Below are 230,686 nucleotides of genomic sequence, written 5' to 3'. Positions count from 1 at the left end.
CGTAACGCTGTAGCCGAACTTTTGCGCAATGATCCCGGAATTCAGCCATCGGCGGGAGAGCTCCTCCATCAGTTGGAAGCCGACACCCGTCGCAGCGCCGATAAGCGTATAATCGCTCAGGCTCAAAGCGGAGGCGCGGCGCGAGAACAGCAGGAAGACGCCGAGCGGCAGGAGCTTCCACATCTCTTCGAAAATCGGCGTCATCACGGCAACGGACCAAGTGTCCGATGTTTTTCCGCCGAAGAGCCCGTGGACCGCATTGACCGTCAGCGTCGTGAACGGTACGACAAAGAAAACACCTGCCAGGACAAACAGAACGATAGGCTTCCACGCCATCGTTTTGCTTCGGCACAGAAACCAAAATTGCAATAACACATAGAATGACCACAAATATTGGACCATCATGGCACGTGATTCTTTAACGAAAATCAAGCTAATGATAAACAAGATCAGTGAAAGCAATGAGAAAATCGTATACGTTATCCGGATAAACGGATATTTCGCAATCCACGCCTGGCAAGTCCGGTAGACAGCTTCAAGCCGTTCCCGAATTCCGGTTCGAATGACCCATATCGTGTTCACTGCGGTCGCCTCCTTTGACAGCCGGCCCCGTGCGAGCGGGACGTCTCCCAAGACGAAACCGGCCATATTGGTTTACGATGTTCGGTGCGCACCGAAGGAAATACGGTATGTCGCCAATTTGCCGCAGTTTGTTATACAGGTGTAGTGTATCCGCTCCTTTTGGCACATTCGTCTGCAAATCAAACGGTTGAAAACCATGGTCATCGATCGATCGGAGCGGAGGCTTGAAAAGCTTCATTCGCAACATTATGTTATCTGTTACTTGCAGGTTAATAATATTATAGTCATTATTGGAAATTGTTACAAAAGTCGTTAGTCTCAAAATCCGATACATCCTATCGCGATGAAAAAAGCCTGGACCTATTTCGCAAGGTTCAGGCTGTAAAAGAGCAAATTTGGAACTAAAAACAAGAGTTAAAGGGCTGCCCCGGCTTTCGCGCTGTAATGACCTCCGCACTCCCCGCACGGCAGAGACGCTCGGCTATGGCCAGATCGATCCCGGCGCTTCCGCCCGTAACCAGCGACACTTTACCGCTCAAATTCAACTCATGGGACGTCATTTCGCCTGACCCATTCCCTGGCATAATCCAGCTCCAATTGATCCAGCTTCTGCAGCCTTTGTCTGAAATACGTGTCCGTGCTGAATTTCGCATTGACAAAAGCGCTTATAATATCTTTGGCGTGCCAAGGCCCGATAATTTTTCCCCCGAGACATAATACATTCACATCGTCGTGCTCTACGCCTTGATGCGCCGAATAAACATCGTGACATACGGCAGCGCGGATGCCGGGTATTTTATTGGCTGCAATACATGCCCCGAGCCCGGAGCCGCAGAGCATCATGCCCCGGTCCGCCTCTCCTTTTCGCACCGATTCGCAGACGAGTCTGGCGATATCGGGGAAGTCGATCCTCTCCGGCGTATATGCGCCGTGGTCGATAATTCGAATGCCGATGGACTCCATGTACTCCGTTAATTCCGACTTTAAGGCAAATCCGGAATGATCCGTTCCAAGAGCGATAATCATAGCAATCCCTCCATATAATTGTAGTTCCCCCAGTTTTCGACAATTGATCGACGGCTTCTATGAACAGTCGCTCCGCTTCGTCTTGCTCAGCTTACGACTTTCCGATAAACAACGACAAAATCCCGGCGGCAATAATCGGACCGACGGGAACCCCGCGGAAAAAGGCGACGCCCAGTATCGTTCCGATCATAAGTCCGGTCACGAGCGTCGGTTGATTCGTCATGACGACCAGCCCCCGGCCGCCCAGGTAAGCCACGCCGATTCCGACAGCGATAGCCGCCAGCGATTTCCAGTGCAGAAACGTTTGAAACAGCGACTGGAACGAGATGCTTCCGCTGGCGAGCGGCGACAGGATGCCGATCGTCAGGATGATAATGCCGATGGAAAGACCGTATTTTTCAAGCCACGGAAACAATTGATGCAGATTGATCACCCTTATGAAAAGCAGCGTCACCGCGGCGATCGTAATGGAGCTGTTGCTGCTGAGTATGCCAAGTCCGGCAAACACCAGCAGTACAATGGATGGAATGTCGATTTGCGGCATGTTGTTGGAGCTCCTTTACCATTTTTGTAAATTTCGAAGAGCCCGATCCGGCGGTATCCGCGGATAGCGGGAGCCGCCGGGGTTACTCCAGCGCCCCTTCGATGTTTTTGAACTGGTTGAAAAACATCCGGTAATACGTCCCCTGCTCTCGAATCAGCGGGTCGTGGCCGCCCTTTTCCACAATTTCGCCATGGTCGATTACCATGATCGTATCGGCGTCGCGGATCGTGTTGAGCCTGTGCGCGATGATGAAGCTGGTACGCCCCTGCATAATGTTAAGCAGCGCATCCTGGATATGCAGCTCCGTCCGCGTATCGATGCTGCTCGTCGCTTCATCGAGAATCAGGATGGACGGCTTGGCGAGGATGACCCGCGCGATAGCGAGCAGCTGCCTCTGACCTTGGCTCAAATTGCCGCCGTTTTCCGACAGCATCGTATCATACCCGTTCGGCAGCCTTTTTATGAATGCATCCGCATTGGCCATCGCCGCGGCCGCTTCGATCTCCCCGTCGGTCGCATCGGCTTTGCCGTAGCGGATATTTTCCTTAATTGTCCCGGAAAATAAATACGTGTCCTGCAGCACGATGCCGAACGCTTTGCGCAGGCTGTCCCTCGTATACGACTTAATATCGATACCGTCGATCCGTATGTTTCCGCTCGTCACGTCGTAGAAGCGAGTTAGCAAATTGACGATCGTCGTTTTGCCTGCGCCGGTCGGCCCGACGAGCGCCGTACTGCTGCCTTCGTCCGATTGGAAGCTGACATTCTTCAATATCGGAACGTCCGGTCTGTAGCCGAAGCTGACATTATCGAAGACGACATGGCCCCTCGGGTTATCCAATACAATAGCGTCCGGCGCATCCTCGGGCTCCTCCTGCTCATCCAGCACCTCGAATACCCGCTCTGCGCCCGCGATACCAGATTGTAAAATATTGTAAATATTGGCAATCTCATTCAGGGGTCTGACGAACTGCCTGGAATAGCTCAAAAAGCTGGCTATGATCCCGACGGTAATGAGGCCCTTTACTGCGAGCACGCCGCCGACGACGGCAACGGCCGTAAAGCCGATATTGTTAATGACCGCCAGCAGCGGCATCAAAAAGCCGGACCAGATTTGCGCTTTCAATCCGACCTCGCACAGCTTGCCGTTAACGTCGTCGAACTCCCGGATCGCCTTGTCTTCGTGGTTAAACGCTTTGACGACCTGAATGCCCGAAATCGTCTCCTCGACATGACCGTTCAGCTTGCCGAGCTGCACCTGCTGCTCCTTGAACAGCACGCTCGTTCTTTTCGTAATCGTCCGGGCCAGCAAATAGACCAGCGGCACCGTAATCAAGCTGGCCAGCGTCAGCAGCGGGCTGAGCCAAATCATCATGACGAGCGAACCGACAATCGCGATCGAACCGGACATCAGCTGGGCGATCGATTGGGACAACGTATTACTCACGTTATCGATATCATTGGACAAGCGGCTCATAATTTCGCCGTGACGGCGGGAATCGAAATAAGCGAGCGGCAGCTTTTGCAGCTTTTCGAACAGCGCCCGCCGCAAATGCATCACGATCCGCTGCGACACGCCGGCCATCAGCCAGCCCTGCAGGAAGGTGAGCATCCCATCCGCAATATAAGCCGCCGCCAAAGCGATGATCATGATTTCCAGCAGCTTGAAATTAACCCCGCTTCCATCCGCCATCGCATCGATGGAAACTCCGATCAAATATGGAGCCGACAGCGTAAGGGCCGAGTCGATCAAAATAAATAAAAAAACGACGGACAGCCATTTCCGTTCCTTGCCCATATAAAACCATAACCGCTTCAGCGTTCCCTTGAAGTTTTTCGGTTTGGCGACCGGTCCCCGGCCCCGGCTGCCGAACCCTCCACCCGCTCTTCCCGGTCCGGCAAGCATCGGAATGTCCGGCTGGCTGCTGCGCGCCTTCGACTGTTCGTGCGGCTCAGACATGTTTCTGCATCTCCTTCCCGACCTGCGACTGAAATATTTCCTGATACACCGCACAATCCCGCATCAGCTCGTCATGGGTGCCCAACCCGACGATTTGCCCGTGATCCAGCACCACAATTTTGTCCGCATCCATGACCGATGTAATCCGCTGCGCGATAATGAGGCAGGTGAGACCCTTGGCATATTTTTTAAGAGCAGCCTTAATATTCGCCTCCGTCGTCACATCGACCGCGCTTGTGCAATCGTCCAATATCAATATTTCCGGTTTTCGCACCAGCGCTCTTGCTATCGACACCCGCTGTTTCTGGCCTCCGGAGAAGTTAACCCCCTGCTGCCCGAGCACTGTGCTATATCCCTCCGGGAACGAGGAGACAAAGTCATGAGCATCGGCCATTCGGGCCGCCTGCTCCACTTCCTCGAGCGTCGCATCCTCCTTGCCGATCCGGATGTTGTCCAGCACCGATCCCGTAAACAGCACCGTTTTCTGCGGAACGACGGCAATCTTATCGCGCAGCTTGCTCGGGTCCATCGTACGGACATCGACGCCGTTCACTTTGACCGTGCCCGAGCTTGCATCGTAAAAGCGCGGGATCAGGCTGACCAGACTGCTTTTGCCGGATCCGGTCGAGCCGATAATGCCTACCGTTTCTCCAGGCAAGCATGTTAAAGTAACATTTTTGATCACAGGGTCTCCCGACGTGCCCGCATACGAGAAGCTGACCTGCTCCAAGTCGATCCGCCCTCTCAAGCTCGCCGGCCGTTCAGGCATTACGGCCTCGCTCCACACCATGCTGTTTTGCTGCGCGAACACTTCGCCAATACGGCCTGTGGAAGCCTTCGCCCGTACAAACATATTGAACACCATCGAGATCGTCATCAGCGCGAACAAAATCTGCGTCATATAGTTGACGAATGCCATCGTCGTGCCTACCTGAATTTGCCCGTGATCGACACGAATGCCGCCCAGCCAGATGACGGCGACAATACCCATGTTGACCGACAGCGTAATGCCGGGGCTGAAGATGGCCATCGCCCGCATCGCAATTCTCGATCTCGCCTGATATTCCTGGTTGGCGTCGTTAAATTTATGTATTTCATAATCGAACCGGTTAAATGCCCGTACCACCCGAACCCCGGACAAATACTCGCGCATGACGCCGTTCACACGGTCAAGCGCCTTTTGCACCTTCATAAAAAACGGAAAGCCGATTTTCATATTCAAAGCGATCAGACCGCCGACAATCGGGACGACAAAAAGGAAAATCATAAACAAGTGAGTGTCCAGGCGCGCCGCCATAATCAAGCTCCCGATACAGAGCAAGGGCGCTTTGACAAAAACGCGCATCAGGCCGTTTACAAAATTTTGCACCTGCGTCACATCGTTCGTCAGCCGTGTCACCAGCGACGCACGGTCGAACCGGTCGATATTTTCGAAAGAAAGCGTTTGTATTTTTTTGAACAAATCGCTTCTCAGCTCCGCCCCGAACCGCTGCGATACTTGCGTGGCCACGATATTGCGCGCCGCCGCAGCTATGGCCCCCATCGCCGTAATGAACAGCATCAGGCCGCCCATGCTCCACACGTAATTCATCTGTTTGTTCGCGACACCCACGTCCACGATTTTGGCCATGATCGTCGGCTGCAGCAGATCGCACAAAGCTTCGCCCGTTAAACAGAGAAAAGCAAGACAAAAGAGCTTCCAATACTTGCGAATATACTTGTTCATAAACAGCATGGCGGTTCCCCCTGGCTGCCCGTTCGACACGGCTATAGTATGAATTAGGATTCAAGCTAATCTTACTAGAACCGCACGCAATTAAAAAGACTATTTTGCATAAAAAATAATGCCCGCGCCCAATGCCGCGGGCAAAGCTGGGCGTTTCCTCCCGCGTTTGACGGAACAAAGTCATTCAAAAGCCATCCATGCCGTCGTTCGGCACCATGGATGCTGAAAATGGGGTGGCGGCTCATGAGTTTGGCGTCACCTCTACGTCTGAGATGCAGCGCTAGCTCGCGTCCTCCAGCGTGAATATCGGCTCACGAGCTTAGCGTCACCTCTACAAGGCGCGTTCGCCCGGCCGTTGCGCCGCGGCGCTATGAGATACCTTTATTTGCCTCGATTTCGCCGTTTTGGCATTCCAACGGACCTGAACGTCGTTATTTGGCTTGCCAGCCGCCCGTTGGCCCCTTGTTCTGCGAAATAACTTTTCCTGGAAGACTGTCGATTAAAGGACGGGAACGGGCTTTGGAGATGACTTCGAAGCTCATACACGTTTTATTGCATTGATTTCATTATACTTTTCGGTAACAATGCAATAACCTGTCCCCCAAAAGTGACGCGATGCTTTGTAGTTAATTCCGATTACTTTTGGGGGAGCCCCCGTAATACGACTCGCCCTGAAGCCATTCTCCAAGCCCTTATCCCTATTAATCGACAGTCTCCCTGGGTCCGTTAGCTGCAAAACGCTGTACGAGGCTAACCAAAAAAATATAGCGGCAGCTGAGGACTTAAAAGCATACAGTCCCCGGCTGCCGCATCATTTTGCGTTCGGCATGTATTTCAGAGCAGTTTAGAGCACTTGCGATTCAATACCCGAGCGCGGCAAGCGGGCTCCGCCGTCCGGGCTTGCCCGTTCCCGTATACAGCCTAAGGCTGCTGCCAGCGCAAATAAGGATAGCTTCCGTTTATCCCCCAGACAGGCGAGCCGCCCTCGAACACCCATCCGACGAATGAGGCTTGTTGCATCATCTGGCTTGTTGACAGCGCAGTTCCTTTGTCCGTGTCGTTTTGACCGGTCACATTTTGATCGTAGTAGGAAAATGTTACGGAAGCGGAACCGTCCATGTATCCAATCAAGCCGCCTCGGATAAGGCCACTGCTAGCAATGGCTCCTGCAGCATAAGATTCGCGTACGGTACCGTTGTTTCTCCCTGCAAGGCCACCTACTTCAGTCGATCCGCCCGTCACGCCTGCCCGCGAGTAAGATTGCGAAATCGTACCATAATTTTCTCCGACAAGCCCGCCCAGACTGATGCCGTTCGATATAACCGTACCGGTAGCGTACGACTGGGTAATTATACCTTCATTGGATCCGACAAGCCCGCCGACAGATCTGGATCCTTCAACTTTCATATCGGTAAAGGAACGACTTACGATAGTCCCGCCAAACGTCCTGCCCATGAGTCCTCCCGTATAAAAGCTGTTTGTGCTTTTCGCATTGCCCTTCGCATAGGCGTCCTCAACAGTACCGCCTTGGGCGGCCCCGATCAATGCACCAACATTGAAATCACCTTCCACGTCTACATTCTCAAGCCCGATGTTGCCGATCCAGGCGTTGCCCGTAATGCTTCCGAACAAGCCGATATCCGAACTTGTGGCACGATGGATCGTCAGTTCGGTAATTTTGTGGCCGTTTCCGTCAAACGTTCCTTTAAATGGTTGTGCGGCCGTACCTATCGGCTCCCACCCGCTGCCTGCGGCGTAACCGTTCAAGCTGATGTCCGCCCCGAGAATGAAGTGCCCCGACAAATAGTTGCGTACGGCATTCAGCTGTTCCGGCAGCGTAATGATATATGGCAGCGACTCTGTACCTTCTCCTCCTGAGAACGGGGCCTTCACCTGGAACGGGTCACTCGTTACTGCGGTCAGACCGGCCCCTGTAAAGGAGAGCGTCACGTCAAGAGACACGCCGTTCAGGCCGAGATTCGTGAATGTCGCCACGCCGTTCGTTGCGTTGATCGTAGCCGTCCCGGTCAATGTCGAGGCTCCGCCCGCTACCACAGCCGTCACTGCTTGGCTCGCGTTCGTCGGATTGGCATACGCGTCGACAATCCGGACGACCGGCTGATCCGTGAGCGTCTTGCCATCGACCGCGCCGGACGGCTGTGTCTGGATCTTCAACAGCGACGGATTGGCTGCCGTCACCGTGAATGTGAGCTGCGCTGCCGTTTGAACGATACCGTTGACCGAGAACGTCAACGTTTGCATCGCAGCGCCGTTCAATACCAGCGGGGCTTCCGCCACCCCGTTTGTAAATTCGATCCCCGCCTGTACGGTGGCAGCTGTGGCCGTTATCCCGCCCCAATTGCCGAAGCTGCCGTTTGGAGCCGGTTCAAGACCGGATACGGCGATCGTCCTTAAGCCGTTAAAGTCGATATCCGTCTCGCCATCCGATTTTTTAACGACGAAACGGATCGTATTCGCCGCCCCCGCAACCGGCACAATCGTGTCGGCAGAAACTGCAGCCCGGTACGTGCCGACCACTACGGATACCGGAATGTTAACGGAATGTCCGCCATAAGACGCTGCGATCCGTGTCGAACCTGTACCCACCGCTCTAACGATACCACCCGTCACGGTCGCAATCTGCTCATCGCCTGACGACCAGACGGCTTCTGAAGCGGCATCCTGATCTGTTCCATCACTCCATCGGGCTTTCAATTGGATTTCGGCTGTCGCGCCGAGACTGGCAAGCTGAATGGAGACCGGGGAGTAGACGAGTCCGGTCACGGTTTTTGGCCAGCTAACAGTCGGTGACAAGCCTTCCACCAATGCGATGCCTTCGGCAAATTGCAGCGTGTACGCCGTATTGTATGCGGCATTAGCCAATTCTGCCCGGTACCAGTCCGCCCCGTTCGGTTCATACACGCTCACAGTCACGCTGCTGATCCCGGAGACACTGACGCCCTCCTGCAGCTTGCTTGCCGATGCGTGATCCACTTGCAGCAGCACTCGGCCTAATTCGCCCTTGACTATCGCCTTCACTGCTGCTGGTTCCGGCACTTCCGGTCCCGGCTCATCCGGCTTCGGCCAGCTTACGGTCAGCGTCAATCCTTCCGCAAGCACAATGCCTTCGGCAAAGTGCAGCGTATACGCCGTGTCGTACACGGCATTAGCCAGCTCCACACGGTACCAGTCCGCACCGTTCAGCTCATACACGCTTACGGTCACGCTGCTGATCCCGGAGACGCGGATGCCCTCCTGCAGCTTGCTTGCCGAAGCGTTGTTCACTTGCAGCAGCACCCGGCCAAGTTCGCCCTTGGCGATCGCCTTCACCGCTGCTGGTTCCGGTACTTCCGGTCCCGGCTCATCCGGCTTCGGCCAGCTTACGGTCGGCGACAAGTCTTCCGTCAACGCAATGCCTTCGGCAAATTGCAGCGTATATGCCGTGTCGTACGACGCATCAGCCAACTCTACCCGGTACCAGTCCGCCCCGTTCGGTTCATACACGCTCACGGTCACGCTGCTGACGCCGGAAACACTGATGCCATTCTGCAGCTTGCTTGCCGAAGCGTGGTCCACTTGCAACAGCAAAAGGCCCAATTCGCCTTTGGCGATCGCCTGCACCGTTGCCGGCTTCGGCACTTCCGGTCCGGGACCGGGGTCAGAGTCCGAGTCCGAATCGGAGCCCGAATCGCCGCCGGACGACCTCGAGGAACTTCCTGCCGTCAATCCTTCCCTCATCTGAACCGTACCAGGCCCCGTAAAAGTCACATCTCCATGAATGACGGCTTTCACGACGACGGTGCTGGCCGCCAAATACACGATCAAGCCTTTGACGGACTCACCGATCTCCAGCGTGTCGATACGCCCTTCCAACAGCTCCAGACGGATGTCTCCCGCTTCGGCCTGGACGTGCGAAAAGCTCCCGCTCATCTGTACGATAGCTCCGCCCGGAATTGTATCGGCAAGGTAAACAGCTTCAAATCCCGAACCTGCCAGGTCCGCTTCCTCCAAAATTGCGCCGGAGTCCAGCGTCGTTCGAGCGATGCTGCTGCTTCCTGCGGCGACTACACGGACTTTGCCGTCGGATTTGTTTACCGTGACCGCAGCGGCTTGACTGTCCGTCAAGTAGACGCTGTTTTCCCCGCCGCCGAGGATCGACAATTCGCCCTTGACGGTAACACCCTGCAGGTGGACTTCTCCGGCCCCGACCGATTCGGCAATCGTCAAGCGGCCTTCAACGACCGTATTGCGCAGCGTAACCCCCGATCCGGATATGATCACATCGCCGCCGATCGTCTCCATGCCGGTGGCCGGCCCATAGTCTCCGGCGCGATCAAAGACCCGCGTCGTCTCGCGCTTCACGGAAGCGGATAAACGATCCAGCATAACCACCGCCTCCGCCCGGGTTATCGGCTTGGACGGGCCGAACGTACCGTCCGGGTACCCGTCCAACCATCCGGCGGCCGCGGCCGCTCCGACGCCGCCCCGGCTCCACTCGGCGATCGGATCTGCGAACCGGCCGACCGCCGCGGCGTCGTCGGTCAGCTTGCCGACCCTGGACAGGATAACGGCCGCTTCTTCCCGGGTAAGCCGGTTCTCGGGCCGCATCGTGCCGTCCCCGTATCCGCTCATATACCCGGCCCGAACGGCGGTCGAGACGTCCGCCGCATACCAATCGCTGTCGCGCACATCGGCGAAAGCAGTATCGGATCGCCCTTCATAACTGAACAGACGGTTCACCAGCTTCATCCATTCGGCACGCGTAATCGCCGCGTCAGGGCGCATCGTACCGTCAGGATACCCGCTGATCCGACCTTGTTCCACCCATACCGACAAAGACCTTTCAGCCCAATGGCCGATAATATCCGATTGCTTCCCATCTGCATTCGCTGTCCCCGGGTAAGACAATGACGAGACGAGCAGCGCCCAAACCAATAACCCTATCCACCACCTATGTAGGTTTCTTCTCCCATTCACTGTTGCAACTGATCCCCCTGTCGTATTTTGTCCTGATCAATCTATGAGACAATATGACTCGTTTTCATTATAAATTAGTTCGAAAGAATAAAATATATCTTTTTGGCGAATAATAGGTGTTTTCCCCACAATTCGCCACCTTCCGCTAATTGCCAAGAGTGAACGGCTTCGCCGTCCTTCGGGGAACGAGCGCGTTTATCAAGGTTGTGCGAAGCAAAGTAGTGAACTCATTCAGCTTTGCTGAACATCGGGGAATCAGATGGGGACTCTACCACCCGATAAAGTCGTAATCGGATAAATCTTATACTTTCAACAAAAAAAAGATCAAAACCCGCTCTAATAAATTGCAGGATTTGACCTTTTATCTCTAATGTTATCATTATCTGTGATGTCTGCCGCTTTCTGCCCGGCCTTCTACCTGCCTTCGAATTCATAACTGGGCATATCGTCAATATAGACGCGATGAGAAAAATCGCTGCCTTAATTATTTCTTCTGCCACGACAATGAAGGCACGGGCCGGCCCTGCTCCGAGTACTCGATCAGCTCGGCCAGCCGCCTCAGCTTCGTCTCTTCCTTCTTGGCGCTGACGATTTTCCAGATCGCCGTTTTCCGGTACCAGGCGGCCTGCGTCTGAAAAAACGCCCAAGCCTTCGGATTGGCGCGGAACTGCCGCTCGTAAGCCTCGTCCAGCTCGGCGGCGCCCTTCTGCTCATGGGCATAAATGGCCGACTTATTTTGTTTGCGGCCTTCGAATGCCCGCAATCCTTCCGGGCGCATCAATCCAAGCCCGGTCAGCTCCTTCACCCGCTCGATATTGACGGCGCTCCATATGCTGCCGGGCTTCCGCGGCGTAAAGCGGATCATATAGCTGGATTCGTCGATGCTCTTGCGGAGACCGTCGATCCAGCCGAAGCAGAGCGCTTCATCCACCGACTCCGGCCAAGTCACGCTCGGCTTGCCCGACCCTTTCTTATAATAGCCGACCCATTGCTCCGCAGCTTGATCGTGATGCGCCTCCAGCCAGGCGCGAAATTCGGATGGCTCTGTGAAAAATAAAGGATTCATCCAGACGACTACCTCCGTTTCTTCTCGAAGTCAGGTGCATAAACGCCCGCCGCGCAGACGGATGAACGAGCTCTCATCATTTGTTATCCCATCGGGACGGAGTGCAAGCCGCATGTCAGGCGCCCGCCCGATTCCGGTCCCGTCTCCGCCAATCGGCAGCAACGCTTTTTATTGCGTCAGCCAGCAGAATAACCACGCCGATATTGATGGCTTCGTCAGCCATGTTCAAAATACCGCGGCCGAATTGAAACTTAATAAAATCGGTCACCTGGCCGAACAGCAGCCGGTCGATTGCGTTTCCTATTGCACCTCCGGCCAAAAACGCCGTTCCCGCCTCCACCCATCCGCCCTTCAAGTTTCCCTTACGGCGGGAGTACAGCAAATATCCGACGAATAAAACGGCGGGAATTATAAAATAACGGCCATAACCTTGAAAGGTGCTGCCGGCCGCTCCGCTGTTCTGATAATGCGTGAAATTCAAAATACCATGCCAAATGACGATCGATTCGCCCACATCCATATGCATGCGAACCCATAATTTGAAGCCTTGGTCGATGACGGTGACGAGGATGACGACCCAGTAAAACATCCGCCTGCCTCCTTCTCAGCTTGTCCTTCCATTATTATAGCAAGGCCGTTCGCCATGTGCATGTATGGCAGCAATTGTAATAGAAATGAAATCCAATTTTCATCTTCCTTTAATGATTGAGGTCTATACTAATATTCGACCCCCTTTTTTGATATATATAAATTGACAGGCCCGCAGCCCGTTGCTGCGGGCCTCTTTTTTTGCCAGACGGTCTGCTGCCCGATATCCCCGTTAAAGCGGATCGAGCCGTACCGCCGCCTGCTTGCCGCTGAGCTGAATGCCCGTTTGCTTCCGCCCTGCCCGATTTAAATCGCGAATGAGCGCTTCAAGCAGCTTCTTCGCCTGCTCGCCTTCTTTGCCGCGAATGTTAACGACAAGCTGGACGGCATCGCCGGCGTTTAATATGCGCTCCGCCTGCTGCCTTTTCGTATCATAATCATGCTCTTCGATTTGCGGGGTAAGGCGGATTTCCTTCAGCTTCGGCTGGCGCTCTTTTTTGCGCAGCTGCTGCGCCTCCTGCTTGGCCGCGCCGGCGCCGATAAGCCGACAAGGCGGGGGACTGCTCGTCAGGGACGTGCAGACCAGATCGACCTTCAGCTTTTTGGCCATGGACAGCGCTTCGGCCGTAGGCACAATGCCCAGATCCTCGCCGTCGATACCGGTCAGTTGTACCTCGGCCGCTTTAATTTTTTCATTCATGATCATTGTTTACGCACCCGATCTTTCATATAATGGAATGTTAGAAGATTATATTAGATATTACCGTTCAGAAGGAGTTTTTTCAAATGAGCCGCAAAGAATTGGAAGAGCAGATTATTCGCAACTACCAGCGCGACGAGCAGATGATGATTCTTGTTTTTGCCCAATGGTGCGTCAACCACGATTTGGATCCGGCCGAGCTGTATGTAAGGGCATATCCGCAGCAAACCGTCGGTCTCCCTTTGCAGCAGGCTATCGAGCTGACGGTGCCCAAGGAGGAGTCCGGCGATATTCCGAATGAAACCTTGCTCGGCGTCTTATCGTTGTTCGGCAACGAAGAACTGGCCAGTGTCGTCACCGAAGAAATCGACAAACGGAAGCGCAAGCCTAAGCCGTAACACCTGTTTGCGCAGTCGGCGTAATGCCATCCTCTAGTTCAAATGCACCATTGTATGGCTTCGCATCAACTTTTTTACGGTTTTTACATACCCATCATCTTAAATTTGATGCAGCTTGCGAATATTATGGTTAAGTATTAAGGATAAGGGGTGATTTTGAATGAAGCCTGTCTCCAACCGGTATACGCGGGAGGAATTCATTATTCCATTGGATCAGGGCCAGCTGTATAAAGGCAAAGATTTATCGCTGAACCGGATCGTGTTCATTTACGCGGTTCCATATCAAAGCCAGTCGTTGGCCGAGGCGTATTTGCAGGCGATCGGGGGCTCGGCACAAGTGACCAACAACCCCCAGTATATGCATGTATTCGATGTCGAAATGGACCATGATTACATTTATGTCATCATGAAATATATAGAAGGACAGTCCTTGCAGCAGTTGATCCGCACTCATACATTTACGTTCAGGGAAGCGGCGGCATTCGTAGCCGGCATCGGTCATACGTTGGCCGAGATCGCGGTCGAACGGCCTTTGAACTTTTCCATTCAACCGAGCAACCTGTGGATGACCGATCAAGGGCAGCTGACGATCGTCAACACATGGGACACGCATAGCGGGAACCGGCGGCTGGTCCAAGAGCTGAGCGGCCTGTTCTTCCGTCTGTTGACGCGAAGAGAGCAGGTGCCCTCGGATATTGAATCGCTCCGGCACGGCCTGCAGAGCTCGCCGATCCTGAATGAGCTGCTCGAGCCGCAGAGACGCGCGGCGGTTGAGACGATCCTGCATGCTCATGATGAACGCATGTCCGCGCTGGCTTTTATACAAAGCATTAAGGAGCTGCCGGAGGCGGTGCCAACGGATGATCATGTGAACGGCCATGACCATGTATCGGCGCCGGACGAAAATGCGCAGTCCGCAAACAGTATGACTCGCCCGGAGGAGAAGTATGTATTCGAATTGGAGGCGGAGCTCAGATACCGGTCCCGGAATGCCACTCCCGGCGAGGAAGAAGCGGACCGAACCCGGGCCATGCCATCGCTGTTGAGCCGGACGCTGTTCGGGGCAACCATGTGGAAGCGGCTATCGATCGGGCTTTCTTTGGCCTTGCTGGGCGGCGCGGTATTTGTCGGCGTGTTCGCTTTCCTCATTGATAATACGGGACGTAAAGAAACCGCATATATGCCGGGCGGTGCCGCCTCAGGCAGGCAGCAGCCTTCCGAAACAGAGCAGCAGCCAAAACCCGAAGATAACCAGCCCGCTAAGGAGACTGAAGCGACGAATAACGGCGGCGACAGCAGCGTCATTATTCCGGTACCGGCGCTTACGGGTTTGACCAAAGAAGCAGCGGAGAAGCAGGCATTAGCCTCCGGGCTGCGTTACACGTATTATTTAGAGACCAATCAACTAGCCGCGGGCACGGTGTTCAAGCAGGAGCCCATGCCAAACGAGCAGGCGGCCAAAGGCAGCAGAGTAACATTTTGGATCAGCAAGGGCAATCCTGCCCCCTGATTTTTTTTTGCGAAAAATGTTGCACTAGAGAAACTTATTTGTATATAATAAAAATAAAGGTGTGAGGTAAATTTTTATTGCCTTAAACAATAATTTAGTCATCAGACAACTTTTGCCGCAATATGCTGAAGCATGCGGAAAGAGCGTTGACCTGGGAGAAGGAGTGCAGTAAACCATGAATGTCATACGGGTACATGTCTATACGAAGCTGATGATGGTGCTGATTGCGGCGGCTCTAGTGATTACGGGCTGCTCCGGGCAAACCGGCAGTGAATCGGACGGAAAATTGAAGGTCACCGCCACAATCGGCATGATCTCGGATGTTGTGAATCAAGTAGGCGGCAGTCATGTACAAGTAACCGGCTTGATGAAATCGGGCGTAGATCCTCATTTGTATAAGGCGTCTCAGGGCGATGTCAAGAAGCTGGAGCAAGCGCAAATTATTTTTTATAACGGCCTTCATCTTGAGGGTAAAATGATTGAAATTTTCGAAAAAATGACCAGCGTCAAGCCGACCATTCCCGTATCCCGCAACATTCCGGAAAAGGAGCTGCGCGGCTGGGAAGACGGCGAGGCGTCTCACGACCCGCATATCTGGTTTAACGTCAAGCATTGGATATCGGCGACGGAGGTGATCCGCGACGAGCTGGCCAAGGCCGATCCCGCTCACGCGGACGACTATAAAGCCGGCGCCGCGGCCTATATCAAACAGCTTGAGGAGCTTGATCGGCATGTGCGAACGCAGATCGCCTCGATCCCCGAGCAGCAGCGGGTGCTCGTCACCGCTCACGATGCGTTCGGTTATTTCGGCGACGCCTACGGCATCCAGGTGATGGGTTTGCAAGGGATCAGTACCGCGTCGGAATACGGATCAAAGGATGTCACCGATTTGCGGGAGTTTCTCGTATCCCGCCAAATTAAAGCGGTGTTCATCGAATCGAGCGTTCCTAAGCGGTCCATCGAAGCGGTGATCCAGGGAGCGAAAAAACAGGGCCATGAAATTAAGATCGGCGGCGAGCTGTTCTCCGATGCGATGGGCAAGGAAGGTACGCCGGAAGGCACCTACCTCGGCATGGTCCGCCATAATGTCAATACGATTGTAAATGCGCTGAAATAGAATTGCGTGCCGTGTACCCGAGAAAGGGATGCTGTACGCGTATATAAAAGGAGTGGGGCCATATGAGTTCTGTAAAGCATGTACCGTTATCGATAGATCAATTAACCGTAGCTTATCAGCAAAAGCCCGTTCTGCGCGATATCGAATTCGTCGTTCCCGAAGGCAAGCTGATCGGCATCATCGGTCCGAACGGCGCCGGTAAATCGACGCTCATCAAAGCGGCGCTCGGTCTCATTCCGCGGGTGACGGGCACCGTTACAATCTACGGCAAGCCTTATGCCGCACAGCGCAAGCTGGTCGGCTATGTGCCGCAGCGGGAATCGGTCGATTGGGATTTTCCGATCAGCGCGCTCGACGTCGTCATGATGGGCCGATACGGTCATTTGGGCTGGCTGAAGCGGCCCGGCGCCAAAGAGCGCGGGATTGCGATGGAGTGCCTTGAGAAAGTTGGCATGAGCGACTTCGCCGGCAGGCAGATCAGCCAGCTGTCGGGAGGCCAGCAGCAGCGTATTTTTCTTGCGCGGGCGCTCGCTCAGGATGCGTCGCTGTACTTTATGGATGAACCGTTCGTCGGCGTCGATGCGGCAACGGAAAAAGCGATCATTACATTGCTGAACGAATTGAAGAAGCAAGGCAAGACGGTGCTCGTCGTTCATCACGATCTGGCCACCGTGAAGGAATATTTCGACTGGGTGATGCTGCTGAACGTCGAGTTGATGGGCATCGGACCGACTTCCGACATTTTCACCCGAGAAAATTTGCAGCGGACCTACGGCGGCCGCTTAACGCTGTTATCCCGGGACGATGATGCCGTCATCGTCAGCGCGAGGTGAGCCCGATGATGAATATAAACTGGCTCGAGCTGTTCCGCGATCCGAATACGCAGTGGATACTGCTCGGCAGTGTGCTGCTCGGCTTGAGCAGCGGCGTGCTCGGCAGCTTCGCTTACTTGCGCAAGCAGAGCCTGATGGGCGACGCGCTCGCGCATGCGGCTTTGCCAGGCGTCTGTATCGCCTTTATGCTGACCGGCTCGAAATCGATCGTCTTCTTCCTGATCGGAGCCGCGGCAGCCGGAATTATCGCCACCTTCGGGGTCGGCTTCGTGACAAGAAATTCGCGGATCAAGCAGGATTCCGCGCTCGGTATTGTACTGTCCGTGTTTTTCGGCCTGGGCATCGTGCTGCTGACCCAAATCCAGCACAGCGACAGCGGCAACCAGAGCGGACTGGATAAATTTTTATTCGGGCAGGCCGCCTCGATGGTGCAGGCCGATGTGGTTATTATGGCGATTGTCGCGGTTGTGCTCGTGTTCGCATGCGCGCTGCTGTTTAAAGAATTCAAGCTGCTCAGCTTTGACCCCGGGTTCGCCAAAGGACTCGGATTTCCGGTCGCCTTTCTCGACCAGCTGCTCATGTTCCTGATCGTGGTTGCCGTAGTCGTCGGCATTCAGGCGGTCGGCGTCGTATTGATGTCGGCGCTGCTGATCACGCCCGCGGTATCGGCTCGCTACTGGACGGAAAGGCTCGGCGTCATGGTCGTACTGGCCGGCTGCTTCGGCGCCGTCAGCGGCTTTGCCGGCACATTGGTCAGCACGACGGCGAACAATTTGCCGACCGGCCCGCTCAGCGTGCTTGCGGCAACGTTCTTTTTCATTGTTTCCGTCGTCTTCGCGCCGCGCCGCGGCGTGCTGTCGAAGCTGCTGCAGCGGCTGAGCGTAAAACAGACGGTCATGCAGGAGAAGCACGCCGCCATCCGCACCGTGCACGCATCGGCCGTACAGCCGAGAGAGGAGGAGGCTTAACATGAGCGACTTCTGGATATTGCTGACCGCGGCGCTTGTCGCCTGCTCGTGCAGTCTGCTCGGATGCTTTCTCGTGCTTCGCAAAATGGCCATGATCGGGGATGCGATCAGCCACTCCGTGCTGCCGGGCATCGTCATCGCCTTTTTGCTGAGCGGCTCGCGGGATTCGATCTTCATGCTGCTCGGCGCCTCGGTATTGGGACTCATTACCGTATTTCTGATTCAGCTGTTCCAGCAAAGCGGCGTTCAAGCCGACGCCTCCATCGGGGTTGTGTTTACCGCCTTGTTCTCGGTCGGCGTCGTGCTGGTCAGCTTGTATACGCGTCAGGTCGATCTCGATCTGGACTGCGTGCTGTACGGCGAAATTATCCGCGTTCCGTGGGATACGATTACATTCGCCGGCATGGACATCGGCCCTAAAGCCGTCTGGACGCTCGGACTGGTCCTGCTGCTCAGCTCCGTCGTGATCGGCCTGTTCTACAAGCAGTTCAAAATCTGCTCGTTTGACCCGGCCATGGCCGCCGCCGTCGGCATCCCGGTTGCGCTGTTCCACTATGTGCTGATGGGACTCGTCTCGGTGACGACGGTCGCCTCGTTCGAAAGCGTCGGCGCGATTCTCGTCGTCGGCATGCTGGTCGTCCCGGCGGCGACCGCCTACCTGCTGACCGAACGTCTGGGCGTGATGATCGCCTACAGCATGCTGGTCGGCGTGATCAGCTCCACCGCCGGTTATTACGTCTCCGTGCTGCTGGACGCGTCCATCGCCGGCTGCATCATCTGCGTCGCCGGCGCGCTGTTCGTGCTCGCGCTGCTGTTCTCGCCAAGCCACGGCGTAGTGTGGCGCAAACGGAAGCAGCGCCGCGGCATGGCGGCCGACACAGCATCACATGCCGCCGGATAAAAACGAAGCCTCCGACACCGGCTGCCAGGCCGGTTGGAGGCTTCGTTTTTTCACTTCAATTATCGCTTCAAATAGCGGTCATAAGAAGCCTGTTGAATTTTCAGTACTGCGTCTATGCCCATTTTATCAATTTGCTTCACATAGTCATCGAACTTGCTGAGCGGCTCGGAGCCCATAATAAATTTGTTGATCATTTCGTCCTTATAGGTCGTAATCTCCGTAAATTTGGAGTTTAGAACGTCACGCTCCGGCTGCTTGAACGAAAGGGTAACCGGGTACTTTTCTTTAATAAACGGTGCAACGGAGTCGCGGATTTTTGCCAGTTTAGGCGGCACCATCGCGTTTTCGTAACGGATATCCCAAGCGTAAGCAAACTCGCGGTGTCCCAGCTCATACATTTTGATTAACGGGGAGTTGTTTTTGTCTTTCATGACCAGATCCGTATATTTCGGCTCGTTATTTTCCATTGTATACGTTTCGCCAAGCTTTCCGAAATTCATTGCAAGCTGCCCTTCCGGACTGTAGAACCAATCCTGCATTTTGGCGATTTCCGTTTTTAATTTCGACTTGGAGCTAATCGCGAAGCCGTTTTTAATGAGTGTTTGCTGGCTTTTGGTGTAAGGAGCGCCGGCAGGACCTTGCAGCGGCGTTAAGCCGTTCATGTTCACCTTCGGATTCGCTTTGGCGACCAGCTTCTCAAGATAATCGACGCGCGGGAACGAATCGAAGGTAGCGCCGGACACTTCATTCGTAAACCGGGACTCCCAAATTTTCTGATCATTCGTTATATATTCCTTATCGATTAGCCCTTCACTGTAAAGCTTGGCTGTAAAAGCAAGCGCATCCTTTAATCTCGGGTCGGTGTATGTGTATTTAACTTTACCGTTATCTACATAAAAGTCCTCTTCGAATGAAACGCCGAACGGCTCGACAAACGGCAGCAGCCCTTTGATTTTGTTGCGGGTCGTAAATGGAATTTCATCGTTTTTGCCGTTGCCGTTCGGATCCTTCTCCTTAAATGCCTTTAATACTTGATAAATTTCCTCGGTTGTCTTTGGCTCCTTCAAGCCGAGCTTCTCCAGCCAATCCTGGCGGTAAATGACCAGATTAATCGTTTTGACCGCCGAAATTTGCGGGAAAAAGTAAATGTTGCCGTCGTCGGACTTGATATCTTTCAGGATGGCGGGGTTTTGCTCCAATATTTTTTTAAAATTCGGCATATGCTGGTCAATCAGCTTGTTCAACGGCTCGAATACTCCGTTCTCCCCGCCTTTGTTCAGCAAATCGGGGGTCGCCTCCATCAAATCCGGCAGCGTCCCGCCGGCCAGCGTCAGATTGAACTTTTCGATATAGTCGTTGTTATCGGTTGGCGCTTTCAACCATTTGAAGTTGACATTGGTCTTGTCGACAATCGGCTTCATCCAGAGCAGATCGTTCGACTCAACCGATTCCGGTCTTGGCCTCATAAAGACGCTGACCTCAATTTTCTTGTCCAGTACCTTTCCATCCGCATTCGCTGCCGGCGCCGGCTTGCCTGCTTGATCGCCCGCCTTCGCCTCCGGAGCCTTGGCCGTTTTATCCTGCCCTTGCCCGCCTGTCTGACAACCGGTTAATGCGACCGAAACGACAATCGCGCCCGTCAATCCTTGTGCCCATCGTGTTTTTTTCATATTGACGCCTCCCATTTCATTTGTATATCCATCGAGGGACTGAGTCCCCGGATTTCAGCAAGCATCTGCTGCGCTACCCTTTAATCGAGCCCATCATCGACCCTTGGACGAAATATTTTTGGATGAACGGATAGACGAGCAAAATCGGCAGTGTCGCCACAACCAGCGTCGAATATTTGATCGATTCGCTGATCAGATTTTTATCGTCGAACACGTCCACCATGACCTGATCGGTCTGATTTTGAATGACGATGGAACGGAGCAATATTTGAACCGGAAACAAATTTTCATCATTCAAATAAATCATCGCCGGGAAAAAGCTGTTCCATTGGTTAACGGCATAAAATAATCCGATCGTCACCAGCGAGGGAACCGACAGGGGCAGTATAATTTTCGTCAAAGTCTGGACCATGGAGCAGCCGTCGATCTTCGCGGCATCCTCCACCTCTGTCGGAATCTGCTCGAAAAACGTTCTTTGAATAAACACGTAAAACGAGGTGATCGCCGTCGGAATGACGATCGCCCAGATCGTATTGCGCATTTCCAGCGCGTTGACGACCAGAAAGGTAGGGATAAGCCCACCTCCGAACAGCATCGGCAGCAGCACGATCGTCGTCATCAGCTTGCGGCCCGGCAAATCCCGTCTCGACAGCGGGTAGGCGGCGCAAATGGTCAGTACGAGGCTGATCGCCGTACCCAGCACCGTGTAGGTTACCGTATTGATATAAGACCGCCCCAGCATCGGAAACTCCAGCACTCTGCGGTAGGCCTCCCACTGGATCCCCATCGGAATGATCCCGATTCGTCCCTGTTGGATATACAATTGATCGCTCAGCGATGCGGCGACGACATATAAAAAAGGGTACAGCGTTATTACGACAACGATGCCTAATGCGATTGTGTTAAAAATCCGGAACGCCAGTCCACCCAGCGTCATGCGCCCGAATGTCATCCTTTTTCCCCTTTCTACCACAAGCTCGTTTCCGAATACTTTCTGGCCAGTTTATTGGCAACCATAATCAGCACCAGCCCCATAACCGATTGAAACAGCCCGACGGCCGAAGCAAAGCTGTAATTCGCATCCAAAATCCCTCTCCGGTACACATAGGTGCCGATTACATCCGCCGTCAAGTACGTATTCGGATTATAAAGAAGCACGATCAGCTCGTATCCGACTTCCAGCATGTCGCCGATTTTCAGCAGCAGCAAAATAATAATCGTCGGCGCGATCCCCGGCAGCGTAATATGCCATGTCTGTTTCCAACGGTTGGCGCCGTCTACCCGCGCCGCTTCGTACAGCTCCGTATTAATGCCGGTTAATGTGGCAAAATACAAAATCGCCGACCATCCGATCGTTTTCCATAAATCAAGCGCCGTGTAAATGCCCCAGAAATAATTCGGGTCGAGCAAAAAATTGGTCCGTTCCATCCCCAGCTTGACGGCAATGTTATTGATCAGCCCGACGCTCGGCGATAAAAAGGTGACCGCCATGCTGGCGACAATGACCGTCGATACGAAATGGGGCAAATAACTGATCGTCTGCACCGTTCGCTTAATAATGGAATTGCGGACCTCATTGAGCAAAAGCGCGAACACGATCGGCGCCGGAAAGACGAAAATGAGGTTCAGCAGGTTGATCATCAATGTGTTCCGAAGCAGTCTGCCGAAATAAACGGAATTGAAAAAATCGATGAAATGCTTCAATCCGGCCCATTCGCTGGCAAGAATCCCCTTATAAATGTTGTAGTCCATCAATGAAATGATGACGGCCATAATAATCGGAACGTATCTGAAGATCAAATAATAAAGCAGCGGCGCCAAAAACATTGCATAATACGGCAGCGCCTTTCTGAACGCATACCGCCGGCCTGCCGACTTGCGCACTCCCGCTCCGGCAGCGGGCGACGGCTCCGCGGCCAGCATCGAAGGTTTAGACAATGGATGACTCTCCTTTCACGGTTTTCCTTGATTCGGACTTGTCTTGAATCTATTCAGCGGTCAACCGGGTCAATAGCAACGGGAATGCTGCCTGCCCGGTTCCGCCCTCCTAATGTATCCGTTTTCAGCTTTTTCGTATATCGATGATTTATTGGAATCATCGTCTTTTTTCATGATCGCGGGGATTCATATTTTGAGGTCCATCGGCATTTTATCGGATTGATTGGCGAGGGGACGGATCAATCAGCTTGCGGCGTCCGGCGTAGGATTTACGTTTAGCGTGGGAGGGATGGATGTGGGGTTACAGCCGTTGTTTAAGTCGTGCTCCTTCGATTAGACTAGGCAGGGGGAACACGACTTCAAGACGGCCCGCAAACTTTCCAGTCGAGTAGGCGGGGCCTTTCCTTCCGAACATTCGCCGGCTTTTCTCGCGCTTTAGTCGCTGTTCCACTGCTTGTAATTGCTCAACTACTGTTTTCATAGAACATCACCCGCCAATAAGCATTATCCTTATATTTTCGACGAGTGATGGTTGGAAATCCTTCCCGGACAAGCTCAGTAGCCGAAAATCCGCCACCGGTACTTGGTTTTGAAATATTCATAGGATTTCCCGTTTAACACGGATTAAAGCAAAATTAAAGAGCATGAGCTCAATACAGTACCGAACTCATGCTCTAGAAGCTTCCTAACTATACAGTGTCTAACTTTTAGGAGTCACTTTACGGGCAAGCTATAAACACTCATGCATCGGGATGATTAAAAGAAAAACGGGCTAAAGAAAAACGGAGACTCAGAAATCGCGAGCAAATCAAAAAGTGCTAGCGGTGTGAATGGGTTGAAGAACGGTGTGAAAGCACTTGTTCTTATCGGCTTCTTATTTGAATGAAGATAAATTTCCTAAGACTGAACCGTCCGGAACATTTGCTGCTTATTGTAATGAAAGTACAATGATTAAAAGAATAAAAAGAATCAGGAAAAGTAAGATCGCAGCAATGATTGTCATGATAACACCTATAGCGGGCGATCCCCGCATATTCCTTTCATATTAAAGTGTATACTATTATTCTTTTTTTGATCACTTACTTTCATTTTGAAGAAAGGATCCTGCTGTAAGCAAGATCCTTTTGAATATTGCTAGATAAATGAACGAGAAACAATGACCAGCAAAATGAAAAGCACCAAAATCGTACCAGTTGACGTAAAGAATCCACCACAGCTACCTCCAATTCCCCCCGTTCCTATTCCCATGGCCTCCACCTCCTTTCTATTTAGCTTGTGTATTTTATGGACTTACTGTGCTTAGTGATTGGACGGTTGCATTCATTGAACCGTCTATTTGTCATTCTGACTCAAACAAAAAAGCCCTCAATCACGATATAGAGGGTTTAAATCATTTCTTACTGAGGCGATGGTCATGGATCTATGCAATTAGGAACACCCTTAGTTGGGCTGACGGGTATGATATTTCAATAGAACTTCTGTTCTGCTCTTCACATGCGAATTGCGGAGGCACTTCCGGATCTCCATCGCTTAGAATGAATGGCTTCGGTTTCTTTTTCTTTCCCGGTTTTCTTTTCATGAATACCAGTAACATGGTCGATTGTCCTCTCTAGCACTGCCCTTGGGACTTGTCAAACTAACGGCTATCTTCCCCGGTCGCCTGCCTGTACTGCCCCGGCGTTATCCCTTCATACCGCTTGAATACGCGGATAAACGTATTGGCATTGGTGAACCCGACCCGGTCGGAAATATCGGCCACCGTGTCATTCGTCTGACGCAGCAGCGTCTTGGCCTGTTCGACCCGTCTCGTATTAATGTAATCGACAAAATTCATTCCGGTAATGTCTTTGAAAATACTGCTCAAATACGACGGCGATAGGCCGATCTGCTCGCCGAGCGTAGCCAGTGACAAATCCAAATGGTAATTATTTTCCACATACGATTGAATTTGCCCGAACAATTTGGCGGATTGACCCTGCTTTTTCTGCTGAATCCATTCGCTGATTGTCCGGAACGTCGACTCGATGAACGACTGCTTGTCCTGCAGCCGGGTATGCTTGTTCAATTCCTTGTACAAATCGAAGGAGGCGCCAAAGATCGCCTCGGTTGTGGACTGAACCTCATAGATCGTCCGGATGGCGGTGCCGACCAACGCCTGAAACAAGTTGGCGATCATTTCAGGCGTAAAGTCGCCTTCCTTCAAATTTTCACCCCAGATCGCCAGCAGATGCTGACGCAAAGCGTCGAGGTTGCCCGTTTTGACACCGTTGATCAGCTGTTTCTCGGTGTCGATCGAATAGATCAGGGAGCGCTCCGAGGGCTTGTTGACTTCGTCGACGAAGATAACGCTGCCGTCGCCCTTGACCACTTTATACCGCAGTGCCGACAGGGCTTCCACATACGATAAAGGCACCTCCTCGGCCGTCCTGTATAAGTTCCCGATCCCTACCGTAAAGGTCCGGGCGTGCTCCCGTTCGAAATAAGCTTGGACTTTGCGGATAAAGTCAACGATCATTTCAGGTTTCGGGCTGCCATAGTCCAGATTAAGGAGTGAAATGATTTTGTCGTTGCGCTTGCGGATCGAATAGACAGCCATCGGGGCTTCCGCGACCGATTCGGCGGCCAGCCTGTCGATCGTCTCTAGTACGTCATGCGGATACGGACCGATTTTGTCGTCAAGCGTAAAGCCGACCGTCTCGAATACAACGACCTGGAACGAATCGCAGCGGAGCTCCAGCTGGATTTGGACCGTAAGCTCCTGCAGCTTTTCGGACGCTACCCGTCCCTCGATCAAATCGTAGACAAACTTTTGCCGCAGCGCCGGAAGATTTTTCTCGAAGGAGTCCCGCAAGCTCTGGTTCTCGTAGTATACATAGTTGATAATCCGGTCGATGAAGCCGAGCTCGTCTTCCTTCGAAGGGCCCGGCGCCTGCTCATCCTTGCGGCCGATCAAGCCGATGTAGCTGACAATTTTATTAATCGGACGGTAAATGCGATTCGTTAAAAAGTACGACATCACGAGACCGCCCGCCAGGCACAGCATCGCTACAGCCAGAGTGAACTGGCGGATTTTGTTCGCTTTTTCCGTAATGAAGGCCGTCGGTACGATGCTTATATACTTCCAATCGTTGATTTTGGAGGAAGTAAATACAATCTGATACGAAGTCCCGTCTATTATTTCGGTTAAGTATCCCTCTTTGGCGCCAATTTGCTTCACTTTGCCGGTTATCGGCCCTTTGACGGCATTGATAAGCTCGTCCTGGTCGCTGCGCACCTTGCTGTTGAACAATACCTCGCCCGAGGCGTCGACCGTATAAATAAACGCCGGGTAAGGATCGCTCACCCTTTGCACCATGCTGGAAAAATCATCCGTCTTGATGTTGAGGTACAGTACGCCCATCGGATTGATCTCGCTTAAAGGCACTGTCCGCGCAAATGTGACCGCCGAGGAACCGATACCGTAGGAAAGCGTCTCGAACCGGCCGACCGGCTTCAGACCGTAATGGCTTTGACTTGCCGCATGCCAGTCGACCGACGGCTCCGTCTCATAAATATGTTCGTAATAGTAGTCGATGTTGTATTTGGATTCGTGGTTGATGACGATCGGATAGCGGTAAAATTGAATCCATATATCGGAGATGAGCGTGTTCGACAGCTTGACGTTTTTTAAATATTTAATTACGTCAAGAAACAGCAGCTGGTCGAGATCCCAGGTCGTTTCCGACAAGTAAAGCGCCCTTCGAACTTGGGATTGCAGCGAAATCTGAAACGATAAATTATCGACGGAGGCAAGCGTCGCATCGATGTTATCCCTGGCCTGCTCGATATATTTATTATTCGATTTGACGACCTCCTCGACAAGCATGGACGAGGATTGCGTATACGAAACATAGCCGAAGGACAGGATGGCGATCAGTATGAACAGGTTGAACAGGAACAGCATTTTGACAAAAATACTTTTTTGTTTATAAACCTTCAAGCTTTGCGGAATCAATCTCACACCGCAACCCCCTTGCTAACTATTGCCGAACGATGCCGTGTTGACTGCCGGTAAACGGTGGTAGGGCAAGCCATGGTGCCACTCTACCGAATGTCAGGAGAGAATGCCTTGTTTATCCGATTACGACTTTATCGGGTTAAGACCCCCACCTCTAAGGTGGGCCTTGAATCAGGTGGGTAGAGTCCCCGTCTGATTCCCCGATGTTCAGCAAAGCTGAACGAGTTCACTATTTATGTACACGCGTTCACGAAAACTTATTACGTATTCGACTTTTGATGTCCAATCCCTGCTCGTTTATACAAAATAAATCACACCTAATCGCATCGTCCTCTCCCTGTGCTTGCTGTTAAGAAAAAAAACTGCCGGATTACCGACAGTATCTGTTATCTGTTGTAGTTGATTGAAATTTGCTTTTCAAATGCGAATGCCAGGCAGGTCATGACCGCTTTTTCTTCTTGATCGCTTCGCTCTGCTTCATAACCGTTTCGATTTCATGATGAAGTTTGTCCATATCCTTGAACATCTGCTGAATCTGTCTGTTTGTCCTCAAATGCTCGATCGCTTTCTCATAGATGAGTTTCACTCGGTTTCGCCCCCACGCAAGATGATGCTACAGTATACGGACGAAGCCTTCGCCGCGTATCCGCGCATGTCAGGATCGGCCGCCCGTTTACAGCAGATCGCATCTTGTGCCGTTGATGTAATAGCCGTCCTCGCTGTATACCTTGAAGGCGATTTCCAGCTCGTGGACACCGGCCAAGCGCACATGCTCCGTCAATGAGCGGGCGACACGGTCCCTTGTTTCCGGTCCACGCTCAAACCAGGCGACCTCGATAAACGGATACGTACCGACACCCTCCCCATTAAACAGGGAGACGGTCTGGATGCAATCCAATGTAAAATTATCGGTTCCGCATTCGCAGATCAGCGCCAGCTCCTCCACTAAAGATTTGCTGATCATACTTATGCGTTCCGGGGAAATCCCTCTTATTGTCAGTTGGGGCATTTGATTCCGACTCCTTTTCCATCCATTTATGTCTATCATAGCATAACGGTTGTCCGATCTGTACCGCCGGCGGCGCGCGCGGGCCGACAACTCGCCGGACCGCGGCGGAGCCGCCTTATAGCAAAAATTTAAGAGCGACGATGGCAACGGACGCCTGAAACAAAATTTCAAACCACATTTTGGATGGGGCGTTCAGCCTCTGGATGAGCTCGTAGACCGATCTGGCGATAATGATGATCAGCGCAATCTGAAAAAGCAGCGTCGGGATCATTTTCACAGCCTCCCTATTCATTCGTCATCGTAATATCGTATGGGAGGCAAGGGCGAATCATGCAACCTTCACAAAGTTTTTAGTTGACATTGACACTAGTGTCAAACTTTAAAATAAGGCTGAAGGGAGGGATTCACTATGAAGGAAGACGGCCAAGGCATGAGTGATATTTCAGTGAAGAATAGGAGCTTGGCAGCGAATGAAAGCCGAACAGCCGTAACGGTCATCGGCTTGGGTATGATGGGCTCGGCACTGGCAGAGACATTGCTGAAAGAGGGCCATCCGACGACCGTCTGGAACCGTACGGCCGGTAAAGCCGATGCGTTGGCGCTGCAGGGAGCCGCGGTCGCCGCCACAACGGCTGAGGCCATTGCAGCCAGTCCGATGCTAATCGTCTGCGTGCTGGATTACAATGCCATGCATGAAATCCTTGAGCCTGCAGGCCATATGTTGATAGGCAAGACATTGGTAAACCTCACCAATGGCACGCCTGCCCAAGCCCGCAAGGCAGCTGCATGGGCGGCCAATCAGGGCGCCGATTATATTGACGGCGGCATCATGGCCATTCCCCAGATGATCGGCAGTCCGGGAGCGCTCGTGCTGTACAGCGGTTCGCCGGATGCATTCATGAGCTGCCGGCTGACGCTGGAGAAGCTCGGAAGAAGCAATTATCTTGGGGAAGATGCCGGTCTCGCGCCTCTCTATGACCTGGCTCTGCTGAGCGCCATGTACGGGATGTTCGGGGGATTTTTCCAAGCGGCCGCCATGGTACGCTCGGAAATGATACAAGCAGCTGCTCTCGCATCTCTGGTTGTTCCTTGGCTGCATGCCATGTCGGCGGCTCTGCCCCGAATGGCGCAAGCGATAGACTCGAATGACCATGCGACCGATGTTTCCAGCCTGCATAAATCAAGCAGGATTCGTGAATTTCATGGATGCATGCCGTGAGCTAGGCATAAGCGCAGATCTCATGAAGCCGATTCATAATCTGATTGTTCGCGGAGTCGCGGAAGGCTACGGTGCCGACGGCCTCTCAAGGCTGGCGGAGCTGATTCAGAAACCGGAATCGACGGTGTGATCGATCGATTCGCTGTATCGCGGTGAAACAGGGTGGACATATGACTATAGGGAGGCATTTCCATTGTTAACTGATAACCAGGCTCAACGAGAAAGCAAAAACGTTGAAACTCCGGCAGCTATCCGAACTCCGGTGACCGTGCTCGGCCTTGGCCCGATGGGACGGGCGTTGACTCATGCGTTGCTGAGGGCCGGTCATCCGACGACAGTCTGGAACCGCACCGCCGGTAAAGCCGATACGCTTACCGCGCAGGGTGCGGTCCTCGCGAAGACTGCTGCCGAAGCGGTCGCTGCAAGTCCGCTGATCATCATCTGTGTGCTCGATTATGACGCAGTGCGCGCAATTCTGGATCCATTAGGAGGCCACATGAAAGGCCGCATTCTGGTAAACCTGACAACCGGTACGCCGGAGCGTGCGCGCCAAATGGCCGAGTGGGCCGCGGAAAACAACATAGGAGGGTATCTGGACGGAGCTATCATGACACCAACGACAACGATCGGTCACAACTCGGCCATCATCCATTACAGCGGACCGGAAGACATCTATATGGCACATAAGGATACTTTATCGAGCTTGGGCGGAACGGCCGTACACCTCGGAACGGACATAGGCCGCGCTGCGGCTTATGACGTGGTGCTGCTGGATATTTTCTGGACGTTCATGAGCGGCTATATCCATGCGCTCGCCCTTGCAAAAGCGGAAAATATCGACGCACGCGAGCTCGCTTCACATGCCCAGGGCATTATTGGCATCCTGCCTGATATTATGTCTGCTATAGCCGATCAGGTCGACGAAGAGTGCTATCCGGGCGACGAGTCCAATCTCGTCTCGGCTGCCGCAGGCATGGAGCATATTATCCAGGCCGCACTTGCCCATGGTCTTGACACCAGCGTGCTGGCCTCGGCGAATGCCATCGCCCGGCGGGCAATCAATGCCGGCTACGGTACAGACAGCTACGCCCGGCTGGTGGAGACGACTCGTCATTCGGCGGTGCGACCCGGTTGAAATAAACAACGGGAGAGCCCGGTCCTCGAAGAGGACCGGGCTCTCCCGTTGTTTTATTGAGGTCTAGTACGGGGATGCGGCGCGTTCAGGTAACGTCTCCATCTGAACGCCGTTCTTTCATTTGCTCAATGCGTTGGTCCAAACGCTGCTGTACGGCAGCCAATGCGCGAATTTGTTTGACGATCTCATCCCTTTTTTGCTCATAGGCATCAAGCATATCTTCGCAGAACTCGTCCGTACCCGCAACATCAACATAAGCATCATGGCATAGTAATATTTCCAGAATCTCATCCGTCGTCATTCCAAGTCCCAAATATATTTGGATCGTCTTGACACGTTCGATGGCAGATTCTTCGAATTCGCGATAATTGTTTTCAAGACGTTTGGTGTCAAGCAGTCTTTTCTTCTCGTAATGTCGGATCGATCGGGTGCTGACACCGGTTGCTTTAGCCAGTTGACTAATTTTCATGACAATGTCCCCTTCCAATACCAAGATTCATCTCTTAATTGTAATGCATTGCATGAGAGAGAATCCACTTCACTGGACAGCGGTTGTCCCCAAATGTGCATGTGAAAAGCCGCTTCCATCCCCACTGATATAGTGGTGTTGGAGGCGGCTTTTCATATTTGGGGGGACTGTCTCACCGGTTGATACCGATTGGGACAGCCCCATGTGTAATTATTCCTAATTTAATTACGGACGCCTGAGCGCCAACCGCTTAACATGGGACCTGGATGTTCTTTCTGATGTTATACCGGCCGTAAGCCGGCATCAGTCCATCAGCTGGCCGCCGTTCACTTCTATAATTTCGCCGGTTATATAATCGGCATACGGCGATGCCAGGAACAGCGCTGCCCCCACCGTTTCCTCCGGCGTGCCTTCGCGGCCCATCGGAATGCCGGATAATGTTTTCGCCCGAATGTCGGGAGGCGTAAACCGGTCATGGAACGGCGTTGCGATGATGCCCGGCGCGATGCCGTTAACGGTGATCTTGTACTCGATAAGATCCTTGGCCATCCCGCGTGTCATCGTGCTGACTCCTCCTTTTGCGGCGCCGTAAGCGATCGAGCCGAACCCGCCGCCATTCCGGGCGGCCACGGAAGTCATGTTAATGACGCGGCCTTTGTCGGAACGCTTGAGCAGCGGCAGCGACGCCTTCGTCACGAGGTATACCGACTTCAGGTTGACATTCATGACGCGGTCCCACAGCTCCTCCTCAAGCTCCTCCAGCCGCACTCTTTGAATCAGCGCGCCGGCATTGTTGATCAGCACGTCGATACGCCCGAACGTTTCGTCGATGCGGGCCGCCATCGCTTCAACCTGCTGACGGTCGGCGACATCCCCCTGCACGAGCAAGCATTTCCGGCCCAGCCGGTTAATTTCCTCTTCCAGCTTGCGCGCCTCCTCAACGCTCGCATTGCAATGAATAACCACATCCGCTCCATGCTCGGCGAACGCCAGCGCGGCTGCGCGGCCGATCCCTGTGCTGCTTCCGGTAATCCAAACGACTTTATTTTCAAAATGGTACATGATGATGCCTCTCCTTCCGGTATTTTCGATTTCCTCAAGGGACAGGCGCGCCGGTCAGGTTCCCGGATGAAAACCGATCCCGCCAAGCCGGCGGCTTGTCCGAACCACACGACGCGGCTACAGTTTGGCGGCCTCGGGAACTCTGCCCCGGCGCTGCTGGTTTTCCGCGGCCAGATCGTACGGATATGTCACAGGCAGCTCGCTTACATCGTTTAATCGGCTCAGCTGCTCCTCCGTTAACGACCAGCCGCCCGCTCCCAAATTGTCCTCAAGCTGAGCCGTATTTCTCGCTCCGATAATCGGCGAGGTGATGACGCTGCGGCTCAGCATCCAATTCAATGCGACCTGTGCCGGCGACTTGCCTGTTTCATCCGCCACTCCGCTCAGCGTATCGATAATATTCCACGTAAACTCGTTGTTGTAGCGCTCCCACACTTCCTTGTTCGCTCCAACCCGCGTATTTTCGAGCGGTGTCTCCCCACGCTTGAATTTACCGCTCAACAAGCCGCCGCGCAGCGGACTCCATGGAATAACGCCAAGTCCCTCGTGCTCGCACAATGGCAGCATTTCGAATTCCGTCGCGCGGCACAGCAAATTATACTGAGGCTGCAGGCAGGAGAACGGCTCCCAGCCATGCTGACGGGATGTATAGATCGCCTTTTGCAGCTGCCATGCCCTGTAATTGCTCGCTCCGATGTAGCGGACAACGCCTTTGCGCACAAGATCGTTCAGCGTGCTGAGCGTTTCCTCCAACGGCGTTGCCGCGTCCCAGGCATGAACCTGAAACAAATCGATGTAATCCGTACCCAGACGGCGCAGGCTGTCTTCGACGGAGGCAAGAATATGCTTGCGGCTTAAGCCCATATCGTTCGGCCCGTCGCCCATGCCGAATCGTACCTTCGTCGCGACAACGAAATCGTTCCGATTGTTATTCTTCAACCAGGCGCCGACGATTTCCTCGGACAAGCCTTGAGAGTACACGTTGGCCGTATCGATGAAATTGCCGCCGGCTTCCTTAAACCGGTCCATGATGCGAAAGCTCTCCTCACGATCCGCCGCCGCGCCGAAAGTCATGGAGCCCAAGCACAGCTCGCTTACCTTCAGCCCTGTTTTCCCCATAAAACGGTAATTCATAAAGAACTCCTCCTCATTATAACCTGGTACCGCTTCCAGCCGTTTACGCCTACCGGCCTCTAAAGTAACCGCCACTAATCCATTATATATAACAAGTCTTCATTCAGGTAAGAGCTTACTATTTTCTAAGCTACTGAACTGCAGGTAAGTAACCATCGGCAGCTTACACCCGGACAAACCCGAGTTCTCGGACGGACGGCGTAAGGCCGCAGCCCGTCATTAGTATCGCCCGCGCCTGCAGCAGCATACCCGCGCCGCAAAGCCGAACCCGGCCGTCATCGGCAACCGTTTCCATTCGTCTGCCTGCAATTTAAGATGCAATCCGGCCGCCGATATGGTATAGTGCTATAGATAACTGAAGAAGAAAAACCGGAAACGGCTTGTCCGTCCGGGAGAGGTTCGCGAACTCCCTCTATAAAAAACTAAGAATAAACGTTACCCATGTATCGTTTTTTTCACGTTCTTTAGTTTACGGCGGAGCCAAGTTCCGGCAATCGCATTCTTCTTTTGGGCCCGCGGCGCAGTCCGCAAGAAAAGAGAGGGGATACCACATGACCACGTCCAACCGCGACGAAAATTTGAGCGATCTGACGCTGCTAGGGAATCAGCAGACGCCTTATATTTTCTCGTACGATCCGAAGGTGCTGGAGGCTTTCGACAACAAGCATCCGGACCGTTCTTATTTCGTTAAATTCAATTGTCCCGAATTCACCAGCTTATGCCCGATTACCGGACAGCCCGATTTTGCCACGCTCTACATTTCCTACATTCCCGATATCAAAATGGTGGAGAGCAAGTCGCTCAAGCTGTATTTGTTCAGCTTCCGCAACCATGGCGGCTTCCACGAGGATTGCGTCAACATCATTATGAACGATCTGATTGCGCTGATGAATCCGCGGTATATCGAGGTGTGGGGCAAATTCACCCCCCGCGGCGGCATTTCCATCGATCCGTACTGCAACTGGGGACGCCCCGGCACGAAGTATGAAGCGATGGCCGAGCACAGGCTCATGAATCATGATCTATATCCGGAAAAAGTGGATAACCGGTAAGGAGCGACCCTCATGAGATCGTTCCTGATTGCCGCTTATTTGCTGAGCATCGTGCTGGCCAACGTGCTGACAGCCTCCTTCCAGCCGCTGCAGCTCGGCGTCCTGATCGTTCCTGTCGGCTCGTTTCTGATCGGAGCCACCTTCATTTTGCGCGATTTGGTGCAAAACGTCATAGGACGGCGCAAAACGTACGCAACCATCGCCGTGGCGATGATCGTGTCGGCTATTACCTCCAACGTTCTCGGCGACACATTGTGGATCGTAACGGCGTCCGCCTTCACGTTCATGCTGTCGGAAACGACGGATACGGAAATTTACACCCGGCTGAAGCTGCCGATGGCGCATAAAGTGTTCTACAGCGGCTTTGTCGGAGGCATCGTCGACAGCATTGTTTTCATCATCATCGGCTTGTCCCCGTTTGGCGCAGGCGTGCTGCCATGGGATGCGGTCATCTATGCCGTGCTCGGTCAAATTATCGTGAAAACGGCGCTCCAAAGCGCGGGCGCATGGCTGATCGCCTACAGCGCAAGATCCGGGAAAAGCCGCTCGTTAAAGGTTTGACGGCATCGGCCAGTTGAAACAAGCATCGCGCCGGAATGCGAATTCAGGCACGATGCTTGTTTGGGTGTCGCGAGAGCGCGATCGATTCGCGCACGGAACGGCTGCGCGGGGGCAGGCGATTGTACTGAACAATCGCGCGTACTTGGCGCATAGATAAGTTCCGTCAGCAGTTGTTAAAGATGCCTTCGATCCGGCGGTAAACCGCGGTTTCGAAGGCATCTTTCGTTTATCCGATTACGACTTTATCGGGTTAAGACTCCCACCTCTAAGGTGGGCCTTGAATCAGGTGGGGGAGAGTCCCCATCTGATTCCACTACTGAACAAGTTCACTTCGAGGCAAGCTGCAGCGTCTCCCGCTCTCGATGAATCGCTTCCCGGCTTAGCCGGCCGCCGCCCCTACTTCGCGAAAAACCGGGCCGACAGCAGCGCCCTCTCCAGCCGCTTCCACTGCTCTTCCGTCTTGACCGCATCGTTGATGCGCAGGCGGAACGTATAAACGATGCCGTTTTGGGCAAATACATATTCATGCAGCGTGTAAGGCACGTTTTTGCTTTTGTACTGGGTGGCAAAGCGTTTGGCCGTCGTCTCGAACAGCGGCTCGTCGGTCGCCGTATATTTGTAATTGGCGTCCGTCTCCGCATTTTTCTTATACTCCTGCTCAAGCCGGTTAACGGCTTCTTCCAGGGAGATTCGGTCATCCGCCGTTACCGACAATCCGCCGCCTTCAAACGTGAACTGTTTCAGCGCTGTATCGACCTCTCCCTGGTTGCCGTACCATATTTCCGGAACTTGCAGCGAGTAGCCGTATTTTTTGTTCGTATAGGCTGCGGTACGGTTTTTATCCATCAGATCGTCCTCATCCTGGATGAAACCAAGCGAGCTGTTGACCGATTCCTTCGAAAAGCGGGCCGATTTCGCAAAAGAACCGATAATCTCGTCCATACTGCCGGCGGCCGCCTTCGGATATGAGAAGCTTATTTCATACTTATATTTGTCCTTCAAAACGTACAGCACATGGTGTTCGTACCACTTGTCCCCCATCGTGCTCGCATACCGGTTCTCGAGGGCCGCAGCACCGCCGACGACGGTTTCCTGCACGCCGCGCACCTCGCGGTAGTCTTCGGCGTAGATACCGGTAAACAACCGCTCCTGTCGGCCCGCCCAATCTTTCACCGTATCTCCGGATGCCGCGGAAGTGACCTGCAGCGATACCGACAAATCCCCGTCCTCGCTCGCGTAAGTCAGGTACTGTCCCCACTCCCGCTTGCTCCAATTCGTCGGCAAGTCAAACGACAATCCGTATTCCGTCGTAACCGTATTGTCCTGTTGATAAGCCGAAATATTTTTAAGCGCCGGATTGTTGTTATCGAATTTCAGGACGAATGTATCGAGCAGATCGAGATAGCTGTTGCGCTTGAACTCATTGGCGTAACTTTCTTCCTTTTTTATAACCATAATGACGTAGTAAATTTTATCTTCCTTCAAATAGGCGCGGATTTGATAATATTCGCCGCCTTCCTTCCTTTTGCCGACCATCAGCGCATAAGGCTGCGGAGCCTGATCGACATACCGCTTTTCGAGCACCGTATCGTTCGATTTGCCGCTTACCTTTTTCAAAAGCCCGAACGGCGACAAATCCTCGCTCTGCTTGTCCTGCACGATAATATTTATGGCGAACTCGCCCTTGGCGTCTGCCAGCACAATGTTGCCGCCATCCGGGGACTGGCTCGCTTTGACGAGTCCGGCCGGATATTTCATCGACCAGCCGAAGTGGCTGTCCCCGATCTGCGTCTTGCCCTGATCTGCGTCAATATAGGAGCCGTCGCCATCCTGCACGATTTTGGCATCCTTCGCACGCTCTTCGCCCAGCACAAGCTCCGTACCCTTGGACGAACCGCCCGCCTGCAGCGTGAGCCGAACTTTCTGCCCCGGCAAATAATGGGTCAAGGCTTCATTATATGCCACCAGATTGCCCGTCTTTAATTCATCGATCGCGAGCAGCGTATCTCCCTGCTTCACCCCCGCCTTGGCAGCCGGTGAATCCGGTTCCACATAAGTCACTTCCAGACCGTTGCCGGAAGGCAGACCGACTACCGCTTCCCAGCTCTCTCCGAGCTCGAGTCCGAGATAAGGACGTTTCACTTTTCCATATTTATGGAAATGATCCAGCACATATTGCACCGTATGGACCGGTATGGAGAAGCCGAGGCCATCCACGCCGTACTGTACGTATTTGAGTGTATTGATGCCGATGACCTGCCCTTTCATATTGACGAGCGCGCCCCCGCTGTTGCCCGGGTTAATCGCCGCATCCGTCTGGATCAGCTGATATTTGGATTGAACGGAACGGTCCATGCCGCTGACAATGCCGGATGTGACCGAGTTGCGCAGCGCAAACGAGAGCGGCGTGCCGATCGCCATGACGGGCTCGCCGACTTTAATGTCGGTTGGCGAGGCAAATGTCGCGGGTGTCAGACCGAGCGCGTCGATTTTGACCAGAGCGAGGTCGCTCTCCTCGTCATAGTGCGTCGTTTTGCCCGGATACGACCTGCCGTCGGCGGTCACCACGTTGATGTTGCGCATATTTTTGACGACATGCGCATTCGTCAGGATCGTCCCGTCGCTTTCTACGATGACGCCCGTTCCGTGGGCCAGATCGTAGCGGTTCCGCTCCTTCGTATCTTTGCCGCTGACCGGCTTGCCGATAATGGCAACGACGGAGGATGTTGTCTTCTCAATGACTGCCGGAATCGCCGTCTGGCCGCTTGACGTATCCGCATAGGCCGCCCCGCCGGCAACCGTAACGAATAATAGGATCGCCGCAGCCGCGCTCAACAAGCTCTTGCCAAGAACCGTCCGTTTTTTCAATTCGCATTTCTCCCCATCCATAGTTTCCCTTATACGCCCCTAAAATCTACCATACCGTCTTGGTCTGTGGCAATCAAATATTTTCATAGAATCGATTCGCCGGACTTTTCCGTAAGCGGAGTCATTCGCGTGTGATATAATCATAAAATGAAAAGATTGACAGCTAAGAAAGGCTGATGAAAACAGTACGATTAAAATGAGGTGTGCGGACTTAATGAACGATGAATTGAATAAAGCTAAAGCCTCGCCGGACAATCCGCTCCTGGCCCGCGTCGAAGCCTTGGAGCAAAAGGTATCGAGCCTCGAGCGGCAGCTTCATATGCTGCAGCAGGAGGGAGCCGCCACTGCCCGGCCGCCTGCGGTCGGGCCCGGCGGTGCATTTGCCGAAGCTGAAGCGCCGGTACATGGAGCGGCGGCCGGTACGGGCATGCCGACGGCTTCGGGCGTACCGGATCCATCGAAGGCAGCGGGTGCGACAGCCGGTACGGAAGCTTATAGGGCGTCGGACGTACCGTCGGCGCCGGGTACGACGTACATTCCCGGCGCATCGACTGCCCCGGGTGCGCATGAGCAGCGGCCGCAGCCCCCGCTGCAGCCGCCTCCCCCGGCGCCGAAGCCGAAGCCGGACTGGGAGCATTTGATCGCCCGTGTCTGGCTCCCGCGCATATTTATCGCCGTACTGCTGATCGGCGTCCTGTGGGGCTTTACCGCCGCCGTCAGCGCGGGCATCATTACCGAGCCGATCCGTTGTTTGCTGGGCGTCGCGGCTGCAGGCTTTATGTACTGGCAGGGCGAAGCCCAGTCGCGCCGCGGCAGGCCGGCACTCGGCCAAGTGCTGCTCGGGGGCTCGATCGCCGTGCTGCTGCTCGCCTTATTCGCCGCGCATATGCTGTATGCGCTGATTCCGGCTTGGCTCGCCTTCACGTTATATGTGCTTGCGATCGGTGCGGGCCTCCGGACCGCGCTGCGCCAACGTTCACAGGCGCTGACCGTCATCATGATGCTGGCGGGGTACTTGGTGCCGTTCCTGGTGGACAGCGCCAAGCCGGACATACGAATGTTCATTGCCTATGAAACGGTGTTCTCGATCGCGATGCTGCTGCTTGCTCACCGCTTTGCCTACAGAGCCGCATACTGCACGGCCTTTGGCGTCCTGCATGTGCCGCTATTGATCGGCATGATCGGGTTCAGCCATGGAGACAGCCGCTATCCGGTAATGCTGGCGCTGCTGCTCCAGCATGCCGTCATGTTCGCGCTGTCCGTCTTCCCCCGGGAAGGCCGCAGCAGGGCCCATACCGTGCCCCTGTTTCTCGGCTTTACCTTGACCGCAGTCTGGATGTTCGGCTTGTTCGCCGACAAGGACCCGTTCGTCTACCGGCTGGTCATTGCGGCATGCGCCCTCGTCTACAGCGCAACCGCATATGTGCTGCTCAAGCGGAAGCAGCAGGCTGCCGTCTATATGGCAGCCGCCACCTTCGGCTGGTTTCTATGGATCGTGCATGTGCTTGAAGCCAGCAATCAAACCGCCGCCGTGCTGGTCGAGGGCATGCTCGCGATCATGCTCGGCGTCGCGTTCAAAAGCCGGCTGCAGCAGGCGACAGGCATACTGGCCTATGTATTCGGCATATGCAGCGTAATTTTACATCCGATCAGCCGCATCCCTTCGGCGGAAACGTTCGCCTGGCTGGTGCTTCTGGTCTCGGTAGGCGCGCTGTACGCCTTTCTGAAACGGCTGCCGGAGGGCACCGCCGATGGTTATAAACGACGCAAAAACAGCTTGCTGTGGGCCGATTCCGTACTCTTTCTTATTTTTATCTCGCAAGCGACAGATTCGTTGACAAAGGCGTTGTCTTACGATATGCAGCATCTGCTGCTGTCGGCCGTGTGGGTTCTTTACGCAATTGCCGTCATTATTACGGGCGTCGTCGCAAGCAAGCGGAAGGTGCGTCTGGCCGGGATTCTGTTTCTATTTTTGACGCTGCTGAAAATTATTTTTATCGATCTACCCGACGTGTCGGCTGCGATCCGCGCCGTTCTGTTTATCGGGCTGGGAAGTATCGGGGTGGCGGTATCGCGTCTGTTCTACAAGCGCAAGGAATAGCCGTGGACATTGACTTGCAGAGTTCAGGATGAAGCAACGTCCGGAGCCCGCAAAAAGAGACTGAAAAAACGAGAAGCCTGCTGCGCGTTGCAGTAGGCTTCTTTCGTTAGGCGGCGGTTTTAGTGAGGGTTCGTATTGACCTCGAAAATCCACACTCTGCCCCGTATGTCAATGCCGAAATCGAATCCTAGCGCCCCTATACCCGGATAATGTTTTTCGAGCAGAAAGGTGCATGTCCGCGCGACGCCCCGCATCGTATCCCTTTTACCTTTGACCCGTTTTGACGGGAAGGTGCGCCGAAGCGCATATGTGCCTTTCAGAAGCGAGCCTCCTCGGCACAGGTTAGTGACAAACAGCCCGGGACGGGCCAAGCGACCGACGATAGCCGTTATTTTCCATGACTTTCTCGATTTCACCATTTTTACGCGGTAATCGATCGGCCTTCCGTTAATTGTCGTAAGCTGAATGCCCTGTTGCAGCATAAATTTGTGTCGTCCACGAATCCGTCGGAGAGCTGCGGCAAGCTCGTTCCATGAATGCACATGACACTTTTTCCCATAATAATGGTAGAGGTAGCCGCCTGGCGTCTTTTGAATTTTCACGACACGGGATCCCCCTGTTCCGACAAAAGGCTTTGCCACAACGAAAGGATACCGATGGAGCATATCCCGCAAGCCGGAATCGCTGTAACGCCGCATAGCCGGGATATGTTTGGCGACACCGCTATGCTTCAGCAGGATGGTGAACTTCGACCATTTGTTGGCAACCTGTCGCATAATGTCGTCCCTCCTCTCTGTTCATGCAGCACGCATTATAGAGTATTCAGACAACTATGAAACCGTGTGCACGTATGTCCCTATTCCCGCCCCCACACCTCGCGGAGCGCATCCCGGAACAACGCGTCCCATTCGTCATCCGGCAGGCTGTCGCCCGCAGGTGCCTGCCCGGCCGCCGATTCGAGCTCGGTGATGTGCCTCTCCAAATAATCGGCAAGGATCTTCCTTGCCGGCTCCGGTCCATACGTATCGCCAGCCTTTTTGCGGAAGACCAGCGTCTCGATCTCCCGTTTCACGGCCGGCTCCGCCTCAAGCGCCTCAAGCAATGTACCGAAATCGACCGGCGGCGGACCACCTGTCTCCAGTGTCCATCTGCATGCAAAAATAGGCCGGAACGCATTAATATACGTTTTGATATGCAGTTTGTCGCTTCTTAGACAGTCGCGGAAATTTCGTTTGGCCATATGCAGATAGTGGAACACACCCGAGCGTGGCGAAAAGGCGCGCGGAGCCAGCTCGCGGATGCGCGGCATCACCGTATACGGTTCCATATAGATGACCGGCGAAAGCAGCCATTCAAACAGCGGCGGATTGGATTTGCGGAACAGATTGAGCGCTTTTTTCAAATCCCAGCCGTGAATATCCAGCTGCTTGCTGACGGGACGCTCGATGACATCCGGCTTATCAAAAATAGACAAGTACCAGTCGGTCGGCCGCACATACACAAACCGGACGTCGTAATCGCTATTCTGCGACGCCAGTCCCCACATCCGGCTGCCCGCTTCGCAGGCATACACGATCCGCACCTGCTCCTCGCGCTCGATGCGCAGCAGCTTCTCCCGGATATTCGTACTTTCGGACATTGCGATCCCTCCCTTCACGTACGATTTCTTTTTATTGTGCCCAACCAAGCCCGCTGCCCAAAAAAGTCCGCCCGTTTTCCACAGCCATCTTAGTGAAAAAATCCCCGCCGCGGCAAAGGCCGCGGGCGGGGATTACATTCGATTGCCTGCTATTCGCTTATCGTGCTCGCTCAGCCCAACGTTTCGGCGCGGAGCTTGCGCGCTTCCTCGATTTGATTATAAAAATCGGGGCTCGCGCTGAGCATCCAGTTGCGGTGCAGCACCGCCGTTTCATCCTGCTCCAGCTCGCCGTACGGCCAGCCTTCGCCGATGCCTTCGGCATAATCCTTCATGAGCATCAGAAACGCGTTGCTCCATGCCCGTGCGCCGCGATTGTGCGGCACCAGCGGGTAATACTGGTCATATGCCGAACGAATGACTGCGTGAACAACCTCCTGCAGTACGCCGGGAATGTCGGCCTGCTCCAGCTTCTGCGCGAGCGCTTCCGGCAGCTCCGGCTCGTCGGTCGATGCATGTCCCTCATATTCCTCCTGCGTAACGACACCTTGCTCCTTGGCCATCCACAGCTTCATCCGGTCCAGCGCAGGCTTGTACGACGCGGGAACCGATACGGTCAGCTCCGGCTTCGGATCGTCAAGATTGATCACGAACGACTCGCCCATCTTCGCGATGCGCGCGTTGCCGCGCACGCCGAGCCATCGCAGCGCCAGCAGCGCATGCGTTCTGACCTTGCCGTCCACCTCTTCGCTGCGGCAGACGCGGCGCAGCAGCCGCTCGCTTCGCGGATCGGGCAGCATGCACAGCAGCCGGACTCCCGACAGCACGGTCTCCGGATCGCTCAGCCACACCTGAGCCAAGGCAAAGATCGAATCGACCGATTCCGTCAGCAGCCAATCGAGTTCCATCTTGCGCTCGGCGAACTCCTCGAGGCTGAGCATCCCTTGGCTTTTCAGCTTCTCTTCGCCGTGCTTGGCCACCAAGTCGGCGTAAGCCTGCTCCATATCGTCGGCCATCTTCGCAAACGTCTGCCGCTCCTCGGCATTCGCGCCGAAACGGACGGACATCGCCCGCACCCATTGGCCCAGCGCCTGCGGGCTGTTCTGAAACATCATCAGTGCGAAGGTAACCATATCTTTGTCATAAGGCAGCTGCTGCTGAAGCGCGAATCTCGCCAGTACGGTCTGCGCGTCATATTCTTTACGCATCAGGCTCATCGCCAGCACAAGCCCGTTCCAGGCGTTGCCGTTTAAATTATTTTCAAGAATCGCGCGGTAAAAGCAAAACGCTGACGCTCCGTAAGAATCATTTTGCAAATAATGGCGGCCTAATCCGCCCATATCTTGACTCATTCTCTGCTCAACCCCCGTGTTGATATTAAGTCAAGTATACATCACCGACGCGCTATTCAAAACCTTTTATTTTTTTATGCAGCGTACGGTATTCGTTCGGCGAAACGCCCTCCACCTTTTTGAAAACGCGAAGAAATGTCGTACGGCTGTGGATGCCCACATTTTCTGCAATATCGTTCACCCGCAGCTCCGTTTGCGCCAGCAGCTCCTTCGCTTTTTCGATACGTACCCGATTAATATAGTCGGTTAAATATTCGCCTGTTTTATCTTTGAACACCCGGGATACATATTTGACGGAAACGCCCATCCGATCGGCAATTTGCTCCAGCCCGAGATCCTGCGTGTAATGCTCGCGGATGTACTGCTCGATGAGCGATACGAGGCTGCCCGATTTCTGCCCTTTGCCCGGTTTCGTCAGCTCGATGATCCGGGTGAAAAATTCGCAAATCGCAAGCTCCAGCTCCTTCGTGCCGAGGAACGATTCGTCGAATGCGCGGCTGTCGAACGGAAGCTCGCGTTCCAGCTCCAGCTGCGAGACGCTCAACCCCTTTTCCGCCAAAAACCGGATGCCGGTCACATACATTTCCTTGAACAGCCGAAGCATATGCTCATACGAAATGCTGCGCTGCGCATTGCTCTCCGCAATATCCGCCACAACCTCCCGTACGGCCGGCACGTCGCCCAGCTTCAGGAAGTTCAATATTTTTTGCTCGTCATGGAGCGAATACCGGTAGCTGTTCTCGATCGACATCTGGTTGGAATCGACAATTTGAAACCGCTGCTCTTTATCTCGCTTGCTGACCGCCGTCATCGCCTCGTTATAGGATGCCCCGATATCGTTCGCGTCCGTATAAAACTTGCCGATGCCGATCGTCATATCGTAATACATGCGGATATCGTATTCAAAGATGGCCAGCATTCGCTGGAAAGCCGGATGCAGCAGCCCGGTTTCGTGCGGACCGTCGATATTGATAAGGCAGACGAACACATGCTGCCGATGCTCCAGGATGTAGCAAGGAGCCTGGCTGCCGAGCAAATTCCATACAATCTTTTTAATGCCGTTAATAATCGGACCGCGCTCCGTATCTTGAATATCTTTGTAAAACGCTTCCTTAAAGTCGAAAAATACGGTGCAGCATACAAAGCCCGACCGATTGAAGCCGAAATCGGCCTTCAGCGTCTCGCGCAAAATTTCTTCCTGATTGATCGTATGGCCTTTCAGCAAAAACAACAACGAATACTCCACATACTCGCTCGTCTGCTTATCGTATTTCACTTTGTACTCCTCGCGACTGTGAGACATCCGGTCAATTCCGCGCCGGATCAGCTCGAATTCATTGAAAGCCGCGCCTGCCTCATGCTCATGCTCGCCGCCGGACGCCGGGACGTTCTTCCTCTCGATAATATCCCGGATATTGCGGATCGGATTGTAGATACGGAGGCTGAACATGAACGAAAACAAAATCCCCATCACCATCAGCACCACGCACAGCAGCAGCGTCATCTGCAAAATGCCGACCGTATAATGGTTGAACTCGGCCAACGGCGTAAACGAGTAATAGCTCCATCCGTACGAATCCGACTTCACCTGGGCCGCCGCATACCGTCTGCCGCCCACCTCCAGCTCCTTCGAGCCGTCGCTCCCTTCAAACAAAGCGTTCAAGCGGTCGGCCGTCAACGAGCCGTTCGGGTTCAGGTAACCGTTGGCATCATACAGTGCATTGCTGTTTCCGTCCAACACGATAAATCCGGTCGAGTCGAATACGGCGCCACCCTTCAACGTCTTTTCGATCGTCTGAACGGCGATATTGACGACCATAACGGCGATATGATTGCGGATCCGGTTCGTCATCACGACGGGAATAACCTGCTTGACGTTTACTTTTTCCTGAACGACCCGGCTCGCCGGCAGCAGCTCGATGCTTTTGTCCGAGCTCTGCTTGCTCATCCAGTAGCCGGTGTCGTATTTATCGTATTTATACATGTTGCTGAAAAACGAATCGAAATAATTAACCCCGCCGCTCACATATACATCCTGGTTATCGGTATAAACGAACATGGAGTCGGCAAAATGGCTGATGATGTTTTCATTGCGCAGCAAAATGCGAGGAAGCCGCCACAGCTCGGCTCTAACCTCGAGGCTCTGCATCTCTTTAGGCATAAGGAGCGTCCGCACCGTCTCGTCGTACAACAAGTTGACGCCGGTTTCCTGCGTCGTTTTCAGATACGAATCGACCGTTTTGGCCGCGGATTCCAGGTTCGTGGAAATGCGCTCGTTAAATTCATTTTTCATGATGCGGACAGAATACGCATATTCCGAGACGCCGATAATGACAATCGGAATCAAAAGAGATAGGAAATAGCATAAAATCGTCAGGAACAGCCGGTTTGGCTTGCCGCGCATTCCGCTGATTTGCTTGATCCCTGGCATGTTCATCGCTATTCCTGCCTTCTTTCCGTTTCTATGATATCCGGACGATCTTGACCTGTCCCATCAAACCGTACGGCTGCACGATATAATCGGGGGTGAAAGTATGACCTTCCGATCGGAACGAGCTCCAGCTTGTCGTCGCGGTTCGGCCGCGCGCTTCGTGGAACGGGCCGAACATGTTGCGGGGGCTGCCCATCACTTCGATCTCCAGCCGGTTGACGCCCTCGTTCAAATAAGCAGTCAGATCGACGCCATCCGCCGCCTTCCATGGCACATGTCCCGCCGTTATTCCGTTAACCCGGATTTCAGACGTAACCGCGGACCAGTTGCCGAGCCGCAGAACCGCCTTGCAGCCCGCTTCATGCCGGTGCTCGTATTCCGCATAATAAACGATGCTGCCGTTGTAATGGTAGTAGCCCTGCAGGCACCAGTCGCCCGCACGAAGCGTCTGCGGCTCGGCGATGATCCGACGTTCCGGGCTCACGCCGAAATCGCCCGTCATGTAACAGTCCTCCAGCTCCATCGACTGCCGGTATGCGCAGGACAGCTCCAATTCATTCGTGCCCCGGCGCAATCCGGGCAGCGGTACGCGATCCATCGACCTGTCTACGAACCAGCCTTCGGGAGTAGACTGTACCGGCTGTCCGTTCAAGCGGATAGCGAACTGTTGTGCGCCTTCGAGCACAAGATGAATGCCGGAATCCGGCACATCCTGTACCTCGAAGCTAAGCTTCAGACCGACCGGCGTTCCATCCTGCGGATGCGGCTCGCCGATCCATTTGTAACGCTGGGTAATCCCGTTATAGTAAACTTGGCGCATGCCGAGCGCTTCGCGGATTTCGCGCTGGGCGGCCCAGATTTCCATCTCCCCCGACCATGGCGCGCCGTCGATACGGTAAGCGCAACTGTCCAGCGTGAGCACATTGGGCATCGTACGGCTGAACCGGAATACGGGGCCGAACGCCGCATATATATCTTCATCATCGCCGGCGCTTGACGCCGAAGGCTTTGGCCTCACAGCCGGGGCAGCGATCGCATCCTGGTCGGACGGCTCCGGGCAGATGACATACAGCTTCGAGTCGGCCGGTCCGAAGCAGGCATCAACCTGCAGCAGACCGTCCTCGCGCCAACATTCCACCGGCTGAATGCGGCCGGTCAAGGCATCCCATTGCTCGATGCGTACGGTGCCGGCCGTTTCCAGCCGAATCTGAATCCGGGCATCGACCTGCTTATGCCTATCGTTGTTGACAACGAACAGCGTGTATCCCTTGCCGGTGTCCTTCAGCAGGTACAACAGCTCGGGCGCCTCCGTCGCATAGCGGCTGCGGAGGCTGACGGCGCGCGGCTGCAGCCGTTCGAGCGCGGCGACTAGCCCGTCCGCGCTGCCGACCGCCGTTACGCCGGGATGGGCGTAGAGCTGCGCCGGCTCTTCCGACGGCCGGCCTTCGATCATCGTCGGCGCGGGCGTCATGACGATGGCCCGGCCGCCGGCGTCGAGAAATGCGCGAAGCAGCTCAAGCGTGCTGCGCAGCATCGTACGGACCGGAGGAATGACCACGGTCCGGTAGCCGGCCAGGCGGACGAACAGCTTGCGGCCGCTGACTGTGCCCGTCTCGGCCATAATCGTCTCATCGCCGAGATCGAAATCGTAATGCGCGCCAAGCAGGACGCGCAGCAAATCGTTGAACTCGTAGCCGTAGCGGTCGATGCCGGGAATATCTCTGTCCAAGCCGCGTCTCGCGGCTCCGTACGGGTCCGTGCCGAGCATCGACCAGGCGGTCGACGCCGGATGCAGGACGAGGACGTCCCGGACAGGCGTACCTTCCGTCATCACCGCGCCGATCCGGGCGAAGTAGTCTTCGATCAGCCGGTTATATTTCCACCAGGAGGTCTGGTAATTAAAGACCGGCGGATAATCTCTTTTGCGGCAGCCTTTGAGCGAGTAGAGCGCCAGATGCTGCGATCTCAGGTTGACGCCGAGCACATACTGCCAGTCGCCCATCCATTTTTGCCCTTCAAATGTAAATTCCCAGCCGGTACATCCATAAGTTTCCGAAATGACGAATTTCCGTCCGTATTGATTCGCCACGCTCGTACATTGCTTCACCGTCATATGCTCGTCCGTCTGTTCGCAGAGCATATCGATTCCAGGAACATGCTGATAACGGTAATGAGGCATCACGGCACCGCCAACCCGTGTAGCCACGCCGAGCGCGCTTTCCCACAAGTAATGGCCGGTAAAGGCGAGGCCGTTCTCTTCGCACCAATCGCCCAGCTGCTTCGTGAACGATTCGCAGAACTTGTCCGAAACCGTCCGCCAGAAATCATGCCGGGCCATGGAAGAGAGGCTCCCGTTGAAATATAGGTAAGGAAGTACATCTAGAATATCATAACCGCGCCGCTCCATAAAATAATCCGGCAGCGATAACGTCCACGGCACCCAGCCCCGGCCCGGAGTAAACCTGCAGTGTCGATCATGGACGCCCGGCTCATCGGTGAATATGCCGGTAATGGACCTCCCGAACTGATCGCCCACCTCCGCTTTATACGCTTCGTAGGTCGAGTCGATGAACTTGCGGACGGTATCCGCATTCATACTGTCGGGCGGCGCTTCGCCGTTAAACCATTCGCTCGGTGCGGACACCTCGATCCGGAATACGAGCAGCGCTTCCCCGTCCGGCAGCTCGGCCGACCTCGACGCCGTCAACGGCAGCCTGCAGCAGTCGAGCAGCTCCATGCCGTCGATGCTCGCTTTAAAGACGGCAACGACGCGCCCGTCATCCTCATAGGCGGCGTCTCGGCCGACGACGACTTCAACGGTCAATCCTTTGGAGCGGTATTCGTCGCCAAGCGCAGGCACGCTGCCGCCCGCGGAGCCGGACGGCCAACGGTCCTCGTCATACAACCAGGCTTGCATGCCCAGCTCCCCGGCTTTGGACACGGATTGTTTGACGGCGTCCATCCACGCTTCGCCGAGATAGGGCGTCTCCAGCCCGTCACGGGAATGCATGAAAAAACCGCCCATACCGTGGCGCTTCATATCTTCAATCTGGCGGAGCAGCTCGTCCCGGTCCAAATCGTCGTTCCATGCCCAAAAAGGAACGGACCGGTATTCGGCCGGGGGCTGTTCAAACTGCGTCTTCAATCGGGAATACGATGTCATCGCGATTGCCTCCCTGCTTAGGTAAGTCGTTTTCAAAAACAGCTTCGAACACGCCATGACGGCCCGCGGATCGGCTTATCCGGCTGTGCGGCGGCCCAGACCGCCCGGTAACGAACCGAAAGAGTCTGCAACCGAACGGACCGAGCCGCTCGCTGCCGTCATTGCAAAGCCAGTCCATGGGACGACTCCTAGCTGCCCAGCTCCGCCTCGTTCTCGACTTCCAGACTCCAGCAGACGATCCGTTCCCGCTTCCAGGTGTAGGTCACATAGATGCGGTTGCCGCTGGCGATGACAGCCGGATACGAATATTCCCCCGGTTCGACGGGAATGGTGTAGGAGCGGTATTCCGCCTCCAGCACGAGCAATTCTTCCCAGTTCTCCCCGTTATCCCTGGATACGCTGAGCAAGAGCGGCATGCGCGGCCCTCTGTACATGCCGACCGGATTGTAAGCCAGCACGAGCGATCCATCGTCCATTTTGGCCAAATCGATCCCGCTGTTGTTGTTGGGCAAGTAAGTCCGATAGGCCGGCGACCAGGTTTGACCGGCATCGGTCGAATCGCTGCGATAGATGAAGCCCGCCGTACTGCGCATCAGCATGTGCACATGACCCGGCTTCGATTCCCAAAGCGTAGGCTGAATGAGCCCTTTGCCGCGAATCGGCCGCGGCTGTCCGGCACCGCCTCCCTCCGCATCCATGCCGCGGTTAACCGGCACCAGCGCGCTGCGGGTCCACGTCGCGCCCTCATCGCGGGAAATATCCGCGAAGCAGTCCCACACATCGCCTTCGATCGATGCCGGAGCCAGCCAGGTGCCGTCCTGCAGCACGATCAGCTTGTTTTTGACCGGCCCCCGCCCGCCGATATCGCCCGGCACCAAATCAACCGGCCGGCTCCAGGTAGCGCCGTTGTCATCCGACACGACCACTCTTGTATGCCACGCCGGAATCGGATGGGCGACCTTGTAGTGTAGCACGATTTGGCCGTCGTTCTTGCGGAACAGCACCGGGTTCCAGTGTACGAGCCCTTCCTCGTCCGCGGCTACATACGGCTTCGACCAGACGCCGTTCGTTCTTCTGGAACACCAGATGCCGACATCCGGATTGCCTTCCTTGCTCCCGGCAAAATACGCGACGAGCAAATCCCCGCCCGGAAGCTCCACGATCGTCGATGCGTGGCAGTTATGAAACGGACGATCGTCCTCGAACAAAAATTGTTTGACCTGCTGCTTCAGCTTCATTCCGTCACTCTCCTGTAACTATAATGGGTACACCCTTTATCAGCTATAATCGGTACCGCTCTCTATATTGGCAGGTCAGCGCGTACAGCTGCTCGATCTCGCGGCGGTTCGAATACGTCAGCAGCCGGCTGTCCTTGCTTCTCGTATGCAGACCGATCGGCAATCCTTCCAGACGCAAATAATATTTCGCATTGACCGGATAATACTGGCTTTCGATCACGGAAGACAGGCCCAAAAAATGCTGCAGCTTCTCCGCTTCTACCGGCCGGTCGAGATAATGGCGAGTTAACCAGACGTACAGGTCGGGATGAAAATTGCCCATGATGCCGCTGTAGCCCTCGATGCCGATTTGCAGCGTTTCCAGCAAGGTTGCCGTGTTCGCGTTATACAGCCGCAGCCCCCCGCCCCGGACCGCGTCCAGCTTGCTGCGGATCCGGTCGGTATCGCAGCACGTATCCTTCAAAAACGTAAACCGTCCGGTCGACTCGCACCATCGCAGCAGCTCCGGCGAGAGCAGCCGTTTGTACGGGTACGGGCATTCGTAAATGCCGAACGGCACATCGGGAACGGCCGCAAGCAATTCCTCCGCATGACGCTTCCATACGTCATCGGATTCATCCTGCCTCGCCAGCCGGTTGCTGACCAGCACGACCGCCTGGACGCCGGTTTCCGCCATCGCCCGCAATTCGGTCCGCTGATCCTCAGTCGAGTCGGAAATATGCCCGGAGGCGATGACCTGAACCCTCCCCCTTGCTTTCTCGACGACAAACCGGGCGATCGCGGCCCGTTCCGCAAGCGTTAAATAAAACATTTCGCTGGATTGGCAGACGGCAAAAAGCCCGGCAACCCGGTGACCGATATACCATTCGATCATCCGTTCCAGCGCATTGTAATCCACTTCATTCGAATCGGTGAACGGCGTTACCATCGTAGGCCATACGCCTGTGGCAATCGGTTGAATCCGCATATGTGTACAATACCTCCATTTTCGTCATTCCGTCGGCCGCACAAGCCGCCCCTTGACACTACTCACGACGCTTGCTTCATTATGGCACCGGTTGAGTCCGCATCCGTTTTCGCTGTCTTCGTTCTCATCATTGTGCCGGCCGCCGCCGCAAGCCGGCCCTGCGTGCAGCACGCCGCGCCCGCCTCCGTTCGGTCATGGCACGGCGGTGCGGCCTGCGCTTTTTTCGTGTCCCGATGCACATCGGACGGCGGACGCCGCGGCAACGCTTATTTTTTCTGCTTCAATCTCGCCAAGGCATCGTTGTATATTTTCTCCAGCTCCGCTCCTCCGGTGTCGCGGGCTTTTTTCATCACGGCGTCGTATTCGTCGATTTTTTTCACGCCCATAATAAATTTATCGTATTCCTGCTCCAGCATCGTATTCAGCGGCGCCAATATTTCTTTGACCCGCGCGGCTTCCTCTTTCGTTAAAGGAGGGTCAATGTACGGATCGTGATACGCTTTATCGTCGGCGATCGTTTTCCAATATTCCTCATGCACCGGACTCCAGCTGCCCGTCAGCTTCTCCACCTGCACCTGCGGGTCCATATTGGCAAACCATGGCGTAAAGCTCAGCTTGCCGGAGCCCAGATCGGAGTACATGGCATAGAATGGTGTCGGCTGACCGTCCTTGAACTTCATCACATAGTCGGCATTCAGCTTCGGTTGGCCTTTTTCATCGAGCGTATGATGAACACCTTCAACGCCGTAGCTCATCAGATTCGACGCTTTCTCCGTGTACATCCAATCGAGCAGCTTAATGAGCGTTTCCGGGTCTTTTGCCTTGGAGCTGATCGCGAACATCTTGTCCGTCAACGTCGTTGCGTAAAATTCGGCTCTGGCCTGGCCCGTCTTGTTCGCCGGAGTCGGAATGATCTGGAATTTGCCGTCCGGCACCGCCTTCTGCAGCTGTTTCGTGTAGTCGAGCGCGAACCCGCTGTTGTCGAAAAAGAAAAACGATTTGCCGCTGGTCAGCTTCTCGGTCCACTGCTGCTGCGTAGCGACCGCATAATCTTTGTCCAGCACGCCCATCGAAAACGCTTTATTGAAATAACCGAGCACCTCTTTGAACTGCGGCGTCGCCGGGCCGTACACGTACTGGCCTCCGTTCAAGTCCTTGTCGAAGTAAATGCCGTTGCCGCCGCCCACGCCCGAGCCTAACGGATACGCCATCGTTTTAAACAGCTGATGAATCGGTCCCGAGCCTTTGCGTACGGAGAACGGCGTCGAATCCGGATAAAGCTTTTTCAGCTCGGCCAGTACGGTCAGCAGCTCGTCGAACGTTTTCGGCACAGGCAAATTATGCTTTTGCAGCAGATCGGTACGGATGACCGGGCCGAAGCCGTTTTTCAACTCGTTGCGCCCGATTGCCGGAAAGCCGTACAGCTCCCCGTCCGCCGTCAGCTTCATAATATCCGGGTACTGATCCCAAAACTTTTTGAAATTCGGCATCATGCCTTTATTCATATATTGCAGGAGCGGGAGGAATACGCCGGTGGAGCCAAAATTGTTCACGTCCGACATGTCGATCTGAATGATGTCCGGCAAATTGTTGGTCGCGAGCAGCGTTTTCTTTTTATCGTTATAATTGCTGTTCGGAACGGTTTCGAACTTTAGTTTGATGTTGGTCTGCTTAAAAATTTCCTGCTGTACGAGCGCAAAGTTTTTCACCGGCTGGTTCGGATGCTCCGGAAACGTAACCTTCACTTCCCGCTCCTTCTCCGACAGCTTGCCGGATCCTGCGGCATTAGCCGGAGCATTCCCCGACCCCGAATTTTCGGATGAAGCCGCTTCCTTTCCGCCGGAGCAGGCGGCCAAGCTTGTCGCCGTCATAACGGCGCATAATGATACGGACAATCCCTTTACCCATATTTTGGTCATGTAAAGACCCTCCCTTGTTGTGGTTATAGCCGAAATCCGGAATTGCCGCCCAACCATATTCGCTGTTATCCGCCATGCGGATGGAACGGCTTGCTGAGACTGCAGATAAACGGCGGGATCAGGCAGTGATATGACTTCGAAGCTCAAACACGTTTTGGTGCCTTGATTTCACATCGATAGTACCTCGCTCGCGGTTAACCTCCCAGACATTCCCCCTTCGATCGACTTGCCGAACTTGACCGCCTCACCGCCGCACTCCGGATATTATCCCTTGAGCGCCCCGATCATCGCCCCTTTGACAAAATACTTTTGCAAATACGGGTACACGACCAGGATCGGCAGCACGGTAATAATGATGACGGCAAATTTGTAATTGGTCGCAACGACCCGGAAATTCGACGACGCGCTGCCGATATCTGCGGTCTGGTCGGCAAATTCGCCGGCTATAACGATATTGCGAAGCAGCACCTGAACCGGAAACTTATCGCTGTCGTTCAAGTAAATGAGCGCCGGGAAAAAGCTGTTCCAATGATGCACCGCATAAAACAGCACCATCGTCGCCATGACCGGCAGCGATAACGGAATAATGATTTTCAACAGCACCTGAATTTCATGGGCCCCGTCCAAATAAGCCGATTCCTGCAAGGCCATCGGGATGCCCTCGAAGTACGTTTTCATAATAATCATATTGAACGTGCTGATGGCCGGAGGGAGCACAAGCGCCCACATCGTATCGATCAGCCCGAGCTTCTGCACGACCAAATATAACGGGATCAGCCCTCCGCTAATAAACATCGTTAACGCTACCATAAAAATAAACACGTTTCGGCCGTAAAAATCTTTTCTCGACAGCGGATAAGCGCAGAGGGCCGTCATGATCACGTTAATCGTCGTGCCTGCCGTCGTATACAGCAGCGTGTTGCCGTAAGCCTGCCACATATGCGGATTTTTGAACACGACCTTGTAAGCGTCGAACGTGATGTCCAGCGGAATCCACTTGACTACGCCCCGCGTCACGAGATTGCCGTCGCTGATCGAGACGATAAAGATATAGTAAATCGGATACAAAGTGACAAATACCAGCAGCATTAAAATCAAAATATTGATGTTGTCAAAAATTTTCGAGCCGAGCGACGTATGCTTGTTCATCGCGCTGCAACCTCCTTTTAGCCTACCATAGCCCGGTTTCGCTTATTTTTTTGGAAAGCCGGTTCGCCGATACGAGTAAAATCAACCCGATCACCGCCTGGAACAGCTCGACAGCGGTCGCGTAACTGAAATCGCTGCCCAGAAGTCCTCTGCGATATACGTAGGTAGAGATGACGTCGGCCGTTTCATACGTCGAACCATTGTACAGCAAAATAATTTTCTCGTAGCCGATCGACATCAGCTTCCCGATATTCAAAATGAGCATAATCGAGATCGTCGGCGCGATCCCGGGCAGTGTAATGCTCAGCAGCTGCTGCCACCGGTTGGCGCCGTCGATTTTGGCGGCATCGTATAATTCCTCATCGACCGACGTCAGCGCAGCCAAATAAATGATCGAGCCCCAGCCGACGCTCTGCCAAATGCCCGAGGAGATAAAGATCGTCCGGAACCATTCCGGCTTCATCAGAAAATGAATCGGTGTACCCCCGAGCCATACAACGAGCTGGTTGATCAAGCCGTCCGTCGTCAGGAAGTTGACGATCATGCCGCATACGACGACGGTCGATATGAAATGGGGCAAATAGCTGACGCTTTGCGCAAATTTTTTCAGCCGTTGGCTTTTTAATTCGTTCAGCAGCAAAGCCAGAATGATCGGCGCCGGAAACGCCCAAAACAGCTCATACACATTAATAAGCAGCGTGTTTCGCACCAGCTTCCAGAAGTAGGGGTCAACCAAAAATTTTTTGAAGTTGACGAAGCCGACCCATGGGCTGGCGGTAATGCCCCGAACGATGTTGTAGTCCTTGAAAGCAATGATGATACCGTACATCGGCCAATAATGAAATAGCACATAGTAGCAAAAGGGCAGAAAAAAAATGATATACAGGTAGCGGCTCCGCTTCAAATTACGCAGAACAGGGTGCGCCTTGTTTCGCGGAATGCCGGCCGCCTGCTGCACATTGGACTGATGGATAGGAATCCCTCCCGGATGACTAGTGTTTGCGATTGCTCCCATACTTCTCGGTACGTCGCAACCGCTTCCGTAGTTCTCATTATAGAGAATCGTTTTTCCGGTTGAAAAGCACCGATACGGATATCCATGATGCAGATTTCGCACAAAATGGCCGTTGATTCATATTTCCCAGCGGATGCATTTATCGCACAAACAGCCCGCAACGCCAGTCAGGACGCGGGTTTGTGAGGTGTGCCCGGCAGCGCTGCGGAGTCTTGATGTGCAGACCCATACGTCGGTGCGCGGTGAGGGACGGGTGTGGGGTTCCAGTCGTTGTTGAAGCCGTGTTCCTTGGATTAGACTAGGCGGCAGGAACGCGGCTTCAAAGGCGGCTTGTAAACTTTCCAACCCACATCCATTCCCTCAAGCAACGAAAAAAACCTCTTTGCAAAGCAAGCCTGCATCGGCAGACTGGCATTGAAGAGGCTTCATCCGGTTCTATGATCGGACGGTTAAGGAGACAAAACCAGATCGCGGGGCAGCGGCGCAATCAAGCTGTCAGGTTCTAACGTCTTCAGGACATTGGCATCCGGTTCATACTTGGTTATTTTTTGTGCGACGGCTTCACCACGGCATACCAAAAAATGGTAGTAGGCAAAATTGACGTCTCCGGTCGATTTGTACACGTAATCAAACCAGCCATAGCAGCCCATCGAGTCGGCATGCGTCGTCCCGGCGCTAACCGTGAGCGCCCCGCCGAACAGCAGACTGACCGCCAGCGTCAGCCTGACGGCGCTGTTAGCAAACAGTTTTTTCACCATTTGTTCCTCCTGACCTTGTATAGGAATATACAAATTGTACCAAATTTTATATATATCCCTAGATTCGAAAGGACTAGTCCGCGCCCCGAATACGCAAAATGATTCCTTATACCTAAAACCAACGATTTTTACAATAAATACAGAAATTATACAGCTTCATACACCTGCTCATACTGTTCTTTCCCAATGCTTCCTAATCTCATTGTCGAATGATGTTCTTTTACAGAAAATATAGAGCCCATTTCTCAACTGCCCCCGCGAATCCGCTCGAGATACGGCCGCGTAGCTTCCATATCCGGCGCCCGCCCGGCGCAGAGGAGCGCCAGCCTGAACAGCCCCGCCAGCGTCTCCATCCGCTGATTGCCGGGCTCCGGCAAGATGCCGAACCGGTCCCCGACGAACCGGATGAGCGGCGGACTTTTTCTCGACACGCCGCCGGATACGATGATTTTACGAACGGGCGGCTGCCCGGCATTCACTTTCATGTAGGCGTCATAGTAACGTTCCGCCATCTGACGGTAGCAGTGAAGAAACATCTTGCCGATATGAAGCTCGGAAGGGGTAACCAGATGGACGCTGTTGCGCCCGGCCGGTTCATGTCCGTGTCCGTCAGGCTGCGGCTGCCATCCGGACGCCAAAGCTTCGGCGGTTTGCTGGCCGATACGGTCCCATAGCGCAGCATCGCCCATGTCCGAATGAAACACCGACCGTCCCAAATCGCGCAACCAGTCAAACAGCAGCTGGAGGTCTTTGCCGGAAGGCAGGTCCGTGATTGTAAGCAGGAAGTCGTCCTCAAAAAAGGGCCGCGTCTGAAAAGGGCCGAAGATTAAGCCGGACGCTACCCGACTGACCTGCGCGCCCGTGCCTACATTGATCGACAGTTCGTCCGTTCTGCCTAGTCCCAAGCCTAAAATCGCCGCCTGCTGGTCGCCTGTCGCCGGATAGACCGGGATGCGCATCGGGCCGCAAGTATACGTTCCGCAGCATTCATTTTCGCGGACGATGGCGGGAAACCGAATAAACGACAAGCCCAACGATTCGATCAGGTGACGGTTCCAATCGCCCGCGGCAAGATCGACCAGCCCCGTCGCGGCCGCATTGGTCAAATGACATTTATGTGCTCCTTCGGTCAAGGCATCGACGATATAATCACCCAGCGTATGAAACCGGTACGTTCGCCGCGGATCGATAACACCTTGGCGAAGCAGGGTGTAGAGGGAGTACGCCGCATGACCGGGATCGGGCCGCATCCCGCTATTAAGGATGGCATCTTCGCCAATCCGCAGCGCGGCATCCTCCATATAGGTGATCGAGCCTCCCGGGATGGTCCCGATCGCTCGCGTATCCTGCCATGAAACAAAGGGCGTTGCCGGGTTTCCCGCTCCATCCGTCAGCACGAATCCGTGCATCTGATTCGTTATGACGATCCCGTCCAGCCGGCCCGCCGCCTCGATGTAGCCGCCGATCATCGCACGTACGCTGTCCAGCCAAAGGGCCGCATCCGTTTCCTTGATCCGGGGATCGGCATGCTTCAGCAGCGGAGGAGCCTTAAATTCCCGAACATCTGCAATATGTAAGCCCGACAAATCAAGCAGCGCAAACTTCAAAAAACTCGAACCCATATCAATACCAAGAAAATTCATCGGACCGGATCACCCTTTATGTCTTAATTGCCGCTCCGGATCGCCCTGGAGAGAAAGACTTGTCTGCCCACCGTCATGCCGCTGCTTTATCGCAGCACTATTCCAACTTATCAGTTGATTATCATTATATCAGTTTATTTCAGAAGGCTGTAGGATATTGTAAATCGGGTAAATTGCGTGCAGCTCCCAGCGCATTGCGGCGCTGCGCGACGGCGGTCGGCCACAGCCCAAAAAAGCTTTTAGCCGTAAGGTCCGACTAACCCGATCAATCCTCATGCTTTGCCGTACGGCATAACGTTTTTCCGGGTCTAACATAAAGGGCTTCTGCCGCTTTTTCCTGCTCCGGCATACCGGATTTCCGCGAAGTCCCGGTTTCGCTGCCGGCAACGGTCAAGAACGGATCAGATGTTTGGCTACGAACCATAAATTTGCCGGCCGCTCCGCGATACGCCGGGTGAAATAGGGGTACCACTCGCGTCCGAACGGTGTATAAACGCGAACCAAGTATCCGGCACGTGCCAAATCCCGCTGCAAATCCCCGGCAATCCCGTACAGCATCTGAAATTCAAACTTGTCGCGGGAAATGCCTGCCTGGCGGACAAATGAAAGAACTTGCTCGATCAGCTCAGGATCGTGAGTCGCCACGGCTGCATAACCGCCACGGCTCAAATGCCCCTCTACCATCCGCATATAGGCCGCATCCACCTCGCGTTTATCGGGATAAGCGAGCTCCGGCGGTTCCCGGTATGCGCCTTTCACAATTCGCAGGTTCGTGCCTCCGACCCCAAGCTGTTCGGCATCCCGTTCGCTTCGATACAAGTAGGATTGCAGGACAAGTCCAACCCGCTTGGCGCCATAACGCCACAATAGCGACCGGAATATGTCGATCGTCGGTTGAGTGACCGAGGAATCCTCCATGTCGATCCGCACAAAATTACGGCATGCGGCGGCTTCGTTGACGATCCGCTCCATATGACGGAGGCAGAGGGCGGGGTCGAGCTTCAGCCCAAGCTGAGTCAGCTTGACGGATACGTTCGCCTTTAGCTTGCGCCGATCGATGGCGGGAAACAAACCGCCGATCATTGCGGCCATCTCCTCCGCCTGCTCCGCGTCCAGCACGTTCTCGCCCAGAAAGTCCAGCGTAACGTGCAGGCCTTCATCGTTCAGGCCCTGCACCTTATCCAGCGTTTCCGGCAGCGTCTCAGCCGCGATAAAACGGCCGACGCCGCATTTCATCCCGTAGGCTGTAAATAGCCGGCGTAGCGGAGCGAATTCCGCAACAGTCAGAATCGATTTGCGAAGCAGCCTTCCTCCCACGCATCCCACCCCCTGAAAGGTTCCATCCTGATAAAACGTTCGCAGGCTCAACCCGCAATTGCAGTGCCCAAGTAACGTTCCATTCGCTCGCACTGCTTTAGAAGCGATCCGCTAGAGCCGTTCCGACGTCAGCTTGGGCTGAGTGAACAGCAGCAGGTAATCGGGGCCGCCGGCCTTTGAATCCGTGCCCGACATGTTGAAGCCGCCGAAAGGATGGACGCCGACGATCGCTCCCGTGCATTTGCGGTTAATATACAGATTACCGACGGCAAAAGCTTGCCGGGCGCGCTCGATATGGACCCGGCTGCGGGTATAGACGGAGCCGGTCAGCCCGTAATCGGAGTCGTTAGCGATACGAAGCGCATGCTCAAAATCATGCGCCTTGGCAACCGCAAGCACCGGGCCGAATATTTCCTCCTGCATAATTCGCGAGCCCGGATCGGCATCCGCCACGACCGTCGGCCGGATGTACCAGCCGTCGCCCTCAGCCGGACCGCCTCCGGCGGTAATACGGCCTTCGGTCCGGGCGATGTCGATATAGCCGCCAATGGAATCATAAGCGCTCTGATTGATAACAGGCCCCGTGCTGCATGTGAAATCCTGCACATTCCCTACTTTCAGTCCATCGGCCAATTCCGAACACCGTTCCAGCACGGCGTCGTACACATCGCTGTGTACGATGGCGCGCGAGCAGGCCGAGCACTTTTGGCCCGAGAAGCCGAAAGCCGATGTCACAATGCCCTGCGCCGCCTGCTCCAAATCGGCATCGCGGTCGACGATAATCGCATCCTTGCCGCCGAGCTCGCCGACAAACCGTTTCAGCCAACGTTGACCTGGAGCCATACGGGAGGACAGCTCATGCAAATACAAGCCAACCTCCTTCGAACCGGTGAAGCTGATGAACCGGGTCAAAGGATGAGCGGCCAAATAGTCGCCGATCTCCCGCCCGCTGCCGGGCACCAGCTGCACCGCCTCGGCCGGAATGCCGGCCTGAATCAGCAGTTCAACGAATTTCACCGCGATGACGGGCGTCAGGCTGGACGGCTTCACAATTACCGTATTGCCGGCAACGAGCGCAGCCGTCGTCATCCCCGCCAGAATCGCCAGCGGGAAGTTCCACGGCGCGATCACAATGCCGACGCCAAGCCCCAGGTAATCCAGCCGGTTTCGCTCTCCGGACATCCCGGTCAGCTCCCGTTCGCCCCTTTGTGCGAGCTGCAGCATCTGCCTGCCGTAATACTCCAGGAAATCGATCGCTTCCGCCGTTTCCACATCGGCCTCGACCCGCACCTTGCCCGCTTCCACCATCAGCCAGGCGGAAAATTCGTGCTTCCGCCGGCGCAGCTCGGCCGCAGCCCGGAACAAACAATCGGCGCGGGTTTCCGTGCTTACCGCCGACCATGCAGGAAATGCGGCATGCGCCGTCTGTATCGCCTGCTCGGCAAGGGGAGTATCGGCCATCAGCACAGTCCCGACGACCTGCTTGTAGTCGGACGGATTTACCGATACTATGCGCCGTTTCGTTTCTATCGTCTTGCCGCCGATCATCAGCGGATAATCCTCGCCCAGCTGCAGGTTCACCCGCTTCAACGCTTCCTGAAGCCGACTCTCCTCCGCCGCAGCGCTAAAATCGGTAAAAGCTTCCGGACGATAGGGCATCATCATGTCATTGGACTCCTTTCAGTCAGTACGAATTCCACCCGGTCCGCCGCCCAATCGATTTCATCTTTCATAATCGTAAGCGGGGGTGCAATCCGAATCGTATTGATATGGGTTTCTTTGCACAGAAGACCAAGCTCCAGCAGGCGATGGCAATAAGGTCTCGCCTCCACGTCCAGCGGCACCGTACTGCTCAGCCTGCCGGATCATCGATTCGGAACGATTGGCACCGTCCAAATGGATCGCCTCCTTTTTCTCCCGACAGCCCCTTACAGCATCATCTCATCCGCCTCTTCTTCCAGCTTGAGAAATTGCTGCCCATTTGTAAAAGTTAGGTTAAGTTTGCGGACGTTTCATTCGTTTAAGTGAAAAGACTGAAATTTCTGACTTATACCTCCATCATATGCCGCCCGGTCCGGGTCCGTTCATTGTACGGCATCTGCAAAGCAAAGAACCGGTTGCCGCCGCAGCAGAACCGGTTTCCATCAGCTTCATCGCGCTATCCGATTATTTGTGAAACGACTGCCAAAACTCCCCCTGTACCGCGATCAGGCTCATAATTTCCGTGAACGGAATCGTAAATGTCGGGAACCCGGCCACATACGGCGCGATCTCGTACGGATAAAAATACAGATGCAGCGCATGATCGGTAACGTAAAAAGGCTGGTTCGGCTTGATCCCTTTATAGCTGCCGGGGAAAACATAGCTGTACTGCGGGTCCTCCTTGATCTGCCTGCCGACGATATCGCTTAGCACCTGGACATAATTGCTTCCCGGCCTGAATAAATCGTTCAGCGTATACGTATGGCCATTCGCAACATTTACATGGACGTGCATCTTGCCCGGCATGCCGTGGGCGGCCCCGAACGGAAAGTTGTACGAATTCAGCTCCAGTACGAGCAGATCCTGCTTGAAGAAGGCGACCTCGAAATCGCCGCTGTACGAAGAGTCGAGCTGCGTGTCGGCCGGTACCGGCTTGACGTTCGACTTCTCCTTAAGCAGCTCGTTCACCCTCTGCTGTGCAGCCTTATCGAGCATTCCTTCCAGCTGCGGATAATAAACGAGGTAATCCCGGTTCGGCTTATATTTGATTTCCTTCACTTTGTACGTAAGTCTGAGCGGTATAACGGTATTTTGCTGCCAAACGATGCGCCCGGCACGATTGAGGTACGTAAGCCGCTGATCGATATTGGCTTGTATCAGCGGATTTTGCCAGATCAAGGTGCCGCTGCCCTCGACCTTTGGAAATCCGTATGCCGCTTTCCCGCTGCGGTCGATGAAATACGTCTGCTTCCCGTCCGTTACGGAGGCAAGCCCCTTCCGGAAATCCGATACGTCGCGGTACACGAAATCGCTCAGCAGCTGTCCGTTCGTATCCGCTATAGCAAATATGGAACCCATATAAGGCTTGTCGGCATGAATCGCCTTGCCCAGCGCCAGCCGTTGTTCGCCCAGAATCCGGATTTCATTATAGGACGGTTGGATGATGTAGCCGCCTTGTTTGTCGATCAGACCATAAGTCGCTTTATAACCCTCCGCCGTATTCACGACCGCACGGCCATCCTGAAACGGCAGCGCATCGGTAAAAGCGGGCTGAATGACGACGGTTCCTTTTTCATCGATATAGCCGTATTTGCCCTGCGCTTTTTCCTGGAAAGACAGGAGGCCGTCGCCAAGCGGACCGACACTTGCAAAAGGATATACGGCCAGCCGGGCGCCGTCCAGTCCGATCAGCGCGTATTCGTTGTCCTTTATTTTCACGACCGCCTTGTTCCGGTCAAAATCGCCCGCTTCCACAAATTGCGGCGCTATCGCTTCGCTGCCCTGCAAATCCAAATAGCCGTACCGGCTCTGCCCGCCGGACTGGATCGAAAAGACCGCGCGCCCGTTTTTGTAGGAACCGATGTACCCATACGCTTTGCGCGTCACGAACCGTCCTTTTTCATCAATTACCCGGAAGCCTCGATTGTCGATAACGACGGCGCGCCCTTCCGAAAACGGGCTGATCGAATTATAAACCGGTTTCGCCACATACTGTCCGGACGCATTAATCAAACCGTTATGCCCGTGTGCCTGCACTACCGCAAGGCCGTTTGTTTGAAAGTCGAACGCATACTCATATTGAGGTCGAAGCGCCATTGCGCCTTTGCTGTCGATAAAGCCCCACCTGATCCCGCTCGTCGTTTTGACCGATGCCGGAAACAGCGATACGGCCCGCGGCATGTCCTTGAGCATTTCCGGATTTACGACAGCGCTTATCGCCTCGTTCGAGCTCATGTTGATCTGCGCGTCCAGATCGGCGAACGGGTCGGCGTGCAGATTAGCGTTCAGATTGGCAAATGGATTTGTTGGCATATTGGTATACAAATTGTTATACGTATTCATATACATATTTGCATACGGATTCGTATACATATTGGTATACACACTGGTGTAAGGACTGTCGGGTGGATGGGAAGCCAATTCCATGAACGGAACGGAATTCGGAACGGCGTTCAAAACACTGTTCGGATTGCTGTCCACACCGGTCTCCCGCTCCGCGGATGTGTCCGCCTCCAAGCCCGCGGTCGCGCGGGCCGACGGAAGCTGCGCCTCCAGCTCCTGCCACTGCGCCTCGGTCGGGTAAGGCTTGTTTAAGCTTCTTCCCTTTCGGATCGAGGCGGCCGCTTGCTGCTGCATGCCGGATTTGAGCTGGGCGTCGGCCAAATAATACCAATAAAAGGCGTAATCCGGATGCTGACGTACCTGCTGCTCGTAATAACGGACAGCCTTCGGAAAATAATATGCGTACGCATCGGGAGCAGGAACGAATGCACCGTTGCGCCATATGACCACCTGTACCCTGTAAGCTTCCCCCGTATCATGCTGCCATAGCGCGATTTCCGCCTGGCCCTGTCCTGCGGCACCGGGCATATCTTCGACCTCGATGTAGCTGAAATTCGTCTCCGGCGGCGCGACGTCCCGCAACCCATTGTTCGTTAATTCATATATGGACAGTGTCGACCAGATGGAGCCGACCTGCCAGCCGACGACCAGATTCAATCCGCGCTTGCCTGTGATTGGCGCTGCGATCAATAAACTGACCCGGTAGCCCGGTCCTTTCACATTCGCTACCGGCTCCCAGCGATTCCCGCTATGCTTCAGCATGATCAAATACAGGGCTCCTTGCAGTCGATACACCGCAGCGATTTCAATATACCCGTCCCCATCCAGATCAGCCGCATAAACCGCCGGTTGAGGAATAGGCTGATCCAGCACCGCCAGCTCCGCGCCTTGCGGCAAATAATTGCGGACCAGCTGGATTATCCGCGATTGATTGGCAATCATTCCTGCACCCCCCTTTAAAGAGTCGCCTCTATCATATTAGGGACGGGACGATTTTATGCCAATCTCTCGCCTTAAAACCGTCCGAAAAAACGGGCCAAAGCCAAAACTCGCCTGCAAGATCATTCCCTATTTCCATTTCATTGGGTTTATCTCGGATGTTATTTGGTTCAACTTATATAGTTCCATGCATCCAACCATCCGTTATAAAAAGCGCTGACGCTTTCATAGCGGTCGGCCCGGTCGGGCGAAGCCGCCTTGCGCGCGACCCGGTACAGCGCCTCCGACGCTCTCCAATCGGCCAGCTCCCGGCTGCCGTCCGACAAGAAGACGAATGCCGCCGCCCCCATCGTAAACACGTTCGTCCGGCTGTCGATCAGACTGCCCCGTACGAATTCCTCCGGCGCCATAAATCGGCTGGAGCCGTATAACCGGTCCATTTGCAGTATAAAAGGCCCCGGCGTATAGCAATCGAAATCGCATAAATGAAGCTCATCCCGCTCAAAATCGTAAATCATGCAGCCATCGTAAAAATCGACCGCGATATAACCCCCGCTTTCCAGGTCAGCGTGCAGTTCATATATCGCGGTCAAAGCGGCGACGATCTTCCCGACCGGAAGCTGGCGAAACCGGAAATGCGGGGATTCAGGCCGATCCCGTCCCGCTTGGCCCGGAAAATCGGGGGTGCTCAGCACTTCGCCGCTTACCCATTCATAGACAAGCGCATAGCCGTTCCCCGCCTGGAAAGCGTTCAGCAGCTTCGGCAGCAGCGGGTGCGCGATAGCGTTGTTGAAGGCTTCCGCTTGTTTCAAAAAGCCGACCGCCTCCTCGCGCTCCGCGTATTTGACGAACAAGCGCCGTCCCTCCTGCAAGACGCCGTATGAAATGCAGCCGGAATCCTGTTTATCGAATATACGGAACACGGTACCGGATTCCGTTAAGAAGGAGACGATATCCGCATCGATCCGTTTTACCGTCAACAATGAGGGTTTGTTTGCTTTCATCCGGATGCCTCCCCGGGGCTTGCGGCCTGAGCAGCTTTGGCTGCTTTCGCATGAATAAGATAGTAGACCGATGTGACCGGTATTCCTAGTTCCGTACGGTAGCGATCAAACTGCTTCGTTACTTCCTCCATATAACGTTCCCGAAACGTCCGGGTAACGGCTTCGCTTTGCCCGAAGCATTTCAGGACCGCCACATCTTCAGGCGTGGGCAAATATCCCGTTTCGCGCAGCTCGCGAAATTCCGTCACGAGCAAGCCGCTTCCGGCGAGCCGTTCCCGGATCAAGTCCTTGATCGGCGTTCCTTGTGGAGCCGGGGCGAACAGGCCAGGAAAATAGCGGGCCAGATGGTGATCCGCATCGGGATTGTCGCCCGGATGAAGCGACAGCACATCCGCTCCCGGTTTCAGAATTCGCTGCGCTTCCGGGTACCAGCTGGTCGGACCCTTCTTCGTGTAAGCCATGTCGAACTCCTGATCGGCAAAAGGGAGACCTTGATGCGTGCGCCCTTGAACAAATCGGACATTCGGCTTGCGGTTCCGGTTGGCAGTCGCGATAAAGCCCTCCGTCATGTCATAGCCAACCGCTTCGTCAACCCGATCCGCCCAGCGGTTCGTATACGCTCCGTGTCCGCAGCCTACATCGAGCGTCTTGCCCCGGACGATCCCGGACAGCGCTTCTGTAAATATAGCCTCCGCTGCATCTCCTTCAACGACGTAGTTCCATGGATATTCATATTTACCCGTCTGTGCGGCAAGCTGGTCGCACCACGGCTTCGATTGAGGCTGCAGCCAATCGGGATGCAGCGCAGTATCAGCAAACAAAATCCGTCCACCTCCAATTAGGTTTCGCCGGCCGGCATCCATAAACATAACGGAATTTTTTGCCAAAGTATAGACTTATAATTGCCGGTCGGCTATAATATCATTATAAGGAGCCCGAAAAAAGGCCCCCTCTATTTAAGAACACCCATAAATCAGCAATTCAACCGACACTACGATGGTGTCTTTTTTTATGGGCAATTCCGAAATTACGCTAGCCCGCGCAGGAGTGAAGAACATTGGAATTTATATTGGATCAAATGGAAACGAAGGTCGAATTTTTCGAAGCTTACGATTTGAAAACGCTGGAGAAGAAGCTCGAGGAGCAGATCGGCAACAATAAAGCGCTGCTGCTGGATGTCCATGCCGTGCAACACCAGGTGACATTCGATCCGAACCGGAACAAGCTGCTTTACACGGCGCTCGTCCACTACAAACTCAAATCATAGCGAAGCAGGCTGCCGGCAGCCTGCTTTTTATATTCCGAATGGAGCGGATCATGCGTTGGTCATAATTTGGTCAGCGGTGCCGTCTATACTTAAAGTCGAATCATGTCATTCGATGCCAAAACAGTCTGGAGACAGCCGCTTAAATTGTTAAGGAGGGGGTTCCCTTTGATTTTTCGTATCCCGTTAGGTGAGAGGTCCGTTCCCGTCATTTTGTTGGATATCGCCCGTCCCGATGCATTTTTTAAAGAGCTGACGGATAAACTGCATGTAAATTTAAACTATATACACAAAAAAGATGCCCGTATTCCGGACGAGCTGGACGTCATTTCGATCAATGCGCAGCCGGCCGGCTGGGAGACGACTTTATATTTCAGCGATCAGCTGGAGGAAACCGTTACTTTCTGGATTCATTAGCCTTCTCGGCTTGTTTCCATCGCCGGTACCACTCCGTAATTTCCGGTCCGGGTACGGCCCCCGCTTCCTGTTGCAGCTTTTCCGCCAAATAGTGGAATTGCAGCTCGACGGATTCCGCATCCTTCCGTCCGGCATAAATGCGCATCAAGGCGAGGCAGCTGTCCTCCAGCAGCGGGTCGAGCCGCTGCATCCGGTGATACACCGCGAGCGCTTCCGTTTCCATTCCTAGCGCGCAATAATATTGTCCCAGTTGGCTTGCGTGCTGCATCCAAAGCGCCTTGAGCCGCTGACGCTCGAGCTCCGCCCAACTATAATTGTCGTCTTCGAAATAGGAGCCTCTGTACCGGTCCAGCACCTCCTGATGCCGGGCTGCGCTTTCGGATGAAATGCGGGGTAACTGGCGAAGCTGTTCTTCCCATTCGGTCACATCGATCGTCAGTTCGCGGGTTTCCATAATATAGCCGAAGTGGGAATAGCCGATTGAAATATATCTCTCCCCGAGCGATTCTTTAACGATTGCGCGTATCCGGTGGATGCTCGTGTGCAGATTGGCGCTGCCCTTCTGCTCGTCCAACTCGGGCCACAGCAGCTCAAGCAGTGCATCCCGACTGACCATGCGCTGCCTGTGATGCAGCAAATAAGCGAACAGCTCTTTGATTTTGGCTGTCCGCCACTTCAATCGTTCCGGTTCTTCATCCGGCTTCTGGAACTGCAGCATACCCATGCATAGAATCCGGAGCGTCTCTTTTTTCGTCCGTCCCGGATTGGACGATATTCGGCGGCGAAGTCTTTGAACCGTTTGGTTCAGGCGCTCGCGGGTCAAAGGCTTCAATATATAATCCAAAGCTTCCAGCCCGAACGCTTTAAGCGCATACTCATGATGGGCCGTGACAAAAACGATTTCCGTTTCGGGTGCGATCGCGCGTATACGTTCGGTTGCCTGAATGCCGTTCATTTCGGGCATATGAATGTCGAGAAACATGACGTCGGGCCGAAGCGTGTGAATCTGCTTGACAGCTTCCTCCGCATTCATAAACGCCCCGACCACTTCGCAGCCTTCCAGCTCGCCAAGCAGCTTCTTTAGCTGGACAAGAGCCAAGCGTTCATCGTCCACCAATACCACTCTCATCCAAGCACATCCTTCGCCATCAATGATTCGTCTGACCAGCGTCTGACCAACCTGTTACCCTCCATTATATCGTAACTTGGCGGTGGAATAAATTTGGAAAACTTACCGACGGAAAAGTTGAAACAATTTGCTGTTTTTATGTCGAAGTAGGACGGTATGATGATGACAAATCGAAAAGATTATAGGGTGCTTCTCACCACCGGTATATTTGTGCTTTTGCTGACAGGCATTCGCATACTGTGGTATCAATTTCAAGCCGTACCCGATCAGCCTGCTGCAGTTCAAGGCGTGCTGGATCTGAGACATGCGAACATTACCGATGAACGCGTTTTCAAGCTCGACGGACAATGGGAATTTTACCCGAATCAATTGATCATGCAGCCTGAAGGCGGCGCGATTGCTGTACATGGACAGCCGGAATCCATTCAAGTGCCCGGCAATTGGGGCGCCGTTCTGTCTCCCGGGACACACATGCAATACGGCTATGGCTCGTACCGGCTGCGCGTGCTGACCAAGCCGGATGACGGCAAGCTGTACAGCATCCATATTCCCGAAGTAATAGGAGCATCGGAATTGTACGTGAACGGTCGCCTGCTCGGGCATTCAGGCCACCCTGCGGCGAACGAGGAGGAGTACAGGTCCCGGAATATCCCTTACGGCGCCTCTTTTGCAGCAGGCGGGGACGAAATTGAAATCGTCATTCAAGCAGCCAATTTCGACAATGGCATAAGAGGCGGCATTTTCAAATCGGTCAAATTCGGATCTGTCCCTTCTATTGCTGGAATGAATTGGTGGTCTATTGGCGGCCAGCTGGCTGTTTGCATTATTTTGCTGATGCACGCTATCTATGCCTGCAGCGTATATGGGATGGGCGTCCGTAAAAAAGAGCTTCTGCTGTTTTTTGCGCTGGCGACGAGTATGATCGGAGCCGTGCTGCTGGACGATGACAGACTGCTGCTGACCTGGCTGCCGCTCAACTACGGTTGGGGCGTCAAGCTGATGCACTTATTTTACATTGGTGTATCCGTCTTTCTATGCCAGTTCGCCAAACAGTTTCTCATTCGATACATGGCGCCGGGGACTTATCGGACGTTTACTCTGATATGTATTCTGTATGCCGCGGTCATTCTCGTCACCCCGGTCAAATATATGTTTTATATAAAAATATTGGTTGTTTTCATTTTTTTGTATGCCGTGGTTACCGTCCCCGTACTTATGTTTCGTTCTGCACTGAGGAGCGGTGAAGACGGCCTATTCTTAATGCTCGGCTCGATCGGCATTATGTTGAATTCCGTTTGGGGGGCCATCAAAAATTTATTTTGGCCGGATGCCGGCTTTTATCCGATCGATCTGACGATCGCCTTTATCGCTTTTGCCTTCTACTGGTTTAAAAGCTATTATATAACGTCCTCCCGGACGGAGGAGCTCACGGTTGAGCTTCAGGCGGCCAACAAGCAAAAAGACAGCTTCCTGGCCAATACGTCGCATGAGCTGCGCAATCCGCTTCACGGCATTCTGAATATCGCCCAATCCGTATTGGATAGCGGCAAAAATCTTCAGGACGAGAAAAACAGAGAAAGTCTCGCGCTGCTGATTTCTGTCGGCAAACGGATGTCTTACATGCTGAACGACCTGCTCGATTTGACCCGTCTTCAGGAGAAACGACTTCGTCTGAATTTGCTGCAAGTCCGGATTAAGGCAGTCGCTTCTTATGTCATCGAAATGCTTCAATTCATGACCGAAGGCAAGTCGATCCGGCTCGTTAACGCGATACCGGATACGTTCCCCGCTGTTATGGCCGACGAAAACCGGCTCGCGCAAATTATGTTCAACCTGCTGCATAATGCGGTCAAGTACACGCTGTCCGGATCCGTTTCGATCCATGCGGCGGCTGTGGACGGCGTTGCGTTCATTCGGATTACGGATACGGGAATCGGCATCGACGAGGAAACCCGGCAGCGCATTTTTCAGCCTTATGAGCAGGGGGATCCGGAAATGCTGGGCGGTTTAGGCGAACTTGGCCTTGGGCTGAGCATTTGCGAGCAATTGGTCGAATTGCACGGCGGAACGTTGGAGGTCGCGTCCGTTCCCGGTCAAAGCTCTGTTTTCACCTTTACGCTGCGGCTATCGGACACGGCCCTTTCTCCAGCGGCGGCCATCGGCGGGGAAGCGGCTCCGGCTGTACGGTATAACGAGGCGGCTGTGAGCCGCGAGTCCGCGGCGGCCGCAAGCGCATGGGAAACCGCCGGGATTGTTCATGGAGGGACGGAACGGCGGCGCATATTGATGGTCGACGATGACGCGGTCAACCTGAAAATATTGGTCAACATGCTGTCTGCGCAGCAGTACGATATCGCCACGGCCACCAGCGGCATGGAGGCGGTAGCGCTGCTGGATACGGCCGAGTGGGATTTGATCGTGACGGACGTGATGATGCCCCATATGTCGGGGCTTGAGCTTTCCCGCCTTATTCGGGAACGGTATTCGTTATCCGAGCTGCCGATTCTGCTTTTGACCGCACGCAGCCAGACGGAGGATGTATACGCGGGCTTCCTCGCGGGCGCCAACGACTACGTCATGAAACCGGTGGATGCTCTTGAATTGAAAGCCCGGGTGAATGCGCTGACCGATTTGACGCAGTCGATCCGGGAAAGGCTGCGCATGGAGGGCGCGTGGCTTCAAGCCCAAATCAAGCCTCACTTTTTATTTAATACATTAAATGCGATAGCCGCGCTTAGCGAAGCCGATACGGAACGAATGCGGTCGCTGATTGAAGTGTTCGGCCATTATTTGCGGGCCAGCTTCGATTTCCAAAACTCGGAACAGCTCGTTCCGCTCGAGCATGAGCTGGAGCTGGTTCGCTCGTATTTGTTTATTGAAAAGGAACGCTTTGAGGACAGGCTGCGCATCGTCTGGGAGGTAGATGACAACCTCCGGCTGCAAATCCCGCCGCTTTCCATCCAGCCGCTGGTGGAAAATGCGGTCAGACACGGCATCCTGAAGCGTTCCCGCGGAGGAGAAGTCAAAATCCGGATTACCAGCTATGGGGACTATGCGGAAATTGCCATCGAGGATGACGGCGTAGGCATGGACGAGGATACGCGGGAGCGCTTACTGGATAGGCGGTCCGGCCAGCCTCAGGGCATCGGGCTGCTCAATACGGACCGCCGTTTAAAGCAGGTTTACGGCAATGGCCTTAAAGTGCGGAGTATCCCCAATCAAGGAACTACAGTTGCTTTTCACGTAACCAAATAACAACAGGCTGCCTTATCGGCAGCCTGTTGTTATTTGGGGTGCATGCCTCCCGCCTCTTACCAGCGATCGGGACCGGACAGCTTGCTGTTAAGCGCATGACTTAATGATCGCGCACCGCCGCGTTCCCCGGCTCCGTCTGTGTCCCCGTTGTCCGCAGCTCAACCAACCCCCGCGATAACGGAAGTCCGATAACGGCAAGTGCAATCAGGCAATAGAACAGCCAATGGAAGTCCGGTATGACGCTTACCATGACGGAAGCGGCCATCCCGCCGATATAGCGAAATGTAGAGAAAATCCCCGAAGCTACGCCTGACATTTCCTTCGGTACCGCCTGCATCGACGCGGTCTGCATGGAAGGGGTTCCGATTCCCCCGCCAATGCCGCCTACGAGCAAAACAACCGCTATGTACATAAACGACGGGAGCTGATAAATGCCTAAATACCCGAGCGCCGCTGCCCCGGAGATCAGAAACGACAGCAGCACCAGCTTCGTCTTCCCGAGCTTTTCGGTTAAGGCGCCGCCGAACCAGGAGCAGGCGGACATCGCCAGCGAGAATATAAACAGCAATATACCGACGGCTTGCACCGGAAAGTGGTATGTTTTCTGCAGCAGTACCGGCATGACCAGAATGGTGCTGTACATGATCGCATTGCTCAGCAGAATCGACAAATTGGCGCTTGCGAACATCGGAACTTTAAAAAGTGCGAATTCGATCAGCGGCTCCCGGCAGCGCAGCTCCTGACGGATGAACAGGATGGCCGTAACGGCCAGCGCCGCCACCGTCCACACATTGGCGTACTCGGGATGCGTCACGCAAAGAGTCAGCAACGTCAGACCGACGGTCAAGTATACCGAGCCGAGAATGTCCAGCGAAGCTTCTGCGTTTTTGCGGGTACCGGACGGCAAATACACATAAGCGGCCGCCAAACTGAAAAGCGCGAACGGCAGGTTGATCCAGAAAATGGACGTCCACCCGAGCGATCCGATCAGAATCGAACCGATCAGCGGGCCGATCGCCGCGCCGAGTCCCATCAACAGCCCGAACGTGCCGAACGTCGAGCCGAGCTTCTCCTTGGGCACCACATCGCGGATTAATGCGCTCGCATTCGGTGCGGCAATCGCGCCGCCGATGGCCTGCAGCGCCCGGAAGACGATTAGCCAGAGCAGGCTGAACGAGAGCATGCACGCGGCCGCCGCAATCAGAAACAACAGCATGCCGAGCAGAAACATCGTCCGCTTGCCGTACAAATCGCCCATTTTTCCGGCAATCGGCTGTACGGCCGCCATCACGATCAAGTAAATCGTAATGACCCAGGATGCCTGCCCCAAGGTGACCTGGAGCGCCTCCGCAATCGTCGGCAGTCCTACCGCTATCATGGTGGAATTGACAGGAACCAGGAAGGTTCCCGTCAATATGGATAATAGGACGAGCCGGTAGCTACGACGATTGGCCAAAATGAACAACTCCCCCGGTTCCGTCCACCGTCACACTGTCGCCGTCCTTCAGCACGGTCGTCGCGATTTTCGTTCCTACGACAGCGGGCAGCTTGTATTCCCTTGCGACTGTCCCCGCATGCGACAAAATGCCTCCGGCATCGGTGACGATCGCTCCCACGACGGAAAACAGCACCGTCCACGGCGGCGTAGTCGTTTTGCATACGAGCACATCGCCCTGCTTGACCTTCACAAAATCTTCCGCACTGCGGACGACTTTCACCGTTCCTGTGTAAACGCCCTGTGACGCGGCATAACCGGTGAAAGTCTGCTCCTTCTCCCGGATTTCCGGCGGTTTGCCGCCAAAAATGCGCTCCAGCCCCGGGTCCGCCGGGCGTTCGGGCGGCTTGCCGTAGAACGGCGCGGCCTGCTTCTGCTGGTTGGCGGCATGCTCGCGCCTCCGCCCCTCTACCGTGGCCTGCAGCGCCGCTGGAGCGGACAACGCATCCAGCAGTTCATCCAGATACAGGAAGAAGATGTCCTCCCTGTCTTGGACGGCGCCGTGCTCGACGAGAAGCTCGCCGACCTTTAACAGAAACAATCTGGACTTGGCCGGAAGCATCGCATCGATATAGAAATGGTGATCCTCATCCAAACCCCAGCTGTGGAGCGCCCATTCATACAGCTGTAAGAATGACTGCTTCAATTCGCCTTCCGGCATTTTGTCCAGCGCTGCCGCTGTCCGCGCCTCCCGTTCCCGTACCGTCTCGGCATACTCGCGGTCGAAATCGTAGCTTTTCTGCGTATAGGAGGCAATGATGCGCAAAGCATGCTCCGGATTTTCCACCCAGGTTTCGTCGCAAAATTCATGCGAATTCGACGAACGGTAACCGTATACTTCCAACACCTGCCGCAGCCGCTCCAGCAGCTCTCGGCCAGCCTCCGAGCGATCCAGCAGCACCCTGTAGCCCGATTCCGCCGGACTGGCGAAAACGGCCTTCGTTTCCGGCGACCGGTTCGCCTGTTCGGCCAGCTTCCACAGCTCTCTGTCGGTTTCGAGCGACTTGTTCATAACGCCGGACAGCATATCGTAAACAACGGCGGTATTCGTTTCACCGGTTAATTGGCCGTACATTTGCTCCAGCACCAGGAACGAGGTACGCGGCAGCACAATTTCAAAATGAAGCTGCCACGCCCTGCGGTAAAAATCGTGCAGCTCCCTGACTTTGTCCCGCGCTTCCGCCAATGTCAGCGGCTGCTTGCGGTAGTCGTCCAAACGCCGGTAAAACGGCAAAAACTCGTTGTCGACATAACCCTGCAGCGTCTGCTTCAATACCGGCAGCAGCGGTCCCACCACGCTCTTATGCTCTTCGAAACGCTGCTGCGGATCGGCAGGATAGGGCACCGTGTCCTGATAAACGCGGCCGTCCGCCAGCTTGAAGCGAAATTGCAGCATCGGCAGCTTCAAATTGTCAAAAGCGAGCTTCGTGCCTTCCGTAACCGCAGGTACCATAAAAGAAGCGAATAAGGGCGTTAACGCATGGGCCAGATGGACATCGTCCTGCACCCAGAAGCTTTGCTGTTTGTCTTCGTCGTTAAGCATGAGCGTACTTTGAAACGGCGTTAGAACGGTCATAATAAACATGTCCTCCTTTATAATCGGCAAAATGGGTGAATGAGCTTACGGGTCTTGCGGGTCGTCGGGAATGCATGATCTTCTTTTTGAATAGCGCTGGAAGCCTGGATAAGGTGTCTTGTGGTCCATCTCCGGTTCGGTGTCCGGTACATTATCTGGTTCGATATCAAGGTGTCAGGCTCGATATCCGGTTCGGTGTTTGGTTAGGCATTCCGTTCGGTGTCTGGTTGGATATCCGTTCGGGGTCCTGTTGGATGGTTTGACGTCCGGTTCTGTGTATGGTTTGGCGTCTGGTTGGATGATTTGGCGATGCGGCGTCTTGCTTAAGCGTCTTGGTCAAATGGTGTCCAGATGAAGGTCAGAGGCTCAGTGTCCGGTTCGGTTGGCAGTTCGGTTGGCGGTTGGAGTTGTGATTGGATGGTTTGCGGATGTGTCTGATAGGCCAATGCTCGGAACTATAATCCACCCTCGTGTGAGGCATATATGCTTCCGGATAGATGCGATGCGCTAAGCTGTAATGGGACGGGCTTGAAGAATATAGACGCGGCTGTCTTTGACGGCAAATTCGATATCGACCGGCATCCCGAAAAACGCCTCAATCTTCTGCGTCTCCTCAGCCAGCTCCCCGATTTGCGGATCGGTCAAGCAGAATCGATTCTGCTCCTCTTCCGTTGTCTCCTGCTCCACCGTTTCCTTGGCTGCGGCAACAATCTTCATCTCTTTCAAACCCAGCTCCTTGCGGATGCTGCGGTCCGTCTTGCCGATGTAATACGTATCCGGCGTCACAAGTCCCGATACGATCGCTTCGCCCAAGCCGTAGCTGGCGTTAATAATCATTTCGCCCCGGTCCTTCGTCACCGGATTCATGCTGAAAATAACGCCCGACACGTCCGCTTGCACCATCTGCTGCACCAGCACGCCCATCGGCAGGCTGCTGGCATGGACATCGACGTTTTTTTGCCGTGCGTAGCCTCTCACCCTCGCGGAAAACAGCGATGCCCAACAGCGCTTCAAGCTTTCCAGCAAATGCGGCAGATCGGTCACGTTCAAAATCGTCTCGTATTGGCCCGCGAAAGAAGCTTCCTCCAAATCCTCGGCCGAGGAGGAAGACCTGACGGCAACGGCGACCTGCTTTTCCTGACTTTGCAGCTGCTCGAACGCGGCAACGACCTCATGACGAATTTCAGGCGGCACCGCAGCATGAATAAACCGGGTTTCAAGATCGGTCATCGACTCATCCGGCTGCAGTCCATTGTCCGTCAAAAAACGGTCCAGAGCATCAGAGGTCACAATAAAACCACCCGGTATTCGGATGTTGTGCCCGGTCAATTTGGCCAGCTGCAGCGCTTTCGATCCGATGCGTTCCAGCTGTTCGTGACAGGCTTCATGCAGAGAGAGCGTGTACATATCCGGATCACCTCTTTACAAAATATTCACATTCCTTATAAATATATCAAATCCTCCTCATTTGTTAATATTTTGTAAAGGTTTTTGCAAAAAAATTTCATTGCCGCCCCTTGCTTTGGTGATTTAGTCGGGAGATCAACGCCTGGTGCCGTTATCGAAGCATCCCAAACGAAACAAAACCATGCATTCCCATTGAATGTAATCTCCGCACATAAGTAAACCTCTGTCGAGACCTATCCAAGATGAGCGACCGCGATTTAAATGTAGGTTTTCTTGAAATGATAGAATGCTTCAGCTCCGCTGAAAACTTATACTTTCTATCATTATAAGAAAAACCCGGCCTTCAGCGGGGTCACTGAAGAACTTGTGTTTTCTGGTGAGCAGCCACTAAAGATCAAAGCAAAAGACGACCATTATCCAGATTTTTGGATGAAAGGTCGTCTTTATGCTGTTCTTTTGCCTTCTCCTTGAAGTACCCGCTTTTATGAAACGTATTTAAATTCTTCATACACAAAGGAAAAGTCAACGAGCTCATTGATTTGCCGCAGCATATTATCCTTGGGAATCATAGGACTTTTTCAGTGGCCCCCGATGCGGATGAAGGCTCATTCCCTTCTGCATGGGGTTTGGCGGCTAAAGGTTCAACATGTTTCTTTCAACTGGACGCCCGGTGGGAGGACGCTTTCGATATACCCTTTAAGCGGCTCCCAATCCTCGCCGAGAATCGCGATCAGACCGCTGTCCTCGCGCGAGCGGATCAAACGGCCCATCCCTTGCTTGAGGCGCAGCAGCATATACGGAAGATCCACCTCCTCGAATGGGGATGCCGACGCTTGCCGTTTGGCCATAAACACCGGGTCCTGCGGCGGAAAAGGCAGCGACCAGACGATCACATTCGAAAGCGACGGCCCTGGTACGTCCAGCCCTTCCCATAAGCTGATCGCGCACAGCACGCTCGGCTCGTCGTTTTGAAAGTCCGCAATCAAGCCGCTTATTTCCTGATCGCCCTCGAACATCAGGCGCATGTCCGCGCATTCCGGATAATGGACGATTTCTTTTTTAAACCGCTGCAGCTCGTCTTTGGACGGAAATAAGATCAACGCTCTGCCGCCCGTTCGCTCCAGCAGCCGGACCGCCGTTTTCATTTTTTCCGAAAAGGTTCCTCCATAGGACCATTTGGGCGCAAACACATCCATCTGATGCTCGTAATCGTAAGGAGAGTCGACGGAAAAAGACAAGTGGTCCTCGATGCCAAGACTATCGACTACATAATCGAATGAGCCTCCCACCGATAATGTCGCCGAGGAAAAAACGATCGGGATGCCGGACCGGAATACGCCCTCGCGCAGCACCTCCTTGACCGTCCTCGGCATAATGACAAGAGTCTGCCCGTTAATGCTATCCGTTGCCCAGCATACGGGCGAATCTGCATGCCGGAACAGGCCGAGCGCCTTCTGCATCATTTCGAGATGCTCTTCAACGATGCGCAGCTGATATTCGTTCAGCGTGAACAGCGCGCTCTCGAACACAAGCTCCTCCTCGATTCGGGCGAGCAGCTGTTGAAACTCGTGAATTTCCCGAAGCAGCCGCTCGTTCAGAACGACTTGCTTCCGGTCGGAGCCGGGGATCGGTATGCTCTGCCGCTCCAGAACGTCGAACATCGCTTCGCTCCGCTCAATCGCCTCATCGATGATCAAAGCGAGCGACTCCCGCACCTCCCCTTTCAGCAGTCGGGTAATCAGTTCTTCAAATACGATATGCTTCAGCTTGTAAGTCAAAGCCTTCTGCGCGGCGGATTCGAGCAGATGTCCCTCGTCGAACACGACGGCGCAATGCTCCGGCAGCAGCGGCAGCTGGCCCTCCCGCTTTCTGCCTTCCAGCGTCCATACGTGCTCCATATAAAAATCATGCGAGCAGATGATCAGATCGGCCGCCCGCCTGTAATGATCGCGCGACAGCGTCTGCCCGCAGCGGTGCCGCTGATTGCAGACAAAGCAATCCTGAAACGCATCCCAGCTGATCCGGTTCCACTGCTCGTCGTTCAAATGCGGATACTGCTTCCTGTCCCCGTAGGCATGGAACGATTGCAGCGCTTCATAAGAGTGAACAAATTCCGGTAAGCTTTCATATAGCTCCATGTACAGCATGGTCTCCTCATGTCCAAGCCTCGCTTCATCGAGCTTGCGCAGACACACATACTGGTCGGGAGACTTGCCGAGCCGGGCGTCGATCGCCAATCCCAGATGGCGGGCCAGCTTCGCAACGTCCCCTTCGGGTTTCACCAGCTGCTCGATCAGCGACTCATCCGCACAGGCGATAACCGCAGGCTGCCGCTTGTAGCGGGCCCAGCAAACCGCATAAAGCAAATAAACAAGCGTCTTGCCCGTGCCTACACCGGCTTCCGCGAAAATCGTCCGCTTCTCGGCAAACGCCCGCTCGAGCTGAAAAGCCATATAAATCTGTTCGTCGCGAACCTCAAAGCCGGCTTCCGGCAGCATATCGTAGAACACATCCGCCACCCATTCGCCTGCCTGTTGGATGAACGGCCGGGAGTGGTCGTACGTAAAAGGATATCTCTCCACTTGAAAAAGCGCCTCCATCAAATCAAATTCCAAAAAGTCCGTAGCTGCGGTACGAGTACGGATGAACATTTAATTATTGCATGGCCGCTCCATAAAAGCAAAACATTTTATCGGAACCGAGTCGGCGCAAAAAGCCAGACAAGCCGGAACGTCAGCTAAAGCTGAAGCTCCGGTTGACTGGCTTTTGGATGGTTGGGCTGCATTGGATTACGTTAGTTTGCGTTTCGTTACGCGTTGCTGCTTGCGGAATTCGGGTAAATATTGCTCTGGCCCGTCAACTTCTCGAGCTGCCTGCAAATGTCGTGCTGCCACTCCGTATCGCCGCAGATGGAAGCGGCCAGCGACAGGTTGTAGAGGCCGGATAATTTCCGTGCATAAATAGCATTATAATGCAGACAAGCCGATATTTCGGATTGCTCGTCTTCTGTCAAATCCCGCTGCCGGCTGATCGTCCACAGCTCGGCCAGCCGCCAATGTACAGGCAGCATATTTTTCTCCCCCATTCGTGCCGCGTTTTATCCGATTACGACTTTATCGGGTTAAGACCCCCACCTCTAAGGTGGGTCTTGAATCAGCTGGGGTAGAGTCCCCATCTGATTCCCCGATGTTCAGCAAAGCTGAACGAGTTCACTAGTCAGTATGGGCAATAAAACGGGCATTTAGACCCGGCGGCGCCCGGTGGGGCTGCAGCTTCGCTAAATACGGCCCTTTACCGGTTCATTCCAAATGAGGACGAACAACCGGCCGTTCAGCGCCGCAGCATGCTCCGGTGAAGAGCGAACTGAAAAAAGAAGCCTGGGGCAGCGATGACTTGACACGAAACCAAATGGTTTCGTATAATAAAATTCGAAACCATTTGGTTTCATAATTATCCATTGGAGGTTTTCTTATGTCACATAATGATCACGCCGCATTGCCGGATATTCGCCGCACCATTTTGCTGAACGCGCCGATTCAAAAAGTATGGGACACCGTGTCCACGTCAGAAGGCATTGCCGCCTGGTTTATGCCCAATGATTTTCAACCGGTGCTCGGCTTCGAATTTTCCATCAACGCGGAGCAATACGGCACTTCTTATTGCAAAGTGACGGAGCTCGACCCTCCTTACCGACTCGCTTTTACATGGGGGAAAGACTGGGGAATTTCGTTCGATTTGAAGGATGTCGGCGGCAAAACCGAGTTCACGCTTACCCATGCGGGTTGGGGAGCCGAACAGACTACCGAGTTCGGGGAGAGCCACAAAGTGGTCCGCGACAGAATGGATCACGGCTGGGAAGCGTTCGTGCTTCCGCGGCTTGCCAAGCTGGTCGAAGCCTAATATGGCTGACGCCTCGCCCAAGCATGATGTGTTTCAAGCGATCGCCGATCCGACCCGGCGCCAGCTGCTGAAGCTGCTCGTCGACAAAGAAATGGCCGTCACCGTAATCAGCGGCCATTTTCCGATGAGCCGTACGGCGGTATCCAAGCATTTGCGCATTTTATCGGACGCCGGGCTTGTCAGAGAGCGGAAGGTTGGCCGCGAAACGAGGTACAGCCTGCAGCCGGAGCCGCTGCTCGAGCTGAAACGATGGCTCTCCTACTACGAACGCTTCTGGGAAAACAAATTGAACGTGCTCAAGCATTTGGTTGAAATTGATTCCGAAACCGGTACGGATCGTACCGGACCGAATCGCCTTAAAGACGATCAAACCCCGGACTAAGTCGAATAGGCGGCGCATACGGCAGACAGTCCCCTTAAGCGACGCCTCAAGCAGGATACTGCCAATGAGCGGCTGCAACTACAGGCGTTATTGAGACGCTTGAATGACTGAATTCCAAGAGATGCGCTCCCAGGCAACCGGCCGCCGCCAAATTGAAGAAGCTTTCCATGCCGCAGGCTGTGCGGACGGAAAGCTTCTTTTTTTAGTTGAGCTTACGGCTCGCCAAGTCCGGCTCCGGCGGGTGGAGTGGCCAGATGGAACGCTTTGTTATCGTTCACCGTTACCTGCTCGACGATCCCGTTCGCACCGTTTGTGCCGTTCGCATTCACCCAGCCTCTCGCCAGCAATGAGGCCTGCCCCGAGTTTACTGTAATTTTACCCAAGTAAACCCGTTCGCTGCAGCTTTTATGATTGCCGAAATTGATATGATACGTCCCCGTGGCGTTCGCTTTCAGACGGAAGGCCGTACCGGGCACAATACTGGACTGGATCTCACGGTAGGAGGAGCCCTCCGCATTGAACGCCGTACCATCCAGATTGTAAAAGCGCACGGTCAGATCGGCGGCCGTATCCGCAGCGTTGGACAATTGAAACGAGAAATCAAGCGAATTTTCAGCGCTGCAATATGAGTTCATCGGGATTTGAAACGCCATTTCGCGGGACGGCGTCTGCCGCTGCTGCGCTTCGGCCTGTCCGGAGGCCGGAGGCTCGACCGCCCGGGCCGGAACGATAAACACCATGCTGAGCGCAATGGCGGGGATAACAGCTTTTTTCAGTATCGTTTTCATTATGAGCTCCTTTAATCTTATGAATTTATCATGTCGGCTTATTGCTGCATATAACCTGACCTACTTACAACTGTAAAGAACATGAAGCGGATTGTCTATAGTTCGCGTGAACCGGAACTGTGATGCGACAGATGCGCCCCGTCATGCATGCGGCACCGGCAAAGCGCAAATAACCGGACCTTCGCGGCGCGGCTCAAGACAGCGCTTTGGAGGTCCGGTATTCTTGCGGCGTAAGCCCGAAATGCTTTTTAAACACTTTGTTGAAATAATTCGGATTTTGATAGCCGATTTCAAGCGAAATCTCATATATTTTCATCGTGCTGAGCGTCAGCAGCTGAACCGACTTTTCCAGCTTGAGCCGGGTCATATATTCACTTATATTCTCGCCGGTTTCCAGCTTGTAAACGCGCGATAAATACGCCGGATGCAGCCGCAAATGATCGGATATTTCCTGAAGCGAAATGTTTTGCGACAAATGGGCCAGCATATACTTCTGCGCCTGCATCACGATGCCCGCGCGGGCCGTCCGCGACTCCTGCAGCGCGTTAACCCGGAACTTGTCGAACACATTGCGCACCCATTCCCGCAAATGCTTGACCGTGTTGGACGGGATCAGCTCTTTTCCCTTCACGTAATCCTCATCGATCAGATCGGACAGCTTTTTCCCGTTCTTGTGGGCAATAAACGAGAAGGAGGAGAATATAAAAAAGAACGCCTCGGTTATATGCTCATTCGACTCGGCCCAATACAGCTCCAGCTCCTCCAGCGCCGCCTCCAGCTTTTTCTCGACGGCCTCCCAATGTCCGGCCTCCATCAGATGCATCAGCGTCGGCGGTTCGTAAAGCCGGTTCAGCATATGAATATCGACCGTATCGGACGTGTCCATCGTATAGACCGGAAGATCCCGCTCGGTACCGAACCGTCTCCGGAATACGAGCAGCAGGTTGTTGTACATGCCGGTCATCGAATCCGGGAATACGCCCCATTGACCGACCAGCACCGATATCCGCTTTTTCAAAAATTGCTGCACATTCAGTTGGAACTGATTGACCAGCTTTGCCACCAATAGCTCGCGCGGCTCCGGCAGCTCGCCCCGCTTCGGAATTAGCGCCAGAACGAGATAATCGTGGACGTCTATGCACTGCCATACCTGGAAATGGCTTTCGAACGTTTCCGTCGCCAGATTGCCGATGGCAAACTCCATTAACGACATTTCGAACGGATTATAGTCGGTGAAATCTTCTTTGTAGCGGACAAGCGCCATTAAAATGTCGTCGCCGCAAGTGACCGGCACCTCCAGCAGATTGATTTTTTCCTGCAGCTTATCCGGAGACAACCGTTTTCCTTGCAGCAGATCGTGAAGAAGCTCTCCCTTGAGCCGGGGAAGATGGTCACGCAGCACCTTCATCGCACGCTCGTATGCATCATTCCTTGAACTCTCCTGCTCGATTTGCCCGACGACCTCCTGCACGCAGACCATCAGCTCTTCATCGCTGACCGGCTTCAGCAAATAACCGCTGATATGGTTCTGGATGCCGATTTGCGCGTATTCGAATTCCGCATGGCCTGACAGCAGGATGCATTTGGTCCGTTTCCACCGTTCCTGGACGGTCGCGACCAGATCCAGTCCGCTCGCCACCGGCATATGGATATCGGTGATTACGATATCCACCTCATGCATCGTCATCATATCGATCGCTTCTTTGGCGGAAAACGCTTTGTGCACCGTTCCGATGCCGATATCCGCCCATGGAATCGTGACGGCCAACGTTTCGACAACGCTGCTTTCATCATCGACCAGCAATAGATTATACATTGTCGTTCCCTCCGTCCCCATCGACTGATTTACCCCAGGAAAGGACGACCCGCAGCCCTCCCAGAGGGGAGGCGTAAAACTGCAGCCCTTCCTGTCTGTTGAATTGATACAGCAGACGCTGATGCACGTTCCACAGCCCGCAGCCGGACTCGCCGTCCAACGGGCGGGAAATACGCTCCCGCAGCTCTTTGACCTGCTCCTCCGAAATCCCGTTCCCGTTATCGTCAATCATGATTCTGTAGTCGGCATCCGTCTCTATGCCTGCAATGGCAATAATTCCGTAGCCTTCAATGCCGCCGATCCCGTGGATAATCGCATTTTCGACAATCGGCTGGATCAGCAGCCGTGGGATTTGACTGTCCAGCATTGCTTCGGGAATGTCGATTTCATAATGAAACCGTTCCATGCGCAAATTTTGAATGTCCAGATAGCTCTGAACGACCTTTATTTCTTCCTTGAGCGTCGTCAAGGTGCTCTCCAGCTTCGTGATATAGCGGTAATATTGCGCCAGATTCAGCACCATCGCCGTCGCGGACGACTTGTCGTTAATCGCGATCATATTTTTGACGAAAAACAGGCTGTTATATAAAAAATGCGGGTTGATCTGCGATTGAAGCTGCTTCAGCTTAACCTCGCGAAACCGGATATTTTCCATGTATACCGTCTCGATCAGACGTTGAATTTCGGCCGCCATCTCGTTAAACCGGTAAAATAAAAATTCGAACTCGTTTCTCGGCTTGTAGTTGAGCCGGTACGAATATTTCCCGCGCTGAATGCCCTGCACGCCCTGCAGCAGCATGCGGATCGGCGCCTGCACCTGCTTGTACAGAAAAAAGGCGACGACGGCGCTCAAAGCGAGCAGCAAGCCCATGGCGAAATAAAACATATTTCTCGTCTGGAAGATCGGATACAAAATTTGATGAAGCGGCATATAATCGACCAAATACCAGTTCAAGCTGTTATTACGCAAATAATTGACGATGTATTCTTCGCCGTTCAGCTTCAGCAGCAGATGTCCGTCCGGCCCTAAGGCCTGTCCGTCCAGATGGGCCGCGATCCGCCTTACCATGTCCGCATCCGCCCCGACACTCGTCAGCGCCTCGGATCCGGCTTTGTACAGAAACGGTTCGCCCTTGTTTTCGTTTTTGAAATCGGACAACAGGGTAACGATATTTTGCTTGGAAAACCGGACCTCGATTAACGATTCGGCATCCAACGGGTTTGTATAGGAAATGAGCGGACTCAGCACAAATTTGGAAAAATACGACTCTCCCGTATTGGCGGGGTAATAGTTCCAGCTCGTTGTCATATGGGTCTGCAAATAATCCGGATCGTAGACGCCGGAGTAATCGTTGGAATATGCCTGCCTGAGCTGGGGCAAATAGATCGAGATCCCGTTCATCCAGCTGCTTGTCGCGCTCAGCAAGCCCAATTTCCGGACAAGCGACTCCTGCAGCTCCAACTGCTTGATCGCATCCAGCTGATCCGCCCCGGAATCGTTCAGCTGTTTAATCGCCGGATCTTTGCTGACGATGATGGACAAGATCGACAGCTGCTGCATCGTATTGTCCATTTGCGAGGACAGGATGAACAGCCGCTTCAGGCTCGCCTCCTGAATTTCCTTCTCAATAACCGTGACCGAAGTGACATGCGAATAACTGTATAAAATGACCGCCGGTATGAGCAGCAGCAAAATAAGCAAAATAATTTTTTTGTACGTGGTCCAGCGATACGGCATGATGTCTCTCCCCCGACGCAAACTACCTAACCTACTATACCGTAAAACGGTTGCCGGGGAAACGGACGATGCAGGCTGGCCTTCCTAGCCTTTGACGGCTCCTGCCGACAAGCCGCTGACGATATATTTCTGCATCGTTAGCGAGATGATTAACACCGGCAAAGTAATAATGCAGGCCGCCGCCATCAGCGCTCCCCATTCGATCGAAGTGCCGGAGATAAAATTAAATACGGCCAGCGGCAGCGGCTTTGTTTTTTCCCCGGATAAAATAAGCGAGAACATGAAATTGTTCCATGAGAAAATGAATGCCAGTAGCGACGAGGTCACAATCCCCGGGGCCGATACCGGCAGCACGATCCGTGCGAACGTACCGATTTTGGAACAGCCGTCCATCCACGAAGACTCCTCCACCTCGGCAGGAAACGATTCGAAGAACGGAATCATGACCCACATAATAAAAGGCAGCCCGATTACCATATGGCTCAGGACCAAAGCGGCATACGTATCAACCAGATGAAGCTTGTTGAACAAAATGTACCACGGCACCAGGTAAGTGATCCCCGGCAATATTTTGGCGGTCAAAATCGTCAGCGAAAAATAGTTCATCCGGTGCCTTGCGATCGCGTAAGCAGCCGGAAGACCCAATGCGAGCGCTCCAAGCGTCGACGCAATGGCGACGATAAGACTGTTCTGGATAAAACCGAGAAAATTATAATCGCGGAATACCATCAAATAGTTGTCGAACCCGGCGCTGAAGGCCAGCCATCGGTTGGAGGCGAGAATTTCGACCTGCGTTTTGAACGACGCGGAAAGCATCCACAAAAAAGGAATCGAAAAAACCGCGATCAGGAGAAGCGTTAACATGGCATAATACATTCGCAATCCGATATGAGTTTTCGTCGCGGTATTCAATGCAATCCACCTAACCTTTTCTTCAGAGCGATAAATGCCAAAATAACGGTCATAATGATCAGAAAAAACAAAATCATCAGCGCCGACGCCGAGCCGAATTTAAAATAATGAAAAGCTTCGGTAAAAATCATCAGGTTTAACGTTTCCGAGGCGTAATCGGGCCCGCCCTGGGTGGTCGCATAAATCGTATCGAATGTTTTCAACAAATCGACCAGCCGCAAAATGACCGCCGTAATAATGGTCGGCGTCAGCAGCGGCAGCGTAATGTGGAAAAACTTTTGCATCGGGCTGGCGCCGTCGACGCTGGCCGATTCGTACGGATCAGCCGGCAGTGTCGTCAAGCCCGCTACAACGATCAAAATAATCATCGGCGTCCACTCCCACACATCGATGAGAATCAGCGACGGCAGCACCAGGTCGACGGAGCCGAGCCAGGCAAGCGGCTTGAGGCCTGCCAGCTTTAAAAACTGGTTCGCCACCCCGATGGACGGTTCGTAGATTAACAGCCACACGAGGGCGATCGATACAGGCGTCGCGACCATGGGCATCATCAGCAGCGTCTTCGCCCATTTTTGGCCTTTAAATTTGCGCGAGAGCAGGACGGCGATCAAGACGCCCAGCACCGTTTCGATGACAATGCTCGCGCCGGTATGATAGAAGGTCCGCCCTACGGATGACCAGAACCGCCCGTCGGCGAGCAGATGGGTATAATTGTCGAGACCGACCCACCGGGGCGGCGTCGTTACCGACATGCTCCATTCATACAAGCTGATTCTTACCGTATACGCGATCGGGAAAGCTACCATGACCACGATAAAGATGACGGCGGGCAATGTGAAAATCCATTTGAGATGTCGATCCATCCATGCAAAAATCATGAGGTCACTCCTTTAAAATAAGCAGGCCGAAGGCGAGCTTCGGCCTGACCGCTTTCGATTGTCCGTTTCGTCCGATAAGCTTGTGTCCGGTATGGCCGGTCCGTCTATGCTTCGGAGCACCGCCCTTTGCGCTTCGGGTTAAGACCCCCAGCTCTAAGGTGGGCCTTGAATCAGGTGGGGTAGAGTCCCCATCTGAATCCCCGATGTTCAGCAAAGCTGAACGAGTTCACTTCGTTTTATCTTTATCGATGATCGCCTGCAGCTCGGCGTTCGCCTTGTCTGCGGCCGCTTTGATATCTTCGCCCAGCACGGCCTTGACGACGATGCTTCCGACCGTGTCGCGGGCTTCGCCGACGCTGATCAGCTGAGGCACGTTATGGCCGATGCCGATTTTCATCGTTTCTTTAATCGTTGCCGCCAAATCCTGCGGATACGTTTCCGTGCCCTCTTTCTTCTCCCATACGGAGCTTCGTGTGCCCGGAACGCCGTTTCTTTGCACCTTAAGCACATTTTCCTTGTTCGTCGCCCATTGGATAAAGGCCCAGGACGCATCCTTGTTCGGCGTCTTGGAGTTAATGCCGAGCGACCACGCCGCAACGTTGAACGGCTTCATGCCGTTCTTGCCGGCGGGAAACATCGCAAAGCCGACTTTATCGCTGATGAGCGATTTTTTCGGATCGGTCACGTTCTGGTATACGGATGCGACCTCGGTATAAAATGCCGCCTTACCCTGCGCGAAAATGCCGGCAGCCTGCGGCCACGCCATGTTCAGTACACCCTGCGGGGCGTAATTTTTAAGCAGATCGGCATAAATTTGAAAGCCGCTGATCGCCTCCGGCGTATTGACCGCAGCTGTCGCCCCCGTCGTGAAGTCGCCCTTCATGAAGTCGCCGCCCTCGGCAAACAAATAGGAGGACACCCCTACGACCAGCGCATTGCGCTCGCCTCTGGCGACGAAGCCGTTCAGATCGTTGGCCGGATCGTGTACCTTTTTGGCGGCTTCCTTCAATTCGTCGAGCGTCTTGGGAACGGAAATCCCTTTTTTCTCCAAAATGTCCTTGCGGTAATACATCACGAATTGATCCGAGAAAATCGGAATCCCCATCAATTTGTTGTTGGCCATATTTTCATCGACCGCCGATTTCACGAAATCGTTGAAGTCGTAATTCGGATCTTTTTTCACGTAATCGTCCAAAGGAGTCGTCCAGCCGTTTTTGGCGTATAAAATTTTGTCCATATACGGACGGAACATAAACACGTCCGGCGATTCGGAGGCGGAAGTAAACTGCACGGCAAGCTTCTGCTGCAGCTGGGTATCCGAAAAGCCCTGAATATCGACCTTCATCCCCGTCGCGGCTTCAAATTCGGGCAAAGCGCCCTTGATCGTATCGGTCCAAGGATGGCTCTGGACGAACACGGTAATTTTTTTACCCTCGAAAGGCTTGGCCGTCTTGCCGGCTTCCTTGCCCCCGGCTTGTCCGGACGCACCACCGCCGCATGCCGTAGTCAATAGCAGCGCGGAGGCCGCACAGGCGATCATGCCTTTTTTAAACGTTTTCATTTTATCGGTTAACCCCTCTCTTGTTTTGCTCCCTCCCTTTCATGATAGTGCGTCGAAATCCAAGTTGATATAGAAAACATTTAACTATTCCCTACTCTTTTTTAACTATTGGAGTCCGGTTTACGGTCCGGCGCCGTATCTCTCCGGCTTGTCCGTTAAAAGCTTATACTCCAAACAGCAAACGAAAAACAGCGCGGCCATCGGCCGCACTGCCTTGAAACGTAAGCGATTCAAATAAAATGATCCAACCACGCATTCCATCAGCTCGAAGGGCGTATCGCCGCGAAACATACCCGGCCCGCGCCCGGCGTCTTGCCCGCCTTTGCAATCGGAACGGAGCCGCCCTTCCTGGTTGAACGGCGCTGCGTGCGGCCGGAGCCGCCGTCCGCGCACCCGGCCGGCTCTTTACCCGATGGCCAGCACCACAACGGACTTGGGTGGCAGCACCGCTTCCAGCTCTCCGCTGCGCCAGGCGGCGCCGCGGAATTCGACCGGGCGTACCGCTTCGGCTCGGTCGAACGTATTATGCGCGTTCGGTTCGTCAGCGGTAAGCATCGTTCCGGCTAGCGCCGGCTGTCCGTCGACCCCGTGCAGACGCAGCTGCAGGCGCGCTTCGCTGCGGTGATCCAAATTGCACAGGCTGACGTGAATCCGGCCTTCGCGGTTTTTCGATGCCGACACGCTCACCTGCCGTACACTCTCTCCGTTCCACTCATAAACGCCGCAATCCGCATGAACGGGCAGCCGCTCCGCATCGTGGTGAACCTTGTACATATCGAACACGTGATACGTCGGTGTGACGATCATCCGCTCCCCTTCCGTCAAGATCATCGCCTGCAGGACGTTGACGGTTTGGGCGATATTGGCCATGGTTACACGATCGCAGTGGTCATGAAAAATGTTTAAGGTCACCCCTGCCGCCAGCGCATCCCGCAGCGTGTTCTGCTGGTATAAAAATCCGGGATTCGTTCCCGGCTCGGGATCATGCCACGTTCCCCATTCATCCACGATAAGCCCGATTCTTTTGTCCGGGTCATAGCGGTCCATAATCATCGAATGCTTGCGGATCAGCTCGTCCATCACAAGCGCCTTCTGCATCGTCGCGAACCATTCCCGCTCCGTGAAATCGGTGGCAGAGCCTTTCTCCTTCCACGTTCCCGCAACGGTGTAATAATGCATGCTTAGCCCGTCCATATGCCGCGCCGCTTCACGCATCAGCACTTCCGTCCAATTGTAATCGTCGACGTTGGGCCCGCAGGCAATCCGGTAAATCCGGTTTTTGCCGAAATTGCGCACATATGTTTGATACCGCCGGTACAGGTCGGCGTAATATTCCGGCCGCATATTGCCGCCGCAGCCCCAATTCTCATTGCCTACGCCAAAATAGGCAAGCGCCCAAGGCTCCTCCCGGCCGTTCTTTTTGCGCCAATCCGCCATAGGCGACTCGCCGTCGAACGTCATATATTCGACCCATTCCTGCATCTCCTGCACGGTACCGCTTCCCACATTGCCGCAAATATACGGCTCGCACTCGAGCAGGCTGCACAGCAGCATAAACTCATGCGTGCCGAAGTGATTATTTTCGACGACTCCGCCCCAATGCGTATTGACCATCCGCTTCCGCGATTCGCGGGGACCGATGCCGTCCTTCCAATGATACTCGTCGGCAAAGCAGCCGCCGGGCCAGCGCAGGACCGGAATCCGGATTTGCTTAAGCGCTTTCACGACATCGTTGCGGATTCCGTTCGTATTGGGAATGGGCGAATCCTCGCCGACCCAGATGCCCTCATATATACAGCGACCGAGGTGCTCGGCGAAATGACCGTACAGGTTACGGTTAATCGTACCTGATGGCGTGTCCGTATGAATGACGATTCGGTTCATATTCATTTCTCCTCTCCTGTCTTGGAAATAATTGGACTACTATTGCTAGCGTACTAAATTGTACGCCGTCTGTCGATCCTCATTGCGTAATAGGGCAGATCCGACAATCATGAGAGACTGCAGCTGCCCGATACGGCACCGGTCAAGCGTTCGATCGGCGTTTTTTGATCAAGGCTATAATCCAATAAATAACCGGGAGGCACTCCACCAGCATTGCAAAATTCGGCCACGATTTAATGACAAATTTGCCCAGCTCAATCATATTTCCCACCATGTGCATCGACAGTCCGATCATGATCGCGCCGAACGTAAATGTGAACGGTCTCGTATCTTTAAGTCCTAACAGCTGTATGGGTATCAAAATGGAAATATAGAGCAGGATGCTTATTTTGACCAATATGCTGGCTGTCCAGACGGCTACCAGAAACGGGTCCAAATTTTCCAAAAAGTCACCGATTCGTATGAACCGGACCACCTCCAAAATCGGATACGACATCTGGGCCGATAAATGCGCGCCGAACAGCAGAAGACACAGAACAAACACCATCTCGATAAAAACGACCGTAAACAACGTAGACCACAATATCGAACGGTACGTTTTTTGCGAATTGGCAATATTGGGGAAGATGAACAGGACTAAAAACATTTCCCCAAACCAAGGAATAAACGTGTACGACGAGGCGAGAAATTTCCAGTCATACAGATGCGTCCACAACGCAGCGGCCCGGTCGCCGTTGAGCTCGTTGCCAACCAGCATAGGCGCGATTGCAATAACGCCGAAAACGATGAAAAAAAAGCCGGAGGCGCAGCGGAAAATCGTTTCGAGGCCTGAACGTACGGCGATGGCTGCAGAAAATCCCATTAGAGTGGCGATCATCCATGAAGGCGTCGTAGGCAAATAAATTTGTACAAGGAAATCGGTCAGTTGACGCAGCACGATGCTGGCCAGATGTATAAAAAAGAAGCTCGTGCCGACCATCATCACGATGTGGAGCCACCGGCCGAGCAGTTCTTTTCCATAATGGACGATAAATTCGTTCTCCCTTTGCCTGCCCAGCGCGACGGAAACGTAGGTAATGAGCAGACCGCCGGCAGCGGAGAAAAGAATGACCAGCCATCCGTCATACTCGGCCTTTGAGAAAATAAGCGCCATTAAAAACCCGGTTGCCGTTGAGAAATGAAACATAATGATTAACAGGCCTAGCTGAAGCTGAGAAATCCGCTGCATCATCCGTCATCCCCTTCATCGAACGTAAAGCTGTTTATTTCCCGAACGTGAACACGGCTTCAATTAACCGGTTCGGACTTGGAAAGCGCTGAAGCGAATAAATCAACATCAAATACAGGAAGGCTGCGGCCCAGAAACAGCCGACGATCCAGAAGGTCCTTGTTTTACGCCGGCGACGCTGCAAAAAATTCCATTCGTAGCAAGCAATCGCCGCGAACACCAAAGTAATGATAACCATAAATAACCGCCTTTACTGATGCTTTTGCATGATCGGATTTTTTTCGACGCCCGTTCTTCGCACAAGAATTTTCGCTTCCACGTTGAATTTCACGTTCTTATACTCGCTTGGCCAGCGATCTTTATAAGTATCCCATATTTTTGGAAAATTCCAGTCGATATATTGTCCGAATCCGAATATATCCGCGCCCATTTTTTGCGACTTCTTGATGACATGATTGACCCTCCCCGTCAGCTGCTTGGAAAGCATCTCTTCGATCCGGAGAATTTCCTCGGGTTCGGTTAAATCGATATTGGACTCCGACGATACGATATCGTCCTCGGCCTCAATCTTAATATCGAAGCGGATCTTCCCTTGATCCTTGACGGGCTTGATGACCGTTTTCGAATTGAGGATCAGAAAGCTGATGATTTTGCCATCCGTCGGCGATTTCAACGAAATCAGGGAGCTTTTCATTTTCCCTTTCACCCAAAGCACGGCTCTCATGTCTTTCACATCGAAGGTCCCGACCATTTTATCTTTTTTGAAAACAGCCGCGCCATCCGTTCCAACCCACGTAGACATCTTTCCTTTCTCGCTCACCATTTTCTCCTGCCCGATGGTCAGCAGCGCGGTCACCATATCCCCGCCCGATGCCGCCGACTCCAGAAAATCCTTGATGCTCGTATCGATCGTCACTCTTCTCTTCGCAAATTCCCGAAGCACCTCAGCCGGCATTCGTTCGAAAACGGGCGTTAACTCGGAAATGCTTTTACCTTGTCCCGGAGCCACCATGATGTAGCTTTTGATATGAAAGGTCGGTTCGCGCGATATGAATTCGAGCACGGCGCCAATCCCCGACTCCGCCATTTTTCTGCCAACGATGACAATTCGGCAGTGCCCCCACGATATTTCCCGGGTCAGATCGGAGCGGATTTTCCGTATGGCCACAGGGATGTTCTCCGCTTTTTTAGACACAAGCGCAAACGGATTCCCGCCACCGCCGCCTCCGTCCGTTGTGTTGGAGTGTCCCCCCGTCGCCAACCGATTGGCCAGCGGAAAACCTAAAGAAACCTCGTAATCGCCATTGTCCAGACGGTCGATGTACATGCCGGTCACAAAGGCTCGGTCATTGACCTCGATCCGCGACCAGCAGCCGGTAAGCAGAAGCAAACAGCAGACGGGCAGCAGAAGCCGTACGTTTTTTGATTTATGCGAATTTCCCATATTAATCACCATCGTCCTCCGGAATGACCGGCCTTGTCCGGTATTTCATCCGCTGATCGATTTTCGTTCCAAACAACTGCGGCCGCTTTTTCATCATCCACCAGGGAACCCGAACCAATACGTCCTTCCAGTCGCCGAATACGATAGGCGCTGTAGGCGACAGGTACGGTGTGCCGAATGAGCGGAGCGATACGAGATGAATATAAATCCACAGGATGGCAATGATCACGCCGTACAAACCGAAGCTCGCGGCCAGAAGCATAACCGGAAAACGGAGCAGCCGGAATGTCAGTCCAAGGTCAAAATGCGGAATAATGAACGAGGCGACTCCTGTAATGGAAACGACGATAACCATAGGCGCGGAAACAATTCCGGCTTGAACGGCCGCCTGGCCGATGACCAGTGCCCCGATGATGGATACGGTCTGCCCGATCGGTTTCGGAATCCGCAAACCGGCCTCCCGAAGCGCTTCAAACGTAATTTCCATAATAATCGCCTCGATAATCGCGGGGAACGGCACATTCTCCCGTGCCGCAGCCACAGTGATCAGCAAATTCTGCGGCAGCATCTCCGGGTGAAAGGTTGTTACCGCTATATAAACCGATGGTAGCAAAAAAGAGACCAGTAAAAAGAAGTAGCGTATCCAACGGATCCAGGTAGCGGCAACATACCGCTGATAATAATCTTCCGCCGATTGCAGCAGCATGTACAGAGTGACAGGGACCATGATGGCAATCGGCGAGCCGTCCACCACCAACGCGATTCTGCCTTCAAGCAGCGATGCGCTCAACGTATCCGGCCGTTCCGTATACTGCACCTGGGGAAAAGGGGATAACGGATTATCCTCAATAAACTCCTCGATATAGCTGCTGCCGAGTACCCCGTCCATGTCAATCCGGGAGATGCGCGCCTTCAACTCCTCGACAAGATACGGTTTGCAGATGCCCTCGATATAACATAGGGAAACGGCTGTTTTCGTATAGACGCCGAATTCATAATGCTCTATTTTCAAAGCCGGATGCTTAATTTTTCTGCGAATCATCGTAATATTGGTGGATAGATCCTCGATGAACGCTTCCCTTGGCCCGCGAATAACATTTTCGTTATCGGACTGCTGGATGGATCTCTTGTCTATTTGCTTGAGCGGAAACAACAAGATGCGCGGCTCGTCATGAATCAGACAAACGACTGTACCGTCGAACAATGAATCCAGCGAGCCGTTCATCGTGCCGGTCTGCACGGACAATATGGGAAGCTGCTTCAAGTCTGCGATTTTATGCACCAGCTCCGGCCCGGATTCCGCGGTCACCTCAAACATGAGCGGCGTCAATACATGCTCCTGCAGCAGCTTTTGATCCGTCATATTCTCGATATAAATAAAGGCGCAGGGAATGTTCCCGGGCAGCTGCACCTCATGAAACTGAATGTCCGAGGAACGGCTCAGCTGTTGGCGAAACCATGCCACTCTGGAGGCGATATCGTATCCGATGTTCGGCTCTGCCGGAGCCGGGTGGGAGGATGACGATGGCCCGCCTAAACTTACTTTGCGCTGTTTCATGAACCATTTGAAGGGCAGCATCTCACACCTCGGCAGGTAATTTTTATATAGAATTCCATGATTCGCTAGCGATTATGCATAGACATCCCATACCGGGCGGCGAAACATCCGTTAAATCCGCAGATGAATGAACGGCTTCGCCGTTCTTTGGGAACGAGCCCGTTTACCAAGGTTGTGCGAAGCAAAGTATAACGTCTATACTTTTCAACCAATCGAAAAACCGCCAGGCAGGCCTGACGGTTCGGCAAAAGGTTATGCGTTTTTGAGTTTCGTTCTTGTCACCAATACCCCACAGTCCCCATGAGGTTGCCGAAGAACTGCAGAGACAGACTTTGGAGATGACTTCGAAGCCGATTTCGTGTACCATGCACGGACGCATTCGCCGGCTCATTAGCCTTTAGCGCGAGCGTTATGTTTGAAACGATCTGCTAGTTGAGACGGCGGATCGGCGATCCGTCCAGGTAGGCGCGAATGTCTTCTACCGCATCTCCGTAAAATACGCGGTAATTATCCTGCGTCACATACCCGAGATGCGGCGTGGTCAGCAGATTCGGCAGCGAGCGGAAAACGTCGTCGCCGGGCAGCGGCTCCTTTTCGTATACATCGACGCCTGCACCGGCGATCCAGCGGTTTTGCAGCGCTTCGATGAGCGCGCCGCGGTCGACGATCGGAGCACGGGACGTGTTGATCAAATACGCCGACGAGCGCATTCGTCTGAGCTCCGCGGAGCCGATCAGGCCTCTCGTCCGCTCGCTGAGCACAAGATGAATGGAAACGAAATCGCTTGTTTCCAACAGCTCTTCCTTGGAGACTGCGAGACGGACTCCTATTTCATTGGCCCTTTCCTTCGTCAGATTCTGGCTCCATGCCGTTACCTCCATGCCGAATGCCAGCCCGATTTGCGCCACGCGGCTGCCCAGCTTGCCAAGACCGAGCAGGCCGAGCCTTTTGCCGTATAAATCCGCTCCAAGCGTCGATTGCCACGGGCCAATATGCTGGACCGCCTGATGCTCCTGCACAAGGCGGCGGGCAAGCCCGAGAATCAGCGCCCAGGTCAGCTCCGCAGTCGGCGATGTGTTGCCCGACGTACCGCAGACGATTATACCTTGCGCGGCAGCCGCTTCGAGATCGACGGACGCGTTCCGCATCCCGGTCGTGACCAGCAGCTTCAGGCGCGGCAGGCGCGCTAAAAGCGGGGCGCGAAACGGAGTCCGTTCGCGCATGATGACCAGCATATCGAACCCGCCCAGCGCAGCGGCGAGCTCATCCTCATTGTCGATATGCCGGTTGAACGTTTCAACCTCCACCCTGTCGGCGATTGACGACCAATCGGCCATCGTCAGGGCAACGTGCTGGTAATCGTCAAGTATCGCACAGCGCAGTTTCATCCATGCTTGACCTCCTTCATGTTTGGATAATTTCGGAGAAGTACCCATCGGACGGATCGGAAACCATCTCTTCATCATGTCCAGATTACCATAAAACCGGTACGGAACAACCGTTTTTTGGCCGTTTGGCGCAAAAAACAATCCCGCTCCGTCCAAGCCTCAAGCTGATTCCCTACAAATGGACAGCTAAAATCATCGCTAGCATAATGTCCAATATCACCTCGAGCTTCTGAATGCTTTTATATTTAAGCCGGTCTGGTTAAATGATCGGCTTCGCATTATAATAAAATCTAGAGACGAAGAACGTCCCGCTCCATTCCTTCGCGAATGGTACCGGGACGTTCTTCTTTAATTCGGGAGGGATGCCGGAGATGAATGTCGAGGAGGCGCATGCTGCATTTATCCAGTACCACTTGCAGAGAAGAACAGGAGAACGAAAAGGCCGTCTAGAGAGGGGGCACCAAGAAGCCGAGATATTGTTTTGCCGCAATATATGGTGGCCTTTCCGAGGAAATTTCGACGATTTGCATCCGGAATTCGAAGTGCTCGATTGGCGCGGCCGATCCTATTTTTGTGATTTCGCCTGGCTGACGTTGGCGGTGAAGCTGATCATCGAAATCAAAGGCTTCGGTCCGCACGTTCGGGATATGGACAGACAAAAATATTGCAATGAACTGAACCGGGAAACTTTTTTATCCGCACTGGGTTTCCAGGTGATTTCTTTTGCTTATGACGACGTCGCTTATCGTCCTGAACTATGCATCACGCTGTTGCGCATGATTCTTAGTCGCTTTCAGTCGGAATCTTCTCCTGTCAGCCTGAAAAGCGTAGCTGAGCAAGAAATCATTCGTCTCGCCTGTAAACTCGCTCGTCCGCTGCGCCCCATCGATGTAGAGACTCATTTAAGCATCAATCATCGCACAGCCGTTCGAACGCTGCAATCGCTCTGTACGAAAGGCTGGTTTTCTGCTGTAACCGGAGCGGAAGGCAAACATGTCGTTCGGTACGAGCTTCAACGAAGCGCGATGCAGCTATTATAGAAAACCTGCGATCGTACATCTTTTTATTTTTTTGTTTATCCGCCACGTATCAATCCTGCAAAAATACATTTTTTCACAGCTCAATCTCAAGTTCAGACAGCAATAGCATGAATTTCATGTACAATTGCAGGCTTTCCTTTCAAACATGCGGTTTTGATTGAAAATAACTGCACATACGCTGTTTTTATCAGCCGCTGAATTTAAAAGGCGACAAAAAACGCCGCTATGATAACGTAGCGACGTTTTTTTATGGAACCTAGAGGGATATGGAAATCCTGATTTAACTTATGGAGAAGAGTACTGACGATCCTAGCGGTGATTTCCATGCCGTTATAAGCACGTGAAAATAGGTTCGACGATTTCGAATAAAAATTAATTTTACCGCATCTGACCATAAAGTCGAGAAATTTTAAGGGGCGCACGAACGCCCCCTGGTGTCTCCCTATACAATCCCCAAACACGATACGAATACACCGGTTTGGCGTTCATGACCAGCGCGGGGGCCGCTTAACTCGGCCCCCGCCCGGCGTACTTTCAATGTCATTCCTTTACCAATTGCGGTAATTTCGATCGGCTTCGCGTCTCCTCGAATCATGTGATGACTATTCGATCTTCATGCGAAGCTGCTTATCCCCGATCATGACCGGCTCCATCTCCGGCTCTGCGGCGTACCGGACGCGGCTGAGCAGTACACTTTCCTGCAGCACATGATCGAACCGTTCCAGCGCTCCCTGCAGCTCATTGTCGGCATCAAGAACGAGATGGATCCGCTTTTCGATCGGCAGCCCGAGCTTTTTGCGGTAATCCTGAACGGCACGGATCACTTCGCGGACAAGCCCCTCCTGCTCCAGTTCCTCGGTAATAACCGTATTTAACGCCACGATCATCTGATAGCCGGAGGCCGACGTATAGCCTTCCTTGGCCTGCTTTTCCGCCAGCAGCTCGTCAAGGGTAAGATGGAGCTTCTCGCCTTCAACCGTTACGTCCAGAAATCCGTCGGACACTGCCTGCGCTGCTTCGGCAGCCGACAGCTGCTTCAACCTGCTTTGCACCGGGCCGACGAATTTGCCGTATTTTTTGCCTGCGGCCTTCAAATTGAGCTTCAAGCTGTAACTGACGAAGCCGCTGTCGCTGGCCTCGACTCGGATTTGCTTCACGTTGACCTCATCCCGGATGATTTCCTCGAACCTGTTCAAATTAAACTCGCGGCCCAGCGAAACGAGCAGCTCCGACAGCGGCTGGCGGTTCTTGATCGCCGTTTCGTTGCGGATGCTGCGCGCCAGCTCGACGATCTGCCGGGCCGCCTCCATGTCGCGCTCAAGCCCGGCGTCGATCACACTCTCGTCCGCTTTCGGATAATCCGCCAAGTGCACGCTGCCGTCGCCTCCGAGATTGCCGTACAGATCGTCGGCAATCAGCGGCGCGTAGGGCGCGACCATCCGGGCCAGCGTCAGCAGCACGTCCCGCAGCGTCTGATACGCCGCGGCTTTGTCCGCGGTCATCCCGCTGCCCCAGAAGCGGTCGCGCGAACGCCGGATGTACCAGTTGCTCAGCTCCTCGACGAACGATTCGAGCCGCTTCGCCGGATTCATATAATCGTTGGCTTCCAGCCCCGCAACGACCTGCTGCAAAGTGCTGTTCAACCGCGATACCACCCAGCGGTCCAATAAATGGCCGGACGGCCGGCGCGGATGTTCTTCCGGCTTATAGCCGTCGATCGTCGCATACAGCGCGTAAAAAGCATGCACATTATGAATCGTATCGATGACCTTCGACTTCGCTTCGGCTACGATCTGTCTGGAAAACCGCTTGCTGTTCCAAGGAGCGCTGTCGGCGAGCAGCGCCCAGCGGAAAGCGTCCGTGCCCAGCTCCTCGATAATATCCCAAGGGTCGATGACGTTGCCTTTGCTCTTGGACATTTTTTGCCCGTTTTCGTCCAGAATATGTCCGGTCGAAATGACCGCCTTGTACGGAAGTTGACCGGTGTACAGCGTGGACACGGCCAGCAGGCTGAAAAACCAGCCCCTTGTCTGATCGATCCCCTCGCAGATCATATCCGCCGGATATTGATCATGGAACAGCTCACGGCTGCCGAACGGGTAATGATACTGGGCAAACGGCATCGAGCCGCTGTCGAACCAGACGTCGATCACCTCCGGCGTTCGGGTCATCACGCCGCCGCAAGAGCAGCGAAGCTCCACCTGATCGACATAAGGCTTATGCAGCTCCAGCGCATCGCCGATCGGCTGCACCGCCTTTTCCTTCAGCTCGCGGTAGCTGCCGGGCGCGCACTCCGAGCCGCAGTTCCGGCATATCCAAATATTGAGCGGTGTCCCCCAATACCGGTTTCGGCTGATGTTCCAGTCAACCAGTTCCTCTAGAAACTTGCCGAAGCGTCCTTCGCGGATATGGGCGGGATACCAGTCGATGCGGCTGTTGTTTTCGATCAGCTGCTCCTTGACCGCTGTCGTCCGGATGAACCAGCTCTCCATTGCATAATAGAGCAGCGGCGATTTGCAGCGCCAGCAGAACGGATAGCTGTGCTCATAGCGCTCCTTGGCGAACAACAAACCGCGCGCGGACAAGTTTTTGACGATGTCGACGTCGCAATCCTTGACGAAGCGTCCGGCAAAATCGGCGACCTGGCTCGTATAGCGGCCTGCCAAATCGACCACGTTCACGAAATCGAGCCCGTGCTCGCGAACCGTACGGTAGTCGTCCTCGCCATGCGCCGGGGCGATGTGGACGATCCCGGTGCCGCTCGTATCGCTGACATAATCCGCGTCGACTACGATATGACCTTTGTCCGCATGGATGTAGCCGAACGGCGGCTCGTACGGCGTACCGACGAGCTCCGCTCCCTTATGCGCGGACAGCACCTCGTATTCGCCCTTGAACACTTGCTCCGCCAAATTTTTGGCTACGATGTATACTTCCCCGTCATGCCTCGCCTTGACATAATCGAGCTCCTTGTTAACGGCAAGCGCCACATTGGCGGGCAGCGTCCACGGGGTCGTCGTCCAGGCGAGAAACGCGGCGTCGCCCGCTTTGCTTTTGAATTTCACCGTGGCGCTCAAATCTTTGACATCCTCGTAGCCTTGCGCAACCTCGTGCGAGCTGAGCGTCGTCTGGCAGTCGGGACAGTAGGGGCTGACACGATGTCCTTTGTACAGCAGCCCTTTGCCGTGAATATCGGATAAAATATGCCAGACGCTCTCGATGTAGTCATTCGTAAGCGTCACATACGGATCATCCATATCCGTCCAGTAACCGATCGCCTCGGTCAGCTCGCGCCATTGCCGCTCGTATTCGAATACGCTGCTTTTGCACTTCTCCACAAATTCGGCAATCCCGTAAGCCTCGATCTCCTGCTTGCCGGAAATGCCGAGCTCCTTCTCCACGCCCAGCTCGACCGGAAGCCCGTGCGTATCCCACCCGGCTTTGCGGACGACGCGATAGCCGGACATCGTTTTGTACCTGCCGATAAAATCTTTGATCACGCGCCCCAGCATATGCCCGATATGCGGCTTGCCGTTCGCCGTCGGTGGTCCCTCGTAAAAAACGAAGCTCGGCTTTCCCGAACGGTTTTCGATCGATTTGCGAAACGTATTATCCCGCCTCCACTGCTCCAGCACGCGCAGCTCGCGGGCTCTCGCCTTTTCTTTGACATCTACTTTTCTCATGGATTTCATTCCTTTCCCCGGACTCATTTTCGGCCTTAAAACCGAATGCAACACGCGTAAACAAGGATAACGGCTTTGACTGGAAAACAAAAAAATCCCGCCCCGTAAGGGACGAGATTGGACTCGCGATACCACCCTAATTCCGTAACGACCCTCATGACGACGATCTTACGGCACTCCACTACGTACCATCATACGCGGCCCTTGTAACGGCGGGATCCCGGGGCGGCTTACACGAATTCAACGTTTCAGCCTTCCTTCTCGGAGAGGATATTCGGCCAAATCTTGAACGTCGGCTTTCAGCGCAGGGCCAACTCTCTGGGGATCAAGGGGTTTAGCGTACTCGTTCTCGTCAATGAATTTGATGATTGCATTCAGTTAATACATTTTTACACCAAGTCGCGTCGAATGTCAACCGGGCATTAGCTCAGCGCGACGGACCGGCCGGTCCCGCCTTATCGCAAACAGGGCCAGTTGCAATTTCCGACACGTTAAAACCGCTTTGACACGAGTCCCATCACATTTCGACTCCCTGGCTGCAAGCTAATCGATCTCCGCGGGCAAATGGTAAAGATACATGTCGAGGCAGTCGGTATGCGCCTTCAGTACCTCTATCGTTTTGACATGCGGCAGCGGGTAAATACCCGGATAATCCACTTCGCCGAAATGCGCTCTTACCGGAAAAGCAAGCTTCTCCTCCATAATCGAAAACTGCGCATCCACTCCATCCTTATTGCCGCGCGCATCCAAACGTATCCATTTATGACGGCTCGACATGTAAACGGCATTTAAAGCGTGCACGCCATAGCCCGTCTCGGGTGTATCGCCCAACGTTAGCCGCTGGTAGCAGAAGCCCGTTGGAATCCCCATCCCGCGAAGCATAGCCGCCAACAAATTGGCCTTCGCATAGCAGATGCCTTCCCCGAAGTTCAATACCTCCGAGGCTTTGCGGGTCACTCTCGTGCTCTGAATATCCCAGGAATGCGCGATCTCATCCCGTACGAATTCATAAGCGGTCCGGATCAACGCCGTTTCGGAAATCGACTTGTCAAGCAGCTGCCCGATCTTCGCCCTGACCATCGGATGGCTATAATCCATCTCGTCCGTTTCTTGCAAAAAATCATTCAAATGGCCGGATTCAATCATAGCTGCCCTCCCCCTTCACGGCATGAAGCAAATGCAGCAACAAGCTTTTCTGAACGTGCATGCGGTTCTCGGCCTGCTCGTAAATGACGGACTGCTCCGATTCAATCAGTTCTTCCTCAATCTCGAAGCCTGGATGAATCGGCATATCATGCATAATGTAAGGCTTATTGCCCTGCAGCTCCCGCCTGTTCAGCTGGAAGGGCAGCATCGTCCGCAGCCGCCGGTTTTTCTCCTCCTCATACTGAGGATCGTTGAAAAATTCCATATCCACCCACGTATCCGTATAAATAAAATCCGCTTTTGAAGCAACGTCCGCCAAGCTGTCCGCATGCCCGATCCAGCCGCTGCGGGAGGCGGCCTGCATCAGCTCCTCATCCCATGAAGCTTCGTTCACGATCGGGGTTACGAGCAGCAGCTTCACGCCCAGTGTCATGCAGCCCGCAATCAGCGAATTGGCCACATTGTTATGAATGCCGACATAAGCCAGCGTCACGCCCGCGAATGTCCCGCGCACCTCATATATCGTCATAAGATCGGCCAATGCCTGGCACGGATGGTATTTATCGCAGCAGCCGTTAATAACCGGAACCTGCGAATATTGAGCCAATTCCAGCAAATCCGAATGCTTCTTTAACCGGGCCATAATGACATCGCAGTTTCTTGACGCATATTGCACCTCGTAGCGGATCGGCGAAATGCTGAAATTGCTGGCTTCCCAATCCATCGGTACCGCGTAACCGCCCATCTGATGCATCCCCGACTGGAAGGATAAATAAGTGCGGGTGGACGTTTTTTGAAACAGCATGAGCAGACCGCGTCTTTCGCAAGCATGGTAATAATGCTCCGGGTTTCGTTTAATCTCGATGCCTTTACGGATAATTGAGTATAGAGTCTCCTTGTCGAGTTCTTTTAAAGACAGCACATGATTCAAGCCTCTCACCTCTTTTGTATTTTTATTCATTTAAATGAATATAAATACAATAATTAGAGGAAGGCGATATGTCAATAGCTTTCTGAGTCACCTGACGGAAAAGGTTTGCGTCCGAAGGTCAAGATCGGCAGAGTAATGTGCGGAACTTCCTTTTCAATTGAAAAAAAGAACCGTCGCCGTCACATTCGTGACTTGAACGGTTCTTCACGTTAGGCGGCGCCCTTGCCATGCGGCTGCACCGCAATGGGCAATGGCCTTGTCCGCTATGCTTGGAGCTCGCTCCAAGGCTGCCGGACGGCCGTTACGGTTTCGCCCGTTTCGATTGCCTGCGCAAGCAGCAGGCCGAGGTAGTGATCCTGGGAAGCGTCAGGCAGCCCGTAAAATCCGGGACCGCCCGCCGCATACTCGCCCATCTTGCTTAATGACGTGGCAATCGCGATCTCATCATCAAACAGCCGCGCCGGGGTAAACGGATTGTCGTACATCCATCGTTCCCCCGCCATGATGCCGCGGAGAAAATGGCCTTCCAGATTGCCGTTCTCGCCGCGGTTGATCCGTTTTATATCCAACTGCACCGGCGTCGCAAAGTCGGCCAGCATTTTTACATGGTCATCGAATATTTCGCCGCGCACGCCGCGGGCCGAAATGTGATTCGACCGGATCCAGGAGCGATGCTGGTCGCTCGTAAAGTCGTAAATGCCCAATTTTTCGCCGAAGTCGACCCAGCCGATTTCCCGCTTCGACGTGACGATTTTTTCTTCGACGGGCGGGCCTTGCCGGTTAGGTCCCGACACCCAGGGCGATTCGAACCGCATCGCGCGAATTTTCGCTTCCTCGAATCCGACGCCCAGCAGCTTCCGGATCATATTCATCCCATGATATCCGTGGGAGACGGAAACCGTTGCCTGGGTGACCTCGCCGATCATGCCGCCATCAATCATCGCCAGCTGCGCCGCATGCACAGGCTGAAAATGATACTGCTCCGCCACCTGGATCCTGGCGCCTCGCCGGGTCAGCTCATGAAGCGCCAGCAGCCCTTCCAAATCGGGTGCGGGCGGCGTCTCCGCAAGCGTCGGGATCCCCCTTTCCGCGAGCTCGAACAAATATCCCGGGCATGCCGCCGCTTTGACCGACACGACGACGAAGTCCGGCCGCTCCCGCTCCAGCATGCTGTCGAGTGTGCGGTAGGTGGACACATTCCATGTCCGTTCCAGCTCCCTACCTGCCTCCTCGTCCCGAACGACCATGCCGGATACCTGAAAGCGATCGGGCAGCGCCTGCGCGATTCTAAGAAAAAACGCCGAGCGGAACCCGCCGCCGCCGATAATACTAAATTGCATAGGCTTACTCATCATGATTCACTCTCCTCATTCATTGCCTTTGCCGGTTTCGTCCGGCTGTGAAGCCCGCGAACAAGGCGGACGCGCTCCTTTTTCGCTACACGCCCGGCTGCTGCCCGCCGTCGATTACGATCTCCGTACCCGTTATCGACGGAATGCGGTCGGAGACGAGCAGCAGCGCCATCGCTGCGATTTCGGACGGATCCACCCTATGTCCGAGCGGAATGGACGCGCTGATCTCCGCCTTCTGGGCGTCGACGGTAATCCCTTTGGCCGCCGCCTGCTGCTCCGCCAACCGTTCCGCCCTCTCCGTAGCCGTCGTGCCCGGCGAAATCGCGTTAATTCTTACGTTGGATTTGGCCAATTCCTTGGAAATCCCTCTTGTAAAATTAAGCAGCGCCGCATTGGCGGTGCTGCCGGTAAGGAACGCTGCGCTGGGCGTACGTCCGGCTCCGCCGACGATGTTGACGATACGTCCGTCCCCTTGCTTGATCATAAGCGGCGCCGCTTCCTTCACCATCCGGATGTAGCCGAGCAGCTTCAAATTCCAGGTTTCCACAAACTCCTCCTCGGGCATCTCGAAAAACGAGCCGGCCTTCGCCGCTCCGGCGTTGTTAATTAAAATATCAATCCGTCCAAAACGTTCCAGCGCAGCGGAAACCGTACGCTTCGCCGTTTCCGGCTCGCGCATGTCGCCATTCACCGTCACGATGCGATTCTCCTCTCCTGCAGGGTGCCCCTGAACAATCGCTGCTGCAGCCTGCTGCATGCGGTCGGGATCGCGCGCCACCATGACGACGGAAGCTCCCTCCTCGAACAGCCCTTTGGAGCAGGCTAATCCGATTCCCGCGCTTGCCCCCGTGACAATAGCAATTTTACCGGCTAATCCCAAGTTCATTGGCTCTCCTCCTAAAAGTTTCGTATTGGCGAAACAGACTTCGTAAGCGTTTTCTTTGCTTGGTATTCTTGAAAATTTGAGAAGTGCTTTCTTTATTATACAACCTTACCCATGAACCGGAAATAACTTCCTTCTACTTTTCGATGTATGCTTATGCTGCGAGTTCGCGTTTAAGCGCTGAACCGACCGAACTTGTCTATGATTCAGGAACGGGTAACGCCATAAATTGATCTTTTATCCGCTTAAATACAATGAAATGTGTCGAAATCGTGGAAACTCATTCACACGTTGGACAAAAATGTATTGGAAAAATGCAACATTTTGACTGAACCGGAGTCTAACTATTTGGAACGTTGTTGAAAAAAGGAGAGTGATGCTGTCAAAAATGTCATCAAAAAGCCAGGTATAAACGGCTTCGTCGTCCTTAGGGACGAGCGCGTTGTCTAGGTTATGCGAAGCAAGCATAAAAACTTATCCTTTCTTTGCAACTGAGCAAACGCGGAATTGCATGCCGCATGTCGTTGGTAGAAGCTAATTGTTCATAAGGATTGCATCACAATGATTACTGCTTAGAGGTGAACGATGAAGTTAAGATTGATATGGAGATCCGCACTATTATCGCTGCTGCTCATAGTCTTTATGGTACCCGCCCTGGCATTCGCAAATCCCCAAGCTGCTGCGGCCGGCGTGCCTTTATTTTTAAATGGAAAACAATTAAAACCGGAGGTCGCCCCCCGGATCATTAAAGATGTGACCATGGTTCCCGTCCGAATTATTGCCGAGGAGCTCGGCTGCAAGGTCACATGGAGTCAAGCCGCGCAACAAGTAACGATCACCAAAGACGCCATGAGCATCGAGATGGTAATCGACCAGCTGTCGGCCAATGTGAACGGAGTCTTGAACAAGCTGGACGCCGCGCCGCTGCTGATCGAAGGCAACACGCTGCTGCCGGTCCGGTTTATTGCCGAAAATATGGGCATCGAAGTGAATTGGAACGATGTGCAGCGCGCCGTTTATTTGACGGCGAAGCCTGCCGCAGATCCCGGAGAGGTAACGACGACGCCTGGACAAGCCGGAAATCCGTCGGACAAGCCGCCTGCGAACGGACCTGCTGCGGATGTCAACGGGAAGCCTCTGCCGGTCATTAACAAGATCGATATGACCGCCGAGCGATTGGTCATCACGGCCGACGCGGGAGAATTAAAGCCGAACGTGTTTCCTCTGCGCGCACCGGAACGGATTGTAGTCGATATTCCCAATGCCGTGCTGGATCCTTCGCTGTATAAGAATGAGGCCGCGAAAAGTGGAGAAACTGTATCCAATAATGTATATGTCACGAATGTCCGGTATTCCTTGTTTAATACGAATCCGTCGACCGTCCGGATTGTGCTCGATATGAAGGAACCGGTTGACCTGATGTGGGAGCCCGGGCTGAACGCCGCCTCGCTTGCCGGTATTTTCAAGAAAGGCACCTACAAGGTTGTCATCGATCCCGGACACGGAGATCAAGATCCTGGCGCCAAAGCCGTCAACGGCAGAAGCGAAAAAGAATTCAATCTGATGATGGGGCTGAAAGTGTACAACCTGCTCCAGCAAGAACCGCAAATCCAACCTTACCTGACGCGAAATGACGACACCTTCGTACCGTTGGATGATCGTGCCCAGTTTGCAAACGATCGAAACGCCAATGTTTTCGTATCCATCCACGGCAACAGCTACTTATCGACGTCTACAGGAACGGAGACGTATTACTACAAATCGGACAGCGTTGATTTTGCCCAAATCATGCATAAGCATGTTGCGGGTGCGACCGGGCTTCCGGACCGTGGGGTGCGTCAACAGCCTTTCCGCGTGGTAAAAATAACAAATATGCCTGCTGTGCTGCTGGAAGTGGGGTACCTGTCCAATCCGCTGGATACCGCATCCATGTTTGACGACGCATTCCAGAACAAGGTTGCCGCTGCAATCGTGGCTGGAATCAAAGAGCAGCTTCATATTCAGTAAGACAGAAAAAAGGTGGTGTTTCGATGCATAAGCATACCATTCGCAGTTTAATTATTATCGGCGTGGTCGCTCTCGCCTTGTCCGGCTGCGGCCAAAAACCGACCGACAGCGGTCCTGCCTCCCAAGGCTCGACACCTCCGGCAAACGGGGGCCAAACGGCTCCCCCCGATCAAAAGCCGCCTGCCGAGAAGGAAGCCGTATCGCTGCCGATTAAAGCTTACTTTGGCGACGAGCAGGCAACGAAGCTTGTGGAGAAAGAGGTTACCATCTCTTACAAAGATGAAAAGGACAAGTACATGGCCGCCCTCCAGGCGCTGAAAAACGTCCCGCAGGACGGCAAGCTCGTTCCTCTCGCCGGAGCTCTCGGCTTTAAATCGGCCGAGCTGAAGGATAAGAAGCTGAACGTGGACTTGACTGTATCCGGGGAAGGCCGCCTTGGAGCCCCAGGCGAAAAAATGCTGCTGGATGCCATTCGGCAAACTTTGTTTCAGTTTAAGGAAGTGGACGCCATCGATATTTTAGTGGACGGCAAGCCTGCCGAATCGCTCATGGGCCACATGGATTTGCCGCATCCGATCAAACGGGAACAGCCGTAACGGAAGCCGGGGAGGAAGGACAGCAGGCATTTTCCTTCCCGTCCGTCATCGCTCTTCAGCGAAACCGCTGTCCCGCCGCTTGTATGCCCAATCCCGCATTTGCCGGGGTTGGGCGTTCTGCTTTTTTCACCTTGAATATTCCTTGTCCCGCTGTTCATGCTGTCTTGTCGGCATCCGCTTCCTAACGTTTGAGCCCCTCCTGTGGTCATGAGTCCGTTTCCCTACCGTTCGCCCCCTCTTGTTGCCATACACTTCCCTACCCGCTGCTCAAATGCCTTTATATTGTTATGCCCTCCATTCCCGTACCAGTCGCCAAAAACTTCCACTTTACACCGAACATATGTTTGGTATAATAAGGAAAAGCACCCACTTTTAAGCTGGAATGGGGGTCCCTATTTGATCGATCACGACCGGTTGTTCAAGGAGTTGATACATACTTTTTTCGATGAATTCATGGCGCTCTTTTTTCCGCAAATTTATGAAGCCATCGATTTCAATCATGTCGTTTTCCTGTCAGAGGAAGTTTTCACCGACATCGTCGAAGGGGAGAAGCGCCGAGTCGATATGTTGATCGAAACCAGGCTGAAGGAGCAGCCGGCCTTGATCATCGTTCATCTTGAAGCGCAAGCCTACTATCAGACCGCATTTGCCGAGCGGATGTTTGTTTATTTCAGCCGCCTGTTTGAAAAATACCGCTGCCGCATTTTGCCGATCGCCGTATTCAGCTACGATGCCGCGAAGGAGGAACCGGATGCGTTCCGGCTTGAGTTTCCCTTTATGCGTGTGTTGGACTTTCAGTTTAAAACCGTGGAGCTGCGTAAAAACAACTGGCGTGATTATATCAAGCAGGAAAACCCCGTTGCCGCTGCGCTTTTAAGTAAAATGGGATATAATGAAGATGAGCGAGTGCAGGTGAAAAAGGAGTTTCTCCGCATGCTGATCCGGCTGGAGCTTGATCCGGCCAAAATACATTTAATCGCCTGTTTTTTCGATACCTATCTTATTTTGAACGAAGCGGAAAAGCGACAGCTGCATAAAGAAATAACGTTATTGCACCCGAGGGAGGAGGAACGGATCATGGAATTGAAGACGGCCTGGGAAGAAGACGCCGAGCTGGCGGGTAAGCTAAAGGGCAAGATCGAGGGCAAGATCGAGGGCAGACTGGAGGGCATGATTGAGCTTATCCGCAAATATATGGCCGCGCATTTCGGGGAAAGCCTGCACGACATCCACGATCAATTAGCACAATTAACGAATTTGGAGCTTGTCGAACAATTGGCCGACCGGCTGTTCAGAGCTTCCCGTCCGGACGAGGCGCGTAAACTTGTTGAAGACACCTATGAAGCGCAGCAAAAGCTGAACAGACAGTAAATAGGGAGTCTGTCTGGTTCCCTTCACTTGGGCGAACTTTCCGTCAAGCCGAACCGGATCAGGCGCCAAAAACGCTGAACCAAAAAGAACCGACCCGAAGGCCGGCTATAATGGCATACATTTATTTTCAAACCCGCTATCCTTTGATTCTGATCGTATCTTTGCGCCGGTATACGCTAAATATGACTCCCATAGCGGCCATTTCGACAAGCAGATGACTGCCTCCATAGCTGACAAACGGGAGACTGGCTCCCCCCAGGATCGGAAGAACACCGAGCGACATACCGATGCTCCATATAAATTGGACCATGAGCAAAGCGGATAAGCCGCTGATAAGCAGCTTGCCGTACCCGTCCCTCACCTCGACCAAGATGCGCAGAAGATGAACGGCGAACCAGACGGCGCACGTGACGATGACGCCTCCGGCCAGCCATCCCATACTATAGATGAGATAAGTGAAAATCGTATCCGAATGAATATAAGGCAGCTTTTTATTTACGGCAGCGAACCCATGGCCCCACCAGCCGGCGGAACGGATTGCATCGTCGATTTGGACGTACATGTATCCCGCATCCATAGAATGATCATATCGGTGAAAAAAAGCCTCCAGCCTCATTCTCCCATATCCCGACACAATATATAGACCTCCTATCGCTCCAAACACCAGCGCCTGCGACCCGGCGGCAAACCATCCTGTACGCACTGCGCATAGCAGCAGCAGGTAAGCCGAAGCATAGATCAGCAAGGAAGACATAGAAGGCGCTATCAAATACACCGATGCAGGAATGAACACGAACAGCAGATGCTGCAGAGCCAGCGACCTTTTGCTCGAATCCCGGTTGTGCAGCGAGCCTGCGGCGGCCAGTATGAACAGAAAAGGGCTCACATTTATCCAATCTATAGAAACGGGCCCGAAATACAAATACCCTTTCATTCCATTGACTTGAGGCCCCCATACAATTGCTGCAAGCGAAACCAGCAGCGTACACGCATAAATCGCCCATGAATAATTCAGCAGCTTCCGGTAATCGAAGAACAGGAGCAGAGCCATAATAAGAAGACCTATCATCGTAAATTGAGCTTTTCTCAACAAAAAGTGGAAGGAAGCAAAAGCTGAATTCTCATTGGTGGCATAAGCGAGCTCGACGGCGTACATAGCTACCAGCGAGATAACGAGCAAAACGGCTACCCAGCACACAAGCCCCCACGGGATTCTCGGTTTATGTACTTTATTAAGCTCCCGTCCCACCGCTTCAGGGTCGCCCATCTGGCGAATCGCCCATTGTGCTGCGGCCTCCTCGTCCCAGCCTTCCCCCCGCTTCGCGTGAACGAGTTCTTCCAGATGGCCGGCCATCTCCTGCCTGATCTCCTTGTGCAGCTCTCTCGCTTTGACACAGCCGCACACAGAAGACAAATAATCATCGATCAGAGGGTGGTTGTCGCTTGCCTTCATCCTTGTCCCTCCCCGAGCACACGATCTACCGCATTTCGGAACAAGCGCCATTCCTGCTTTTTCTCCAGCAGCTGCCGCTTTCCGCTATCCGTCAGGCGGTAATATTTGCGTTTGCGGCCATCGGCCTGCTGCCAATACGATTCGACCCACCGTTCCGCTTCCATTCCATGAAGAATCGGGTACAGCGTCCCTTCCTTCAAGTTGAACGTCCCGTCGGAACTTCGCTCCAGCTCCTTGATCAATTCGTAGCCGTACAAGTCCCGACGTTCCAGCAAAGTCAATATAAGCGTTCCCGTACTTCCCTTCAGCAGTTCTTTGTTGACACTCACGTTTAGCGGCACCCCCATGTGATCGGATAGCATTTTACATAGTCAATCTATGCATCGTAAATCTATGTATATATTAACAAAGTTTTATTCAGAGTTCAAACGAAGCCTTACAGGATGGATGCTTCCTGTTTACTGGATGCGGTAGGCCACGTCTTTTCTGGCTTGATGCCCCGGCCCGGTGTGGCAAGGATAAGCCGCTTTGCCGTCCTTAAGGACGAGCGCATTGTTGTTAAGGCTGTGCGAAGCAAAGTACAGTAAAGCTCAGTAAAGCTCAGTAAAGCTCAGTAAAATACAGTACAGTACAGGCATCCATACTTTCCGTACAATCCAGACAAACAAAAAAGACTACCACCGGCAGTCTTCCCGTTGCTGTTTTCTGATACTAGGCGCGTGCCTTGCCCAGCAAAAATTTTTTGTTGCCTTTCTTATGTACAACCGGCACGTGCTTGTAGCTGCGCAGCATTGGACTATTACATAAAGGACAATTAGGCGAAGCTTCCGTCACGAACTCCTTGCGTGTCCAGGCTTTACACTCCGGCTGCTTGCACTTCCATATTTCGATTTGCTCCAGCTCTTGCTTCTGTTCCTCTAAAATCGTAGTTGCCATTTCCAATCAGATCTCCCTGCGTTTTTTCTAGACTACTTATTATTATACAGAAGACGAGGATTGGCAAGCACTAATTTCGCGCTGCCGGCTTCGGCATGGCGCTGCACCTTGAAAGGCCTTCCGATTCGGTTCATATGCAGCTGCAATCGATAATGTTCGACAGCGCGATCCATTGGAGACCGACTAAAATACGCCCGCTGAACAGATCGAATTTATGGATATATCCCGTTACGGTACGGGCTTCCGTAGGGTGAAACAAGTTAAGGCTGACTTCGAGCCTGCTTTCGAACGCTTCCTGCAGCACCCGGTTAATATCCTCCAGCTTCTGCTCGTCGAGAATCGGCATCGTGCGAACGTCGAGCTCTTTATTGTGGCGGTTGATCCGCTCCTTATGCTCGGGCAGCATCATCCTGCTGCTCTCCCATAAGCCGTTGCCCTCCAGTTTTTTTCTCATTATTTCCAGTGACCTCCGATCATTTGGCTTCTTCTTTCCGCCTGCCCGGCCCGGGTTAGCGACGATGCGCGCATGATGGCGGTGTCACCAAACCGGTCGCGGATCGAATCGGTTTCCCGCTCCAGCTGCCGCAGCCGCTCGCTATCGTCGAACAGCGTCAACTGGTACGTATCCGCCGGAACGAGCGATGAGAGCGTCACCCCGACTTTGCGGATAGGCGAGCCGTCCCAATGCTTCTCGAAAATCCGGTGTGCGGCCCCGTACACATGCTTCGTAATATCCGTCGGATCGGGGAGCTTCGATTGGCGGTAAAAGCCGGTCGGCCGGTCAAAGTCAGCCCCCTGCGCTCCGGCGGATACCACCCAGCCCATCTGGCCCTTGCAGCGGCAGCGGCGGCATACGAGATCGGATAATTCGAGCAGCACGACGCGCAAATCTTCCATCGTCCGGAAGTCGACGGGAAGCGTCATTTGGTGGCCGATCGCCTTCTGCACGATCGCATGCGTGAACGGATTGACCGGGGCGTCGTCCACGCCGTTGGCGATTTTCCACAGCATTTCCGCGTGAATGTCGCTCTGCCGCCCCATCCGCTTGCGCATCATGATTTTCAGCTCGTTCAGCGGAATCCGTGCCAAATCGCCGATGCTGCGGATATTCATCCGCTCGAAGTGGGCCATCATGCGGGAGCCGATCATAAACATTTTGTTCAAAGGAAAGTCCCACAGCATCTTGGGCATATCCGCCCTGCTCATCTGGCACAATCCTTCCGCGTTCTTCTTAGCTATATTGTCGCAGGCCATCTTAGCGATTACCTTGTTTTCGCTGATGCCGATGCGGGTGTAGACGCCGGTATCGTTCAGTACCTTGGCCTGGATCGCTTTAGCGATTTCCAGCGGGCTGCCGAACAGGCGGACGCTGCCTGTCAGGTCGGCGAACTGCTCGTCGATCGAATACGGTTCTACCAGATCGGTGTACGATTCAAGAATTTCCGTAATTTGCGCCGACACGTCGATATATTTCTGCATGCGCGGCTTCACAATAACGAGATCGGGACATTTGACAATCGATTCCTTGACCGATTCCGCGGTCGTAACCCCGAACTTCTTTGCGATCGGACATGCCGCGAGAATGATGCCCCGCCGCTCCTCCGGGTTGCCGGCCACGACGAGAGGTTTGTTCTCGTACTCGGGATGCGCCGCCTTTTCCACGGAAGCATAGAAGCTCTGACAGTCCGCTAAAAAAATAACCCTTTGTTGTTTGCCGCCCATTGTCATCATCCACCGTCCGTTAAGGTAATCCCCCAATATTGACTGCCTTTCTTTAAAATTTCCGTCCGTACCTTCTCCCACTGAAGCAGCAGCTTATGATCGTAGCCGCGGCATTTGAACCTGGCCTGTATCCCCTCGGCGACGCGCGCTTCCTCGTAGATGCGGATGCCGCGCTTTCTCAGCTCCGCCTTCAATTCCATCAGTTCGGCATGAACGCCGTCCTGCGCCTTGCCGAGGCTCAGCGTATAGAGAACGTTCAGCTTCAGCTTAACCTGCTTGATCCGGTTCATATCCCGCTGCAGCACATCGAGCATGACCGGCAAAATAATACCCATTTTGACGAACTGCAGCTCTTCGGGCGTAAGCAAAGGCGCCTGCTTCATAGAGCAAGCTGTTCTTTGGGCATAATAGCGAGGATGCAGCTGATTTTGAACAGACGCGGCGCTTTCCGTTCGTAGCAATAAGCGGCGACATGGTCGCAGCGGAGCGAACGCAGCCGCACAAGCCGCTTGGAAAACTTCCCGCACCGGTCCATATAGATGATTTCGACCGTACAGCCCATATATTTTTGCAAAGCATCGCTCATACTCAATCACCTCAATGCGAACTTATGTTCCCTTTTTTAATTATATACCGAACAGCCTGTTCTTATGCAAGTGGTATTTATATACATTTACGTTTTTTTAGATTGGCTCGTCCAGGCGCCGGGAAATGCCAAAAACCAGGCAAAAAGGCAAAAAAAAGAAGCCGCAAAAACGGCTTCTTTGCCGGATGCTGCCGAGTCGACAACCGCGAAAAAAAGAAGCCCGAAAACGGCTTCTTTGCTGGATACTATCGACAAGCAATGCGCTTCTCCCGCGCGCATTGCTGCGCGGCCGATGGCCGGCCCATGCCGCGCCTTGTGGCGGCATGGCCGGTTAGCCCCCGCGTCCCAATGAGAGTTTCAGCCCGGCGCGACCGTTCATTCGCCAACAAAGGCAAGGCCGCTGCGCATGCTCAGCCCCCAGCCGAACATGACCTCGCGGCTCGTAATTTCCGCGCGGCTCGTGTTCTCCCCGGCCCGCCAGAGTACGGGAACGCCCGCAAAGTCGGGACGGATGCGCCCATCGCTATCCGGCGGTCCCCAGCCCCACTCGCCCCGGTACACTTCTTCGCCGTTGACCCATAGCCGCAAAGCGTCGCTGAAGCCGAAGGTCAGCCTCGTTTCCTGCGCCTCCGGCAATTGAAACGCGCAGCAGGCCTGCACCGAGATGTCACGGGCGGATGCATGGAGCCGGTTCACGTTCAACGTTCCGTTTTCTTCAACCGATGCCCGGACCCAGCGGTCTTCGGGCTCGGGCCACTCTCCGAGCGGATAAGGCTTGGATACGCTCCATTCGGTGACAAACCCATCGGCGGCCAACCGTTTCAAATCCGCGGCTTCGCTGCGGGCAGACGCCGCAGGCTGCATCGCCTCCGCGCGGAGATTGCGGACATAGCCGGGCAAATAGCCCCAAACCCCGATCCGGCCGGCAGCCCGTCCATGCTGAAGACTTGAAATGACGAGCTGAGGCTCTGCGGCTTCTCCCACGCGGATGGCGACACGATCGGGCTGTATTTCCAGAGCAAGACGGGTCCATTCGCCGGGGCGAAACGGAGCGGGCGCCTGATAGCGGGGACCGTTGTAAATTTGCCATGTACTGGAGCCGTTCATAATCGGGTCGTACTGAATTTCACCCAAGCCTCCGTCAATCCCGGGCGACACATACACGAGCTCATAATTGCCGGCGTCGCGGGCGCCAAAAGCAAGCCCAACGAAGCCGTACGGTCCCGGGCAAGCGATTTCCGCCTCCAGACGGAAGCAATCGAAGCCGGGAGCGAGCTCGTCGCGAAGCAGCGCCGGCACAGCCCGCTCATTTTTATCGAAATAGAGCGCTTTGCGATCGCGCCATATCCCGGGGCAAGCCCCCGAGTCGCCCAGATCAAAATCATTCCTCTCTTCCGATAGCTCCCACACCAGCTCGGTCATACCTGCACACCTCTTTCGCTAAATTAGGTTCCAAATTGAGCTTCTGCTCCGGTACAGCTGTCCGTTCCTGCAGCGTACACCGATCTCCGGCAGCTATCCGTTTCCGCAGCGTGCCGGCCGGACTGTTAAAGGTCGAAGCTGACATTTTGCAAGCCGTGATAATAATTGCCCCAACGGGCCGCAAACTGCAGCGCGCAGTACTCAGGATCGGTCACGCCCTGCGGATAATACGCTTCCCAGCCTTGACGCCACAGCCGCTGCTTGCACGCCGAATCCGTTACGACCTCGATATCGCCGACAAGCAGCAGGCCGGAAAAGCGCTCATGATCATAAAAATAAACGCAGGCCCGCGGATCGCTCCTGAATTGGGAGACCCGTTTGGAAGACGTATTCGTGCTGAACCAAATGTTATTGATGCCCTCGGCCTCGATTTTGAACATCGCCTTAATATTCGGGTACCCGTCCTGATCATTTGATCCGACCATCGCGATTTCGGAGCGCTCCAGCAGCCCCGCCGATTTTCTCAAAGCTTCCCCCGTACTCATCGGGCGGATTCCGTTCATCGACAGCTTTTGGGCCGATTCGATTCCTTTCTGAATAACGGTTTCATTTTTCATAAAAAATCTCCTGTCATTCGGCTTCGCGCTTCGACAAATTGTTGAAAATCCGTTCGAGATACGCTTCGAATTCATCGATTTCTTCCGGTTGAAAGCCTTCATAGTATAGCTCGGTCATACTTAAGGACACCTGCTCGTAAGCCGCCTTCATCTTTTTGTTCTGCTCGGTAAGCCGAATGAGTACCTTACGCCGGTCGTCATCCGGAAAAATGCGGATCAGATGGCCCGTCTCCTCAAGCTTATCCAACATGCGGGTCAGCGTCGATTTGCCTAAAGCCGTTCGTTTGGCCAGCTCCTGGATCGGAATGTCGTCCTTCTGCCATAGAGCGAACAAAATTCTCCCCTGCGCGGGATTAATATCGGTAATACGATAGTCCTTCAGCTTTTTGGCAAAAATGCGCCCCGACAATTGATGTATTTTCGAAACGAGAAATCCGCCCTGACGCAGCTTGCTCATAGCCTGTCAGCCTCCTTTCCGCCTCCATAGGAAAAATATGTATTTGTATATAGAATAGTTGTATGTCGTACTATTGTCAATTATTGAATCATTCAGCATGGAAAAAACCTGTGCCGCCGCCTGTGTAAAGGCCAATAGTTCGCGAGAATGATGGCATTGGCCGGGACGGCATCGCGCTGTCTCAGTCTGCGGAGCCCGGAGCATGAAGGCGCACTATTTTCATCGGAGGAGCATTAGGCATGTCCGGCCGGTTTGGCTTATACTTAGAACAAGGTTCCCCGAAAGTAACGTAAGCTCTGAAGCCTATTCCGAATACATTTGGAGAGCCCCGGTTATCCGCAAACGAGAAAAAAGGAGGTGCGAGCGATGTGCGGACGCTATACGATTACCGTGACGCTGGAGGAGCTGATGTTCCGCTTTCATCTGGAGCTGCCGACCAGCCGGTACCATATTCCGAGATACAATGTGGCGCCAATGCAGATGGTTATGGCCATTATTCATGACGGGGAACGCAACCGGATCGGAGAGCTGCGCTGGGGGCTCGTTCCTTCGTGGGCGAAGGACGAGAAAATGGCCGCTTCAATGATCAACGCCCGTTCGGAGACGCTGCAGGAGAAGCCGGCATTCAAGAACCTCATTCAACGGAAGCGCTGCCTCATCCCCGCCGACGGGTTTTATGAGTGGAAAAAGGAAGGCGCCGCCAAGCAGCCGATGCGCATCGTCATGAAGGACCGGCGGCTGTTCAGCATGGCCGGTCTGTACGATACATGGCTGAGCGGCGACGGACGGAAGATCAGCACCTGCACGATCATTACAACCGAGCCGAACGAGCTTATGGCGCCGATTCACAACCGGATGCCGGCGATTCTGCGTCCGGAAGACGAGTCGGCATGGCTGGACCGCCATACGCTGGATGCCCAGCAGCTGATGCCGCTGCTCCGGCCATACGATGATGCGGAAATGACCGCCTATCCCGTGCCAAACGCAGTCGGCAATGTGCGGAACGATTCCGCCGATTGCATCGCCGACATCGGTGAGGCTCCGCGCTTATTTTAAAAAGCGGCGAACCGCAGACCGGAGCTACTGAACGGACGAAAACGCCGGACCCATGGGCCGTTCGTGTGAACGTTATGTTTGAACGACCCGCTAGAACGGCAGACGGCCCGGCTTCCGTACCGATTGACGGCGCTTCGCATCAAGCCGGTACAGTACCCAGCCGCTGATCAGGCCGGACAAGCCGGCGATGCCGAACACCGTGTAAAACGACAAGTACTCGACCAGAAAGCTGCCGCCGACGGTAATCGCCGAAGATACGACGAGCGTAAACAAAATATTCACGCTGACGTACATGGGCAGCTTTTCCCTCTGCACATTGTCGATTATGAAGATGCCGCTGCTCAGGTTGTAGCCGCATAAGCCGAGACTGGACAACGCGAACGCGACGTAAACGACCCACAGCTGCGGGATGAGAACGGCCAGCAATCCGGCCAAACAGCCGCACGCGGCGGAAATGACGAGAATCCAGCGATGACCGAGCTTATCCGACAGCAGACCGAACACGACGTTGCCTACAATGTTGATGACGCCCGTGATCGCCGTGAACAACGCAATCTGCGGTCCCGCCGCATGAAAGGAACGGATCGCGTACAAAGCGTAATACGCCAGGCTGACGTGTGAAATCACCATGAAGGAAAAAGCGGCCACAATGCTTCCAAATCGCGGATTGGACGAGAAGACAGCCGGAATCGCTTTGAAATATTGCAAATAGTTAATTTCGAACTTGGTCACCTGGTCCGGCTCCTCGCGCATAAGCGCGAAGACGAGTACATCCAGCAGCAGAAACGCGATTCCGATCGAAAACAAAAGCGTGTAATTATACGGAAAGGCGACATGCTCCAGTACGAACGCAATCCCGTACGCGGAGCCGAGCGCAAGCAAGTTGCCGATGCCGCCGCTGTACCCTTTCAGCCTTCCCCGTTTTTGATCCGACACCATTTTGGCAAACAGGCTCATATAAAAAGGCGAGTACGCCCCGATAAAAAAGCTGAAAACCGCCCAGCCCGCCAAAAATAGCACAACCGCCACCTGCGGATGTGAAACCGCATACAGCGGAATCGTTAAAACGAACAGCAAAAACAGCAGCCGCTGGAGCAGCAGGATGCCGACAAACGGTTTTTGCTTGGACGACAGGTTCATAACCTTCTTGGCAAAAATCGGCTGGGACACAAAAGCGCCGATCGAAACGAGCGAATTCGCAAGGCCGATCTCGAACGTGCTCGCCCCCAAATAGGACAAGTAATACGTAATCACCGCATTGACCGATAAAAAGGTCATCGCGTTCGTGAACAGCACCGCGTCCGAAAACAGCAGCATATAATTTCTTTTCCGATCGTCCACCGTCATGTCCCCTTCTCATGGGATAATTGGGCCTGCCCCGGACCGAAGAAAGCGGTCGATTGCAAGCGATACCGCCTTAAGCAAAAACCTGCCTTATCGCATAGCGGGGGCAGGCTTTTCCATTATAGCAAGCGGACGGCTCGTATGGGAATATGAAAATTATCATCGGGATGATCCTCGCATAAATCCGTCGGCCGGGGCTTCTTCCGCGTGCAGCCGCGCCAGAGCGTATCTGCGAACAGAAGCAGTTAGTAGACGTGCCGAATCGTCGCGTTATCGGGTGACAGCATCGGATGCGTATAACGGCAGTCGATCGCATTCGGGGTTTTCTCCTGCATTCGTCCCACCTGCATTCGTCCCGCGGCATTCGCCCCGCTGTATTCGTCCCGCTGCATTCGTCCCGCTGCATTCGTCCCGCTGCATTCGTCCCGCTGCATTCGTCCCGCGGCATTCGTCCCGCTGCATTCGTCCCGCTGCATTCGTCCCGCTGCATTCGTCCCGCTGCATTCGTCCCGCCCGTCTCACGCGCCTGCCAAGGCGGCACGCCGAAGCGGCGCCGCCCTTCGTGGGCCGCGCCGCCATGCAAGCGTATAAGTGGCTTTCGCCCCCTTGCCTTATGCTGATGGGCAGCAAACCGGCGTCTTATCTCGCCGCCGCTTCGGCATGAAGCGGTGCTTCATCCAAGAAGCGTTCGCAGTCGAGCGCGGCCATACAGCCTGTTCCCGCCGCGCTGATTGCCTGGCGGTACCGGCTGTCTTGAACGTCGCCGCAAGCAAATACGCCGGGAATGTTCATTTCCGTCGTGCCTGGTTTGACAAGCAGGTAACCTTGCTCGTCGGTGGTCAGCTGACCTCCGAGAAATTTGGTGTTCGGCGTGTGGCCGATAGCAATGAACACGCCGTCGGCTTCGATGATCTCCTCGAGGCCGGTCTCGTTGTTTCTCGCCTTCAGGCCGGTAACGCCGCGTTCGCCGGCCATGACCTCAAGCGGTGTCCGATCCAGGCTCCAGCTGATCTTATCGTTGGCGCGGGCGCGGTTTTGCATAATTTTCGAAGCGCGGAGCTCGCTGCGCCGGTTGACCAGCACGACCTCCGAGGCAAAGCGGGTCAAGTAATTGGCCTCTTCCATCGCCGAGTCGCCGCCGCCGACGACAATAATTTTTTTGTTGCGGAAGAAAAATCCGTCGCATGTCGCGCATGTGCTGACACCGCGGCCGACGTTTTCCTTCTCGCCGGGAATCCCCAAATATTTGGCCGAAGCGCCGGTGGAAATAATCACCGATTCCGCCTGAACCTCGCCCATTCCTTCCACCGTCAGCGTAAACGGACGCTGCGAGAAATCGACCTGGTTCACCCAGCCGGATCTGAACTTTGCGCCGAACCGCTCGGCTTGCTTGCGCATATTATCCATCAGCTCCGGACCCATAACCCCTTCGGGAAATCCGGGGAAATTTTCGACCTCCGTTGTCGTCGTAAGCTGGCCGCCCGGTTCCGGCCCTTCAATGACGAGGGGCTCCAAGCCCGCTCTGGCCAAATAAATCGCGGCTGTCAATCCTCCCGGCCCCGTTCCGATAATGACGGTTTTGTGCATCATGGTTCCCTCTTTTCTTTATTATAGTTAGACTAAGTCTAAATCATTTCGTACATGAATCATACCACCCGCCTTCATTTGCATCATGAAGACAGGATGAAGATCGCGTGAAGATTTCATGAAGCCGCGGCATTTCTCCCACGCTGCAAGCCGGATGGGGAAGTCATCAGGCTGCTATCCTGCGGCTGCCGCATCCTAAGAGCGGCGACCTGCCGTCAGCGGTCGGAGCGCCTGCTCCGACTTCCGCTAAAGCCGAAATCCCCGTCGGAAGAGATGCTTTCCTCTCTCCCGACGGGGATTTCACCGCACCGTAAGGTGCCGACGCGTTTAGCCTGCTTGCTCAACATCTCATTCTCGATTACCCGTTCAGTCTGCCTGCTTTAGCGCTTCAATCTCGAGCGAAACCTTCACCTCGTCGGCGATCAGCACGCCGCCGGTTTCCAACGCGGCGTTGTAGGTCAAGCCGAAATCGCTCCGCTTGATCGTTCCTTGTGCGCTGAAGCCGGCTCTCTCATTGCCCCACGGATCTTTGCCAGAGCCTTCGAACGTTACGGAGAACGTTTCGGGACGGGTAACGCCGTGCAGCGTCAGATCGCCGCTCACCTCGTATTCCCCTTCGTCCGTTTTCACGATTCGGTTCGATTTGAACGTCATCTTCGGATACTTCTCCACATCGAAAAAGTCAGCCGTACGCAAATGCGTATCGCGGTCATTGTTGCGTGTATCGATGCTGGCCAACTCAACGGCGAATTGAACGTCGGCCGAGGTCAGATCATTCGGATCCGCTTCAATCTCCGCTTCAAACGTGTGGAACGTGCCTTTTACTTTTGCGATCATCATATGCCGAATTGTAAAGTCAATGCTGCTATGCGTTGCGTCTACCGCCCATTTCGATTTAGCCATTTTGTTATCCTCCCCATAATTAACAAGATTAATTAACTTACTTTATTATATTAACTAACAATAGTTTATTATAAAAACGAATCGTTTGTCAATGAGATTTTTGGATGATTTCACCATATTTTTCATCTTTTTGTTAAAACATGCTCCAGTCCAGCTTGGCTGACAATGTTTCCAGCAAATGCACCCCGGCGACACTGTTCCCTTTGGGATTCAAAGCAGGACCGATGACGCCGATGCCGTACCGGCCGGGCACCATCGTCAATATTCCGCCGGAAACGCCGCTCTTGGCCGGCAAACCGACGTTAATCGCGAATTCGCCCGACGCATTGTACATGCCGCAGGTGACCATAAATGTTTTGGCGATTTGTACGTAACGGCGCGGGATAAGCCGCTTGCCGGTTAAAGGGTCGGCTCCGCCGCAGGCCAGCACCAAAGCCATTCGCGCCAGATCGGAGCAGGTCGCCTTTACCGAGCAGTGGCGAAAGTAGACGTCCAGCACGTCCTCCACATCGTCGGCAATCACGCCGTTCCCTTTTAAATAATAAGCAAGCGAACGATTATGATGCCCTGTCTCCGATTCCGAACGGTAAACATCGATGTCGTAGTCCAATGTGTCGCTGTTCGCCAGCTCGCGGAAAAATCGCAAAATGCGCGCCGATTTTTCATGCGGACTGTCTCCGCCGATCATGGAAGAAACGGCTATCGCTCCGGCATTGATCAAAGGGTTGAACGGAATGCCCGGCTCGACCAATTCCAACTTCAGCATCGAATTAAAATTATCCCCGGTCGGCTCCATGCCCACCTTGGCGAATACATGCGCCTCGCCGTGATCCATCAACGCCAAAATTAACGTAAACACCTTCGATATACTCTGCAGCGTGAAGCCGAAGCCGCAATCGCCCCCCGATACCGAATCGCCCGAGGCGCTCATGATGAAGATGCCCAACGCCTCCCGCGGCGATTTGCTCAGCTCGGGGATATACGACGCCACCTTGCCTTCGGCGGTCAGACGGCGGCTCGCCTCCACCCATTGCGGGAGCAGCCGCTTGATGCGGTCCAGCTCCAGTTCTCCTGTAGACAATGGTTCATTCCTCCCTTCCCCTTATGTCCTCTATTACCCATTACGCCCGCTCATCCGCAACGGCAAGCCGTTCGCGAAACCAGGCAGCCGCTGCCTCCGCCTCCGAGGCTGTCAGCTGGTGGCCGAACCGTTCCCAATGGACCGACACGGATGCCCCGGCCGCGCCGAGCAGCTTGTGCAGCTCCTCGGTTTCATGCGGCGGACAGATCGGATCGTTCGTCCCGGCTCCAATAAATACCGGCAGCCCCGTTAAATCCGGCAGCGTCAAGCCTCTGCGGGGCACCATCGGATGATGGAGGATGGCGCCCTTGAAGACATTCTCATAATGAAACAGCAGGCTTCCCGCAATATTCGCCCCGTTGGAGTACCCGACGGCTACCAGCTTGGCGCGGTCAAACCCGTACTGATCGGCGGCAGACCCAAGAAAGTCGTACAATTCCTTCGTGCGGAAAATCAAATCCTCCTCGTCGAATACGCCTTCCGCCAGCCGCCGGAAGAAGCGCGGCATGCCGTTTTCCAACACGTTGCCCCTTACGCCGAGAACGGACGATCCGGAGGAAATCCGTTTGGCCAGCGGCAGCAGATCGCGCTCCGTCCCTCCGGTCCCATGAAACAGCACGAGCGTCGGCGCTTTCGGATCGGTACCTTGTTCGAATATATGCCTCATGATTGTTTTCCCTCCAGCGCTCTTACCTGAATCGGCAGCAAGCCCGCTTCGATTGCCGCGCGGTTCGGCTCGAACCATTCCGGCAGCATCAGCTTTTCGCCCAACGCATCCGGCGCTTCATCGTGTGCAAACCCTGGAGGATCCGTAGCAATTTCAAATAGTATGCCGCCGCCCTCGCGAAAATATATCGCGTTGAAGTATTGGCGGTCGATGACCGGCGTCGGCTTCAGGCCGTTCCGTTCGACGGCGCTCCGCCATTCCTCATGCTCGGTGAAATCTTTGGCGCGCCATGCGATATGATGAACCGTTCCGGCTCCGCCGTCCCCCCAACCGATCCCGGCGAGCGGAACGTCAATGAGATTGCCGATCTCGCCTTCGGCCCGGTAACGGGCATAACCGACGTCTTCCCCGACTTTGGCCAGGCCGAGCACTTTCTCCAGAACTTGTATCGTTTGCTGCGGATTCACGCTGAACAGAACGGCTCCGCCGAACCCTTTGATCGCCTTGTCGGCCGGAACGCCGCCGAACGACCATTCGCTGCTGCGTCCGGCCTCGCGTTCCACGAGCTCCAGCCGCAAGCCTTCATTGTCGGAAAACTGCAGGTATTGCTCCGAGAAACGGGCCGCTTTCATGACGGAAATACCGAAGCTTCTCAGGCGGTTCTCCCAAAAACCGAGCGAGTCCGGCGGCACGACATACGTTGTCACACCGACTTGACCGCCGCCAATCCGTCCTTTCCGTGAATTCGGCCACGGGAAAAACGTGATGATCGTGCCCGGGCTCCCCGCCTGATCGCCAAAGTAAAGATGGTACACCTCAGGTGCGTCGAAGTTGATCGTTTTTTTCACGAGCCGCAGTCCCAGTACGCCGGCGTAAAAATCGACGTTCTCCTGCGGATTTCGGGCAAAAGCCGTAATATGATGGATGCCTGCTGTTTGCAATGTTGGTAAGCTCATGTTCATCTCTCCTTTAAAATGAATATTTTATTTAAAAATATCTTAAAATTAAGATATATGACAAATTTTTTTACCTCTCCAATGATCGGCAGCGGCCTTTGCTTGCAGGTTCACCACCATCCGCCTACCCTTTCTCGGCCCCTTTCCCAAGCTTCTTTAACAGCTCGGCAGCCTGCCGCTTCTCCTCCGTCGACAAAGCGTCCATAACCGAATGGATGAGGGCGCTATGCTCGGGAAAAATACGGTCGAACAGCTCGTTGCCGGCGGCCGTTATTTCCGCGTATATGACCCTTCGGTCCTCCTCGCACGGCACCCGCTTCAGCAGCCCCTTGTTCTCCAGCTTATCTATATTATATGTTACGCTGCCGCTCGTAACCAAAATCTTTTCGCCGATTTGCTGCAGCGGAATTCTTCCTTTATTATACAGAAGCTCGAGAATTGTAAACTCGGAAGGCGACATGCCGTGCTGCTTCATGTCCTTTACCGCGTGATCCATAATCGTCTTGTACGCCTTGGAAAGCACGACGAACAGCTTTAACGTCACCGCCTGGTCCTGATCTGGTGGATTCGGCATTTCATTTCACCTCCGCTCGATACTTCAAATTTAAATATCTTAAATTTAAGATAATATATTTTCACGCTGCTGTCAATACCTCCGCTTATTTTAAAATCGGCGGCTTCACGAGCAGCTCCTCCAGCACGTCCTGAATGCCGCTGCTGTCCATGGCGGGCAGCAAGTAACGGCGGTTACGATCGGGCGCGGTCGTCCATTTATTTTCCCCGTCGTCCGCGACTTCGATTCGCCCGTTCGGACTCGCCTGCCAATGCCCGGCAAGCCCGCGCACGCCGTACAGCACAGCGGTTAAGTCCCAGCTGCTCCGGCTGCCCCCTTCCCCGACGAACAACCGGTACGCCTCGCGCACCGGGTTATGCGGCGGCGTTTCCCGAAACAAACGGCCGCCGGTCATTATCTCGCTGCCGATCTCGTAGCCGCTGAACATGATCGGCGTCGGCCAATGTCCGGCCACATGCCTGGCGGACACAGCGTCCATCTGGAAGTTCCACTCCGCCCCCGCCGGAAACGCGCCCCCCATGACGACCAGCTCCGCAACTTTGCGCGCTGCCAGCTCGACTCCGCTCAGCGGACTGATTGCGTCCGGCCCGGAATGAAGCAGCCCGCTCAAATTCGGCAGCGGTCCGATCGCAACGATGACGATGCTGCCGTCGGGCTCCGAAGCGAGCAGCTCCCGGAGCAGGGCGACCGCCTCCTCCGGCTGCTTGCCTTCCGCATATGCGTTCGGATACGTTTCGCCAATATGCCGGTCGTACTTTTGATACGGCTGGCCGTCGAGAAAGCCCGGCTCCTGCAGCGTGCCGATCCGGATATCCGGCCTCCCGTAATACCGGTTGATAGCATCGATACAGCCCGCCCCCCATGGGCTTGACGTACAGTGCGTAATGCCCGCAATTTCCGCCTCCCCGCGGTCCGCCAGCGCATGCAGCACCGCGAGCGCCGCGGCATCGTCACAATCCGGCCCCATATCGGTATCCAGTATAATTTTCACAGGTTTGCTCATAAACAGCCTCCTATACGATGGGTTTTGCTGCCATATTATTAATAAGGGCCATTGATGTGCCCGTTGAAGTTGTGCTGTTCCCGATGCACGCCATGGCCGTCCAACCGGCTTACCCTTTCATAGCGCCGCCGACCAGCCCTTTAATGATGTGCTTCTGCATCACGATAAAAAATACAAGTATCGGCAGCAGCACCAAAACGGTTAACGACATAAAGGTCGGCCAATCGACGCTGAACTGCCCCCGGGCCTGGTAAATTTCCAGCACCAGCGTCGCTTTTTTCCGTGAGTTCAGAAATAGCATCGGCGCGAGAAAATCGTTCCAAATCCACATCGTATGATAAATAACCGCAGTCGTCGTAATCGGCTTCAGCAGCGGGACGATGATCCTCCAGAAGATGCCGCCGACCGAGCAGCCGTCAATGATCGCCGCTTCGGACAGCTCCTTCGGAACAGTCCGCATATAACCCATAATAAGAAAGAATGAGAATACCGAGCCTGATGTATAGAATACAACCAGCCCGCTCATCGAATTGACCAAATTCAAATCCCGCATCAATTCAAACAGCGGAATGAGCGTCGCCTGAAACGGGATCAAAAAGCCGCACAGCAAATAGTACATCGCCGCCTTCATCAGTCGGTTCGGATTAAATACGATGGGATAAGCCGCCATGGCGCCGATCAGGACGATCAGCAAAACCGAAGCGGATGTAATAAACAGACTGTTGAAAAAGCTTTGAAACACCGGCGTCTGCGCAAACACCTGCCTGTAATTGTCCAGCGTAAAGGCAGTCGGCAGCGACAGCGGATGCTCGTTCGCATCCATCTGCGTCTTGAACGTGTTGACCGCCATATAGTAGAACGGAAACAGCATGATCAGGCACAGCGGCAGCATCAGCACATCGAGGAGCAGCAGCTTCCTGTTTTTGTTCATTGCAGGTTTTCCTCTCTTTTTTGCATTTTACCGAACTGCACGAAGGTGATAAGCAGAATGCACAGAAAAAAAATGATCGACATCGCCGAAGCTTTCCCGTACTGCAGCTCCGAAACGCCGCGCGTAATAATAACCTGGGTAATCGTATACGTCTCGTAGCCGGGTCCGCCTTTCGTTAAAGCGAACGGAATTTCGAATACTTTCAGGCTTCCGGTAATCAGCAGCATCACGCTGACCGTCATCGCCGGAGCCAGCAGAGGAAGCGTAATGAACCGGACTCTCTGCCATCGGCTCGCCCCGTCGATACTGGCCGCCTCGTAATAATCTTTCGGTATCGATTGCAGGAAGGCGAGATACAAAATCGCGTGCCAGCCCGTACTGGACCATACGTGGACGATCACCGACGAAATTTTCGCCAGCAGCGGGTCGGACAGCCAGGCGACGGGCTTCATATGAAACAATGCGTTCAATATCCGGTTGAGAACTCCGGAAGAAATCGGGGACAATATAAATCCCCATATATACCCGAGCAGCAGGCCGCTTGGGATGGATGGAAAGAAGAATACCGCCCGCTGCATATGCTTCGTATACGAATTCAAATCGAGCGCCAGAGCGAGCGGGATCGCCAGCAGCGTAATAACGGCGACCGAGAATACCGTATAAAACAGCGTAAACAGCAGCGCGGCGACAATGGCGTCGTCACGGAATACAAGCGCGTAGTTGCTGAAGCCGACAAAGGACATTTGCCGGCTCATTCCGTTGAAATTGGTCAGGCTGTACACAAACGTTCTGACCATCGGATAGACTGTGAACAGCGTGTACGCGACAAGCGCGGGAACGAGAAACAGACCGTATCGAGCATGTCTGGACAGCTTCGCGTTGAGCATCATTTTCCTTCCATTTCCTTAAATTTTTTATCGAGCGACTGCGCGGCCTGCTCCGGCGTTATTTTATTCAGCAGCAAATCCTGCAAGGAAATAATATATTGGTTGCGGAGCGCCTCGGTATGCTTTCTCCATTCCGCCATCGGGATGTACGTCCGGTTGTTCAGCAATCCTTTGTAAGCGATTTCAAGCGAAGGATGAACCTTATGCTCGTAGCCTTTGGCCGTAATGATCTGGCCTGTTCCATCATTATACGCCTTCAGACCGTCCGGGCTGGCCAAATAATCGAGAAATTTCAGCGCGGCGTCTTTATTTTTCGTCTTGCTGTTCACGGCGTAGGCAATGCCCGGCGCTCCGAAATAATATTCGCTGCCCGCCTTGAGCCCGGGAACCGCCATCATGCTGTATTTCAGATTCGGATTTTGTTTGTCGATCGCCCCGTTGTTCCAGGGCCCGCCCAATATCATCGCCGTCTTGCCGGCGGAAAACTCGCTAATAATTTGGTCGCCGTTCAGACCGACCATGTCCGACGTAATGTAGCCCGGCTTCACCATGCCCTCGTACCATATTTTAATCGGCTCGGTCCAGCCGTCGGCGTATTTCTTTTTGCCGTCCAGCACCTCTTTGTCAAAATTGGCGTTTTGCGTCAGCGTCTGCGAAGCGAACAGCGAGGTGACCATATTGACCGCCGCATCCTGCGTATTGTTCAGCATCGGCGTGATGCCGGCGGCTTTCAGCTTGGCGGCGGTATCGATAAGCTCCTGCCATGTTTTCGGCTCGCCCGCGATCCCGGCTTTGGCGAACAGATCTTTATTGTAAAAAATACCGCCGACCCACGAAGACTGGGATAAAGCGTATACCTTATCGTCCTTCGCATAAGCCCGTTTATTGTTGTCCGCGATGCCCTTCATGAACGGCTCGTTCGTCAGCTCCAGGACATAGCCGCCGTCGATCAAATCGCGGTTTTCCAGTGCCATAACGAACAGATCGGGACCGGCGTTGGTCAGCAGCAGCGTTTTCAGCTTTTCAACGTAATCCTTGACAGGCGGCGCATACTGGAAGTCGAACGTAATATTCGGGTATTTTTGCTGGAAACCGTCGACGACCGGCTTCATCTTCGATTCGTTTTCCCATGACAAAATGCTGAGCGTCACTTTATCCCCCGCTTTCGGCGCACTGCCTCCCTGCTCCCCGGATGTGCTGCAGCCGACCGCAGACGCCGCCAACAGGCTTGCCGCTATTGGCAAAGACAAAAGCTTTTTCATTCTTTTTACCCCTTCCTATATGTGAAAGTGCTTACAAGAATGATTGTACGGAATGCGAATCCGGAATCCCATTGATATTATTGATTAGTTGTTGAAGATTGTTGCGCATGGCTGCGCTTGTAGTCCGTCGGACTGAGACCGTAATATTTTTTAAAGACGTTGCTGAAATGGCTCTCATCCGGGTATCCGACCGTCAGCGCGATATGGGCGACTTTGTGAGGGGTATACAGCAGCAGCTCGGACGCTTTCTCCATGCGCACGCGGGTTACGTATGACCAGTAGCTGACGCCGAACTCGCGTTTGAACAGCCGGCACAGCTGGTATTTATTCAATATGAACTTAGCGGCCATCGTATCCAGCGATAAATCGCCGCTAAAGCTTGTATCGACATATTGTTTAATGCGGTGAATCGTCGCTTCCGCGGAAAAAGCCGGCTGCACCCTGCCGCGGACGATCTCCTGCAGATGCCGCACAAAATGCGACTGCAGCCCGTGCAGCGTCGGCTGCGGCTCCAGCTTATCGCAGGGCGGCTTGCCGCCGGCATTGGCGTGCTGATCCTTTAACATCATAAATAAAATATGATGGCAGATCGCATACACGGCTGCGGGCGCGACCCGCTTGCGGCGGAAGCCGGCGAACATGGCGTCGACGGCCCGTTCCAGCGCGGGCGCCGAATAGTCGAGCTCCAGCTTGCCGGTCAAGCCCCGCGCCAGTTCATCCCGCTCCTGCCCGCCGATCGCCCCGGTCAGCGGCGTTTCGGCATACTCGTACGCGCCGATGCCGTCGTAGAAGCCCGCTTCAGCCGCGGCTTCGCACTGCTGCAAGCCCGTTAATAACAGCTCCGCCTGCCGCTGGACACGGCTGATGCCTATGATCAGACCATCCCGCGCCATGCTCCGGCAAGCGCGGAGCGTATCCCCCGGGTCGTCCGTGCCGGGTATGCCTTGAATGATATAGGCGTCGGTCCGGTTGAGCCGCACGACGAATTGATTCGGCATGGCCGGAAGAGGCATCCCTGCGGCATCGCCGACGCCGTCCCCTTCCCTGTCTGCCGCAGTCACAAACAGGCATACGTACGCGCCGATGCCGGACGCCCGGAAGCCGCCGTTGATCGCCTGCAAGGCGGCTTCATCGACCGCCTTGAGTCGGCATACTCCGGCGATCGCGCTTTCCAGCCGATCGGCCGCTTCCCGCCGCACCTCGCCGCCCAGCGCCCCGACCGACTCGATGACCGCCGCAGTATCAATCGGCTTCAGCAAATAATGCCGGACGCCGAATTTCATCGCGTCGCGGGCATATTCGAACTCGTCGTGGGCGCTCAGTATGATCGTCTTCGGCTTGCGCGGCAGCGGCTCCAGCTGACGCAGAACGCCGATGCCGTCCAAAATCGGCATTCTTAAATCGAGAATGAGCAGCTCCGGCTCCAGCTCCCGTATCCGCTCGACCGCCTCTTGTCCGTGAAAGGCATGATGCACTTCGGAAATGCCAAGCGATGTCCAATCGATCATTTTGTCCAAAAATCGATGGGTGGACGGTTGATCGTCGGCAATCATCAGCTTCATATAGTCCCGCCCCCTCTCCATGTCACTGGCCGACCGATTCGGGCAGCAGCATATATACGCTCGTATAAGCGCCCTTTTGGCTGCGAATCCGTATCCCGCAGCCTTCGCCGTATTTTAAGCGGATTCGGTGGTTCACATTATCCAGTCCGATCTGTCCGCCGCTTTGGAACGATGATTCATGAATACGCCGGCGCAGCCGCTTTAATTCGGCTTTTTCCATGCCGACTCCGTTATCCCGGATCGTGATGAGGACCCCCCGCTTCACCGGCGTGATCCGGATGCAAATTTCGCTCTCGTAAGGGGCTTCCTGAAAGCCGTGCTTGATACAGTTTTCCACGATCGGCTGCAGCAAAAGCTTCAATGTCTTATATTCGTATACCCGCTCATCCGGAATGTCGTAGCGCACCGTCAGGTTGCCGCCGAATTTTTGATGCAAAATAAACAAATAATCTTTCACATTGTTCATTTCCTGCCGAATCGTAACCATTTCGTCCGCATGATTCATCGAATACCGGAGCAAATTGCTTAAGGATACGATAATCCGGTTCGACTGCTCGTTGTTTCCGTACACGATCTCCGTTTGCAGCAGCTGCAGCGTATTGAACAAAAAATGCGGGTTAATTTGCGATTGAAGCGCTTTAAATTCGGTTTCCTTCAAGGTGATTTGCGAAATGTAGTTTTGATCGATCAGCATTTTGATTCGGCCCATCAAATCCTCGAACTTGCTGCCGATCTGATTAAGCTCGGTATAACGGTAATCGTACTGCCGGATCAGCAAGCTTTCATTGCCGGTTTTATCCAACGTTCGCAGCAGCTTCATCACCGGTCTGGAAATCCGGATCGTGATCGCTACGCCGAGACAAATATTGAGCGCAAGCCCCAGGTACAAAATGTTGAGCAGATTTTGGCCGAGCGGCTTCGTATGCTCTCGGATTTCCGACATCGGCACGGCCGAAACGAGCTTCCAATCGCCGATCGCCGTCGGATGGTAAATGACCAGATGATCCTGCCCGTCGATGCGGGTAATGAACTTGTCGGCGCCTTCCCGCTGCCCGCCGGTCAGGGCGAACCGCGACCCGATCAAGCTTTTATTTTTGTGAACGATGATCTGCTCGTCCCTGTCGATCAAAAAAATGCTCCCGCCGTACTCGGACGCGCTCAAATCGAACAAGCGGTTGAGATGCTCCAAATCGATATTGCATACGATCGATCCGATGGCCTTTTGCTCGCGATTGAACATGGGGATGGCTACGGAAAGCGTCTGCTGATTGAATTTCGACGTATAGTCATCCAGGTAATAGTCCTGCTTATGCAAGCCCAGCGTAATGAAGCCGCTCTGAGGGGAATCCATCGCCTTATGAAACCACGGCTGCTCCCTGTACTCGTAATCCCACTTCAATGTCCGGCGTCCGTCGAGATTCATAATGTAACCGTTTGCGCCGATGATCAGAATGTCGCCGATCAACGAGGAGCTGATGCTTCTGGCGGCGTCCGTGACGATCCGCTCGTGATTGATTTTCTCGCCGCTGCTCATCCAGTGAAACGAATTCAGCAGCGCGATGACCGACGCGTTCGTCCCCATCAGCACGAGAGACCGTTTTATTTCCTCCAGATTGAAATTGAGGCCTACCGTCGCCTGCTCCATCACTTTTTTGCTCGAATGGATAACTTCGTCGGTGAACATGTCGGTTGTATCCCTGAAGGTTAAATAGCCGAGGCTCGAAATCAGCAATATGTTGGCGGCCAAAAAGGAAACAAGCATAGTCCGGACGATCGACCTTTTGAATAGCGTCAGTTTCAATGCTTTGGATACATTCAGCATCGTTTTACAACCTTCCAGCTGCATTTTTAGAGATATTACCTTAGTTATAAACGCGAACGCATGGAAGAGCAAGCGGTTATTTACTTACGGGACAGCGCTTAGTCGCAGCGTTTAGGATTTTTTACCAAACATGGAAGGAATAAAAAATAAGCGGGCGTACTGTCGACAGTTGGCAGGATTACTGGCAGCCCGTATCGAAATAAAGAGAAATGACACCTAATCGACAATGGGGATGACTTAATGAATAATTTAAAGGACATTATTCTGCAGTTATTTTTTGCTCTTGCTCCTTTTGTCGCTTACAATATATATTATCGGGACAAGCTGAGAAACTACAGCCGGTCTTTTATTATTCTCGTCAGCTCCGCCTGCTTGCTGCTCTCGATGGCTTTCTCCTCCAGCGTTGTCGACGGAATATTTTTCGATATCCGGTACGTCATTATCTTTTTCGGGATTGTGTACGGAGGCATTGAAACCGCTCTTATACTGCTCTTCGAGTTTGTCGTTTGCCGTATTTACGTCGGCGGCGAAGGCATGTGGGTCGGTATCTTCATCACGGCTCTCATTTTTTTAATCTCCTTAATCATTAACCATGTTTACCAAACCTCGTCCCGCAGATCGCTCGTTATTTTTACGGCCGGCCTCATATTCTCGATACTCCCGTATGCCCTTACGTTTGCCTTTTACCCCCACTATGTCATTCAGCATCTTGCCTTCCATATTATTGTCATCCCCGTGCAAAATTCGTTGGGCGTCTGGCTGCTCATGTCGCTGTTCAGCAAGTCGGTTGCCGACAAGGAGCTTTACATCAAGCACGCCTACAATCAAAGAAGGGACACGATGAATCAGGTGGCCGCTTCGCTCGCCCATGAAGTGCGCAACCCGTTAACGGCTGTGAAGGGCTTTTTGAAGCTGATCGGCGAAAAGCCCCAGGACCCGCACAAGATCAAAGAGTATATCGGCATCAGTATGGAAGAAATCCAGAAAACCGAATCCGTTTTGCGCGAATATTTATTTCTCTCCCAGCCCCCTGCCGTAAGGAGGGAAGCAATCGACTTCTCGGAGCAGCTGCGGGTATCCGCCGAAGGAATGGCTTCCTTTGCCGCCGTACATGAGGTGGAGCTGGAGGTGCGCAGGCCCGATCTGCCCGTATGGATCGTGGCCAATGATGAGGAAATGAAGCAGGTACTGACTCATTTTATTAAAAATGCGGTTGAGGCCTGTTCGGGCGTTCCTTACGGCAAAGCCGTCTTGACTCTGCTCATGGACAAAACGCATGCCGTACTCACGATTAAAGATAACGGAAGCGGCATGAACGAGGAGCAGATCAGCCGGCTCGGTTCAATTTATTTCTCGACCAAATCCAACGGCACGGGACTCGGACTGACGTACTCGTATCAGGTGATTCATGCGATCGGCGGCGATATTACCGTGACCAGCAAACCGCTGGTCGGCACCAGGTTTACGATCCGCCTCCCTCTGCGTTATGAAGAATAAACGGCTTCGCTGTCCTTACGGGATGAGCGCGTTTGTCAAGGTTGTGTTTAAAACCGGCAAAAAGCAGTCCTGAACCGGAATCCGGTTTAAGACTGCTTTTCTTTTTATATCTCCTCCGTACTCGGTGCCCGCTAGCTTAGCCTACTCATCTTTGGCATCGACAATGATTTTCCAGGCGCTGCCGATCGGCGGCAAGCTGCGGGTCAGCACAGGCCCGTACACGCCGACGACCTTCGTTCCTTGCACGAGCTTGCTGCGGTCGACGGCTTTTCCGCTCATGTTAATGACCGGCGTTTCGTCCGTCAGGCGCAGCACGACTTCGCCCGGAGACTGCTCGGTTAACCCGCTGCCCTCAATGACGAGAGAGACGGCTCCTTTCTCGTCACGGCGCACCTCGCTGATTTCGCCTGCCGTACCGAGCGCATCGGCGGATTTCATCGGTTCGTCCAGCACCGTAATTTTATAGGTCGGCGTTTGCGGCGGCAAGCTGAGCGTTGCGGCATTCGAATGCTCCGCTTCCACGGTCAGCCCGACATGAAGGTCGGAGAACGCCAGCTTGGCGCCGTCCTTCTTTTGAACCACCGTGTCTTCCCCGATATTCAGCACCATGCCATTCATGCCGGTACCCTGAATATGAACGGAGCGGTACCGGTCTTTATAGGTAATGGCCGTAACGACCCCCGTTGTCCGGCTATTTTTTTGCCCTTCTTCCTCCGTAATGGACACCGTGCTGCCTTCCGTTACGGCGAATCCATGAAGCACTTTGTTTACAAAGGAAGCGGGCACATACAGCTTGTTATTCACCAGGGCGGGCACCGTGCCCAGCGAAGTAAGCATCCGGTTAATCGTGTAACGGTCCTCGCCCGTCGTTACGGTCGTAAACAGCTGGCCCTTCTGAATGTCCACCGAAAGCGTTTCTTGCTTCCACGTCAGCGTAAATCCGAGCTTCTCCGCGACAATTCGGAGCGGGATCATCGGTTCGTCCCCGTCGGACGTCAGGTAGCCGGTCTCTGCGACAGGCTCGCCGTTAATTTTGATCCGTACGGGAGCTTGCTCGGATTGCGAAGCGGATGGCGACAAGGCCGCCGGCCCGGGATCGCCGTTCGTCGAAGCGTATGCCGCTCCGGCCGACATCAGGGTAGCGGACAGCGTAAGTATGGCCAGACTCTTTTTCAACACAGATTTCATTTCGAACATCTCCTCTTCTCTCGTTGTCCTATTTGCTTGGCTGCTAACTATTTGACGCTGCGGGGCCGAATTATGTTGCACAAGCCGGACTTATAAGCCGAAGCACTTTATCCAAAAATTGTAACGTCATGCGTTTATGGGTATAATAGAATTTGTCGAAATTTCGGACAGGAAAGGATCTGAACACATGGCTAGAAAAGTGTACGGTAAACAGCCCGCCATAGATGAATCGGTCGAGACAGAAAAAAAGTCGATGATTTTTTGGCTGCTTATCGGGTTTGTGCTGCTGTTTTTATTTTGGGCTCCGTTTCAAAAAGGATTGTTTAACGGCAACACGTTTGATTTTGAACGGCCGATTTATTCTTCCCTGGTATGGTCTTCCATTATATTTCTTTTGTTATCCATTCACTTCTTTTTCCACTGGAAGCTGCGAGATCATCGGGATGCGCTCAGCTTTCTGGTACTCTTGATCCCCTTCACCTATCTGATATCGCTGTTTTTCGCTGCCTCGCATCATTATGCGATCAACATGCTCTATATTCAAATGTTAAACGCGGTTTTTTTTATTCTGGGCGTTTATTTATGTAAAAATAAACTGGGATTCAGCCTCATTACCGGAGCGCTGATCGCCTCGGGTTATGTTGTGGTCGTGTTCGGCTTGCTGAATTTGCTCGGAAACGGGAAGCTTGCCGGCGCTTTGGTCGGCTGGTTTGCCGATACGGTCAACGGAGCTTATGTCAACGCGGTGATGGTGGACGCCAACGGTATGCGCCTGACCTCCGTTTTCCAATACGCCAACAGCTATGCGGCCTTTTTGATCGCCATACTGCTGCTGGCTTCGTTCTATGTGGTTACATCCCGCAAATGGTATGCAATTGCCGTTCATGCGCTCATGACGGTACCTGTGATCGTTTCCTTCTGGCTTACTTTGTCCCGGGGCGCACTCGTCATTTTGCCTGTCGTGCTGCTCGTGGTATTATTTTTCCTGAATTTGCAGCGGCAGATCATGCTGCTTCTGCAGCTTGGTCTCGGATTCGTGGCATCGCTTGCCGTGCTCGGTATCATTACGGATGCGGCGACTCAGCTGCAGCAGCAGTATTCCGCCTCTTTATCGTCGCAAGGCTGGCTCTCCCTGCTGGTTGCCTCGGCCGTTTATACCGTCATCGCGGTGCTTCTCCAGCTGTATATCGCGCCGTTTATTCAGCGCAAGCTGCAGCGGTTCGAAGGCCGCAAATTTGCACCCGTCGTTCTTCCGTTAGCCGCCATCGTCGTCGGTCTGATCGGAGCGGTTTTACTATTCAGCGATACCGGTTTGAAAAACCTGCTGCCAAGCAACATCCAAACGAGGCTGGAGAACATTAACTTCGCCCAGCACAGCGTATTGGAACGCGGCACCTTTTATGTCGACGCCATTAAGCTGTGGAAAGATTATCCGGTCCTTGGAGCCGGCGGCGGCGCTTGGGCGGCCCTGTACGAAAAATATCAAAACAACCCGTATGTCAGCCGGCAAGCGCATAATTTCTTTTTGCAATACCTGGTTGAAACGGGGATCGTCGGCCTGCTCGTGTTTCTGGCTTTTATCGCTTCCATTGTGTATTTCTTCATCAAAAGCTATATGAAAGCCTCCCAGGAGCAGCGGGACCGCTATCTGATTTTTTTCATCGTGATGATTTCGCTGCTGATTCACAGCGCGATCGACTTTGATTTAAGCTACGTTTATCTCGGGATGCTCCTCTTCCTTTCGCTGGGAGGGATGCTTTCCTTCACGGAACCGGTACCGCTTAAGCTGAAAAGCGAGCATTGGGGATTCCATAAAACGTACCCGACCGTCATGCTGCTGCTCGCGATTGTGATGTTCTTTTTCTCGGCCCGGCTGCTGAGCGCCAATCATTCGTTCACCGCATTTATTAACATGCTGGAAACGAATCAAAATTACGATGAGCTCGCGGTACCGTTGAACAAAGCGATCGAGCTGACGCCCAACCATCCCGATTATGTCGTCGGATATTTTAACGGGTCTTCCTTCATTCCGGGCAAAGCTTCCATTTTGGACCAGCTGTATACGCAGACGAAAAACGAGCCGTTTTTCACCGAGTCGGAAAGCCTGATCAACGCCTTGAAGCGAAAAGAGCCCCATAATCGCGCCGTATTGATGGAGCAGCTTACTCATTATCAAATGAAGGGACAGCTGCAGCAGGCTCTCTCCCTCGTCAATTCCGAGCTGCCGAACTACCCGTGGCAAATCGGTCTATACGAAATCAGCATTTCATTATCGTCGGATCTCGGGAATCAAGCAAGACAAAACGGAAATCGCCAGGAAATGGACAATTATTACAACGGTGCTCTGAGCTTGCATCAAACTGTGTTGAACCGCATGGAAGAGCTGAAAAGCTTGCCGAAGGAGCAAAATCAGGGGCAAGAATTTAATGTCACTTCGAAAATGGCTTATGCGTTAGGCCAAATTTATTTCAACCGCGGAGAGTTTAAACAGGCCTCCGATACGCTGAAGCCGGCAATCAGCGATCAAATGGACGATCCGTTGAACCTCGCAACGATCCGCTATTATTTGGCGTCGTTGAGCAAGCAAAATCAAAGCGATCCGGCTCTGTACGATAAACTGATTGCCAAAGATCCGAACGAGAAGCAGCAGATCGAAGCGCTTGTTTCGTCGGCAAACGCCAGCCCGGCCAAATAATCGGCTGCCCGCCCGGCCTAAAGCGGACTGCATGGAGCCTCTCGCATAAAAGCTAGTAAAGAGGCCTTTCAAACCCGCATTCCCATGCGGCGTTTGAAAGGCTTCTTTGACGTTCTCTACTTCAATAGCTTGACGAGGTCTGTGGATAAATAGAATTGTGGATATGTGGGTTATTTGAACAAAGCTATGCACAGTCTTAATCAGGGTTATGTTGATTTGTGGATAACATTGTGGACAACTGCCGGTTACTGCGATATGTCCTGCCGACCGAAACGGTGCGAAACGATTTAAATGCCTTGTTGATTTTTTTCCAAATCCGGGTATAATGATAAAAAGCCATTTTCCAAAAACCGGCTTTCGCTGTCCTCAACGGATGCGCGCATTTATCGAGGGCTGGCGAAGCCAAGCATACAATTCAACATTCGATGATTGGGACAGTAGCTGTCGGCAATAGTCGCAAGCGAGCCGGGAGAGTGAGAGCCGGTACGGAGCCAGCAGCGAAGCGGACCCATGAGAAGATCCTCCGAAGCCTCACAGTAGGAAGATCCGGCCGACACCGTTATGTCCTGAGTGGTTAAACTTCGGTTTAACAACAAGAGTGGTACCGCGAGCGCCTCAAGCCTTCGTCTCTTATTGGGATGAAGGCTTTTTTGCATTTGATCCGCGCCATGAATAAAGGAGGAACCGCTATGATCAACCCTTTCTTATCCGCTCAAATCAACGCCGCCGGGCTCGTCCTGTTCGACGAGCTTGGTCTGCCCCGGCCGGAAGACGGCTCCCTGCATGTTATGATCGAGCAGCCGTCCCATCTGGAACACGGCGACTATTCGACCAATATTGCGATGCAGCTGGCCAAAGCGCTGCGCAAACCGCCGCTCGTCATCGCGGAGCTCATTCGGGCCCAACTGGTGCGGCAAGGCATGGCCGGACGGCTGCTGAGCAAAATTGAGGTCGTCCCGCCGGGCTTTATCAACCTGTTTATCGACTGGGAGCAGTGGGCCAAGCATCCGCCCGTTCCGGATGCATCCCGGGACGCCGCGGAAAAGGTCGTAGTCGAGCATACATCGATCAATCCGAACAAATCGGCGCATATCGGGCATTTGCGCAATTCGTGCATCGGCGACACGTTAGTGAGACTGCTGCGGCGGACCGGCCGCCGGGTCGAGGTCCACAACTACATCGACGACCTCGGCAATCAGCTGGCCGATACCGTGGTCGGTCTCCTTCACACGCCGCTGCACAAGGAGCATGTCCGTTTCGGCGACTACTGCTGGGATATTTACGCTGCGGTCAATCGCGAATACCGGGTTCATCCCGAGCTGCAGGAGCAGCGCACCCGCGTTCTGCACAGTCTGGAGGAAGGCAGCGGCAATACCGCATGGATCGGCATGCTGGCGGCGGAACGGATTGTCCGCGAGCATGTGGAGGAAATGAAGCCGTTCGGAATTGATTTCGACCTGTTGGTCTGGGAAAGCAATATCGTGAGAGAAGGGTTCTGGTCGTCCGCGTTCGAGCTGCTGCGGCGTACCCCGTTATTTGTGAAGGAGACGGAAGGGAAGCTGGCGGGCTGCTGGGTGTTAAAGCAGCCTGACGCGGACAATGCCGATGAGGATTCGGCGCATAGCGCGGATAAAGTGCTGGTGCGCTCCAACGGCATTTTGACGTATACCGCCAAAGATATCGCCTATCACCTGTGGAAGTTCGGCCTGCTGGACAAAGATTTTCGATACAAACCGTTTGCGGAAGGCTTGTGGACAACGCATGCGGACGGCTCCGGCGGGCTATTCGGCCGAGCCGATATGGTCATCAATGTGATCGACCACCGGCAGCAATATCCGCAGGCGATGGTGAAGCAGGCGCTCGAAGCGCTGGGCTTCGGCGAACAGGCCGCTAAGCTGCGGCATGTCAGCTATGGCGTCGTAGCCTTGAGCCCCGGATCGGCGGCCGAGCTCGGCATCGACACATCGGACAATAAAGCTTCGTACGCCATGTCCGGGCGGCAAGGAATCGGCATTAAAGTTGCCGAGCTGCTCGATTTGATGGAAGCGGTCGTCGACAACAAGCGCTCCAAGGATAAACCCTTCGCCGTCCCCCAGGACGAGCGCTTTGGTCAAGATTGTGCGAAGCCAAGTATAAAGACTTCTACTTCCGCTGCAACAGACCCAACCGGCATATCCAGCCGGACGATCGCCGCCGCGGCGATCCGCTACTACTTGCTCCGGTTTAACCTGCACACGGAAGTCGTGTTCGATTTGCAGCAGGCGACGGAAATTTCCGGCAACTCGGGCGTATACTTGCTGTATTCATACGCACGCGCGGTCAGCGTGATCAATAAAGCCGGGCAGGAGCCGCACAGCTCTCCTGCGGTACCGGAACATTTTCCCGAGATGGAGAAAGCGGAATACGCATTGCTGCGGCACATCGCGAACTGGCCCGATACATTGGCTGCCGCGGGCAAGGAGCTGGCGCCGCATTTCGTTTGCAGCTATGCGTTTGATTTGGCAACGCTGTTTAACAATTTTTACGCCGCCTGCCCGATTCTGAAAGCGGATGACGAACGGAAAAAGTTCCGTGTCTGGCTGACCTCCGTGTTCAAAGAGACGTTGGGCGATGCGCTGCAGGTGCTCGGCCTGCCGACTCCGAGCCGGATGTAAAACGCGTAGCGGCAATGCCGGATGGAGTTATCCACAACTTACAGCAGAGTCCGGCCAATTTCGCATCGCGCGCAGCTCCAGCGCATGGTATGGCGTTGTACGGCGCCAGCCGACCCCATGCAATCCCGGTTGTGGATAACTAAAAATGTGGATATGTGGACTACACTTTTAAAACTATACCCATTGCCCGATCTTTATTGTTCATTTTGTGGATAAAGTTGTGGGTAACTATTAATTGCCGCGGAAGCCCCTGCTTGCAACAGACCGCACTGCTGCGCATCTGTCCCTGCGCAAACGGCGAAGAAGCTCCCGAAACCTCGCCGGATGGCGGGGTGACAGGAGCTTCTTATTTTGTTCGAGCAAAAGGCCTGAGGCCGAACCCGTCCTCGCTTACGCCAGTCTGCCGGTTATGAGCCTCCCGTCAGCTTGGAGATCGGTCCGGGAGCCGCCATCGGCTTGCCGATCCGTTCCGGCTTCGCTTTCTTCTGACCGGTCGCCAGCAGCACACCGCCCACGATCAGCAGCGAGCCGACTGCCTGCACAGTCGTTACCGGCGTCCCAAGGAGCAGGAAGCCGACGATCATCGCCACAAACGGCTGCAAATTCAGAAAAACGGCCGCTTTGCCGGCTCCGATCCGCTTGAGCTGCACGTTCCAGATCAGCCCGCACAGCCCTTGCATCAGAATCGCCGTCACGACGAGCAGCACCCACGCCCACGGGTGGGAACTGACATTCGTGATCGGCTCTTTGACGAGCGCGACCGGTATCACCATACTGGAGCCGATGACGGTCGAATACACAGTTGCCGTCAACGGATCGATCCGCTCGGTTAATTTTCGCATAATAATGATGGAGACCGCGAAGGTAAACATGGCCAGAAACATATAGACAATGCCAATGGAAAGCTTAATGCCTCCGGATTTGCCGACCACGAAAAAAATACCGACGATTGCAAGCACCGATCCGAACACCATTCGCCTTGTAATCGTTTCTTTCAAAAACACTGCAGCCAGCACGGCGACGGTAATCGGCGCCAGCGACGTGATCAGCGCGGCCGTTGTCGCATCGACCGTTTCAAGCCCGGTAAAAAAGGCCGATTGATTCAGCAGCGTGCCGATAAACCCGAGCGGAATGAGCCATAAAATATCGCGCCGGGTTAAATACCCCAACTTTTTGAAGCTCCATCCGTAACCGATTAAAAATAAAGAGGTAGCCGACAACCGGATGGCGGAAAGCAAAATGGGCGGAAACTCCTTGATCAGGATGGAACCGAACACAAAATTGCTTCCCCAGCAGCACACGCAAAAAAGCAGGAGTATATATGACCTTACCATCTACCGTCTCGTCTCCCTTATCTCCAAACATCCACTCACCTAAGCATATTACTCCTCTCCGGTAGTTCTGTCGAACAAAGGAAAGCCCCATGGAAAGCGGATTCGGCACAACGTTTAACCTTCATGCTCCATTATCTCCCTGATACGGAGTTTTACGCCAAACTTCTCCCGTTTCCACCTTTATTTCCGTTCTCTCCGCATGTTTGGCGGCATCGACCGGTACGCCCCTTTCCGGCTCTCTAGCAATCCCACCGCTAAACCGCATCAATCAACCGCGGATCCATTCCTCAGGTGGGCCAAAATTAAAAACAGCCGCTCCCCATATCCGATCCATGAGGAGACAGCTGTTCCGTTGTCGCTATACAGCCGTTCGTTCTAATTGTCTTCCAATCGCTTCATAAAATCTTCGACCGCGCTGTAGCCCTGCTGCTTCAAATACCAGTTATTGGCCGCCGCTTCGACCAGTCCGGCCACGTCTCTGCCCGGCTGAAGCTGAATTTCAATATGCGGGATGCGGACGTCCAAATAATCGGTAAACTTTTGCTCCAGCTCCAGATCGTTGTTCAGCGCGTTGTCCTGCCATTTGGTCAGCTCGATATCGAGCACAATCCGCGTCTCGTCCTGGAACGCTCTTCTGCCATAAAGACGGGATACGTTGATCAGACCGATGCTGCGGAGCGCAAGAAACTCTTTGCTTTTTCCGTTATGCGTACCGATGATCGTCTCGGGACTCGTCTTTTTCAACACCACCATATCATCGGCTACAAGCCTGTGGCCGCGGCGGATCAGCGTATGCGCAGTTTCGCTCTTGCCGACGCCCGATTTGCCGCGAAGAATGACGCCGATGCCCGACACATTGACGCAGACCCCATGGATCGCGATTTCTTGGGCCAACGCTTTGGACAAGTAATTGTCCATCAGATCGGAAAACTTCGAGGTCGATTCATGCGTCCGCAACAGCGGAATGCCTTCTTCCTCGCAATACTTGTTCAAATATTTGAGCCCTTCCTGATTATGTGTCACCACAAAGCAAGGCGGGTGATATTTAACCACATTGCCGATTCTCAGGTTGCGTTCTTCCTCGGTCTGCTTATGCAAATACGTAATTTCCTTCCTGCCGAGCACCTGCACATGCGCATGCGAAAAAAAATCAAAATAACCGGTAAACTCAAGACCCGGGCGATGAGTCTTAGGCTTGGTTATCACCCGGTGCAGCTCGGTTCGGCCGGCCAATACCTCCAGTGAGAAACGGTTCACTAAATCTTGAACAGTAACAGTCTTGATCATCATCGCCTTCTTTCCCTCATCAATCTGCTCCGACACCATTACATTCTACATCCGAAGTCATTATCCTTCGCATGAAAGTGACAATTGCAGCAACCATATCATTTTCCCAGCAAAAGCGCGCAGCAGCCTCGCATTCGCTCAAAGGCTCTCTCGACCAAAACAATATGGAATATGATGAACACATTAAAAATTCAAATGCAAATACATCCTAAACGAAACATCGTTTTCCACAGCTTTCGTAATTTTGCTCCTAACTTTATCATTGATACAGAAGGTGATTTTAAAGCTGCTCAATTACAATCTGGGCATAGTGATATCAAAACTTTATGGAATCATTATGTCAGCAAGCAAAGAGATGTTACACAATCAGCTGGCTTGTTATTAGATGAAAAACTGGATCAGGATGCATTTAATAAACTTACATACGACGAAATGAGGCAATTATTAAACGATAAAAAGAATGGTGTTAGAACACAATTAATAAGGGAAGCATCTAAGCTTTTAAAACAAAGATAAGCGGAATTGATTATATTAATCCATTTAGATCATATTCAAAATATAATCCTCCTAATTCTATAGACCTACTATGTCGAATGGTGTTATAATATTGGAAAAGTTTGGGAGGATGGGATTAGTCTTGAGAAAAATTAATGTTCTATTATTCGTATTATTACTGTTAAATGTATTACCAACCAGTGTATTTGCAGAAACGGAAATTCCAATCAAAGTATTATTAAATGGCAAACAAATTCAATTTACAGAACAACCCATTATTCGAGACGGAACAACCTTGGTACAGTTCAGGCCAATATTTGAAAACCTTGGTTTTACCGTCAAGTTTTTTGATCATGGCTTTGGGAAAACAGTAACTGGATACAGGGCAAACGATGATTTACAGATTCTTTTGAATATTGGCGATAATAAAGCAAATGTTAGAAACAAGGTAGTGAACCTAGAAGTCGCACCACAAATCATTAACGAAAGTACATTTGTCCCATTGAGATTCATTGCTGAATCAAGTGGTTCTGAAGTTGTATGGAACTCAGATGATAGATCAATACAGATTAGTACCCCTCAAGAAAAAGATAATAATAAAGAAGAAAAAGGTACTAATAAAGATAGTAACAATCAAATGTTTAATCTATCAGATGATTCAATCAAAGAGGCAATTAGAGAGGGAGAAAATGGCCTCGATAATTTTACTAAAATTGAGAAACAGTATAAATTAAAAATACTTGAAAATAAGTTAACGGTGAAAGAACCTTCTATTACTGTCACAACGCCTTACTTAAATATTGTTATGTTTTCATATTTAAAATCATCCGATTATAAAACATTTACATTCGAAGAAGCTAAAAAAATTGCAAGTGTCACAGAACTTGGTGTAAGTATTAATGCTTTCGGTGAAGATATGAAATTTACTCAAAATGTCAACGTTGTGATTAAACAAGGTTCTAAAATAATTCAACCAAAATATATCTTAGGCAATGATAAATTAGCAAATTTTACTGCAACTTGGCCTAAATCTCCGGCTTTTAAAAGTACAATAATGGGATACTTCTCACTAGATGAATTAGACCTATCGAAAGAAGCAGAACTTATATATTTACACAATGGGAAAGAAAACTCGGCAACGTATAAATTAGAATTTAGCAAATACAAATAGTTTACGATATTCCTAAAGATACCTACTATAAATTAGTAGGTTTTTCTTTGTTCTCAGACTCATCGGGCACATACTCAATTATATCTGATACATTAATAATTCTTTTCCCCTCTGACTTAGCAATGCGGTTAATTGTAGCAATAATTGAATCAAGTGTATCCAATTTAATTGCTTTTGATTGATCATGTGCCATTTCATAAAGTGTTGCAAGCCTTATCTTACCTTCTACAGACAATTTATTTCTTGAAATATTTAATTCATCCAGTGTGGATTGTAATTTGAATTTGATTGGCATTAAACTTCATTCCTTTACTTTAACTATTGAAATATATATTATCATATTACGAAAAAAGTGTATACTCAAATCGGTCATATCTATTTACGTACATACGTAAAGGGTGTATACTTTAATTGTGATTATCAATCATATCTAAAGGAGATGTTAAAATGACGTTACTAAAAACAACAAAAGTTAAATCAGTCAATGTTGAAATGGTTTTTTCCGGTGAAGGTAAGAACAACAGATTCGACCTACATATCAGACAACAAGATAAAGACACCTTCGCAAAGTCGATATCGAAAAAAATCATCGCGACCTTCCTTTCACCATACGTTTAGGAATCGGCACGGTTGCACAAATCTCATCGTTTAACGGTACAATTTCGTGAACCCGGGCAACAACTCCTGCTTCAAGACAAGCTGCTTTCCGCAGCCGTCTATTTGAAATGAGACATACATATGAGGTATACTATATAAAATTGAATGAACGACACCATGCCGATGAAGAGCATCCAACTCCGAGGCGTTCCCGTCAAGGAGATCATCTCCCTAAGTCAACCGGATTCCGCCCGTTATCGCGGAACCAAAGCGGATCGAACGGCATCGTTGTTCGGTCAAGTTGGGTGGCACCGCGAGCACAAGCGCTCCTCGTCCCATACGGATGAGGGCGCTTTTTGTCTTTTTATCATAAAAAGGAGCGTGGTGCACATGTTGGACATTCGTTGGATTCGGGAGCATGAAGAAATGGTACAAAGAGCGGCTGAGCAAAAGGGCATCCCCCTTTCCGTTGCCGATCTGCTGGCTTTGGATCAGGAAAGGAGGCTGCGGCTGCAGGAGATCGAACGGCTGCGGCAGGACCGGAACAAGCAATCCGGACATATGAAGCAGCTGATTCAGCAAGGGAAGCAGGATGATGCGGAAGCAATTCGGGCAGCTGTCAAACAAATCAACCATACGTTGGCAGGGCTGGAAGACGAGCTTGCCCGGCAAGAGGAGGCGTTTCAAAGCCTGCTGCTTCAGGTGCCTAATATCGTCTCCCCGGACACTCCTTTCGGCCGTTCGGATGCGGATAATGTGGAGATTCGGCGGGTCGGCGAGACGCCCTGCTTCGGCTTTCAAGCGCTGGACCATGCGGCGCTCGGCTCGCTTCACCGGATTATCGATATGCCGCGCGGTGTGAAAACCGCCGGCACCCGCAATTATTACTTGCTGGGAGCCGGCGCCCTGCTTCACCGCGCCGTGCAGCAGCTCGCTGTCGATCTGCTGCTTCGCAAAGGCTTTACACTGCTCGAAGTGCCGCTATTGGTCCGCACCGATGCGCTGCGGAACACCGGCTTTTTCCCGACGGGGCAGGATCAGACTTACCGTGTTGCGGAGGAGGACAAATGGCTGGTCGGCACCTCCGAGGTACCGCTTGTGTCCTATTACAGCAACGAGATCGTCGATCTGCCGCAGCCGATCAGGCTGGCTGCCGTTTCCCAATGCTTCCGCAGCGAAGTCGGCTCGGCTGGCAAAGACGTTCACGGACTGTACCGGGTGCATCAGTTCGCCAAGGTGGAGCAGGTCATTATATGTCAGGCCAGCCTGGAGCTGTCGGAACAGCTGCTCCAGGAGCTGACCGCTAATGCGGAAGAGCTGCTGCAGCGGCTCGAGCTGTCTTATCGGGTGATGGCCGTCTGTACTGGCGACATGTCGCAAAAGACGTACAAACAATATGACCTCGAATGCTGGATGCCGAGCCGGCAAGCGTACGGCGAAACGCATTCATCGTCCAACCTGCTCGATTTTCAGGCGCGCCGATCCAACATCCGGTACCGCGACGAGCAGGGCCGGCCGGTATTTTGCTATACGCTGAACAATACGGCCGTCGCCTCGCCTCGCATTTTAATTCCTCTGCTTGAAAATCATCAGGAGGAGGATGGATCGATCCGCATCCCCGAGGCGCTGCGGCCTTACATGAGCGGGCTGGAACGACTCGTTCCGCCGAAGGCCGATTAAATGCGGCTGTCGTGCGAGATGCAGCCATTCCAATGATTTGAATATAAAAAGACGCCTTCATCCCACTTATATAGCGGTTTTGGAGGCGTCTTTGTCCTTGCACAAGGTTGGAACTGCTCTCTCACTCTGATACCTTATTGGAGCAGCCCCTTTTCTTATATCCGATTACGACTTTATCGGGTTAAGACCCCCACCTCTAAGGTGGGCCTTGAATCGGGTGGGGTAGAGTCCCCATCTGATTCCCCGATGTTCAGCAACGCTGAACGAGTTCACTCAGCGGCATCCCGCTTCTGCGCATCCCCGCCGCTGTTCGCTGTTTACACCCTGCCGGCGATAATGTTCCTCGCGATCCACACCCCTGCGGCGCCGGCTTGAGCCAGCCCACGCGTGATGCCGGCTCCGTCTCCTCCGCAGTACAAGCCTTTGATTTCGGTCTCGAACTGTGCCGTCAGCTTAGGCCGGGCCGAATAAAACTTGGCTTCCACGCCGTAAAACAGCGTGTGCTCCGAAGCAATGCCGGGCGTTACTTTTTCCAGCGCCTCGATCATTTCGATCAAACTTTTCATCGTGTTATATGGCAGTACCAGCCCGAGATCGCCGGGAACCGCTTCTTTCAGCGTCGGCTCCAGGAAGCCTTCCTTGATCCTGCTTGGCGTGGATCTTCTGCCCCTCATGATATCGCCGTACTTCTGCACGATGACGCCGCCGTTCGACAGGTCGTTCGCCCGCTGGCATATTTCCCGCGCATACTCGTTCGGCTTGTCGAACGGCTCGGTGAATTTATGCGACACCAGCAGGGCGAAATTCGTATTCGTCGAGCCGAGCGCCGGATCCTTGTACGAATGGCCGTTAGCCGCCATCACGCCGCTGTGATTTTCCACCACCACATGGCCGGACGGGTTGCTGCAAAACGTTCTGACCTTCGTTCCGACAGAGGTGTTATATATAAATTTGCCTTCGTACAAATGCTCGTTAATTTCCCGCATCACAACATCGGAGGTTTCCACGCGCACTCCGACATCCACCTGGTTGTTGGACATTTTCAGCTTTCTTCGCTTTAAAATGTCCGTCAGCCATGCAGAGCCGTCTCTCCCCGGCGCAATGACTACATGGTTGCTGAAATGCGTATCCCCGTTTTTCAGCTGCACGCCTTGAATCCGGTTGACACCATCATTTTTTACCGTAACAATGTCATCCACTTCCGTTTTGAACATCATATCGATCCGCTCTTTTAAATGCTCGTAAATCGATTTTAAAATATCCAGATTTTGCTCGGTGCCCAGATGTCTGACCTGCGCGCGAAGCAGCTTCAAGCCGGCGGCATAGCCGCGCTGCTCGATTTGGCGGATCGTGTCGGTGGTCGGGTCCGTAATCGCCGGAGTCGCTCCGTGCTGCAGGTTGATCCGATCGACGTAGCGAATGAGCTCCAGCACCTGGGAAGGCTCCAAATAATCCGTCATCCAGCCGCCGAACTCGGTCGTAATATTGAATTTTCCGTCGCTGTACGCTCCGGCACCGCCGAATCCTCCCGTAATCGAACAAGCCGGCAGGCAGCCTGCATATTCCTTCTTTCCCGCGGCGGGAGGGCACAGTTTGATTTTCTCCTCCAAAATCGGGCATCTGCGATGATAAATGTCCAGTCCTTTATCGATCAGCAGCACCTTGTACGCAGGCGATTTCGCGATCAGCTCATAGCATGCAAATATACCCGCCGGTCCGGCGCCCACTACAATCACATCGTATTTGCTCATGCTTGTTTGGCCTCCATTGCTCATATTCGCTGTACCCTACCCGCACGCAGCCGACAAAAAATTCCTAACCGCAAATGGGTATGCTTGAACAGCATCCCATTCATAGTTAGGAATTTAACGGTTCCTTCTAGAAACCCTCAAACCGTATTATTGAGGATATATGAACGGAGTTACGTTTTTATTTTACAAGACAAAATGTATATTAAAGCAGTTTCGTTCGAATGTCAATAAATATATTTCGTATTTTCCGCTCGATGAAGCCCATTTTATATTAATATTCATTGTTTTTTCGTCAAAATCCGAACATTCCCATTCGACACTGACACAAACAAAAACAGATACATCCATCCCATGTTCCTGTTCCCGTCTTCATAAATCTTTTCTCTGAAACAGCCACATACCGCCTATAAAAATAATTACCGTATATCCCGCCGCATACATCAAAAAGGGGTTGGACGGAATTTGCCCCATCGCAAACGGACCCAAAAACCGGCCGATTTGGATAATTTGATCCATCTCCCGAAGCGAAAACAGCTCGGCCAGCATCCGGTTTTGCAGCGAATCGGCGGGCATCACGAGCGACATCAGTCCTACAATGGTGTTAAGCTGCTTGGTGGCAAGCTCTTCAAGCCTATAGGTCGAGCTAACCTTGTCGATCATGCCGCCCAGCCAGCCGGCGCCGTACAGCATCGTCATGAATACGCCGTTGCCGACCGCCGACAGGAAGCAAGAGCCCAACATCGATACCGAAACAAGCAGCGGCACGACAGACGCAAACAACAAGAAGGCGCGAATTAACGCCCCGGCATCGTTAGGAATCGTCGCATGGACACCGGTTATGAACAGAATCGAGCCGAACAGGAGCGCCGCGTACAAAATGCCCATCGAAACATAACCGATCCAGCGGCCGGTATACCAGCCTGCCCGGGTCAGCGGCCGGGGAAGAAGCGCCTGCAGCACCCCCTGCTCGGCTTCGCCCGCAATTGTCGAAAATGAGCTGAATATAGATAGAAAGGCAAGTACGAACGAAGCGAAAAAGAAGCCCAATGACAGCGTTGCGACTCCGGCCTGATACTGCTCCAGCAAATATTGCGTGCTGGACGGATCCAGCCTCCCGAGCGTCCTGTCCAGTTGATCTCCTAACGTTTTGGCTACAAACCAGAACGCGATCAAAAAAATGACGCTCATCAAAAGAGTCAGCATCAGCACCCGCTTACGCAGCAGCTCTTTCCAGGTCATCCATGTAATGATCATCATGCCTTTTCCCCCCTGTGGCTCCTCCCGGCAACCGCGCCGACGAACCACTCGTCCAGCTTTCCTGCCGCCTTCTTGACTTCGTACAGCGTCATGCCTTGTTCAATAATCAGATGGTTCAACCAGCCGATCTGTTCCTCCGTCTCGATTTCGGCCTGCAGCCATATGCTTCCGTCTGCCGGATCGTGTCCTTGCTCCGAGTGAATGTTTAATAACAATCCTGTCGACTCCCGCAGCCAGTCGAGCACCTGCGCCTCGAAGCCGCCGATCCGCAGCAGCCAGCGCTTCTTTTCCTGCAGCACATCGGATACGGAGCCGCATTCAAGAATTGTGCCGTTGTTCAGCAGCGCCACCCGGTCGCACAGCACCTCCACATCTTCAAGCAGATGGGAGTTCAGGAAGATCGTCTTTCCTTCGTTCTTCAACTGAGCGATAAGCATTCTTACTTCCATCCGGCCCACCGGATCCATTGCCGAGGATGGCTCGTCCAGAAAAAGCAGCGGCGGATCGGACAATAGCGCACAGGCCAGTCCGAGCCGCTGCTGCATGCCTTTGGAATAATGCTTCACGCGGTCTTTGCCGCGGAGCCCGATCCCTACATCATCGAGCAGCTTGCGGATGCGCGTCTGCGTCCTCGTATCGGATGGCTTCCAACCGCATAATTGAGCGTGCAGCCGGAGCACCTCTTCCCCGCTGAGCCACTCCTGGTACCGGTACAGCTCAGGCAAATAGCCGATGTGCCGTCTGGCTTCAAGCGAACCGATAGGGCGGCCGTATAAAACGGCCTCCCCTCCGGTTGGTCGGATAAGACCGACCAGCATTTTGACGAATGTGCTCTTGCCTGCTCCATTAGGGCCAAGGAAGCCGAAGACTTCCCCTTCTCCTACGGTTAGGCTGATCTGTCTGCATCCCCGTCCGTTGCCGTAATCTTTGGTTAGTCCCCTGGCTTCGATGGCAGCATTCAAGAACCGATCAACTCCTTGATTTTAGCTATCAATATATCTTGATTCATCACTTTGCCTCCGGCTCCGAGCTCATACAGCATCCCGTTTTGCACCCAGTTGGCCATGAAGTAAGGATACTGCTCGCTTCCCTGGCTTTTCACAAGCACCGTAATACCGTTGACCTTCACCTGCTCCATCTGTTTGTTTGCGATGATCGGCAGCGGAACGGAACCGCCGCTCAGCATATTCGCCGTTTGCATCGATTGCTTCAGGTTTTCCGGCAGCAGCGGGAAATCGAGCACCGCCGCCATCGCTTCCGTCAGCGGGATGGACGGATCGACCGTAATTTCAGGTACCGGCTGCTGCGATATCCAAAAGTTGGATTCTTTCGTATTCGATTCGGCGCCGTTGAGGTTGAAATGTACGCTGGGCCCCATCTCCAGCGTGATCGGCTTGCCGCTCACCGAGTCAGGCAGCAGCTTTTTGGCGCCGAGACGCTTCATAGCTTTGTTGACTTCGTCTACATTCATCTGGAAAGTGATCGTATTGGACTGGGAAATGGCGTCAATGTGAACGGTCTTGGCGTCAAGCGACTTCGGTAAAGTCAGTTTGCCATTCAACAGCTTGTTTGCTTTTTCAAACGTCAGCGGTCCATCCACCTGCGGGCCGCTCTTTTGAGTAAACGTACCGAATTTGTTGATCGACTCTCTCGTTTTGTCGTCTTGAAACGCGCCGTTCAGGATCATCTGCAAATCTTCCTTCTGGACGACCGTCATTTCCTGCATGCGAAATTTGTGAAGAATGGCCGCCAATGCTTCGTTGCCGGTCGTCGTGCCGATGGCAATGATCAGAACGGCCGCAGCGGCCGCAGTTCCAATCAGCTTGCGGCGCTTGCGGAACCAGCCGGCGAAGCGCTTCTCTCCCTTGACGGAGGCTTGCCCGGCCGTCTCTACGGAAGCGCCGCTTAAGTCTGCCGCGCTCTGAACTGCCTCAACAGCCGGTTGATGCGTCTCGCGCTGCGGCTCGGGCTCAAACGGCTGCTCCGCCAAGCGGGCAGCGGCCCCGGCGCGCTCCATTTGCGCCCAGCGCAGATTGCGCGGTTCCTTGGCCAGCTTGTCCTGAAGCTTGGCCCATGCCCGATCCGTCAATAGTTGCTCTTCTTCCTTATGTTCATTTGACAATGGTCATTCCCTCCTATTCAAACTGTGCGTGCGATTTCGCATGTCGCTTCAGCTTTGCGGCGGCGCGATGAATGAGCGTGCCTACCAGCGGCTGTCTGACTTGCAGCTGCTCTGCGATTTCCGCGTAGCTGTAGCCGGAATAGCGGAGCAGCAGCAATTGACGGTCCCGTTCGGACAGCTCGCCGAGCCACTGCTGCACTTCCTCGTGATCCAGCTTTTGCAGGACGGCCTCTTCGCCCGACGGTTCTTCACCGCCCAGCGACATGACGTGACGCTCCTGTTTTTCCTGCAAAGAACGCTCCCGCGATTTTTTATTTAAGTAATCGTAACCGATTCGCGTCAATACCCTGTGCAGCCACGCCCCCAGCACATTCAGATCGTCCGGCGGGTTGCGGTACAGCCTGAGAAACACTTCCTGCGCCAAATCCTCGGCAGCCGCTTCGTCCCGGACCAAGGCAATCAGTTTGCGCCTAACCGTGGGATAATGGGTATAAAATGCGTCTCGAAATAATTCAGATTCCGGAATTTCCAATGCATTGTCCTCCTTTCAGCTGCAGCTATTATATAGACGGGAGATAGGCGTATTTTGTATCAAGGTTGATAAAAAGGATGATATTTCTATCATAATGTCAATCCTATTATGAGCCAAATGGACAAAAAGCACTAACCTCCAGTCAATGCCCGGATTGTCCTATAAAATCATGAAGATGCGAATCCATATGATGCAGGGGAGCCGAAGGTAAAATAAAAAGATTGCCTTGATCCGGCCTTTCTGGTCAGATGCAGGCAATCTTTTTCATGTTTGAAGCAATGGCTGTCATAAGGACGGGATTTATCCGATTACGACTTTATCGGGTTAAGACCCCCCACCTCTAAGGTGGGCCTTGAATCAGGTGGGGTAGAGTCCCCATCTGATTCCCCGATGTTCAGCAAAGCTGAACGAGTTCACTTCGATTTTTTCTTTGCTGCGGATCTTCCCTGCTTTTTCGGATCGTCAGACGGCGGCGCGGCATGCTGAGAACCGTTAGGCTTAATGGAATCACTCATGTTCAAACGCTCCTTTCCTTGCGGATTTTGATTAGTTTTCTCCAATAGTGAAGAAACTAACCAGATCGTGCCTCATGCGTCAAAGCGCGATGCAGCGGTGTAGTATATAAAAAAATAGACTGCCGAGATTTTCTCGACAGCCTGGGCACTACTTTCGGATTTATCCGATTACAACTTTATCGGGTTAAGACCCCCACCTTTAAGGTGGGCCTTGAATCAGGTGGGGTAGAGTCCCCATCTGATTCCCCGATGTTCAGCAATGCTGAACGAGTTCACTCCGCGGCTTACGCCGGCTTATATTTGTTAATCATCCTAATGATTTAAAGCGTTAGGCGATTCATCAATGCGGTGCCGTCTGATTCGAAACCGGATGGTCCGAAGGTGCTTCGATATGCGATGCAACCGATGCGGAATAGACGGGCGCCGAGGCCGCACGCTCTTTTTTCAGCTCATTGATCTGCCTTTCGAGCTGCTTGTTGATGCGCTTCAGCTTAAATTGCTTGATCATGCCGATCAGTCCGACAATCAGGCCGCCGAGCAGCGTGGAGCCCAATATGATGACAATGAGAGGCAGCTCCGTATCGACTACGACAAAATGCACCAGTACAGGGGACGTATTGATGGCGGCAAACATAGCGGTAATCAGAGCGATAAGCAGGATGCAAATAAACATCCACAGCGTTTTCATAAAGAGTTTCCTCCTCTCAAAATAACACCACCGGTAAACCGGATGCTCCATCTGCCCGGGACAATATCAGGGAAAACGTTCGCGATTGCCTCCCTGATGCCGTCTCCTTTACTATATCATTACCATCAAAAAGGAAATTTAAATCATCCCCGCTCCCACCGGCACGGCCCGCAAATCAAAATGCCCAATTGCCCTGCTTGAACACAGGCTCTTCCTTTCCATCGGCAGTTACTCCGAAAATGTCCATTTCCGCAGAACCGATCATAAAGTCTACATGGGTGATGCTCGTATTCAAGCCTTTTTCCTTCAGCTGCTCCTGTGTCAGCTTCTTACCGCCCTCAAGGCAAAACGCATAAGCGCTGCCGATAGCCAGATGATTGGAAGCATTCTCGTCGAACAGCGTGTTGTAGTATAGGATATTGGACTGCGAGATCGGAGAACGGTGTGGAACAAGCGCCACCTCGCCCAAATAGTGCGAGCCTTCGTCCATCTCCACAAGCCCCTTCAGCGTTTCCTCGCCTTGCGCCGCGCTAACGCCGACAATGCGCCCGTTCTCAAACGTAATCGTAAACCCGTCGATCAGATGCCCTCCGTAGCTAAGAGGCTTGGTGCTGGATACTTTGCCGTTGACGCCGCTGGCCAGAGGCGCGGTAAACACTTCCTCGGTCGGCATGTTCGCAACGAACGCATGACCCTGCTCGCTGATACTGTCTGCAGCTACCCAAATATGGCCTTCGGGAAGCTCGATAGTCAAATCGGTGCCGGGGGCTATGTAATGCAGCTTCTTATATTTTTTCGCATTCAAATAATCGGACTTGCTGTTCAACGTGTTAATATGCTCTTGCCAAGCCTGAACCGGGTCCGGCTGATCGACGCGAACCGTCTTGAAGATCGATTCCCACAGCTTGGCGACCTGCTCCTCCTCCGGAAGTCCGGGGAATACTTTTGCCGCCCAGCTCTTCGACGGAGCCGCAACGACGCACCAGCTGAATTTATCCGACTGCAAGTATTGGCGGTATTTGGCCATCGCTTTGCCGTATGTCTTCTGGTAGTTGACGATTCGCTGCTGGGCGACGCCCTTCAGCAAATCGGGGTCCGACGATACGACACTGACGACCGCGGCGCCTTTCTCGACCAGCTCCAGCATTTCGCCCGCATACCATTTAGGCTCTTCCAGAAACGATTCGTCCGCCGCCAAGTCATAGCGCAACCGGGAAACCGTATCGTCGGTCCAGTTGACCTTGACCAGGTAGGCGCCGGCTTCATAAGCTTTTTTCGCGATCATGCGGACCAACTCGGCCGCATCGATCGTACCGTTGACGACCAGCGTCTGTCCTTTCTGAATATTAACGCCGATCTTCACGATCAGCTCGGCATAGCTGCTTAACGACTGTTTGAAATCCGGCATGACGGTCCCTCCATAAAATGGTTTTTCTATTCTATTGTAAAGCAAAATGCTCAACAATAGTATATCTGCATCCGCATGCAATTAGACATGCCGTTTTCATCCGGTCGGATTTGCTCCTCCGGCCCGCCATTCCATCAGCCAGCAGTCGCGCTTCTCCCCCTCGTGCCATTCCTGCGCGGGCAGCAGCCTAACCTTGCGGAAGCCGCTGCGTTCATAGCAGGCGATGGCCCGTTCGTTCCACGCCTGCGGGTCCATCACAACCCGCTCCGCGCCATGCTCTTCCTCCAAATAGCGCAGCATGGAGCTCATCAGCTGCTTACCGACTCCCCGGTTCCAGTAGGCCGGTTCGCCGATAAACTGATCGCAGCCAAAAATTCGCTGCCCGCCGTATTCCTCAAGGCCATAATAGTCTCTGCCTTCTTCATCCAGCAAATAAAATTGAATATAGCCGATCGGCAGTCCGTCATACTCCACAATACAGCGGTTCAAGCGGTCCTCCTCCGGATAAAAATGCTCCTGCACCATTTCCGGCGTATGGGCCCGGTCCCGACCTGCGTAATAGCGCAGCAGCTCCGGGTCGTTCAGCCACCGGTGCAGCAGAGCAGCGTTGGTCCTGCCCAGTCTGCGCACGGCCAACGGATTGCTGCGGTACAACACGGAGCTTGCGCCTGTGGACGCATATTCCATCAGGAAGGAGCGATCCTCCGGATAGCTGAGCTTCAGCTCCCCGATCTCCCCGGCCGTCTTCCAGCCGATTTCGTAAATGAGCCCGTCCGGATCGTGCAGCGCCGGATGGCCTCCCGTCAATTCAGCCTCGTAATATTTAACCTTGTAAAGCGTTCCCCGGCTGATGCCGCTTTTTTCATGCAAATAGGCGCCGATCTTCGCCTCATAACCCGTCTCCTCCCACACTTCGCGGGCACAGCAGGCTTCGTACGTCTCATCGGGATTCGCTTCGCCGGACGGAACCGACCACCGCTTCTCCTCCTCCGGCCTTCCTTGCAATATCATCAGCAGCTGCTTGCTGCGGTTCACGCACATGGCCGCGGCGCCTCGCCATACCGTCACCGTTTCCACACTCCCATCCAGTATATTTCATTAGGCTGATTATACCATCATATTGAAAAATATGTCAGAAGCAAGGGGACGATGCGGCCAGTAAAGCTTCGTGAAGGGCGGTGGAGGGAGGCTGTTGATTCATTGGGGGAAACGGTCTTTATTCCTTTGAATCGGCAGCCACCGGTATGTGCCATAAACGTTGGAAACCCTCATGGAAGGCAGCCTTATTCAAGCTTCGCCATACGGGTTTCGGCTGTGCGTGCTGTGTCGGCATGAGGCTGTAGTCTCGGGCCTATCCCTGCGTCCCGTCTGACCGGGCGGCGGCAGCGGTTCGCCGTTCAGGATGATATGAGGAACGATCGATGCTTTAAGCGATGCGGCGACCGGACAATATTGATCGCATTCCAGCTTAACCGCCTGCCAGATGCGGGATGGAGCGACCTCGCCTTCGACACGGAAGGTTAGATGGACTTCCGTTATTTCGTGAGGAATTTCCTCGGCGCGGCGGCCGACCGCGGTAATCTCCAACGCTTCCAAGGATTGGCGCATTTTGTCCAGCAGCTTCGTGACTCCAATCCCGATGCAGCCGACAAGACCTGTCAGCACCAGCTCAAGCGGGCTGTTGCCGGAGCCCTCTCCTCCCTCCGGCATGCCGGCATCAATCATGACAGGGCAGCCGCTCGGGCCTTCGGCCTTGAACCGGCGCTTGCCCAGCCATTCCGATTTTACTTGTACAGGTTTCATCGTTGGTCCGCCTCCCTGTTCCCGATTTGCCGCCGGCCGGTATGCCCCGTTGTATCGATGCGTCCCAATCATGCAGAAAAATCGGCATACTCCCTGGTCCAATACGTGAGCCTGCTTCTCCGGAACGATTCCGCCCTCTCCGCTATTTATTCACGGACTTCCAAGGGTACGGGGCAAATAGTGCTGTTAATAATTTTGCTTTTCAAAATATCCTTCCACGTAAGCCTTCCAGGAATGCCTGGCCTGCCCAACATACTCGTACCGGTCAAAAATATCGCCTTGCCCTAACATCCGCGGGTCACCGGTTTGTTCAAGCTTGGCCTTCAGCTCCGTCCACAAGCTCTCCTTTAACGACCCATAACCGGCAGCATCAGCTAAGTTATACATACATTCCGGATCGTTCTCAATATCGTACAGCTCCTCGGCGGGGCGTTTGCCGAACGATAACCGGTAATAATAATCATCAAGCGCTTCATCGTGCTGACGAATGATTAAATCTTTCGTCGGCGAGCCGTCAACATTGGTAAAACCGGTTTCCGGATTGCCTGCAGGCCACAGCTCCGGTTTGAAGTTGCGGACATATAAATACCGCTCCGTACGAATACACCGTACCGGATAGCCGACATCTCCTTCAGTTCCGACGTCATGCCGCTCCTTGCCCATAAACACCCGGTTCCGTTCAGGCTCAACCCGGCCCGAGCATGCCGATTTCAACAGACCGACCAAGCTTTTGCCTTCCATCTGCTCATCTGTTTGCAGCCCCGCAGCGTCCAAAATTGTAGGGGCAAAATCGATAAAGCTGACGAGATCGTCTACCTTGCGGCCCGCAGCTGCCTCCTTCCCCCAGCGAATGGCGAGCGGGAGCCGGAAATCCTGCTCATACATTTGCCCTTTCACTCTCGGGAACGGCATGCCGTTATCCGATGTAACGATGATCAGCGTATAATCCAGTTCCCCTATGTCCTCAAGTTGCTACAGTATAAGCCCAAGGTGACGGTCAAACCATTCGGTTTCAAAAGCATAGTCCAACAGATCGCTTTTTACAATATCATCATCCGGCAAGTAAGCGGGAACGTCCACATCCGCCAATTTCTTGCCGGCCCGCAAGCCTTCCCCCGGCTTATAGTGCCGGTGCGGCTCATGACCCCCATACCAGAAGCAGAACGGCTGTCCCGCCTGTCTGCTCTCCAGAAAAGCTTTAAAATTAGCCGCATAGTCTTTATCGCTGATCAGGGTCTGTTCCGGAGGCTCCAGAAAGCAGCCGTTGAACTCGGGTCCTGCCGGATTCCGAACGAAGCCGCCGCGCTTCCAATCCCCTGGCCCCCAACCTTTGCCGGTATAGCCTACCGCATAACCGGCTTCTTCAAGGAGTTCGGGGAACACCTTGAATTTGCATGGAAAAACACCAAAATGATTGCACGCTTCCTCCAACTGCCACGTATGCATCCCGGTTAATATGCTTGCCCGGGAAGGCGCGCATTTGGGATTGGTCGTAAATGCGTTGTTGAATAAAATCCCTTCCGCCGCTATTCGGTCAAAATGGGGCGTGTTCACGAACTTGTGACCGTACGCACTCATATGGGACGCATCATCCGCTATGGCGAACAAAATGTTAGGAATGCGGTTTGCCATGATATCGCTTCCTTTCTTCCCAAGACTGTCGATCTGAAGCCATCCTCCAAGCCCTTATCCCCTTTTAATCGACAGTCTCGGGCGGTTAAGTGGGATTCAAGTCGGTACGGTTGTTCACCCAGGCTCCCTCGGGAATGGGCACTTGCCCTCCCCGAAGCAAAGGATCATCCGTACGTTCCATCCAACGCTGCAGTCTTTCCGACAATTCACCGGCAATCGCCTGGTAAGCGGGGTCGTCGATCAAATTGTCGCGTTCAACCGGGTCGAGGTACAGGTCGAACAGAAGCTTCTTCTTGCGACGGCGCTCGCGGATCCCGTATTCGACCAGGAACCGCTTGCTAAAGCCGTCATCGATATTCGGCATGACAAGCTCATCGTGATCGTCGTAAAAGCTGATTAGCTTATACCGTTTCGTACGGATGCAGCGCATCGGCTCATAAGCTGCGTGATAGGTTACCTCGGCGAACAGCTCACTGCGGATTTCGTCGGCACTGCCTTCAAGCAGAGGCAGAATCGATTCGCCTTGCAGCCATTCCGGCTTCGCCAGGCCGAGCAAATCGCACAGTGACGGAAACAAATCAATCTGCGACACGAGCGAATCGATAACCTGTCCCCGCCGCATTCCCGGAATATGCATAATAAGCGATACCCCGATACCGGTATCATACAGGTTGCATTTCATATGAGGGAAAGCAATTCCGTGGTCCGTTGTGAAAATAAAGATCGTATTGTCCCACAGGCCGGACTCCTCCAGCGCCTGGCGAACGATTCCGGCACAGCGGTCAACAACGCCGGCGGAAGCGATGAACCCGGCCATATCGTCGCGGTTTTGCGGCGAATCGTACATCGGATGGGGCGGCATGACATACCGCGCATCAACCGGATGGCTTGTATCCGGAAAGCTGCCGGCCGCCCGGTGTGTATTAAACAAGCCGACGGAGGCAAAAAACGGCTTGTCGTGACGCTCGCGGATAAAATCCGCAGCCAGCTGCGCCGCCTTCAAGTCTCTGGCCTCCGGTGCTTTCTCCGTGTTCAGCGCGCTAAGATTGCGCGTATAGCCGAGCAGATCGACTTGCTCCGCGGCCGCTTCGTGCTGCACCCCGCACAAGGCCGTTTCGTAACCGCAGCGTGTAAGAAACGAGGCAAGATGCTGCGTATAGTCGTTCATGCGGAAGCCGCGGTGGGCAAGGCCGGTCATACCGGCGGAATGGGGCGCCATACCGCTCAACAATCCGGTACGGCTCGGCGAGCAGGTTGGTCCGGCGCAGAAGGCCTGACGGAATAAAATGCTGTCCTCCGCCAGCTGCTGCAAACTCGGCGTCGATACGGGATAGCCGTAAGGCTGAATATACCGCCCTGTATCATGTGTATGGAAATAGACAATATTCATCTCATGCCTCTCCTTTTAGCTTCAGTAATATGTCCGGCAAAAGCCGGTAAATCATAATTCATGCAAACCGCTCCTTGCAGGTCAGGGGATGGCTTTGAAGTTTCACCCGAATCAATCCGCCGGACAAGCTCCTGAATTAATTTTTCTTATACCGGTCGTACGCCTTCTGATAAATACCAATAAATTCGTCGGACCCCATCTTTTTTAATGTGCTTACGTAATTATCATAAGCCGATAGCGGGACCGCGCCGGTGACAAACTTCACTCTGGATTCCGTTACGTATGTCGTAATGTCGCTCGACAGCGCGTTCAACCGGTCCTGCTCCTCCTTCGTAAATAAGAAGCTGGGGAAAATGTCCTTCGGAATATCGGGTTGAAGCAGCTTTGCGGACGCAAGCGCCGACGGCAGACTGTTGCCGGTCTTGTCGAACTTTTCGGTGATCAGCTGCGGAAGTCCTCCTCCCGGCCACGGAGAATATTGCCCTATCGCTTGATCCAATGACAAGCCTTTCGGATTTTTGGAAATCAGCTCCTTATACTTCACATTCCCGTCGGGCAGCGTTTCATACGTCTCGCCTTCAATGCCCATGCGGAAAAATTTCGAGCCTTCCTCCCCGTAGAAGTAATCGACCCAACGGATCGTCGCTTCCGGATGCTTATTGTTTTTAGTTATGGCAAATGTACCTTGCGTCTGTGTCGTCGGGTTCACCGGAGAATACATGTGATCGCCGTTAGGTCCTTTAAGAGCGGGCAATGACACGTAATCATCCTGATATTTGGGCCCTACTACGTTCGGATTGGAATAGTTAATGCTGCCGACCGTTCCCTCCGTACCTTTAGCCAAAAATTGCGGAAGCTCCTGCGTAAACACTTCCTTGTCGATCAAGCCTTCCTTGTACAGCTTGTTCATGTATTCAAGCAGCCCTTTATATTGCGGATCCATCGTATAGAAACGGATTTTGCCGTCCGGTCCGATATCGATATTGGCATTTTTTTCTCCCGCCGTTCCGAGACCCCACGCACCGCGCAAGCCGGCCCATAGCGGGAACGATTTATCACCGGACCATGGAATCTCGTCAGCCATGCCGTTGCCGTTAGGATCCTTTTCTTTGAAAGCTTTTAATACTTGGTAATATTCCTCGGTCGTCGTTGGAACGGACAGCTTTAATTGATCGAGCCATCTTTTATTGATAAATGGCTTATTGCCGATCCGCGGAGCCAAATAATCCGCTACCTGCGGCAGCGTATAAATATTGCCGTCGGGAGCCGTTATACTTTTTTTGACCTCGGGATATTTTTCGAACAAAGCTTTCAGGTTGGGAGCATATTGATCGATAAGCTTGTTTAGCGGCAGCAGAACGCCCTGCGATCCGTAATTGACCTCGTCATAAGGAGTGAGCTTGGCCCTGTAAAACATATCGGGCAAATCTCCTCCGGCCAGCGCGATGTTGCGCTTCTCTTCGAACGCGTTATCCGGCACAGTCTGCCAGTTGATCGTAATATTTGTTTTTTTGGCATACTCGTTCAGCACCTTCATGTCTTTCCATTCGCCATGCGTGGAAAACTTGGCGCCCATAGCGGTCAGCGTAATCGGGTTATTCACAACCGGAAAACCGCTTGCATTAACCTCTTTGGCCGATTCGGACGGTTTGTCCTGATTGGCGGCCGTATTGCCTGTTCCCCCGTCCGAAGAACAAGCCGCCGTCGCAAGCAAAAGTAAAGATGCCGTACCGAGCATCACCGGTTTCGTTCGCATTTTCATTATATTTTTCTCCCCTTCGTTTAAGAAGTACATACTACCCTTTCACAGCCCCGATCATCACACCTTTGGCAAAATAACGCTGCAAAAACGGGTACAAGCATAAAACAGGCAAGCTTGAAACGACAATGACCGCATATTTTAAACCTTCTGCAATCATCGCTTGCTGGGCCATCGTTTCCGAATCCGTCTCCATCATGTTCTGCATCTGGTTTTGAATCAGCAGCTCTCTCAAAAACATCTGCAGCGGATATTTGCTCCGATCCGACAAATAGATGAGCGCTTGAAAATAAGAGTTCCAATGTCCGACGGCATAATATAAAGTGACAACTGCGATCACCGGCATCGATAGCGGGAGCACAATGCTTCCAAGCAGCCTGAAGTTGGAACACCCGTCGATAAACGCGGATTCCTGCAAATCGTTCGGAATCGTATTTTGAAAAAAAGTGCGCATAATGATCAAGTTCCATACGGAAACCGCTCCCGGCAGTATAAGCGCCCAGAACGAATTGACCAAGCCGATATTTCTTACAATCATATAAGTAGGGATAATGCCGCCGCTGAAAAACATCGTAAACGTAATGAACAGCATGATGGCGTTGCGCCCGGCCAAATCTTTTCTCGATAGCGGGTAAGCGCCTGCTACAGTTAAAGCTAAATTGACAAAAGTGCCGATAATCGTATAAAGGATGACATTGCGGTACCCGATCATGATGTCTTGATTTTGAAAGACCCGAATATAAGCGTCGATGCTCCAGCCTTCCGGCCAAAACCATACTTTTCCCTGCAGCACCAACATGGAATTGCTGACGGATGCTATTACGACGAAGTACAGCGGGTACAAAATGATTAACATAATTACGCTCAGTATTAACATATTGAAAAAATCGAACAGGCGGTCGCCTCTGCTTAGAGGTGCTCCTGACATGGGGGTCCCTCCTCCGAGTTTTGCTTTAGCAAAAACTGCCTCGTAAGCATTTACTGAGTTTTGCTTTAGCAAAACTTGCATCGTAAGCGTTACAGAGTTTTGCTTTACCACAGACTGGTTTTGCTAAGTCGTTTGGACAAACTGTTGACGGCGATCAGCAAAACGAAGTTAATGACAGAATTAAATAGCCCGACGGCAGCGCTGAAGCTATATTGGGCTCCGAGAAGACCTTTTTTGTACACATAAGTCGATATAATTTCCGATGAATCCATGTTTAGATCGTTCTGCATCAGAAAAACTTTCTCGAAGCCGACGCTCATTAACGTTCCGAGATTAAGAATGAGTAAAATAATGGCGGTCGGCAGCAAGCCGGGAATCGTAATGTGGACAATTTTTTGAAACTTTCCGGCTCCGTCTATAACGGCGGCTTCATACTGCTGCGGATCAATGCCGGCCAGTGCAGCGAGATAAATGATCGAAGCCCAGCCCATATTTTGCCACACGTCCGAAAGCACGTATAACGGTTTAAACCACCCCGGCTCGCTGAAAAAAAATATACGCTCCCCTCCGAACAACGCGATGATTTGATTAATAATCCCGTTGCGCGGAGACAGAAAGGTCATCATCATCCCTACCAGCACCACGGCCGACAAAAAATGCGGAGCGTAGGTGACCGTCTGGACCGTCTTTTTAAATCTGGAGCCGCTTACCTCGTTGATCATAATTGCTAGCAGAATCGGCATAGGGAATCCGATTGCCAGCTGCATCAGACTGACCCCCAATGTGTTGGTAATAATCCGGACCGCATAATACGATTGAAAAAACTGCTTGAAATGTTTCAAGCCGACCCATGCGCTTCCCGTAATTCCTTTGGTAGCGGTAAAATCTTTAAAGGCGATCTGCAGACCGTACATCGGCGCATAGTGAAAAATGATAAAATAAGCAAGCACCGGCACAATTAACACGTACAGCTGCCAGTTGGCCAAAATCGTTTTGACCGTTCGGCTGCGGGCAGACCGAACGCGGGGCAGCGGCCTGTTTGACGTATTCGCCGAAGGCATGACATCCATCCACTGTTCCTCCTTTCATTCATGATTGTGTTCAGCATACAAAACACAACCGAAAAGAGGCTATAAGCAATACCGGTTCTGCATAGTCAGTCTTTTACATCGCAATTTCCGCGATCGTCTATTTTTTACATTTGCTCTTATATCCCTGGTCATTTTCAGGCTTTGGCGCGAAGCTTACGGTACTGTTCAGGCGTCACGCCTTCTGTTTTCTTAAATTTGCGGATGAAATTGGATACATCCACATAGCCGACTTCTTTGGTAATTTCCGATAAATTCAAATGTTCCGAAAGCAGCAGCTCCTTGGCCTTATCCATCCGCAGCAAATCCAAATAACGGATCAAGGAATAACCCGTCTGGTCTTTAACAAAGCGCGTAATATAAGAAGAGGACAGACCGAAACGGTCGGCAATGGTGTCCAGCGTTAAAGAACTGTTCATATAATGCTCCTGCAAATATTGTAAAATGTCATCGCGCAGCTTGAAATTGCGGCTTTCCTTTCGCCCGGAAACATGCTCGCATAAGGTTCTGCAAATGCCGGACATTTGCTTTTCCAGCTCATCAATGGTTTCCGCATTATGCAATTTTAGCGAGTCGGATTTTTGCTGCAGCTCTAACTGGCCGCCGGGAAAAACCTCGTCCGATACCTTCATAAGCAGATGAAGCAAGCCGTTGCACGCCAATTGAGCCGCTTCCGGTGTAACCGACAGAGAGCGAATGGAGCCGATAATGCCGCGGATGCTGCGTTCGGCCTCATCGGTATTTCCTTGGCGGATGCTTTTCAGCAAGTGGTCCTCCAGTTCGTGAGGATAGGCGTGCTTATGCTCCTCAAAAAGCGGCTGCAAATTGTCGTAAAACAGCACCTGATTATTTCCTCTAACAAACCGGTAAAGCAAGGCTCTGCGAGCCTCCTCAAAAGAAACTGCGGCAGAGCGCAATTCATTGTATATTTGTCCGATCCCGATACTCAACGTAAATTTGTAGTGCGTATTAAAAAAGGTTTGAATATTCGTCGAAAAGACTTGCAGTCGGCTCTTATAGCCTTCCGCATCGCGGATATTTATAATAAGAGCGATGCCGCGGTCGTCCAAAATGCTGACGCCATAGCCCCGGCCTATTTCCATTGCGAGCTCTTCAGCCGCGTTAAGAATGCTGAACTTGAACAATTCCTGCATCGAACCCGGGTATAATGACTGAAAGCCTGCATAATCGTCAATCACCAATAGAACGCTTACATAGCTGCTGTAATCGAAACGAATGTCCGCTAGCTCCAGCGTATGCTTCAGCTCGTCCTGCTGCTGGAATTTATTTTTCAATAGAGACAGGAGCACATTTTCACGGATTAGCCCTCTCTTGCTCTTCAGCTTGGCCATCATGCTGTCTTCCCCGGAAACCTCGCGGATCGCATTGGATAAATAAACAAGCTCGTCCATCGCAGCCGGAGCCTTCGTTCCGTTATTCTTTTTATCGGAGAAAAGCTGAACGAGCTGGCGCAATTTCCGGTAGTTGCTATCGGCCAAAATAAAAGAGGCCGCGGCTCCCAACGCAAGCAAAACCAACAAGATGATGCCGAACAAGCGGCGGTTCTGCTCCACCTTCTCAAGAAACAAGGAGGTCGGTACCGTCGTAATAAAGCTCCAGCCGTTATAGGTCAAGCCCTGGCGTATAACGGAGTAAGTAACGCCGTCTATCGATTTGGCCGAAATCGAATCTGCCTTGTCCTTGTCCGGCATAGCAGAAGCAATCTGCCCGTTCAGCTCCGGCGCTTGCTCCGTCTGAAATATGACATGGCCCTGCTCATCAACCAAATAAAGGGAAGAGCCCGGACGGCTTACCAAATGCTCGGACATCGACTGCAGCATTCCGGCATCCAGCATAAACATAACAACCCCGTAAGGCTTGCCTGAATAAGCAGGAAGCGGGTACATATAAGTGGCAAACCGCGATTCCTGCGTCCCGTTGGAAATAAACACCTTCTCTGCCGGCCGAATAACCGGCCCGTTCAAGGAACGTATCGTATCGCTTAAAGGCGCATGGCCCCAATTGTCAAAACGGTATATATTTTTGAAAAACTCGGTTTCCTCATAAACGCCGGTAGCGGAAAAAATCCGGTTATTATCGCCTGCGGCATAATTCAGTACAATATTATGGACAAATGAATTGCTTGTACGGTATTTATTCAGCTCGGATACGGCTTGGTATGAATCATACCCGATCTGGGAAAGTGAATACGGAGTGAGGAGCGGATTGGTTGAAATCTGCAGCGCGATCCGTTGGAGCTCTCGCAAACGCGTATCCATCGTATCTCGGATTTGCGCCACAGCAGAAAGTTGAGCTTGCTCGACTTCCTTTTGCAGTGCGCTGATGATGTTGACATAAACAACGCTGCCGATGACAAGCAAAAAGAACACGACAAGGAAAAGATAGGGCAGGAAAAGCTTGTAAAAGCGGACAGATCTCCTGTTCGAGCCTAAAAATCGGGGGATGACGTTCAGCATGACTTGCCTCGCTTTCCGGTTCGGTCCATTCAATTTCAACAACTACAATAAATAGTAAAGGAACGGACAGTTTATATCAATTAGCAACCGGAATATGCACGGAAAATCGGAGGCGGGCTCTAAATTCGTGAAGCGAGAGCGAAGGTGTTAAAGAAACCATAATAGGTTGTGATATACTCTAAAGGTCTACATCCCTAACATGTGCTTGTTACAACAAAGGTTTCCGGTGAATCGATGTATCGGTTCGCGGGAATCGTTGTATCAACCACCCAAAAGCGGCACACCGATCAAGATAAACAGCAACCTAATACCAGGGGGAATTATGCATGCAGTATAACTTTGACGAAATTTTAGACCGGCAAGGTACGAACGGCAGCAAATGGGAGCAGGCGGAGGCGATCTTCGGGGAGCCCGATTTATTGCCGTTATGGGTGGCGGACATGGATTTCCGCGGGCCCGAGCCCGTTCTTGAGGCATTGAAGCAGCGGGCGGAGTTGGGTATTTTCGGTTATACCCATCGTCCCGATTCCTTATATGAGGCCATTGCCGAGTGGGTGGAACGAAGACATCAGTGGACGATCGACAAACAGTGGATTTGCTGGTCGCCTGGCGTCATTCCCGCCTTGGCCGCGTGTGTTCAAACGTTTACCGAGCCGGGCGACCGCATTATTATCCAGCCGCCGGTTTATCCACCGTTCTTTCATGTCGTTAAGGATCACGGCCGCGAGCTGGTGACGAATCCGCTGCGCTGCACGGACGGCCGCTACGAGATCGATTTTCAAGATTTGGAGCAAAAGTTCAAAACAAGCGGCGCCAAAATGCTCATTCTGTGCAGCCCGCATAACCCGGTCGGCAGAGTATGGAGCCGGGAGGAGCTGCAGCGGCTGGAATCGATCTGCTCGGACTACGGCGCTCTGCTCGTTTCCGATGAAATCCATGCGGATCTCACCTATCCGCCTTACCGCCATACGCCGTTCGCGTCGCTGTCCGGCCGCGCCGCCGAGCGGACCGTCGTCTGCCTCGCGCCAAGCAAGACGTTCAACCTGGCCGGGCTTCAATCCTCATACATCATCATCGCGGACAAGGAGCTGCGGGAGGCATTCAACAAAGCGATGGCCGCAGGCCATTATACGATGAGCAATACATTCGCGATAACCGCCTCGGAAAGCGCCTATCGCCATGGCGGAGAATGGCTGGATCAATGCCTCGCTTATATCCGCGCCAATTTGGAATATGCAGTCGCGTTTATCGGGCAGCATATTCCCGAGATTCAAGCGACCGCGCCCGAGGGCACTTACTTGCTGTGGCTCGATTGCCGCGGTTTAGGTCTTGAAACGGCCGAATTGAAAGCCTTTATGCTGAAGGAAGCGCAGGTCGCGCTGAGCGAAGGCATAAACTTCGGGCCGGAAGGGGCCGGATACATGCGGCTGAATGCGGCCTGCCGCCGGGCCATGCTGGAAGAAGCGCTGCTTCGTATCGCGGCTGCGGCGGCGGCCAGACGCTCATAATCCAATTATGAAGGCTAATCCTAACGTCGTATTCGCGTTCCGAATTTTCACTCCGACATGATATTTAATATAGACCTCCAGCCATCGAGCGCTGTGAAACGATCAATTCCTTGGACGGACTGATCGACGTCATGTCGGAGCGAGCGGTATTTGGTTCGTACCCAGGCGACCGGCGAATATTCGCCGGTCGTTCACATAACCATTTCAGTAAACCATTGAATCTGAGCCATCTGTCTCAGCTATGCAGCGTGCACCCGGCTCATTTATCCAGCTCGACCTGCAAATGGCAATCCGCTTCTTCGCCGCGCGCATCCGAAGCCGGACTGAAGCCGTCCATGCTCATTTGGAAATTGGCGATGCGATCCGTCAGGTCGGGCTGATCGATCATGACCAGCTCGGTGCGAAATTGGCCGTCCTTGAGCTCGACGGTGCGGATAGCGGGAACATCGAGACAGGCCGCCGTTTGAATAAAATGCCAGTTTTGCTGCCGGATGATCGAGTTGACATGATTATGCCCGCAAAAATAAAAGCCCGGCCCTTTTTTCTGCTGCAGCAGCCCCTTAATTGGATGCTCCGGATGAATCGACAACATATCGTATATGGACAGCGCGGTTGTGTCATAAACCGGATGATGAGCGAAAATGAGCACCGGTTTTTCCCCTGCCTGCTCGAGCTGAACCCGCAGCCACTCCGTCTGCTCGCTATCGATTTCCCCGCCCCAATCGTTCGGACTCTGCTCTTTCGTGGAATCGAGAATAAGCAGCACAGCTTCCTCCGTGTCGATAGCCCGGTAGCGCTGCTGCCCCGTTATGGCCCGAATGTCCGCCTTCGGAATCGAATTCGTATCATGATTGCCCAGCACATGAATGAAATCGCGTCCGCTGTCGCCGATCCGGCCTAGCACATAGCGAAATTCCTCAGGCACGCCTTCGTTGGTCAGATCGCCCAGCGAAATATGAAACTGCCCGTCCGTGCTTAAAAAGCTGTCGAGTATGGCCGAATATGCATGTTCCCCGGCCTCTTTCACCTCTGCAGCGCCGTTCTTCATTCGCGAATAATGAAAATCTCCCAATAGCACCAGCTTCACGGCCCATACCTCCTGTTTCTCCGGCAAACTCTGCCGCTTGTAATCCACTCATTTCTATAAGCATATATTCGGCCCGGGCATGAAGAAGTCCTGTAAAAATGGAAAATTTCCATTCTTCTTTGCAGTCCAAGCCGAAGCTCGGCACTTGTTTCGCAGGTTCCGTTTAAGCGGCCCGCGCGCGTGAAATAATGGTAGCTGAGAGGAGGGAGTTCCGTTCATGCTGTTCACTTCATTAAAACCGATGCTTCCCGTCTGGGGCGAAGCGCCCTTCGACGACGGGGCGTTCTTGTTCGAGCCCAAATGGGACGGTGCCCGAATGCTGCTTCATAAGCGGGAAGGGAAGCTCGAAGCCTACACCCGCAGCGGCATGGCGGTTGCCGCCCAATTTCCGGAGCTGCGGGAAGCGGCAGGGCTGATCCGTGCCAATTCGGCCATTCTCGATTGCGAGGCGATCTGCATGCGGGACGGCCGTCCCGTCTTCGACGATATAATGTACCGGCTCCGCCTGGGCCGCTCCGATAAAATTGCGCAGGCGCAGCGGACGAAGCCGGCCGCCTGGGTCGTATTCGACGTACTGATGAGCGGGGACGCACAGCATTTGAACGAGCCGCTCGCCGACCGGAAGCGCCGGCTGGACGAGCTGCTGCTGCCGGGTCCGGTACTGATCAAAACCATGTATGTGGAAAATCAAGGGAAGCCGCTATTTGCCTTAACGGAACGGCAGCGCATGGAGGGCATCGTCGCCAAGCGAAAAACGTCTTTATATATGCCTGACACGCGGAGTCCGGACTGGTTAAAGATCAAGCACCCGCAAACCATCGACACGGTCATATTGGGCTATAGGAACGACCCGTTTGCGCTCATCGTCGGCCTGCACTTCCGTACCGTCAAGAACAAGCCTGTAGCGACCGTCGAGGACGGCCTGCTGCCGGAGCACCGGGAAAGGCTGCTGGACGAGATCGCCGGGCAACCGATAAGGCAGGAAGACGGCCGCTATTGGGTAGAGCCGAAGCTCTGCTGCCGGATCGAGTATAAGGACCGGACGGATGCGCATCAGCTGCGATTTACCCGGTTCATTGCCTTCGTACTGGATAAAAAAACGGACGATTGCGTGTGGGCTTACTAACCCGCCGTCGTCCATTTGGCGGCGGGCTCCATGAAAGCGAGCTTATGCTTGATCAGCCAAATCCTCGTTTGACTTCGGAATATTTTTAAGCGGGTACAATTCGATATCACCTCGCGGCCATATTACTTCAGAATATTAGGGATGATTCCGTTCCGCAATTGAAAAAACCGGAAGGGCGTACGCCCGACCGATTTCTCATTGAACTTCCTTTTCATCCACCTGAGTAGTTCCATGCAGCCGATTCGTCCATGTCGAATGCTGCGAATTCGTTTCTGGTATCTCCATTGTACTTGACATTGGCCGCTGAATTTATATAACTCCGCTCAGGAGCCTGCGGGGGCGCCGATCAATCTCGTCTTTTTCCAGCGGCCGAACCGGTAATATAAAATGTTCAGCGCCGCGGCGATAAAGAAACTGATCGGAAAGCTCCACCAGATTGCGTCGAAGCCGTAGCTGTGGCCGAAAAACGAGGCCAGCGGATTACGGACGAACAGCAGAGCGATACCCGAAACGATGAGCGGAACCATGACCGCGCCCGATGACCTTACGACACCGGCAACCACGTTGAATATACCGAATAAGATAAACGACCACAAGGTGATATTGTTAATATGTACGCCCATATCGACAGCTGTGCCTCCGGTCGGAAGAAACAGGCTGACCGCTTGTCGGTTGAACAGATGGATCACGGCTACGATCAGCCCCGTAAGTCCTACATTAAACATGACCCCGGTCCATGTAATCCGGTGAACGCGGTTCCAGTTGCCTGCGCCGATATTTTGCGCGGCCATCGAGGTCACCGCTCCTCCGATCGCCATTGCCGGCATCTGCACATAGCTGGAAATTTGCATCGCCACACCGAAAGCGGCGGCCGCCTCGGACCCGTAGCTGTTTACCAGCTGGATGAGTATCAAATTGCTGACGGAAACGACAACCATATTCAAGCCCATCGGAAGACCCTTTTGAATAAGTGCGCGGATGATCGTCCAGTTCAACGTCAGCATGTGCAGATCGTTTCGGGTAATGCGCAAAAAATATTTTTTATGGTACAGATACCATATCAGCAGCACGAAGCTGATCAGCTGCGAAATGAAGGTGGCGAGCGCCGAGCCGGATATGCCCATTTTCGGAAACGGCCCTATACCTTCGATAAGCAGCGGGTTAAGGATAACGTCCAGCGCAGCAGACAGCAGCAGGAAATAAAATGGCGTTTTCGCGTCGCCAGAGCCGCGCAGAACCGCCATAACCAGATTGTAGCCGAACATAAACGGCACTCCGGCGAAAATAATCTGCGTATAGGCGACAGCCAGCTCAAGCGCGTCATGCGGCGTGTTCATCCATAATAAAATATCCCGCGAAAAAATAACGCCGATCAGGCCGACCACGATCGATAAAACCATGAAAAATACGGTGCTGGTCCCGACCACCTTTTTGGCTTCTTCCACCCGCTTGGCGCCTAAATTTTGACCGATCAAAATAACCGCCGCCATGGCGATTCCGAATATGGCGCTGATGAGAAGGAACATGATGATGTTGGCGTTCGAGGTAGCCGCAAGCGCCTGTTCGCCTAAAAATTTGCCGATCCAGACGGAATTGATAGAGCCGTTCAAGGTTTGAAGAATGTTGCCGAGCAAAATCGGCAGCGAAAATAAGAAAAGCGTCTTGCCTATCGGGCCTTCGGTGAGCGTTGGCTTTGCAGGTTTGGACTTTGACGGATCCATAAATAGGTACTCTCCTTTACAACAGGGTGTTATCATTTCGATATGATGATTTCTATTATAGCCACAGATCAGGGCAATTGGAATTTTTGCCTTTAAAAAAAAGAACGCCGATGCATGCTTGCACCGGCTTCCTTCATGCGGATCTTTCGTTTTCCCGCCATATACCGATTTACACGATTTCAACAGCCGCCGGAGGCACATGCTGCAGCCCGCAGCCGGATGGAGGGCCGGAACATGACTAGATTTCCATAATAACCGGCAAAATCATCGGCCTTCTCCCCGTTTGTTCATACAGGAACCGCCCCAGCGTCTCTTTGATATGGGATTTGATCGTGCTCCATTGGTTTACGTTTTCCGCCTGCAGCCTGGTGACGACATCGGTCACCATCCGGTTCGCCTCGTCCAGCATACTTTCCGACTCGCGGATGTAGACGAAACCGCGGGAAATCAGGTCGGGGCCGGAGACGATCTTGGCTTCCGTCTTGCTCAATATCGTCACCACGATCAGAATGCCGTCCTGCGACAAATGCTTGCGGTCCCGCAGCACGATGTTTCCTACGTCGCCGATGCCCAAACCGTCTACATGCGTATTGCCGGCCGTTACCTTTCCGGCCAGCCGAGCGGCTCCGTCGCGAATTTCGACGACGTCGCCGATATTGATGATGAACGTATGCCCCGGCTCGACGCCCACCGACTCGGCCAAATACCGGTGCTGCTGCAGCATCCGGTATTCCCCGTGAATCGGGATAAAATAGGTCGGCCGCATAAGGCTCAGCATTAATTTCAGTTCCTCCTGGCTCGCGTGCCCGGAAACGTGCATGCCGGTGACGGAGCCCGAGCCGTAGATGACGTTGGCGCCGAGACGGTATAAGTCGTCCACGGTGCGGGCGACATTTCGCTCATTGCCCGGAATCGGCGTCGCCGAAATAATGACCGTGTCGCCGGGATGGACCGAGACGTGACGGAAATTGGCCCGGGCCAGCCGGGACAAAGCCGCCATCGGCTCGCCCTGGCTGCCCGTGCAGAGCAAAGCGACCCGGCTGGACTCAAATCGGTTGACCTCCGCCGGCTCGATGATCATGCCTTCCGGAACGTTCAAATAACCGAGCTCGGAGGCGATGGTGACCACATTCACCATACTCCGGCCGAGCAGGACCAGCTTCCGGTCGGTCACGAAGGCCGCATCGACCACCTGCTGAATCCGGTGCACATTGGAAGCGAAAGTCGAGATAAACACCTTCTGCTTCGCCTGGCGGAACGCTTCCTCAATATGCATGCCGACTACCCGCTCCGATGGCGTAAAGCCGGGACGCTCCGCATTCGTGCTTTCGGACAGCAGCGCCAAGACGCCGTTTTTTCCGATTTCCGCCATTTTGTGCAGATCCGGATACTGTTCGTTGACGGGCGTCAAATCGAATTTGAAATCGCCCGTATGCACGACCGTGCCCTCCGGCGTATGAAAGACGACGCCCAGGCAGTCCGGGATGCTGTGGTTTGTTTTGAAAAAGGTGGCGCTGATTGAGCCAAGCGTGACCTTCGATTCGGAATGGATCAGTACCTGCTCGGTTTCTCTAAGCAAACCGGCCTCCTTCAGCTTGACGTCGATCAGACCGAACGTCAGCCGGGTCGCGTACACCGTCATCGGGAGCTGCCTTAAAATATAAGGAAGTCCTCCGATATGATCCTCGTGGCCGTGCGTAATAATAATGCCCCTTACTTTATCCCGGTTTTCCAGCAAATATGTAATATCGGGAATAATCAAATCGATGCCAAGCAGCGATTCGTCGGGAAATTTGGAACCGCAGTCGATGACTACGATATCATCCGCATATTGCAGCACATACATATTTTTGCCAATCTCATTCACGCCTCCAAGGGCGAAAATGGACAGTTTCTGATCCACAGACTTGCTCAAGAAATATCCCCCCGTCGGTAAAAATGCCAATATATTCATTTTATCCCGGACCGGAAATTTTATGATGGCCGCATCGAAACCGACAGTGCCGCTCGCCAATCCGGTATCAACGGTAATGCTTCGTCGTCATTCGGTCCAAGCTTTTAAATTCATAGCCCTGTCCGCGGGCGTCGTCAATAATTTGCGCGAGCGCCTGCGCATTATCGCTCGATACGGAATGGAGCAGGATAACCGCTCCCGGATGAAGCTGGTCCATTACGCTCTTATAGGCGAATTCCCGCCCCTTCTGCTTATTCGTTTCCCAATCGCGGTAAGCGATGGACCAAAAGACGCTCGTATACCCCTGCTCCCGGCTGAACGCCAGTACCTGATCGCTGAAAATTCCGCGGGGCGGCCGCAAATACGGCATCGTCTGCTGTCCCGTAAGATTAGCTACCGCTTGCTTCACCTTTTCGAGCTCCTCCTTCATCCGGCCCGTCGAAATTTGACTCATATCGGGATGACTCCATGAATGGTTGCCGATCAAATGACCTTCGCTCACCATCCGTTTTGTCAGCTCCGGCTGGTCTTTAACATAAGGGCCGGTAACGAAGAAGATGGCGGGCACCCCCTTCTCCTTCAGCACGTCGAGAATTTGCGCCGTATATCCGTTTTCGTAGCCGTTGTCGAAGGTTAAATACAGTTCTTTTTGCGTCGTATCCCCGAGAAAAACCGCTTCGTGCTTTTGCATAATCGCCATGAAGCCTTCTTCCGCGATCGAGGGCAGCTTGCCGCCCCTGCTTTTCTTAAAGCCGAAATGATACGGCTGGGTACTTTCGGCATAGGCCGAGCCGGAAACGAGCAGCAGGCTGAGCATCAGCATAACAATCACCTTCAAGTTGCGCGCCATAACTGGTTGTTATCTCCTTTCATCTGTAGAAGTGCGAATGCGGCGAGCATTCCCGATGCGTTGCTTCCATCACATGCAAACTGTAGTTAAATTTCCCGCGACCGGACCGTTTTATTCCGGCGCAAACGAAGGTTACAAGAGCTGCGCCTTTCTCAAGGGGCGCTTGGGCAAAGTCGGGAAGCCCAGTATAAACGGTTTCGCCTTCCATGAAAGACGGGTGCGATTGTCAAGGTTGGCACGGCAAAGGTTAACGGACAAAACCCGGCCGTCCTCGAATCGGGACGCCGGGTTTTGACGAAGCTTTTACGTTATAATTACAATAATTGACAGGATTGCTACTGCGAAGCTTTCGGCTGCGAAACCGCGTTCTGCCGTTCCATGGCATGCAGCTTTTCCACTCTGCGGCGGAACTCCTCCGCCGTGCTGAACTCCGCATTCAAAAACCGTTCGAGCAGCTCCGTCACAAGGACGGGCCCGATAATTTGCGCGCCGACGCACATGACATTGACGTCGTCATGCTCTACGCACTGGTGGGCGGTATAAATATCGTGGCATACGGAAGCCCGGATACCCGGAATTTTGTTGGCGGCAATGCACGCTCCTACCCCGGTGCCGCATACCATAACGGCCCGCTCCGCCTCGCCGGACAGCACAGCCGCGCAAACGCTGCGCGTAATATCCGGAAAATCGACCGGATTGCTGTCGTACGACCCGAAATCCTTAACCTGATGGCCCATTTTCTCCATCGCCGCAATAACCGTTCCTTTCAACGGAAAACCGGCATGATCGCCTCCGATTGCAATTTTCATCGTCGAATTCCTCCCATTTAAATAGATTTGAAACTATCTTAAAGTTTAACTTGGTTTAATTCGCTTTTCGGTTAATCGTTTAATTAGCAATCATAAAACTGTTGCGAAAAATTTAAGCCTGACAGCCGCAGGATTGTCTTATGATGAGCTCAGGCTCCAAATACGTGATTTCCCGCCTTGCCTGCCGGTTGCCGATTCTCTCCAGCATTAAGCCCGCCGCCAGTACGCCCAGCTGATAAGCGGGCTGTCTGACGGTTGTCATCGGCGGATCTACAATTTCCGCCCAATCCGGATCGTCGAAACCGACAATCGCGAGCTGCCCGGGAATACGCAGCTCCGCTTCCTTTATATATTTATATGCGCCCAATGTCATCGAGTTGTTGGAAACAAACACCGCATCCGGCTTCGTTTCCTGTTCCATCAGTTCCTTCATGCTTTCATAGCCGCTCCTGATGTCGAAAAGCCCTTCCTTCACCAGCTGCGCCGACTCGGTTATCCCGTAATCTTCAAGCGCCCTTCGGTAGCCGGTCAGGCGATCATTGCCCGTGCTAATCGACAGAGGTCCCGTGATGATCGCGATGGCGCGGCTGCCATGCCGGATCAAATGCTCCGTGGCCGCATACGCTCCCTGTATATTGTTCGTCATAATTACATCGGAATTCAAAAATTCCGGGCAGCGGTTCAGAAATACGATCGGTACCCCGGCCGTACCGAGCGAGCGGAAATATTCGCCCGAGTTCCCGGCCGATGAGACGATCAATCCGTCCACCCGTTTGCCGATAAGCGTCTCCAGATGGCTGCGCTCCTTATCCGTCGAGGAATCCGTGTTGCAGAGCAAAATATTATAGCCGCTCCGGGCAAGCTCCGCTTCGATGCCGCGCACAGCTTCCGTTAAAAACGGGTTGGCGATATCCGAAATAAGCAAGCCGATGATCCGGGATTGCTGTACGCGCAAGCTCTTGGCCACACTGTTGGGCTGATAATTCAGCTCCGCCACGGCCGCATTGATTTTGTTCGTCACTTCTTCGCTTACATATTTCGTCCGGTTCAAAACATTGGAGACGGTAGCCGTCGAGACGCCGGCCAGCATAGCCACCTCTTTAAGCGTCGCCCTCTTCAATTAGCATGTTCACCTCCTTTAATTAAACGATTAACTTGATTGTAGTCATTCAATCGGCCGCAAGTCAACGATGAAATTTATTTACCTGCCGAGCTTTTAGCTATCAAACACGCAAACCGATTGACGTTGAGAAATTACCCGGCAGGAAACTTTTTCATGTATAATGAAGAAAGCCTGTCTTGTAAGCGATTGCGAACTTATTTTTCGTTAAGGAGTGGTGAATCATGATTTACCGCAGTTTCGGAAATACGGGATGGCAAGTTTCCGCTATTGGCTTGGGTACTTGGAATATTGGCAACCAGTGGGGGGAAGTCGATGACGCGGCCTCCTACGCGACGATCCGCACCTCGTTGGACCATGGCGTCAATCTGTTCGATACCGCCGAATCGTACGGCATTCCGAACGGCTTGTCCGAGCAGCGGCTCGGGAAGGCGCTGGCAGGCGAGCGGCACCGCAATTATATCGTTTCCAAAATCGGCAACTTCGGCAAAAGAACCGGCCAAGGCGTGCCCATTACGACCCCCGACATGATCCGCTTGTGCGCGCATGCTTCTTTGCACCGGCTGAGAACGGATTATTTGGACGTTGTCCTGTGCCATATCGGAGATATCGAAGATCCTTCGGTTTTTCTCGAAGGCTTCGAAATATTGAAGCGGGACGGCGAAATTAGGGAATACGGCATTTCGACCGACCGTCTTGAAGTACTGAAAAAGTTTAACGCGAACGGCAACTGCCGCGTCGTCGAAGTAGACTACTCCTTGCTGAACCGTGCGCCGGAGCAGCAATTTCTCCCTTACTGCGAGGAGCACGGCATCGCGGTGCTCGTACGCGGACCGCTGGGCATGGGCCTATTGTCGGGGAAATATACGGAGGACACGGTATTTACCGATACGGTGCGCTCCAAATGGAGCACGGACGATGCGGAGCGCGAGAAGTACGCGGGACGCATCCGCAAAATGAACGAAGTCAAGCAAGCGCTTCATGACGGCGAAGATATGGCAACGGCTGCGCTGCGCTATGTCATTTCCCATTCGTCGGCCGCCGTAGCCATTCCGGGGGCGAAAAATCCGCAGCAGGCGGCCGCCAACGCCCAAGCCGGCGAAGCGCTGTTTACGAAGGAGCAGCTCAGCCGCTTCGACCGGTAGGCGGGAGGCGGTAGTTAAGCCGGTAAACGGTTAAGCTTGTAAATAGTCAAGCTTGTAAACGGCAGGGGAACGGACTTTACATTATGTTAAAAAGTCTAAAATAGGGCTTTCCAAAAAGGGTAGCAACCGGTGAGACAGCTCCAAAAAATAGGCAAAGCCGCCTCCAATACCACTATATAAGTGGAGATGGAAGCGGCTTTTTACATGCGAGCGCTAGAAATAATCCGATTGCGCTTCGTCATCGGCGATGCTTTGCAGGTCTGCTGCCGTGACGCTGACAATAGGGTAGCTGCGCAGCTGGGACAGACGCAGCGCCTGCTCCTTGATATATTTCGGCGAGCCGTCCTGTTCCTCGTCATACAGCAAAATCATCCCGTCCGAATTGCGCAGCAAAAACTTGTTCTTCTCCTTAAACTGCCATGGCCCGTCATATTTGCTTTTCGATATGCTGTTTACATAATCCGCCTGCTTCAGCACGGCCTGGTACCGGCTTTTTTTCTCGTCGCTCCAATTTTCCTCCTGGTCCAGAAAAGGGGTGATGACCGCCAGACGCAGCTGACCGTACGTCTCTTTCAGCTCCAGCACCGCTTCCGCCGCCCACAGCTCGACCCCCCATTGTCCGCTGACGATAACCCATTCCAAACCGTCGTCGATCAGGGCGATGACTTGCTTGGTGACAGCTTTTTTGATAATGTCGATCCCTTTATGCTTCAAAGAAAAAATACCGAGCTCCGACGCTTTGTATCCCATAATGAGCACTTTGTGCACCCGCTCGCCGCCTCCATCCTTCCGCACGGCCGTTCAGCCTTCAGCCGTTCTACCGCCTCATCATTTTGCCGTCCAGCTTCAATCATTGCCGCTATCGATTATATCACAAGCTTACGGCACCGCTGTAAACTTTCGGAATTCGGGTATACGGCCGATTTCAACTAGTGCTATAATACCAATGAATTCATTAACGTCATTTATAATCAGACAGGAGAAAATTGTTGTGATTTACACCATGATGAACGCATCCAGACCGTTTCTTTTTACGCTGCTGGTTGTTTCCTTTGTGCTGCAAACTTTGACAGGCTGGCAATGGCTGCTGGGTGTCGAAGGCACGTTGGCGCTGCTCAGCTTGCTGGTCTCATTGCACGCCGCCCGGAGAATGTTTCAAATTGTCGCCGCTATTTTCCTTACCGCCGGGATGTTCTGCGTTGTTTGGGCGGGTGTGCCGCTTGCCCGGTTTCCTTACTTGATGACCTCCAACGTCATGCTGATTTCGCTGTTGTACATGCTGCCGTTTATTAACCGCGTCATTCGAATCGGAGGGTACGACCGGCATTTGAGCCGATGGCTTAACATACGATCCGGCCATCTTGGACATTTGTATATCCGTTCTTTAGCGGTCAGCTATTTGCTGAGCCTCTTTTTGTTTTTTGCCGCAATTCCGCTGCTGTACCGGGTGCTGAGCAAGCATCTGCAGGGGCAGGACAAGCATCGGGTAAACCGTTTTATGAGCATGTCGATTCTTCGCGGATTCGGTATCGTCGCCGTCTGGAGTCCGGTCGAGCCGCTGGTCGCAACAGCCGTGCTGATCACAGGAGTTTCCTACCTGTCCCTGCTGCCCTGGATGCTCGGCCTTTCCGCCATTCTGCTTGCGGCCGGCTCGCTGTGGGGTCTGCAATTCCGTAAAATCCCGCTGAATCATCAGGATGACGGTACGCCGCAGTTGGCTCCTTCGTGGTCCAAAACAGGCGCGTTTCTGCTTGCCCTTGTGCTGCTGATCGGCTCGGCCTTTGCGCTGCAAACCGTTCTCGGCATTTCATTTTTTGCGGCGATGACGTTTGCCTTGCTTCCGTTCTCCCTGTTGTGGGCCGTGATTTTGCGGCGCTTCAACCGTTTTATATCGACCTCGCGGAAGCAGTGGAAACACAATGTAAACGATTTGCGTCACCTGCTGGTGCTGTTTTTATCGTTCGGCTTTTTCAACAGCGCAGTCTCGAAAACGCATTTATTTCAGCTTATGGAGGGGCCCGTTCAAGCGATATCGCAATGGCCTGCTCTGCTGTTCGTCTTTATCCTTGCGGCCTGCCTCATTTTGCCGGTGATCGGCGTGCATCCGTTGGTCGTAATGAGTTTGTTCGGATTCTTTTTACAACCGATTTTGCAGATCATGAATCCGCTCAGCATTGCGATTCTCCTGATTACCGCGTGCCTGTGCTCATCTTTTATGGGTACTTTTAACTCGACCGTGACGATTATGAGCGGCCTGCTTCAAGTAAATCCATACCGGATCACGATGTGGAACCTCGGCTTCGGGCTTGTTTTCGGCGGGATCGGCGTCATTGCCGCTCTTTGCTTGCTGTAATTCGACAGAAACACGGTCGGAGACAAGCCGTGAGGTATGTCGCCGGACGGTCTTTTAAGATGCTGACAGGGAGGTATATAAGGCATAATTCCAGCCCCGTCTCAAAAAAATTATGAGTTCAACGGCTCGCAACCCGTTCATAAGAAAAGGGCGACCTCCCGGTCACCCCAAAAAATAGTATTATGACAAAAATAAACGGTACGCCATTCTCGAAGGACGAGCGCGATCGTCAAGGTTGTGAAGTACGGTGCCGGACGAGACCGCTATTGAAGACGCTCCTGCAGCCTTCATCCGAGCTTCAACGCCGCATGCTGACGTCCTACCGACCGATGCGAGGCAGCAAGCGGTTTACAAATATGGCTGAACCCGAGTACGGATTCGCTCCAGCCCTTCCCACATATCGCCGGGTCCGTCATAAATGAGTACCATCGCGCCTTGAAATCCGTCAGCTTTCACCGTTTCCAGGCAGCGCGAAAATTCGGCCTCATCGGGAAAGCCGTTGTCGTCGTACTGGGCCTTGGCATGAACCGATACGCTGCGGGGCAATGTCGAAGCAAACTCCTCGTATTTGCCGGGCAATTGAAAATTGCCGAAATCCGTAATAAACCCTACCTCCGGTCCGGCCTGCTCAAGCAGGCTCACGCAGCTCGCTGCGGTGGACGTCAATGCGCGGAAATTTTCGCTAATGACGCGCACGCACCGTTCGGAGCCGTATCCCGCAAGCTCCGATAATGCGGCGGCGGACTGACGGATCGCCTCCTCATCGGTCGGCTGGGCATCGCCCGCAACGATGCGGATTTGCTTGGCGCCTGCATGCGAGGCAATATCGATCCAGCTTCGGATCAGCGCCAAATCGGCTTCGCGCCGGACCGGATCGGCCGCCGTCAGGTCGCCGTAATCAAGCAGCAGCGTATCGAATGAAATCGCAGCCGCCGCAAAAGCTTCCCGAAGCTGCCGCAAATAGTCCCGCTCGGTTGACGGAAAATGAAAATGACATACTTCCAGCGCTTTGTACCCCCGCCGGGCCGCCTCGCCCGGCAGCTCAAGAAGCGTCAGCACCTCAGGCTGATCCTTCAAAAGGGTGGTGTGCTTGTCGGCGTCCGCATCCCATTGTATCAGGCGAAGCGGGCCGAGCAAGCGATGCAGACTCCATGTGCTTACGGATAAATAAGGCATCGGTTATTCCTCCTTCTCCTTAACGGCATCAATAAATGACTTGTGATGCAACCATCATCCGTGCTGCAAATCAATTCGCCGCGATTGCATCGAACGTACTCATCATAGCATAATCGTCCGCAGCTGTGCGATTTCATTTCGGTCGGATCGAGCAGTACTGCCAAGTCAGTCGCTGGCTTCGAGCAACACAGCTCCCGTATATATAAGCTTCGCTCAACGCTCCAGCTGCCGCAGCTTCAGCCGAACCTGCTCAAGCCCCGGGTTCCGCTCAAGCAGCCGCTGCAGCAGTGCCCGCGCATCCTCCTTTTTGCCCGTAATCAGGGCAAGATCGGCCAGCGCGGCATCCGATTTCCACTGCGCAATTTGCGAATCGGCCGGCGTCGGGCCGCGGTACGTCTGGAACTGCTCCTTGGCGCCGCGCAGCGATTGCTCGGAGCTCTGCAGCAGCCGGACCGCCTGCCTCATCTGAATTTGCGCCAAATAATACATTGCGTCCGGAAAATTCGGCGCTGCCGCAAGGGCGCGCCTGCAGGCCTGCTCGGCCAAGTCCAGCTCTTTGCGGGACAAATACAGTTTGGCCAGAAACATTTGAATGTCGAGCGTCCGGCCAAACCGCGGAAAGGCCGCAGCCTTTTCCTCCGCAGCCAGAAACAACTCCAGCGCATGATCCGTGTTTCCGTAAGCCCAGCTTTCCCGGCCGTAGTAGAGAAGCCAGCCCGGATTGTCCGGCTCCTCCGCCACCATTTGCTCGAGCAGCCGCAAATTCCTCTCGAGCTTCCGTTCCTTTTGTACGATCGAAGGCTCGTAGCCGTCATGATGCAGCCGAATACGTACGGACTGGCGGTAGGTGTCGCTTTCCAATACTCCATCCCCGGCGATCGCAATCTGCTCGTGAACCCGCCCTTTGAAGCATAAGCCGCGCCGGGTCGGAAACATGCGGGCTTGCGTGAACTCGTCCGAGACGGCTCCGTTGATCTGATTCATCTGCCAAATCAGCAGCACTGGCGGAAGGTCAAGCCCGTCAAACAATCCGGCGACTTCCCGAACCGTATGCTTGTCCTCGGATGCAAGGTATTCATCGGCATCGACCCACAGCACCCAGTCGCTTTCCACATGCGAGAGGCCTCGATTTCGCTTGTCTGCGAAATCGTCCCGCCATTCCACATCCACGAGCTTGGCGCCCGCAAACCGCCGTACAAGCTCCGGCGTACGATCGGTCGAACCGGAATCGATCACGACGATCTCGTCCACCGCTCCGGACAAATGCGAAAGACAGCGTTCAATCGAACGTTCGCTGTTATAAACGAGAACGGCGGCGGCGACCGACACCTTCTTTACCCGCAGCAGTTCGTGGATAGACGCTCTCTCCGGCCCGTCCGGGACGTTCTTCACCGCCTCATAAACCGCAGGTACCCAACCCGACTGCGGGTCCAGCATCCAGGCCCGGTCAAATACGCGCCGCGCCGCTTTGCCGCAGCCTTGATGCATCAAGGCTTCGCCCAAATATACCCAGGCCTGCGCCAGCAGCGGATCGTTCCGCACCACGCCGGCCGCCATGATCTCCGCATCTTTGTAGCGCTTCAATTTTAATGCCTGTACGATCGGTTCGAGTATAGCTTGCCGCAATAGATTCCCCTCCGCATGAACATCCGTATCGCTGTGAACCAAACAAGACCAACGGCGAGGTTGGCCTTGCAAATTCCGAAATAAACGGACCAGCCTTACCGGTCAGTAAGTGATACCGCCGTCATAGAAGTTAAATTTGACTTGCTTGCTTGCGGCTTCGACAGGTCCTGGATTTTCGTTAGCAATAACGGTGATGGTAGTCGTGCCGACACGATTGTCTTTCCTGTCCAGCGTCAGCCAGTTTCCATAATTGGCAGCATTAATGAAATAATTACTGTCTATACTCCCGGACGATACGGCAAACGACGGCGAGCTGAAGATATAGCCTGCAAATATATCGGTATAGCTCAAATCAAACGAACCGAAAGAAGTAACAGAGTCATACACGTAGTATTGATTCAAGTCGTACACCTCGACCGTAAACGTATCTTCCGTCGAAGCGTTCAGGCTGTCCTTGGCCGTGACTCGAATGGTGGCCGTCCCCGATCCGGTGCCGTTAATTTGGAAACTGCCGTCAGCAAGAGCTGCGGTGCTAACGACACTCTCCCCGCCCGGCAGCACTTGGACGGAGTAATTCAGTTCCGACTGATTCGGATCGCTGTAATACAAGGTCGGATCCAATAGAAGCGAACGACCCGTGTTCAGCATTCTTGCGTCAAACGGAATATTGCCCGTCGGAGGATCGTTGACGATGACCTGAAACGATCGGTTTGCCGTCCCGCCATGGTTATCGCTCACTGCAACCGTGACCGTAGCCGAACCGTAATTCACACCCGTCAGCTTTAGCGAGCCGCTAGCCAGTGTAACGGACACGATATTAGGATCGTCCGATACGTACGAGGAGAACGTCAGGCTGTCCGAGTCCTCATCGATGAACAAGTCAGTCGCACGAACGGTGGTCGAATAAGTTTTTTTCACCATTGGGGTCGGGAAAAGCTCGTCAGGCACAGGAACGTTATTGAGTACGTCGACGGTGAACGTATCCGTGACGCTGCCGCCAAAGCTGTCAGCCGCTTTCAACGTGACCAGATTCGTGCCTCTCGGCAAACCTGATATATTTGCAGCCGTTATGTTTCCGGTCGCGAACGGCGTGACGGTCAGATCGCCGCCCAAATCGGTAATCGCCGAATAGTCCAGCATGTCGCCGTCGGGATCCGTAAACCGGCCGGTCAAATTAACGAATGCAGAATGAGTATGATTAATCGTTTGTAATGGGATGGGCGGTGGGAGCAGCACCGGCGCACGATTGGCAACGGTCACGCCGAAGCTGGCCGATGCCGATGCGCCTGACGTATCGGTAGCGGTCAAGGTCAGCACGGTAGTACCCCGCGATTGCGGCATGATCGTTAATTGTCCGCTGGTCATGCTCGTTGTCACGATGCCCGCCGGTGCATTCGATATGGTGTAGAATAGCTGATCGCCATCCGGGTCGTAAAAGTAGCTGCTGAGCGGAAAGGTTATGGGCTCGCCCAGCGTCGTCGTTCGCGGTTCGATGCTGCCGGCCACAGGCGCATGATTTACATAGGTCGCGTTCGTAACCGTAACGCCGAAGCTGCCTTGGGCCGTCCCGCCGCGTCCGTCATAGACGGACGCGGTAACCGTCGAAGAGCCCAATTCCGCCCCGTATATGCTGAGCAAACCGTTATTTTGCGATACTTGTATGTAATTGCCTGCCTGTGACAGCTGAACCGGATTAAAGAACAGCTGATCCCCTGCGTCTTCATCCGTAAAAGAGCTGCGTAAATCAACGGCGGCATACGTTCCTTTCGTTACGGAAACTTGCGAAATGGAGTGGTTCCACACCGGAGCATGATTCGTCGAATCCACGACCGTCAGCGGGTAGCTGTTGCTTGCCCGTCCGCCGCGGCCGTCGTTGACGGTCACTTTTAAAACCAAGGAGCCCGGCTGAATGCCGGTAAGGGCGATACGGTTATTTATCAATTGGGAAGTAACGCTGCCGGTAGAGCCAAGGCTGAATGTTTCGATGGTCAGCGCGTCGTTGTCGGCATCCTCGAACAACTGCTCGGGTGCTATGAGGACCGTCTCGGATTTGTTGACGGACAATGACAACATTTTTGAGCTCGGCGGCGTGTTAGGCGATGCTGAAGCCGTCTGCGGCGATATAAAATGAAGCAGCCGATTCACGGCCGGCCGGTCCACCGGGTGGCTGCCGACATAAGCCGTAACCTGTCCGATACCGACTTTGCCGCTCTGGTCGCGGCCAAGCGCCTCCGGCAGGACGGAAACCTCGAACGTATCCGTCACGCTGCCCGAGCCGGTCGATGTACCCGTTACGCTTACCGTTGCCGTACCCATCCGCTCATTGTTCAGCGTGAGCAAATTGCCGCTGACGGATGCGCTGAATCCTTGCAGTTGGCTGACGGATGACGTATAGGAGCCCGCCCCCTCAAAATATTGGCCAAGATCGATCGTCAGCGGCTTTCCTACACTTGCCTGCAGATCGGGCAGCGGACTTTTGACGAACGGCGCCTTCAAAAGGGCAACCGGCGGGGAAACGTCATTGGCATACGAACTCGTCTGCGGAAGCATATAAAACAAGGGATTCATCACAAGCGAAGCGGTCAGCAGCTTGGCCAGCTTCTTACCGGTACCGCCCCTTCCGGGCTTGTATTTCCTTTTCATAAATCGGGATTCACCTCTACGATCAACAATTTTTCCGAAAACATTCCGTATACTTCAGTTTATCATAGCTATCCGGTCCAGAGTTGTGTTTTTTTACACGAATCCGTATATTTTTACACTGCTCGACAAAGGAGACTGTCGATTAAAGGACGGGAACGGGCAATGGATACGACTTCGAAGCTCAAACACGTTTTATTGCCTTGATTTCATTATACTTTTCGGTATCAATGCAATAAAAAACTCGCCCTGAAGCCATTCTCCAAGCCCTTATCCCTATTAATCGACAGTCTCCAAAGTTCCGCTATAAGAAATCCTCTATCGAGGTTTTTCCAGGATGAGCGACCGCGATTCAAATGTAGGTTTTCTTGCAATATCAGAATTGTTCAGCTCCGCTGAAAACATATAAATTCTGAAATTATAAAAAAACTCCTGATCGGGGTACTTTCGACGAAGATACATTCGTGTCTTAGCGGTAATTTTTCTTGAAAGATCAGAATGCTTCAGCTCCGCTGAAAACTTATACATTCTGATCTTATAAAAAAAGCATCCCGCGGACTGCTGTCCAAGGAATGCTAGATTTCACCTGCGCTTAATTCAACAACCAGCAGCCAGTAGACCGTTTTCACGGGAACGTACGAAACGGCCCAACAGGATTCCCGGAAACGCCGGCATTGCGGCTGCATTGCGTTGTAATCGTTATGTTCGACTTGCTGTTTTAGCTGTGACATCCTGCATGTGTATTATGTCGCCTGCGTCTGCAGCCTGATCCACAGCGTTTTATTGCGGTACTCCTCTTCCTGCCCCAGCTCCCTGCCGAACCAGTCCGGCGCTTCGAACGATTGCGCGGCCTGCAGGTCGGGAAATTCCGCCTCGACGACGATCAGATCGATCTGCTTGTATTCGTCAATTTCATACAGACGGCCCTGCTGCTCAACCGTCGTCCGGATTTTCTCCAGCGGCACCAGCTTTGTATTGTCCAATAACTGCCGGTACACCTGCTCCGAAATCGGGTACTCGATCTCTTCCCTGACCAAGCCGTGCCCCGCTTTAAACGTATGTGTATATTGCGAGCGGCCATCGTGATTGATGAGCTGCCGGACGCGGATTTCCTGATCGTCGGAAAAAGCCAAATACGTCTGGTAAATATGCTGCCGCGATACCAGGACGAGCTCATGGCGCTCAAGCTGCTTGGCCGGAAAAGCGTGCAGTAAAAATTTTCTTTCGATTTCCTTGCCCACGATGCGGCGAACCTCCCTTCAATGCACTGCCAAATCTGATTTTAGCATAGCGCTTGAAAAGGGCAACTGTTACTATCGGATTATTGCCGTCGTACCGGACCGTATCAGCCGGAAAATGGTTCTGCGACGCGCGAATTTCAAAAAGCGCCTTCTTCCTGCCCGCACAATCTGTTATGATAATACCCGGAGAGAGGGGAAGACACCATGCGAAGTTATTTAATATTAACCATGTGCGGACTGTTCCTTATTCAATATTTCGTTCAGCTGCCATGGCTTGAAAATATTGTCATTGTGATGACGCTGGCGGCCTTTGCCGGGAGCGCGTCAAAGGCAAACCCGATGGCCCGATGGTTCGGCATCAGCATGATGGCCGTCGGCATTGCCGTCGAGCTGAGCAAAGGGACCGGCCTTGCGGGCATCCGTCAAGGAATTTCAATGAATCTGCCGCTGCTCACGCTGGTTATCCTGGTTCCGCTGCTGTCGCTGCCGTTAAAGCTCGGAGGCTATTTCGAGGCGATCGACACGCTGCTGCGCCGGTTGAAGCATCAGCCGCGGAAGCTGTTTGCCGGCATTACGGCCGTGTTGTTTATTTTAGGACCTATCCTGAACCTCGGCTCGATCCGCGTCGTCGACGAAATTTTAAAAAAGCATAGCCTGCCGCCCATGATGCTCGCCAAAAGCTATCTGGTCGGCTTTTCGACGACGATGCTTTGGTCCCCGTACTATGCTTCGGTTGCGCTCGTGCTGTATTACCTGCACATTCCCATCACCGAATATATGGCGTACGGGATCGGATTGGCGCTCCTGTTCGTCGTGATGGGCAATATCCTTTTTGCGTTCTGGGCGGGCCGCCATCTGCGGCACAACGACCACCCGGAGACCGCCGCCGCGGCGGAAATGGAGGAAGATGCGGCGCAGGACTCCGGCATGTACCGCAAAAAGCTGGCAAGGCTCGGCCTGATTGTCATCGGGCTGATGGGCATCACCTTCCTGCTTGAATTTGCGACCCATTGGTCGATGCTTGTCCTCGTCAGCCTGCTGGCGCTTGCTTTTCCATTGCTGTGGGCGGTATCTACACGCGGCTGGAGCCGGCTCGCGCCGATGCTGGTTTCCTTCCGGGACCATTCCGTGCCGTTCATGAACAATGAAATCGTGCTGTTTACAAGCGCGGGGCTGCTCGGCATAGCGCTGCAGGGAACCGCCTTCGGCAACGGGCTCAAGACGGTTTTGAACGGCTTGGCGCATCAATCGTTCTTCTTATTTGCGCTCTCGGTCGTCGCATTCATTGTCGTCGTCACCTTCATCGGCGTCCATCCGATGGCGACCGTGACAACGCTCGTGACGCAGATGAATGCGCATGACCTGGGTACGACCAACATCGTGCTGGCCATGCTGCTCATGCTTTCCTGGTCCATTTCCTCGACCGTCAGCCCGGTCAATCCGTTAAACCTGCTGGCGAGTCGGCTGTCCGGCACCTCGGGACTGGAGGCCGGACTGCGCGCGAACGGGCTGCACCTGCTGCTGGTTACGGGGCTGGGCCTGCTGATCATCACATGGATTCATTAGCTCGCGTCGGGTCCCCCATGTGATTTTTGGACACTCTGGCTGTCCCTGTTCACTTACAACGTGTCCCCCGGTGCGAATGAATCAGATTTAGGGGTCCGCCGAGCCGAATATAACCGTCTTTCCATCCGGAAGATCCTTCTGTTGTTGCACGTAACTTCATCCCCTTGTCATGCGTCTATATAGTAATACTTATAAGAGGCGGCGATAGAATGAGGTTAAAGAGACAATTGATTGCTGCTGTTCTTGCGGGCAGTATCGGCTTCATTGCTTCTTCCGCGCATGCGGCAAATTCGGTTTCAGTGAGCAGAGTCCCTTTTCCGGTTGAACTGAACGGCGTTACGATCGACAATGAAAAAACGCGGTACCCCTTGCTGCTTTATAGAGACGTCACCTACGTACCGATGACTTGGGAATACGGCCAAGCGCTTGCGCTGATCGTAAGCTGGAGCCAGGAAAACGGTCTCGCGATTATAAAATCGGCACCGAAAGGAATTGCCGTTAATCCTGAGAGCTCTTCAAAGGCGGAAAAGCCGACGCATGCAACGATTCCGATGTTCCCTGTATCCGTAAATGGAAAAACGATCGACAATTCGAGCGAACCGTACCCATTGCTTGTTTATGAAGACATCACATATTTCCCTCTCACCTGGAAATTTGCACATGACGAATTCGAATGGGAAGTAAACTGGGATAGCAGCGGGGGACTCCGAATCGGAACGGATCAGGTTCAAATATTGCATAACATCATTTATGATGATGATCGCTATCTTTACCTGGATACGACAACCGCCGGACTCCTGAAAATATCGAAGGACCTGCAGCATGATCCGGCGGCATTAAACGAAGCCGAGGCAGCGTCAATCAAGGAGCTCGCTCCTCAAGCAAGCGGCGCAATCATACTTCCCTTCGAAGCTGATGCAGGGAAAAATATTGAGCGTGAAGGTAACCTGATACGATATCACGGCATCGATCTTATGGACCTGGAAGCTCTGAAATCGGCAGGTCATCCTGTCATAAGCAAAGCGCTACATATTGGCAACGGTATGGATCTGGTCGTGGTCGGCGCTCGAAAAGACAGCGAAAACTCGGAAAAGTGGTGGACCCTGCTGCCCGAATACCGCTACTTTATCGTTAAAGACAGGGCAGCTAAACAAATACCCGGGATGACCCAGAGTCCGACTCGTATAATCCGATCGTCCGACGGTTCGGTTTGGCTTGTCAGCGATTCGAATTTCGGTACGTGGAGACCGGCTAATCCGTATTCGCAGATCGCGCTTATTGAAGCAAACGGGGACATCCATGGGCTTAACGCCGAATTCAACGCTTTTGACATTGAAATTACAGCTCTTCAAAACAACAAGCTTATGATCCGATCATCCAATAATCGCTTCTCGCCGACCATGGTTAAAGAGAAAGACGGCTTTTACTCAGTGGACACATCCTTTTCGGTCAAAAAACTGGCGGATCATATTGCCTACTCGGCATATGAAGACCGGAACGGAAACACTTATGTCGTCGATAAAAAAAATAAAATAAGCCTGACAAATTCAACCCGAAGCGGACGATGGTTTGATTATGTATTGAATCATTTATTTATTGACTTGTCTGCGCCTTAAATTGCGGCTTTCCGGCTTCCATCGAAAAGACGGCAAGCAAGCTGAAAGCCGGAGACTTAGCCGGCAGCCCTCGCACAGCTCATTCCGTCGTCTGCCCGCCCTCGGACTTGGGTATGAAATGAATGACCAGATTGCCTGCCAATATGACAGCCGCCAAAAAATAAAAGGCCGCGGCGTAGGAGTAGGTTTGCGCCAAATAGGTGCCGATGATCGGCGAAGCGGCGCCCATCAGCGATTGTATGCCGAACAGCAGGCTCGTTGTCGTTCCCGCCACCCGCGTGTCGGTGCTCTCCATCGCCCATGCCTGCAGCACCGGGCGCATTGCGTACAGGAAAAAGCCGAGAACGGCAATCGTGCCGATCAGCAGCCAGTCGTGGCGGATCAGCGATACAATGACGAGCATCGCCGATGTAATGACCATTAAGGTCGTTAAAATGTTCCGCGGACCCGACCGATCCGCCATTCTGCCCACGATCGGCGCGGCAATCAATCCTCCCGCTTGCAGCACGCCCAGCGTCATCCCGACCCAGAATGCATTCAAACCGATTTGCATCGCTAAATATAAAGGCAGTAAAATCATGATCCCGCTTTGCGCCATCGCCCGGATGCCGCTTAGCAAAGCGATCAGCACAACGGTTCGGTTGCGCAGCAGCTGCTTGACCCCTTGCATGTAGTCCTTGAGCCCGCCGCCATCGCTCTGTGCACGCGCTTTCAGTTTAGACGACGTATCGACCGTCATATTGCGCAGCGTAATCAATATAAACACCGCGAAAAACACGCCCGGAACGAAGTTCCAGTATATAATTTCCTGCCATGTGTAGGTGACGATCAGCGCGCCGATGACGATCGGCGCCACCATGTCCCCGAGATTGGAAGCCATTGCGTGATAGCCGAACGTCAAGCCCCGCTGATCCGGAAAGCGAACGGATAACGTAGTGTAGGAGGCCGGATGCCAGAACTCGTTGCCGACGCCCATGATGATAAATAAAATCGCGAACATCCAATATTCCTGAACAAAGCCGATAAACAGAAACGGCATGCCGACCATAAACAAAGAAGCTGCCATAAACAAATGCTTTTTCCTCGACATATCGGTTACCGCACCGATCGGCATGGTCAACAGCGCATTGACCAATGACCTTAACGTTATTAGCAGTCCCGCCTGTGTGATCGAAAACTGGTAGGCTATGACAATATAAGGCAGTAAAATGTACATGGAGGACGGATACCAGTGAGTGAACGCGTGTCCGATACAAATCCCCCAGAACGGCCCGTCTTTATACGGGTTTCTTTTGACGAATCCAGTCTGCGACTGCTGGTCCTCCGTAACTGCTGTACCACTCGACATCGACATACGTTAGCATCCTCGCCTCTCCGACTGTAGTTTGAAAGCCCGGCGAATCCATGCCGCTGCGCGGAAAGGGTCATGGTTCCGCCTGCCGACCGGACTATCGTCCGTCTCCATTTAACGTCCCGTTTTTCCATCGTACCACAGAATGATGCCCTTGTAGCGTACAATTAACGAGTCCGGTCTATAAAAGTTTTTCGGAACGACCGGCGATTCGCCGCTTACTCAACGAGTTTCTTGGGCACCAGTCCCGGCGGGCATTCATACACTAAAGGCGAACAATTCATGCTGCTGGTCGGCAACGTCGGCATTAACCGGATCCGGGCGAATTGCTCCGATTTCAAGGGGCTTAGCACTATTCACCCAGATTGTGTATCAGCCGCATGCATTCGAAGCGACGATTCACGGATATTATTATCAAACGTTCTAAACAATCGCGAGGCACCACAAACAAATAAGGGGCTGTCCCATAGGGGTATCAACCGATAATACAGTCCCAAAAAATAGGCAAAGCCGCCTTCATACCACTATATAAGTGGGGATGGAAGCGGCATTTTACATGTAAATTCATAGTCAGGTGTTAGGAGATCATTTCGATCTCGTCGATTTTCCACGGGCCTGTTACGGACGTCCGTTTCATTTGAAAAATGACGGTAATTCGCTCCTCGCGGAGGCCTTTCCGGGTAATCCCCACCTCGACCGGAATTTCGACGGCGGTCAGCTCATCCGTCTTGGCTTTAGAGGCTTTGAGCTTTTTACGGATTTTTGTAATTTCATCCGGATTGCGCATCAGCGTTTCCAGCTGCATATGCCGCTTATTCGTGAAGCTGATGTTTTGCAAATACGAATGGTCCAGGCTGAACGAGTTAAAATAAGCATCCACGATCTCATAAGGCGTAGCCCGGGCGAAATACGTTTCCAGCTGCCCCCCTGCTTTAAAGACCATCAACTGATGCTCGGGATCGACCTTGCGGGAGCCATGCGTCGTGCTCCCCAGAAAATGAATGCAAAAATGTCCCGAAAAGTCGTTATCAGGGATGCCATCGCCGCCGTGCGGCATCCCGTGCATGGAAGCGGCGAGCATCCGGTCGCCGGCCTGCACCAATATAGCCTTCCGCTTCCAGCTCCATTTGCCGTTGTAAATTCGCTTCATGACCGCCGTGTCCGCCTTGGTCAGCGGCTGCACATCCGCATGCTGGCTCCCGGCTCTCCGCTGGACGTTGAAGCTGAGCCCGGATTCGATGTCGACCACTTTAAACTTCATTTTTTTCGGCAGAAGCGCCCTCGCTTCCTCCCAAGGCACAATCTGCCCGTAGTGAACGGACCGCAAATATTCGGCATATTGGACGAGCTTCGCTTTTACCTTGGGCTTGAGCTCGATCCTTTCATTGGTTTGCTCGTTGTATAGCATACCTTCGCGATCCAGCCGGTAAGTTACTTCGTTTCCGTTTACCTTCAAGGCGACGACAGTGTCGGTGTCGGGGATGAAGGGCGCCGGCGTACGTTTGCTTTTACGGTCGAACCGGTCGAATAATTGATTGTTCGTTATTGTCAGACGGGATTCGAATTCCGATTGCGGAGAAATTTTCACGGACAATTCCGTTATCATTTCAGGAGCCGCAAGAGCGGAATGGCCGACCATCATACATATCAAGAAAGAAACCGCCAGGCAAACATAACGTTTGTCGATAGGAACCATCCCTTTTCCCGATTAATTTGTCCGAATTCATTTTCTGTATAAAACGGAATAATCATGACAAGAAAATTCAGGAAGCTTCCGGCGGCGATTTGCTCTTCCCTGACAGAACCATGTAAAATAGTTGCTGACAGCGCATTCAACGCTGCCATTTCAAATCACGAGGAGGAATCTGAAGATGAAGCTGATTTATCACGGTCATTCCTGCGTACAAATTACCGAGGGCAGCCAATCCGTTGTGATCGACCCGTTTTTGAACGGAAACCCTGTCGCCGTTACGAAGGCGGAACATATTCAGGCGCAATATATTTTGCTTACACACGGTCATGGCGACCATATCGCCGATGCGGAAACGATCGCGCGCGCTAACGACGCGACCATTATCGCCACTTACGAGCTGGCTACATATTTTTCCTGGAAAGGGTTGAAAACGATTGGCGTCAACATCGGCGGGACGGTCGATCTCGGCTTCGCCAAAGCCAAAATGGTGCAAGCTTTTCACAGCTCGGGCATGGTTATCGAAGAAGAGCAAAAGATCGTATACATGGGAATGCCGGGAGGCTACCTGCTGACCTGGAACGACATCACGCTGCTGCATGCCGGGGACACGTCTTTATTCGGAGATATGAAAATAATCGGGGAGCTGAACCGGATCGACTACGCGCTGCTGCCGATCGGAGACTTGCTGACGATGGGTCCTGCGGACGCATTGATCGCGGCTGAATGGCTGCGGGCCAAAGCGGTCATTCCGATCCATCACAGCACATTCCCTATGATAGCCCAGGACGCCGCGGCTTTCGCCGGACAGCTGAAAGCAAAAGGGATCGCGGGATTCCCGATGAAGCCCGGTGAGGAAATCCCGCTCGCCCGCCTTTAGGCAGCGCCTACCGCCGCCTTGCGTGGCTTGCGGTTGACCAGGTAAATGCTGATGACGATGAGAATCAGGCCGGCCAAAAGATACAACGTAAACGGCTCGTGCAAAAACAGCGTGCTGATCAGAATGGCGATTAGCGGAATCAGAAACGTGTACGAGGCCACCTCGCTCGCTTCGCCCGCGCCGATCAGATGATAGAACACAAGCCAGCCGGCCGTGATGACAAAGATGGATATGAACAGCAGGCATGCGATGAACGGCGCGCTCCAGACGACGCTCGACCAGCTTTCGACCTCGGTGCCGAGTGCCGTCATCAGCATGCCCCCAATGATCAGCTGCACCGTGACGAGCCAGATCGGGTCGACGCTGCCGCCTATTTTTTTCACATACAGGGTGCCCAGCGCCCAGCTGAGCGCAGACCCGACGGCAAGCCAAATGCCGATCGCGGATATATGGCCGGACATGCCGCCAACGCTAATGACGGCGACGCCGGAGAAGCCGAGAATGAGGCCGGTAAATTTCAGGCCGTTCATCGCTTCCCCCATCCAGAGCCACGAAAACAAACCGACAAGCACCGGCTGCAGAAAGACGATCGCCGCGAACAGCCCTGCAGGCATATAATTGAGTCCGATCGTCTGCAGACCGTAATATAAGATGATGTTTAACAGGGACGAAAGCACGTACATCGGCCATGTTTCCTTAAACCGCAGCTGCTTGTAGCGGGGAAGCGCAACAACCAGCAGCAGCAGTCCGCCCAGCAGCGTTCTCATTCCCGAAAACAGCACCGGCGGCGTGTAAGAAAGAGCGATTTTCGATAAAGGCCAATTGATCCCCCAAATTAATACGAGAAATGCGATCAGCAGCGCAGTACGCGTCCGGGAAAGCTTTGCCATGCCGTTCCACTCCTTTGTGACAATTAAAAAGGCTGCACGCAGCAGCCCTTTCGTATGATGATGCCCAATGACTTCGGGCACGATAATTCCGCAATCTATACTTACTTGCCTTTCATCCATTCCGGCTTGGAGAAGCCTTTGAACTGCTCATCGATAATTTGCTCGAATTGCTTGGACTGGATCGTTTCCTTCAAATCTTTGCCAAGCTGCGTATCCACGTCCTTCGTGTTCACAACCAATACATTGCGGTAGTTTTCCGCCATATTTTCCAGCTTCAATGCGGATGTCAGATCCATCTTCGCTGCAAGAGCAAAGTTGCCCGGAACAAGGGCCAAATCCGAGCTGTCGACCGTTCTTGGCAGCTGGGCGGCCTCAAGCGGCTTAATGTTCAGCTTCTTCGGATTGTCCTCGATATCTTTCTCGGAAGCTTTCGCCGGGTCCACATCTTTCTTGATTTTCACCAGGCCGATATCCTGAAGCAGAACGAGCGAGCGGGCCAGGTTGGCAGGGTCGTTGGCGATCGTCAGCGTACTGCCTTCTTTGATCTCGTCAACCGATTTGAATTTCTTCGAGTACAGACCCATCGGAGCGGTCGGCACACTGATTAACTCTTTCAAATCGAGCTTGTTGTCTTCGGCGAATTTCTTTAAGTATAGCACATGCTGGAACAGGTTGGCATTCAACGAGCCATTCGCAAGCGCCTTATTCGGCTGCACATAGTCGTTAAACTCGACCACTTCGATCGTGTAGCCTTTCTTTTCCATAATCGGCTTGATCGCTTTGCTGACCATATCGCTGTACGGCCCGGCGGTTGCGCCGATTTTCAACGTTTTCTTCGGTTCTTCCTTCACGGCGCCGCCTGCCGCATTGCTTGGGGTGTCTGACGCTTGCGGCTTCGTGCCGCAGCCTGCGGCAAATACGGCAAAAATCAGAGTTAGCGCCATCAGGATCAGTAAGTTCTTTCTCATGTTTCGTTCTCCCTCTTTTTCTTTCTGTATTATTATTTAACGCTTATCGACTTTCCGCGCGGCCCAATCTCCGATAAGCTGAATGATCTGGACAAGCGCGATAAGCAAAATAACCGTTGTAAACAGCACCTGGTTGTCGTAGCGATAATAGCCGAACCGGATGGCGAGGTCGCCGATGCCGCCGCCGCCGACCGTACCGGCCATAGCCGAAAAGCCCAGCAGGCTGATTGCCGTAATGGTCAGCCCGGAGATGATGCCGGGCTTCGCCTCGGGCAGCAAAACTTCGCGGATGATCAGCCACGGCCTGGCTCCTGCCGCCACGGCCGCCTCGATGACGCCCTTGCTCACCTCGCGCAGGGACGCTTCCACCAGGCGGGCATAGAACGGCACAGCCGCCACCGACAGCGGCACGGCCGCGGCCGTCGGGCCGATCGTCGTGCCGAGCATCCACTGCGTCAAAGGCAGCAGCAGCACCAGCAGGATGAGAAACGGAATCGAGCGGATCACATTCGACAGGACGCCCAGCAGCAGATTCACCGGCCGGTTTTCGGCAAACAGGCCGCGGTCGCTGATGAACAACAAAATACCTAAAGGAATCCCGACGATGATCGCAATCAGAAGCGATAAACCCACCATATATAACGTTTCATAAAAGGCCTTCAGCATATCCGGCAGCAATTGAACAAAATCAGTCATGGTTTACGACCTCCACTGCGCAGGATTGATCGACCAAATACGTTAAAGCCCGCTCCACTTGAGCGGCATCGCCGGTGACCTCCATAATAAACGTACCGAGCGGCTTGTCCCCGATGTAATCGATTTTACCGTGAAGAATGTTTGCATTCACCGGAATCTGCTTCAGCATATCGGAGATGATTGCCTGCTCCGCCGCTTCGTTGCGGAACACCACCTTCACAATCATGCCGTCCGGATTCCGTCTGTCCCACAGCTTTCGGGGCAGCTTGAACTCTAGCGTATTTTGCACGAATTCCTTGGTCAGCGGCTGTTCGGGATTGGCGAAAATATCGTACACCGCGCCCTCTTCAATGACGCGTCCATTATTCATAATAGCCACATGCTGGCACAAGTCCTTGACGACATCCATCTCATGAGTGATCAGCACGATCGTCAAGCCCAGCGATTGGTTGATTTCGCGCAGCAGCGCCAAAATCGAATGCGTCGTCATCGGATCGAGCGCCGAGGTCGGCTCGTCGCAGAGCAATACCTGCGGATCGTTTGCCAGCGCGCGGGCAATGCCGACCCGCTGCTTCTGGCCGCCGCTCAGCTGGGCCGGATAGCTGTCCGCCTTGTCGGACAGCCCGACAAGCTGCAGCAGCTCCCGGACGCGGCCGCCGATCTCGGAGGCCGGCTTATCCGCAGCCTTCAGCGCGAAGGCGATATTATCAAACACCGTTTTGCTGCTGATCAGATGAAAATGCTGAAAGATCATCCCGATCTTTTGCCGCGCCCGCCGCAGCTCCTGCTTCGAAAGCGACGTCAGATTAACGCCGTCCACCCAGATCTCTCCGGAGGTAGGCGTTTCCAGCAGGTTGATGCAGCGCAGCACCGAGCTCTTGCCCGCGCCGCTGTATCCGACAATGCCGAATACTGTGCCTCTGCGGATCGTCAGACTGACGTCGTGGACACCGGTGACTGACCCTGTTTTCGTTTTATATTGTTTATTTAAATGTTTCAGCTCGATCATCTGCGTCCCCCCGCACCTGCACAAAAATAATATTGAAGATAAGGCTCCGAGCGGAAACCGGTTTGGAAAATCGCCAGGACAAACGGCTTCGCCGTCTTTAAAGGACTGGCCTGTTGTCAAGGTTGGCACAGTAAAGGTTAAAACTTATACTTTACAACAGATAAAAACACCTTTTTCCGTATGAAAAAGGCGTCACCTTTGCAGCTTACTCTTATTCGCAAGTTTTATTTTTACCAATTAATAGGATAATTCGTAAAATAAGGTGAACACTTTATTAAGGTAAAAGAATAAATAAATCATACTGTTTTACTCGGATACTGTCAATGCGGGAAATGTTTCAAAATATTGAACAATGGTAAATACGGATAGCGGAGCTCGTAGGACGATATGCCCTTGTTCGAGCAAACCGCGGGACGCGCTTCGGAACTCTGTTGGAAAATGGACAAATATGTGAACCGATGTCAAAATGAAATAAAAGGAAGCTAATATCATGCACGTCAAAAGCGAGTGGGAAAAATATACGGTGATAAAGGAGCTTTCAAAACATGCGGATGAAGTCTGATCCCGCCGTTAACTCGAAACGCGGCAAGCCGGACCGGATTCTCGGTCCCCGCGAGCTTAACCGGGCGCTGTTAGCCCGGCAATTTCTCATCCAGCGGGCGCGGCTGTCCGTCGCCGATGCGCTCGAGCATCTGATCGGGCTGCAGTCGCAGGCGCCCCTGCCGCCTTATATCGGCTTATGGACGCGGCTCGACGGCTTCACCCACGATTCCTTGTCAAGGCTGATGCTGAATCGCGACGCCGTCCGCATTGCACTTATGCGCTCTACGATCTTTCTTGTTACCGCGCGCGACTGCTTAGCCCTTCGGCCGCTGCTGCAGCCCGTGCTGGACCGGGGCTTTAAAGGCAATCACGGGCGAAAGCTGGCCGGGGCAGATCCGCATGCAGCAGCAGCTGTCGGAAGGGAGCTGGTCGAGGAGCAGCCGCGGACGTTCAACGAGCTCGGCCAGCTTCTGCAGTCGAGGTGGAGCGAGGCCGACCCGGCGGCCCTCGCGGCCGCCGTACGCACGCTGGTGCCGCTTGTCCAAATTCCGCCGCGCGGCATTTGGGGCCAGGGCGGCCAGGCCATGCACACATCGGCCGAGCATTGGCTCGGAAAGCCATTGGCTGCCGATGTTGAAATAGATGCGCTGATGCTCCGCTATTTGAGAGCGTTCGGCCCGGCAACGGCTGCCGATATGCAAGTATGGTCGGGTCTGACCCGCATCCGCGAGGTGACGGAGCGGCTTCGCCCGCAGCTGCGCACGTTTGCCGATCCGAACGGGAACGAGCTGTTCGACGTACCCGACGCCGCGCTGCCCGATCCCAACATGCCCGTTCCCGTGCGCTATTTGGCCGAGTTCGACAACATGCTTCTCTCCTATCAGGACCGCAGCCGGATTATTGCCGACGAAGATCGGAAGCGGGTTTTCACCGTCAACGGGATCATTCATGCGACATTTCTCGTCGACGGCTTCGTGCACGGCATCTGGAGTATCGAACGGCAAAAAAATGAGGCGGTTCTTATGATCGAACCCTTCAAGCCGTTGGCGCCGAACGAAAAAGAGGCGCTCATCGAAGAAGGCGCCAAGCTGCTCGATTTCGCCGCGGCGGACGCCGGCGATCGGGATATCCGGTTTTCGCCCCCGGCCTGATCCGCCCCCGATCCGTTTACGGACTATTCAACAAGCAAAACCCAATCGAATATCCGCAGAAATTTGCTGCGTATCCTTTCCTGGAAACAAAAGCCGGCTGCCTCTCCCCATCGGGCAAGAGCGCGGCCGGCCGCTTAACTGAACAATTCCGTTTTCTCCACCATCTGCCCGATCGCGTTCATCGGATGCAGCTTGCCTTCATATGCGAAGGAGGCGATACCGGTTTCTTCGGAGACGACGAGCACAAGCGCATCCGTCCGCTCGGATAAGCCCATTGCGGCACGATGGCGGGTTCCCATTTTTTTATGCCCATTCCATACGGACGATACAGGCAGCACATTGGCTGCGGAAACAATCCGGTCCTCCTTGATCCACACTGCGCCGTCATGCAGCGGGTTGCCAGGATAGAAGATCGATTCCAGCAGCGAGTGGCTGAGAGTCGCCGCTATCGGAATGCCGGAATGAATGAAGGCTTCAAGCTCATCGCTGCGCTGTATGACGATTAACGCGCCGTGGCGCCGTTCGGCCAAATGCTGAATACCGACGGATAGCTCTACATAGCTCGTCGTAAACGACGCCAGGTAGCATTGCAGGTAAAAGGAAGCGGCGATCGATTCCACCGATCGGAATGCTTCTTTCACATCGTCAAGTTCCGTCAGCAGGCAGTATGCATCCTGGTCCAAATGGTCCAGACTGCGTTGAATTTCATCCCCGATATGAGTTAGTTGCTGTCTTAGCTGTACCTTTAAAGCAGAAGCATCGCAGTGGGTAGACTGCATCCGGCGAACACCTCGGATCATTCAGGATAGTCGGGTCGAAAGCTGTTACATTTCCACGTCGCTTGCCAGAATGCTTTTCTTTTTCATAATGCCCGCAATAAAGCTGAGCGCGAGAATCAGAATGGACAAGCCGAGCATCGTCCCGGCAATGGGACGCTCGAAGATGGCAAGCAGGTTCCCTTGGAACATCGTTAACGATTGCAGCAGCGAGCTTTCCATCATTTTGCCCAGCACAAACGTTAACACGATGGGCGCCATCGGAATATCGAGCTTTTTCATCACATAGCCCAATATGCCGAACGCCAGCATCACTCCCACATCCCAAAGGCTGTTGCTTACAGTATACGCACCTACGACGGAAATAATAAGGATCACGGGAAAAAGCAGCTTGAACGGCACCATCGCAATCTTCGCCCAGACGCCCGCCATGGGCAAATTCATGAATAACAGGATCGCATTCCCGATAAACATACTGGCGATAATCGCCCATACGAATTCGGGGTTGTTATTGAACAAGGTTGGACCGGGGGTCAATCCATGCATAATAAACGCCCCCAGCAGGATGGCGATGGTCGGTGAGCTCGGAATTCCCAGCGTAAACAGCGGGATAAGCGCCCCGCCGCAGTACGAGTTGTTGGCTGTCTCCGGTCCGGCCACCCCTTCAATCGCTCCCTTGCCGAAGCGCGACGGGTCTTTGGCCAGCTTCTTCTCCAGCGAATACGACAAAATCGCCGGAATGACGGAGTTGGCCCCGGGGATGAGTCCGGTGATAAAACCGAGCACGGTGCCTCTGCCAATCGCCATGCTTGTCGGTCTCCATTCCTCCCGTTTGGGGAGAACGCCTTTTACCGCTGCGATCTTTTCCGACTTATAGCTTTGTTCGGCTGTTATTAATATTTCGGACAGGCCGAACAACCCCATCGCCACCGTCACGAAATCAATCCCGCTCATCAGATGCACTTCCCCGAACGTAAACCGGAGCGAGCCCGACATCGGGTCCATGCCAATCAAGGCCAGGTTCAAGCCGATAACGGCCGATATCATGCCGCGGACCAGCGATTTACCCATCAGCCCGATCACCATCGTCAAGCCTAGCACCATCAGCGCAAAAAATTCCGGCGGACCGAATTTGAGCGCATACTCCGCCAGCGGCGGACCGACAAAGGCGAGACCGAATAAAGAGACCGTACCGCCAATAAACGACCCGAGTCCGGCCACCCCAAGCGCGGTTCCGGCACGCCCCTGCTTCGCCATCGGATGCCCGTCCAAACAGGTAATGACCGAGGCGGCCTCGCCGGGTGTATTAATGAGAACGGAGGTGATCGTTCCCCCGTACATAGCCCCGTAATAAATGCCGGATAGCATAATAATCGCCGATACCGGCTCCATGCCGAATGAAATAGGCAGCAGCACCGCCGTTCCGGTTGTCGGTCCCAAACCGGGCAGCACGCCTACCAGCATACCGATCGTTACTCCGATCAGGCAGTACAGCAAGTTTGACAGTGACAACGCGGTTGCAAAGCCCGCGATCCATTGCTCCATATATGATCTCTCCTTAAAAACCTAAGTCATTGACGGGCAGCGGCACGTCCAGCAGCGTCTGAAAAATGACGAATGTAATCAGCGCAATTGCGAACGAGATGCCCAGAGCCTTGTACCATTTGTACTCCCGGACCAGGAGCAGAAAAACCAGCAGCGTTCCGGCAATGACAAAGCCCGCGAACGAAACGACAACGATGAAGATGACAAAGGAGACCAAAATGGCGACCACATTGCCAAGGCCTCTCCCTTTCGGAATAAGATCCGCGATCCGGAACACTTCTTTTTTGACCGATTCCGCGATGTACAGCAGCGATAAAATAATGAGCGCACTGCTCAGCCACAACGGGAATAATCCCGGGCCCGGACCGATGGAGCTTCTATAGTCCAGTGACAACGACTGCCAAAACATCGTACAGCCGAGAAGAAAAACGAGAAAACCGAACCACACGCCTGCATTTTTCACCATCAACTTCATCCTTCCTCCGTCCGGTCATCCGGTATGTCCGTCTGGGTTGACCGGACGCGCCCGGACGCCAGCTTTTTTATGAACCGCTGCAATTCCCAAGACGACGAGTACAATTCCGCAAACGGTTTGGATATCCAGGGGCTCCCCGTTCACGAGCCAGACGGAAAGCACGCCGATGACCGGAATAAATAATAGCGTAACCGACGCCCGGCCGGCTTCGACTTTGGACAAAATGTAAAACCACAGCACATAAGCAAGAGCAGAGGCGATTCCTCCGGCAAAGACGATATAAGCCAGCGAGGCCCAGTTCCAAATGATCGTCTGTCCCTGCTCGTAAAAAAGGGAGATGCCCAGCAGAGCCAAGGCACCGATTCCCATTTGATAGGCGGTAAATTGAAATTTGTCACTGCCTTGCAGCCTGACTTTAATGATCAGATTGGCGACAGCCCAAGCCATCGCCCCCGAAATAACGAGCAGCTCGACGATCAGCTCCGCGCCCTTCCATTCCATCTGCAGGGGATTGATCTTCATAACCAGAAACAAGCCGCCGATGCCTAAACAAAGTCCGACTGCCTTGTTCCAGGTGAGACGCTCGCCAGGGATAAGAAAGTGTGCCATGACCGTCAGCCACAACGGCATCGTAAAGCCGAGGATGCAGACGACGCCCGCATTCACATATTCAAGCGCAGGCTGATTGACCGCGTAAATCCACGTCGTTTGCAGCAGACCGCAAACCGTGTACCACTTCCAGTCCGACTTCTTCGGCAGCGGGACCCGCTTCACATACAAAATCGTGAATAATATGAAAGCGCCTACAAGGAAGCGGATCGCCGAGAACATCACCGGAGGAAAGTAGTCTACCGCCGCTTTCATGACAGCCCAGTTCGAGCCCCAGATCAAACAAAGAATAGCGATCAGCCTGTTCATCGGCCCGTCCTACTTCTTGGCGAGTCCCAATGCCGGAATTAGTTCGCCGAACGATTTGTCGCTCTCTTCCATTAATTTCCCGAAGCCCTGATGATCCTTGACGACTTGACCGAGGCCGCTTTTCTTCATATAGTCCTTAAACTCCGGATCTTCGGCCGCCTTCATGAATCCGTCCTCCAGCACCTTGGCGATATCGTTCGGCGTATTTTTCGGAACCACTACGCCGCGCCATGGGCCCAGATATGTAGGCTTAATGCCGGTCTCTTCCTCCAGCGTCTTCACGCCGGGAAGCGCATCCGACGGCTTGCCGTCAACAATCGCAAGCGTTTTCAGCTTTCCGCTGTCCACATGCGTTTTCACCTCGGCCGGACTGACGGGCACCGCATCGATATGGCCGCCCAGCAGTGCGGTAACGGCAGGCCCAGCGCCGTCGAACGGAACGTGGTTGAATTTCGCTCCCGTTGCTTTCTCAATTGCCGCGCCGGATAAATGCCAGATCGAGCCGGGTCCGGAGTTGCCGAGCTTCACTTCGCCCGGATGCGCCTTCACGTAATCCATAAATTCTTTGGCGGTTTTCCACTTGGCATCCGCTTTGACGGTAATCGCCGACGGATCGAAGTTAATTTGCGCAATCGGCTTGAACTCTTTGTACGTGATCGGAGTTAAACCAAGATGGTGCAGCGTGGCCAGCTCGACCGTAACCATCGTTACCGTATATCCATCAGGCTTGGCATTGGCGCCTTCGACGAACCCGACCGCACCGCCGCCGCCTGTTTTGTTCACAATCGTAATGGACTGGCCGATTGTCTTTTCCGCGGCTTTCGCCAACGCCCGGGCCGTTGCGTCCGTTCCTCCGCCGGCTGCGTAGGGGACAAGCAGCGTGATCGCCCGTTTCGGGAAATCGGGCTTCGCCGCCGATTTTTCCGTCTTTTTGCCGTCGGCCGGAGCCCCCCCATTGGCAGCCTTGCTGCCGCCTCCGGCACCGCAAGCGGTTAATGCGAGCATGCTGATTACCGCAGCCGCCCCTACCCATTTTTTCCATAAACCTTGTTTCATCGAATACTCCTCCTTCTGCCGCGTTCAATGGTTTAGTCTAACTAAGAAACGAACATTGTCCTGTATGATAACAAGCTCTGGCTGCAATTTGTTTTATATTATCAAACAAAGTTACGATGAAAGCGTTTGTAAAAGAAGCCGGCTTGATGACGTGCACTCAGCGATTTTGCTCCCGGCGTCACGAATTGTTCGTCTGCCATCGGTTATGGCGGACAGCTCACCCAAAGCATTGGTTCGATATCGCATCACCTCCCCCTGCGTCTTTCGTTTTGGAAGCGCATATTCATTTATTTGTTCCAACGCGCGCGAGCTTCGCGCGCGTTGTCGCCGGATGGCGGCCAATCGAACCTTTCGTTCCGAAGTCTCACCATGCCGCAGGGGCAACAGGCTCCGACAGCACCTCGATTTGCTCGTTCGCCATTGCTTCGGGCAGCAAGCTTTCCGAAATCCAGATTTCCTTCAAATGCAGCGTATTGGGAATGCGCACGAGCCGGGCCTTGCTTATATCTTTGGCATTGCATGTTTTGATCGCCGCTTTGACGGCCAGCTCCGCCGTTTCCAGTACCATCGGGACTTTGATAACGTCGATCACCGTACTGGTCAACGCGTTGGCGTACCCTTTTTCCCATTCGATCGCATCGAACGCTTTTCTCGTCGTCATATCCGCCATTCCCAGGCCGTTGGCATTGCCGTGCGTTTTGTCCGTCAGGCTCAGCACCGCAATTCGGACGACCTCCGGACCTCCGCTGGCATAAGGGGTCGCGTAACGGCCAGTTATATTCGGATCCATGCCGTCGCCTGAAATATCTTTGCCGATTTCGTCGACAACCAGTACGTCAATCGGATCGAACAGCAGCTTCGGCATCAGCGCCTTCGCTTCCAGGAGCAGCTGAGGCTCCGTCTCCTCCAGCTTTTCGGCGGGGACGGCAACGATTTTGGCCGGTCGGTCATAAGCATTTTCCAACGTTCCCAGTCCGAAAATAACCGGCGCCTTCGCCAATACTACCTTGGCCATTTCGGGCACATGCTCTGCCATATATTTAAAGCTGTAAGCGTGAGCCGCTTCCGCCCCTTTTTGCTTGCCGAGGCCGATCGTGATCATTTTCATCAGACCGCTTTCCACCGGGCCGCGGAACGCCGTATGCGGCTTAATGCGGTTAATGACGATGATTTTGTCAGCTTCATACGCGTGCTTATCCGTGTAGATCGGAAGCCCGTTCGGCAGCCGCCCGACTTCCACCACTTCCATGCTGGCGACGATCGGCGCTCCGATGAATGCTTCGGTCACGCCCAGCTGTTCCAATACGTCGAGCTGTCCTTCGGCTGTCGCGCCTCCATGACTGCCCATGGCCGGAACGACAAACGGCTCCCCGCCAGCCGCTTTGACCGCACTGACCATCTCTCTCGCCAATACCGGGATGTCGGCCACGCCGCGGCTGCCTACGGCAATGGCCACGCGGTCGCCCGCTGCAACGCGGCTCATGACGCCCGCTTCCTGCAAGGCCTGGTGCACGGCGCCGGCTACATCTTGAATTTCAGGCGCATCGAACTTCTGGCGCACTTTGACCATACGGGGCAGGGGGATATCCTCGAGCAATTGTTCAATGATCGTCATTGTTTCATTCCTCCACCTTTAGAAAAATTTTCGCGTTGCGCACGCTGCCCTGGAGCAAATCCTGGAAGGCCTGGTTCCCCTCGTGCAGCGGACGGATTTCCGACCAGCCGGTTTCGTCGATTTGTCCGTTGACGAGCAGCTGAAGCGCGTCGTGGAAATCTTGCGCCTGATAGCAGAACGAATGCAGAATGCTGATTTCGCTGCGGATACAGACATTAACGGGAAGCTGCGTCTGGTCGATGCCGAGACCGATATTCATCACGGTGCCTCCCGGATTGACCAGTTCGATCGCCGCCGAACGCGTCGGCTGGTAACCGACCGCATCGATCACCACGTCGATTCCCGATGGTCCCATCGCGTCCCTGATCTTTCCGATATATCCCGGTTCGGCCGGGCTGATCGTGCCATAAGCCCCTAACCGCTTCGGCGTTTGCAGACGAGCCTCGTTCATATCGACGACAACGACCCGCGATGCGCCCAAAATCCGGGCGACAAGAAAGCTGAGCAATCCGATCGTGCCCGCGCCGATCACAACGACGTTGGCAAACGGATGGTCGGCCATCGCCCGCCGCACCGCCCGCAGCGAGCAGGCCAGAGGCTCGGTCAGCGAGGCACGGAACGGGTTGAGTGTCTCCGGTATGATGTGAATCGAGGCGGCCGGAACGTTCACATATTCGGCAAAAGCCCCCGGACGATGAATGCCGACGATCGACCGTTCCTTGCACAGCTGCACCAGGCCTTTGCGGCAGGAGTTGCAGCGACCGCAGGAGCTCAGCGGATTGACAACCGCCTTTTGACCGGTCTTAAGGCCTTGAACCCGGGAGCCGACGCCTGCAATCGTACCGCTGAATTCATGTCCCATGACTAGCGGAGGCACCCGCAGGCTGTTATGGCCCAAATACCCTTCCAGCTCGGAGCCGCATATGCCGACCGCATCCACCTTCAGCAGCACTTCCTCCTCGGCCATGACAGGCTCGACCCCTTCTTGAATCTCCATCATTTCCGGTCTCGTCCATACCAAGCTTTTCATCCCGATTCTCCTCGCCCTCTTCAATTTGAATGCATTGTCAATTTTATATGATACCGCTTACAAAATAATGACCCCCGGGCTATTCCGGAGCGTCCGCCGCACCGCCTTTTCCGGAAGTCGTGCTCAGTTTGCTGAATGCCCACATGATATGTGCCCTGAAGTCGGCTTTCGCCCGGTCGATATCACCCTGCTCCAGCACTTCAATAAGCCTCTTATGATACTCGTAATCATCTCGGCCGTCTTCAATCGTGCGCGGATGCATATAGGCGATAAAGCGGTGAATATGATTGTTCACCATGCTCCAAATCCGGTTGTACACGGCGATTTGCCCCCACTCGACAATCGTCCAATGAAACTGAAGATCGAGCGCGGATGCGGCTGCATGATCATGAGGCGCGCCATTCGTCTTCATCCGTTCCACGATATCGTACAGCTCTCCGAAGTGCCTTTTCGTTAACGAAGGCAAAATATGAGCGATCACATTGGCCTCGATCTCCGCACGAAGCGTGTACATATGGAAAATTTCCGAAATATCGATTTCGGTAACGAATGCACCGGTATATTTGACCGATTTGACGAGCCCTTCCTCTTCCAGCCCCCGAAGCGCTTCCCGGACAGGCACTTGGCTGACGCCGAGACTTTTCGCCACTTCCGTCTCAATAATTCGCTCGCCCGGCTTGAGTTGATTGGAAATGATCGCATCCCGAATAGCTTGCCTGACGGTATCCTTTAACGAAGCCGCTGAAACTTGCCCGGAAATACTCACGTTCCACCTCCTTCGTCCTTCAAACGGTTTGCTATGATTATATATGAAACGATAAATTATATATCACAGGTCATATTATATATAATCCTGAAAGATGGCGTCAATCATTTTTTTTAGATGGTTTTCCATGCAAAACCTCACTGTTTCGCATCCGCTGCGGCCGTACCAGTTCCGCCTGCATTAATTCGCATGGCGGTGCTGCATGAAAAAGGACGCCCTCACTTCGTCAGCCGGCAGCGGCTTGCTGAAATAATAACCTTGAATTTCCTTGCAATTCTTATCCAGCAAAATATCGAGCTGTTCCTTCGTCTCGATCCCTTCGGCGATGACCTCCATATTCAAATGCTGCGCCATGGAGATGATCGTCGATACGATCGCCTTGTCATCGTCGTTGAAGGTGATATCCCGAATAAAGGAGCGGTCGATTTTCAGCTTATGAATCGGAAACAGCTTCAAATAGTTGAGCGAGCTGTAGCCCGTGCCGAAATCGTCCAGACTAATCCGCACGCCGATTTCGTTCAAATCATGCAAAGTGCCGGTCGAGACATCGGCGTCCATCATCATGCTTTCCGTGATCTCAAGCTCCAAATATTGCGCCTCCAGCCCCGATTCTCCGAGAATCCGGCGAATATAGCCTGCCAGATTCGGCTGATGGAACTGTTGGGTGGACAAGTTGACCGATACGGGAATCAGCGGGCCGCCTGCCGCCTGCCACTCGCGCATTTGCCGGCATGCCTCAAGCATCACCCAGGTTCCCAATTCGTAGATCATCCCCGTTTCTTCCGCAATCGGGATGAACACCCCTGGCGACAGCAGCCCCCGTGTCGGGTGTTTCCAGCGGGTGAGCGCTTCGACGCCGACCAGCTGCTGGTCCCCCGCCCGGAATTGCGGCTGGTAGTAAAGCACAAGCTCGCCCCGTTCGACTGCTTTGCGCAAATCGCCCTCGAGCTCGATTTTTTCCAGCAGCTGCGCGTCGAGCTCCGGCGAAAAAAAACGGAACCCGTTTTTACCCTGCTTTTTCACCTCGTACATGGCCGTGTCCGCATTTTTGAGCAGATCGACGGCGTCCCGGCCATGCTCGGGGAATACGGCGATGCCTATGCTGGCCGTCACATAAAAGTCATTGTCCTTCAGCCGGTACGGCAGTTGAATCGTCCGGATGATCCGTTCGGCCAATACGGACGTTTCGTCCCCATCGTAGCGGCCGTGGCAAAGCAGCGTAAATTCGTCTCCGCCGAGCCGTGCTACCGTCACGTCGAACCCTTCCGCGCTTTGCCGGATTCGCCCGCTGACTTCCTTCAGAAACAAGTCCCCGTAAGTATGGCCCAGCGAGTCGTTGATCATTTTGAACCGGTCGATGTCGAGGACCATAACGGCAAACTGCCCCGGTTTGTCTCTTCTATCCTCAATGGTTTCGGAAATCGCCTGGTTAAACATTCGGCGGTTTGGCAGCCCCGTCAACTCGTCGTGAAAAGCAAGATGTCGAATTTGCTCCTTCGCCCGTTTCTCCTCCGTTATATCCTTGGCAATGATATGGTTGCCGACGACCTGGCCGTCCACCATGACCGGAACGATCACGACGCTCAGATCGACCCGATGCCCGCCGCGATGGGCAATCGCCGTTTCAAAGCTTTGCCTTTCGCCGCCAAAAGCTTTCATAAACCGCTTCTGCGTCCGCTCCCGCTCCTGCTCGACGATAAGCGAAAGAATCGCGCTCACCGGTTGATGATAAAAGCGGGCGGCATCGACTCCGGTCATATTTGAGGCGGCCCTGTTAAAGCCCGTGACCTGTCGGCGGAGGTCCACCGAAATAATGCCGTCCTGATTATGCTCGTACAACGATTTGTACCATTTCTCGTTCTCCAGCATTTCCGTGTCTTTCAGAGCAAATCGTCTGGAGATAAATACGGCGAGCAAAAACAATCCCAATGTACACAAAACGCCGGCCGAAATAAAATAGGGAAGCAGCCGATGATCCAATGTCATACTTACGGACAGCGGCGGTTTTGCCTCCGGACGAAATTGCGCTGCCCCCATGCCTGTGTAATGCATGCCGGCAATGGCCGCGCCCATCACCAAACCGCTTGCCAGCTTCTTCAATGCGCCCCCCTTCCCGCCTCCCTTGCGGAAGTAAAATGACAGCCACAATGCGGCGATAGACGCACCAATGGCGGTCGCTATGGAAAGCGTGAACAGCAGCGGATCGTACGTGATTTCGATCAGCATCGCAGCCATGCCGATGTAATGCATCGAGGCGATGCCCGCGGCAAGCAGCATTCCGCCGACCAGCAGCTGCCGCAGCGTCAGCTCGTTCCGTCCGACCACATATAAGGCAATAAACGAAGCCGCAATTGCGGTGACGACCGAGATAAGGACGATCATGAAATCGTACGCCACCGGGACAGGCAGCGTAAAAGCAAGCATCCCGACAAAATGCATGGACCAGATCCCCGTGCCCATCGCGACGGCCCCGAACAAGAGCCATAGCCATCTGCCCGTCCCTTTGGACAAGCTCACCTTTCCGGCCAAATCGAGCGCCGTGTAGGAGGCTAACACAGCAATCGCATAAGAACACCCGACAGCGATCGCATCAAACGAACCATGAATATGCTCCAACCTGCTTCCTCCCCATATTCCAACTTGCCGATCAATCGCCATGGATCGCGATTTCTGCATTGTTCTAGTATATCGGTATTTTCGGGTCCGTTTTGAACGGATTGACGCCGCTATTTTCAGTTTTTTAATCTTTTTACGCGCTGGAATCGTCCGCTTCGCAGGCGACATTAACGGCGAAGCAATGCCGGCTCGCCACAAGCTGAATCCACAAGGATAAACGGCTTTGCCGTCCTTAATGGACGAGCGCGTTTGTCAAGGTTGTGTGAAGCCAAGTATGAAAAACTTGTACTTTCTATTCAACTGAAGAAGAAGCCGGGGGCAGCATCCCTCGGCTTCTTCTTTAGTTTTCGTGCCGCTACCCGCACGAACGGCGGTTTTCGCCCATGTACGGGCTTAATCGGCTCGCTCCCGCGGATGTCAAGCTTCCGGCAAGCATGGTCGGTCGGGCCAATTTCGGACATTCCCCGGCCGGATGCGCAGCCTTTCCGGTATTCCCGCTTGCTCTATCCCTTCATTTGTCCGCGGAAGGCGTTCGGCAAAATACCGGTATGCGCCTTGAACAGCTTGCCGAAATAATTTTTATTCTCGTAGCCGAGCATTTCGGCAATTTCCTCCACGGTTTTGTCGGTAATTTCCAGCAGCTCCTTCGCTCTCATCATTTTCATCCGGGTGACGTATTCGACGAAATTTTCCCCGGTTTCCCGCTTGAACAACCGGCTCAAATAGCTCGGATGGAGATGGAGATGCTCTGCCGCGTCCTCGAGCGAAATTTTCCGGTCCAGATGATTGTATACGAACCGTTGGCATTCCAAAATTTCGCGGTTGTGCGACTCGCGGTACACCTGTCCCGCCCACTGGATCGCCTGCCGCAAATAATCTTTCAGCCACAGCTCCAGCTCGCGGATCGACGTCAGCTCAAGCACGTCGTGATGCAGCAGCTCCGAAGCGAAGGTCGACTGGTAATGCTGCAGCGATTTCAGACGCATTCGGACGTCGAGAATCATTTTGAGCAGCCATTCCTTAACCTCCATCGGCCGAAAGCGGTGATAGTTAATATAGTCGATCCACTTGGACACGTAGGCGTCGATCATATCCGTTCGTTCCTCGAACACGACGCGCCGGAACTCCTCCAGAGCCGGCATGTATTGGGCAAGCAGCTGGTCCCCTTCCCCGAACCCTTCGCGGACATGCTCCAGCTTCATGACGGATGACTCCGGCAAATAAAACCGCAAGCTTTTCGCTTCGGCCATATGGATCAGCTGATCCTTCAGCGACCGCGCGTCCTTCGACGGAGCGCCGGTCAGAAACGAGAACGGAACCTTCGCATATTGCAGCAGGCAGTTCTGAATTTCGCGCAGGCTTTGCTCGATCTTTTGGCTGTTGTTGACATGAAGCTGCGAGTAATGCGGGAACAGCAGCACGATTTCACCCATATCGTACGTGAACAGCGCGGTCTCCTTCTGATCGGCGAGCAGCTCTTCCACGATGTTTTCAATCGTATACATGAACAAATCCTGCGACTGAAACCGGTCGCCGGCTTCCCTCAGCCTGTTCGCGTAGCCGAACACCGGCAGGACGGCATGCTGTCCCAGCCGGATACCGTATTCCTCCGCTTTCCGGCTCCACTCCGCCGGATCGAGCAGCGGCTCGTTCACCGTGCTCCTTATAAAATGACGCTTGGACGCGCTCCGGTTCTGCTCGGCTTCCCGTTCCAGCTTGCGGCTCTTCGACTGCAGGCCGGCTTCGGCATCGAGCTGCTCCTTCAAACGGGCGAGCACCTCGGTGATGTTATGCGCGTTCATCGTTTCCTTCAGCACATAATCGCTCACCGCCAGCTTGACCGCGGCCTGGGCATACTGAAAATCGTCGTGGCACGATAGTATGACCACCTTCAACTCGGGATGCTCCGCCCGCAGCCGGCCGATCAACTCAAGACCGTTCAGCTCCGGCATGCCGATGTCGCTGATCAGCACGTCCGTCCCGCCGAGACGCGCCGCCTCTAGCGCTTCGATCGGATCCTGGTAGGTACCCTCCAATTGAAAGCCAAGCTCCTCCCACCCAATCGAAGTCGTCAAAAATTCAAGCACCGGCAAATCATCATCCACGATCCTGACCGAATACATCTTGTCCCGCCTCCTTTGTCCGATCGGGGAAGCGCAGCACGATCCGCACGCCCCGATCCGGCTCGCTTTCGATTTCATAATCGAATCGGTCGCCATATATTAATTGCAGCCGTTCAAATACGTTGCTGATCCCGATGCCGGATAAAGACTTCTTCCCGTCATCCGCATCCGCGCGCCGGAACGATTCCAAATCGGCGCGAAGCGCGGCAAGACGCTCCTCCGGCATGCCGATGCCCGAATCCCGCACCTCCACCTGCAGCCTGCCGTCCTCGCACCGCCGCGTCGCAATGACGATTTCCCCGGATTTGCTTTTCAATCCGTGGATATAGGCATTTTCGATGAGCGGCTGCAGGATGAAGCGCGGCACTTCCAGCATCAACGTATCGGATGCGGCCTGCACGCGCAGCACGACCCGGTCGCCGTGCCGGGAATTGAGCAGCCGGATGTAGTGCTTGTTGATCTCGATTTCTTCATGAAGCGGAATAAATTCGTTGTTCCGATTGATCGTCATCCGCAGCAGAGAGGACAGCGAGCTGATCAGCTCCGCATTATCCTCGTCTCCTTTCATCATGATTTTCAAGCGGATCGAATTCAACACGTTGAACAGGAAATGCGGATTGATCTGCGCCTGCAGCATGGCGAGCTCCGCCTTCCGCTTCAGCTCCTGCTCGCGGCGGTTCTCCTCGATCATCCGCTCAATGCGGTCGATCATCCGGTCGAACACGTAGCCGAGACGCCCGACCTCATCTTCCCCGCTGATGTTCGAGCGCTCGCTGAGCTGGCCGGATTCGATGCGCACGACGGTCTGAACAAGCCGGGCGATCGGCTGGGTCAACGTGCGCACTATGTACAGTACGATGACCGCGAACAGTACGAGAAACAGCAGCTGGATCAGGAAATCGACACGCCGGAATGACTCGATCTTTTGCGCCGCTTCCTTGTAGGGGCTCATGCTGACAAGCTTCCATTCCGGCGTTAATTGCTCGCTCAGCATAATGTATTCCTCCCCGGCCACCTCCAAAAACGAGACGCTCTCGTCCGTGGGCAGCCGGTCGAAATACGGGAACGCCGTCCCGATATTATCGTAGTTTGGATCGACGACAATACGGCCCTGACGGTCGATGATCACCATCAGCTCATTCGCCTTGTACTGGCCGAGCAGCTTCTGGATCTCATCCATTTCCAGGCTGACCACGACATAGCCGTATGTGGCCGAGTTCGTTCGCAGCGGCTTGGCCACCGTCAGCAAATAGGGCTTCTCCGCCGCCTGCAGGTCATAGTTCGGCTCCGCACCGACCCATTTGACGTTATAGCCGGTCACCTGCTCCAAATCCCGGAACCAGCTTTTCTCGAAGAAAGATGTCGGATCGAAGGCAAAGGTCGTATATGACGCGACGTACTGCTGGTTGGGCAGCAGCACGGTCACATATAAATGCCCCAGCGAATTGATGACCGTATCCAGCCGCTTCGAGATCGTTTTCTTGTAGGCGAGCACATCGCCTTGGGCGGAAGAGGCATTGACCCGTCCCAGCTCCCGGATCGACAGCTGCAGCTCCTCGTCGAACTGCACGAAGTTCATCACATATATCATATTTTTAACCTGTTCCGATATAAACTGATTGACGATTCGCATCGCTTCCTGGGAGTTTTCCGTCACCTGCGTTCGAACGACCCCCCTCGTGAACAGATTGGATACATTCATCGATACGAGCGACGGCAATACGAGGCAAACCAGGATGGTCAGCACCAGTTTATGGCGAAGCGATAACGCATGCAGCCAGCGCGGCATTGTACCCGCCGCCTTTCCTGTTGAAATGAGAAAAAGAGGAGACTTTCGCCTCCTCTTGCATTATATCAGCAAACCGTCCGAAGTTCGATCTTGCCGGCCGCTTTCCATAATGCCATTATTTGTTGCTTTTCTTGATATCTTCAATTTTCGTTTTAGCGGTTTGAATCGTTTTATCCAAATCCTGCTTGCCGGTCAAATACAGCTCGACCTGGTTCAAAAATTCTTTTTCCTGCTGCAGTGCATACGTAGGAGGAATAACCAGCTTCGTCGCTTTGTTCACTTTCAGCGTGTTCAGCAAGGACTCTTTGTCGATCAAAGCGGATTGCTCCGGTTTGCCCGTGCTCAAAATCGCGTCGACGTTTTTGTTCAGATCCGCTTTTTTCCAGCCGGAGAAAAACAGGCCTTGCGTTTGAATACCTTCGGTTGTATACCATCTGACGAAATCATAAGCTTCCTGCTTATGCTTGGAGGATGCGGCTACGCCCATGAAGTCCGCGCCGACCAACGTGTAGCCGTTCGGATCCTTCGCGTCCGCCTTCGGATATGGGGCAAATACCGTTTTGAACTTGCCGTTCAGCGCCAATTCGCCTACCATCCAGTTGCCTGTAGCCAGCATAGCCGATTTACCGCCGTAATACACATCGCGGTAGTTCATTTTTTGCGATACGACTTCATAATAAGGAACCGATGTTTTGTCCACGTTTTCCATCTTGTTGCGCAGTTCCAGGGATGTGCGGACTTTCGGGTTGTCGATATTTTCCGAGCCGTCGGATTTCACGATATACGAGTTGTCGACATCGTTATTTTGCAGCAGCTGCGCGTAGTCCTTCCATGTGTGGAAGTAGGAGCCGTACGTTTTGCTTGGACCGTCTCCCTTGGTCAGCTTTTTCGCATATTCGGCGTAATCGTCCCAGGTCCAATCGGTCGGAACCGGCAGCCCTGCTGCGTCCAGCTTATCTTTGTTCAGCATAACGAACCATTCGATCATTTTGCCGGGCAGCGCATAATATTTGCCGTTCACGGCCGGGTCGATCTTGTATTCGTCTTTGACGACCACGTTATCTTTTTTCAAATAATCGTCAAGCGGCTCCAAAATGCCGGCGCCGACGCGCTGCGCGAAATCGGAAGCGCTCGAGTACATGACGACGTCCATTTGATCGCCGGAAGCGGCCAACAGGTCCAGCTTCTTCATCCCTTCCTGGGAATCGCCTTTCTCAGACATGCTCTCATAAACCACTTTCACGTTCGGATGCGTTTTGTTGTAAGCTTCTACGGTTGCGTTCCAATTGCCCTGAGGCTCGGTATACCAACCCTGCACCTTAATCGTGACCGGCGCATTGGCGGAGCCAGCCGCGCCGCCCGCGTTATTGCCTGGCGCTGCGTTATCTTTGCCGCTGCCGCAGCCGGCGAGCGCTGTCGTTGTCAACAGGACACCGCTTAGTACGAGCATACTTTTTTTCATATAAACCCCTCCGTATCGGAATTGTAGTGTAAATTTTTTGTAACCCTTTACAGACTCGATGTTATCAGATGCCCGAATCGGACATCAGTCAATTTTTTAACCTGTTGCACTCTTTTTTTGACTTATTGCAGAAATCGTACCAAAATGCCAAGCCCTTAGCCTTTGACCCCGCCCATCGAAATCCCTTCGATAACATGCTTTTGTCCGATAATGAAGATGATCAGGAGCGGCAAAATGGCGGAAACCATACCTGCCATAATCAGGGAGTATATAGCCCCGTTCAAATCGGCAAAAGACTGGATGCCTAGCTGAAGCGTAAATAAATCTTTCGTTTTCAGGAAAATGAGCGGATTCTGGTAATCGTTCCATGTCCAAATAAAGCGCAAAATCGCATATGTGGCAATAGCCGGACGAACCAGCGGCGTACAAACGGAGAAGAAGATACGGAAATGTCCCGCTCCGTCGATTTTAGCCGATTCGATATATTCGTCGTGAATCCCCATATAAAACTGCCGCAGCATGAACGTGCCCAGCACGCTGAATGCGCCAAGCAAGACAAGGCCGAGATGGGTATCGAACAATCCGATCCAGCGCATCAGCAAAAATTGCGGCACCAGAATCGCCTGATTCGGAATCATATAGATGACAAGCACGAGAATGAACAGCGCATTGCTGCCGCGGAACTTGATTTTCGCGAAGGCGTACGCCGACATTGCGGCGAACAGCACCGACAGCACCGTCGTTTCGACCGTTATCTTGATGGAGTTCCAATAGTAAAGCGGAAATTTGGTTGTCGTCCAGACGGTCGTATAGTTTTCAATCGCATTCCAATGCTTCGGAATCCATTCGATCGGAAAGACGAAAACGTCGGTTTCCGGCTTCAACGATGCGGAAATCATCCATAGAAACGGCGACATAAATAGGATACCCAAACCACACATAATTATGGTAATTATCGTTTTTTTCCAAATCTTCATATCGGGTCCCCTCCTTCTCTGTTTAATAATTGACCCATTTACGTTGACCGTACCACTGGATAAGCGTAATCAACAGAACGAAAATGAGCAGTACGATGGCCATTGCGGAAGCGTAGCCGGTTTGCAGATTGATGAAAGCTGTTTCGTAGAGACGGTATACGACCACATTCGTCGAGTTGGCGGGTCCGCCGCCGGTTAGCACGGCGATAATGTCGAATACTTTGAACGAGCCGATAATGCCGGTAACAAGCAGAAAAAAAGTCGTCGGCGACAACAGAGGCACCGTAATGCTGAAAAACTGCTTCCACTTTGAAGCGCCGTCGATGTCCGCGGCCTCGTACAGATCGTTCGGAATCGACTGCAGGCCGGCCATGAAAATAATCATGTTGTACCCGATGTTTATCCATACCATAAGCCCCATTACACAGTACAGCGCAACGTCGGCGTCGGCAATCCACTTCGGCGGATGGGCCATTCCAAGCGACATGAGCATCTGGTTAACCGGTCCGTAGGTCGGGTGGAACAGCACCTGGAACACGATCGCTACGGCGACGATACTCGAAATGTACGGAATGAAATAAATGACTTTGAACAAGCCCTTCAAATAAACCTTCTTATCGATGACTACCGCCAGCAGCAGCGAAACCGCTAAAGTGACAGGCACCACGATGATTAGAATGACGTTATTTTTGAGCGACAGCTTAAATACACTGTCATGCATAAGCTTGACAAAGTTGTCGAAGCCGAGAAATTTCATTTTGGAGAAGCCGGCAACAAAGTTCCAATCCGTGAAGCTTAGGAAAAAGGAGGCCAGGATCGGAAACAGCGTCAGCACAAATAGTCCGAGCAGCATCGGGCTTACGAATAAGTAACCCGCCAGATCCTCGCGCCACTGCATAGAGCTTCTTTTTTTATGGCCTGCCGTTGGCAATGGTTGTCCGCCCGATTGTGTATCAGTAGCCATGAAATTCACCCCATGTCGTATTTTTCTCTAGTCTACCCTTTGCATTGGCGGGACATAAGAAATAAAATTAACCGATTTGAATAAAGTTTTAACCTTGGGTTTGGAAGGTTTGGTTGTGTCAAAGGCCCGATCGGCGAAAAAAAAGGCCGTCTGCATTGCGAATTTCTCGCGTTACGCAGACAGCTCTTTGGATTGGATGTATAGACCCTAACCTGCCGGTTTGGCCCTTGATGCTCTCAGCACGACTGACTCAACAGTTCGACAAACTTAATATCCGCCGGCGCGAACTGGAATTCTTTCAGTTCTTTTATCCGAACCCAGCGGTAATCATCATGATCGATCAGTTCAATCGTTCCACCGGTAAATCGCGCCCTATAAGCAATCAGATGAATATGGAGGTCGCCGTAGCGGTGATCGTTCGTGCTCAATTGCTCGTAGGGCGCGATCTCGATCCTCATCTCTTCCATCAGCTCCCGTTTCAGGCAGGCTGCGGGATCCTCCCCCTCCTCCAGCTTCCCGCCCGGAAATTCCCATAACCCTTCTTGAGACTTCCCTTTGCGGCGCCTTGCAATCAGGATGAAGCCCTCGTCATTCTCAATAATGGCTGCTGCGACTTTGATCATGTCGGGCATGCGTCAATCCGCAATAGGCCGCAGGTTGAAATCGGAAAATTCCCGCGTCAGAAAAAATTTGTATTTGTCGCCGCGGTAATAAGAATTTTTATATTCAAGCGGCTGCTGCTGATCATAAACGATGGAGGTGACGAGCAGAATCGGGGAGCCGACGGCAATTTTCAATATGCCTGATAAGTTCTCGTCAGATACGGTCGATTCAAACGTCTGCTCGACATGCGTAGGAGCGACGGCCGTTTCCATGTACAAATCCAGGGTAGAGAACGGAACTTTATGGTCGACAGCCTTTTGAGCAGATTCCAATATGCGTTGACCGATGTGCATACTGAAATAGCTGTCATAATAAACAACCGGCTCCTCATTGCCGAACCCGATCAGTTGAATATTGGTGATTTGCTCAAGCATGCTTACATTTAACAAACGGGAATAGAACAAATTATTAGGGATCGTTTCCGCTTTATACAACTGGGTGGAAGCCATAAAGCCCTGCTTCACCAAGGTTTGCTGGAAATTGTTGATGTTGCTGAGCTTTTGCTCGATTTTCGTGCCGGCTACGTAGGTTCCTTTCCCCTGGGTCCGGTAGAGCAGCCCTTCGTTTGCGGCGGCGGCGATCGCTTGGCGCACGGTAATTCTGCTGACGCCATAGGCTTCGCACAGCTCCCGTTCGGAAGGGATTTGTTGGTCCGGCTCAAGCTTCCCTTCATTGATCTGCTGCGCGATCAAATTTTTTAACTGCTCATATAGAGGAATCTGAGTATTGCGATCCAACAATGGATTTCATCTCCTTTATAAGTTGAAAAGAATATATAGGTTTTTATACATTGCTTCGCACAACCTTGATAAGCGCGCACACCCCTATGGATGGAGAAGCCGTTTAACCCGGGCTATGACAGGTTATATCATTTGCATACTACTATATTATGAAAAATGAAGCGGATTTGCAAACTATTTCCTTAATTTAACTGAAAACAGATGCGTCCCAAAAAATAATGTCACCTATTGTAACATAAAATCCCGCTCATTATTTGTAAGCGATGTCAATTTCCAATGAAAGCGCAACCTAATTATAAATTGAAATTGATTGTAAGACCGTTGGAAGAATATCTCACATTTTTATGGTTGACATTACATGATATTACCAGTAATATGTCTTTATCAGCACAAAATATTAATTATCGATTAGGGGGATTCGGGTGAAAAAAATTTCTCGTCTGCTTACATCTTCTTTACTGGTATTAAGCTTGGCTGTCGGCTGTTCGAACAACGGTTCCAAAAGCACTGATAATCCAAATGATAAGGCAAGCACCGCTTCAACCAATGAAAGCGCTTCTGTACTGGTCGGGATTAAGGGTCCGGTATTGAGTTTGGATCCTGCGAATTACCGCGACCGCTTGACGGAATCCGTACTCAGGAATGTGTTTGACGGTTTGGTAACGGTGGATGAGAAAGGGGTTATTAAACCGGCCATCGCTGAATCGTGGGAAAATACGACCCCGACGGAATGGGTGTTCAAGCTTCGAAAGGATGTCAAGTTTCATGATGGGACCGCTTTGAAGGCGGAGGATGTCAAATTTACGTTCGACCGTATTTTAAAAGAAAACGGCATCGACGGAAAAACATCACCGCGCAAGGGCTTGCTGGAAGGCGTCAAAGAAGTGCAGGTTGTGGATGACTATACAGTCAAATTTGTATTGAACAATCCTTGGCCGATCCTGCTTACGATGCTTCCGCTGCAGCAAATTATACCGAAGGCTTATGCGGAGAAAGTCGGAGATAAAGGCTTGGCGGAGAAACCGGTCGGCGCGGGTCCGTTCAAGCTGGTCAAAGCCAAGATGGATGAAAGAATCGAGATGGCCCGCTTTGACGACTATTACGGCGGCGCGCCCAAAATTAAAAATTTGGCATTCGACGTCATCCCGGAGGCTTCGTCCCGAATAGGCGCGTTAAAAGCGGGCGAGGTGCAGCGGATTCACGATTTGTCCCCTTCCCTATCCAAAACGCTGATGGCCGATCCGGAAATTGATGTCAAAACCGTCGAAGGTACGCGGGTGTACATGCTGCAGATGAATGTGCAGAAAGCTCCGTTCGATAATGTCAAGGTTCGTCAAGCCATGAATCATGCGGTCAATATGGATGCCATCATCGATAAAATTTTGAACAACTATGCGACCCGCCTGGCCGGACCGATGCTCAGCAACGCATTCGCCCTCGATACTTCGCTCAAACCGTATGAGTACAGCCCTGAAAAAGCGAAGCAGCTGCTGGCGGAAGCGGGATACCCGAAGGGATTCCCGGTCGTGATCGATTCGGATGCGAACAACAAGGAAGTGGCGGAAGCCGTAGCCGCCCAACTGCGCGACAGCGGAATCGAAGCGAGTACCCGCGTATGGGACGTCGGCGTATTGAAGCCGATGCTGCTTAAGGGAGAGCGGCAGATGTTCATGGGAGACTGGGGCAATTCCACGCTCGATCCGTTCGATTTCCTGAATCCTAACTTTATTACGAAAGACAGAGCCAATTACAGCCAGTACAGCAACCCGCGCGTTGACGAACTGCTGAAGCAAGGCGCAACCGAGATTGATGCGGAAAAGCGCAAAGCGATTTATAAAGAAGCGCAGCAGTTGATTTATAAAGATGCTCCGTGGGTGTTCGGTTTCTCCAAGAAAGAAATAGAGGCCGGGGTTAAGAAGTTGCAGGGCTGGTCTCCTACGCCGGACGGAAGCTTGTACATGTCCAAAGCGAGCGTCAGCAAATAACGGAGGGGGAATCATTCCCCTTCCCCTTCCATTAAGAAAGGAGTGAGCTAGCGTATATGCGCTCTGTCAAGATTCTGGAACGTATATTGGGAACAATCCCCATTATGATCGGCGTAGCCTTGGTTGTATTTATATTTATGCGGTTTACACCGGGCGATCCGATCGATTTGATGATGGGCAATTCGGGGAATGTCAGCCAGCAGGAAGTGGATAATCTAAGGGCGCAGTTTAATCTTGACCAACCGATCTACGTCCAGCTCAAGGAATATTTGGGCAATCTTGTGCAAGGCGATCTGGGCGAATCTTTCAAAAAGCGGAGACCGGTCGCGGAGCTGATCGGCGAGACGCTGCCTGCGACCATCGAGCTTGCTTTGGCCGCTTGTCTGTTCTCCATGATCGTGGGGATTCCGATCGGCATTTACTCGGCGTTGAAACAGAACAGCCTTATCGATAGAGCCAATATGGGAACCGCTTTCTTGGGTATATCCATGCCCCCGTTTTGGCTAGGCATCGTACTCATGTTTATTTTTTCGGTTTCTCTGGGATTCACCCCGGTTAAAGGAAGGCTTGATTTCGGAATCGATATTCAGCATATTACCGGTTTATACATGATCGACAGCGTATTGACGGGCAATTGGGAAGGCTTCAGAAACGCCTTCATGCATTTGCTGCTTCCGGCAGTTACTTTAGGCGCGGCGATGGCGTCCATTATTTCCCGCATTACGCGGTCCAGCATGTTGGAAGTATTGCAAATGGATTATGTCACATTGGCGCGGGCCAAAGGGTTAAAAGAATCGAAAGTGATTTTGAAGCATGCGCTGCGAAACGGATTGATCCCTACCGTAACGGTGATCGGCCTGGAGATCGGGGCTCTGCTGGGCGGAAATATGATTGTGGAAACGGTATTCGGATGGCCGGGGCTCGGAAGGCTCGCCGTAGAGAGCATTTTTAACCGGGATTATCCGCTCGTTCAAGGTGTTGTCATGTTTTATGCTTTTACATTCGTGCTCGCCAACTTAATTGTAGACGTCGTTTATACTTATTTAAATCCGAAGCTGCGCATGTAACGATTACCGACGGGGAGGTCAACAATTTTGAGCACTAGCAGGTATGCTGAAACGAACGATGCGGGACTGAGCCTGTCATCCGGCAAATTGACGAACTTGCTGAACGGAAGCAAAGATTTTATCAAAAGATTGTCCAAGCATCCTTCGGCAATGAGCGGCGGGATTATTATCGTTATCTATATTTTGGTCGCCGTTTTTGCGCCGGTGATTGCCCCGCACAGCCCCTATGCAGGAGATTTGGCGGACAGATTGAAGCCTCCCGCATGGATTGAAGGCGGCCAGTGGAGCCATTTATTCGGGGCGGACGAACAAGGAATGGATTTGTTATCCCGTATTCTTTACGGTGCCCGTATTTCCATTGTGATCGGATTGCTGGCAACCGCGATCTCGATTGCCATCGGTACGGTACTGGGTTTGATCAGCGGTTATTACCGGGGTTGGTTTGACACGGTTGTTTCACGGTTTGCGGATTTATTGCTTGCATTCCCCTTCCTTATTTTTGCCATTGGAATGATGGCTTTTTTGGGGCCGGGCTTTAACAACTTGATTCTCGCCTTAACGTTTAAAGGATGGGTAGAGTTTTTCCGGATTATTCGCGGTGAAGTCATGGTCGAAAAAACGAAGGAATATGTTGAAGCCGCCAAAGCTCTTGGCAGACCGGGCATTGCCATTATGGTCAAAGAAATATTGCCTAATATTATTCATTCGGTTGTCGTACTGGGAACGCTCCGTTTCGGTTACATGATGATTATGGAAGCCTCTTTAAGCTTTCTCGGGCTGGGCATTCAACCGCCTACACCCGCATGGGGCTCGATGATTGCGACCGGACGTGAATATATGCTGAATGCTTGGTGGGTTTCGACGATACCGGGCATCTTTCTGGTCATCCTTGTATTGAGCATCAATTTGTTGGGCGAAGGATTGCGCGATATTACGGATCATCGTTTAAAAGCGAAATAATGGCAGCGGGAAAGGAGGCCGGAATATGCTGGAAATTAACAATTTGACGATTGGATACGCGACTGCCGGCGGAGTTGTTAAGGCCGTGAATGAAGTCAATTTTTCAGTCAAGCCCGGACAGATTGTCGGCCTTGTCGGTGAATCGGGCTGCGGCAAGAGCACTGCGTTGTTCTCCATTATGGGATTGATTAAAAGTCCCGGTAAAATCGTAGGCGGCGAAATCATTTATAACGGCCAAAATCTTGCCAATAATACAGCCGAGCAATGGAGAAACATTCGGGGAAAAGAAATCGCCATGATTTTTCAGGACCCTATGACGACGTTGAATCCCGCTTATAAAGTCGGCAATCAAATCCGGGAAGTGCTGCAAACGCATCGCGTCATCGAACCGAAGAAAAAGGGCTGGCTGCAGCGGTTCAACCTGAAGCAGCAAGAAAAGGAACGGGTTCTGACCTTAATGCGGGAGGTCGGCATTTCGGCGCCGGAGCAGCGCTATGAGTCGTATCCGCACGAATTCAGCGGCGGCATGCAGCAGCGGATCCTGATTGCAATGGGATTGGCCTGCAACCCGAGCTTGCTGCTGGCGGATGAGCCGACGACAGCGCTCGATGTGACGATCCAGGCGCAAATATTGGATTTGCTGAAGCGGATCAATAAAGAACACGGCACAAGCATGATTATTGTGACGCATGATCTGGGGATGGCGGCGGAATTCTGCCACGAAGTAGCCGTCATGTATGCCGGGCAAATTGTGGAGCGCGGGCCTACGGACCTGATTATTGAAAATCCGAAGCATCCGTATACGCAAGGACTGCTGAAATCGATTCCGCACATTACGAATACGCGGCAAAAGATAGAGCCGATTCCCGGCACCGTTATCGATTTGACGAAGCTGGGCAACGAATGCGCCTTTATGGCCCGCTGCCCGCATGCGGGAGCGGCCTGCCACAAGCATATATCCATGACTCAGATCAATGAAGAGCATCAAGTCCGTTGTGCATTGTACGAGAGAGGAAGTGAAGCCAGTGGCCTCCAGCAAGCAGCCGGTCACCTCTGATATTGGCGGCAGCAGTCGGCAAGAGCCGTTAATCCGTGTACAAAATGTAAAAAAACATTACAGGCAGAACGCCTCCTTCCTGGAGAAGATGTTGGCGCGCCAAAAAGACAAGGTCGTCTACGCCGTCGACGATGTCAGCTTTGACATTTATCCGGGTGAAACGTTGGGGCTGGTCGGCGAAAGCGGCTGCGGTAAATCGACGCTCGGACGGACGGTCATCCAGCTTCACGAAGCTACGGAAGGCCGTATATTGTACCGCAATCAGGATGTTTCCAAATTGAGCGGAGACGATCTGCACAAATATCGGCAAAAAAATCAAATTATTTTTCAGAATCCGTATGCTTCCCTGAATCCCAGAAAAACAGTCCGCGACATTATTAAGGTGGCGCTGGTGAGCAGAGGCATCACGAAGCATTCCGATCAGGAGGCCGAGCTTAGGCAGCTGATCGAGCAGGTCGGCTTGTCGCAGCGTCATCTGGACAATTATCCGCATCAGTTCAGCGGCGGGCAGCGCCAGCGGATCGGGATTGCCAGAGCTTTGGCCATGAAGCCCGATTTCATTGTCGCCGACGAACCGGTGTCCGCACTGGATGTATCTGTCCAAGCCCAGATTGTCAATTTGCTGGAAGAGCTTCAAGAGCAGTATGAACTCACCTTTCTGTTCGTAGCGCACGACTTGAGCGTCGTTCACTATGTCAGCGACAGAGTGGCCGTCATGTATTTAGGGCAGCTGATCGAATTGGCGGAGACGACGGAGCTGTTTAATAACCCGCAGCATCCGTATACGCAGGCTCTGCTGTCGTCGATCCCGGTTGTGAACAAAAGTGAAAGAAGAGAGCGAATTATTTTACAAGGCAGTGTCTCGACTCCATTGGAGCAGCCTAAAGGATGTTTGTTTCAAAACCGCTGTATGCACAGAATCGGCGATATATGCAGTCAGGAAAGACCGAAATGGGTGGAGCATAACGGTCATGGAGTCGCATGCCATCTCATCCGCTGAGCCGGATGAGTCTCCATGGCGCAGACATCCAGAGCCGGGCGTCTGCAAGCCGGGATCGCGCAGCGGGAGCCTCGATGGTCGGGGGCATTCTGCGAACTGTACTTTTGCGGCATGAAATCTATGGCATGAACCTGTCTGAATTGAGAATCTGTGGATGTTAAACCAGGGGTTGACAGGCGGGAAAGAATGAGCTAGGATTGGTGCATAACAACTGGTTATAACAAGTAATAACAACTTAGTGAGGTGGATACTGCAATGAGCACAAACAAACAACTACGCATCATTAGTCCGAACGGTCACCTGGGCTTTGCTCCTACAAAAGAAGAAAGCTTCAAGCTGGGGGCGGCAACGAAGCCGGATTACTACTGCTGCGATTCAGGAAGCGACGATATCGGCCCCGCTCCGCTTGGCGCGGACAAATCGGTCGGAATGTACGACTGGCAGGTGCATGATTTGGAGCTCATGCTGCTGGCGGCCAGAGAGCAAGGCGTCCCGATGATCATCGGTTCGTCGGGAGATACAGGCTCGAACAGCCGCGTTGATATGTACGTGCAGATTATTAAAGATTTGGCCAAGAAGCATAGTCTGGCGAACTTCAAGCTGGCCTATTTTTACTCGGAGGTGGATAAAGAGTATGTCCGCGGCAAAATCCGGGACGGCGTTCAGATTGAAGGATTGGATGGCAGAAGCAGCCTGACACTCTCCGAGCTCGATAAGACAGACCGGATTGTCGCCGTTGCCGGCGTGCACCCGTTCATCAAAGCGTTGGATATGGGAGCGGACGTCATTATCGGCGGACGTTCGAGCGATGCGGCCATCTTTGCGGCCCCTGCCATTCGCGAAGGTTACCCGGAGCATCTGTCCTACTATTTGGGCAAGGTGCTGGAATGCGCTTCCTTCTGCGCCGAACCGTATGCAGCCAAAGAATCCGTGATCGGAACTATTTCGCATGAAGATGTAAAAGTGACGGCGATGCACCCGGATCAACGTTGTACCGTAGCTTCTGTCGCAGGACACGCGATGTATGAAAGATCGAACCCGTTCTTTGAATATTTTGCCGGCGGTATGCTGGATATGACCAATTGTCATTATGAGCAGTACGATGAAAAAACATGCCGCATTACCGGACCCGAGTTCGTTCCCATCGACGGCAAGATCAAGGTTAAGCTGGAAGGCGCGGGCAAGGTTGGCGAGAAGTACATCGGTATTGCCGGAATTCGCGATCCCTACTCCATTAAACATATAGACAAAGTAATCGAATGGTCTAAAAATCAGGTGGCCGAGATGGCTGCAGGCAGAGAATATTTTATCGATTATAAAATTTTCGGCAAAGACGGCGTCATGGGCGAGATGGAGCCGGTCAAAGATTTTAAATCGCATGAGCTTTGCGTAGTCGTTGAAGGCGTAGCCGAGACGAAGGAACTGGCCGAGCAGGTTACTTTGATGGCTACCCGGCAAATTTTTTATGCCAGACTTCCCGAGGTGAAAGGTACGGCGGGAACGGCCTCGTTCGTCGTGGATGAAATGCTCAGATGTACGCCTGCGTACGAATGGACGCTGAACCATGTCATCCCGGTCGACGATCCGCTGGAGCTGTTCGATGTACGCATGATCGAGGTTGGCAACTAACAGGAAGAACATTACGGGAGGGAATCACCTTGGAATCCAAGAAACTGATTGATTTGGCAAAGACGATCCGCAGTAAAAATGCCGGTACCGATAAAATCACCTTCGACATCATTTTTCGCGAACGTCAAAACTACGAGCTGGTCAAAAACAGCGGACGCATTACAAAAGCGGCGATGGCCGCCCTATACAGCTTGCCTGAAGATCGAATTTGCGATTTTGTGGAATACGATCCTGCATTCGCCATTAAATTTACCATATACCGTTCTGCGCCAAGCGGCAGCCCCGGCGAGAGAGACATCTTCGGCTGCCAGCAATATGCTCCGCTTCTGGATATCGAAATACCTGTGAATTAAATTCAATTTATATTTGGAGGGAATGTCCATGTCATTCATTCAAACACAAGCAGGTTATAAGGTTGTTGCACATCCGGGTCATAAGCGTCTGTACCACATCGAGCTCGACAACGGCGTTATTCGGCAGTTTTTACAGGAATACGGTACGACAAACGTTCAGCATCTTGAATATACCCCCTACTTCCGCTACATTATGGCAGGCAAGCTGCGCGAATTGCTGGGGCACAGCTTTCTCGAAACCGTGCGCGGCATCTTGAATGACCGTGAGTCCGGCGGCTTTACGATCGGTGTTCAGGGACAAACGGCGAAGCTGGACGATTATGTGAAGTTCGGCACTGCCGTTTCCCACCTGGTCGGTCCGGCCAATTTCGACGCGATGTCGGGTACGTACTATGCGAGATTTGTTGTCAAAGACACGGATAACAGCGATTCGTACTTGCGTCAGGCATACCGCTTGTTTACTTTGCATACGGACGGCACTTTCGTCGATGAGCCTACGGACTGGCTGCTGATGATGAAGATGGAGGAAAGAAATGCGGTAGGCGGCGAATCGCGGCTGCTTCATCTCGACGATTGGGAGGAGCTGGATCAATATGCGAACCATCCGTTAGCCAGCCACAAGTTCACCTACAAATCGCCGTCGAGTAAAAATGTGTCGCAAACGGTTCATCGTGAAACCTTTTTCAAAGTAAACAATAAACCGTGTATTTGCTTTATCGACCAATTCGCTTATCCTGAGAGTATAGAACAGTCCGAATATTTGATGAATATGTCCGAGGCGCTGGAAGCCAGCCCCGCAACCGGAGCTCTCTCCCTGCCGGAAGGCGATCTGGTCATGCTGAACAACCTGTTCTGGATGCATGGGCGCGCGGCGTTCGAGAAGAACACGGAGCTGTACAGGGAATTGATGCGTATTCGCGGGGAGTTCGCCCGGTCGTAACATTATTTACAAGTTGGAGTTGATGGGGATGTATGATTACATCATCATAGGCGGAGGGATCGTAGGTCTCTCCACCGCGATGGCTCTGTTAGACAGCGATCCGAATTTGAAGCTGCTCGTCATGGAAAAGGACGACACTTGGGCCAAGCAGCAGACCGGCCATAACAGCGGCGTGATCCATTCCGGTATTTATTACAAGCCGGGGAGCTTCAAAGCCAGATTCGCCCGAGAAGGCAACTTATCGATGGTCGAATTTTGCCGGAAATACGGCATCGAGCATGATTTATGCGGGAAAGTGATTGTCGCTACTCATAAAGAAGAGCTGCCGCTGTTGAATAACTTGTACAAGCGGGGCATCGATAACGGTCTCGCTATTTCCAGAATCAGCACCGAAGAGCTCGCAGAGATCGAGCCTCATGTCCGAGGGCTTGGCGCGATTCGCGTGCCTGCGGCGGGCATCGTGAATTATAAGCAGGTATCGGAAACGTTCGCGGCGATTATCGAACAACGGGGCGGCGAGCTGCTGCTCAATACGAAAGCTGGACGCATTAAGGAAAGCGGCGATCAAGTCGCGATCGAAACGAACCGCGGATCGTTTACGGCCAGGAAGATGATCAATTGCGCAGGGCTCCATAGCGACCGGATTGTCCGGAGCACAGGCATGGTGCCGGATATGAAGATCGTCCCTTTCCGCGGCGAATATTATGAATTGGTTCCGGAGAAACGGCATCTGGTCAAGCATCTGATTTATCCGGTTCCCAACCCTTCGTTCCCTTTCCTCGGCGTTCATTTTACAAGAATGATCGGAGGGCATGTGGAAGCGGGGCCGAACGCCGTCCTCAGCTTCAAGCGCGAAGGCTACCGGAAAACCGACTTTTCCATCCAGGATTTTGCCGAAACGATGAGCTACCCGGGCTTTTGGAAGCTGGCGGGGAAGTATTGGAAGGAAGGGATGAATGAAATGGTCCGTTCCTTCAGCAAAGCGGCTTTTGTGAGCAGTCTTCAGCAGCTTATTCCGGAAATCGAAGGCAAGGATCTCATCCCGGCTCCGGCCGGGGTAAGGGCTCAAGCCTTAAAACCGGATGGCGGTCTGGTGGACGATTTTCATATTGTTCACGGGAAAAACAGCGTCCATGTCTGCAATGCCCCGTCTCCGGCCGCTACAGCGTCAATCCAGATCGGCAAGTTTATAGCCAACAATCTTCATTATTAGCTGCCGGACGTCATTTCGCACTCATTATTTATTTTACGGATCGTCGTTGTTCAAGGAAAATAAAGTACTGGACAGAAAACAGCGGAAGCCTGGACGAGAAGTCCTAGACTGCCGCTGTTTTGTTGAACAAACGTTCTCCCGTTAGTGCAACAAAGCCCCTGATTTCAGTCCCGTTGGTTCAAAGCTGTTCTTTTCATGTGGTTATTCATTACGAAACCGTAGTTTTAACTTTCTTACATGAGTCTCCATTATATCATCCATACTGACATGATACATATTAGCCAGAATAATCAGGTTGCTGAGTACATCTCCCAGTTCCTCTGTCAGTTCCTGCTTTAATTCCTCTGTTCGTTTAGTTGTTTCGTCGGGACGATCTCTACCGATTTCTAGAGAACGAACCACTCTTGCGACTTCTCCTGCCTCTTCCATTAAAAATCCCATTCGAATGAATGGACCATAATCTGCCCATCCCCTTTTTTGATAAAAGTTTTCTACCCATTGTTGAAATTCCTTCGTATCCATCTTTTCACTTCCACATCTATATGTAGTAACATATATATAATATCACAACAACATATAGTAGAAGAGGATAGTATGAGAAAAATTTTTTCAAAAAAAGGATTTGTGGAGACTACTATTTCGGCAACTGGCAAGCATATCGGAAATTCCCGATGAAGCCCCTCGTCAGAGTCTCAATACGGTTATTGATTCGTTGTTGAAGATTTCGCCGTTGTCACGGAAGCCGAAGCTTTCATAAAGCTTTTTGGCAGCGACGTTATCGGGTTTATAAGGGATCCAGCAGTAATGTGCTTGCCCTGCCGGAAAGGTGCGGATAAATTCCAAGATTTTTTTCATGGCTTCCCAACCATAACCCCGGTTCTGGTATTGCTTGTCAATCATCAGTCGCATGATGCAATAGTTGTCATCTGCGATTGACGGTTCTTCGTATCCGGTGATTCCATAAGCCAACATAACAAAACCAACCGGCTGCTCATCCGAGTAAATTGCAAACGGAAATGGATGTCCCCCGTTGGTTGCAAGGACATAGCACGAAGCCACACTTGACAGATTGGACGCAACAAAGCGCCGTTGTTCTTCAGCCCTACGCTCCAAAACCTCACCATTCTTCAAATGTACGACTGCCTTCCACTCCTGGTCGCCGGGACGCACCTTCCAAGCTAATTGCCTCCAGTTAGAGTCGAAGTTGACAGTAAACGGTTCCACGTAATTGGTGTATACCAGTTCGCCATAACAATAAAAAACGACAAAGTCGATGGTTTCCGGATACAGGCTGGCGAGACGAACCCAACGCTGTCCTTCAAATTCCATCTCCGGCTCTAGACCTTGCAGGTAGAATCGATCTCCTTCTGAAATAGCAAATGCAATTAGTGGTAACCGAGTTTTCCCTGTTATTTTTTGTGAATATAGGAAATTAATTGTATGCTTTCTTCTTATTTTTTTGCTGATTAAAAGGCTATAATTACACTTATTGGACAACTCTAACTGTAATGGAGTCGTCAATAATTAAGTTTTTAAAAGGAGAACCGATCCAATGGAGGCTTCATTATTGAGTGCTCTGGGAATTTCGTTCCTGCTTGTTGCCATATTAACCCCTTTATTAATTTGGGGGTTACGCAGTTTGAATCTAACGCAACCAATTAGGGCGGTGCTGCCTCCGGAACATCAGGCCAAACGTGGCACTCCACTTATGGCAGGTATTATCCTACTTGTTGGAGTAGTAACATCGATGTACTTCCATCCAAAACCATTGGTTCTTTTTATTGGAACAACTTTTGCTTTATTTAGTCTATTAGGCTTTATGGACGATTTTAAGAAGGCAGCTTTTCAGGACCCTTCAGGTATATCCGGGAAAACAAAACTGATATTTCAATTCGCATTTACAACCATTTTGCTTATTGTACTTCTATTCCAGTTCAATTTAAGTTCAGAAATTTTTGTATTGAAGGGATTCTCAATCAACCTGCCAATTTCCGTTTATCTAGTTCTAACGATGTTATTTATTGTAGGGTCAGCCAATGCAATAAATTTTACGGATGGGCTCGACGGACTACTTATAAATGTGGCAATTCCAACATTCTTTTTCTTCTTTGCGATATCGGAGAAAATTGAAGTCCAGAGTTTTTCACTAGTGATGATTGGCAGTTTGTTAGGGCTATTTATATATAATATTTATCCTGCGAAAGCATTTATGGGAGATACAGGCTCTCTTGCGATTGGAGGATCTCTCGCCTTTTTAGCTGTTATAGAAAAGGTCGAGATTTTGATCCCCATATTATTTTCGGTTTATCTGGCCGAGCAGTTATCCGTTATGCTGCAAGTATGGTATTACAAGAAAACTAAACTGAGGATATTTAGAATGGCACCCATTCATTATCACTTTAGCTTGAAATATGGATGGAGTGAAAATAAAATCGTCATGGTTTTTGGATTCATCTCTTGGTTATCAGCATTCATATCCTGGCTTATATGGAAGTACATATTATAGTGTAAAATGACCAGAGAGCGCATTAGCTTCTATGGTCATTCTGCTAGACCAGAACATGTCCGGTGAAAATAACGCAATTGACTGACGCTTTATTATTCAACTATCGTATCCGTTAGCGTAATGACCTAGCATTTTCTATGACCGGTTAATTCAGCATTTCTTTAAATTCCTTATGCATAACGTTACTTTTTCAAAAAACGCATACAGCGGCGCAGCCGGCGAGCATTCACGTTTGGGCGCTGAGCGCATATCCTATCGGGAAAGGATTTTGATTCGCGGAGGCATCGACAGTGGGATACTACGTAACGGTAGAGCCGGGGGTAAAGCTCTACGTGGAAGACATCAACCCGGCAGGAAGCAAGACGATCGTGTTTCTTCATGGCTGGCCGCTCAACCATGACCAGTTCGAATATCAGTTCGACGTACTGCCGGGCATGGGCTACCGCTGTATCGGCATCGACTGGCGTGGCTTCGGCAAGTCGGATCGGCCCTACGGCGGCTATAATTTAGATCGGCTTGCGGACGATATCCGCGCCGTCGTCGAGGAGCTGCAATTGAAAGATTTCGTGCTCGCCGGACATTCAACCGGAGGCGCGATCGCGATCAAATACGTCGTACGGTACAATGGCGGCGGCGTATCCAAGCTCGTGCTGATCGACGCAGCGGCGCCGCGCGGCTTCACCAAGGAGACGGCCGCACAGCTGCTGAAGGAGACGTTGAACGACCGGGCGAACATGATGCTCGGTGTGACGGACATTTTCTTCTTCCGGTACATCACCAAGCCATTCTCGGACTGGTTCAATCGGATGGGCATGCAGGCCGCCGGCTGGTCGACGGCCGCGATCATCGTCATGCTGCGAGACTTCGATTTGAATGCCGACCTGTCTCGCATCCAGTTGCCGACGCTAATCGTGCATGGTATTCACGACCAGGTCATTCCGTTCAGCCAGGCGGAGGAGATGCATCGGAAAATTCCCCATTCGCGGCTCGTGCCGTTCATGTACAGCGGCCACGGCTCGTTCTACGACGAACGCGACAAGTTCAATCAGCTGATGCGGGAGTTCGTAGGGACTGCGCGGTGATGAACGCCTCACCGCAGGAACCGCAAGAGCATGACGACAGGCAAGCTGAGAAAACGACAGCCTTTATGCCGGCTGCCGTTTCTTCGAGTTTATCCGATTACGACTTATCGGATAAAAACAGCTGCCCCAGCAGCTGCTATCGTGCTATCGTTCTTCGTAGCTTAATGTAGGGAGTCCCTATTTGCCGCAACCGGTCGCCGTAGTAAGGTATGATTTAACCCCTCTTCCCTTCGGGATCGAGGGCTTTTATTTTAGAGTAAAATGCCAAATAGACGGTTCAATGAATGCAACCGTCTACTCAGCAGTTAGAAAGGAGGGGGTCAGCTGGGGATGACCTTGATCATATCTTATGTAAATCTTACAAATATGGAACGATATATATTCCCTTACAAAAGCCTGATTTTCTGAACAGTCCAATCTCGAAACACCATAAATCCATAAAATACACAAGCTAGATAGAAAGGAGGCTGAAACTATGAGCGATTTGGGAGGTATTGGACGTAGCTGTGGCGGTTTCTTTACTTCAACTGGTGTGATTCTGGTGTTGTTTATTCTCCTTGTTATCGTTTCCCGTTCTTGGATCTAACAATGTGAGTAATAGTCATGCTACGAGTCATTTTATTAGGGGATAAGGATATAATTAGTTACGGATATTAAATCACGATACCCGTGTAATTAATATCCTCCGCACCCTCAAAACCCTCTTTCCTTCGGGAGAGGCCACTGAAAAAGTCCGTATCATCTATAAGAGGTACAGTCCCTCAAGAAAATTGAGCAGGCTGTGCCTCTTTTCGCTTATAATTAAAGCATCATGAAGAGCGGGTGATCGAATGATTCGGCAACAACAATTAATGGTTTTAAGTCCATATGCAAGGTTATATGACATCGTCGTGCCAAAGGACAATATGTTGCGCCAAATCAACGATCTGGTGGACTTTACTTTCATATACGATGAATTGAAAGATAAATACTGTTTAGACAACGGTCGCAATGCGATCGATCCGATCCGCATGTTCAAGTATCTCCTATTAAAAGCCATATTCGAGTTGTCTGACGTAGATATCGTCGAGCGCTCTCGGTATGACTTGTCGTTTAAATACTTTCTCGACATGGCGCCGGAGGACCCGGTCATCGATCCGAGTTCGCTGACGAAATTCCGCAAGTTGCGGTTA

At 53.1% G+C, this 230,686-nt stretch carries 192 protein-coding genes, 2 pseudogenes, 2 riboswitches and 2 other annotated features (1 of these 198 cut by a window edge); of the genes and pseudogenes, 50 read left to right on the top strand and 144 right to left on the bottom strand.

What is annotated here, in order from left to right; translation table 11 throughout:
- From E1757_RS00955 to infC, 9 genes are all read right to left on the bottom strand, one after another.
- Positions 1 to 582: the 5' end (the start) of a PrsW family glutamic-type intramembrane protease gene (locus E1757_RS00955; protein ID WP_246078964.1), read on the bottom strand. Its footprint begins 1,587 nt before the window's first position; only the first 582 of its 2,169 coding nucleotides appear in the window; the start codon lies at positions 580 to 582; its stop codon lies beyond the left edge, outside the window.
- 546 nt (positions 583 to 1,128) lie between these two features.
- On the bottom strand, positions 1,129 to 1,608 hold the full coding sequence (gene rpiB / locus E1757_RS00945) for a ribose 5-phosphate isomerase B (protein ID WP_133224949.1): 480 nt from the start codon (positions 1,606 to 1,608) through the stop codon (positions 1,129 to 1,131).
- Between the two features lie 91 nt (positions 1,609 to 1,699).
- On the bottom strand, positions 1,700 to 2,152 hold the full coding sequence (locus tag E1757_RS00940) for a DUF441 domain-containing protein (RefSeq protein WP_133224948.1): 453 nt from the start codon (positions 2,150 to 2,152) through the stop codon (positions 1,700 to 1,702).
- Between the two features lie 82 nt (positions 2,153 to 2,234).
- The gene (locus E1757_RS00935) at positions 2,235 to 4,058 is read right to left on the bottom strand and encodes an ABC transporter ATP-binding protein (protein WP_246079013.1); all 1,824 of its coding nucleotides are present in this window, start codon (positions 4,056 to 4,058) and stop codon (positions 2,235 to 2,237) included.
- A 46-nt stretch (positions 4,059 to 4,104) separates the two neighbouring features.
- Entirely contained in the window at positions 4,105 to 5,847 is a 1,743-nt protein-coding gene (locus tag E1757_RS00930) for an ABC transporter ATP-binding protein (RefSeq protein ID WP_133224946.1), read from the bottom strand.
- A 912-nt stretch (positions 5,848 to 6,759) separates the two neighbouring features.
- On the bottom strand, positions 6,760 to 10,815 hold the full coding sequence (locus tag E1757_RS00925; RefSeq protein WP_133224945.1) for an S-layer homology domain-containing protein: 4,056 nt from the start codon (positions 10,813 to 10,815) through the stop codon (positions 6,760 to 6,762).
- A gap of 484 nt (positions 10,816 to 11,299) precedes the next feature.
- A complete protein-coding gene (locus E1757_RS00920; RefSeq protein ID WP_133224944.1) occupies positions 11,300 to 11,881 on the bottom strand; it encodes a YdeI/OmpD-associated family protein in 582 nt (193 codons plus the stop codon).
- 115 nt (positions 11,882 to 11,996) lie between these two features.
- Entirely contained in the window at positions 11,997 to 12,470 is a 474-nt protein-coding gene (lspA, locus tag E1757_RS00915; protein WP_133224943.1) for a signal peptidase II, read from the bottom strand.
- Between the two features lie 231 nt (positions 12,471 to 12,701).
- Positions 12,702 to 13,175, bottom strand: coding sequence for a translation initiation factor IF-3 (infC, locus tag E1757_RS00910; RefSeq protein WP_133224942.1), 474 nt, complete (start codon positions 13,173 to 13,175; stop codon positions 12,702 to 12,704).
- Positions 13,176 to 13,255: 80 nt separating this feature from the next.
- Between infC and E1757_RS00905 the strand changes: the two genes are divergently transcribed.
- The 6 genes from E1757_RS00905 to E1757_RS00880 all read left to right on the top strand — a co-directional run bounded on the left by E1757_RS00905 (position 13,256) and on the right by E1757_RS00880 (position 18,896).
- The gene (locus E1757_RS00905; RefSeq protein WP_133224941.1) at positions 13,256 to 13,567 is read left to right on the top strand and encodes a hypothetical protein; all 312 of its coding nucleotides are present in this window, start codon (positions 13,256 to 13,258) and stop codon (positions 13,565 to 13,567) included.
- A gap of 160 nt (positions 13,568 to 13,727) precedes the next feature.
- Positions 13,728 to 15,077 (top strand): PASTA domain-containing protein, encoded by a 1,350-nt coding sequence (locus E1757_RS00900; RefSeq protein WP_133224940.1) that lies wholly within the window; start codon positions 13,728 to 13,730, stop codon positions 15,075 to 15,077.
- A 175-nt stretch (positions 15,078 to 15,252) separates the two neighbouring features.
- Positions 15,253 to 16,194, top strand: coding sequence for a metal ABC transporter solute-binding protein, Zn/Mn family (locus tag E1757_RS00895; RefSeq protein WP_133224939.1), 942 nt, complete (start codon positions 15,253 to 15,255; stop codon positions 16,192 to 16,194).
- Between the two features lie 62 nt (positions 16,195 to 16,256).
- Positions 16,257 to 17,027, top strand: a complete 771-nt coding sequence (locus E1757_RS00890) for a metal ABC transporter ATP-binding protein (protein ID WP_133224938.1) — start codon at positions 16,257 to 16,259, stop codon at positions 17,025 to 17,027.
- 5 nt (positions 17,028 to 17,032) lie between these two features.
- On the top strand, positions 17,033 to 17,995 hold the full coding sequence (locus E1757_RS00885; RefSeq protein WP_165971898.1) for a metal ABC transporter permease: 963 nt from the start codon (positions 17,033 to 17,035) through the stop codon (positions 17,993 to 17,995).
- A 1-nt stretch (position 17,996) separates the two neighbouring features.
- Entirely contained in the window at positions 17,997 to 18,896 is a 900-nt protein-coding gene (locus E1757_RS00880; RefSeq protein ID WP_133224937.1) for a metal ABC transporter permease, read from the top strand.
- Between the two features lie 59 nt (positions 18,897 to 18,955).
- Here E1757_RS00880 and E1757_RS00875 read toward each other — a convergent pair whose 3' ends face one another.
- The 8 genes from E1757_RS00875 to E1757_RS35620 form a co-directional block, all read right to left on the bottom strand.
- Complete coding sequence (locus E1757_RS00875) at positions 18,956 to 20,566, bottom strand: type 2 periplasmic-binding domain-containing protein (protein WP_133224936.1); 1,611 nt, start codon at positions 20,564 to 20,566, stop codon at positions 18,956 to 18,958.
- A gap of 73 nt (positions 20,567 to 20,639) precedes the next feature.
- Complete coding sequence (locus tag E1757_RS00870) at positions 20,640 to 21,518, bottom strand: carbohydrate ABC transporter permease (protein WP_133224935.1); 879 nt, start codon at positions 21,516 to 21,518, stop codon at positions 20,640 to 20,642.
- A gap of 14 nt (positions 21,519 to 21,532) precedes the next feature.
- Positions 21,533 to 22,489 carry an ABC transporter permease gene (locus tag E1757_RS00865; RefSeq protein ID WP_133225651.1) on the bottom strand — a complete coding sequence of 319 codons (957 nt, stop codon included), beginning with the start codon at positions 22,487 to 22,489 and terminating at the stop codon, positions 21,533 to 21,535.
- A 1,149-nt stretch (positions 22,490 to 23,638) separates the two neighbouring features.
- Positions 23,639 to 23,752: a sporulation protein YjcZ gene (locus E1757_RS00860; protein WP_133224934.1), complete on the bottom strand. Its 114-nt coding sequence runs from the start codon at positions 23,750 to 23,752 to the stop codon at positions 23,639 to 23,641.
- Between the two features lie 388 nt (positions 23,753 to 24,140).
- Complete coding sequence (locus E1757_RS00855; protein ID WP_133224933.1) at positions 24,141 to 26,504, bottom strand: helix-turn-helix domain-containing protein; 2,364 nt, start codon at positions 26,502 to 26,504, stop codon at positions 24,141 to 24,143.
- A 436-nt stretch (positions 26,505 to 26,940) separates the two neighbouring features.
- Positions 26,941 to 27,087, bottom strand: coding sequence for a hypothetical protein (locus E1757_RS35625; RefSeq protein WP_165971897.1), 147 nt, complete (start codon positions 27,085 to 27,087; stop codon positions 26,941 to 26,943).
- 87 nt (positions 27,088 to 27,174) lie between these two features.
- The gene (locus tag E1757_RS00850) at positions 27,175 to 27,510 is read right to left on the bottom strand and encodes a DUF1904 family protein (protein ID WP_133224932.1); all 336 of its coding nucleotides are present in this window, start codon (positions 27,508 to 27,510) and stop codon (positions 27,175 to 27,177) included.
- Between the two features lie 115 nt (positions 27,511 to 27,625).
- Positions 27,626 to 27,781: a hypothetical protein gene (locus tag E1757_RS35620; protein ID WP_165971884.1), complete on the bottom strand. Its 156-nt coding sequence runs from the start codon at positions 27,779 to 27,781 to the stop codon at positions 27,626 to 27,628.
- A gap of 138 nt (positions 27,782 to 27,919) precedes the next feature.
- Here E1757_RS35620 and E1757_RS00845 point away from each other — a divergent pair, with 138 nt between their 5' ends.
- From E1757_RS00845 to E1757_RS00840, 3 genes are all read left to right on the top strand, one after another.
- Positions 27,920 to 28,729: an NAD(P)-binding domain-containing protein gene (locus tag E1757_RS00845; protein ID WP_246078962.1), complete on the top strand. Its 810-nt coding sequence runs from the start codon at positions 27,920 to 27,922 to the stop codon at positions 28,727 to 28,729.
- A complete protein-coding gene (locus E1757_RS36340) occupies positions 28,713 to 28,859 on the top strand; it encodes an imine reductase family protein (protein ID WP_246078961.1) in 147 nt (48 codons plus the stop codon). The genes E1757_RS00845 and E1757_RS36340 overlap by 17 nt, the downstream gene beginning before the upstream one ends.
- 63 nt (positions 28,860 to 28,922) lie before the next feature.
- A complete protein-coding gene (locus tag E1757_RS00840) occupies positions 28,923 to 29,864 on the top strand; it encodes an NAD(P)-dependent oxidoreductase (protein ID WP_220446474.1) in 942 nt (313 codons plus the stop codon).
- 85 nt (positions 29,865 to 29,949) lie between these two features.
- On the opposite strand, the gene E1757_RS00835 is transcribed toward E1757_RS00840, so the two are convergent.
- The 4 genes from E1757_RS00835 to E1757_RS36875 form a co-directional block, all read right to left on the bottom strand.
- On the bottom strand, positions 29,950 to 30,333 hold the full coding sequence (locus tag E1757_RS00835; RefSeq protein WP_133224931.1) for a MerR family transcriptional regulator: 384 nt from the start codon (positions 30,331 to 30,333) through the stop codon (positions 29,950 to 29,952).
- Between the two features lie 303 nt (positions 30,334 to 30,636).
- Positions 30,637 to 31,395: an SDR family NAD(P)-dependent oxidoreductase gene (locus E1757_RS00830; RefSeq protein WP_133224930.1), complete on the bottom strand. Its 759-nt coding sequence runs from the start codon at positions 31,393 to 31,395 to the stop codon at positions 30,637 to 30,639.
- Between the two features lie 117 nt (positions 31,396 to 31,512).
- Entirely contained in the window at positions 31,513 to 32,529 is a 1,017-nt protein-coding gene (locus E1757_RS00825) for an aldo/keto reductase (RefSeq protein ID WP_133224929.1), read from the bottom strand.
- 163 nt (positions 32,530 to 32,692) lie between these two features.
- Positions 32,693 to 32,824 carry a hypothetical protein gene (locus E1757_RS36875; RefSeq protein ID WP_281282475.1) on the bottom strand — a complete coding sequence of 44 codons (132 nt, stop codon included), beginning with the start codon at positions 32,822 to 32,824 and terminating at the stop codon, positions 32,693 to 32,695.
- A gap of 93 nt (positions 32,825 to 32,917) precedes the next feature.
- Positions 32,918 to 32,961, top strand: a riboswitch (PreQ1 riboswitch).
- 119 nt (positions 32,962 to 33,080) lie between these two features.
- Between E1757_RS36875 and queF the strand changes: the two genes are divergently transcribed.
- Both queF and E1757_RS00815 read left to right on the top strand, forming a co-directional pair.
- Positions 33,081 to 33,581, top strand: a complete 501-nt coding sequence (gene queF, locus E1757_RS00820) for a preQ(1) synthase (RefSeq protein ID WP_133224928.1) — start codon at positions 33,081 to 33,083, stop codon at positions 33,579 to 33,581.
- 12 nt (positions 33,582 to 33,593) lie between these two features.
- Entirely contained in the window at positions 33,594 to 34,142 is a 549-nt protein-coding gene (locus E1757_RS00815; protein ID WP_133224927.1) for a VUT family protein, read from the top strand.
- Between the two features lie 396 nt (positions 34,143 to 34,538).
- Here E1757_RS00815 and E1757_RS00810 read toward each other — a convergent pair whose 3' ends face one another.
- The gene (locus tag E1757_RS00810) at positions 34,539 to 37,010 is read right to left on the bottom strand and encodes a S1C family serine protease (RefSeq protein WP_246078960.1); all 2,472 of its coding nucleotides are present in this window, start codon (positions 37,008 to 37,010) and stop codon (positions 34,539 to 34,541) included.
- A 214-nt stretch (positions 37,011 to 37,224) separates the two neighbouring features.
- On the opposite strand from E1757_RS00810, the gene E1757_RS00805 reads away from it, so the two are divergent.
- Positions 37,225 to 39,111 carry a DUF2339 domain-containing protein gene (locus E1757_RS00805; protein ID WP_165971896.1) on the top strand — a complete coding sequence of 629 codons (1,887 nt, stop codon included), beginning with the start codon at positions 37,225 to 37,227 and terminating at the stop codon, positions 39,109 to 39,111.
- Between the two features lie 119 nt (positions 39,112 to 39,230).
- Here E1757_RS00805 and E1757_RS00800 read toward each other — a convergent pair whose 3' ends face one another.
- From E1757_RS00800 to E1757_RS00710, 19 genes are all read right to left on the bottom strand, one after another.
- A complete protein-coding gene (locus E1757_RS00800) occupies positions 39,231 to 39,887 on the bottom strand; it encodes a YheC/YheD family protein (protein ID WP_133224924.1) in 657 nt (218 codons plus the stop codon).
- 80 nt (positions 39,888 to 39,967) lie between these two features.
- Positions 39,968 to 40,750: a nucleotidyltransferase domain-containing protein gene (locus E1757_RS00795; RefSeq protein ID WP_133224923.1), complete on the bottom strand. Its 783-nt coding sequence runs from the start codon at positions 40,748 to 40,750 to the stop codon at positions 39,968 to 39,970.
- Positions 40,751 to 40,920: 170 nt separating this feature from the next.
- Entirely contained in the window at positions 40,921 to 42,099 is a 1,179-nt protein-coding gene (locus E1757_RS00790; protein WP_133224922.1) for a HEAT repeat domain-containing protein, read from the bottom strand.
- A 52-nt stretch (positions 42,100 to 42,151) separates the two neighbouring features.
- The gene (locus tag E1757_RS00785) at positions 42,152 to 44,536 is read right to left on the bottom strand and encodes a helix-turn-helix domain-containing protein (RefSeq protein ID WP_133224921.1); all 2,385 of its coding nucleotides are present in this window, start codon (positions 44,534 to 44,536) and stop codon (positions 42,152 to 42,154) included.
- 25 nt (positions 44,537 to 44,561) lie between these two features.
- Positions 44,562 to 47,693: a glycosyl hydrolase gene (locus E1757_RS00780; protein ID WP_133224920.1), complete on the bottom strand. Its 3,132-nt coding sequence runs from the start codon at positions 47,691 to 47,693 to the stop codon at positions 44,562 to 44,564.
- Between the two features lie 188 nt (positions 47,694 to 47,881).
- Positions 47,882 to 48,931: a sialidase family protein gene (locus E1757_RS00775; protein ID WP_133224919.1), complete on the bottom strand. Its 1,050-nt coding sequence runs from the start codon at positions 48,929 to 48,931 to the stop codon at positions 47,882 to 47,884.
- Positions 48,932 to 48,974: 43 nt separating this feature from the next.
- On the bottom strand, positions 48,975 to 49,898 hold the full coding sequence (locus E1757_RS00770; RefSeq protein ID WP_133224918.1) for a dihydrodipicolinate synthase family protein: 924 nt from the start codon (positions 49,896 to 49,898) through the stop codon (positions 48,975 to 48,977).
- A gap of 62 nt (positions 49,899 to 49,960) precedes the next feature.
- Complete coding sequence (locus E1757_RS00765) at positions 49,961 to 50,161, bottom strand: hypothetical protein (protein ID WP_133224917.1); 201 nt, start codon at positions 50,159 to 50,161, stop codon at positions 49,961 to 49,963.
- Positions 50,162 to 50,164: 3 nt separating this feature from the next.
- Positions 50,165 to 51,817 carry an extracellular solute-binding protein gene (locus E1757_RS00760; RefSeq protein WP_165971895.1) on the bottom strand — a complete coding sequence of 551 codons (1,653 nt, stop codon included), beginning with the start codon at positions 51,815 to 51,817 and terminating at the stop codon, positions 50,165 to 50,167.
- Positions 51,818 to 52,081: 264 nt separating this feature from the next.
- Positions 52,082 to 52,966 carry a carbohydrate ABC transporter permease gene (locus E1757_RS00755; RefSeq protein ID WP_133224915.1) on the bottom strand — a complete coding sequence of 295 codons (885 nt, stop codon included), beginning with the start codon at positions 52,964 to 52,966 and terminating at the stop codon, positions 52,082 to 52,084.
- Between the two features lie 22 nt (positions 52,967 to 52,988).
- Entirely contained in the window at positions 52,989 to 53,981 is a 993-nt protein-coding gene (locus E1757_RS00750; protein WP_133224914.1) for an ABC transporter permease, read from the bottom strand.
- A 449-nt stretch (positions 53,982 to 54,430) separates the two neighbouring features.
- On the bottom strand, positions 54,431 to 54,739 hold the full coding sequence (locus E1757_RS00745) for a hypothetical protein (RefSeq protein WP_133224913.1): 309 nt from the start codon (positions 54,737 to 54,739) through the stop codon (positions 54,431 to 54,433).
- Positions 54,740 to 54,984: 245 nt separating this feature from the next.
- Complete coding sequence (locus E1757_RS00740) at positions 54,985 to 56,382, bottom strand: sedoheptulokinase (protein WP_133224912.1); 1,398 nt, start codon at positions 56,380 to 56,382, stop codon at positions 54,985 to 54,987.
- A 390-nt stretch (positions 56,383 to 56,772) separates the two neighbouring features.
- Positions 56,773 to 57,699 carry a proline dehydrogenase family protein gene (locus E1757_RS00735; RefSeq protein WP_246078959.1) on the bottom strand — a complete coding sequence of 309 codons (927 nt, stop codon included), beginning with the start codon at positions 57,697 to 57,699 and terminating at the stop codon, positions 56,773 to 56,775.
- Between the two features lie 111 nt (positions 57,700 to 57,810).
- Positions 57,811 to 59,364, bottom strand: coding sequence for an L-glutamate gamma-semialdehyde dehydrogenase (gene pruA, locus E1757_RS00730; protein ID WP_133224911.1), 1,554 nt, complete (start codon positions 59,362 to 59,364; stop codon positions 57,811 to 57,813).
- On the bottom strand, positions 59,361 to 59,543 hold the full coding sequence (locus E1757_RS00725; RefSeq protein WP_220446473.1) for a hypothetical protein: 183 nt from the start codon (positions 59,541 to 59,543) through the stop codon (positions 59,361 to 59,363). Before E1757_RS00725 ends, pruA begins: the two co-directional genes overlap by 4 nt.
- A gap of 322 nt (positions 59,544 to 59,865) precedes the next feature.
- A complete protein-coding gene (locus E1757_RS00720) occupies positions 59,866 to 62,685 on the bottom strand; it encodes a WG repeat-containing protein (RefSeq protein WP_246078958.1) in 2,820 nt (939 codons plus the stop codon).
- 167 nt (positions 62,686 to 62,852) lie between these two features.
- Positions 62,853 to 63,686, bottom strand: coding sequence for a serine/threonine-protein kinase (locus E1757_RS00715; protein WP_133224909.1), 834 nt, complete (start codon positions 63,684 to 63,686; stop codon positions 62,853 to 62,855).
- Complete coding sequence (locus tag E1757_RS00710; protein WP_165971894.1) at positions 63,683 to 64,507, bottom strand: class I SAM-dependent methyltransferase; 825 nt, start codon at positions 64,505 to 64,507, stop codon at positions 63,683 to 63,685. Before E1757_RS00710 ends, E1757_RS00715 begins: the two co-directional genes overlap by 4 nt.
- A gap of 236 nt (positions 64,508 to 64,743) precedes the next feature.
- Between E1757_RS00710 and E1757_RS00705 the strand changes: the two genes are divergently transcribed.
- Together E1757_RS00705 and E1757_RS00700 are read left to right on the top strand one after the other, a co-directional pair.
- Positions 64,744 to 64,953: a DUF2536 family protein gene (locus E1757_RS00705; protein ID WP_133224905.1), complete on the top strand. Its 210-nt coding sequence runs from the start codon at positions 64,744 to 64,746 to the stop codon at positions 64,951 to 64,953.
- 165 nt (positions 64,954 to 65,118) lie between these two features.
- Positions 65,119 to 65,367 (top strand): hypothetical protein, encoded by a 249-nt coding sequence (locus E1757_RS00700; protein WP_133224903.1) that lies wholly within the window; start codon positions 65,119 to 65,121, stop codon positions 65,365 to 65,367.
- Here E1757_RS00700 and E1757_RS00695 read toward each other — a convergent pair.
- Positions 65,348 to 66,496, bottom strand: coding sequence for a response regulator (locus E1757_RS00695; RefSeq protein ID WP_133224901.1), 1,149 nt, complete (start codon positions 66,494 to 66,496; stop codon positions 65,348 to 65,350). The genes E1757_RS00700 and E1757_RS00695 overlap by 20 nt on opposite strands.
- Positions 66,497 to 66,652: 156 nt before the next feature.
- Between E1757_RS00695 and E1757_RS00690 the strand changes: the two genes are divergently transcribed.
- Positions 66,653 to 69,751 carry a hybrid sensor histidine kinase/response regulator gene (locus E1757_RS00690; protein WP_246078957.1) on the top strand — a complete coding sequence of 1,033 codons (3,099 nt, stop codon included), beginning with the start codon at positions 66,653 to 66,655 and terminating at the stop codon, positions 69,749 to 69,751.
- Positions 69,752 to 69,851: 100 nt separating this feature from the next.
- On the opposite strand, the gene E1757_RS00685 is transcribed toward E1757_RS00690, so the two are convergent.
- The 5 genes from E1757_RS00685 to E1757_RS00665 all read right to left on the bottom strand — a co-directional run bounded on the left by E1757_RS00685 (position 69,852) and on the right by E1757_RS00665 (position 77,299).
- Complete coding sequence (locus E1757_RS00685; RefSeq protein ID WP_246078956.1) at positions 69,852 to 71,207, bottom strand: MFS transporter; 1,356 nt, start codon at positions 71,205 to 71,207, stop codon at positions 69,852 to 69,854.
- A complete protein-coding gene (locus tag E1757_RS00680; protein WP_133224898.1) occupies positions 71,191 to 72,822 on the bottom strand; it encodes a PEP-utilizing enzyme in 1,632 nt (543 codons plus the stop codon). The genes E1757_RS00685 and E1757_RS00680 overlap by 17 nt, the downstream gene beginning before the upstream one ends.
- A gap of 507 nt (positions 72,823 to 73,329) precedes the next feature.
- Positions 73,330 to 74,229, bottom strand: a complete 900-nt coding sequence (locus tag E1757_RS00675) for a PEP/pyruvate-binding domain-containing protein (RefSeq protein ID WP_133224896.1) — start codon at positions 74,227 to 74,229, stop codon at positions 73,330 to 73,332.
- A gap of 641 nt (positions 74,230 to 74,870) precedes the next feature.
- Positions 74,871 to 76,811, bottom strand: a complete 1,941-nt coding sequence (locus tag E1757_RS00670) for an ATP-dependent DNA helicase (RefSeq protein ID WP_133224894.1) — start codon at positions 76,809 to 76,811, stop codon at positions 74,871 to 74,873.
- Positions 76,812 to 77,038: 227 nt separating this feature from the next.
- A complete protein-coding gene (locus tag E1757_RS00665) occupies positions 77,039 to 77,299 on the bottom strand; it encodes a DUF7667 family protein (RefSeq protein ID WP_133224892.1) in 261 nt (86 codons plus the stop codon).
- A gap of 401 nt (positions 77,300 to 77,700) precedes the next feature.
- Between E1757_RS00665 and E1757_RS00660 the strand changes: the two genes are divergently transcribed.
- Together E1757_RS00660 and E1757_RS00655 are read left to right on the top strand one after the other, a co-directional pair.
- Positions 77,701 to 78,129 carry an SRPBCC family protein gene (locus E1757_RS00660; RefSeq protein WP_133224890.1) on the top strand — a complete coding sequence of 143 codons (429 nt, stop codon included), beginning with the start codon at positions 77,701 to 77,703 and terminating at the stop codon, positions 78,127 to 78,129.
- Between the two features lies 1 nt (position 78,130).
- Positions 78,131 to 78,511, top strand: coding sequence for an ArsR/SmtB family transcription factor (locus tag E1757_RS00655; protein ID WP_133224888.1), 381 nt, complete (start codon positions 78,131 to 78,133; stop codon positions 78,509 to 78,511).
- A 212-nt stretch (positions 78,512 to 78,723) separates the two neighbouring features.
- On the opposite strand, the gene E1757_RS00650 is transcribed toward E1757_RS00655, so the two are convergent.
- From E1757_RS00650 to E1757_RS00590, 13 genes are all read right to left on the bottom strand, one after another.
- Entirely contained in the window at positions 78,724 to 79,299 is a 576-nt protein-coding gene (locus tag E1757_RS00650) for a hypothetical protein (protein ID WP_133224886.1), read from the bottom strand.
- 193 nt (positions 79,300 to 79,492) lie between these two features.
- Entirely contained in the window at positions 79,493 to 81,115 is a 1,623-nt protein-coding gene (locus tag E1757_RS00645; protein ID WP_165971893.1) for a response regulator transcription factor, read from the bottom strand.
- Positions 81,108 to 82,853, bottom strand: coding sequence for a sensor histidine kinase (locus tag E1757_RS00640; protein ID WP_133224883.1), 1,746 nt, complete (start codon positions 82,851 to 82,853; stop codon positions 81,108 to 81,110). The genes E1757_RS00645 and E1757_RS00640 overlap by 8 nt, the downstream gene beginning before the upstream one ends.
- Positions 82,854 to 82,937: 84 nt before the next feature.
- Positions 82,938 to 83,765, bottom strand: a complete 828-nt coding sequence (locus tag E1757_RS00635) for a carbohydrate ABC transporter permease (protein ID WP_342774505.1) — start codon at positions 83,763 to 83,765, stop codon at positions 82,938 to 82,940.
- Positions 83,762 to 84,643, bottom strand: coding sequence for a carbohydrate ABC transporter permease (locus E1757_RS00630; protein WP_133224881.1), 882 nt, complete (start codon positions 84,641 to 84,643; stop codon positions 83,762 to 83,764). Before E1757_RS00630 ends, E1757_RS00635 begins: the two co-directional genes overlap by 4 nt.
- A gap of 226 nt (positions 84,644 to 84,869) precedes the next feature.
- The gene (locus E1757_RS00625) at positions 84,870 to 86,204 is read right to left on the bottom strand and encodes an ABC transporter substrate-binding protein (RefSeq protein WP_133224880.1); all 1,335 of its coding nucleotides are present in this window, start codon (positions 86,202 to 86,204) and stop codon (positions 84,870 to 84,872) included.
- A 120-nt stretch (positions 86,205 to 86,324) separates the two neighbouring features.
- Positions 86,325 to 86,597: a hypothetical protein gene (locus E1757_RS00620; protein ID WP_133224878.1), complete on the bottom strand. Its 273-nt coding sequence runs from the start codon at positions 86,595 to 86,597 to the stop codon at positions 86,325 to 86,327.
- A gap of 12 nt (positions 86,598 to 86,609) precedes the next feature.
- A complete protein-coding gene (locus E1757_RS00615; protein ID WP_220446472.1) occupies positions 86,610 to 88,094 on the bottom strand; it encodes an alpha-N-arabinofuranosidase in 1,485 nt (494 codons plus the stop codon).
- Positions 88,095 to 88,230: 136 nt separating this feature from the next.
- Positions 88,231 to 89,319 (bottom strand): GerAB/ArcD/ProY family transporter, encoded by a 1,089-nt coding sequence (locus E1757_RS00610; protein ID WP_133224877.1) that lies wholly within the window; start codon positions 89,317 to 89,319, stop codon positions 88,231 to 88,233.
- 31 nt (positions 89,320 to 89,350) lie between these two features.
- The gene (locus tag E1757_RS00605; RefSeq protein WP_133224875.1) at positions 89,351 to 89,554 is read right to left on the bottom strand and encodes a hypothetical protein; all 204 of its coding nucleotides are present in this window, start codon (positions 89,552 to 89,554) and stop codon (positions 89,351 to 89,353) included.
- Between the two features lie 12 nt (positions 89,555 to 89,566).
- Positions 89,567 to 90,772: a Ger(x)C family spore germination protein gene (locus E1757_RS00600; RefSeq protein WP_133224874.1), complete on the bottom strand. Its 1,206-nt coding sequence runs from the start codon at positions 90,770 to 90,772 to the stop codon at positions 89,567 to 89,569.
- Positions 90,762 to 92,339 carry a spore germination protein gene (locus E1757_RS00595; protein WP_246078955.1) on the bottom strand — a complete coding sequence of 526 codons (1,578 nt, stop codon included), beginning with the start codon at positions 92,337 to 92,339 and terminating at the stop codon, positions 90,762 to 90,764. The genes E1757_RS00600 and E1757_RS00595 overlap by 11 nt, the downstream gene beginning before the upstream one ends.
- Positions 92,340 to 92,746: 407 nt before the next feature.
- Positions 92,747 to 93,706: a D-2-hydroxyacid dehydrogenase family protein gene (locus E1757_RS00590; protein ID WP_133224872.1), complete on the bottom strand. Its 960-nt coding sequence runs from the start codon at positions 93,704 to 93,706 to the stop codon at positions 92,747 to 92,749.
- Positions 93,707 to 94,077: 371 nt separating this feature from the next.
- Here E1757_RS00590 and E1757_RS00585 point away from each other — a divergent pair, with 371 nt between their 5' ends.
- A complete protein-coding gene (locus tag E1757_RS00585) occupies positions 94,078 to 94,746 on the top strand; it encodes a DUF559 domain-containing protein (RefSeq protein WP_133224871.1) in 669 nt (222 codons plus the stop codon).
- A 602-nt stretch (positions 94,747 to 95,348) separates the two neighbouring features.
- Here the strand turns inward: E1757_RS00585 and ileS are convergent.
- The 5 genes from ileS to E1757_RS00560 all read right to left on the bottom strand — a co-directional run bounded on the left by ileS (position 95,349) and on the right by E1757_RS00560 (position 102,744).
- Positions 95,349 to 98,429 carry an isoleucine--tRNA ligase gene (gene ileS / locus E1757_RS00580; protein ID WP_133224870.1) on the bottom strand — a complete coding sequence of 1,027 codons (3,081 nt, stop codon included), beginning with the start codon at positions 98,427 to 98,429 and terminating at the stop codon, positions 95,349 to 95,351.
- A gap of 104 nt (positions 98,430 to 98,533) precedes the next feature.
- Positions 98,534 to 98,794: a binding site (T-box leader), on the bottom strand.
- A 178-nt stretch (positions 98,795 to 98,972) separates the two neighbouring features.
- The gene (locus E1757_RS00575) at positions 98,973 to 99,575 is read right to left on the bottom strand and encodes a transglutaminase-like domain-containing protein (RefSeq protein WP_133224869.1); all 603 of its coding nucleotides are present in this window, start codon (positions 99,573 to 99,575) and stop codon (positions 98,973 to 98,975) included.
- Positions 99,568 to 100,497 carry a Rossmann-fold NAD(P)-binding domain-containing protein gene (locus E1757_RS00570; protein WP_246079011.1) on the bottom strand — a complete coding sequence of 310 codons (930 nt, stop codon included), beginning with the start codon at positions 100,495 to 100,497 and terminating at the stop codon, positions 99,568 to 99,570. The genes E1757_RS00575 and E1757_RS00570 overlap by 8 nt, the downstream gene beginning before the upstream one ends.
- A gap of 272 nt (positions 100,498 to 100,769) precedes the next feature.
- Positions 100,770 to 101,858 (bottom strand): Gfo/Idh/MocA family protein, encoded by a 1,089-nt coding sequence (locus E1757_RS00565; RefSeq protein WP_133225643.1) that lies wholly within the window; start codon positions 101,856 to 101,858, stop codon positions 100,770 to 100,772.
- An 85-nt stretch (positions 101,859 to 101,943) separates the two neighbouring features.
- The gene (locus E1757_RS00560; RefSeq protein ID WP_133224867.1) at positions 101,944 to 102,744 is read right to left on the bottom strand and encodes an SDR family NAD(P)-dependent oxidoreductase; all 801 of its coding nucleotides are present in this window, start codon (positions 102,742 to 102,744) and stop codon (positions 101,944 to 101,946) included.
- A gap of 582 nt (positions 102,745 to 103,326) precedes the next feature.
- Between E1757_RS00560 and E1757_RS00555 the strand changes: the two genes are divergently transcribed.
- From E1757_RS00555 to E1757_RS00545, 3 genes are all read left to right on the top strand, one after another.
- Positions 103,327 to 104,748, top strand: coding sequence for an N-acetylmuramoyl-L-alanine amidase family protein (locus tag E1757_RS00555; RefSeq protein ID WP_133224866.1), 1,422 nt, complete (start codon positions 103,327 to 103,329; stop codon positions 104,746 to 104,748).
- Positions 104,749 to 104,771: 23 nt separating this feature from the next.
- Positions 104,772 to 105,344, top strand: coding sequence for a GerMN domain-containing protein (locus E1757_RS00550; protein WP_133224865.1), 573 nt, complete (start codon positions 104,772 to 104,774; stop codon positions 105,342 to 105,344).
- A gap of 453 nt (positions 105,345 to 105,797) precedes the next feature.
- Positions 105,798 to 106,715, top strand: a complete 918-nt coding sequence (locus E1757_RS00545) for an RpnC/YadD family protein (RefSeq protein ID WP_425464814.1) — start codon at positions 105,798 to 105,800, stop codon at positions 106,713 to 106,715.
- A 136-nt stretch (positions 106,716 to 106,851) separates the two neighbouring features.
- Here E1757_RS00545 and E1757_RS00540 read toward each other — a convergent pair whose 3' ends face one another.
- The 10 genes from E1757_RS00540 to E1757_RS00495 form a co-directional block, all read right to left on the bottom strand.
- Positions 106,852 to 108,168 (bottom strand): FtsW/RodA/SpoVE family cell cycle protein, encoded by a 1,317-nt coding sequence (locus tag E1757_RS00540; protein WP_165971892.1) that lies wholly within the window; start codon positions 108,166 to 108,168, stop codon positions 106,852 to 106,854.
- Positions 108,165 to 108,497 carry a PadR family transcriptional regulator gene (locus E1757_RS00535; protein ID WP_133224861.1) on the bottom strand — a complete coding sequence of 111 codons (333 nt, stop codon included), beginning with the start codon at positions 108,495 to 108,497 and terminating at the stop codon, positions 108,165 to 108,167. The genes E1757_RS00540 and E1757_RS00535 overlap by 4 nt, the downstream gene beginning before the upstream one ends.
- A gap of 382 nt (positions 108,498 to 108,879) precedes the next feature.
- On the bottom strand, positions 108,880 to 109,104 hold the full coding sequence (locus E1757_RS00530) for a cold-inducible protein YdjO-related protein (RefSeq protein ID WP_133224860.1): 225 nt from the start codon (positions 109,102 to 109,104) through the stop codon (positions 108,880 to 108,882).
- 130 nt (positions 109,105 to 109,234) lie between these two features.
- Complete coding sequence (locus tag E1757_RS00525; protein WP_133224859.1) at positions 109,235 to 109,558, bottom strand: YolD-like family protein; 324 nt, start codon at positions 109,556 to 109,558, stop codon at positions 109,235 to 109,237.
- Entirely contained in the window at positions 109,558 to 110,826 is a 1,269-nt protein-coding gene (locus tag E1757_RS00520; protein WP_133224858.1) for a DNA polymerase IV, read from the bottom strand. The genes E1757_RS00525 and E1757_RS00520 overlap by 1 nt, the downstream gene beginning before the upstream one ends.
- Positions 110,827 to 110,831: 5 nt before the next feature.
- The gene (locus tag E1757_RS00515) at positions 110,832 to 111,194 is read right to left on the bottom strand and encodes a YhjD family protein (protein ID WP_133224857.1); all 363 of its coding nucleotides are present in this window, start codon (positions 111,192 to 111,194) and stop codon (positions 110,832 to 110,834) included.
- An 11-nt stretch (positions 111,195 to 111,205) separates the two neighbouring features.
- On the bottom strand, positions 111,206 to 111,412 hold the full coding sequence (locus E1757_RS00510; RefSeq protein ID WP_133224856.1) for a WYL domain-containing protein: 207 nt from the start codon (positions 111,410 to 111,412) through the stop codon (positions 111,206 to 111,208).
- Positions 111,413 to 111,787: 375 nt separating this feature from the next.
- Complete coding sequence (locus tag E1757_RS00505) at positions 111,788 to 112,834, bottom strand: hypothetical protein (RefSeq protein WP_133224855.1); 1,047 nt, start codon at positions 112,832 to 112,834, stop codon at positions 111,788 to 111,790.
- A 125-nt stretch (positions 112,835 to 112,959) separates the two neighbouring features.
- A complete protein-coding gene (locus tag E1757_RS00500; RefSeq protein ID WP_246078954.1) occupies positions 112,960 to 113,451 on the bottom strand; it encodes a pyridoxamine 5'-phosphate oxidase family protein in 492 nt (163 codons plus the stop codon).
- A gap of 13 nt (positions 113,452 to 113,464) precedes the next feature.
- Positions 113,465 to 113,908 carry a MarR family winged helix-turn-helix transcriptional regulator gene (locus E1757_RS00495; RefSeq protein ID WP_133224854.1) on the bottom strand — a complete coding sequence of 148 codons (444 nt, stop codon included), beginning with the start codon at positions 113,906 to 113,908 and terminating at the stop codon, positions 113,465 to 113,467.
- Positions 113,909 to 114,274: 366 nt separating this feature from the next.
- On the opposite strand from E1757_RS00495, the gene E1757_RS00490 reads away from it, so the two are divergent.
- Positions 114,275 to 114,964 carry an SOS response-associated peptidase gene (locus E1757_RS00490; RefSeq protein WP_133224853.1) on the top strand — a complete coding sequence of 230 codons (690 nt, stop codon included), beginning with the start codon at positions 114,275 to 114,277 and terminating at the stop codon, positions 114,962 to 114,964.
- A 90-nt stretch (positions 114,965 to 115,054) separates the two neighbouring features.
- Here E1757_RS00490 and E1757_RS00485 read toward each other — a convergent pair whose 3' ends face one another.
- The 14 genes from E1757_RS00485 to E1757_RS00420 all read right to left on the bottom strand — a co-directional run bounded on the left by E1757_RS00485 (position 115,055) and on the right by E1757_RS00420 (position 129,543).
- Positions 115,055 to 116,305 carry an MFS transporter gene (locus E1757_RS00485; protein ID WP_165971891.1) on the bottom strand — a complete coding sequence of 417 codons (1,251 nt, stop codon included), beginning with the start codon at positions 116,303 to 116,305 and terminating at the stop codon, positions 115,055 to 115,057.
- A 248-nt stretch (positions 116,306 to 116,553) separates the two neighbouring features.
- A complete protein-coding gene (locus E1757_RS00480; RefSeq protein WP_133224851.1) occupies positions 116,554 to 116,784 on the bottom strand; it encodes a hypothetical protein in 231 nt (76 codons plus the stop codon).
- A gap of 163 nt (positions 116,785 to 116,947) precedes the next feature.
- Positions 116,948 to 117,895 carry a thioredoxin-disulfide reductase gene (gene trxB, locus E1757_RS00475; protein ID WP_133225641.1) on the bottom strand — a complete coding sequence of 316 codons (948 nt, stop codon included), beginning with the start codon at positions 117,893 to 117,895 and terminating at the stop codon, positions 116,948 to 116,950.
- 366 nt (positions 117,896 to 118,261) lie between these two features.
- Entirely contained in the window at positions 118,262 to 118,798 is a 537-nt protein-coding gene (locus tag E1757_RS00470; protein ID WP_133224850.1) for a YceI family protein, read from the bottom strand.
- A 133-nt stretch (positions 118,799 to 118,931) separates the two neighbouring features.
- Positions 118,932 to 119,879 (bottom strand): glutaminase A, encoded by a 948-nt coding sequence (gene glsA / locus E1757_RS00465; RefSeq protein ID WP_133224849.1) that lies wholly within the window; start codon positions 119,877 to 119,879, stop codon positions 118,932 to 118,934.
- Positions 119,880 to 119,919: 40 nt separating this feature from the next.
- Complete coding sequence (locus E1757_RS00460; RefSeq protein WP_133224848.1) at positions 119,920 to 120,546, bottom strand: alpha/beta hydrolase; 627 nt, start codon at positions 120,544 to 120,546, stop codon at positions 119,920 to 119,922.
- Positions 120,543 to 121,502, bottom strand: coding sequence for a ring-cleaving dioxygenase (locus E1757_RS00455; protein WP_133224847.1), 960 nt, complete (start codon positions 121,500 to 121,502; stop codon positions 120,543 to 120,545). The genes E1757_RS00460 and E1757_RS00455 overlap by 4 nt, the downstream gene beginning before the upstream one ends.
- A gap of 124 nt (positions 121,503 to 121,626) precedes the next feature.
- On the bottom strand, positions 121,627 to 122,076 hold the full coding sequence (locus E1757_RS00450) for a MarR family winged helix-turn-helix transcriptional regulator (RefSeq protein ID WP_133224846.1): 450 nt from the start codon (positions 122,074 to 122,076) through the stop codon (positions 121,627 to 121,629).
- 85 nt (positions 122,077 to 122,161) lie between these two features.
- Positions 122,162 to 123,079, bottom strand: coding sequence for a nucleoside hydrolase (locus tag E1757_RS00445; protein ID WP_133224845.1), 918 nt, complete (start codon positions 123,077 to 123,079; stop codon positions 122,162 to 122,164).
- Positions 123,080 to 123,188: 109 nt separating this feature from the next.
- The gene (locus tag E1757_RS00440; protein ID WP_133224844.1) at positions 123,189 to 124,010 is read right to left on the bottom strand and encodes a carbohydrate ABC transporter permease; all 822 of its coding nucleotides are present in this window, start codon (positions 124,008 to 124,010) and stop codon (positions 123,189 to 123,191) included.
- Complete coding sequence (locus E1757_RS00435) at positions 124,007 to 124,900, bottom strand: carbohydrate ABC transporter permease (protein ID WP_246078953.1); 894 nt, start codon at positions 124,898 to 124,900, stop codon at positions 124,007 to 124,009. Before E1757_RS00435 ends, E1757_RS00440 begins: the two co-directional genes overlap by 4 nt.
- Positions 124,897 to 126,159 (bottom strand): ABC transporter substrate-binding protein, encoded by a 1,263-nt coding sequence (locus E1757_RS00430; protein ID WP_133224843.1) that lies wholly within the window; start codon positions 126,157 to 126,159, stop codon positions 124,897 to 124,899. Before E1757_RS00430 ends, E1757_RS00435 begins: the two co-directional genes overlap by 4 nt.
- Before the next feature lie 77 nt (positions 126,160 to 126,236).
- Entirely contained in the window at positions 126,237 to 127,721 is a 1,485-nt protein-coding gene (locus E1757_RS00425; protein ID WP_165971890.1) for a helix-turn-helix domain-containing protein, read from the bottom strand.
- A gap of 22 nt (positions 127,722 to 127,743) precedes the next feature.
- Entirely contained in the window at positions 127,744 to 129,543 is a 1,800-nt protein-coding gene (locus E1757_RS00420; protein ID WP_133224841.1) for a sensor histidine kinase, read from the bottom strand.
- A 240-nt stretch (positions 129,544 to 129,783) separates the two neighbouring features.
- Between E1757_RS00420 and E1757_RS00415 the strand changes: the two genes are divergently transcribed.
- Positions 129,784 to 131,040, top strand: coding sequence for an ATP-binding protein (locus tag E1757_RS00415; protein ID WP_133224840.1), 1,257 nt, complete (start codon positions 129,784 to 129,786; stop codon positions 131,038 to 131,040).
- A 141-nt stretch (positions 131,041 to 131,181) separates the two neighbouring features.
- Here E1757_RS00415 and E1757_RS00410 read toward each other — a convergent pair whose 3' ends face one another.
- Positions 131,182 to 132,228 carry a copper amine oxidase N-terminal domain-containing protein gene (locus tag E1757_RS00410; RefSeq protein ID WP_246078952.1) on the bottom strand — a complete coding sequence of 349 codons (1,047 nt, stop codon included), beginning with the start codon at positions 132,226 to 132,228 and terminating at the stop codon, positions 131,182 to 131,184.
- Between the two features lie 187 nt (positions 132,229 to 132,415).
- Between E1757_RS00410 and E1757_RS00405 the strand changes: the two genes are divergently transcribed.
- Positions 132,416 to 134,923 carry an O-antigen ligase family protein gene (locus tag E1757_RS00405; RefSeq protein WP_133224838.1) on the top strand — a complete coding sequence of 836 codons (2,508 nt, stop codon included), beginning with the start codon at positions 132,416 to 132,418 and terminating at the stop codon, positions 134,921 to 134,923.
- 416 nt (positions 134,924 to 135,339) lie between these two features.
- Positions 135,340 to 135,557: a binding site (T-box leader), on the top strand.
- A gap of 55 nt (positions 135,558 to 135,612) precedes the next feature.
- On the top strand, positions 135,613 to 137,577 hold the full coding sequence (locus E1757_RS00400; protein WP_133224837.1) for an arginine--tRNA ligase: 1,965 nt from the start codon (positions 135,613 to 135,615) through the stop codon (positions 137,575 to 137,577).
- 407 nt (positions 137,578 to 137,984) lie between these two features.
- On the opposite strand, the gene E1757_RS00395 is transcribed toward E1757_RS00400, so the two are convergent.
- Both E1757_RS00395 and hprK read right to left on the bottom strand, forming a co-directional pair.
- Complete coding sequence (locus E1757_RS00395) at positions 137,985 to 138,854, bottom strand: DMT family transporter (RefSeq protein WP_425464809.1); 870 nt, start codon at positions 138,852 to 138,854, stop codon at positions 137,985 to 137,987.
- A gap of 432 nt (positions 138,855 to 139,286) precedes the next feature.
- A complete protein-coding gene (hprK, locus tag E1757_RS00390) occupies positions 139,287 to 140,195 on the bottom strand; it encodes an HPr(Ser) kinase/phosphatase (protein ID WP_133225639.1) in 909 nt (302 codons plus the stop codon).
- An 87-nt stretch (positions 140,196 to 140,282) separates the two neighbouring features.
- Here hprK and E1757_RS00385 point away from each other — a divergent pair, with 87 nt between their 5' ends.
- Together E1757_RS00385 and E1757_RS00380 are read left to right on the top strand one after the other, a co-directional pair.
- On the top strand, positions 140,283 to 140,714 hold the full coding sequence (locus E1757_RS00385; RefSeq protein ID WP_133224835.1) for a tyrosine-type recombinase/integrase: 432 nt from the start codon (positions 140,283 to 140,285) through the stop codon (positions 140,712 to 140,714).
- A gap of 121 nt (positions 140,715 to 140,835) precedes the next feature.
- A complete protein-coding gene (locus E1757_RS00380) occupies positions 140,836 to 141,864 on the top strand; it encodes a copper amine oxidase N-terminal domain-containing protein (RefSeq protein WP_165971889.1) in 1,029 nt (342 codons plus the stop codon).
- 25 nt (positions 141,865 to 141,889) lie between these two features.
- Here the strand turns inward: E1757_RS00380 and E1757_RS00375 are convergent, their stop codons facing one another.
- Positions 141,890 to 142,159, bottom strand: coding sequence for a helix-turn-helix domain-containing protein (locus E1757_RS00375; protein WP_133224833.1), 270 nt, complete (start codon positions 142,157 to 142,159; stop codon positions 141,890 to 141,892).
- A 692-nt stretch (positions 142,160 to 142,851) separates the two neighbouring features.
- On the opposite strand from E1757_RS00375, the gene serS reads away from it, so the two are divergent.
- A complete protein-coding gene (gene serS / locus E1757_RS00370) occupies positions 142,852 to 144,141 on the top strand; it encodes a serine--tRNA ligase (protein WP_133224832.1) in 1,290 nt (429 codons plus the stop codon).
- 317 nt (positions 144,142 to 144,458) lie between these two features.
- On the opposite strand, the gene E1757_RS00365 is transcribed toward serS, so the two are convergent.
- From E1757_RS00365 to E1757_RS00295, 15 genes and pseudogenes are all read right to left on the bottom strand, one after another.
- Positions 144,459 to 145,892, bottom strand: coding sequence for an NAD(P)/FAD-dependent oxidoreductase (locus tag E1757_RS00365; RefSeq protein WP_133224831.1), 1,434 nt, complete (start codon positions 145,890 to 145,892; stop codon positions 144,459 to 144,461).
- A gap of 83 nt (positions 145,893 to 145,975) precedes the next feature.
- A riboswitch (purine riboswitch) is annotated at positions 145,976 to 146,076 on the bottom strand.
- A gap of 185 nt (positions 146,077 to 146,261) precedes the next feature.
- Positions 146,262 to 147,149 carry an ABC transporter permease gene (locus E1757_RS00360; protein WP_133224830.1) on the bottom strand — a complete coding sequence of 296 codons (888 nt, stop codon included), beginning with the start codon at positions 147,147 to 147,149 and terminating at the stop codon, positions 146,262 to 146,264.
- Positions 147,146 to 148,111, bottom strand: a complete 966-nt coding sequence (locus tag E1757_RS00355; protein ID WP_133224829.1) for an ABC transporter ATP-binding protein — start codon at positions 148,109 to 148,111, stop codon at positions 147,146 to 147,148. The genes E1757_RS00360 and E1757_RS00355 overlap by 4 nt, the downstream gene beginning before the upstream one ends.
- Positions 148,108 to 149,271 carry a hypothetical protein gene (locus E1757_RS00350; protein ID WP_133224828.1) on the bottom strand — a complete coding sequence of 388 codons (1,164 nt, stop codon included), beginning with the start codon at positions 149,269 to 149,271 and terminating at the stop codon, positions 148,108 to 148,110. Before E1757_RS00350 ends, E1757_RS00355 begins: the two co-directional genes overlap by 4 nt.
- 13 nt (positions 149,272 to 149,284) lie before the next feature.
- Complete coding sequence (locus E1757_RS00345) at positions 149,285 to 149,803, bottom strand: sigma-70 family RNA polymerase sigma factor (protein WP_133224827.1); 519 nt, start codon at positions 149,801 to 149,803, stop codon at positions 149,285 to 149,287.
- Between the two features lie 855 nt (positions 149,804 to 150,658).
- Positions 150,659 to 151,006: a LapA family protein gene (locus tag E1757_RS00340; RefSeq protein ID WP_165971888.1), complete on the bottom strand. Its 348-nt coding sequence runs from the start codon at positions 151,004 to 151,006 to the stop codon at positions 150,659 to 150,661.
- A 175-nt stretch (positions 151,007 to 151,181) separates the two neighbouring features.
- A complete protein-coding gene (locus E1757_RS00335) occupies positions 151,182 to 152,414 on the bottom strand; it encodes an aminopeptidase (protein ID WP_133224825.1) in 1,233 nt (410 codons plus the stop codon).
- 96 nt (positions 152,415 to 152,510) lie between these two features.
- The gene (locus tag E1757_RS37040) at positions 152,511 to 153,482 is read right to left on the bottom strand and encodes a GNAT family N-acetyltransferase (protein ID WP_342774504.1); all 972 of its coding nucleotides are present in this window, start codon (positions 153,480 to 153,482) and stop codon (positions 152,511 to 152,513) included.
- A gap of 219 nt (positions 153,483 to 153,701) precedes the next feature.
- Positions 153,702 to 154,217 carry an OsmC family protein gene (locus E1757_RS00325; RefSeq protein WP_165971887.1) on the bottom strand — a complete coding sequence of 172 codons (516 nt, stop codon included), beginning with the start codon at positions 154,215 to 154,217 and terminating at the stop codon, positions 153,702 to 153,704.
- A gap of 186 nt (positions 154,218 to 154,403) precedes the next feature.
- Positions 154,404 to 155,849 (bottom strand): annotated as a pseudogene (locus tag E1757_RS36865) (sulfatase family protein).
- 85 nt (positions 155,850 to 155,934) lie between these two features.
- Positions 155,935 to 157,239 (bottom strand): sulfatase family protein, encoded by a 1,305-nt coding sequence (locus tag E1757_RS00315; RefSeq protein WP_133224823.1) that lies wholly within the window; start codon positions 157,237 to 157,239, stop codon positions 155,935 to 155,937.
- Between the two features lie 136 nt (positions 157,240 to 157,375).
- Entirely contained in the window at positions 157,376 to 159,001 is a 1,626-nt protein-coding gene (locus tag E1757_RS00310) for an extracellular solute-binding protein (RefSeq protein ID WP_165971886.1), read from the bottom strand.
- Between the two features lie 34 nt (positions 159,002 to 159,035).
- The gene (locus E1757_RS00305; RefSeq protein ID WP_133224821.1) at positions 159,036 to 159,926 is read right to left on the bottom strand and encodes a carbohydrate ABC transporter permease; all 891 of its coding nucleotides are present in this window, start codon (positions 159,924 to 159,926) and stop codon (positions 159,036 to 159,038) included.
- Between the two features lie 104 nt (positions 159,927 to 160,030).
- On the bottom strand, positions 160,031 to 160,987 hold the full coding sequence (locus E1757_RS00300; RefSeq protein WP_133225637.1) for an ABC transporter permease: 957 nt from the start codon (positions 160,985 to 160,987) through the stop codon (positions 160,031 to 160,033).
- Positions 160,988 to 161,151: 164 nt separating this feature from the next.
- Positions 161,152 to 163,491, bottom strand: a complete 2,340-nt coding sequence (locus E1757_RS00295; RefSeq protein WP_133224820.1) for a helix-turn-helix domain-containing protein — start codon at positions 163,489 to 163,491, stop codon at positions 161,152 to 161,154.
- A 326-nt stretch (positions 163,492 to 163,817) separates the two neighbouring features.
- On the opposite strand from E1757_RS00295, the gene E1757_RS00290 reads away from it, so the two are divergent.
- Positions 163,818 to 164,999: a MalY/PatB family protein gene (locus E1757_RS00290; RefSeq protein WP_133224819.1), complete on the top strand. Its 1,182-nt coding sequence runs from the start codon at positions 163,818 to 163,820 to the stop codon at positions 164,997 to 164,999.
- Positions 165,000 to 165,258: 259 nt separating this feature from the next.
- Here E1757_RS00290 and E1757_RS00285 read toward each other — a convergent pair whose 3' ends face one another.
- Complete coding sequence (locus tag E1757_RS00285) at positions 165,259 to 166,086, bottom strand: metallophosphoesterase family protein (protein WP_133224818.1); 828 nt, start codon at positions 166,084 to 166,086, stop codon at positions 165,259 to 165,261.
- A 217-nt stretch (positions 166,087 to 166,303) separates the two neighbouring features.
- On the opposite strand from E1757_RS00285, the gene E1757_RS00280 reads away from it, so the two are divergent.
- Entirely contained in the window at positions 166,304 to 167,212 is a 909-nt protein-coding gene (locus E1757_RS00280) for an ATP-dependent DNA ligase (protein ID WP_133224817.1), read from the top strand.
- A gap of 323 nt (positions 167,213 to 167,535) precedes the next feature.
- Here E1757_RS00280 and E1757_RS00275 read toward each other — a convergent pair whose 3' ends face one another.
- The 5 genes from E1757_RS00275 to E1757_RS00255 all read right to left on the bottom strand — a co-directional run bounded on the left by E1757_RS00275 (position 167,536) and on the right by E1757_RS00255 (position 173,666).
- A complete protein-coding gene (locus E1757_RS00275) occupies positions 167,536 to 168,933 on the bottom strand; it encodes an MATE family efflux transporter (protein ID WP_133224816.1) in 1,398 nt (465 codons plus the stop codon).
- A 238-nt stretch (positions 168,934 to 169,171) separates the two neighbouring features.
- A complete protein-coding gene (locus E1757_RS00270; protein WP_220446470.1) occupies positions 169,172 to 170,887 on the bottom strand; it encodes a ribonuclease J in 1,716 nt (571 codons plus the stop codon).
- A gap of 67 nt (positions 170,888 to 170,954) precedes the next feature.
- Positions 170,955 to 171,737, bottom strand: coding sequence for a delta-lactam-biosynthetic de-N-acetylase (pdaA, locus tag E1757_RS00265; protein WP_133224814.1), 783 nt, complete (start codon positions 171,735 to 171,737; stop codon positions 170,955 to 170,957).
- A gap of 335 nt (positions 171,738 to 172,072) precedes the next feature.
- Entirely contained in the window at positions 172,073 to 172,546 is a 474-nt protein-coding gene (locus E1757_RS00260) for an RpiB/LacA/LacB family sugar-phosphate isomerase (RefSeq protein WP_133224813.1), read from the bottom strand.
- Between the two features lie 112 nt (positions 172,547 to 172,658).
- Positions 172,659 to 173,666: a LacI family DNA-binding transcriptional regulator gene (locus E1757_RS00255; protein ID WP_133224812.1), complete on the bottom strand. Its 1,008-nt coding sequence runs from the start codon at positions 173,664 to 173,666 to the stop codon at positions 172,659 to 172,661.
- 224 nt (positions 173,667 to 173,890) lie between these two features.
- Between E1757_RS00255 and E1757_RS00250 the strand changes: the two genes are divergently transcribed.
- Entirely contained in the window at positions 173,891 to 174,811 is a 921-nt protein-coding gene (locus tag E1757_RS00250; RefSeq protein WP_133224811.1) for an aldo/keto reductase, read from the top strand.
- Positions 174,812 to 175,024: 213 nt separating this feature from the next.
- Here E1757_RS00250 and E1757_RS00245 read toward each other — a convergent pair whose 3' ends face one another.
- Positions 175,025 to 175,606, bottom strand: coding sequence for an SLOG family protein (locus E1757_RS00245; protein ID WP_281282474.1), 582 nt, complete (start codon positions 175,604 to 175,606; stop codon positions 175,025 to 175,027).
- A 196-nt stretch (positions 175,607 to 175,802) separates the two neighbouring features.
- Between E1757_RS00245 and E1757_RS00240 the strand changes: the two genes are divergently transcribed.
- On the top strand, positions 175,803 to 177,164 hold the full coding sequence (locus tag E1757_RS00240; RefSeq protein WP_246078950.1) for a hypothetical protein: 1,362 nt from the start codon (positions 175,803 to 175,805) through the stop codon (positions 177,162 to 177,164).
- A 348-nt stretch (positions 177,165 to 177,512) separates the two neighbouring features.
- Here the strand turns inward: E1757_RS00240 and E1757_RS00235 are convergent, their stop codons facing one another.
- The 4 genes from E1757_RS00235 to E1757_RS00220 form a co-directional block, all read right to left on the bottom strand.
- Positions 177,513 to 178,340 (bottom strand): sugar phosphate isomerase/epimerase family protein, encoded by an 828-nt coding sequence (locus E1757_RS00235; RefSeq protein WP_133224810.1) that lies wholly within the window; start codon positions 178,338 to 178,340, stop codon positions 177,513 to 177,515.
- A 213-nt stretch (positions 178,341 to 178,553) separates the two neighbouring features.
- Complete coding sequence (locus E1757_RS00230; RefSeq protein WP_133224809.1) at positions 178,554 to 179,966, bottom strand: glycosyltransferase family 2 protein; 1,413 nt, start codon at positions 179,964 to 179,966, stop codon at positions 178,554 to 178,556.
- Positions 179,967 to 180,068: 102 nt separating this feature from the next.
- Positions 180,069 to 182,609, bottom strand: a complete 2,541-nt coding sequence (locus E1757_RS00225) for an Ig-like domain-containing protein (protein ID WP_133224808.1) — start codon at positions 182,607 to 182,609, stop codon at positions 180,069 to 180,071.
- A 740-nt stretch (positions 182,610 to 183,349) separates the two neighbouring features.
- Positions 183,350 to 183,847 (bottom strand): CYTH domain-containing protein, encoded by a 498-nt coding sequence (locus E1757_RS00220; RefSeq protein WP_133224807.1) that lies wholly within the window; start codon positions 183,845 to 183,847, stop codon positions 183,350 to 183,352.
- A gap of 204 nt (positions 183,848 to 184,051) precedes the next feature.
- On the opposite strand from E1757_RS00220, the gene E1757_RS00215 reads away from it, so the two are divergent.
- Together E1757_RS00215 and E1757_RS00210 are read left to right on the top strand one after the other, a co-directional pair.
- Positions 184,052 to 185,413 (top strand): hypothetical protein, encoded by a 1,362-nt coding sequence (locus E1757_RS00215; RefSeq protein ID WP_133224806.1) that lies wholly within the window; start codon positions 184,052 to 184,054, stop codon positions 185,411 to 185,413.
- 209 nt (positions 185,414 to 185,622) lie between these two features.
- A complete protein-coding gene (locus E1757_RS00210; protein WP_133224805.1) occupies positions 185,623 to 187,029 on the top strand; it encodes a hypothetical protein in 1,407 nt (468 codons plus the stop codon).
- 79 nt (positions 187,030 to 187,108) lie between these two features.
- Here E1757_RS00210 and E1757_RS00205 read toward each other — a convergent pair whose 3' ends face one another.
- Positions 187,109 to 188,383, bottom strand: a complete 1,275-nt coding sequence (locus E1757_RS00205; protein ID WP_133224804.1) for an MFS transporter — start codon at positions 188,381 to 188,383, stop codon at positions 187,109 to 187,111.
- Positions 188,384 to 188,647: 264 nt separating this feature from the next.
- Here E1757_RS00205 and E1757_RS00200 point away from each other — a divergent pair.
- A pseudogene (locus tag E1757_RS00200) lies at positions 188,648 to 188,798 on the top strand (cell wall hydrolase); the annotation flags it as partial.
- Positions 188,799 to 188,957: 159 nt separating this feature from the next.
- On the opposite strand, the gene E1757_RS00195 reads toward E1757_RS00200, so the two are convergent.
- A complete protein-coding gene (locus E1757_RS00195) occupies positions 188,958 to 190,031 on the bottom strand; it encodes a hypothetical protein (RefSeq protein ID WP_133224803.1) in 1,074 nt (357 codons plus the stop codon).
- Positions 190,028 to 190,225: a hypothetical protein gene (locus E1757_RS00190; RefSeq protein WP_133224802.1), complete on the bottom strand. Its 198-nt coding sequence runs from the start codon at positions 190,223 to 190,225 to the stop codon at positions 190,028 to 190,030. The genes E1757_RS00195 and E1757_RS00190 overlap by 4 nt, the downstream gene beginning before the upstream one ends.
- Positions 190,226 to 190,251: 26 nt before the next feature.
- Here E1757_RS00190 and E1757_RS00185 point away from each other — a divergent pair, with 26 nt between their 5' ends.
- Positions 190,252 to 190,950 (top strand): metal-dependent hydrolase, encoded by a 699-nt coding sequence (locus E1757_RS00185; RefSeq protein WP_133224801.1) that lies wholly within the window; start codon positions 190,252 to 190,254, stop codon positions 190,948 to 190,950.
- On the opposite strand, the gene E1757_RS00180 is transcribed toward E1757_RS00185, so the two are convergent.
- From E1757_RS00180 to E1757_RS00165, 4 genes are all read right to left on the bottom strand, one after another.
- Positions 190,947 to 191,840, bottom strand: a complete 894-nt coding sequence (locus E1757_RS00180; RefSeq protein WP_133224800.1) for a DMT family transporter — start codon at positions 191,838 to 191,840, stop codon at positions 190,947 to 190,949. The genes E1757_RS00185 and E1757_RS00180 overlap by 4 nt on opposite strands.
- Before the next feature lie 101 nt (positions 191,841 to 191,941).
- Positions 191,942 to 192,808: a MetQ/NlpA family ABC transporter substrate-binding protein gene (locus tag E1757_RS00175; RefSeq protein ID WP_133224799.1), complete on the bottom strand. Its 867-nt coding sequence runs from the start codon at positions 192,806 to 192,808 to the stop codon at positions 191,942 to 191,944.
- A 36-nt stretch (positions 192,809 to 192,844) separates the two neighbouring features.
- Positions 192,845 to 193,504: a methionine ABC transporter permease gene (locus E1757_RS00170; RefSeq protein ID WP_133224798.1), complete on the bottom strand. Its 660-nt coding sequence runs from the start codon at positions 193,502 to 193,504 to the stop codon at positions 192,845 to 192,847.
- Positions 193,497 to 194,513 (bottom strand): methionine ABC transporter ATP-binding protein, encoded by a 1,017-nt coding sequence (locus E1757_RS00165; protein ID WP_133224797.1) that lies wholly within the window; start codon positions 194,511 to 194,513, stop codon positions 193,497 to 193,499. The genes E1757_RS00170 and E1757_RS00165 overlap by 8 nt, the downstream gene beginning before the upstream one ends.
- A gap of 545 nt (positions 194,514 to 195,058) precedes the next feature.
- Here E1757_RS00165 and E1757_RS00160 point away from each other — a divergent pair.
- The gene (locus E1757_RS00160) at positions 195,059 to 196,207 is read left to right on the top strand and encodes a winged helix DNA-binding domain-containing protein (protein ID WP_246078949.1); all 1,149 of its coding nucleotides are present in this window, start codon (positions 195,059 to 195,061) and stop codon (positions 196,205 to 196,207) included.
- Positions 196,208 to 196,341: 134 nt separating this feature from the next.
- Here the strand turns inward: E1757_RS00160 and cdaS are convergent, their stop codons facing one another.
- The 16 genes from cdaS to E1757_RS00080 form a co-directional block, all read right to left on the bottom strand.
- The gene (gene cdaS / locus E1757_RS00155) at positions 196,342 to 196,986 is read right to left on the bottom strand and encodes a sporulation-specific diadenylate cyclase CdaS (protein ID WP_133224796.1); all 645 of its coding nucleotides are present in this window, start codon (positions 196,984 to 196,986) and stop codon (positions 196,342 to 196,344) included.
- A gap of 45 nt (positions 196,987 to 197,031) precedes the next feature.
- Positions 197,032 to 198,528: a tripartite tricarboxylate transporter permease gene (locus tag E1757_RS00150; RefSeq protein WP_133224795.1), complete on the bottom strand. Its 1,497-nt coding sequence runs from the start codon at positions 198,526 to 198,528 to the stop codon at positions 197,032 to 197,034.
- 13 nt (positions 198,529 to 198,541) lie between these two features.
- Positions 198,542 to 199,003, bottom strand: a complete 462-nt coding sequence (locus E1757_RS00145) for a tripartite tricarboxylate transporter TctB family protein (RefSeq protein WP_133224794.1) — start codon at positions 199,001 to 199,003, stop codon at positions 198,542 to 198,544.
- 15 nt (positions 199,004 to 199,018) lie between these two features.
- Entirely contained in the window at positions 199,019 to 199,921 is a 903-nt protein-coding gene (locus E1757_RS00140; protein ID WP_133224793.1) for a DMT family transporter, read from the bottom strand.
- A 9-nt stretch (positions 199,922 to 199,930) separates the two neighbouring features.
- Positions 199,931 to 200,977 carry a tripartite tricarboxylate transporter substrate binding protein gene (locus E1757_RS00135; protein ID WP_133224792.1) on the bottom strand — a complete coding sequence of 349 codons (1,047 nt, stop codon included), beginning with the start codon at positions 200,975 to 200,977 and terminating at the stop codon, positions 199,931 to 199,933.
- A gap of 364 nt (positions 200,978 to 201,341) precedes the next feature.
- Positions 201,342 to 202,592 carry a nickel pincer cofactor-dependent isomerase, group 22 gene (locus E1757_RS00130; RefSeq protein WP_133224791.1) on the bottom strand — a complete coding sequence of 417 codons (1,251 nt, stop codon included), beginning with the start codon at positions 202,590 to 202,592 and terminating at the stop codon, positions 201,342 to 201,344.
- A 4-nt stretch (positions 202,593 to 202,596) separates the two neighbouring features.
- Positions 202,597 to 203,622, bottom strand: a complete 1,026-nt coding sequence (locus tag E1757_RS00125) for an alcohol dehydrogenase catalytic domain-containing protein (RefSeq protein WP_133224790.1) — start codon at positions 203,620 to 203,622, stop codon at positions 202,597 to 202,599.
- Positions 203,623 to 203,701: 79 nt separating this feature from the next.
- Entirely contained in the window at positions 203,702 to 204,388 is a 687-nt protein-coding gene (locus E1757_RS00120) for a GntR family transcriptional regulator (protein ID WP_133224789.1), read from the bottom strand.
- 180 nt (positions 204,389 to 204,568) lie between these two features.
- Positions 204,569 to 207,004, bottom strand: a complete 2,436-nt coding sequence (locus E1757_RS00115) for an EAL domain-containing protein (RefSeq protein ID WP_133224788.1) — start codon at positions 207,002 to 207,004, stop codon at positions 204,569 to 204,571.
- Between the two features lie 503 nt (positions 207,005 to 207,507).
- Complete coding sequence (locus E1757_RS00110; RefSeq protein WP_165971885.1) at positions 207,508 to 209,127, bottom strand: helix-turn-helix domain-containing protein; 1,620 nt, start codon at positions 209,125 to 209,127, stop codon at positions 207,508 to 207,510.
- Positions 209,102 to 210,916 (bottom strand): cache domain-containing sensor histidine kinase, encoded by a 1,815-nt coding sequence (locus E1757_RS00105; protein WP_133224786.1) that lies wholly within the window; start codon positions 210,914 to 210,916, stop codon positions 209,102 to 209,104. Before E1757_RS00105 ends, E1757_RS00110 begins: the two co-directional genes overlap by 26 nt.
- 115 nt (positions 210,917 to 211,031) lie before the next feature.
- Entirely contained in the window at positions 211,032 to 212,378 is a 1,347-nt protein-coding gene (locus E1757_RS00100) for an ABC transporter substrate-binding protein (RefSeq protein ID WP_133224785.1), read from the bottom strand.
- A 155-nt stretch (positions 212,379 to 212,533) separates the two neighbouring features.
- Complete coding sequence (locus E1757_RS00095) at positions 212,534 to 213,355, bottom strand: carbohydrate ABC transporter permease (protein WP_133224784.1); 822 nt, start codon at positions 213,353 to 213,355, stop codon at positions 212,534 to 212,536.
- A 22-nt stretch (positions 213,356 to 213,377) separates the two neighbouring features.
- Entirely contained in the window at positions 213,378 to 214,319 is a 942-nt protein-coding gene (locus E1757_RS00090) for a carbohydrate ABC transporter permease (RefSeq protein WP_133224783.1), read from the bottom strand.
- A 236-nt stretch (positions 214,320 to 214,555) separates the two neighbouring features.
- Complete coding sequence (locus E1757_RS00085) at positions 214,556 to 214,942, bottom strand: (deoxy)nucleoside triphosphate pyrophosphohydrolase (RefSeq protein ID WP_133224782.1); 387 nt, start codon at positions 214,940 to 214,942, stop codon at positions 214,556 to 214,558.
- A gap of 12 nt (positions 214,943 to 214,954) precedes the next feature.
- Positions 214,955 to 215,722: a GntR family transcriptional regulator gene (locus tag E1757_RS00080; RefSeq protein ID WP_133224781.1), complete on the bottom strand. Its 768-nt coding sequence runs from the start codon at positions 215,720 to 215,722 to the stop codon at positions 214,955 to 214,957.
- 422 nt (positions 215,723 to 216,144) lie between these two features.
- On the opposite strand from E1757_RS00080, the gene E1757_RS00075 reads away from it, so the two are divergent.
- The 9 genes from E1757_RS00075 to lhgO all read left to right on the top strand — a co-directional run bounded on the left by E1757_RS00075 (position 216,145) and on the right by lhgO (position 225,926).
- Positions 216,145 to 217,707: an ABC transporter substrate-binding protein gene (locus tag E1757_RS00075; RefSeq protein ID WP_133224780.1), complete on the top strand. Its 1,563-nt coding sequence runs from the start codon at positions 216,145 to 216,147 to the stop codon at positions 217,705 to 217,707.
- Positions 217,708 to 217,763: 56 nt separating this feature from the next.
- Positions 217,764 to 218,774, top strand: a complete 1,011-nt coding sequence (locus E1757_RS00070) for an ABC transporter permease (RefSeq protein WP_133224779.1) — start codon at positions 217,764 to 217,766, stop codon at positions 218,772 to 218,774.
- Between the two features lie 27 nt (positions 218,775 to 218,801).
- The gene (locus E1757_RS00065; RefSeq protein WP_246078948.1) at positions 218,802 to 219,734 is read left to right on the top strand and encodes an ABC transporter permease; all 933 of its coding nucleotides are present in this window, start codon (positions 218,802 to 218,804) and stop codon (positions 219,732 to 219,734) included.
- Positions 219,735 to 219,759: 25 nt separating this feature from the next.
- A complete protein-coding gene (locus E1757_RS00060; RefSeq protein WP_133224778.1) occupies positions 219,760 to 220,791 on the top strand; it encodes an ABC transporter ATP-binding protein in 1,032 nt (343 codons plus the stop codon).
- Entirely contained in the window at positions 220,760 to 221,791 is a 1,032-nt protein-coding gene (locus E1757_RS00055; RefSeq protein ID WP_281282473.1) for an ABC transporter ATP-binding protein, read from the top strand. The genes E1757_RS00060 and E1757_RS00055 overlap by 32 nt, the downstream gene beginning before the upstream one ends.
- Before the next feature lie 255 nt (positions 221,792 to 222,046).
- Positions 222,047 to 223,420, top strand: coding sequence for an acyclic terpene utilization AtuA family protein (locus E1757_RS00050; RefSeq protein ID WP_133224776.1), 1,374 nt, complete (start codon positions 222,047 to 222,049; stop codon positions 223,418 to 223,420).
- Between the two features lie 29 nt (positions 223,421 to 223,449).
- Positions 223,450 to 223,773 (top strand): DUF4387 domain-containing protein, encoded by a 324-nt coding sequence (locus E1757_RS00045; RefSeq protein ID WP_133224775.1) that lies wholly within the window; start codon positions 223,450 to 223,452, stop codon positions 223,771 to 223,773.
- Between the two features lie 22 nt (positions 223,774 to 223,795).
- Complete coding sequence (gene glaH, locus E1757_RS00040) at positions 223,796 to 224,713, top strand: glutarate dioxygenase GlaH (RefSeq protein ID WP_425464808.1); 918 nt, start codon at positions 223,796 to 223,798, stop codon at positions 224,711 to 224,713.
- Between the two features lie 28 nt (positions 224,714 to 224,741).
- Positions 224,742 to 225,926, top strand: coding sequence for an L-2-hydroxyglutarate oxidase (gene lhgO / locus E1757_RS00035; RefSeq protein ID WP_133224773.1), 1,185 nt, complete (start codon positions 224,742 to 224,744; stop codon positions 225,924 to 225,926).
- A 201-nt stretch (positions 225,927 to 226,127) separates the two neighbouring features.
- On the opposite strand, the gene E1757_RS00030 is transcribed toward lhgO, so the two are convergent.
- Both E1757_RS00030 and E1757_RS00025 read right to left on the bottom strand, forming a co-directional pair.
- A complete protein-coding gene (locus E1757_RS00030; RefSeq protein WP_133224772.1) occupies positions 226,128 to 226,448 on the bottom strand; it encodes a MazG nucleotide pyrophosphohydrolase domain-containing protein in 321 nt (106 codons plus the stop codon).
- Between the two features lie 162 nt (positions 226,449 to 226,610).
- Complete coding sequence (locus E1757_RS00025) at positions 226,611 to 227,057, bottom strand: GNAT family N-acetyltransferase (RefSeq protein WP_133225632.1); 447 nt, start codon at positions 227,055 to 227,057, stop codon at positions 226,611 to 226,613.
- Between the two features lie 421 nt (positions 227,058 to 227,478).
- Between E1757_RS00025 and mraY the strand changes: the two genes are divergently transcribed.
- The 4 genes from mraY to E1757_RS00005 form a co-directional block, all read left to right on the top strand.
- Complete coding sequence (mraY, locus tag E1757_RS00020; protein WP_133224771.1) at positions 227,479 to 228,432, top strand: phospho-N-acetylmuramoyl-pentapeptide-transferase; 954 nt, start codon at positions 227,479 to 227,481, stop codon at positions 228,430 to 228,432.
- 290 nt (positions 228,433 to 228,722) lie between these two features.
- Complete coding sequence (locus tag E1757_RS00015) at positions 228,723 to 229,514, top strand: alpha/beta fold hydrolase (protein ID WP_133224770.1); 792 nt, start codon at positions 228,723 to 228,725, stop codon at positions 229,512 to 229,514.
- Between the two features lie 475 nt (positions 229,515 to 229,989).
- Complete coding sequence (locus E1757_RS00010; RefSeq protein ID WP_133224769.1) at positions 229,990 to 230,100, top strand: sporulation protein YjcZ; 111 nt, start codon at positions 229,990 to 229,992, stop codon at positions 230,098 to 230,100.
- A 244-nt stretch (positions 230,101 to 230,344) separates the two neighbouring features.
- Positions 230,345 to 230,686, top strand: a 342-nt coding sequence (locus tag E1757_RS00005; protein ID WP_133224768.1) for a transposase, incomplete at its 3' end; no start/stop codon positions are given.

It is taken from the genome of Paenibacillus piri, assembly GCF_004354045.1.
In the GTDB taxonomy this organism is placed as follows: domain Bacteria; phylum Bacillota; class Bacilli; order Paenibacillales; family NBRC-103111; genus Paenibacillus_S; species Paenibacillus_S piri.
This window is presented reverse-complemented; position numbering and strand designations above follow the sequence as displayed.

Excerpts from the sequence above, each read along its gene's own strand:
- rpiB (WP_133224949.1), bottom strand. The coding sequence starts at position 1,608 with ATGATTATCGCTCTTGGAACGGATCATTCCGGATTTGCCTTAAAGTCG.
- E1757_RS00940 (WP_133224948.1), bottom strand. The coding sequence starts at position 2,152 with ATGCCGCAAATCGACATTCCATCCATTGTACTGCTGGTGTTTGCCGGA.
- E1757_RS00935 (WP_246079013.1), bottom strand. The coding sequence starts at position 4,058 with ATGCTTGCCGGACCGGGAAGAGCGGGTGGAGGGTTCGGCAGCCGGGGC.
- E1757_RS00930 (WP_133224946.1), bottom strand. The coding sequence starts at position 5,847 with ATGCTGTTTATGAACAAGTATATTCGCAAGTATTGGAAGCTCTTTTGT.
- E1757_RS00920 (WP_133224944.1), bottom strand. The coding sequence starts at position 11,881 with ATGAATCCTTTATTTTTCACAGAGCCATCCGAATTTCGCGCCTGGCTG.
- lspA (WP_133224943.1), bottom strand. The coding sequence starts at position 12,470 with ATGTTTTACTGGGTCGTCATCCTCGTCACCGTCATCGACCAAGGCTTC.
- infC (WP_133224942.1), bottom strand. The coding sequence starts at position 13,175 with ATGATCATGAATGAAAAAATTAAAGCGGCCGAGGTACAACTGACCGGT.
- E1757_RS00905 (WP_133224941.1), top strand. The coding sequence starts at position 13,256 with ATGAGCCGCAAAGAATTGGAAGAGCAGATTATTCGCAACTACCAGCGC.
- E1757_RS00900 (WP_133224940.1), top strand. The coding sequence starts at position 13,728 with ATGAAGCCTGTCTCCAACCGGTATACGCGGGAGGAATTCATTATTCCA.
- E1757_RS00895 (WP_133224939.1), top strand. The coding sequence starts at position 15,253 with ATGAATGTCATACGGGTACATGTCTATACGAAGCTGATGATGGTGCTG.
- E1757_RS00890 (WP_133224938.1), top strand. The coding sequence starts at position 16,257 with ATGAGTTCTGTAAAGCATGTACCGTTATCGATAGATCAATTAACCGTA.
- E1757_RS00885 (WP_165971898.1), top strand. The coding sequence starts at position 17,033 with ATGATGAATATAAACTGGCTCGAGCTGTTCCGCGATCCGAATACGCAG.
- E1757_RS00880 (WP_133224937.1), top strand. The coding sequence starts at position 17,997 with ATGAGCGACTTCTGGATATTGCTGACCGCGGCGCTTGTCGCCTGCTCG.
- E1757_RS00875 (WP_133224936.1), bottom strand. The coding sequence starts at position 20,566 with ATGAAAAAAACACGATGGGCACAAGGATTGACGGGCGCGATTGTCGTT.
- E1757_RS00870 (WP_133224935.1), bottom strand. The coding sequence starts at position 21,518 with ATGACATTCGGGCGCATGACGCTGGGTGGACTGGCGTTCCGGATTTTT.
- E1757_RS00865 (WP_133225651.1), bottom strand. The coding sequence starts at position 22,489 with ATGCTGGCCGCGGAGCCGTCGCCCGCTGCCGGAGCGGGAGTGCGCAAG.
- E1757_RS00860 (WP_133224934.1), bottom strand. The coding sequence starts at position 23,752 with ATGGGAATAGGAACGGGGGGAATTGGAGGTAGCTGTGGTGGATTCTTT.
- E1757_RS00850 (WP_133224932.1), bottom strand. The coding sequence starts at position 27,510 with ATGCCCCAACTGACAATAAGAGGGATTTCCCCGGAACGCATAAGTATG.
- E1757_RS35620 (WP_165971884.1), bottom strand. The coding sequence starts at position 27,781 with ATGATCCCGACGCTGCTTTTTCAGATTGCGCTGATCATCATTATCGCC.
- E1757_RS00845 (WP_246078962.1), top strand. The coding sequence starts at position 27,920 with ATGAAGGAAGACGGCCAAGGCATGAGTGATATTTCAGTGAAGAATAGG.
- E1757_RS36340 (WP_246078961.1), top strand. The coding sequence starts at position 28,713 with ATGGATGCATGCCGTGAGCTAGGCATAAGCGCAGATCTCATGAAGCCG.
- E1757_RS00835 (WP_133224931.1), bottom strand. The coding sequence starts at position 30,333 with ATGAAAATTAGTCAACTGGCTAAAGCAACCGGTGTCAGCACCCGATCG.
- E1757_RS00830 (WP_133224930.1), bottom strand. The coding sequence starts at position 31,395 with ATGTACCATTTTGAAAATAAAGTCGTTTGGATTACCGGAAGCAGCACA.
- E1757_RS00825 (WP_133224929.1), bottom strand. The coding sequence starts at position 32,529 with ATGAATTACCGTTTTATGGGGAAAACAGGGCTGAAGGTAAGCGAGCTG.
- E1757_RS36875 (WP_281282475.1), bottom strand. The coding sequence starts at position 32,824 with ATGGAAACGGTTGCCGATGACGGCCGGGTTCGGCTTTGCGGCGCGGGT.
- queF (WP_133224928.1), top strand. The coding sequence starts at position 33,081 with ATGACCACGTCCAACCGCGACGAAAATTTGAGCGATCTGACGCTGCTA.
- E1757_RS00815 (WP_133224927.1), top strand. The coding sequence starts at position 33,594 with ATGAGATCGTTCCTGATTGCCGCTTATTTGCTGAGCATCGTGCTGGCC.
- E1757_RS00805 (WP_165971896.1), top strand. The coding sequence starts at position 37,225 with ATGAACGATGAATTGAATAAAGCTAAAGCCTCGCCGGACAATCCGCTC.
- E1757_RS00800 (WP_133224924.1), bottom strand. The coding sequence starts at position 39,887 with ATGCGACAGGTTGCCAACAAATGGTCGAAGTTCACCATCCTGCTGAAG.
- E1757_RS00795 (WP_133224923.1), bottom strand. The coding sequence starts at position 40,750 with ATGTCCGAAAGTACGAATATCCGGGAGAAGCTGCTGCGCATCGAGCGC.
- E1757_RS00790 (WP_133224922.1), bottom strand. The coding sequence starts at position 42,099 with ATGAGTCAAGATATGGGCGGATTAGGCCGCCATTATTTGCAAAATGAT.
- E1757_RS00785 (WP_133224921.1), bottom strand. The coding sequence starts at position 44,536 with ATGAACATGCCAGGGATCAAGCAAATCAGCGGAATGCGCGGCAAGCCA.
- E1757_RS00780 (WP_133224920.1), bottom strand. The coding sequence starts at position 47,693 with ATGACATCGTATTCCCGATTGAAGACGCAGTTTGAACAGCCCCCGGCC.
- E1757_RS00775 (WP_133224919.1), bottom strand. The coding sequence starts at position 48,931 with ATGAAGCTGAAGCAGCAGGTCAAACAATTTTTGTTCGAGGACGATCGT.
- E1757_RS00770 (WP_133224918.1), bottom strand. The coding sequence starts at position 49,898 with ATGCGGATTCAACCGATTGCCACAGGCGTATGGCCTACGATGGTAACG.
- E1757_RS00760 (WP_165971895.1), bottom strand. The coding sequence starts at position 51,817 with ATGACCAAAATATGGGTAAAGGGATTGTCCGTATCATTATGCGCCGTT.
- E1757_RS00755 (WP_133224915.1), bottom strand. The coding sequence starts at position 52,966 with ATGAACAAGCATACGTCGCTCGGCTCGAAAATTTTTGACAACATCAAT.
- E1757_RS00750 (WP_133224914.1), bottom strand. The coding sequence starts at position 53,981 with ATGGGAGCAATCGCAAACACTAGTCATCCGGGAGGGATTCCTATCCAT.
- E1757_RS00745 (WP_133224913.1), bottom strand. The coding sequence starts at position 54,739 with ATGGTGAAAAAACTGTTTGCTAACAGCGCCGTCAGGCTGACGCTGGCG.
- E1757_RS00740 (WP_133224912.1), bottom strand. The coding sequence starts at position 56,382 with ATGAATTTTCTTGGTATTGATATGGGTTCGAGTTTTTTGAAGTTTGCG.
- pruA (WP_133224911.1), bottom strand. The coding sequence starts at position 59,364 with ATGATGATGCCCTATCGTCCGGAAGCTTTTACCGATTTTAGCGCTGCG.
- E1757_RS00720 (WP_246078958.1), bottom strand. The coding sequence starts at position 62,685 with ATGATTGCCAATCAATCGCGGATAATCCAGCTGGTCCGCAATTATTTG.
- E1757_RS00715 (WP_133224909.1), bottom strand. The coding sequence starts at position 63,686 with ATGAAAGCAAACAAACCCTCATTGTTGACGGTAAAACGGATCGATGCG.
- E1757_RS00695 (WP_133224901.1), bottom strand. The coding sequence starts at position 66,496 with ATGAGAGTGGTATTGGTGGACGATGAACGCTTGGCTCTTGTCCAGCTA.
- E1757_RS00690 (WP_246078957.1), top strand. The coding sequence starts at position 66,653 with ATGATGATGACAAATCGAAAAGATTATAGGGTGCTTCTCACCACCGGT.
- E1757_RS00680 (WP_133224898.1), bottom strand. The coding sequence starts at position 72,822 with ATGACCGTTCTAACGCCGTTTCAAAGTACGCTCATGCTTAACGACGAA.
- E1757_RS00675 (WP_133224896.1), bottom strand. The coding sequence starts at position 74,229 with ATGTACACGCTCTCTCTGCATGAAGCCTGTCACGAACAGCTGGAACGC.
- E1757_RS00665 (WP_133224892.1), bottom strand. The coding sequence starts at position 77,299 with ATGCTGCCTGTACATTGGCGGCTGGCCGAGCTGTGGACGATCAGCCGG.
- E1757_RS00660 (WP_133224890.1), top strand. The coding sequence starts at position 77,701 with ATGTCACATAATGATCACGCCGCATTGCCGGATATTCGCCGCACCATT.
- E1757_RS00655 (WP_133224888.1), top strand. The coding sequence starts at position 78,131 with ATGGCTGACGCCTCGCCCAAGCATGATGTGTTTCAAGCGATCGCCGAT.
- E1757_RS00650 (WP_133224886.1), bottom strand. The coding sequence starts at position 79,299 with ATGAAAACGATACTGAAAAAAGCTGTTATCCCCGCCATTGCGCTCAGC.
- E1757_RS00645 (WP_165971893.1), bottom strand. The coding sequence starts at position 81,115 with ATGTATAATCTATTGCTGGTCGATGATGAAAGCAGCGTTGTCGAAACG.
- E1757_RS00640 (WP_133224883.1), bottom strand. The coding sequence starts at position 82,853 with ATGCCGTATCGCTGGACCACGTACAAAAAAATTATTTTGCTTATTTTG.
- E1757_RS00630 (WP_133224881.1), bottom strand. The coding sequence starts at position 84,643 with ATGATTTTTGCATGGATGGATCGACATCTCAAATGGATTTTCACATTG.
- E1757_RS00625 (WP_133224880.1), bottom strand. The coding sequence starts at position 86,204 with ATGAAAACGTTTAAAAAAGGCATGATCGCCTGTGCGGCCTCCGCGCTG.
- E1757_RS00615 (WP_220446472.1), bottom strand. The coding sequence starts at position 88,094 with ATGAATATGAACCGAATCGTCATTCATACGGACACGCCATCAGGTACG.
- E1757_RS00610 (WP_133224877.1), bottom strand. The coding sequence starts at position 89,319 with ATGATGCAGCGGATTTCTCAGCTTCAGCTAGGCCTGTTAATCATTATG.
- E1757_RS00605 (WP_133224875.1), bottom strand. The coding sequence starts at position 89,554 with ATGGTTATCATTACTTTGGTGTTCGCGGCGATTGCTTGCTACGAATGG.
- E1757_RS00600 (WP_133224874.1), bottom strand. The coding sequence starts at position 90,772 with ATGGTGATTAATATGGGAAATTCGCATAAATCAAAAAACGTACGGCTT.
- E1757_RS00595 (WP_246078955.1), bottom strand. The coding sequence starts at position 92,339 with ATGCTGCCCTTCAAATGGTTCATGAAACAGCGCAAAGTAAGTTTAGGC.
- E1757_RS00590 (WP_133224872.1), bottom strand. The coding sequence starts at position 93,706 with ATGAAACTGCGCTGTGCGATACTTGACGATTACCAGCACGTTGCCCTG.
- E1757_RS00585 (WP_133224871.1), top strand. The coding sequence starts at position 94,078 with ATGAATGTCGAGGAGGCGCATGCTGCATTTATCCAGTACCACTTGCAG.
- ileS (WP_133224870.1), bottom strand. The coding sequence starts at position 98,429 with ATGAGAAAAGTAGATGTCAAAGAAAAGGCGAGAGCCCGCGAGCTGCGC.
- E1757_RS00575 (WP_133224869.1), bottom strand. The coding sequence starts at position 99,575 with ATGATTGAATCCGGCCATTTGAATGATTTTTTGCAAGAAACGGACGAG.
- E1757_RS00565 (WP_133225643.1), bottom strand. The coding sequence starts at position 101,858 with ATGAGTAAGCCTATGCAATTTAGTATTATCGGCGGCGGCGGGTTCCGC.
- E1757_RS00560 (WP_133224867.1), bottom strand. The coding sequence starts at position 102,744 with ATGAACTTGGGATTAGCCGGTAAAATTGCTATTGTCACGGGGGCAAGC.
- E1757_RS00555 (WP_133224866.1), top strand. The coding sequence starts at position 103,327 with ATGAAGTTAAGATTGATATGGAGATCCGCACTATTATCGCTGCTGCTC.
- E1757_RS00550 (WP_133224865.1), top strand. The coding sequence starts at position 104,772 with ATGCATAAGCATACCATTCGCAGTTTAATTATTATCGGCGTGGTCGCT.
- E1757_RS00545 (WP_425464814.1), top strand. The coding sequence starts at position 105,798 with ATGGCGCTCTTTTTTCCGCAAATTTATGAAGCCATCGATTTCAATCAT.
- E1757_RS00540 (WP_165971892.1), bottom strand. The coding sequence starts at position 108,168 with ATGAAGGCAAGCGACAACCACCCTCTGATCGATGATTATTTGTCTTCT.
- E1757_RS00530 (WP_133224860.1), bottom strand. The coding sequence starts at position 109,104 with ATGGCAACTACGATTTTAGAGGAACAGAAGCAAGAGCTGGAGCAAATC.
- E1757_RS00525 (WP_133224859.1), bottom strand. The coding sequence starts at position 109,558 with ATGAGAAAAAAACTGGAGGGCAACGGCTTATGGGAGAGCAGCAGGATG.
- E1757_RS00520 (WP_133224858.1), bottom strand. The coding sequence starts at position 110,826 with ATGGGCGGCAAACAACAAAGGGTTATTTTTTTAGCGGACTGTCAGAGC.
- E1757_RS00510 (WP_133224856.1), bottom strand. The coding sequence starts at position 111,412 with ATGAGCGATGCTTTGCAAAAATATATGGGCTGTACGGTCGAAATCATC.
- E1757_RS00505 (WP_133224855.1), bottom strand. The coding sequence starts at position 112,834 with ATGACCGAGCTGGTGTGGGAGCTATCGGAAGAGAGGAATGATTTTGAT.
- E1757_RS00500 (WP_246078954.1), bottom strand. The coding sequence starts at position 113,451 with ATGAAAAATGAAACCGTTATTCAGAAAGGAATCGAATCGGCCCAAAAG.
- E1757_RS00495 (WP_133224854.1), bottom strand. The coding sequence starts at position 113,908 with ATGAGCAAGCTGCGTCAGGGCGGATTTCTCGTTTCGAAAATACATCAA.
- E1757_RS00490 (WP_133224853.1), top strand. The coding sequence starts at position 114,275 with ATGTGCGGACGCTATACGATTACCGTGACGCTGGAGGAGCTGATGTTC.
- E1757_RS00480 (WP_133224851.1), bottom strand. The coding sequence starts at position 116,784 with ATGCAGCGGGACGAATGCAGCGGGACGAATGCCGCGGGACGAATGCAG.
- trxB (WP_133225641.1), bottom strand. The coding sequence starts at position 117,895 with ATGCACAAAACCGTCATTATCGGAACGGGGCCGGGAGGATTGACAGCC.
- E1757_RS00470 (WP_133224850.1), bottom strand. The coding sequence starts at position 118,798 with ATGGCTAAATCGAAATGGGCGGTAGACGCAACGCATAGCAGCATTGAC.
- E1757_RS00460 (WP_133224848.1), bottom strand. The coding sequence starts at position 120,546 with ATGAGGCATATATTCGAACAAGGTACCGATCCGAAAGCGCCGACGCTC.
- E1757_RS00455 (WP_133224847.1), bottom strand. The coding sequence starts at position 121,502 with ATGAGCTTACCAACATTGCAAACAGCAGGCATCCATCATATTACGGCT.
- E1757_RS00450 (WP_133224846.1), bottom strand. The coding sequence starts at position 122,076 with ATGCCGAATCCACCAGATCAGGACCAGGCGGTGACGTTAAAGCTGTTC.
- E1757_RS00445 (WP_133224845.1), bottom strand. The coding sequence starts at position 123,079 with ATGAGCAAACCTGTGAAAATTATACTGGATACCGATATGGGGCCGGAT.
- E1757_RS00440 (WP_133224844.1), bottom strand. The coding sequence starts at position 124,010 with ATGAACAAAAACAGGAAGCTGCTGCTCCTCGATGTGCTGATGCTGCCG.
- E1757_RS00435 (WP_246078953.1), bottom strand. The coding sequence starts at position 124,900 with ATGATGCTCAACGCGAAGCTGTCCAGACATGCTCGATACGGTCTGTTT.
- E1757_RS00430 (WP_133224843.1), bottom strand. The coding sequence starts at position 126,159 with ATGAAAAAGCTTTTGTCTTTGCCAATAGCGGCAAGCCTGTTGGCGGCG.
- E1757_RS00425 (WP_165971890.1), bottom strand. The coding sequence starts at position 127,721 with ATGAAGCTGATGATTGCCGACGATCAACCGTCCACCCATCGATTTTTG.
- E1757_RS00420 (WP_133224841.1), bottom strand. The coding sequence starts at position 129,543 with ATGCTGAATGTATCCAAAGCATTGAAACTGACGCTATTCAAAAGGTCG.
- E1757_RS00415 (WP_133224840.1), top strand. The coding sequence starts at position 129,784 with ATGAATAATTTAAAGGACATTATTCTGCAGTTATTTTTTGCTCTTGCT.
- E1757_RS00410 (WP_246078952.1), bottom strand. The coding sequence starts at position 132,228 with ATGAAATCTGTGTTGAAAAAGAGTCTGGCCATACTTACGCTGTCCGCT.
- E1757_RS00405 (WP_133224838.1), top strand. The coding sequence starts at position 132,416 with ATGGCTAGAAAAGTGTACGGTAAACAGCCCGCCATAGATGAATCGGTC.
- E1757_RS00400 (WP_133224837.1), top strand. The coding sequence starts at position 135,613 with ATGATCAACCCTTTCTTATCCGCTCAAATCAACGCCGCCGGGCTCGTC.
- E1757_RS00375 (WP_133224833.1), bottom strand. The coding sequence starts at position 142,159 with ATGCCAATCAAATTCAAATTACAATCCACACTGGATGAATTAAATATT.
- serS (WP_133224832.1), top strand. The coding sequence starts at position 142,852 with ATGTTGGACATTCGTTGGATTCGGGAGCATGAAGAAATGGTACAAAGA.
- E1757_RS00365 (WP_133224831.1), bottom strand. The coding sequence starts at position 145,892 with ATGAGCAAATACGATGTGATTGTAGTGGGCGCCGGACCGGCGGGTATA.
- E1757_RS00360 (WP_133224830.1), bottom strand. The coding sequence starts at position 147,149 with ATGATGATCATTACATGGATGACCTGGAAAGAGCTGCTGCGTAAGCGG.
- E1757_RS00340 (WP_165971888.1), bottom strand. The coding sequence starts at position 151,006 with ATGAAAACGCTGTGGATGTTTATTTGCATCCTGCTTATCGCTCTGATT.
- E1757_RS00335 (WP_133224825.1), bottom strand. The coding sequence starts at position 152,414 with ATGCCGGATTTCAAACAGTCGTTAAGCAGCTATGCCGAGCTGATCGTG.
- E1757_RS00325 (WP_165971887.1), bottom strand. The coding sequence starts at position 154,217 with ATGAAACCTGTACAAGTAAAATCGGAATGGCTGGGCAAGCGCCGGTTC.
- E1757_RS00315 (WP_133224823.1), bottom strand. The coding sequence starts at position 157,239 with ATGAATATTGTCTATTTCCATACACATGATACAGGGCGGTATATTCAG.
- E1757_RS00310 (WP_165971886.1), bottom strand. The coding sequence starts at position 159,001 with ATGAAAATGCGAACGAAACCGGTGATGCTCGGTACGGCATCTTTACTT.
- E1757_RS00305 (WP_133224821.1), bottom strand. The coding sequence starts at position 159,926 with ATGTCAGGAGCACCTCTAAGCAGAGGCGACCGCCTGTTCGATTTTTTC.
- E1757_RS00300 (WP_133225637.1), bottom strand. The coding sequence starts at position 160,987 with ATGCCTTCGGCGAATACGTCAAACAGGCCGCTGCCCCGCGTTCGGTCT.
- E1757_RS00295 (WP_133224820.1), bottom strand. The coding sequence starts at position 163,491 with ATGCTGAACGTCATCCCCCGATTTTTAGGCTCGAACAGGAGATCTGTC.
- E1757_RS00290 (WP_133224819.1), top strand. The coding sequence starts at position 163,818 with ATGCAGTATAACTTTGACGAAATTTTAGACCGGCAAGGTACGAACGGC.
- E1757_RS00280 (WP_133224817.1), top strand. The coding sequence starts at position 166,304 with ATGCTGTTCACTTCATTAAAACCGATGCTTCCCGTCTGGGGCGAAGCG.
- E1757_RS00275 (WP_133224816.1), bottom strand. The coding sequence starts at position 168,933 with ATGGATCCGTCAAAGTCCAAACCTGCAAAGCCAACGCTCACCGAAGGC.
- E1757_RS00270 (WP_220446470.1), bottom strand. The coding sequence starts at position 170,887 with ATGAATATATTGGCATTTTTACCGACGGGGGGATATTTCTTGAGCAAG.
- pdaA (WP_133224814.1), bottom strand. The coding sequence starts at position 171,737 with ATGGCGCGCAACTTGAAGGTGATTGTTATGCTGATGCTCAGCCTGCTG.
- E1757_RS00260 (WP_133224813.1), bottom strand. The coding sequence starts at position 172,546 with ATGAAAATTGCAATCGGAGGCGATCATGCCGGTTTTCCGTTGAAAGGA.
- E1757_RS00250 (WP_133224811.1), top strand. The coding sequence starts at position 173,891 with ATGATTTACCGCAGTTTCGGAAATACGGGATGGCAAGTTTCCGCTATT.
- E1757_RS00235 (WP_133224810.1), bottom strand. The coding sequence starts at position 178,340 with ATGCCTTATTTATCCGTAAGCACATGGAGTCTGCATCGCTTGCTCGGC.
- E1757_RS00225 (WP_133224808.1), bottom strand. The coding sequence starts at position 182,609 with ATGAAAAGGAAATACAAGCCCGGAAGGGGCGGTACCGGTAAGAAGCTG.
- E1757_RS00215 (WP_133224806.1), top strand. The coding sequence starts at position 184,052 with ATGCGAAGTTATTTAATATTAACCATGTGCGGACTGTTCCTTATTCAA.
- E1757_RS00210 (WP_133224805.1), top strand. The coding sequence starts at position 185,623 with ATGAGGTTAAAGAGACAATTGATTGCTGCTGTTCTTGCGGGCAGTATC.
- E1757_RS00205 (WP_133224804.1), bottom strand. The coding sequence starts at position 188,383 with ATGTCGATGTCGAGTGGTACAGCAGTTACGGAGGACCAGCAGTCGCAG.
- E1757_RS00190 (WP_133224802.1), bottom strand. The coding sequence starts at position 190,225 with ATGGCAGCGTTGAATGCGCTGTCAGCAACTATTTTACATGGTTCTGTC.
- E1757_RS00185 (WP_133224801.1), top strand. The coding sequence starts at position 190,252 with ATGAAGCTGATTTATCACGGTCATTCCTGCGTACAAATTACCGAGGGC.
- E1757_RS00180 (WP_133224800.1), bottom strand. The coding sequence starts at position 191,840 with ATGGCAAAGCTTTCCCGGACGCGTACTGCGCTGCTGATCGCATTTCTC.
- E1757_RS00175 (WP_133224799.1), bottom strand. The coding sequence starts at position 192,808 with ATGAGAAAGAACTTACTGATCCTGATGGCGCTAACTCTGATTTTTGCC.
- E1757_RS00170 (WP_133224798.1), bottom strand. The coding sequence starts at position 193,504 with ATGACTGATTTTGTTCAATTGCTGCCGGATATGCTGAAGGCCTTTTAT.
- E1757_RS00165 (WP_133224797.1), bottom strand. The coding sequence starts at position 194,513 with ATGATCGAGCTGAAACATTTAAATAAACAATATAAAACGAAAACAGGG.
- E1757_RS00160 (WP_246078949.1), top strand. The coding sequence starts at position 195,059 with ATGCGGATGAAGTCTGATCCCGCCGTTAACTCGAAACGCGGCAAGCCG.
- cdaS (WP_133224796.1), bottom strand. The coding sequence starts at position 196,986 with ATGCAGTCTACCCACTGCGATGCTTCTGCTTTAAAGGTACAGCTAAGA.
- E1757_RS00150 (WP_133224795.1), bottom strand. The coding sequence starts at position 198,528 with ATGGAGCAATGGATCGCGGGCTTTGCAACCGCGTTGTCACTGTCAAAC.
- E1757_RS00145 (WP_133224794.1), bottom strand. The coding sequence starts at position 199,003 with ATGAAGTTGATGGTGAAAAATGCAGGCGTGTGGTTCGGTTTTCTCGTT.
- E1757_RS00140 (WP_133224793.1), bottom strand. The coding sequence starts at position 199,921 with ATGAACAGGCTGATCGCTATTCTTTGTTTGATCTGGGGCTCGAACTGG.
- E1757_RS00135 (WP_133224792.1), bottom strand. The coding sequence starts at position 200,977 with ATGAAACAAGGTTTATGGAAAAAATGGGTAGGGGCGGCTGCGGTAATC.
- E1757_RS00130 (WP_133224791.1), bottom strand. The coding sequence starts at position 202,592 with ATGACGATCATTGAACAATTGCTCGAGGATATCCCCCTGCCCCGTATG.
- E1757_RS00125 (WP_133224790.1), bottom strand. The coding sequence starts at position 203,622 with ATGAAAAGCTTGGTATGGACGAGACCGGAAATGATGGAGATTCAAGAA.
- E1757_RS00110 (WP_165971885.1), bottom strand. The coding sequence starts at position 209,127 with ATGTATTCGGTCAGGATCGTGGATGATGATTTGCCGGTGCTTGAATTT.
- E1757_RS00105 (WP_133224786.1), bottom strand. The coding sequence starts at position 210,916 with ATGCCGCGCTGGCTGCATGCGTTATCGCTTCGCCATAAACTGGTGCTG.
- E1757_RS00100 (WP_133224785.1), bottom strand. The coding sequence starts at position 212,378 with ATGAAAAAAAGTATGCTCGTACTAAGCGGTGTCCTGTTGACAACGACA.
- E1757_RS00095 (WP_133224784.1), bottom strand. The coding sequence starts at position 213,355 with ATGAAGATTTGGAAAAAAACGATAATTACCATAATTATGTGTGGTTTG.
- E1757_RS00090 (WP_133224783.1), bottom strand. The coding sequence starts at position 214,319 with ATGGCTACTGATACACAATCGGGCGGACAACCATTGCCAACGGCAGGC.
- E1757_RS00085 (WP_133224782.1), bottom strand. The coding sequence starts at position 214,942 with ATGATCAAAGTCGCAGCAGCCATTATTGAGAATGACGAGGGCTTCATC.
- E1757_RS00070 (WP_133224779.1), top strand. The coding sequence starts at position 217,764 with ATGCGCTCTGTCAAGATTCTGGAACGTATATTGGGAACAATCCCCATT.
- E1757_RS00060 (WP_133224778.1), top strand. The coding sequence starts at position 219,760 with ATGCTGGAAATTAACAATTTGACGATTGGATACGCGACTGCCGGCGGA.
- E1757_RS00050 (WP_133224776.1), top strand. The coding sequence starts at position 222,047 with ATGAGCACAAACAAACAACTACGCATCATTAGTCCGAACGGTCACCTG.
- glaH (WP_425464808.1), top strand. The coding sequence starts at position 223,796 with ATGTCCATGTCATTCATTCAAACACAAGCAGGTTATAAGGTTGTTGCA.
- lhgO (WP_133224773.1), top strand. The coding sequence starts at position 224,742 with ATGTATGATTACATCATCATAGGCGGAGGGATCGTAGGTCTCTCCACC.
- E1757_RS00030 (WP_133224772.1), bottom strand. The coding sequence starts at position 226,448 with ATGGATACGAAGGAATTTCAACAATGGGTAGAAAACTTTTATCAAAAA.
- mraY (WP_133224771.1), top strand. The coding sequence starts at position 227,479 with ATGGAGGCTTCATTATTGAGTGCTCTGGGAATTTCGTTCCTGCTTGTT.
- E1757_RS00010 (WP_133224769.1), top strand. The coding sequence starts at position 229,990 with ATGAGCGATTTGGGAGGTATTGGACGTAGCTGTGGCGGTTTCTTTACT.